We start from the raw sequence: 230686 nt of genomic DNA on the forward strand, positions 1-230686 counted from the left end.
CACCGGCGCCAACTGCGCTCGCGCGGTATACAACGCCGCGGTATACCCAGCAGGACCCGAACCAATAACGATCACGTCATGCACTGTGTCGGCGGTCATGAAAACCTTTCAAGCGATTCGTCTCTGGATCTGTGTAAACGCCAGCGTAGGTACGGCTGTTCCCGGGTGTGTCGTACCCATGGGACCACACTAGGGGCGGGGGACCTGGGTATTGGCCAGTAGTCCGGTATCGGCTGCGCTGCACTTCGGTGATACCGCGAACACGGCCAGGATGTGCGGGCTGTCGCCGGGTATCACCAGAACGATTCCGGGGCGGGCGTTGATCTCGACCGGCCGCGCCCCCAGGACCTGGGTGGACGCGGGATAGCCGAGGCCGGTGAGGCAGGAGGCGCGCCGCGCCGGGTCGTTGAGTGTGCCGTAGTCGGGGCTGCGGCCGAGCAGGCCGAGGATTTCGTTCTGCGAAAGCGGGATCTCCATCGGCGGTGTCGACACGGTGATGTGCTGGACATCGCCGGGGGTGTCCGGGACGGGTTCGGGCGCGTGCAGGAGGGCGATGGTCCCGAAGCCGATCGCGGCGAGCACCGCGCACACGCCGGCGGCCGCCGCGATGGTGCGGGCCGGACGGATGTGTGGGCGGGCGGAATGATCGGCCGGTCCGGCCGCGTCGGTGGACACCGGCTCCGCCGAGCGCAACGCCGCCGAAATTCGGTCGGTCACCTGTGGGGGAGGATCGGGTGGCACGCCCGGGTCGGCGCCGACGGCGGCGACGTCGCGGCGGACCCGATTCAAGGCGTTGAGCACGTCGGCGGCGTGTGGATCGGCGCGGACTTGGCTGCGGACGCGGGCGGCGGCCTCGTCGTCGAGAATGCCGGCCTGCAGGTCGGCGAGCAGTTCGACGGTCAGCGGGGGGTCTGATCCCGCGCTGCGGTCATCCGCCGCGTCGTTGTCCGCTGCATTCATCGGACTCAGTGTCCGTCATGCACGCGCCCATGGCACGGATGGCCCGCGGGGGCGGCCGGCCGTGGAGGGTCAGGCCTGGCCGGCGGCGTCGGGCAGGGCGTGCGCGCCGGCGTTGAGGTAGCCCAGCAGTTCGGCGAGCCGCACCCGCGCGCGAGCGCAGCGGCTCTTGATCGTGCCTTCGGCGACGCCGAGCAGCCGGGCGGTGTCGGCCACCGAGTAACCCTGCATGTCGACGGCCACCACCGCGGCCCGCTGCTCGACCGGAAGCCGCATCAAGGCGCGCTGCACCGCCATCGTGGTCTCGACCTGAGCCGTGCGATCGGCCACCGGATAGATGTCTTCCAGCGGCACGGTCGGGTGCGCTTTGGTGCGGCGCAGCCGGTCCAGGCAGGCGTTGACGACGATGCGATGCAGCCAGCTGCCGACGGCGGCGTCATGCCGGAACGCGCCGGCGCCGCGGTGCGCGGACAGCATGGCGTCCTGTAGCGCGTCTTCCGCGTCCTCGGGGGTGCGGGTGGTCAGGCGGGCGAGCCGGTGCAGGTGCCGCTGGTGGCGAAGGAAGAGCTCGCTGAAGGCGTATCGGTCGCCGGCCACATGGGCTGCCAGTAGCTCGGCGTCACTGCGCTCCTGCTTGGCGTTTCTCCCGAAGCCCACGGCCGGACATTAACCAATTGCGTATGGCGCGGCACTTCACTCGCAAGTGCTTGTGTGAGTGTGTGGAACGGGCCGCGGATCAGGACGCGGCCTGGACGGTGATCTCCGAAATGCCCGCTTGGCTCTTGCCGTTGGTGGAGCCCAGCGTCGAGATCCACACCAGCAGATTCGACGTCGGCGAGCCGGCCTTGACCGGGATCGCGTTGTGGCCGGGCTTGAGTGTGAAGGCCGGCGCCAGCACCGTGGTGTCGTTGAGGCTGGACGGGCTCGACGAGGAGGCCGCGCGGATCTCGACCTTCGTTCCGTTGCTGGGGGTGTCGATGTTGACTTGGCCGATCACGGTGGGGCTGGGCAGTTGCAAGATCAGCCCCTCACCCTGCTTGAAGCTGGGGAAGGGAACGGCGTCGGTGTAGACCTCGGTCGCCCAGGCCGTCGAGGGATCGCCGTCGATCGCCTGCCCGGCCGTCCCCGCATTGTCGGCGTCGCCGTCGGGGGAGAAGACGGTCGCCTTGGTGGGTTTGACGACGCTGCCCGCGGCCGCCGACGGGGCGGGCGCCGGAGCCGACACGGAGGACGACGACGAGGGGCCGTTCAGCCCGAGTTCGTCCTTGTTCAGGCCACCGCCGACGTTGCCGAAGATCTTGCTCACGATGGACGCCAGCACCAGCAGGGCGACGACGATGACGGCGAGACCGGCGCCGACGCCGATGACCAGGTTGCGCCGCCGGCGCGCGAAAATCTCCTGCTCCTGACCGGGTGAGATCAGAGCCGTCGACGGCGAGGGCGAATCGTCGATCGGGCCGAGGACCTCGGTGCGGTCGGCGACCGCGGTGGCCTGCTGGAGTAGGTTCAAAAGCGTTGAGGCGCTGCGTATTCCGCCGTCCTCCTGGACCGCGCGGACGGCGACCGCGGAGATCTGGAAGGGGATGTCGCGGTCGAGGGACATGGGTTCGACGGGGTTGCCCGACGAGTCGCGTTCGGCCGCCGCGAGCCCGCTGCGCACCCCGCTCTCCAGGATGGGCCACCGGTTGACCAGCAAGGCGTAGAGCGCGGCGCCGATGCCTCGGATGTCGTCCTGCGGGTTGGCGTCGGGCATGGTCGCCGGGTAGGCCAGCACCACATCGCCCTCGATGCTGACCCGTACCCGGCTGGGGTGGTCGATCGACAGGTCGACGCCGGCGCGGTGGGCCGCGTCCGCGGCGGCGGCCAGCGACTGCATGGCCCGCACCGCGCCCACCGGTGATGGTGCGGTGTCGGCGACCTCCTGCAGCGAGCCGCCGCGAATCCACTCGGACACAACGAGGCCGCCGGAGCCGGTGTGCACCACGTCGAGCACGCGGGCGATGCCGGGTTTGTCGATGCGGCTGAGCCGCAGGGTGCGCGACAAGATCTCCTGCAGGACCTCATCGGGCAGGGCGCCGTCCGGGTCGACGAAGGTCAGGGCCACCTGCCGATCCAGTGCGGTGTCCAGCGCCTGCCAGAACTGCAGCGGCGGGGCGCCGCCGTGGAACACCAGCAGGCGGTAGCGGCCACCGGCGATGCGGGCGCCGGGTACCAGGTGCACGTCGTCTCCGGCAGAATCCGCCGAACGTTCGCGCGGCGCTTCGAACGGGGTCGGTGCGCGCCGGGTGTCGCCGGGGATATCGCGGCTGACCTGGTTGGACGGGCGCGGGGCGGGCCGCTTGGGCCCGTCGGCCGGGATGTCGGGCTGGAAGTCGTCGGCGACCGGCCGCGGCGGCGGAGTACCTGAGCCCGCGCCAGGCCCAGCGCTGGGGGTTGCGCTCTCCATCGGGCGGTCGGTCACCTCCGGTCCTTTCGCTAGCCGGGCTCGGTTTGCCCGCTCCGGAGGCCTGCGCCGGATCGGCTCCTGGACCGCATTTACCCCAGGCGGGGACGAATTCCTCTGCTCAGGGTACGTGACCGGGCGCCGGTGAGACGATCGATCCTTGGCACTCGGTTTGCGCGGACGCGGTCCGCGGCCCGTGATGCGGTACCGGAGTGCGTCCAGCGCCGCCCGCGCCTCGGGAACCTCAGCGCGCAGCATGACGGCGACCGTGATCGGCAGCATGATCAGCCCCAGCACCAACAGACGAAGTAATGAACCGGCGCCACCGTGCTCGGTCAGCCCGTCCAGCCCCACCAACCGGTCGATCACATGGGCGATCAATCCGGCCAGCATCGACGCGGTGAGTGTCACCAGGATGGTGCGGACTTCGCCGACGCCGATCAGGTGCCCGCCGGCCGGCAGCAGGGCGCGTCGCAGCAGGACGTAGCCGATGACGGCGCCGGCCAGGAATCCGACGCCGTTGGCCAGCCCCAGGAAACCGGCCACCAGCTTGGGGTCGTCGGTGAGGTGCGGCGCCAGCACCGAGCCCACGATCTTGACGGCGGTGATGACGAGGATGATGACGATCGGCGTCCACGGCTGTTCGCGCGCGTAGAACACTCGCAGCTGCAGCAGCACCAGACCGTAGGGAATCAGCGTGAAGGCCGACAGCGTGATCGCGGCGCCCAGGTAACCGGCGTCGACGTTTCCGAAATGGCCGTAGGCGAACAGCGCGCTGCCCATCGCGGGACCGCCGACGGTCATGAACGCCACGATCGGGATCAGCGTGATCAACGTGAGCCGGGTGGCCAGCGACAGGTCGCCGAGCACGGCCTTGGTGTCGTCGGCGGCGGCGTTACGGCTCAGCCTCGGCATCACCACGGTCAGCACCGTCACGCCGATCATGCCGAACGGCAGCATCAGGACCAGCCACGTGTAGTTGTAGATCGCGGGGCCGGATGCCGCCGCGGTGCTGGCGATCTGGTTGCCGACCACCAGGCCGAGCTGGCTGATCAGCACGTAGAGCACCATCGCGGCGGCCATGGTGCCGAAGCGCTTGAGCCGCTGGTCGATTCCCCACAGGGGTCGTAGGTCGACGCGCTGGCGTCGCAGCGCCACCAGCAGCAGCCCGGTCTGGGCGAACACGCCCAGCGTGGTGCCGACGGCGAGCACCAGCAGCTTGGCGTTGCCCATCCGGACGGGATCGACTGAGAGCTCGCCGGGAACCAGCGCGTAGACCGCCAGGGTGACCAACGCGACGACGTTGTTGAGGACCGGCGCCCACGCCGTGGGCCCAAACACGTTGCGGTTGTTCAGGATTGCCATGAACACCGACGTCAGGCCGTAGGCGAGCACCTGGGGGAGCAGCAGGTAGGCGAACGCGACGGTCAGCGGCTCGTTGACTTGCGGGTTGCGGCCCAGCATCAACCGCACCAGCAGCGGAGCGGCCACCACCGATAGCACGGTGGCGAAGACCAGCAGCGCCGTCGTCAACGTGACCAGGCGCCGCACGAAGGCCGCGCCGCCATCGGGGTCGCCCTGTTCGGCGCGCGCCAGCACCGGCACGAAGATCGCGGTGAACGTCGCCTCCAGCACCAGGGCCGCCACCAGGTTAGGGAGCTGGTTGGCCACCGAGAACGCACTGGACAACGCGGCGCCCAGGATCGCGGCCAACAGCACCACCCGCGCGAAGCCGGTGAGCCGGCTGATCAAGGTGGCGAAGGCCATCCCCCACGACCGCGACACCAGCGCCGCGTCGGACAGCTCGGGGCGCCGACGGTCGATCTCGGCGGCAACGGGCGGCAGCGGACCGGTCGGCGGTGAGCCCGACATCCGGGAATGGCGCGGCGGGTCGGGCAGGCGATGGTGTGGTTGGGCCTGCCGATAGGCGGGGGTCATACTCGGTGCTCGTGTTCGGCCGGCTGGTCGGCCTCGCCGCGCGCCTGGCCGGCTTCAGCGGCGTGCCGGGCGTCGGGTGGGTCGGGGCGGTCCAGGTCGGCGCGGTCGGGCTGGCCGCGGAAGCGGTGCCACAGCCGGCGGCCGGCCAACAGGACGAGCACCGCGGCGGCCGACAGGGTGATCGCGAACAGGACCTTGCCGTAGGCGTTGGAATGCACCGACAACCGCACCGGGTCACCCAGCCGCAAACCGTCCGCGGTCCGCAGGGTGACGTCGACGGCGACGCGCTGGGTGAAGTTCACTTCGATCGGAATGCGCAGCGGCAGGTAACCCGGCGGCAGCTCGATCTGGCCGACGTCGGTGACGTTCATACCCGGCGGCGCGTCGACATGCAGCCGCACCCGGATCGGGACGGCCAGCCCGTTGTGCAGCGCCAGCGGCAGCGGGCTGTGCTCGGTGGCCAGGGTGTAGGAGCCGCCCGGGTTGACGATCGTCACCGCGCCGAACAGGTCGCTGACCGTCTTACCGACCACCGCCAGGCGCTGCTGCGCCAGCCCGTTGCGGGTGTCCGGCGGTTCGGACTGGCTCAGCGCGCGCAGCATGTCCTCGCGCAGCGGCGCGGTGTACTGGACGCCGGTCAGTCCGGTCCGATCGTCGGTCATCAGCGATGACGTCAAGCCCCATAGCCGGCCGACCTGCCCGGTGATGAGTGCGGTGACGTCGTCGCTGAACTGGCCGCGCGCGGACGTGTAGTCGCCGACCTCCTGCGGTGGTTCGGGGTGGGCTTGCGCTGCCTGGTTGGCCTCCGCGATCACCGCCGGCAGGGGGCGCGGCACCGCCAGACCGGACCGGATGGTGGTGGTCAGCGCGGTCAGGATGACCTGCGCGTCGTCGGCCTGCAGGCTCCATGTCGTCGGCGGCACCAGGATCTGGGTGCGCGGGTCGTCGCGGCGCAGCGCGTGCCAGAAGATCGAGCCCAGGGCGTCCTGGCGGCGCGCGGTCACCGAATCATGTCCGAGCCGAACCGTCAGTGATGAGTCCAGGTACGTCGGCACCTCGGGGTTGGTCCCCGCTCCGGCCAGCGCGGCGCCCACGGCCGGGTCGAACGGCGCGACGACGACCTGAGGGGACAACCGCCGGGGTGCCGTGTCGACGGCGGTCTCCGAGGAGCCCTGCGCCTCGGCGGCCGACAGATCAGTGGCGGCGATCGCGACTGTGTTGTCGTTGGCGCTGAGCAGCTTGACCGCGCTGCTGGTCAGCGGGCCGTCGGGCACCAGCGTGGCACCGCGGATCGAGGAGACGTCCAGGATCTTGTCGATGATGCTGTTGGCGCTCGTGGTGGCGATGGCGCTCAGGCCGGGATCGTTGACGCGCTGCACGGCATCGAGATCGGCCTGCGCGTAGGGGAGCGGGGCCACACAGGTCCGGTGCGCGAGGGCACGCAGGCGGTTCAGCCATTCGGCCGCGGTGGCCTGCCCTGCGCCCGGGTGGGTGGGGGTGCCGGGCAGCTGCGCCGGGCCGTCGGGGGAGTTGGACACGACATAGCCGGCGGTCATCGCGTTGACGGTGACCAGCAGATCCGGGTCGATCGCCAGACACAGCGCGCGGCCGACGGCGCCGTCGGGGTCGACATCGTGACTGGTGGCGACTTCGGCCGAGGCCAGCAGGATGTCGAGCCGGCCGCCGCTGGCCAACGAGGTGGCCAGGTCGTCGTCAACCAGCCGCACCGGGATGGTTCCGCCGGGCACGCCGGGCGCCAGCCGGGGCCGGTCGGCCAGCGGCCACAGCATCGTCATCAACACCGGTTTAGAGGTGTCGGGCGCGACCGCGGAGCCCACGTCGTCGGCGCGGTCGGGTGGCACACCGACCACCGGCAGCAGGAAGCGCGCGTTGTCCAGCCGTGCCGGCGCGCCGTAGTCGGGCGTGCCGTTCACGTTGACCAGGACCGGATAGATGCCGGGCTTCTCCACTCCCAGCGACGGCGTGGTCAACGCGCGCAGCGGGGCCGACAGGGTGAAACCCACCTCTTGTCCGCGCTGCAGTTCGGGCGCGACCGTCAGGAAATCCGCGGCCGCCTGATACCCGTCAGTGTCGCCGTCCAGGGTGGTGCGCAATCCGGCGGACGCGGTGACCGCGCCGGCATGCTCGAGACGGACCATCACATCGCGGACCGGACGGTCGCCGATGTTGGTCACCATGCCGCTGACGGTCACGACGGGCGGACTGGTCGTGGTGACCACGTCCGGGGTGACTTGATCGATGCGGACCCGGACAAACGGCGTCACCCCCGGCTCGCCTGCGGCCGCCCGCGGCATCACCGGCCCGGTGAGCACCGCGAGTCCGGCCACGATGGCGAGCACGGCGGCGACACGCGCCAAGCGGGCCCAACGCAGACGCGGAGCTGTCACGGCCCTGGTCCGTGGCCGTTCTTCCGGCCCGCGGCCGGTTTGTCAGAATGCCGAGTCCGCGAATGGGTCTGCGGGCGGCGCCGCGGCGAGCTGGGCGGCAGCGGTGGAAGCGAGGCCGGACCGTCGCTCTTCAGCTTGTCGATCAGCTCGTCGGCCACGCGGGCCAGGCGGCGCTCGTCGGCGTAGGCCAGCCGGGACGGCAGTTCGCCCATCGGCACCCAGGCCACCTCGGCGACTTCGAGGTCCTCGTCGGACAACTCGCCGCCGGAGAAGCGCATTAGATAGTGGTGCACCGTCTTGTGCACGCGACGGCCATCGGTGACGAACCAGTAGTCGATGCGGCCCAGCGCGGCCAGCACGCTGCCCCGGATGCCGGTCTCTTCGGCCACTTCTCTTATAGCGGTCTGCTCGGCGGTCTCGCCCAGTTCGATGTGCCCTTTGGGCAGCGACCACAGCATCCGTCCGCGCCGGTCGATGCGGCCGATCAATGCGGCGACCTGAGACTCGCGCGGTCCGTCGAGACCGTCGATGACCAGCCCGCCGGCCGATGTTTCGTGGACGGTGCGCAGCTGATCGGGTCCGCGGCGAGATGCCCGGGATCGGCGCGACTTGGTGGCCGTCGAATCACCGGTCACTTGACCAGCGGTTTGGTTCTCGGACGAAGTCGGGGTGCCACGGCCGCGGCGACGCCCCCGGCGCCGACGTGGTTTGCCTTGTTCGCCGTCCGACACCCAAGCGATAGTAGCTGGCACGGCATATTCTTCCGGAGATACTCGCCGCGGGTGAGTGCGGGAGGACGCGGCGCGGGAGGCCTCTCGTCAGATCGGGCCGAGCGCGTGAGCGACGATAAAAGCTGGAATGAAGATCAGGATTGAGATTGGTCCTGACAGGCTGCCGATGAGCATTCCGCGCCCGGTGTGGCCCGTCTATGACCTGCGAGCCTCCTCACAGGGGCTTTTCGCCCACGGCCGACTAGGCTGATCGAACGTGCCAGACGCCGCCCAGGATGCCGACCTGCTGACCGCCGCCGCGGTCGCCCTGAATCGGCATGCGCCCATGCTCGCCGAGCTCGGCGCCGCGTTCGACGCCGCGGGCCACGAGCTCTACCTTGTCGGCGGCTCGGTGCGGGATGCGTTGTTGGGCAGGTTGAGTCCCGACCTGGATTTCACCACCGACGCGCGTCCAGAGCAGGTGCAACAGATCCTGCGGCGGTGGGCCGACAACTTGTGGGACACCGGGATCGAATTCGGCACCGTCGGCGTCGGAAAGGGTGACCATCGCCTGGAGATCACGACCTTCCGCGCCGACACCTACGACCAGGTGTCGCGGAATCCCGAGGTGCGCTTCGGTGATCGCCTCGAAGACGATCTGGTGCGCCGCGACTTCACAGCCAACGCGATGGCCGTGCGCATCAAGCCGGCGGGGCCGGGCGAATTCCTCGATCCGCTAGGCGGTTTGGCGGCGCTGCGCGCCCGGGTCCTGGACACCCCCGCCGCCCCGGAGGTGTCGTTCGGCGACGACCCATTGCGGATGCTGCGCGCGGCGCGGTTCGTCTCGCAGCTCGGCTTCGGTGTCGCGCCGCGGGTGCGCGAGGCGATCGACCGGATGGCGCCGCAGCTGGCGCGGATCAGCGCCGAACGGGTGGCCACCGAGTTGGACAAACTGGTGCTCGGCGACGACCCGACGGCCGGCATCGATCTGCTCGTACAGACCGGCATGGGCGAGGTGGTGCTGCCCGAGGTCGGCGGCATGCAGATGGCCATCGACGAACACCACCAACACAAGGACGTCTACCAACACTCGCTGACCGTGCTGCGCCAGGCGATCGCCCTGGAGGACGACGGCCCCGACCTGGTGCTGCGCTGGGCCGCGCTATTGCACGACATCGGCAAGCCCGCCACGCGGCGCCACGAAGCCAACGGCGGCGTGAGTTTTCACCACCACGAGGTCGTCGGCGCCAAGATGGTCCGAAAGCGGTTGCGGGCGTTGAAGTATTCCAAGCAGATGGTCGAGGACATCTCGCAGCTGGTGTATCTGCACCTGCGCTTTCATGGCTATGGCGACGGCAAGTGGACCGACTCGGCGGTGCGCCGCTACGTCACCGACGCCGGGCCGCTGCTGCCACGGCTGCACAAGCTGGTGCGAGCCGACTGCACGACCCGCAACAAGCGCCGGGCCGCGCGGTTGCAGGCCAGCTATGACCGGCTCGAGGCGCGGATCGCCGAGCTGGCCGCGCAGGAAGATCTGGCGCGGGTGCGCCCCGACTTGGATGGCAACCAGATCATGGAGCTACTCGGCATCCCGGCCGGCCCGCAAGTCGGCGAGGCATGGCGGTTTTTGAAAGAGCTTCGGTTGGAACGCGGCCCGCTGGACAACGAAGAGGCGACCGCGGAGTTGTTGGCGTGGTGGCACTCTCGGGGGAACGACTAGCGACAGCCACGCGTCCGAATACGCATGGACTACTGCTTGGCTGGCGATGACGGCGCGGCCGCCTTTTGGCATGGACAACCCGACCTCGACCTCGATGGCGACGGTCGCTTCGAATCGATCGGGCTGGATTTCGATCACGACGGTCTGCGCGACGACGCACTCGCGGATCTCGACGGCGACGGCCTCGTCGACCACGCCGTGCTCGACCTCGACAACGATGGCGCCCCCGAGGCGTACTTCACCGACGACGGATCCGGGACGTGGGCGGTGGCCATGGACCGGGGTGGGCAGCTGCGCTGGTTCGGCCTCGACGGTGTCGAGCACACCGGCGGCCCGATGGTCGACTTCGACGGCCACGGGCGCGCCGACGCCCACTTGGTCGACACCGATGGCAACGGGCTGGCCGACCGGGTGCTGCGCACTGACGAAAACGGCGTGACCGGTTACATCGACACCGACGGCGACGGCAAATGGAACGTCCGGCTGACCGACACGGACGGCGACGGTCTCGCCGACGGCGCGAGCTCGCTCTGAGGGTGGTGTTGCTGACCTAGCGCCGGCGTGATGTTACTGCGCTACCTGAGCATTTCCTTCCTCGTTGCCGAAGCCGGCGGAGATCCCTGGTCGACCGACGCCAGCCTGCAGGCCGGCTGCCCAGCGCAGATCTCCGCTCTAGCCAAGGCTTTCCGTGATGCCGGGGTCAGCACTGCGGAGGCGGCTATCGCGTTCGACGCGGCCCGTCGCCGGTTCGAGGCAGCGTGGAATCGCCGCAATGGCGAGCAGCCGATTAATGACGCCGACGAGGTGCAGCGTGTGACCAGGTCGCTGGGACTGCAGGCCGCGCAATTGCCGGGGATCGCGATTGATTTGGAGAACATCGCCGCCGCGTTGTCCGAGGCTCAACGAACCTCCGCGTGGTACCTGGCCGCGTTGGAGTACGACCTCGAGGACATCGACGACGAGATTTGCGAGGCCCGCGCTGACGACGATAGTCGCGGTGCCGACGATCTGCGTGAGGACGCCGTCACCGAAGTGAGAGCGATCTGGCTGGCGCTGCGGCAGATTCGCGACCGGTATTCAGTCGTGCTTGCGGCTGCCTTAGGAAGGCTGCGTGCTGACGGGGCGGACCCGGCGGAGGTTCAAGGCGTCGACGAATTGTCGATCCCGCCAACGGACAGCGATCCTGGACGAGTAACAGCATGGTGGGACTCGTTGAGCGCCAATCAAAAGCAGCTGCTGATCGATCAACACCCTTACGAGCTGGGCAACCTCAACGGCATACCGGCCGACGTGCGCGACTCGGTCAACCAGGCGGCGATGAAAGATGATCTGCGAAGGGTAGAAGACGTTGCCCGCCAGCGCGGGCTGGTTCCCTCGGCGCTGCGGGACAGTGCACGCAACAACCGGGACGCCGACGTGTTCACCCACCCCGGCGATTACGGGCTGTGCGCCACCGACATCACCCGATACCAGAACGCGGTGAAAACCAACGACTTCCTCGAACGCGACGAAAAGCCTGACGGACTGCCGGTCATGCTATGGGCATACGATGCGTTGGCCTTCAACGGCAAGGGTAGGGCGGCCATCGCGATCGGCAACCCGGACAAAGCCCGCAACACGGCGGTCATCGTCCCGGGCACCAACAGCAGCGTGCGGGGCGGGTGGATGTCCGACGGAACGGACGACGCCATCAACCTCTACGAGCAGGCCGCGAGAGCCGACCCCCAGCATCCCACCGCGGTGCTGGCCTGGATGGGTTATGACGCACCCGAATTCGAGACGCAATGGGAGCAGGTTGTCACCGATCCGTCGAATCTGGAACAGGTCGGCACTCCATGGCGGGCCCGGCAGGCGGGGGCGCTGCTGGCCGCCGATGTCAACGGCCTTGCCGCTACTCATGATGCGTCGACCCCCAGGCACGTCGCCGTTCTCGGGCACTCCTACGGTTCCACCACCGTCGCAGACGCGTTCGCCAACAGCGGCATGCGCGCCAACGACGCGGTGCTAACCGGTTGCCCGGGAACCGATTTAGCGCACAGCGCGACGGACTTTCATCTCGACGGCGGCAGTTTATATGTGGGTGCCGCATCGACCGATGCGATCAGCTGGATCGGCGAGGCGGGCGGTGGCCTGCCCAACGGATTGAACGCGACGCTGGACCAACCGCTGGGCCCGCTGGCCGGGCTCGGCGCGGACCCAGCCCATGCGGGTTTCGGGGCGGTGCGGTTTCACGCCGAAGTCGCCGGCTCACACAGCGTCATGCCGTGGTTCACTGACCACTCGCACTACTACGACGTGGGCAGCGAAGCGCTGCACAACATCACTGAAATCGTCACCGGGCACGGCGATCGTCTGGCCGGCGAGGGCATGCTGGCGCCCGACCGAGCCGCGGCGCGAATCTCCATTCCGCTCCAGGTGCACACCCCCTTGGGGACGGTGTCGTTGCCGCACGTCGGGGTCCAGATGCCTGTGCCCGTCGATCCGGAATGGGATCGGCCGGGGCGATCGGTCACTAATGGGCACGCGTTTTAGGCGCGGGTCGGCCGGTCGGCGGTGGTGAATTGACCACTCACGAATCGGCATTTAGCCTGATCAAACCGACTATGTGGCGCTAGAGAACCCCGGAAGGAGTGCCGATGTTCGTCGATACGGAGCTCTTGCATTCCGGAGGCAACCAGTCACACCGCGCGGGCGGGCACGCCCAGGACGGGGCGGACCAGTTGGCGGGCGGAACCGTGGCATCGGGGATGTTCGGTGACTTCGCGGCGGCCGACGCGTTTCACAGTGCGGTTTCGGCCGCGCATGGGCAGCACGTGAAAACGCTCCAGGGACACAGCGAGACGCTCACGGGGGTCGGCACCAAAGCGCACACTGCAGCCAACGGGTTCACCAACATGGATAAGAACAACGCCACCGAAATGCAGGCGCTGCGACCAAGTTCCGGTCCTTCAACGGGGACCGCCTAAGAAATGCCCTCGCCGGAGGACCCGCCCTCGCATCCGGGTGCGGGGCCGCATGCTGGTCCGCCGGTAGGGCAGTGGGCGGCTGGCCATCCCGCGCCGCAGGCGCGACGATCACGAATGTGGCCGGCGATCGCCTTGAGTGCGATGGTTCTGGCTTTGGTCGCGACAGTCGTGGCTGCCATTGCGTCGGTTGTTGCTACGTCGCGGTCGACGGGTCCGAGTGGGGCACCTACTCCGGCCGCGCCTACGTACAGTGCTGCCGAAGTGTCTGCGTCGCACCAGAAGCTGTGTGACGCTTACAAGTTGGAGGCGCGGTCTGTCGAGATTGATACCAACAGGACTGATAAGGCAGTGGCGCGTGTCACACTAGCCAATGGAACGGGCATGCTCAGCGATGCGGCCGACTCGCCAGCTCTCGACTCGAAGGACCGGGACGCGGCACGCGCGCTAGCAACGGCCTACCGCACTGCAAATGCGCTTGGCAGCATCGCCACAGATGCTGAGTACCGGACCGCGCTCGATGACATTGTCGCCAAGGACGCGGCAATGAGGCAGAGATGCGGGAATGGCGGCGGCTGATTCACGGAGAGCCCCGTTGATGCTTGTTAGTCCCGTGAGTTGCTCCACTATTTAGCGGATTGCGTACACAATCTTCGATAGACCATTTCGAGCGCAGTCAAGAGATTCGAGGAGGACGCATGGTGGGGGATTTGCCTCCCGCTCCGGGGGAGGGGCCGACCACCGGCCCACCGCCGAGCTCAACGCATTGGGCGCCAGCCTTTCCAACGCAGGCACCACCGCGTCCACGGACATGGCCAGCGATCGCCTTAGCCGCGATTGCCGTCGTCCTCGGTGTCGCTGCTCTGGTTGTCGCGTTGACTCGGCCTACGAGTGATCAGTCGGCGGCCTCGTCAACCACGTCGGCAACACCGTCGTACACCGCGGACCAAATTGCGGCCGCGCGCAAGCAGCTTTGTGACTCATACAAGCTGGCCGCACATGCTGTCCAAGTAGACACAAATGGCGACAATCCTGCGTTTGCCGGCATTGCCACTGTGAACGCGGCAGTGATGTTGCAGCAGGCAGTCAACGCTGCTTCAACGATCTCGCCCGGCGACCGAGATGCCGCACTTGCATTGGCTGCGGCGTACAGCAAGGCCCAGGCGACGGCGAGCCTGGTGCAAACACGTGATGATCCCGCGTGGCGCTCGGTGTCCGACGAAGTCAACACAAAGGATGCTGCGATGAAAAAGATTTGCGGCGGGTAACGTGACCACGTAAGCGTGGTGCTATGCCGGTTCAACCAATTGAAACAGCTGGCGCACAGCTATTCTAATAGCCGTACCCGACCGCGCTCGTAGTTGGCGAGGGGCGCTTCGAGATTTGCGTCCAGCCTCTGGCAATGGTCAAACGCGAACTCGATGCAATGCGCGCCAGGTCCTCCCAATGACCGACTGTTCGCCCCACGGGCCGAATAACCCCTAGCCGATCAAGTGGATCTCGCTGGCGACTACCGCAGTGTCCGGTGAATTGCCTCGCTTCAGGTTGCCTGATCCACTATTGAAGGAGGAAGGGACGCTAGGACCGTTTATACGGTGTCGCATGCGGGCTTTGCGGACGGAGGAGGACGAATGCCGGTAGATGTGCCTTCGGACCGGGGTGGGGGACTGTCCGCCCAGCCGTCCGCTCGAAGGTGGCCGCCACCGGATACCGCGCAGCTAGCATCACGTCGCGACACATACAAGCTGGCGGCGCAAGCAGCGCAGGTTGAAACGGCTGGCTCGGATAAAGCGCTGGCGCGCATCGCCACATCCAACGGCGCGATCCTGCTCGAGATGGCAGCAGCCAACCCCGTTTTAGACGCTGAACACCGCGATGCGGCAAGGGCGCTGGCGGTGGCGTACGGAACTCTCACAGCGAAGGGCAGCTATGGGGTAGCCACGGACGCTCAATACCAGGCTGCACTCGACGACGCGATCGCCAAGGACGCTGCCATGAAAAAGGTGTGCGGTGGGGGTTGACCTTCCACCTGGCACATGGACACCAGCGCTGATTGGTCCATGGTGGCCAGCAGCTTCGACGGGTTTACGCGCCGGCGCTCAACACTGGAGCCAAGAGTGCGCCGAGCAGCAGCTGTATTCGCAGAGCCTACGCACCCAGTGGACAGCCTTCGCTGCACGTAATAAGGGGCATACGGCAGACGATCTCATAACCAGATTCCAGCAAGGGGAAAAACTTCATCTGGATCTTGCCGAAAAGTACCAGACGAAGGCCTCGGCGTTTAATTCGGGCGCCGACGCCATCGACTATCTGCGAAGTCGCTTGTCGGATATAGCAAATACGGGCAATAAAGAAATCAATGACATTCTCGCATCAAAAAAGCTGCTTCCGGAGAAGTTGGCAGAAATACAGGCTATTCAGGCGCGCTGCAACGCCGACGCCGCGAATGCCAGTCGGGACGCGGCCGACAAGATGATGGCGGCGACGCAAAAGATCCTCGATGCTGAAGGCATTGGCGGTAACGCCCGGACCTGGGCGCAGGCAAACGGGTTCGATGTTGGCGATGCCAAACCGCCGAGTCCGATCAGCGAGGAGGATTTAGACGCATCAAAAGCCACGTCAGGTGGGTTGGGAGGCAGCGGTATCCATGGCGGGCCGGCGCCTGGGGGCGGCGGCCCCGGTGGGTCTCCCGCCGGATGGGGAGGCGGAGGTGTCCATGGCGGGCCGGCGTCCGTTAGTGCTGGCGGACCCGGGGGGACGCCGACGGCGTTCGGAAACGCCAATGTGCCGGGTGGTCCGGTACCGGGCGGTGGCGGTGCGGCGGGCCTAGCGCCGCACGTCCAAATGCCTGGCGGTGGCGGAACCGTATCTCCCGGCATACCAGGCGTACATGGCGGCGGAATGCCGATCACACCGGTTGGTCTGGGTCAAGGCGGCCAGCCCGGATTGGCCCAAGCCTTTACCTCCGGCTTAGCGACCGGGCAGGCGACGGGACCTGGGGGCCAAGCGTTTACGGCGGGGCCGCTCCAAGCAATGGAGGCCGGGGGGCCCCAAACTCCTCAGGCCACACCAGCAGTGACGCCGACCGTACCCAGCGCTGGAGCATTCATCCCGACGGCTACTCCGGTCGATGCACCGCCAGCCGCGTCGCCCGCGCCAACGACCACCGGGGGAGGAACTTCAGTTGCGCCGGTGATGACCGGTGGCTCATGGTCGTCGCCCGCACCGACCCTCGGTGGCGGATCGTCCATCCCTTCAGGATCGTTGCCCGCCTACGGTTCCGACCTGCGTCCGCCGGTGGTCGCGCCCCCATCCGTGCCTTCTGCGCCGGTCGGTCCCGTGTCGGGTGCACCGGTAGCTTCTTCGCCGGCATCTTCCCCATCCGCGGGCGGACCGCTTGTCTCCCCGGTGGAGCGGACGGCGTCTGGTGCCGCCGCGGGCCAGGCCGGTGCGGGGTCGTCAACCATGGCCGGCGCGTCGGCAGCGTCCGCGGCAGCAGGCGCGACCGCCGGCACGGTGTCCGCCAGGACGGCCGAACAACAGCGGCTACAGCGGCTTGTCGATGCGGTGGCCCGTCAGGAGCCGCGGCTGTCGTGGGCGGCGGGACTGCGCGACGACGGCACCACCACGCTGCTGGTCACCGACCTCGCCGGCGGATGGATTCCACCGCACGTCCGATTGCCCGCCCACGTAACCCTGCTTGAGCCGACAACGCGACGCCATGACGCCAACGTGGTCGATTTGCTCGGCGCCATCACGGTCGCGGCGGCCCATCACGCCAACACGTATGTCGGCGAACCTGGTCCCGACGAGCCCGCGCTGAGCGGAGATCGGCCTGCCCGTTCGGCGGCACCTGATGTCGATGAGCTTGGGCCTACCCTGGTGGATGCCGTACGCCGTCGGGACGGCCTTCCTCGTATCGCGCAAGCTGTCGCGGCGCCGGCGGTGCGAAAAACGGGTGTCCTCGAGAGCGAAACCGCGATGCTGCGTGAATGCGTCGCGGAAATTCAACACTCGGTGCTGAACGCGTACCCCAACCACGGCCTAGCGGCTGTCGGCGATTGGATGCTTCTAGCAGCTATCGAGGCGCTGATTGACGGGCATGGTTACCTCGCGAATTATCATCTGGCTTGGTTTGAGGCGATTAGTCACCGGGGCGGTTCCTAGTTGCCCATAGCTGTCGGGTGAATAGCGTTACCGGTGTTTTATGCCAAAATGGCCGTACTAGCGCTCGGCGTTTACGGGCTTTGCGAGTGGGGTGGAGGTGAGATGTGAATCAGCCGATTTTTCACGATTTTCCAACTACTACCGGGCTAGCCAGCGGAGTGCCAGTGCCGGCCCCACAACCAGGGCCCGGACACCCACCCGACCAATCTCCCGCCGGCGGTGGCGGTGGCGGCGCACTAACCGGAGCCGGAAACGCCGGTGTCCCCAAAGACGCAGCCGACGCAGCCGCCGCAGATGCTGACCGTCGCGCCCACGCCGCCGACGCCGCCGCGAAGTTTCCGGCCAACGAGGCAAATAGCCAGCAGGACATGCAGATGATCCAGCAGATGCTGCAGAGCGTCACGGGTGCGCTCGGCGGCGCGATCGGCGGCGTGATGGGGCCGATGACGCAGCTTCCGCAGCAGGCGATGCAGGCCGGTCAGAGCGCCCTCCAGCCGCTGATGAGCGCGGTGCAGGGCGGGGCCCACGGCGCCGGACTGGCTAGCGACGCGCATCTGGTCGACAGCGTCGGCAGCGGCGGCGGCTCCGGACTGGGCGCCGGTTCCGGCGGCGGCGGTGCGGGCCTCGGCGGTGGCGGCACCACCCCGGCCAGCTCGCTGGGCCCGCCGCCCGTGCCCACGTCGTCTCCGCCGACCACCCCGGCCGGCGCCAAGGCGCCGATTATGCCCCCAACCGGTGGAATGCCGGCCATGCCAGGGCAATCCGGCATGACCGGTATGCCGATGATGCCGCCGGGCGCTATGGGCGCCGGGGGCGAAGGCGGCAAGAAAGACAGCCCGGTCGAGAAGCGGGTGATGGCGCCGGGTGTGCCCAACGGCCAACCGATCAAGGGCCGCTTGACGATTCCGCCGAGCGCCCCGGGCAACAAATCCGGCGAGGCCAAGCCGACGGTCGTCACCAATAGGCCCAACCGCCGGATCGTTATCATGCCGTCCGAGGACGAGCCGAAAGAATAGCCACCGAATCTTCCCAGCCCGCCGAAACGTGAGTGGCCGGGTGGTTGGCCCACCAGTATTGTCGCTACGTAATCGTGGCCGGGCCGATCCCAATGTGCGGGTCAAATTGGGTTGTTCGTTATTGACAGCAGAACTGTCGATGCGTGCATGCTATTGGTACGTCTGCAGCGACCGCGGAATACGCGGCCAGGAGGGTGTGGGAGTAATAGCGCGAAGTGTCCGGCAAGGATGCGGCGCCGCGAGGGCGCACAAATGGATCAGGGTGGGGAAGTCGGTGACCGACCCCCTCAACGTGCAAGCGGTCACGGCGCTGTCTCGCGCCCACAATCTGTTCTCGGCCGCAAACACGACTGACGGCGTCGGTGACGCACCGGCTAGGACGCAGGCGCACGCCGAGGCGATAACGCACCGCGCGGACGGGCTTCCCGGCGCGGCGGCGCAGCGGTCGGTCGCCTCGAAAACGCAGTTGACGCACCTCGCGCATTCCGACCGGACACTGGGACAGATCGTCAGCGCGGCGAGGGCCGATCACACATACGGCCGTGCGGCGACGCGGACGGTGCTGGACGCCGCCTTGACCGACACGACACCGGCCGTCGATACGCCGCTGGGCCGACGCGAAGCTGCCGCTCGCATGGCGGCCCGGCTGCGGGCCCAGCACCGGCATGTCGCCGGATCGCGGCGCCGGGCAAGGCTGCTCGCGCGCAGGCTTCGATGCCTGCACTACCTACGAGGGCGGTCGATGCACAGCAACCAGCCCAGCGGACGCGCGGCAGTGCTCGCGGCCATCCGTAAAGCCTTGGACATCAAGGGCATTCACGACCCGGCCGCGCGCGCCCGCTGGGAACGCGGGATGGACCTGGTGGCCCGCCGCGAGTCCAACTACAACGCAAACGTGGTCAACGACTGGGATTCCAATGCGGCACGGGGCACACCGAGTAAGGGCGCCTGGCAATTCATCGCGCCCACGTTCGCGGCCTACCACCAGCCGGGGACCTCGCGCGACATTCACAACCTGACGGCGCAGGCGTGCGCGTTCATCAACTACGCGATGGGCCGTTACGGGGTGGCCGTCGACGCGTCGAATCTAGCCGATCGGATTCAGCAGGCCGATCCTCACCGAGCACCCAAGGGGTACTGAGCATGCCGCTGAGTTTGTCTAACCGCGACCAGAACTCTGGGCACCTGTTCTACAACCGTCGGCTGCGCGCGGCGACCACCCGCTTCTCGGTGCGCATGAAACACGACGACCGCAAGCAGACCGCGGCGCTGGTGTTGTCGATCCTCCTGGTGGCAATCGCCTGCGGCTGGATGCTGCTGCTGAACGTACTGAAACCGACTGGCATCGTGGGTGATTCGGCGATCATCGGCGACCGGGATTCCGGGGCGCTCTACGCCCGGATCGACGGCCGGCTCTACCCGGTGCTGAATCTGACGTCCGCGCGGCTGGCGACCGGCACGGCGAATCAGCCGACGTGGGTGAAACCCGCTGAGATAGCGAAGTATCCGACCGGGCCGCTGGTCGGCATCCCTGGTGCACCGGCGGCGATGCCGGTCCATCGGGGTGCGACGTCGGCGTGGGCGGTGTGCGATACAGCGGGACGACCGCGCAGCCCCGAACGACCGGTGGTGACCTCGATCGCCGGCGTGCTCGACGGCTTCGACCGGGCCACACCGCTGAGCGACGACGCCGGGGTGCTGGTCACGTTCGAGGGCAACACCTTCGTGATCTGGGGCGGCAAACGCTCGCAGATCGATCCAACGAACAGGGCGATCACGCTGAGCCTGGGACTCGACCCGGGAGTCACACTGCCGGTAGAGATTTCGCGGGCCCTCTACGACGCGCTACCCGCGACCGAACCGCTCGCCGTCCCCACGGTGCCCCTGGCGGGCACGCCGTCGACGTGGGTCTCGGGCTCACAGGTCGGCGCGGTATTGCAGGCCCAGACCGCCAGCGGCGGCAAGCAGTTCTACGTGTTGTTGCCCGACGGCGTCCAGAAGATCACCAGCTTCGTCGCCGACCTGCTGCGCAGCGCCAACTCCTACGGGTCGACCGCGCCGCGCGTGGTGACGCCCGACGTGTTGGTCAACATCCCCGAAGTGTCCTCGCTCGCGGTGGACTACTACCCGACCAAGCGCCTCAATTTCATTGACACCGCTGCTGATCCGACCACCTGTGTCGGATGGGAGAAGGGGTCGACGGATCCGCAGGCGCGCGTCGTGGTCTACAACGGTCGCGGACTGCCCACGCCGTCGTACATGGACAACCGCATCGTGCACCTGGTGCGTGACGACCGCGACCCGGCCTCGGTGGTCGCCAACCAGGTGCTGGTGTTGCCGGGCGCGGCGAATTTCGTGACGTCGACCAGCGGCGTGGTCACGTCCGACTCCCGGGAATCGTTGTTCTGGGTTTCTGACAACGGGGTGCGGTTCGGCATCACCAACGACGACACGACGTTGCGCGCGCTCGGGCTTGACCCGGGGTCGGCGGTGCAGGCACCCTGGCCGCTGCTGCGGACTTTCGCCGCGGGCCCGGCACTGTCAAGGGAGGCAGCGCTTTTGGCGCGGGACACCGTCCCCGCGCTCGGCAAGGTGGCTGTGGTGACGACATCGGCGAAGCCGGGAGGCTAGAGAATGTCCAAGAAAGCGTTCCCCATCAACCGCGTCAAGATCGAGCCGCCGAAACCGGTCCGGGTGGCGCCCAGCGCACCGATCGCGCTGCCGGAGCGCGAGCCGCGCAACATCTGGGTGATGATCGGTGTGCCGGCGCTGATCGTCGCGCTCATCGGCACCATCGTCATGCTCTACGTCTCCGGCGTGCGCAGCCTGACCACCGGCTTCTTCCCCCTCATGGGCATCGGCGCCTTCAGCATGCTGGCCTTCTCCGGCCGCTTCGGCCGAGCTCGCAAGATCACTTGGGGCGAAATGGAAAAGGGCCGTCGCCGCTACCTGCGCGATCTCGACGGCAACCGAGACGAGATCCAGACCGCGGTGTGCGCGCAACGGGAATGGCAGAACTCCGTGCACGCCGACCCCCGCGGTCTCGGGGCCATCATCGGCGGCCCGCGGATGTGGGAACGCGGGCGCGGCGACGCGGACTTCCTGGAGGTGCGGCTCGGCACCGGCGTGCAGCACGCGCCGGACTCGGTGTTGTCGGTGACCTGGCCCGACATCGCCTCCGACGAGGAACTCGAACCGGTCACCGGGCAGGCGCTTCGCGATTTCATCTTGGAGCAGCGCAAGATTCGCGACATCGCCAAGGTGGTCAACCTGCGCTCGGCGCCCGGATTCAGCTTCGTCGGCGAGGACCTGGACCGGCTCCGGTCGCTGATGCGCTCGGTGCTGTGCTCGCTGGCGGTCTTTCACAACCCGCGCGACGTCAAGCTGTTGGTGGTGACCCGCAACCCCGAGGTGTGGTCGTGGATCGTGTGGCTGCCGCACAACCTGCACGACGAACTCTTCGACGCCTGCGGGTTTCGGCGCCTGGTCTTCGCCACGCCCGAGGAACTCGAAGAGACCCTCGGCGCCGAGCTGCACATGAAGGGCAAGCGTGGGGCCTGGACCCCGCTGGCCGCGGCCAGCCCCACCGCGATGGGATCGACCCTGGAAACCGGTGCGGACACGGTCGACCTGGGCCCGCATCTGGTGATCGTCGACGACAACACCGGCAGCCCCGACGCGTGGGAGAGCGTCGTCGGCCAGGTCGGCAAGGCGGGAATCACCCTGCTGCGCATTGCTTCCCGGATCGGCGCCGGCGTGGGCTTCGCCGACGACCAGGTGTTCGACCTCAGCGAACGCCACAGCTCGCCCAACGGCTCGGTCAACGGCGAGGTCGTCCTGCACCGCAACGGCTCCGACGCCGACGGCGAAGACGACCGCCCGGCACCACTGCTGCGGGTCCGCAACAAGTTCTTCGCCCACGCCGACCAGCTTTCCGTGCACCGCGCCTACCGCTACGCGCGGGCGATGGCCCGCTGGTCACCGACTAGCCGCAGCGAGATCGCCGACTCGGTCAGCGGCGCAACCGAATTGTTGCGGGCGCTGGGCATCAACGACCCTAGGGACCTTGACGTCGACCGGCTGTGGGCCGAACGTCGCGGCCGCGGTGACGAGCGCTGGTGCGAGGTCCCGGTCGGCGCCAAACCCAACGGCGAGCTGCAGAACATCACCATCCGCGCCAAGGACTTCGGCGGCTTCGGGTTCCACTCCGTCGTCATCGGCACCAGTGGCTCGGGTAAGTCGGAGTTCTTCCTGTCGTTGGTCTACGGCATCGCGCTGACGCACTCCCCGGAGACGTTCAACGTCATCTTCGTCGACATGAAGTTCGAGTCGGCGGCGCAGGACATCCTGGGCATCCCGCATGTGGTGGCCGCGCTGTCGAACCTCGGCAAGGACGAACGGCACCTGGCCGAGCGGATGCGCAGGGTCATCGACGGTGAGATCAAGCAGCGCTACGAGCTGTTCACCTCGGTGGGCGCGCGTGACGCCAACGACTACGAGGAGATCCGGCTCGCCGGGCGCGATCTGCCGCCGGTCCCGGTCCTACTCGTCATCGTCGACGAGTACCTGGAGCTGTTCGCCAACCACGAGAAGTGGATCAACCTCATCATCCACATCGGCCAGGAAGGCCGCGGTGCGAACGTCTTCTTCATGCTGGGCGGGCAGCGGCTGGACCTGTCCTCGCTGCAAAAGGTCAAGTCCAACATCGCCTTCCGCATCGCGCTGCGCGCCGAGTCCGGTGACGACAGCCGCGAGGTGATCGGCTCTGACGCCGCCTACCACCTGCCGTCCAAGGAAAACGGTTTCGGTCTGCTCAAGGTGGGGCCGCGTGACCTGGAACCGTTCCGCTGCTTCTACCTCTCCGCCCCGTTCGTGGTGCCGAAGACCAAGGAGGTCGCCACCACCGTCGACATGACGCTGACCAAGCCGCGGTTGTACAACTGGCAGTTCCAGCCACTGGACGCCTCCGACGCCACGGCACTCGAGGCCGCCGCGGCTGTCGACGCCGAGCCCGACGAATTCCTCTACTACGACGACGGTTTCAAGCGGAAGAAGATCGTCGACGTGTTGCGGGAGTCGCTGCACGATGTGCCGCACCGCTCACCGCGCCGGCCGTGGCTGGAGCCGCTCGAGGAGCCCGAGTCCATCGACGCCCTCGTCGCCGGATACCGCGGCAAGCCCTGGCACGTCGACTATGGGCGCAACCCGGGCCTGATGTTCCCGGTCGGCGTCATGGACATCCCGGAGGAGTCCAAGCAGATCGTGCATGCGGTGGACGCGTTGCGCAGCAACGTGATCGTGGTGGGCGCCAAGCAGCGCGGCAAGACCACCACACTGATGACGCTGATGTGTTCGGCCGCAACGATGTACAGTCCGTCGCGCGTGACGTTCTTCTGCATCGGCGGGGCGACCCTCGCCCAGGCCGCCTCGCTGCCCCACGTCACCGACATCGTGTCGCCGAAGGACGCCGAAGGCATCGAGCGAATCCTGAGCAGCATGGACGCCTTGATCGACGCCCGCGAGGATTCGTTCCGTCGCCTCAAGATCGACCTCGACGGCTTCCGCGAACGCCGGTTCGCGCCGGGCAGCGACGGCCTGGGCGGCACCGACGCTAACGACCCGTTCGGCGACGTCTTCGTGGTGGTCGACGACTACGACGACCTGTACTCGAAAGACACCGTGCTCGGCGACCGGATCATCTCGTTGAGCAGCCGTGGCCCCGAATACGGGGTGCACGTGATGTGCAGCGCCGGCGGCTGGATTCACGGGCAGCGGCAGAGCCTGCTGCAAAACGCCACGGCGCGAATCCAATTGCGGTTGGCCGATCCCAGCGAAAGTCAGATGGGCCATTCGTCGCTCGAATCGCGCGACGCGGCCCGGCGAACACTGAACCGGCCCGGCTTCGGTCTGACCGACAGCCTGCACGAGCTGCGCGTGGGTGTGCCGGCGCTGACCGATCCCACCACCGGTGCGATTGTCAGCATCGTCGACGTCGGTGCCCGCATCGCGGAGGTCGCCGGCGTGACCAAGCACGCCACCCTGCAGCGACTGCCGCAGCGGGTGGCGCTGAAGGCGATCCTGGACTACGAGGCCGCGCACCCCAGCGGCGACGACCTCTCGATCAGCTTCGCGATCGGCGAGCGGCACGAACTGGGTCCCGTCCCCATCAAGCTGCGCGAGAGTCCCGGATTGATGATCTTGGGGCGGCAGGGCTGCGGAAAAACCATGTCGCTGGTCGCCATTGGCGAGGCGATCATGAACCGGTTCAGCCCGGAAGAGGCGCAGCTGACGCTGATCGACCCCAAGACCGCACCGCACGGTCTGCGGGATCTGCACGGGCCCGGTTATGTAAGCGCCTACGCCTACGACCAGGACGAGATCGACGAGGTGATCACCGCACTGGCGCAACAGGTCCTGCTGCCGCGGCTACCCCCGAAAGGCCTGAGCCAGGAGGAGTTACGCGAACTCAAGCCGTGGGAGGGCCCGCGGCACTTCGTGCTCATCGATGACATCCAGGACCTGCGTCCGGACCAGAGCTACCCGCCCAAGCCGCCGGTGGGCGCGGCGCTGTGGAAGCTGATGGAGCGCGCGCGGCAGATCGGGTTGCACGTCTTCACCACGCGCAACAGTGCGAACTGGGCGACGCTGCAGATGGATCCGTGGATGCGGTTCCAGAACTCGGCGAAAGTGGCCCAGCTGTACATGGATAACGATCCACAGAACCGGATCAACCGAAACGTCCGGGCCCAGACGTTGCCGCCGGGGCGTGGCTTGCTGGTCAGCGTCGACGGTGACGTCGAAGGTGTGCTGGTCGGGCTGCCGTCGTCGGTCACACCGCCGCAGCAGTAACCAGTTGCGGCTCGGGCGCTTTCACCGTCGGCGTGACGACGCGGCGGGGGAGTGGGCTCGGCCACCAGAACCACCGGCCCAACAGCGCCACGATGGACGGCACGATGAAGGCCCGTACCACCAGGGTGTCCAGCAATAACCCGACCGCGATCGTCGTGCCGATCTGGGCGATGCTGAGCACACTGCTACTCAGCAGCGCCAGCATGGTCAGCCCGAAGATGACGCCGGCGACGGTGACCACCCCGCCGGTTGCACCGAATGCCCGGATGATGCCGGTCTTCAGACCCGCCGCCGCTTCCTGTTTGATGCGCAACGCCAGCAGCAGGTTGTAGTCCGCGCCGACCGCGATCAGCGCGATGAAGGCGATCGGCGCCACAGCCCAGTGCAGGTCGTGATGAAGCAGGTGCTGCCAAATCAGCACGCTGGCACCGATGGCCGACGCGTAGGACGTGACGACGGTTCCGACGACGACCAATCCCGCGACCGGGCTGCGCAACATGGCGGTGACGATCAGGAAGATGAGGACCAGCGCGGCGCCTACCAATAGCTCGGTGTCGCTCGCGACAAAGCGCTGCAGATCGGCGGTCACCGGGCCGACCCCGGCGAGGTCGACCTCGGTCGGGGTCAGGGTGCCCTCCTTGGTGGCCTCCTTGATCGCGGCGCGCACCTGGTCCGCCCGCTTGGCGCCGTCGGCGCCCCACTCCGAGCCATCGCCATACACCAACAGGTAAGCGGCGCGGCCATTCTCGGAGATCAGGTGGCTAAGCGCCGTGGTGTACCGCGGGTCGGTCAACGCCCGCTGCGGCATATAGAAGTCCGCCGCGGCGCTGCCCTGAAACTGGGTGGCGATCTCGTTCATGTAATCGGTCAACTGACGCATTTGGGGTCCGAGCGTGTCGGACAAGCTCAGCAGGTCATGTGTGGCCGAACGCGCCTGCCCCAAGGCGTCTTTCATCGACGTGACGCTCTGCGGCAGGGTGGCCATCGCGGTGGCGGCCGTGCTCGAGCCGCTGGTGAGCTTCGCGGCGCCCGAGCCCAGGCGCGTGGAGGTCTGCACCAGGCTGTCGACGGGCTGGAGCACGCGGTCCACCGTCGAGCAGATCGGATTGGTGGCGCAGTCGGGGGTCCGTCCGACGAAGTCGCGCAACGGGTCGAGGTAGCCCGACACGGTCGTGACGTTGCGCTCCAGCCCGTCCATCCCGGCCCGCATGTCCTCCGCGGCGCCGGACATATCGGCCAATCCGGCGCTGCCACCGCGCAATCCGTTACCCAACCCGTCGACGGCAAGCTGGGTTTGTGCCAGCGCGCTGTCCAGCTCGGAAACCCGCTTGAGGCGCTGGGTCAGCGAATCCATGGTGTCGCCGAACTGACGGCCGAGCACACCGGCCTGGTAGCTCAACGTCGCCTGTTCGGGCACCTTGCCGTCGGGCCGGCTGGCGGACTGCACCGCCCGCACCCCCGGCACCGCCATGATGTGGCGGGTGATGCGCTCGATGGCGATCAGGCCGGCCGGGTTACGCAGGTCGTGGTCGGCCTGGACGGCGACGACATCGGGCAGCAGCGCGTTGGCCGCGAAATGCCGGTCGGAGCTGGCATAGCCGCGATTGGAGTCGGTGGACGACGGCGTGGCGGCGGGTTCGTTGAAGCCGACCCGCATGCTGACCAGCGGCAGCGCGACCAGCAGGATCAACGCCAGCGCGGTGACCAGGATTGGTCCCGGCCAGCGCGCGACGGCCGTTCCGACGCGCCGCCAGCGACGCGCGGTGGTAGACGGCCGCGGCTCCAGATATCCGCGGCGTATCGCCAGGGTCATGAGCGCGGGTGTCAGGGTCAGTGCGGCCACCATCGTCGCGAGAATGCCGATGGCGCACGGCAACCCGGCGCTGCGGAACGAGCCGACCTTCGCGAACACCAAACACGCCAGCGCCACCGATACGGTCAGCGCAGATCCGATGACCACGGGCGCGATGGAGCGGTAGGCCTGCGTCAACGCCTGGCCCGGCTCGACGCCGCGGCGCCGGCCTTCGTGGTAGCGGCCGACCAGGAAGATCGCGTAGTCGGTGCCGGCCCCGAGCGTCATAGCCGCCATCAGCGCCACTGAAAACAGCGATACCTCAACCACGTTGGCTTGGCCCAGGGCGGCGACGACAGCGCGGGCCAGGGCCAGGGCGAGCCCGACCGAAATCAGGGGGATCGCCGCCGCAACCGGCGATCGGTAGACCACCAGCAACAGCAGCAGGATGAGACCGATGGTGGCGGCGGTGATTCCGAGCATCTGGCGGTCGATCGCCGAGAATTCGTCGACGATGGTGGCGCCGGGGCCCGTGACATGGACCTGCAGGCCTGCCGGTGGTGAGAGCTTGTGGAGGGTCCCGCGCACGGTATTCACCGAGTCGCGCGCCTGTGCGGTGCCGAGCATGCCGGCCAGCCGCACCATCACGCTGACCGCCTTACCGTCCGAACTCTGCGCACCGGCGGCCGTGGCCGGCTGCGACCACAGGTCGGTCACCGCGTACACATGACGCTGATCCGAGCCGAGCGCTGTCGTCAGCGCATCGTAGAAGCGGCGATCCTGCGGTGTCAGCCGCTGATCGCGTTCCAGCACAACGTAAACGAAGTTGTTGCTGGGGGTCTGGTTGAACAGCTGGGCAGCCCGCGCCGCGGCCACCGCGCTGGGCGCGCCGGGAGGCATGAAGGACCTGGCATGGGAGTCAACCACCCGCTCCAGCTGCGGGACAGCCACATTCGCGACGCCCGCCGCCAGCACCCAGAGGCCGACGACGAGGACCGCGTACCGGCTGGTCAGTCGCGCAAGGCTGCCCATGCGGTCATGCAACGGTCTGCCGTTCGCTGGTGGGCCCGCCGAACAAGCCGACCGCCACATGCTCACCGCGCGTAAGCGAGCGCACGCGCAGCGAGCGACGGGTGCCGATCTTCACCAGCGCGTGCAGCCCGGGATGGGCGGCCTCGAGATCGGCACGCACCTGTTCGGCCGGCGCGCCCTCGTAGGCGGCCTGATCCAGCTTGGCCACCAGCATCGTGATCCAGCGCTGGCCGAGCGAGAGCATCAGGCCCTCCTCGTCGCCGAACAGCTCGGACACCTCGGATGAGTTGTCGATCAACGCAAGCGCCGCCTCGGGGTCCGTCTCGGCGGCTCGTATCACCTCGGCCATGAAGGCCATGCGGTCGTGCAGCAGTGTCCATGTCATGCCTCGACGTTAGGAAAACTGCCCTCCGCCGCGCGTCGTGCCGAAGTGCAGTCTTTGGCTCCTACTAAGGGCGGAGACGGGTGCCGACCGCGGGAGGATGTGACGAAACGGCGAGCTCTTCTAGGATTGGACGATGTCGCGCGCCGCAGTGGATCACCTGCGGGAACAGCTTCGCCGACGCAGCGAGCTGCTTCCCGTCGGCATCACGTGGACCTCGCTGATCGCCGTCGATGTCAGCCTCGTGCTCGGCGGCGTGATCGGGACGCTGCAGCGGCCCGCAGCCGACCTGCCCGTGGCGCTGACCGCGTTCGCCCTGGCCCTATCAACCGAGCTGGCGTTCTTCGTCTTCAACATGAAAATCACGCCCTGGCCGTTGTGGGCGACCTGGTCGGCGGCCACCGCGCTGACTCTATTCGGCACATCGACGCCGATACAGGCCGATTTCGCGCCGGCGTTGTTGGTGCTGATGGTCTTGTCGGTCGCGACGTTGGCCTCGGTTCTGGGCGGCTTGCTGGCCGCGGCGTCGGCAGCGGCGCTGCTGCTCACGGCGTCGGCGCTGCACCGCCTAGACGCGATCGCGTTGTATCTGGGTTTCATCGCGGTGGGTTGGCTGCTCGGCTACGTGATGCGCACCCAGCGGCTGCTGCTGGCCGAACAGATTGAGGCGCAGGAGATGCTGGCCGAGCACGCCGCCGCCGACGAACGCCGCCGCATCGCCCGCGAAGTGCACGACGTCATCGCGCATTCGCTCAGCATCACCCTGTTGCATGTGACCGGCGCTCGCCGGGCGCTGCAGCAGGACCGCGACGTCGATGACGCGGTCGAGGCGCTGCAACAGGCCGAGAAGCTCGGCCGCCAGGCGATGGCCGACATCCGACGCACCGTCGGGCTGCTCGACAACTGGCCCACCAAGACCGCGCAGACCACGCCCGAACCCGGCATCGACGACATCGCAGCCCTCGTCGAGGGTTTCCAGCGGGCCGGTCTGGCCGTCGGCCTATGCCTCGAGGGCCCCACCGATCACGTGTCGGCCGCGGTCGGCCTCGCGCTGTACCGCATTACCCAGGAGTCACTGGCCAACATCGCCAAGCATGCGCCGGAGTCGAAAGCCGGTGTGGTGTTAGATATTTCGCCGTTATCCGCGCGGCTCGCCATCACCAATCTGCTTCCCGCGGCGGTGATGGCCGCGCAGTCGGCCGAAGGGCGTGGCTTGCGCGGCATGCGCCAGCGCGTCGAGCTGCTCGGCGGGGCCATCGAGGTCGGCCCCACCCGAGACGGCTGGTCGGTGTGCGCCGAAATCCCACTGCACGAAGGCGATACGGCCTGGCGCCCATGGTGGTGCAAGGCATGATCGACGCGACGCCCGAGATCAGCGTGCTGCTCGTCGACGATCAGGACCTGGTGCGGTCTGGCCTGCGCCGGATCCTGCGCCGCAAGGACGGTTTCGCCGTCGTCGCCGAATGCGCCGACGGTGACGAGGTGCCCGTGGCGGTGGCCGAGCACCGGCCCGACGTCGTCGTGATGGATCTGCGGATGCGCCGCATCGACGGCATCGAGGCGACGCGCAGGCTGGGCGGCCGGCCGCCGGTGCTCGCGCTGACCACCTTCAACGAGGACGAGCTGCTGTCGGGGGCGCCGCGGGCCGGCGCGGCGGGGTTCGTGCTCAAGGACTCGTCGGCCGAGGAGCTGATCCGCGCGGTGCGGGCGGTCGCCAGGGGCGACAGCTATCTCGATCCCGCGGTGACCTCGCGGGTGCTCACCACGTACCGCAAGGCCGCGCCCGGGCCGCGCGGCGCCGCGATCGGCGAGCTGACCACCCGCGAGCTCGACGTGCTGACGCTGATCGGCCAGGGCCTGTCGAATACGGAGATCGCCGACCAACTGTGCATCTCGGGCGTCACGGTCAAGAGCCACATCGGGCGGATCTTCGGGAAGCTCGATCTGCGCGACCGGGCAGCCGCGATCGTCTACGCGTACGACAACGGCATCGTCGCGCCGCGCTGAGGACCTAGAGGGGCGCCGACTGCTCCGTCAGGTTCAGCAGCAGCAGGTAGGCCATGCACACCAGGAAGTTCAGCACCACCATGACCAGGCCCGCGAACATCAGGGAGCGGGTGCCGCGCTGTCTGAGCCGCTTGTAGCGCGCGGCACGCAATTCGCGGTCGAGCCGGATCGCGATCAACGCGAAGTTCACGTTCATCAGTTCGTGGGCGGCCAGCGGCGCGCCCTCCAGCATTTGCCGCAACCGCTCCGGTGCCGTTCGAACACCCACCCGTTCGAAACTGTGGCACAGACGTAACGCCCGCCGTCGGCGGAGCGTCTCATATGGCAGCCGAAGCCGCCGCGCAAGTTGCCCTCGATCGTCCCCCCAGGGGTAAGACGGGGTCATCACAAGCGGGATTGTAAATCGATAGGCGCCACTTTCGCGCTGCGAACACGAATTATGTTGCGAGATATCACTTCGACGCACCACCGCTCATTTGCTGGGACGTGGGCAACTCGAGGTAGCGTTCCAGGTTGCGATGCATGTTGATCACGCGTCGTTCCTCGCTGGACAGCACCATGTGGGTGAAACCGGGTTGATGCATACCGCGCTGCAAGCTGGGCAGCACCGCGATGTCTTGGGTGAGCACCACGCCGGGCTCGGCCGCATCGGCCGCCATGCGGACGTCCGTCGGCTTGGTGCGCGGCGCACCCGGCGGCATTCGCGTCATCAAGAACATGATCAGCTCGCCCTTGTCGGGGGAGGGGTCGGGGGCGGGCCGCGAGCACATGACGGTCAGGTGGTCGGCGTTGGTCAAAAGCGTCATGTTGGGAAACACGTTGTACTGGTGCAATCGGGTCATCCGATCCGTATCAGCCCAATTGAGATCGACACCGCGGCTCGCGGCGAAGGCACGGGTCCGGTCGGCGATCAGGTCGGCAACCGTCTGGCCCGGCCGGCGTTCGTCGGCGGGGAAGGGCGTGCCCTCGGCCGCGCCCATCAGCGCCCCCTGCGTGTAGACGTAGGCGTTCCACACCTCTTCGTCGCTCAGCGCGCCGTCGAAGCGTGGGCTTTGCACGCCATAGGGCTGATCCGACTTCCCGGTATGGCCCCAAATCTGTTGCGGCGCATGGATATCATCGACGCAGCGCAGCAGTTCGGGATGCAGGGTCTGGATGTGGTAGGTCTCGCTGTATCCGTCGGCGATCGTCTTCCAGTTGGCATCGACCTCGACGGTGAGCGTGGCGTAGCAGCGGAAATCCTCCAGGTGACACCAGGCGATGTCGTCGGGCACCGCCTCCAGGTATTCGGTCAACGACACCGCGCCCGGATCGAGATTGACGAAGACGAGCCCGGCCCAGGTGTCGACGCGAGCCGGTATCAGCGGAAAGTCGGACATCCGCAACGAGCCGAAGCCCTTGCGGTTGGGCACCCGTTTGAGCGCCCCGGCAAGGTCCCAGGTCCACCCGTGATAGCCGCACTTGAGTTCGCGCAGGCCCGAGCCGGATCCGGTGCACAGCGAATTGCCGCGATGCCGGCAGACGTTCTGGAACGCGCGGAGCGCCCCGTCGTCGTCCCGGACGATCAGCACTCCGTAAGGGCCGCAGCGGTATTCAAAGTAGTCGCCGGGTGCGGCGACGTGGTCGACCATGCAGGCCAGTTGCCACACCCGCGGCCACATCCGCTGCGTTTCGAGCGCGGCGAAGGCGGGGGAGTAGTAGCGCTCGGCGGGCACCAGCGTGGGGTTATCCGGCGGGGTGCCGATGGCATCCTCGTCGCGGGTCCGCGCCGGGTTGCCGGCCGCCGTCGCCATCGAGGGAGTTCTCAGCGCGCTCCGCGGACCAGCCGTCCGGGGCGGGCGCCGGTGTCGACGTCCTTGCGGCGGGTCACCGTTCCGCTGACGATGGTCGCGGCATAACCGCTGGCCCCCTGCAGGATTCGGTTCCCACCGGCGGGCAGGTCAAACGCCATTGCCGCCGGGTGCAGGGTCAGGGCGTCCATGTCGATGACGTTGATGTCGGCCTTCTTGCCGGGCTCGATGGTGCCGCGGTCGGTGAGCCCGAACAGGTGAGCGGTGTCGCGGGATTGCTTGCGGATCACGTACTCCAGCGACAGCTTCTCGCCCCGGCGTCGGTCCCGCGCCCAGTGGGTGAGCAGGAACGTCGGGTAGGACGCGTCGCAGATCATCCCGCAGTGGGCGCCGCCGTCGGAGAGCCCGAGCACGCCGGCCGGGTGCAGCATCATCTCGCGAATCGCGTCGTGGTTGCCGTCGGCGTAGTTGAACAAGGGCAGCATCAGCATGTTGGTCGCGTTGGACTCCAGCATCAGGTCGTACAGCGTGGACAGCGGGTCCTCGCCGCGGGCCTTCGCGATGGCCGCCACCGTGCGGTCGGGGGTCGGCTCGTAGTCGGGGGGATTGCCGAGCGCAAAGAGCCTGCCCAGCGAGTGCTGCACCAGGGCGAACATCCCGTCGAACAACAAGGTGGGGTCGACGGGTAGGTCGTCCTCGGACAGGATTGCGGCCTTCACCGCGGGGTCGGCCAGCCGCTGCGCGAGCTCGTCACGGGCGCACTCCGCCTTGAGCCGGCGGTAGGTGGGCCGGTGGCTGAATCCGTGATGCCCTTGGAAGCCGATCATCATGCCGAATGGCCGCGCCGCGATCTGCGGATGGAGGCGGGCGCCCGCCGCATGCGCGTCCGCCGACAGGTCGAGCATCTCGCGCCACAGTTTCGGATCGGCGTCCACCTGGATCAGCGCGAAGGACACCGGCCGGTCGATCTCGGCGCTGAGTCGCCGCATCCAGTCCAATTCCTTTTTGGGACCGATGATGTCCTCGCCGGCGGCGCCCTGCGGCGCCAGCTCGAACACCGCTTGACCGCCGGCCGCCATGGCGCGGCCGAGACCGAACAGCTCTTCCTCGGCCGCGAAGGTGCCGGGGACCGGTTCGCCGTCCATCGCGCGGTGGCCCATCGTGCGCGACGTGGAGAAGCCGAGTGCCCCGGCCTCGATCGCCTCACGAACCAGCCGGCCCATCGCCTCGATGTCCTCGGGGGTGGCCGGTTCGTTGCGGGCGCCGCGCTCGCCCATCGCGTAGGCGCGAACGGCGCCGTGCGCGACCTGGCTGCCCACGTCGACGGAGAACTTCTGCTTGCCAACCGCATCGAGGTACTCGGGGTAGGTCTCCCAGCCCCAGGTGATGCCTTCGGTCAGCGCGGTGCCGGGGATGTCCTCGACGCCCTCCATCAGCTCGATCAGCCACTGCTCGCTGCCGGGCCGCACGGGGGCGAAGCCGACGCCGCAGTTGCCGGTCACGATCGTGGTCACGCCGTGGCCGCTGGACGGTTCCAGCAGGCTGTCCCAGCTGACCTGGCCGTCGTAGTGGGTGTGGATGTCCACGAAGCCGGGAGCCACCACATGCCCTGTGGCGTCGATGGTTTCGGCCGCCTCCCCGCTCATCGCGGGTCCGTCGGCGGTGCGGCGCACGACGTCGACGATCTTGCCGTCCTTGATGCCGATGTCGGCCGGGTAGCGTTCCGCGCCCGTGCCGTCGACGACGGTTCCACCGATGATCTTGAGGTCGAACATGAGGCTCCTCTTCGCCGCCGTGGGCTGTGTCTGGAGGGCTGAGCCGGAAGGCGCGCAGCATTTCGCTACGCAAGGTAGCGTAACTCTTGGTGCGACGAAGGCAATAGCCTCAGCCGAATTGGGCCGGCCTACAGGGAGCTCTTCAGGGCGGCGACGGTTTCCAGATCGTCGAGCGCGGCGGCGCCACGGCGCAGGCCTTCCATCGCGATGTCTTCGACCTGCATCCCGCCCATGCCGGTGGTGATCAGCGGGGCAACGTAGGCGTACAGCGCGCCCTGGCGAAATCGCAGCCACAGGTCGTCGCGGTCCAGGTCGGGGCCGCCGGACGCGATCAGCGCCCGCCGGTAGTCGTCAAGGAGTTCGCGCTGGTTGGCCTGCCGGTCTTCGGGCGTCAGGCTGGTGATCAGCGTGTAGGCCAGTTCGCGGGAGGGGTGTCCCCGGCGCACCGCCTGCCAGTCCAGCAGCCCGGCCTTGCCGCCATGGAAGTACATGTTGCCCGGGTGGGCGTCGCCGTGCATGACGGTGTGCGGGGGAGTGTCGATGAGTGCGGCGACGGCGCGGTAGTTGTCGGCGATGAACCTGCCAGCGTCGACCGGGATCGTCGTGCGCTCGGCGAGCCGCTTGATCGAGGTGTGCATCAACGAACCGGTCAACAGGGACGTGACGTCGCCGGACGGCGTGTACAGCCAGCCCATCGGGCCGCGTCCGTCGCGCGGCAGCCGGCCCCAGAAGGTGGCGTGCAGCTCGGCCAGCAGCTCGATGATCAGGCTGGCCTGGTCGGCCGACAGCGGGTGCAGCGTGTCCGGGAACTCGCACGACTCGGCCGGCAGGTCCTCCAAAACCAGCAGGTAGCGGCCGGTCGAGCCGTCGAACGCCGCGCCGTAGCAATAGGGGACGCCGATGACCTGCGGCGCGAGCTCACGATAGAACCGCACCTCGGTTTGTCCGAGGCGCCCGAGTTCGCCCATCAGCCGGGTGGCGGCGGTCTGTGCCGCGACCTTGACGAACACCGATTCGGGGACGTTCTTGCCGGTCAGGACCAGGCGGCCGCGCGAGGACGTGCCCGCGTCCCTGCTCAGGACGCGGATGGATCGAACGGTGGTGCCCATGACCCGGGATAGGACCGCCGGGTCGATGTCTTCGACCGTCCGGGGAAGGCCGAACCGGCCGCCCACCACCGCGTCGGTGGCCACCCGGCCCGCGCCGCGGCCCAGGTGAGCGGCCAGGCCGAGGATAGAAAACGCTTGTCCCACAGGAGTTTTCATGCCCATCCATCCCGATTTGCCAGCCGGCCGCGGCGCTGTGCTTTAACACCGGTGGCGCCGGGCAAAACCAATTGAACGTCTGGACATCAGACAATATACGATTATTGTCTGATCTGTGGCACCAGGGCCCGCACCACGAACTGCTCGACGAATTCTCGTTTGTCCGCGGCGGGGCGATATCGCCACGACGGAGCCAGTAAAAACAGCGTCGTGGTGTGCAACCACTGCACGATCGACCGGAAATCGACGTCGGGGTAGAGCAACCCCGCCGCCTTCCATTGGGTCAGCAGCGGACCGTAATGCCGCATCAGCAGCTCCACGATGGGTTCCGAACCCTTCTCGAGCGCCGAGGCCACCGCGGTGCTCTCGGCGGCGAACAACGCTTCGTTCAGCGCGTTGCCGTCCACCGACTCCACCCGGGCCAGCACCATCTCGGGCAGTGATCGAACCGGGTCGTCCGGAGCGGGCAACGAGCGCACCAACTCGGACAGCGCGCTGTCCACGCGCGTCAGCATCAGGCCCAGCAGGACATCGTCGCGAGCCGGGAAGTACCGGTACACCGTCGACCGTGACACCCCCGCCTCGTCGGCCACTTCGCCCATCCGGAACTGGGTGTTGCCGCGCCGGACGATGCAGCGGCCCGCGGCGTCCAGGATTCGGCTGCGGGCCTCCTCGTCGTCGAGGATCGCGCGGTCGTCGCCCCACCGCCGGCTCGGTTCCATGGCGGCGATGTTACGGGATACGTTGTGCTGCTTTGTTATCTGACGCAAGCAGAATTCGGCGAGGTCCGCCTCGCGGTTGAATCCAATTGCAGCACAACAACTTTACTATTTAGAAAGGGCGATCGATGGGGTACTCCGCCGCGGACGAATCCTTCACCCACCAGCTTCCGACGACGTTCGACCAGGTGCACAATTCCGACCCGACGTGGTCGGATCGGTGCTACTTCTTCGCCGCCTCGCCGGACGGCACCATGCTGCTGGCCAGTGGCTACGGCAATAACCCGAATACCGCCAGCGGGCTGGGCTACGTCAAGGTCAGCCTCGCCGACGGCCGGCACTGGGACCTGTTGTCCGGGCGCCCGGTCAGCGGCGACGATCGCGGCGACCTGAGCGCCGGGCCGATGCGCTGGACCTGCGTCGAGCCGCTGAAGAAGTGGCGATTGGACATCGAGCCCAACAACTCCGGAATCGAGTGGGAGCTCTATTACGAACCCACGGCCCCGATGTGGGAGCTGTTGCCGATGAAGGTGCACGGCAAGGATGGCGAATTGCTCGCGGACATGTACCACATGAAGGAGCCGGGGCGGTGGAGCGGATGGGTGCAGATCGACGGCGAGCGCATCAGCGTCGACGGCTTCCATGGCGGTCGCGACCGCACCTTCGGGGTGCGGATCTCCGACCAGATCGACTTCTGGCTGTGGCTCGACGCCGGTTTCGACGACCACGCCATCGAGGCCTGGGTCATCGAATCATCGGACGGCACGGTCAATTACGTCGACGGCGGCATCACCTACGCCGACGGGACCCTGTCGAAACGCTTCGTCCAGATCGAGCACGAGGTCGAATTCGACGGCGACTGCAAGCGGCCCACCCGCGCGGCGCTCGTCTTCACCGACGAGGACGGCAACGCTCATCGCGTGTTCGCCGATACGCCCCATCCGGAGGTCAACGCCTACTACGGCCTGCCGATGGCGCACTGCCAATACGAGGACCTGGGTGGCGGCGCGTACTTCATCCATTTCGCCTGGGACAGTCGCGATCCCGGGCAACTCGCCGAGACCGAGGGCAAATCGATGGCCCTAGACCAGCTGATGCGGTTCGAGCGTGACGGCGAGACCGGTTGGGGCATCTTCGAATTGCTGCTCGGCGGGCAGGGCTATCGCCGCTACCCCAACTGGACGGCGATGGATATGTCCGCGTTCACCCAGGACAAGACCCCGGTCGATCGGCTGCCCGCGGACGGCGAGGGGGTTGGCCAATGACGCTGGGCGCCGAGCTGGAACAGAGGTTGAGCGGCTGGCTGCGTACCCAAGTGCCGGGCGCCGACGACGTCCGCCTCGAGGGCATCGATCGGGTGAGCTTCGGGCACTCGGCCGAGATGATGACGCTGGGCGTGGTCACCCGGCGCGGCGGTCGTGACGATCGCCAAGACGTCGTGTTGAGGCTGCGCCCCCGACCACCCGCATTGCTGGAGCCTTACGATCTGGTGCGCCAGTTCACGATCCTGCGCGCCCTGGCCGATACGCCGGTTCGAGTCCCACCGGTTTTATGGCTCGAGCCGACCGGCGACGTCCTCGGCAGGCCGTTCTTCGTGATGGAACGGGTCGGCGGCGACGTCTACGAGATGGAACCGCCGGCCGACGCCACCGAGCAGACGGTGGTGCGGATGTGTCAGAGCCTGGTCGAACAGCTGGCCGCCATCCACGCCGTCGACCTCGGCCGCACCGGGCTGGACACCCTCGACGATGGCGCCGGCCACCTCGACCGCGAACTCGGGCACTGGGCCGAGGAGATGAACCGGGTCAAGCGCGGCCCCCTGCCGGCCCTGGAGCGGCTGCACCGGGAACTAATGGCCGGCAAGCCGGCGCCGTGTCCGAAGGTCACGCTGGTGCACGGCGACGCGAAACCGGGCAACTTCGCGTTCACCGGCGGCGAGGTCAGCGCGGTCTTCGATTGGGAGATGACGACGGTCGGCGACCCGCTCACCGACATCGGGTGGCTGGAAATGCTGTGGATGCAGCCGGTCGGGATCAACAGCCACCCCGCGGCCCTGTCCGTCGACGCCCTGCTCGCGCATTACGAGTCGGTCAGCGGCATCACGGTCACGAACCGGCCCTGGTACCGGGCGTTCAACGCCTTCAAGATGGCCGTCATCTGCCTCATCGGCGCGATGCTGGTCGAGGACGGACATAGCGACGATCAGAAACTCGTGCTGGCCGCCTATGGCACCTCTCTGCTGACCGGCGCCGGGCTCACCGAACTCGGGGTCGGCGAATCCCTCGAGGACGGTCCGGTGCTGCCGCGCGAGGAACGCGTCCAGCAGTTGCTGGCGCAGTCGGGCTGATCAGGCGCTGTAGCCGGGGGCCGTCAGGCCGCTCCAGGTCAACGTGACTCGGGTGCCCTGCGCCGTGCGGTCGATGGCGACGTCGTCGGCCAGCGCCTCCATCAGGGGGATGCCGCGGCCGCGCATCTGCTGCTGGTACTGGACCGGCTTCTTCTGACGCCACCGGCCGCGGTCGTCGACGATCACCGCCAGGGTGTCCGAGTCGTCGTCGTAGGCCGCGCGCACGTCGACCGTCCCGCGCTCCGCGGCGTCGACATAGGCGAATTCCGCGGCATTGGCGATCGCCTCGTTCACCGCCAGCAGCAGGTCGTTGAAGCGGTCGTCGTCAAGCGAGAAATACCGTCCGAGCCACACCCCGAACTCGGCGCGGGTCCGCGCAGCGCTGCGCGCGTCGGCGGCCACTCGCGTCCGCACAAAGCGGGACGGATCATCGATGTTCGACACGTTCTGCGGCTGATCAGAGCGTCCCATCGTCCCCAGTTGCGTCCTCACCCTGTCGAGGCTCACTCACCAGCGAGACCGCTCAGCGCACCGTCGAGGGTGCTGTAGAGCGAGAGCACGCTGTCGATTCCCATCAGTTTGATCGGCCGGCTGGTGGCCGAGCCGTTGGCAACCACGGCGAACTGCGTCGGCGGCTCAACCTCCGACTGCGCGGTCACCAGGACGGTCATCCCGGCCGAGGCCAGGAAACCGACCTTGGACAGATCAACGATCAGCGCCGCGGGCTTGGTGGCCAGCGCGGTCTGAATGGCATCAGCCAGCAGCGGCGAGCTGAGCATGTCGACTTCGCCGGAGACGGTCAGCACGACCGCCTGATCTACCTGGTGTTTGCCCACTTCAAAAGAGGTTGGATCGACGATGTCGCTGGATTTTTCGCCCATGGTCTTTCACTCACATTCGGTCCCGGGTGGGACACCGCTAGCTTCGAAAATAGCAACTGTCATACCGGAGGCTGTTGATTCAACCCCTCGGGAACACGCTTGCCTACGGAGGAGACGCACCCCGTCGACCTGCACTGAATGCAGATGCAGCCACAAGTGTTTAGCCAATGGTAGGACACGCGGCGTAGCACGCTCAAAACGCTGAACGATTTCGGGCGCCGCGACGTAGTCCGGATGTGCGTGACGGCCGGCGCAGAAGTTGCACGGGGCATCGGCCCGTGCGTGAATTGCTTCCACCGGTTTCGTTCTCTGCCCGCAGGGTGTGGCCTGCACAAACGGGAAGGACGGTGGGCCGTGGAACCCGGTGATCGCGGCGTCGGACAACACGATGACGAGCGGCCTGACGACAACGCGGAGCCCGCGCCACCGCCCTCGCAATTCGGGACGCTGATTCGGCGGCGCGCGCTACTGGGCATGGGGGCGGTAGCCGGAGTCGCGGCGGTCGACGTGGGCGGCTTCGCCTATGCCGGCGGCTGGCTGCGCCCCGGCGCGCTGACCCCGCCCCGGTTCACGGATCGCTTCGAGCACGTCTATGGCCGCCATGACGGCTTCCGGCGAAACCACGCCAAGGGGCTGAGCGCCACCGGAACGTTCGTCAGCAGCGGGGCGGCCGCGGCGATCTGCCGGGCCGCGGTCTTCCGGCGCGGCAGCGTTCCGCTGATCGGCCGGTTCTCGCTGTCGGGTGGGCTGCCCGACCAGCCCGACAAGCTGGACACCGTGCGCGGGCTGGGTCTGCTCTTCGACGGGCCCGACGGCCGGCAGTGGCGCACCGCGATGATCAACATCCCGGTCTTTCCGGACAGCACGCCCCAGGGGTTCTACGACCGGCTGCTCGCATCCAAGCCGCTGCCGGGCACCGGCAAGCCCGACCCGCAGCAGATGGCGGCGTTCCTGCAGCGGCACCCCGAGACCGCCGCGGCCATGCGCATCATCAAGCAGGCACCGCCGAGCGCGGGGTTCGCCGACAGCGCGTTCCACGGGCTGAACGCCTTCCGGTTCACCAACGGTGCCGGTGCGACGGTGCCGGTGCGCTGGTCCGCGATCCCGCAGCAAGGGCCCGACCTCGCGACCCCACAATCCGCGCCGGCCAAGGACTACCTGTTCGACGCCGTGATCCGGGCGCTGGCGCACACGCCACTCAGCTGGCGGCTGGTGCTCACCGTCGGCGAGCCGGGCGATCCGACCCACGACGCCACCAAACCCTGGCCGGCGGGGCGGCGGACGATCGACGCGGGCATCATCACCATCTCCGCGGTCCAGACGGAGGAGGCCGGCAACGCGCGCGACATCAACTTCGATCCCCTGGTGCTGCCCGACGGCATCGCGGCCTCCGACGACCCGCTGCTCGCGGCCCGGTCCGCGGTGTACGCCCGTTCATTCACCCGTCGCGCCGAGGAGCCCAAAACGGCCAGCGCGGTCGACGTCGAAGCGGTCCTGCAATGACGCCGGGCCCTGTCGCGGCGCGGTTCACCCTGCCGTCGCGCGTTCTGCACTGGCTGATGGCGCCGATGGTCATTGGGCAGCTGCTCATCGGCGTGACCATGGTCGCCGCGCTCAGCTACTACCCGCTGCTGCTGGCCATCCATCGGCCCCTGGGCGTGCTGATCCTCGCCTTCGCCGTGGTCCGGCTGGCGAACCGGCTCACGCACCGGCCGCCGGCGTTCCTGGCCACCATGAGCAAAACCGAACGCCGCATCGCGACGGGGTCGGAGTACCTGCTCTATGGCCTGCTGCTGGTGCAGCCCCTGACGGGGTGGGCCATGCTGTCGGCGGCGCGGTTCCCGATCACCCTGCTCGGTCCGGTCGCGCTGCCCGGGATCGCGCCGCGCAACATCGACATCTTCGCGGTGCTCCGGGAGTGCCACAACGCCTTCGCGCTGCTGCTCTTCCTCGCGTTTACCGCCCATATGACGGCGGTACTCTTTCACACGCTCGTCTTGCGTGACCGGCTGTTGGACCGCATGGCGCTGTGGCGCACCAAGGCCGGCGCCGGGCAGCCAGACCGGGGCTGAGACCGAAATCGCAGTCTGACGACCTGCCTGCTCGGGCTCGAAGTGGCCGAATATGATCGGCACGATTCAGACTTCAGCGCGCGGGCACGGGCCGGGCGTGCGGTGCCCGTGAGGGCCACGAGGAAACTGGGAGAGTTCAATGTCGAACCAGCAGCAAGCGGAACGGATGAGGTCGGGCAAGGGGTTCATCGCGGCCCTTGATCAGAGCGGCGGTTCGACGCCCAAGGCGCTGCGCCTCTACGGCATCGAGGACAACGCGTACTCCTCCGAGAAGGAGATGTTCGACCTCATTCACCAGATGCGCTCGCGGATCATCACGTCCCCGGCGTTCACCGGCGACCGCGTGCTGGCGGCGATCCTGTTCGAGCAGACCATGGACCGTGAAATCGCGGGTAAGCCGTCAACCACCTATCTCTGGGAGACCAAGGGCGTGGTGCCGATCCTCAAGATCGACAAGGGTCTGGCCGACGCGTCCGACGACGTCCAGCTGATGAAGCCCATCCCCGGCCTCGACGAGCTGCTGGACCGGGCCGCCGGCCTGGGTGTCTTCGGCACCAAGGAGCGGTCGGTGATCGGCGGCGCCAACCCCAAGGGCATCGCGGCCGTGGTCGCCCAGCAGTTCGAGCTGGGCCACCAGGTGCTCTCGCACGGGCTGGTGCCGATCATCGAGCCCGAGGTCACCATCTCGATTTCGGACAAGGCCGAGGCCGAGGGCATCCTGCGTGACGAGATCACCAAGCAGCTCGACGCCGTGCCCGAGGGCCAGCGCGTCATGCTCAAGCTGAGCCTGCCCACCGAGGTCAACTTCTACCGTCCCCTGATCGAGCACCCGAAGGTGATGCGGGTGGTCGCCCTTTCCGGCGGCTACTCCCGCGAGGAGGCCAACGACTTGCTGGCGAAGAACACCGGGTTGATCGCCAGCTTCAGCCGGGCGCTGACCGAGGGCCTGACGGCCGACCAGTCCGACGAGCAGTTCAACGCCACCCTGGACAAGGCGATCCAGTCGATCTACGACGCCTCCGTCGCCGGCTGAGCTAGTAGCGGTGCTGGGCCATGCGCGGCGGCCCGGCCTCGCCGCCGCCTTCGTCGGACACCAGCGCGGGGACCATCTCGCTGGTCACCAGACCCTCGTCCCGGGTCAATTCGTCGATGATGGCGAAGGATTCGGCGATGTTGGCCGGGGTGTCGATCACGATGGTGACCACGGGCACCCGGCGGGTCAGCGAGAACAAGCCGTCACCGTGGGGCGGGTGGTCGCCGTGAAAACCCCAGACGCCGCGCAGCACGGTCGCGCCGTCGGCGGTCTTGGCCTGGCGCAGCCGCTGGGCTATCGCGCGGTGGATCGGCATACCGCCGTCGTGGGCCGACTCGGAGGTGTAGATCGTCAGCTTCTGGAACAGCGGCAAGCCACGCTCGTCGACGCCGGGCAGGGCGTGCGGTCGCTCCAGGAACTGGCCATCGCGCTTGCACACCCGAACCCGCTCGAGGGTGAACAGGGGCCTGCGCAGCAGCTCCCCGAGCTCCGGGAGCACACGACCGATCCGCTCACCGGATCCGACCACGACGATCATCATCGGGACGTCGGCGTTGCGCCGAAAGAAGCTGGCGCGCTGGCGTTCTCCATACGCGACGCCGTCCACCCCGAGCAGCACCGTGGCGCCGGCAAGGCCACGCCGGTGCATCAAATCGCAGAGGGCGATGTAGGCGGGTGAGCCGTTGACCCGTTGCTTGCGGCCGACGTAGATCGTCAGCTTGACCGCGTCGCGCAGGTCCTCGGGCAGCTGCGCTGTGCCGATGTGCTCGTGGAGCAGCCGGGCGCGCTCCAGAGTGACCAGACCGCGCTGCTTGACGGACAGCACCGGGTCGAGCAGGGCCTCGATCTTCGCTCGCGTGTCGACCGCGATGATCGCCACCGGCGGGTCCTCCGACAGCGTCAGGGACTCGTCGGTGCGCAGGTAGTGACCGGTGCCGAACCCGCCGATGCCGCGCAGCAGGACGCCGCACGCGATGCGGTGCTGTGCGTACAGGCCGAGCAGCACATCGGAGACAAAGCTGTCCCCGGTCCGCCTACGCTCGGCCAAATAAGTGGTGAGCTTCAGGCAATCGTCCATCGCCGCTCCCGTCGCCTGCCGGCGAGCCTACCCGCTCGCAGACATCAAGCGTCGCAGCGGCGTTCGACGCGACCGACGTCAGCGCAACTGTTCGGTCGGTACCCCGTAACGGTCCTGGTAGGCGCTCACCCGCTCGCGTACCTCGACGGCGTCCAGCCCGGTATCCGACCAGGTGTACCGGCCGCGCCCGCCATCCGAGGGGTGCGAGGCCAGGAAGTCGCGCATCTTCTGCTCGGCATCGGGCCGCAGCTCGCGGTCCAGCCGTTCGTAGATGTCTTTGATCGTGGTCCACGGATCCTTGATGAAATCGGCGAATTGCACGTCGATCACGCGGCCCGCGGGCACCGCGCCGCTGTCCCGCAGGGTCATCTCGCGCTCCAGGCCGACGACGATCTCCTCGTAGGACTGGGCCGCGCACTCGGTGATGCTGGATTCGTCGCTGCACATCCGGCGTAGGTGGTGGGTCAGCGCGGCGATCGACGAGATGACGTTGAGCGGATCGCGGTGGGTCTGCACGATCAGCGCGTCGGGGTATTCGGCCAGCAGCGCATCCAGCTGCCACAGGTGCGCGGGCGATTTCAGCAGCCACTGGCCGGGCACGCCAGACTGCAAGTGCTGCAGAAAGATTCGGTGGAAGCGGTAGGCGCCCGCGTGGTCGGCCTCATACATCAGCCATCGGTAGTAGCCCGGCAGCCGATACTGCACCGAGAAGATCATGCTGACGAACTGGGCCGCGGTGATGCGCACGCACTCCTGGCCGACCAGCGCGCCCATCGGATGAAAGGCAAGGAAGCCGGGCATGATCTGCTCGGAAAGGTCGATGCTGGCTTGGGTTTGGGCGATCCGGGGGTCGGTGTGGTAGGTCTCGGGTTGCGGTACCGGACAGGGCTCGTCGACCTCCCAGGTCAGTGGTGCGCGTAGTTCGGGATCCTGGGCGAGCAGGTCGTAGAGGATCGTGGTGCCGGTGCGCGGCTGGCCGACGATGAAAATGGGCGCCTTGATCTCTTCGGCGGCGATCTCGGGATGTTGTTTGCGCCAAGCGATTACACCGAGCCTGTTCTTCAAAGCCCGCATCAGATCGAGGTGAGCGATCTCGATGCCGACATCGGACAGCCGCGCGTCATTGATCAGCCCGTCGGTGACCCGGTGCAGCCCGGGCCGCCAGCCCTCGTCGCCGAAGTCGGCGCTGCCGACTTCCTCACACGCGGCGGCGATCAGCCGTTCGGGGGCGAATCGGTCCTGCAATGTCATTTCCGCTCCTGGGCTTGGCGCACCGAGACGGTGACCTCGGGCGGGCTCGGATTGTCCAGCCAGCGCAGCACGATGAAGCCGCGATGCCGGCCGCCGGTGTCGAGCCAATGGCCAAACCCGAAGTCCTCCGCGGAGATTGCGATCCGTACCCGCCCGTCGGCATCGGGCTGGACGCCGCGATTCGTCACCGAGCTGTGCCGGCGACGCGGCTCCAGGCATTCATGCCAGATGCTTTCCAGCGTGACGTTCCAGTACCGGGTGTCGGGCGGAACGATGTCGAGAACGAGGGCCTGGCCTGGGTCGAGCCGAAAGGTCCCCATCATGTACAGGTTGTCGGGCGTGGTGTCGGCCTCACCCAGGTCGGCGGCCTGGGCGGTCAACAAGGTGTTCGGACTCTGCAGGAGTTCGGGCTTGATGGTGCGGTGCAGCGTCGCCAGTTTCATCAAAGACCATGCCATCGCGGTGAACTGGTCGGCGAGCGCGTCGTCGGTCAGCGTTGTCAGGGGGCCGGGGTCCAGCGACTCGATCTGCAACGTGGCCAATTCCTCGCGGGCCCGATCACCGATGTATTCCCGGACGACCACTGACGACGCGTCCGGCGGGAGCTTCACCCACTGCGCGCCGGCCAGATCGGAGGGCTCGTCCGCCGAGAGCACGAGCGTGAATTCGCCCGAGCCCAGCACCAGATCGCTGTCGCTGACGTAGGCCGCCATGCGCCGCGGCGTGAGTCCGGTGCCGGCCAGGATCTGCAATCCCAGGTACGCGCTGGTGCCGCGGGTCCCCGTGATCCGGTAGCGGCGGTCGCCGCGAATCATCGCCAGGTAGTAGTTGCCGTCTGGGTTGGGCCCACCGACCATCCTGTTCTCCGAACACATATCGAAGAAAGTCGGACGGTCGGGATCGGCCTCGACCGTCATCTGCGCACACAGTGACGACACCCTTGCGACCAGGCGCAACCCTTCGGTCAGTTCCCGCTCCGACTCGGCGTCTTCGGTGATGATCTTGGTGACGTCGCCGAGCATCTGCTGGAAGAGCTGCCACCAGGCGCGTGCCTGCGGGGCGGCCTGATCGGACGATTCGCGGGTTTGAGACATCGTCTCATGCTAAGACTATGTCTTACGGTTTTGTGTCGATTCGCAAGAAACAGGGTGGGGACATGTCTGGTGCAACGTCCGCGTCGCCGTCGCTGGCCGAGCGCAAGCGGGCGGCGACGCGACAGCGCATCGCCACGGCCGCAGCCCAGCTGGTCGCCAGCCGCGGCCTGGCCGGGGCCACCGTCGACCGCATCGCCGACACCGCCGACATCGGCCGGGCCACGTTCTTCCGCTATTTCAACTCCAAGGAAGACGCCGTCGCCGAGGGCATGAACGCCCACTGGCTGGACCGGATCACCGCGGCGCTGGCCGCCCAGCCGCCGCAGCTGACCGCCATCGAGGCGGTGATCGGCGCGTTCGGTGAGCTCGGCCGCGGCTCCGCCGAAATCGAGCCGCAGATCCGTGAATTGGCCACGCTGACAAGGTCATCCGAGACGCTGGACGCGTGGACACTGCACATCTATGTGCGCTACGAGTTGGCGATCGCCGAGCTCATCGCACCGAGGATGCCCGGGCTGACCGCGCAGGACCCGCGCCCGCGTCTGATCGGCGCGCTGGCCATGGCGGCGGTGCGCATCGCGCTCGACGACTGGCTGAGCCACGGGGGCTCCCTGCCCGGCCGGGTGAGAAAGGGGTTGGCCGCGCTGACGGTCGGCTGAACCGCTCAGCCTCCGGTGAGGGCCGCCACGATGAGCCGGGTAGTCCGTTCGGCTCGCCGGCGCGAGTAGGGTTGCGCGCCCGACAGGATCGGATACACCACCCCGCCGACGATCGCGTCTGCCGCCGATTCGGCGGTGGCCTCGTTGATGCCGTCGGCCAGCAGCCGGGCCCGCACGCTGTCATGCAGGGGCGCACTGAAGCCGGCGCGCAGTTTGACGGCGGTGTCCTCATGTTCCATGCAGGCGACGGTCAGCGTTCGCAGCATGGCCGCACCCCGCGGCGTCGTCAGGCTGGCGCACAGCTTGCCCACCCAGCCGACCAGGTCGGTGCTGAGGTTGCCGGTGTGGTTGACCGACGCGAGCAGCTTGTCGGCGTCTTCGAGCATGACGTCGGCGACCAGCGCGGGACGGGTGGGCCACCACCGGTAGATGGTCTGCTTGCCCACGCCGGCGCGGGCGGCGACCGCCTCGATGGTCAGGCCGTCGAACCCCCGCTCGAGCAGGAGTTCACGCGTAGCGGTGACGATCGCCGTGCGCGACTTCTCGCTGCGTCTCCTGGGTGAGCTCGCCGGCGTGCTCACCTGCGTGAGATCGCTTGGCATCTGGTGGTCCTCACTGCCGCGCTGGCCCGCTTTACATCTCCTGACTACCCCCGGTAGTCTGCCACAAGACGAGACGGTCCGTCTTGTCGACGCAGCGGGTCGCGGTTGCCAGAGTGGTGGCGCTGGGTCGCCGCCATCGGAGTCGGAAGGGTAGCAGTCCGTGCGGCCAACGTCAGTCACATCGCGCCCGCCCTCATGAGCCTGGGACTGACTCCGGAGCAGCAGGAACTCAGCGACGCCGTGGCGCAGTTCGCCGCCCGCAACGCTCCCATTGCCACGACGCGGGAGGGCTTCGACGACCTCGCGGCCGGACGCGTACCCGGGTGGTGGGACGCCTTGGTCGCCAACGGTTTTCACGCCGTGCATCTGCCCGAAGACCTCGGCGGCCAGGGCGGAGGGCCGATTGACGCCGCCTGCGTCCTGGAATCGGCGGGCAAGTCGCTGCTGCCCGGACCGCTGCTGCCGACGGTGACCGCCGGAGCCGTCGCGCTGCTCGCCGAACCGACGCCGCTCGCAGAGTCATTCCTGCGCGACCTGGCCTCCGGCGCCACCGCGGCGACCGTGCTTCCCGACGACAACCTTTCTGCCCGCTTCGACGGCGGGCGGTGGCGGGTCACCGGCGCCTCGCCGGTCACCCAGGGAGTGTGTGCGGCGCGCACGATCCTGCTCGGCGCCCAGAGCGACGACGGCGATGTCGTCTGGTTGCTGGTGGACCCCGAAAACCCGGCGGCCACAGTCGAACCCGTAACCGGCACCGACCTCGTCGCCGACGCCGGGATCCTGCGACTCGACGGCTACCGCGCGGCCGAGTCGGAGGTCCTCAGCGGCATCGACCCCGACCGCGCGCGGTGCGTCGCCGTCGGTCTGGTGGCCAGCACGATGGCCGGCATCGCGCAATGGTGCGTCGAGGCGGTCACCGCGCATCTACGCATCCGAGAACAGTTCGGCAAAGTGATCGGAACCTTCCAGGCGTTGCAACATAACGCCGCCATGCTGTTGGTCAACAGCGAACTTGCCACCGCGGCGGCCTGGGACGCGGTCCGCGCCGTCGACGAACCGCTCGACCAGCACCGCCTCGCGGCGGCCGGGGCGGCGACCATCGCGGTCTCGCCGATGCCGGACCTGGTGCTCGACGCACTGACGATGCTCGGGGCGATCGGTTTCACCTGGGAACACGACGTGCACCTGTACTGGCGGCGGGCCATCAGCCTGGCGGGATCGATAGGTCCGGCGAATCGCTGGGCGCGGCGGCTGGGCGAGCTCGCGTGCACGCAGACGCGCGACATGTCGGTGAATCTCGGCGACGCGGAATCGGAATTTCGTTCCTGGGTGGCCGAGACGCTGGATGCGGCAATGCAATTGCGCAACGACACGCCCGCGCCACACGGCGACTACGCGGACCAGGCCTCCGGACCGCAACGCACGTTGATCGCCGACGCCGGTCTGATGGCGCCGCACTGGCCGGCACCCTGGGGCGTCGGGGCGGATCCGTTGAAACAGCTCATCATCGACGAGGAGTTCGCCAAGCGGCCCGGGCTGGTTCGGCCATCGCTGAACATCGCCGAGTGGATCCTGCCGTCCGTAATGGTCGCCGCACCGAAAGACCTGCAGGAGAAGATGATTCCGCCGACCCAACGCGGCGAGATTCATTGGTGCCAGCTGTTCAGCGAGCCGGGTGCCGGCTCCGACCTCGCGTCGCTGACCACCCGGGCGACCAAGGTCGACGGCGGCTGGCGAATCAACGGCCACAAAATCTGGACGTCGTTGGCGCAGTACGCTGACCTGGGTGCACTGCTGGCCCGCACCGACCCCGAAGCCAGCAAGCACCGCGGCATCGGGTACTTCATCCTCGACATGCGATCGCCGGGCATCGAAATCCAGCCGATCAAGACGGCGACCGGGCAGGCCCACTTCAACGAGGTATTCCTCAACGACGTCTTCGTTCCCGACGAGATGCTGCTCGGCGGCCCGACCGACGGCTGGAGCCTCGCGATCGCGACGATGGCCGAAGAGCGTTCGGCCATCAGCGGATACGTCAAGTTCGACCGGGCCATCGCGCTCCGCCGCCTCGCCGCTCAACCCGGACAAGACCGCGACGACGCGCTGCGTGAGCTCGGCGAGCTCGACGCCTACACCAATGCGATCAGGGCGCTCGGGGTGCGCGAAACCATCCGGCTGCTCGACGGGCAGGCGTCGGGTCCGGCGTCCAGCATCGCCAAGGTCGCGATGAACGTGCTGCTGCGCCGGACCTTCCAGGCCACGCTGCAGTTGACCGGGCAGGTCGCGATGGTCGACGACCCCGACGCCGCGGTCGTGGAACCGTATCTGCATCTACCTGCCGAGCTGATCGGCGGGGGAACGAGGGAGATCCAGCTCAACATCATCGCGCAGATGATTCTCGGCCTACCCCGAAAATAAGGACACAGGATGGGATTACGCGGAGAAGCCGCGATCGTCGGATACGTCGAACTGCCGCCGGAACGCATGACCAAGGCGTCACCCGCGCCGTTCGCCATCGAACAGTGGGCGGAACTCGGCGCCGCCGCGCTGGACGACGCGGGCCTGCCCTTCGAGCTCGTCAACGGGATCGTCGCGTCGCACCTGGCCGAGTCGGAGATCTTCGTCCCCTCCACGATCGCCGAATACCTAGGTGTGGGAGCGAGATTCGCCGAGCACGTCGACCTCGGCGGGGCCAGCGCCGCCGCCATGGTGTGGCGGGCCGCCGCCGCCGTCGAACTGGGCATCTGCGACGCGGTGCTGTGCGCGCTGCCGGCCCGCTACATCACCCCGATGTCGCCGAAGAAGCCCAGATCGCTGGGCGACGCGTTGTATTTCGGTTCGTCGAGCAACCAATACGGTTCTCCGCAAGCCGAATTCGAAATCCCGTACGGGAACCTCGGCCAGAACGGCCCCTATGGCCAGGTGGCCCAGCGCTACGCGGCGGTGTACTGCTACGACGAGCGGGCCATGGCCAAGCTCGTCGTCGACACCCGGGTCAACGCCAACCACACCGAAGGCGCGATCTGGAAGGACAAGCCGCTCACCGTCGACGACGTGCTGGCCAGCCCGGTGATCGCCGACCCGCTGCACATGCTGGAGATCGTGATGCCCTGCGTCGGCGGGGCGGCGGTCGTCGTCGCCAGCGCGGACGTCGCCAAGCGGTCGCGCAATCGTCCGGTGTGGATCAAGGGATTCGGCGAACACGTTCCGTTCAAGACACCGACGTATGCCGAGGATCTGCTCAATACCCCGATCGCCGCCGCGGCCGACACCGCGTTCGCGATGACCGATCTGAGTCGAGACCAGATGGACATGGTCTCGATCTATGACTGCTACACCATCACCGTGCTGCTCTCGCTGGAGGACGCGGGCTTCTGCGAGAAGGGCAAGGGCATGGAATTCATCAACAACCATGACCTGACCTTCCGCGGCGACTTCCCCCTGAACACGGCCGGTGGGCAATTGGGTTTCGGCCAAGCGGGTTTGGCCGGCGGAATGCACCACGTCTGCGACGCCACCCGCCAGATCATGGGCCGCGCGGGTTCCGCGCAGATCGCCGACTGCAACCGGGCCTTCGTGTCCGGCAACGGCGGCATCCTGTCCGAGCAGACCACCCTGATTCTGCAAGGGGACTGACCGATGGAATTCGAACGACCGATGCCCGTCAAAACGCCCACCAGCGCCCCGTTTTGGGATGCGCTGGCGCAGCACCGCATCGTCATCCAGTATTCGCCGTCGTCACAGGCCTACGTGTTCTACCCGCGGGTGCGCGCGCCGCGCACCCTGGCCGACGACCTGGAGTGGCGGGAAATCTCCGGGATGGGGACCCTGTACTCGTACACGGTGGCCCATCGGCCGGTCAGTCCGCATTTCGCCGATGCCGTGCCCCAGCTGCTCGCCATCGTCGAATGGGACGAGGGCCCAAGGTTTTCCACCGAGATGGTCAACGTCGACCCGGCCCGCCTGAAGGTCGGGATGCGGGTGAAGCCGGTGTTCTGCGACTACCCCGAACACGAGGTCACGCTGCTGCGTTACGAGCCAGCCTAGGTCGACGACCGCACCACCAGGTGGGCGATGTCGGTCAGCTCGGGAGACGGTGGGGCGGGATGCCCCAGCCGCTCGAAGACCGCGGCAAGCGCGGCGTCGGCGACCGCGCAGGGATCGAATTGCACGGTGGTCAACGGCGGCGTGCTCACCATGCCCATCGGGCTGGCGTCGACGCCCATCACCGCCAGGTCGCCCGGACAGCGCAGCCGCGCTTGATGAATGCCGTACAGGACAAGGCAGGCGATCTCGTCGCTTTGCGCGCACACCGCGGTCACCCCGTCGCCCACCCAGCCGGTCACCACGTCGGCGGCGTTGTCCAGGGTGACCTCGTCGACCCGCACGGCGGGAAGGCCGCGCAATTGCGCCGCCCGTGACACACCCTCGAACCAGTAGTCACCCAGCGGGCGCCATCGGGCAATCCCGGTGTAGGCGAACGCGATCCGGCGATGGCCCCGCTCGACCAGGTGATCGACCCGCATCTCGCCCACGGACAGATGCGGGTCTTTGAGCGCGGGCAGGGTGCCGATTTCGATATGGGGGATGCCTGCGTTCGTCACCGCTTGCCGCGCGGCCGCACTCAGCGGGAACAGGCTGGTGACCGCGACGGGATCCAGATTCTCGATCGCGTCGACCACGTGCTGGTCGTCGTCGGTCTCGAAGATCTGCACCTGAAGAAAACCCTCGCGGGCCAGCGCGGTCGTCATCCTGCTGCCGGCCTGCATCGGCATCTCGCCGACGGCCACGTGCGGCACCACGTAGAGCACCACTCCGCTTTTGCCGCGCGCGAGGTTACGGGCGGCCAGGTTGGGCCGATAGCCCAGCAGTTTGGCCGCGCGGTATACCGCGTCGCGGGTTTCCGGGGAGATGCGGCGGCCCTGCGCGTTGTTGAGCACATAACTGACCGTGGCGGTGGACACGCTGGCCAGTCGGGCCACGTCGGCGGTGGTCGGACGCGCAGCTTTATTCGTGCTCAACTTCCGTTACCTTCCGGGCCCGGTCATGCCCCATCGTGGCACGGGCCGCCGATTGGCATCGCGCCGTCCCATCCCGGGCGTATGCGGCCCTCGACGGGAGGTGGACTAATAGTCCCTAGTCGCGTAGGGGCCGGAAGCCTACCCACTCCTTATGGGACACGCGGCTGCGCCGTTGCTGCGTCGCGGATTAAGCGGGATACGTCGGCATCCGTGCCCGGCGGCGCCGGTTGACACTGTGACTCACACCATTATCTACTAGTCACTATCTATCGACCGAGGAGCGCGGCATGAACAAGGACGATCTGATCCTGATCAGCGTGGACGATCACATCGCCGAGCCGGCCGACATGTTCGACGCCCACGTTCCCGCAACTTATAAGGACCGCGCGCCGCGGGTGGTCATCGAACCCGACGGCATCCAGCAGTGGTACTACGGCGAGATCCGCGGACGCAACATGGGACTGAACGCCGTCGCGGGAAAGCCACGCGAGATGTACAACATCGACGCCTCCCGCTACGACGAGATGCGGCCGGGTTGCTTCAACGTCGATGAGCGGGTGCGCGACATGAACGCCGGCGGCCAGCTGGCCGGGCTGAACTTCCCGAACTTCACCGGCTTCTCCGGCCAGGTCCTCAACCAGGGCCCCGACCGCGACACGAACCTGGTGATGATCAAGGCCTACAACGACTGGCACGTCGACGAATGGTGCGGAGCGTACCCGGGCCGATTCATCCCGTGCGGCATCCTGCCGCTGTTCGACGTGGCCGAGGCCGCCAAGGAGGTCAAACGGCTCGCCGACAAGGGCTGTCACGCCGTCACGTTCTCGGAGAACCCAGAGGCGTTGCAAATGCCCAGCATTCACACCAAGTACTGGTATCCGTTGTTCGAGGCCGTCTGTGAAAGCAACACGGTGCTGTGCACCCATGTGGGCTCCGCGTCGCGCTCGCCGCAGGTGTCCACGGACGCCCCGCCCAGCGTGCAGATGACCGCCTCGTCGATGATGAGCATGTTCACGTTCACCGAACTCATCTGGGCGGAGTTCTGGGCCGACTTCCCGCAGTTGAAGTTCTCGCTGACCGAGGGCGACGTCGGCTGGATCCCGTACTTCCTCTGGCGGGCCGAGCACGTCTACAACCGGCACTCGGGTTGGACGCTGGCATCTTTCCCGCCGGGATACGACGGGCCGACCGACGTGTTCAAGCGGCACTTCTATACTTGCTTCATCAGCGACAAAGTCGGTGTGCAGAACATGAATTGGTTCAACGAGGACATGCTGTGCTGGGAGTCCGACTTCCCGCACTCCGACAGCAACTGGCCCTTCGCCCCTGAGGACATCGTCGCCACCATGGGCCACCTCGACGACGCGGTCATCGACAAGATCACCCACCAAAACGCCATGGCCGCATACTCGTTCGACCCGTTCCGATATATCCCGAAGGAGCATGCACGGGCCGGCTACCTCCGCGCACAGGCCACCGATGTCGACGTGGTCACCCATGTAGGCCGGCAGGCCAGCCAGCGCGACCGGGACGCATGGACGCGGATGACGCAGTTCGCCCTGCAGGCGCAGGCCTCGGCGCAGGCGCCGGTCACGGTCGAGGTGTCCGGCATCGCCGGGCGCGCCACCACCCTGGGCAACTGAGCGTGGCAGCCGAGGCGCCGTTCGCGGACTGGCGCGTGCTGGAGTTGTGCAACGGCCTGGCGGCGTCCTATTGCGGCAAGATGTTCGCCGACGCCGGCGCAGACGTGGTGAAAGTCGAATCACCACGGGGTGATTCGCTGCGCCGCTGGTCGGCGGGCGGACCTCCCGGTGCGCTGTTCGGCTACCTGGCCGCGGGCAAGAAGTCGGTCGTCAATCACGGCCAGGCCGAGATCACCTCGCTGCTGGCCGGCACCGACCTCGTGCTCACCGACCTCACCGACGGCTGGACACTGGACAACATCACCGCCCACACCGCCGCGTCGGCGGTCGTCGTGGCCATCACACCATTCGGCACCACCGGCCCCTACGTCGAAAACCAGGTCGTCGCCAACGAATTCATCCTGCAGGCGTTGTGCGGATCGATCGCCGGACGCGGCTGGCCGGACGACGAGCCGGTGCAAGCCGGCGGCCGGCTCGGCGAGTGGCTGGCGGGCACCTTCGCGGCGGCGGTCGCCGCGGCTTCGGCCAGGCATGCCGCCCGCAGCGGCCGCGGCGAGGTCATCGACGTTTCGACATACGAGGCGATGGCGATCGCCATGGGCGGCCTGTCCGCCATGTCGGCCAGCGTGCTGGGCGCAGATTCGCTGCTGCACGAACGCAGCCTGGAGCTGCCCTCGATCGTTCCGACGGCCGACGGCATGGTCGGCTTCTGCACCATCACCGCGCAGCAGTTCCAGGACTTCCTGGTGATGATCGAGCGCGCCGATCTGGTCGACGACGCCGAACTGGCCTCATTCGCCGGCCGGGTCGAGCGCCGCGACGAGTTCCTGGGCATGGTCACCGAATGGACCGGGAGCCGAACCACCCAGGAGATCGTCGATCTCGCGGTGGCATTCCGGATCCCGGTCGCCCCCATCGCGACTCCCGAGATGCTGCCCAAGATCGACCACTTCGTGGAACGCGGCGTCTTCGCCGAATCGCCGGCCGGGGTGCTGGCCCCGCGGGTGCCGTATCGCAGCGACGCGATAGCGACCGGGGCGCCGGCAGAACCGCCGCAACTCGGCGCCGATACCGGGAGCGTGCGGTGGCCCGCGCGCCCCGAATCGCCGCGCGCCGCCGACGCCGACGCACTGCCGTTGTCCGACATCCGGGTCACCGACTTCACCGCGTTCTGGGCCGGGCCGGTCGCCACCCAGCTGCTGGGTGCCCTGGGCGCCGACGTGATCAAGATCGAGGGCGTGCGCCGGCCTGACGGCATGCGGTTCTCCGCCGGCCGCCCACCCGACTGGGACCAATGGTGGGAATGGGGCCCGGTGTTCTTGTGCAGCAACAACAACAAGCGCGGCGTCAGCATCGAACTCGGCACCGACGCCGGACGAAAGCTCGCCCTCGAACTCATCGCCGCGAGCGATCTCGTCGTCGAGAACTTCTCACCCCGGGTGATGGCGAACTTCGGCCTGGAATTCGACGCGGTGCGTGCGGCCAACCCGCGGGCGATCATGGTCCGGATGCCGGCGTTCGGCCTCGACGGCCCGTGGCGAGATCGGGTCGGCTTCGCGCAGACGATGGAACAGGCCACCGGCATGGCGTGGATGACCGGACACGCCGATGGCCCACCGGTGATCCCGCGCGGTGTCTGCGACCCGATCGCCGGCCTGCACGCCGCCTTCGCCGCCGTCGCGGCGCTGGCGATCCGCGACCGCCGCGGCACCGGAATGCAGGTGGAGTCCACCATGGTCGAGGCCGCCCTGAACGTGGCGGCCGAAATGCTGGTCGAGTATTCCCGCAACGGGATCGCGATGCGCCGCAATGGAAACCGCGGCCCGGGCGCCTATCCCCAGGGCGTCTACCGCTGCCGCGGCGACGACGAGTGGGTCGCGCTGGCCGCGATGGACGCGGCCGCCCGCTCGTCGCTGGCCAGCCTCCTCGGCCAGCCCGGGCTGGAGGAAACCGGCTGGGCCGAGCGGGCCGACGACATCGACAAACTCATCGCCGCCTGGGCCGCGGGGCGATCGGTGGCCGAGGCCGTCGAGGCGTTGCGCGCTGGCGGCGTGGCCGCGGCGCGGGTCACCCCGGCCGCGGCGCTGCTGACCGATCCGCAGCTGCGGGCCCGCGGCTTCTGGGAGACCGTCGACCACCCCGTCGCGGGCTCCTTCCTTTGCACCGGAATGCCTTTCGCGTTCCTCGGCAGGCCGCGGCGCTGGATACGGCGGGTGCCGCCGCTGTACGGCCAGCACACCGATGAGGTGCTGACCGACGTTTTGGGGCACAGCCCGGACGAGCTGGCCGGCCTGCGGCAATCGGGAGCCATCAGCGCCCGGCCGGCGGGCCTGTGACATGGCCGTCAGCCTGTGCGTGCCGCCCCGCGCCGGCGAGCTGTGTGCGCCGGTGCGCTTCCTGGTGCGCCAGGACTCGGTGGTGATGGAGCTGACCGCTCGGCACCGCATCACCAGCGTCGAATGGGACGACGACGAACACGCCGTCGCGATGGTCGTCGAGATCACCGACCCGCAGACGGCGCGGCCGGTGGACGTGCGCATCGATGTCCTGGAACTGGATTCGGCGGCCGAAACCGAGAACGCCGACACACACGGCACGATCATCGGCACCATCACCCGCGACGGGCGGCAATACCAGGTCCGCGGCACCTACCTGGGTGTGGTCGCGGACGAAAACTGAAGGGCTGCAACGGAATGGACTGTCAATGACGGCGGCGAAGCGCACCGCGGCGATCGTCGGAGTGCACAACACCCGGCAGGGGCGCCGCCTGGACGGCGAAACCTCGCGCGGCCTGGCGATCAAGGCGATCCTGGGCGCGCTCGACGACGCCGGCCTAACCCTGGACGACGTCGACGGCATCAGCGCGAGCCCGCACTCGACCTCGTTGATCTACGACCTGCGGATCGGGCCGGCCTGGCAGGGCCTGGCGTTCGGGGTGGGCATGATCACCGAGGCGGTCACCGCCATCGAGCACGGCATGGCCGACGTGGTGGTGCTGGTCGCGGCGCAGGCCGGCGAGTACCGCGACCACGAGGCCACCGCGCCGTGGACCCGGCCCGAGAACGAATTCGTGGCCCCCTGGGGCATGTTCACCACCGCGGAGTTCGCGCTCATCGCGCGGCGCCACATGCATGTCTATGGCACGACGCGCGAACAACTTTCGATGGTGGCGGCGACGATCCGCAACAACGGCTCACGCAATCCCGAAGCCGTCTACTACGACCGTGGTCCGTTCGCCCCGGAGGACATCACCGCGTCGCGGCCCATCGCCGACCCGTTCCATCTGCTGGATTGCGCCACCACCTCCGAGGGAGGGTGTGCGCTGGTTATTGCCAACGTCGATGCCGTCGACGTTGCGGGCCAACCCATCTACGTGCTGGGCAGTGGCGCGGACTTCCACGGTCCGTCCTATCAGCATCCGCCCGCGTACGATCTCGCCGGGCGGCGCGGGGATCACGTCAACGGTGTGGTGGGGCGGCGCGCCGCCGACTGCGCGTTCAACCACGCCAGACTGCGCCGCGACGACGTCGACGTGCTGGAGCTCTACGACCCGTTCTCGTTCGAAATCATCCGTCAGCTCGAGGCTTTCGGCTTCTGCGGTGACGGCGAGGGCGGCCCGTTCGTGGCCGACGGTCACATCGCCATCGACGGCAGCCATCCCATCACCACCGACGGGGGGACCATGTCGTTCAGCCACGCGGGCGCCAATCCGCAGATGATGCAGCGGGCCATCCGCGCGGTGCAACAGCTGCGCGGAGCGGCCGGCGATCTCCAGGTCCCCGACGCGCATGTCGCGTTGTGCAGTAACGGGGGAGCCGGGGCCCTGTTCACGACGGTGCTGATCCTGGGAGACGAACCACGATGACCTCCGATCCGTTGCGGCCCCAGACCGGGCCCGTCCCGCACGCGAGCAGCCACGTCAGCCGGCCGTTCTGGGAAGGCTGCCGGTCCCATGAGCTGCGCTACCAGCGGTGCGCGGCTTGCGGATCGGCGAACTTCCCGCCGACCGAGCATTGCCGCCAATGCCTTTCGGAGAACCTGCGCTGGCAGCCGGGCGGCGGCCGCGGCGAGATCTACAGCTGGACGGTCGTATATCGGCCGGTCACAGCGGAATTCGAGCCGCCCTACGCCCCGGCCATCATCACCCTGGACGAGGGCTACCAGATGCTGACCAACGTCGTCGGCGTAGCACCGGAGGACCTGGACGTCGGCCTGCGGGTACGCGTGGAGTTCCACGCCACCGGGCCCGACGTCACGCTGCCATACTTCACCGGCGCGGAGACGGACAGCTCGTGAGCCCCAGGACCACCAATGGCCTGCCGGTCACGGCCTACCTGGTGCTGGGGGTGCTGGCGGCCAACGACGAGCAACTCACCGCCGGCGAGATCAAGATGCGCGCGGAACTGTCGGTCGGGCACTTCTATTGGTCCCCGTCGGTCAGCCACGTGCGGCGCGAACTGACCCGCCTCCTGCAGCGGGGCATGGTCAGCGAGACCGGCGCGCAATCCGGCAAGCGCGCCATCACCTTGTACGAGACCACCGATGCCGGCCTCGACGCGCTGCGCCGCTGGGTCCAGCACTTCCCGGGCCAGGAACAGGTGGTCATCAAACACCCCGTCATCCTCAAAACCTGGCTGGCCCGCGGAGAGGACCCCGAGCACGTCCTCGACACGTTGGACCGGCATCTGGAAGCGACCCGGGCCCGGCTGGACGAGGCGCTGTGGTCTCGGCAGCGGTCGGTCGAGCTCGGCATCACCGAGGACCCCGAGCAACGCTACTCGTTTGCGGTGTTGGACTACGCGATTCGCGGGCTGTACGCGGAAATCTCCAACATCTCGCAACTGCGTGACGAGATCGCCGCCGGCACAGCCCGAGACCCGGTCAGACGGGTGCGACGGTCGAAGGGGCAGATCCGGCGCCGGGCACCGAGAAGCCCGGCGTAACCGATGGTGGCGACCCGCCGCACCCGGCTCCGCCGCCCGTGCGCTCGCCACTGACCGTGTAGGCGGTGCCCCGTGGTTCGCGCTCCCACAGCACCTCTCCCGGCCCGACGGCCGTTCCCTGAGCGATCAACTGGCGCTTGAGCACCTTGTGCGTCGCGGTGCTGGGCAAGTCGGCCGCGATGCGGACGAAGCGCGGGCGGGCCTTGGGGGACAGGTCGGGCTGCGCGTCCAGGAACGCTTCGAATTCGGCGGGCGCAAGGGTGCGGCCGTCGTTGAGGACGATCGAGGCCATCACCTGATCGCCGACGTGACCGTCCGCGACGGCATAAACCGCGATCCGGTTGATCGCGCTGTGGCGCAACAGAATACGCTCGATCGGCGCCGCGGCCAGGTTCTCGCCGTCCACCCGCATCCAGTCCGCGGTGCGCCCGGCCAGGTAGATCCAGCCGTCGGCGTCGCGGTACGCCAGGTCCCCGGACCAGTACATGCCGTGGCGCATGCGTTCGGCGTTGGCGTCCGGGTCGTTGTAGTAGCCGGTGAAGAAACCCGAACCCGCCGTGTTGACCAACTCGCCGATCGCTTCGTCGGCATTGGCCAGCGCCCCGTCGGCATCGAACCGGGCGACCGCACATTCGGTGACGGTGTCGCTGTTGTAGATCGCGATACCGTCCATGCCTTTGCCGATCGAGCCCTTCGGGGTGCCTTCTTCGCGGATCACGATGACGGCATTCTCGGTGGAGCCGAAGCCGTCCTCGACCTGCACACCGAAGCGGCGGGCGAATTCGTCGATGTCCTTGTCGTTGGCCTCGTTGCCGAAGGCCACCCGCAGGGGATTGTCGGCGTCGTCGTCGCGTTCGGCCGTGGCGAGGATGTAGGCCAGCGGCTTCCCGACGTAGTTCATGTAGGTGGCGCCGTGGCGGCGGATGTCGTCGAGGAAACTGCTCGCCGAGAACTTCGCCGGCACCATGGCGGCGCCGGAGCACACCGCGGGCGCCCACCCGGCGACAACCGCGTTGGAGTGAAACAGCGGCATCGAGACGTAGCAGGTGTCCTGTTCGGTGAGGGCGAAGCGCTGGACCAGGTTGAGTCCGGCGAACGTCGCCATGAGGTGTGATACCTGCACCGCCTTGGGATTTCCGCTCGTCCCGGAGGTGAAGATCATCATGAAAGCGTCCATCGCGGTCACCTCGCGGTGCGGCTTGAGCTCACCGGCGGCGTCGACGAATTCGCTCCATTGCGGTGTCGAGGAGTCGAGGATCTGCGTGCCGCCAAGGTCCAAGCCGTCCAGCAGCGGCCGGTGTTCGGCGTCGGTGACCACGAACTGGCAGTCCGCGCGCCGGATATCGGCGGCCAGCGCGTCACCGCGCCGGGTGGTGTTGAGTCCGCACAGGACGTAGCCGCCGAGCCCGGCCGCCGCCATCTGGCTGACCATCTCGGGGGTGTTGCCCAGCAGGGCGCCGATGTGCATCGGCCGCTGCTGATCGGCGGCGGCCAGCAGGGCGGCGGCCCGCGCCGCGGCGCCCGCCAGATACTGGCGCCAAGTCCATTGCAGGTCACGGTATTTCACCGCGACCGCGGGGTCGTTCAGGCGCTTGCGCAGCAGCGCCTGAATCGTGTCGTCAGCCATCGGTCGAATCCACCTTCACTCCGCCCGCACTACGAGACGAGACGGTGCGTCTTATAGTAGCGGGCGGTTCAGCTCCGCCAAGCCGCAGCGGCAGGCAGTGCCGGTGGGCGCCTACCCCGCACCATCTCGCGTTGTGGAAATTTTCATGCCCATTTCGCCCAGGATTCCCGATCGCGGTCCGCGTGTATAGCCGGTCCGTTCGCATTCAACGGCCATCATTGCCTCATGCTCTTTGAGTTGCACAGGTCGCTGATCCTGCTGAGGAATCGAGCGCGCGAATATCGCCTCGAAGTCGCACAATCGCGGTCGAGGGGCGTCTCCGGCCGGCGGCGGCCCCGCGGCCGGTCGGCTCCGCCGAAAGACCACGACCAAAGCTGATGCCGCTCAACGCCGTTGGCAATTGGGGCCCTCGCCCGTCGACTGCCTAACCGCCCACCATCATCAGGCCGCCGTCTACGGCCAGCAGCTGACCGGTGATGAAGCCGGAGCCGGGGCCGGCCAGGAAAACCAGCATCGGGCCGACGTCGCGGGCGGGCTCACCGAGCGTGCCGCCGAGCGGGATCATCATCTGCATCTGCTGGTCGATCAGGGCAGCGGCGTCCGGGCCGAGAAAATCGCGGAGCCGGTCGGCGCCCGCCGTCTGCACCGCGGGCGCGAGGGCGTTGACGGTGATGTTGTCGGAGGCCCAGGCCTTGGCGGCCGACCGCGTCCACGCCTGCACCGCGCCCTTGGTGGCGGCGTAGACGGCCGAGATCGGGCTGCCCATCACGGCTTCGGATGAGCCGAAGTTGATGATGCGACCGCCCTTGGGCTCTTGGTCTTTCATCACCCCGTAGGCGGCCTGGTTGGTGAGGATGGTCGCCTTGATGTTGGTGTCCAACAGGAATGAGATGTCGTCGGCGCCGATGTAGCCGGGAATCCCCGCCTGCCACAGCCCGGCGGCGTTCACCAGCACGTCGAGTCCACCGAGGTGCTGCGCCGCCTCGCCGACCATCGCCGAGACGGCCTCGGCCTCGCGCACGTCGCACTGCAACCATTCGGCCGTCAGGCCGTCCGGCGGTGGCGTCTGGTGATAGGTCGCGGCGACCCTGGCCCCCGCCTCCGTCAGGACCGAGACGGCGGCCGCGCCGATACCGCTGGCGCCGCCGGTGACCAGGATTCGCCTGCCGAACAGGGGAGACGTCGCATCTGACATGGGCAAGACGCTACCGCGACCGGAGGTTTCCGCCGCGGCGGCATCAGGCAGGTCAGGTGCGCACCGCGATCGTCGAGAGCAGATCGGCGAGCCGGTCGGGCTGGTCGACCATGGAAAAGGTCCTGGCCCCGGCGATCACTTCGAGGCGGGCGTTGGGAATGGTCGCGGCCAGCCGCGCCCCGTCTTCCTGCTCGAAGAACACGTCGTCGGCCGACCACGCGATGAGCGTCGGCTTGTCGAAGTCGTACAGCCTGGCCGCCACCGTCGTCGTCACCTCGGTGCGCATCGAAAGCGTGAACTGCCGCAGGTCTTCGGCGACCGCGGGCAGCGACAGCGCCGGGCGCACCCAGAGTGCGGTGAGCTCGTCGATGTTGCTGTGCGCCAGGCCGTTGAACGCGCGGGCGCGTACGACCGGTGCGCGCACCGCTTGAATCGCGGTGCGGAACAACGTCTTCGACTTGGCCGCCACCAGCAGTGGCCGCAGGATCGGCGGCGGAAAGTGTTCGAACGCATCGCAACTCGTGAGCACCAGCGCGCCCAGTCGCTCGCGATGATGCACGGCCACCAGCTGGGTGACGACGCCGCCGGTGTCGTTGCCCACCAGCACCACGTCGCGCAGGTCGAGCGCGGTGAGCACTTCGGCGACCATGCCGGCAACACCGGTGATGGTCTGGTCGGCGCCGCGGCGCAGTGGCTCCGGATGCGCGCCCAACGGCCAGGTCGGCGCGATGCAGCGCAGACCGCGGGCGGCAAGGCGCTCACTGACCTGGCGCCACAATTGTCCGCCCATCATGTAGCCGTGCACGAAGACCACCGGCCTGCCGTCCTCGGGTCCGGTTGCTTCGTAATGGATGGTTCCGGCACTAATGTCGATCGTCGACATAGCAAACTCCTACTTCAGAGATACACTTACAAACAGGCTGCATGTTCGTAAGTTACCAACAGGTTGTATGGAAAGCAAGAGACGGACCCAGGAAGAGCGCTCCGCGGCGACCCGCGACGCGCTGATTGCGGCTGCGCGCAAGTTGTGGGGGCTGCGGGGCTACGCCGACGTCGGGACGCCGGAGATCGCCTCCGCCGCGGGGGTGACCCGCGGTGCGATGTATCACCAATTCGCCGACAAGGCAGCATTATTCCGCGAGGTCGTCGAGGTCGTCGAGCAGGATGTGATGGCGCGGATGGCCATCGTGGTGGCCGAGTCCGGGGCCACCACACCCACCGAGGCGGTCCGGGCCGCGGTCGACGCGTGGCTCGACGTCTCCGGCGATCCCGAGGTGCGCCAGCTGATCCTGTTGGATGCGCCGAGCGTGCTCGGCTGGGCCGAATTCCGTGATGTCGCGCAGCGATACAGCCTCGGCATGACCGAGCAGATGCTCAGCGAGGCCATCCGGGCCGGCGAACTGGCCGAGCAGCCGGTGCGGCCTTTGGCCCACGTGCTGATCGGCGCGCTCGACGAGGCGGCCATGGTGATCGCCACCGCCGACGACCCGCAACGGACCCGTCGAGAAGTCGGTCAGGTGCTGCACCGGCTCATCGGCGCGATGTTCGACGCTCGGTGACACCCGCCGGCAGTTTGCTGAGCTTCCGAATATCGGGCTGCTCACGCGTCGATGGTGGGACGATATTCCACGTGACGGACGGCCGGGGCATGCCGGCGGAGAGCGTGAGTACCCATGGCGAGCTCGGCGCATCGATCGACGAGCTGGTCGATCGCGCCGTGTCCGCAATCAATCGTGGTGACGCTACGACGGCGACGGCGTTGGCCGGTCAGGTGCTTGCCATCGACCATGCGAATGCCGACGCCGAGGACTTGCTGTCGGTCGCGCCTGGTGTGGGAGGTGAGATCCGGCGGCTCACCATTCTGTTCGCCGACGTGGTCGATTCAACCGTGTTGTCGACCCGCGTGGAGCCGGAGATCTATCGTCTGGTGGTCGGAGGCTACCGGGACATCGTTTCGCGCACGGTTGACGGGTATGAGGGCCACATCGGCTCCACCAAGGGCGACGGATTGCTGGCGGTATTCGGTCACCCGACTGCGCATGAGAACGACGTCAAACGGGCGGTGCACGCAGGACTGGACATCGCCCGCGGGGTAGCACGGCTCAGCGAGCAGACACAGCGCCGGTTCGGATTCGACATCGCGGTGCGCGTCGGGGTGCACCGCGGGCTGGTGTACCTGGACACCGCACAGGACGATGTGTACGGGTTGGCGGCGAACTTGGCCGCCCGCCTGTCGGGACTTGCAGCACCGAACTCTGTGGTGATTTCCAATCCGGTTGCGGCGTTGGTGCGCAACGACTTCGAGCTCGAAGAGCAACCCGCCGCGCCGGTCAAGGGCGTGGCCGGATTGATCGCTCACCACCGCGTCGACAGCGAACGTGCTGAGCGTCCGGCGGGCGTCCGTGGACCTCTGGTGGGCCGCCATCGCGAGCTGGCCCAGCTGCGCACACACTGGCGGCGTGCACAAGCCGGCGCGCTCAAAACCCCCGGGCTGTTGTTCTGTGGCGAACCGGGCGTCGGCAAGAGCCGGCTCGTAGCCGAAGCCACGGACCTGGTGAAGCAATCGGGCGCGGTCGTTCTCGAGCTGGCCGGGTCGCCCTTCCACACCCACGTGGGCTTGCATCCGGTTCGCGCCCTGCTGGAGCGACGGTGCGGCATAACTCGCGAAATCGATCCGACGGAGCGGCTGCGTCTGCTGCGAGCCGAAATAGTTGCGCGCGAGCTAGATCCGAATACCGCCCTGCCCGCTCTCGCACCGGTTTTGGGCATCGGACCCGAACACGGCTACCAACCGGTCGAAGCCGAGGGCCGCAGGCTGGAACAGTTGATCACCTCGACGGTGCGCTCCTACCTCACGAGTTGCCTGAGCGATGCGCCTGCGCTGCTGGTCGCCGAGGACCTGCAGTGGTTCGATCCCCCGACGCTGGAGGTGGTCGAGGCGATGCTGAACGCCGGCAGCGGACAGCTGCTCGTCGTGCTCACCAGTCGTGACGAGAAGTCGCTGCCGAACGATTGGCAGCTGGAGCAATTCGACTTGTCGCCGTTGACGGCCGAAGAGGCCGACGAGCTCATCGGCGCGCTCGACCCCACAGCAAGCGCCGAAGAGCGCGCGGAGGTACGACGCCGTTGCGACGGGGTGCCCTTCTACATCGAGCAGGTCCTGGCGGGGTTGCACATGGCGCCGTCGGACGGCACCCGGGTGCCAGACGCGCTGTACGAACCGCTTTTCGCACAGCTGCGCGGAGGCAACAATGTGGTGCCGGTGGTGGAGGCCGCCGCGGTCATCGGCCGCAACATCGATCGATCGCTGTTGATCGCGGTGGTGGACCTCGACGAGCAAGAGGTCGACGAAGTGATCGACCGGCTCATGGATGCGGGCGTGTTCGAACGCACCGGGAATGGCGGCTGCCGTTTCCGCCATGAGCTGCTTCGCGAGGTCGCCGACGAACTCGCTCCGCCGAGCGTGCGGCGCACGCTGCATGCGAAGGTCGCCGACGCCTTGGTCGACACCATGACCGGTGACCCCGACTGGCCACTGGTTGCCTCGCATTACGAGCAGGGCGCCCGGCACGCCGATGCCGCCTCGGCCTACCAATGGGCGACGGCCGCTGCCCGTCGACGCGGCGCCCTCGCCGAAGCCCGCACCTACCTGACCCACGCCCTCAGCCAAGTTGAGCAATGCCCGCCCGGCCCGGACCGCGACCACCGCGAGATCGCTCCGCGGCTGGAACGCGGCTACCTCACTGCCACCGCCGAAGGGGCCCAAAGCCCGGTTGCCGCTGCGGATTTCGAGCGCTGCCTCGAGCTTGCGGGTACCAATCTGCGCGACGACGAACTGTTTGCGACGCTGCCCGCCGTGGGCGCCTACTACCTCTGGCGGTCGGACCTGCGCCGGGCCGATGCGCTGTTACAGGCCGCACAGGCGGCCACCGAGCATGGCCGAGAATGGTTCCGGCCGGCCCTCGCCGGCTCGGCGGGCATCGTGGCCTGGCTGCGCGGTGAATTCGAGACCGCGAGCACATATTTCGAGCAGGCGACGGGTTTAGCCGAGGAATACGAACAGCGGATCCAGGCCATCTGGTTCGTCCCGCACGACCCGGTGGCCCTGGCACACGAACACCTGGCCTGGCACCGCCTGGTGCAGGGCGATCTCACCGGCGCCGAGGTGCAACTCAAGCGCGCCGTCGACCGCGCGAGCCAGCTCGGTTATCCACAAAAGCCCTACAACCATCTCTACGCCATCGACATGGACATCTGGGTCTGCGCCGAGACCGCTCAGTACGATCGCGCTCGGGAACTGGTCCGCGAAATAGCCGACACCGCAGACCGATACGGGCTCGACTATCTGTATTGGCAGCTGCTCGGTGCGACCGAAAAGGCGATGGTCGACGGGCTGGCCGCTATCGCTGCGCGCAATCGCGACCCCACCTCGCTGGATCCACACATCGAGGCGATGACGCAGGTGATCGAGGTCTGGCAGGCGCTCGGAGCCAGCACGTATAGGCCGTTCTATTGGTGCATTCTCGGACGGCTGTTGATCGCCGGCGAGCAGGTGGACCAGGCCCGTGCCCGTCTCGACACCGCGCTCCAATTCGCAGCCGACACCGGCGTGCGTTTCTACGACGCCGAACTGCTGCGGGCCCGGGCGCAGACCCACGCGGAGTCGAATGCGCGCGCCGACGACCTCGCCGCCGCCCGCGAGGTCGCCCGCCGCCAAGGTGCGCGGCTTTTTGAAATCCGCGCGAGCCTCGACGATTTCGAGCTGCGCGGGGAGCCGTCGCGAAGGCACCTTATTGATGCCATCGGGAAGATCCCGAAAGACAGTCGGATTCCCGAGCTGGCGCGGGCGCGTGCGGCCCTTCAATAACTCTGCGCCGGCGACGGTTTCGTCAGACGTCGCGAACCGCGGCGACGCCGGCGATGACGCCCTGGATCAGCCGGTCCAGGTGCTCGGCATCGTCGACGGCCGGCTGGCCCGCGACAAAGGTCAGCATGATTCCGTTGATGAACGCGAGCGTGGCGATCGCCTGGTCGTCGACCAACGCCGGATCCGGCGCGCTGTCGGCGGGATGCCACTGGGTGACGACATTGCGCGCCAGCGCGTAGAGCCGGTCGGCGGAGTCGCTGAGGGCCGCGGCCAGCTCGGCGTCGCGCCCGGCGAGCAGCGCGAGTTCGTAGCGCGCCTTGGCGCGGCTCAGCCAGGGTTCGCTGTTGACGTACATGACGATGCGGGCCAGGCCCGCGGTGCCGGTGAACTGCGTGGCGTGATCCTCGGCGAGCTCGGCCATCATCGAGAAGTCGGCGAGGTCGAGTTCGGCCAGCCGCGTCGCCATGGCGTGCATCAGCGCCTTGCGGGTCCGGAAGTAGAACGACGTGGTGCCGGCCGGCACGCCGGCGTGGTCGTCGACTTTCGGGTGACTGACGCCGTGCACCCCGTTGCCGCCCAGCAGTTCGATCGCGGCGTCGGCGAGCTGGCGGCGCCGCTCCGCCGCGTTGTGCTTTCTACGTGCAGCGATACACCCCAGTTTAGAACTGGCCGCAGTTCGGTGCGGTGGGCTCGCCGTTGAAGCGGGCGGCGATCCATTGCATGGCCGGTTCGCCGTCGACCAGCATCGGCAGCGCGTGGTTGATGACGAGCTTGTTGAGGAAGGGCGGCTCTTCGTTGGTGCGGAATTCCACGTCGGCGCCCTGGGCGCACCAGTCGCGGCCGAGCTGGTTGGCGGCGGTCCACGGCACCAGCGGGTCATAGCGATTGCTGTCGATCATCACCGGCGCGTTGGGTCTGTAGCGCCCGATCCGCTGATCTTCGAACATGGTGCTGAACGGCTCTTCGTTGACCAGTTGATTGATGTCCTCGGTAAAATAGGGCTGGATGTGACGAAACATGAAGTCCAGCAATGTCTGTCCGACGCACTGACGCGAGACCGATTCGAGCATCGCCAGCCCGCGCGGGGTCATCTTGGAGCGAATGGTGTCGGCGAACTCCGGGTAGGCTGCCATCACGCTGTTGAGCGCGTACCCGACCACACCGACCAGGGCGCTGCCGTCGGCGTAGGGGAACAGCTCCTTGAGGTTGGCCGGCGGCGCCCCGGCGTAGGTGCCCACGATATGGAGATCAGGGGCATAGGCCGACGCCAGCTCGGCCGCCGAAGCTGTCGCCCCGCCGCCCTGCGAGTAGCCCCAAAACGCCACCGGGCCATGCGGATCCAGGGACGTGTTCGGTAGCTTCATGGCGGCGCGGGCGGCATCGAGCACGGCCTGGCCCTCGGCCACCCGGCCCACATAGGTATGCATCGACGGGGTGCCCAGGCCCTGGTAATCGGTCATCACGATGGCGAAGCCACGGGCCACCATGGTGGCGACGAACAGCTCCTCGTAGTTGAACATGATGTCCCAGCCACCCGAATAGTGGATGCCCTGGTTGAACATTCGCGACGGGGCGCACTGATTGCCCTGGCCCTGGGTGCCGGGTGCGTAACTGATCAACGGCCGCGGCCCGCGGCCGGGCCAGTCGTTGTAGGGCTCGAAATAGGTGCCGGTGACCGCGATCGGGTTGCCCCGGGTATCGGTGCTGCGGTACATGATCCGGGTGCCGGTGGCCATGATCGCGCCCAGCTGGCCGGAGGGCTCCAGCACCAGCCGCGACGGCTCGGTGCGGATCAGGTCGCCGGGCTGGCCGGGCGGCAGGGGATCCGGCGGAAGATAGAAGTCCGCATACTGCGGTTCGTCTCCGCCGTCGGCCCGCGCATTTCCGACTCCCACGAGTGCGGAAACAATTATCAGCAGTGCAGCGAAAACTCCCCCGGCCCGACGCATTACGGAACGGTAACAATCAGCGGGTCGCCAGCGGAAGGGGAATCTCTAATTTTTTAGAGATTGGTTTTCGCTACCGATGTTCGTGGCTGAAAAATTGCGTCTTTGACAAGCAACTTGTCAATCCCGTTCCGAGTGGCAGACTTGTCGACATGGCACAGGAACCGGGTTCCGGGTGGGAGCCCACCGTGCCGGCGCTGGTGAACCTGGTCGCCGCCGCCGGGGGCCCGCACTTGCGCGCGGCGTTCGCCGCGACCGCCCTCGACGGGATCCGCCCCGCGCAATCGGTTGCCCTGGTGCCGCTGGCGGCGGGCGGATTGCACGCATCCGATCTGGCCGATCGCCTCAGCGTGAGTCGGCAGGCGGTGGCCCAGGCGATAGCGGCCCTGGAGCGGCATGGCTACGTCACCCGGGGTCCCGACCCGGTGGACGGGCGTGCCCGCATCATCGAGCTGACCGCGCGCGGCCGCCGTGCGCTGCAGGTAATGCGTTCTAACGCATTGGCTTTGGAGCAGCGATGGGCCGAAGTGCTGGGCGAGCGACGGCTGGCGGAGTTACGCGAGACCCTGACGGCATTGCTCGCCGGCGAGGCCGGGGCGATACCGAAATCGGTTGACTAGCCGCCCGTTACGGCGTCTTGAGGAACACGTCGTTGAGCGTGACGGTGCGAAGGTTCCGGTCGCGGATGATGTCGACGAGTTGCGGATAGACATGCGTCACCGGCAGATGATTGAGGTGCCCGATCACGATGGACTGCGGTGTGAAGTACTGATCGGCCATCTGCACGATGTACTCCTCGGTGATCAACGTCGAGTCCGACAGCGATCCCGACCACAAAGTCGGGACCTTGTAACCGAGGTCGGCGGCCACCGCGTCGACGGCGGCGTTGCGTTTCGCATACGGCGGCCGCCAATACGGTTTCGCGCCGATCCCGTACGTGTTCTTCAGAAACGCGTCGTTACGTGAGAGCTGTTCGGCGACTTTCTCTTTCGTCAGCGTGGTCAGGTCCGGGTGAGACCAGGTGTGGTTGCCGAGCTGAATCTGCCCGCTGTCCACCAATGGCCGCAGCATGTCCAGGTTCTCGGTCCACGAGTCGTAGACCCCGTTGACGAAATAGGTCAGCCGGATGTCGGTGTCCTTGGCGAACTGCGTGTAGGCCCGCACCACCTCGCTGTTGACGCCGTCGTCCACGGTCAGCGCGAGCAGGTCGCCCTCGCCGGGGATCTTCATCAGGGCGCCGCCGCCGGGCAGCGGGATGCGGGCGCTCGGTGGCGGGGGCGGCAGCAGGGCCTGCGGCGCGGTCGGGCCGGAGGTCGGTATGTCGGCCGCCGGGGTCTGGGCGAACGTGCGTGGCTGCGGATCGACGATGAGCCGCGCAGCGCCTACGCCGGCGACGACCGACGCGGCGAGCGATCCAAGGAACTGACGACGATTCATGGCTGACAAGCGAGGGCGTCGAACAAACAATCACGCGAGAACAGAAATGGCGAATTCGGCCCGAGGATTCGCACATATATTGTGGCGCGCTGCGCAATCAGCGGGTCCGCGTGGGAACCGCCGCTGGTGCGAAACATCGAGGCCACAGCAGCGAACGGTACCATTCGCTGCGGCCAGATGGCGGCTGCGTTACGGCAGGGTCAGCTGTGAATTCTCGCCGATCCCGGTAATTGCCGGTGAACGTGAGCCGACCAGCGGGGATTAGTGCGGTTCGCCGGCGGCCCGTTGCGGCAGCTGCACGGGTTCGGTATTGGGGGTGCCGAGCGTCGAGGCCAGCCAGGGTAGTGCTGTGGCAAACGCCTCGGCGGCGAACGGCCAGTCGTGTTTGCCCGGCTGGGTGACCACCGCGCAGGCGATGCCGTTGGCGGCGCCGACGGCGCACAGCGAGTTCGCCGCGACGTCCTGGCCCTCGGGGTTGGCGGCGGGATCGCTGCTGGAGGCGATCAGGGCCGGATTGCCTTCCTGCGCGACGTTGTGCGCCCCGTCCGAGCCGGGCACGTCGAACCAACCCGACAGGCCGTCGTAGTGGCCGTGCTTCGTCATGACGGTGACCGGGTCGAAGGCGGCCCAGGCGTCGTGGTTGCCGCCGAACAGCCGGGCGATGGTTTGATCCTTGGAGCCGCCGTTGGGTCCGCGGTCACCCGCGATGTCCACGAACGCGCTGAACAGCTCGGGGTGCATGACGGCCAGGGTGACGGCGCAGGTGCCGCCCATCGACCATCCGGCGACGCCCCAGTTGGCCCGGTCGGCGCTGACGCCGAAGTTCGACACCATGAAGGGCTCGATGTCCTTCGTCAGGTGGTCGGCGGCGTTGCCGCGGGTGCCGTTGACGCACTCGGTGTCGTTGTCGAAGGAACCGGTCGGATCGACGAACACCAGCACCGGGGAGAAGCCGTGGTGTGCGGCCGCGAAGTTGTCGATGGCGGTGAACGCGCCGCCGGGGCCCAGCCAGTCGGCCGGGGTGTTGAAGGCGGAGCTGATCATCATGACCGCCGGCAGTCGGGGTGGTGGGTTGGTGTTGAACCATGCGGGAGGCAGATAGACCAATTCGCGGCGGTGCGCGAAGTGCGAGCCGTTGTCGTCGATGTCCACCGGCACCACCACGCCCTTGGTCGGCTTGGTCCCGGCGACCTGCATCTCGGTCACCCGAAGCCGGTCGATCTGGTCGGGCAGCGGCACGGAGGTCAGCTGATTCCACGCGGCGAGCGCGGTGGGGAAGTAGCCCACCCAGCCGTTGAGCGCCATGCCCGCGCACAGCACGCACAGCGGTATCGCCAGCACCGCCACCGCGCGCCGCCACCAGCGGATTCCTCGCCACCCCACCAGGAAGACCGCGGTGGCCAGGCCGGTCATCGCGATCCAGAGCCACAGCGTCGTCGGTGCCGGGTCGCCGGCCACCCCGAGCGAGGTGATGTACCACCGGGCCAGCAGCGTCACCGCGACGGCCGCGATCAGCGCCACCGGAAGCACCCGCTTGAGCCAGCTTCGTGTGCGCCATTGAATCGCGACGAGCAGCACGAGCAGCGCCAGGCCCTGCACGGCCGGCGGAAACCAGCCGTGCAACAGGGACAGTTGTCCGAAGAACTGCTCCAACGGTCGTGACCTTTGCTAGATCGATCGCTGCGGGCGGGTGAGGTGAGTATCGAAGGGCCGGTCGGGGTCACCGAAGGCGGCGGCCGGACCAACTATCCCATACGGACGTGGCCCGTCAGCCGACCGTTTCCGCGTGTGGGCCGACCAGATACGCCCGGAGCGGGATCCACCGCTCATGCGTCGGCGATGACGCTGGTGAACGAACGCAGCCGCAGGCTGTTACCGACGACGAGAAGGCTGGAGGCCGCCATCGCGGCACCGGCGAACATCGGGTTGAGCATGCCGAGCGCCGCCAGGGGGATCGCGGCCAGGTTGTATCCGAAGGCCCACAGCAGGTTGGCCTTGATGGTGGCCAGGGTTGCCCGGGACAGCCGGATCGCGTCGACGGCGGCGCGCAGGTCACCGCGGATCACCGTGAGGTCGGCGGCCTGGATCGCGACGTCTGTGCCGGTGCCCATGGCCAGGCCCAGGTCGGCGGCGGCCAGCGCGGCGGCGTCGTTGATGCCGTCACCGACCATGGCGACCACCTTGCCCTCGGATTGCAGGCGTTTGACGGCGGCGACCTTGTCGGCGGGCGTCGCGTCGGCGATGACCTGCGCGATGCCGAGTTCGCCGGCGATGTGGGCGGCCACGGTCGTATTGTCGCCGGTCAGCAGCACCGGGGTCAGGCCCAGCCTGGTGAACTGGCGCACCGCCTCCGCGCTGGACGGTTTGACGGTGTCGGCGACCACCAGGATGCCTTGGGCCTGGCCGTCCCAGCCGACGGCGACGGCGGTCCTGCCCTCGCCCTCGGCGCGGGTCCTGGCCGCCGCCAGGGTCGCGTCGAGGCGGATTCCGTGTTCGGTCAGCAGGCTCTCGCGCCCGACGACGACGGCGCGACCGTCGACCGTGCCCCGCACACCCTTGCCGTTGACCCCGGTGAAGTCGGCCGGTGCCGGGAGCGGGCCGAGTTGCGCCGAGGCGGCCCGGGCGATGGCCCGCGCGACGGGATGCTCGGACGCGTCTTCCAGGGCGCCGGCGTAGCGCAACAGCATGGCGCGGTCGGTCCCGGCCGCGGCAATCGCGTCGACCAGGGTCATCTTGCCGGTGGTGACGGTGCCGGTCTTGTCGAGCACGATCGTGTCGACGTCGCGGGTCGACTCCAGCACCTCGGGCCCGTTGATGAGCACGCCGAGCTGAGCGGCGCGGCCGGTGCCGACAAGCAGGGCGGTCGGGGTCGCCAGCCCGAGGGCGCACGGGCAGGCGATGATGAGCACCGCGACGGCGGCGGTCAGGGCGGTGGTGAGCGAGAATCCCGCCGCGAGCCAGCCGGCCAGGGTCGCCACCGCCAGCGCCATGACCACGGGCACGAACACCCCCGAGACGCGGTCGGCGAGGCGCTGTACCCGGGCTTTGCCGGATTGGGCCCGCTCGACGAGCCTGGCCATCTGCGCGAGCTGGGTGTCGTCACCGACCCCGGTGGCCCGGACGACGAGCCGGCCGCCCGCGTTGACGGTGGCGCCGGTGACAGCATCACCCTCGCCGACCTCGACGGGGACGGACTCGCCGGTCAGCATGGAGGCGTCCACGGCCGAGGAACCCGCGACGACGATCCCGTCGGTGGCGATCCGTTCCCCGGGGCGCACGACGAACTCGTCGCCGACCGCGAGCCGTTCGATCGGGATGCGGGTCTCGCTGCCTTGAAGACCGGGGCGCAGCACCGCGACGTCCCTGGCGCCCAGCGTCAGCAGCGTGCGCAGCGCGGCGCCGGCCGTCCGCCTGGACCGCCTTTCGAAATAGCGCCCGGCGAGGACGAACAGGGTGACGCCGGCGGCGACTTCGAAGTAGACGTGGCACGGGGCGCCGTCGCGCCCGACGGTCAGCTCGAAGTCGTGCTGCATGCCCGGCTGGCCGGCCGTGCCCAGAAGCAGGGCGTAGACGGACCACAGGAATGCCGCCAGGGTGCCGAGCGAGACCAGGGTGTCCATGGTGGCCACGCCGTGTTTGAGGTTGGTCCACGCGGCCGCGTGGAAGGGCCGGCCGCACCACACGACGACCGGTGTGGTCAGGGCCAGCGAAATCCAGTGCCAGTGGGGGAATTGCAGGGCGGGGAGCATGGCCATGGCGATGACCGGGCCGGCCAGCACGATCGCGGTGACCAGACGCCGGCGCAGCGAGATCAGTTCCGGGTCGTCCGGCGTCGCCTCGTCCCGGGCGGGCTCCGGCGCGCGCCGCGGCAGGGCGGCCCCGTAACCGGCCTTTTCGATCTCGCCGATGAGAATCCGCGCGTCGTAGCCGGCGGGGGCGGTCACGGCGGCCTTCTCGGTGGCGTAGTTGACGGTGGCGGCGACGCCGTCGAGCTTGTTCAGTTTCTTCTCGATCCGGGCCGCGCAGGAGGCGCAGGTCATCCCCGTGACGTCTAGCTCTATCAGCGGTGATGCGGGGTTATCGGGAAGGGCGCCCTCGTCGATCTGCCGTGGGGGCGTGCTCATGCGACCAAGACGGCCTCATAGCCGGCCTCGTCGACGGCGCCGAGGACGGCGTCCGCGTCGATGGGCTGTGCACTGGTGACGACGAGCTTGCCCGTGGCCGCGCTGACCGTCACGTCGTCGATGCCCGGGATCTGGGCCACCTCGCTTCGGACCGCGGCCTCGCAGTGGCCGCAGCTCATTCCGCTCACCTGATATTCGCTGGTGGGCATGCCGCTCCTTTTCGATCCCCCGGCAGTCTTGACCACTCCATTCTGCCTGCCGGGCGGAGCGGCCTATTGGCGCAGGTGCGATCCGCCGCCGATGTACCAGACCTGACCGGTGATCCATTCGGCCTCGTCGGACAGCAGGAACGCGGTGATCGCGGCCAGGTCGTCCGGTCTACCCAGCCGGCTGGTCTTGCCGAACATCAGGAAGGCCTGCTGCAGGGCGATGTCGTTCTGCCGTTCCTGGGTCTCGCCCATCACCAGGCCGGGCATGACGCCGTTGCTGCGGATGTTGTGCTTGCCCCAGTTGACGGCCACGTGCCGGGTCAGGTGGTTGACGGCGGCCTTGGAGGCGCCATAGGCGACGTGCGCCGGATCGCTGCCCAGCGCGGCGCCCGACGAGGTGTTCACGATGCTGCCGCCGCCCTGGGCGAGCAGATGAGGCAGGACGGCGCGGATCGTGCGGACGTACCCCAGCAGGTTGACGTCAAGGGTGCGCTGCCAGACGTCCATCCCGGTATCGAGGATGGTGGTGTCGCGTCCCAGGTTGTCCTCGGAAAGGTCGGCGCCCACGTTGTGCAGGCCGTGGATGGCGCCGAATTCGGTGATGGTCGTCTGGACGAGGCGTTGCACCGACTGTTCGTCCGCGAGGTCGAATTCGACCGCAATGGCGCGGCCGCCGGCGGCGGCGATCTGGTCGGCCGTGTTGGCGGCGCCGGCCAGGTTGTTGTCCCCGATGGCCACGCAAGCGCCTTCGGCGGCAAGGCGTTTGGCGGTGGCCGCCCCGATCCCGGTGGCGCCCCCAGCGACCAAAAAGGTCTTCTCAGCCAGGCCGCGCATCAGACGTATCCGACGCCGATGTCGACCGAAACTTGGCTCGCGGTAACCAGTCTGGATTGGTCGGAGGCGAGCCACGCCACCGCGTCGGCAATGTCTTCCGGTTGTGCGATGCCTTCGGGCAGCAGTGGTTTGTGCATGCCGCGCAGGTGCGGGTACTCGTCGGCGGCCGCCTCCAGCGCGTCGCGCATCCGGCCGGTCCCCATCGGGGTGGCGACCCCTCCCGGGTTGAGGCTGTTGACGCGGATGTTGTACCGGCCGAGTTCGGCGGCGAACGCCCGTGCCATCCCGACGACGGCGTGTTTGCTTGCGGTGTAATGGATCATGAACGACTGCATCTTGATGCCGGCGGCCGATCCGATCAGGATGATCGAGCCCCCGCGTTCGCCGTCGATGATGTGTTGGGCACCGGCCATCACGGTGTTCCAGGTGCCGATGACGTTGGTGTCGATGGTGTCTCGGAACGCCTGCGCGGTGATCTGATTCCAGGGCGCGGGGCAGCAGATCCCGGCGTTGGCGACGATGACGTCGAGTCGGCCCAGTTCTGCCACCGCGTTGTCGACGACGGCGGTCATGGCGTCCAGGTCGCGGATGTCGGCGTCGGCGGTGATGACCTTGCGGCCGTTGGCGCTTACCAGCCGTGCGGTCTCGGCGAGGTCGCCGGGCGTCGGTGAATCGTAGGGGACGCTGGGCGGTAGCGGTCCGGCGATGTCCACCGCGATGACGTCGGCGCCTTCGGCGGCCAGGCGTACCGCGTGTGCCCGACCCTGTCCCCGCGCGGCGCCGGTGACCAGTGCGACCTTCCCCGAGAGTGACTGACTCATGAGTGGTGGGTTCTCCCTTTCAGTCGCGGGCGATCTTGTCGAGCGGGTTGGAGCGTTCCAGCATGCCGTAGGCCTGTTCGCCGTCCCATGTGTAGCGCACGCCCGCCTGCTGGACGGCGGGGAACTGGGCCATCTCCTCCTTGAGTGCGTTCATGGAGTACATGTCGTCATCGTGATGGATGTCGTGGGTGGAAAACACTGTCTCGCCGTCGATTTCGATACGACCCTCGGCGGTCTCGAGTACCAGCGGCACGCGCTCGCCGAGCGGCCGCAGCCGCGTCAGCCACGGCGCCTGCACCGCCCTTGCCGGGACCAGGCCGCCGTCGCCGGTGAAGATGAATCCCTCGTTGAAGGTGGGCTGACCGTCGGGGCGCGGCGGGTAGGCGATGTAGCCGAACGCGCGGCCGCTACCGAATACGGCCGACTGCCAGCAGTGTCCCCAGAAACCGGCCAGCTTGCGCACCCCGGTGCGGCGGATGCGCAGCCCGCTGCCGGTGAAGGGGTGACGCTCGCCGGCCACCCGGAATTCGCCTGTGGCGGTGAACAATTGCTCATACCGCGGTCCACCCATGATGGCGCCGACCGCGGTGGTCTTGAGTTGGGTGTCGGCGTCGGATTGCAATGCGCCCTGAATCCACGGGGGAACGGCCATCTTGGCATCGACGTGGAAGCTGATGGCGACCGTCGGGCCGTCCTTGCGGCCCGCGACCAAGTCGGCCGAGGAGGTCTGGACCGCGGGCCCCTCGTAGGACATCGTCCAGGTATCGAACGGCGCGACGCACCGGAACGCCAGACCGCCGGCGCCGAGCACGGTCGCCCGCCCGTCGGGCCCGCCGGTGGGCAGCGACGGCCCGTTGGTGCGCAGCCGGTAGACGCGGCCGTCGGGGAACGCCGCGTTGACCTGAATGTCATGGGAATCCCAATTGGCGCCCACCGCCTCGATTCCGATGCGCGGCAGGCCGATCTCGCCGCGGTCATCGACAACCCAGAAACTCACCGAGTCGCGCATCTCCGGATCCTCGGGACGCTGCGCCAGCACGTACTCGCGGGACGGGTCGATGCCGCCCGTGAGGTCAACAGCCATTGCTCTTTTCACTCCTTTGGTGTGCCGTCCACCGCCGCGCGCTGTCCACATACCGGGCGAACCGGGGTCGTACCTCGTCGAGATCGATGCCGAACTCCACCGGGTCGGCGTGCGAGCTCGGCTCCCGCTCCGCGGCGGCGTGCTGCCACCAACTCTGCATCCGCGCTTCGAACTCGCCGGACACCGGGGCCCCCAGCCATGCGTACAGGCCGGCGACCTCGCCGATCGGATCCGCCTGCATGGCACGAAAATCGATGTCGTAGAACCGGTCCTCCGCACCGCCGGCGCGGAACCGCAGTGCGCGTTCCATCCCCAGCGACCAGTGTTCGACGTTGAGCCTGCCGATGTACCGGCGGTCGATCCGGTCGCTGAACGATCCGATGATGTCGGCGTACAGGTCGGCCACCGACAACAGGACGTCGGTGGGATCGCGATGGGTCATCACGAAGCGTGCGTCGGGGAACACCGCGTCCAGGGCGTCGAGCCACAACACGTGCGACGGGCATTTGAGCCGCCAGGGGTGTGCCGGTTCGCCCCATTGCAATAGCTGCATCACCCGGCGCTGATACCGGAACGTGGAGGTGAGGTCGGCGTGCCCGACCAACCAGGTTGAATACGAGGGTATTTCGGCGAATGACTGGAAGATGTGCGACTTGAAATCCAGCGCCATCAACTCGTGGCACTCCATCGGCCCGTGAGTATCGCCGGGGACGTGGTGGCGGGTGCCGACCATTTCTCCCCTGTCGGGCGGCACGCGCGGGTCCACGCCCCGCACCGTCGAGGGCGGGGGACAGGGTTGCGAGGACTCCCACCGGCGCAGGTAGCGCACGTCGGGATCCTGCGCCAGCAACATCGACAACGCGGTGGACCCGGTCCGGGGCAGCCCCAGGCCGATCAACGGTGCGGTGATTGCGACGTCGCCGATCTCCGGATGCCTGCGATACCAGTCCTCGACCTGGAGGCGCTGCGAGAGATACCCCACGATGCGTTGATGCAGAAAGGCTTCGCCGCGCGCGTTGAGGTGCGCCTCCTCGCGCAACGCGGACAGGAGGATGTCGAGGCCTTCGGCGTAGGATTCGTCGCCGAAGTCGGACAGCCCGGTCTGTGCGCTGGCCTCGTCCAAAACCGTTTCGCTGGTTAGCATCTCAACCCATCCACTGGCCGCCCGCCACGTCGATGGTCTGCCCGCACATGTAGTCGGCCGCCTCGGAAGCGAGGAAGGCGACCATGTTGGCGGCTTCCTCGGGCAACGACGCGCGCCCCAGCTGGACCTGATGGGTGATCGCTTCCTGGATGGCGCCGCGGCCCGCGCGTTGCCTGTCGTCCTGGGGATCGAGCAGGTACTGCCGCATCTCCGGTTTGATCATGATGCCCGGCGCCACGCCCAGCACGTTGACACCGCGCAGTGCGACCTCGTGGGCGAGGTTTCGGGTGAACCCGATGACGCCGGCCTTGCATGCGTTGTAGACCACCAGCCCGCGCTGCTGAATACGGCCGCCGACCGACCCGATGTTGATGATCTTCCCGGAGCCCTGGGCGAGCATGTGCTGCAGCGCGGCGTGTGCCCCGTACATCATCATCGTCAGGCTGCCCAGCACCGTGTAGTCGATCTCGGACTTCGTCTGCAGCTCGAAGGGACCCGCGGCCACCATCACCGGGTTGTTCACCATGATGTCGAGCCCGCCGAGTTCGGCGCGCGCCTGATCCACCGCGTCGTGCACCTGGTCCCAGTCGGACATGTCGGCCTTGACGGGGATGGCCCGCACCCCCCAGCGCTGCTCGACCTCCTTCGCGCGGCGCTCGACCTTCTCGAACGTGCGGCCGATCAGCGCCACATCGGCTCCGCAGCCGGCCAGCCGGTTGGCGATCGCCTGCCCCAGGCCGTCGCCGCCGGCACCGGTGACGAAGGCCTTTTTGCCGGACAGGTCCATCAACTCGGTGACCCGCTTGCCGACGATGTGCTTGGGCAACCGATCAAGTCCGAGCAATTGCACCCAGTCCCGCTCGTCGTGAAGCGTCATCGTCGACCTCTCCCTAGACATTGCGACGACCAACGCGCGCCGGCCAGCCATCCCAGCAGGGCATCGCATCGGGCCGCCTTGGCCGCGTCAGCCGACCATATGACCCGATCGGCGACGCGAGGTAATACCAATTCGGGAAAGCAGTCATGCCTGATTTGTATGGCTGGTAGATGTGGTTGCGATGGACACACACCGGCTCAAGTACTTCCTGCGGATCGCGGAGGAGGGGTCGATCACACGCGCGGCGGCCGTATTGGGAATCGCCCAACCGGCGCTCAGTCGCCAGATCCGGCTGCTGGAAGAGGACCTCGGGATCACCCTGTTCGAGCGGACGCGGCGGGGCGTGCACCTCACCGAGGAGGGTGAACGGTTGCGGTCGTCGACGGCCGCCCCGCTGCGTCAACTGGAGCTCGCGGTGCGGTATGCGGGATCGCCCTTGGCGCGGATCGAGCGTGGGCTGCTGTTCGGCATGGTGGCCGCGACCGCCGGCGTCCTGACCGCGCCGCTGGCCGCAAGCCTTGGCGCGGCGTTTCCGAACGTTCATTTCCACTTCGCTGTGGCGGATACCGACGACCTGGTGCAGCGCCTGCTCAAGGGCGCGATTGACCTGGCGGTGATCAATCCGGTCTCCGATGACCGGCTCTTCTTCCGGCACTTGGTGATCGAAGACCTCATGCTTCTCGGCGGCCCCGCGTCGGGCCTCTCGCCCGCCGACCCGATCCGCTTCGCCGACCTGGCCAAGCTTCCGCTGATCATGCCCAGCGCCCAGACCGGCATCCGCAATACGCTGGAGAACACCGCGCTACGGCTCAAAGTGGCTCTCACGGCGCGCTTTTCGACGGATTCGGTCGAGGTGACCAAGCATCTGGTCGAGACGGAACTCGGGTACGCGGTGTTACCGTTGGCGGCGTGTGGTGCCGAGGTCGAAGCGGGGCGACTGCGGTGCACGTCGATCTGCCAACCCGAGATCAACCACCAGCTCGGCGTGGCCGCGAGCTCGGCACTCGAGTTGCCCCGCGAATTCGCGACGAAGATCGGAATCGTGTTGCGCGAAGAGGTCGCGCGGTTGACCAAATCTGGCTTCTGGCCTGCGCGGTTCGTGCCGTCACCGGTGTGGGATCCGAACGTCCCGGATCCGCAGAACTAAGACCGGATTACGCTGCCGGGTAGCGGAAGGAGACATCATGACCGTCACTGTCGTCGACCGGGGGCCTCGCCAGGTGAGTCGCAGGGTCGAGGTGGCCGCCCCGGCCGCCGAGCTGTTCGCCTTGGTCGCCGATCCACGCCGTCACCACGAGCTGGACGGGTCGGGCACGGTGCGCGACAACATCACCGTCCCGGCACAACTGGTTGAGGGCTCGAAGTTTTCGACGCACATGAAGATGTTCGGGCTTCCCTACCGGATCACCAGCACGATCACGGCGCTGACGCAAAACGAAATCATCGAATGGCGCCACCCGTTGGGTCACCGCTGGCGGTGGGAATTCGAGAAGCTGTCGCCGACGCAGACCCAGGTCACCGAAACGTTCGACTACCGCGATGCCGGTGCGCTCAAGAACAAGCTGAACTACTACGAGCGGATGGGCTTCGCAAAGGCGAACGCGAAGGGGATCGAAGCGACGCTGAGCAAGCTGCGCGACCGCTACGCTGGGTGATCAGCCCGCCGTCGGATCGGCTGCGTCCCAAGGTATTACGCCGGACACCCAGTGGCTGAGTTCGCTGGCTTGGTCGTTGCGGTGCAGATGGCGTGGCGGCGTTGCGAAGGTGGAGTGGGGCCGGCAGCGGATGACCACGCGGTTCTCGCGTTCGCACATGTCCGCGATGTGCGGGCGGGCCTCGTCGCCGAGTGGTTGGCCGGACATCCGGCCGCCCACCGCCATCATCACGTCGACCGCCAGATCCCGGTCTTGGTCAATGGTGGCGTCGGCGTAGACCTGCAGATAGGCGAACGGCCAGCGCTCATCCAGGACGCACAGGCTCACCTTGGGATCGCGTTCGACGATGCGGGCCTTGCCGCGCCCGGCCATGGTGGAGACCAGCAATTCGCCGGTGTCGGTGGGGATGTAGTACACGATCGACATCGCCGGGCCGTCGTTGCGGCGGCGGTAGCCGAATACGCAGGTGCGATGTGTGCGCACGAACTCGCGTCGTTCGGAGGGCAGCATGTCGCGGTCGGTGGGAGCGGTGAACGGCTCTGCCGCCAGGGGGAGGAGCATGGCGAATGTTCCTTGCTGTCAAGGTGGTTGATCGATCCGATATTTATGGATACAGTGTCTCCGTAATGTAAGGCGGTGTCAAGCGGGAGGAGCGCCACGGTGAGTGATGTGAGCGACACCGACCGGCCGCAGCGCCGTTCGCGCGGCCGTCCGGCCCTGCCGGTGGACCGCATCCTGGCCGCGGCCGTCGAACTCGTCGATGAACAGGGGCCCGAGGCACTGTCGATGCGCTCGCTGGCCCAACGCCTGGAGTCGGGTACGGCCACGCTGTACCGCCACTTCTCCAACCGGTCACAACTGGTCTCCCTGGTGATCGACCACATCCTCGGGGAGGTCGACCTCGACGCCGAAGAGCTCGCCGCATTGCCGTGGCAAGAAGCCTGTATCTTGTTCGCGCAGCATATGTTTGACGCGCTGAGCCGGCACGGCAATGTCGCGCCCCTGTTGATCGAATACACCCCGATGGGGCCGAACGCCTTGGCCAACCGCGAGCGCTGCCTGGCCGTCCTGCTCGACAACGGCTTTCCACCGGCGGTGGCGGCCCACTCGTACGCGACGCTGGCCCGCTACGTCCTGGGCTTCGCGATACAGCTGTCCGGCACGGCCGCGGACGACGGGGATCGAGACGCCGAACTCTCCGCGGCTTTTCACCGACTCGATCCGTCCCGCTTTCCCGCGACGGTCGCTGTCGCCGACGACCTGCCCGTCCCGCTGGCCGACGAATTCGCCTTCGGGTTGCGGCTCATCGTCGCGGGCCTCGAGCGGTTGCGGAAGTGAACGCGAACGTGCCCTGAATCGTGGGTTGGGTGGACGCCCTCGCATTGAGCTGAAAGGACTTCGCCCGATGATCGATCACACCCTGGCGCCGGCGGCGCCAGCTCTGACCCGGTGGGGCCAACTCGTAAGCCGTTACGGCCTGGTGATTGTTCTGGTGTGGATCGGATTCGGCAAGTACGTGAAAATGGAGTCCCGGGTGCTGATTCAGCACAGCCCGCTGATGAGCTGGGTCTACGACGTATTCAGCGTCACCTTCGTCGCGTATGCGCTCGGAACGATGGAAATCGTTGCCGCCCTGCTCATCGCGCTGCGCCCGCTGTGGCCGCGAGTAGCGGCGGCGGGCAGCGCCCTGGCGGTGGTGCTGTTTTTGGGCACGCTGAGTTTTCTCTTCACCACCCCGGGCGTGGTCATGACGTATGCCCACGGAGTTCCGGTGCTCTCGGCGCTGCCCGGCCAGTTTCTGCTCAAGGATTTGGTCTTGCTCGGCGTCGCGTTGTGGACGTTGGGCGAGTCACTGGCGGCCGTCGGTAAACAGCGTCCCCCGCAGTAGTCCCTTGGCCGAATCGAGCGTCGCGGCGTAAGCGTCCGGGCCGAGGCTGGCCGCGCGTTCCGTCAGGCCGCGCGCCAGCGCATGGATCGCATTCACCGCGGCGCGCGGCTCGGTGCCGGCGGGCAGCTCGCCCTGCGCTCGGGCGTCCTCGATGACTTCAGTGATGATGTCGGGCAACGCTTTCGGCCCGGGTTGCCGCAGCCGGTCGCCGGGTTCGTGGCCGAGGACGCGCATCGTCCGCTCGAAGGCGGCCAGGTCGGGATAGTCGCGCATCAACCGGCTCGACTCGTCGAGCACCGCTTCGAGGCGATCGACGACGTTGTCGGGCTGCGCGGCGGCGGCGCGCCGCCGGGGGAGGGCGATCGCGTCCATCTCGCTGACGGTGGCCTCGAGCAACTCGGACTTGTTCGCAAAGTAGTGATACAAGCTGGCGCTGGTCATGCCTGCGGCGCGGGCGATCTCACGAATCGTCGCGCGGGCGTGGCCCGCCTCGGCCACACAGCGCATCGCCGCGGTGATGATCCGTGCCCGGGTCCGCTCAGCATCGGCGCCGACCGGACGGCCCAATTGCGGCCCGGTGACGGTCATCCCGCGCCGCGGGTCCGTTGGTCACGCACCGCGCACCTCCGCGCCAACACCGTCAAGGAAATTGATCGTCCGATTATATTCGATATGTTCCGAACCATCGGCCGACGGACAGGATGCGACCAGTGCAGGCAGCACCGTGACGCGGGCGCAACGCGGGCGCCCGGTCGGTGCCAGCGGCGAGGAGACTCGTCGGCGGATCGTCGTCGCCACCATGCGGTGCGTGGCCACGGCGGGCTACGCGCGCGCGACGATTCGCGAGATCGCCCGCACCGCGAACGTGACCAGCGCGAGCCTCTACAACTACTTCCCGAACAAGTCCGAACTGATGAAGGCCGCGGTGGCCGCGCGGACCGACATCGCGGTGCCGCGGCTGCGCCGGGCGGCAGCCCGGCCGGGCGACGCGATCACGCGACTGGAAGCGGTGCTCGACGAATCGGGCCGGTTGATGCGCGAGTACCCCGACCTGGCGGCGTTCGAGTGGGTGATCCGGACGGAGAACGCGATCGCCGTCGACGCCACGGCGCCGGGCGGGTTTCAGGCGTTCCGCGAAATCATCGACGGCATCGTCGAGGACGCATTCCGCGAGGGCGGGCTCGCCGGCCGTGCCGACCGGCGCGGCGTCACCGAGGCGATCTACGCGCTGATCTATGGCCTGACCGAGTTGGCGGCCACGCTCGCGCCCGAGGACTATCACGCGGCGCTGGCGTCGGCCAGGCAACTGGTCAGGGGCACCTTGCTCGCCGCGGCTTCGCGGGCATAGCCCCCGGTAAACGGCCTTTTGCGGGGCCACACCCTTGATATGATCAAGCGATTGATTATAGGGTCGAGGCCACGGAGAGGAACCCGACGCCGTGACCGAGACCGTTGGCCAGGCGCTTGACGTCGACGCGCTGCGACGCAAGTACGCCGAAGAACGCGCGCGCCGCATCCGCGCGGACGGCATCGCCCAGTACGTCGAGATGGCCGGCGCGTTCGCCCGGTTCGCCGATGACCCGTGGGCCAACGGGGACCACGCCCGCGAGCCACGCACCGATGAGGTGGACGTGGCCATCGTCGGCGCCGGGTTCGGCGGGCTGTTGACCGGGGCGCGGCTGCGTCAGCTCGGCGTCGACAGCGTGCGGCTGATCGATCGGGCGGCCGACGTCGGCGGCACGTGGTATTGGAACCGCTATCCCGGAATTGCTTGTGACGTCGAGTCGTATGTGTACATGCCGCTGCTCGAGGAGCTGGGCTACACCCCGACCGAAAAGTATGCGAAGGGCCCGGAGATCTTCGCGCATTGCCGGCGGATCGCCGAGCACTACGACCTCTACCGCGACGCCTGCCTGCAGACCGAGGTGCGGGAAATCCGTTGGGATTCCGGCGAATCGCGGTGGATCATCCGCACCGATCGAGGCGACGAGATGCGCGCCAGGTTCGTGTCCATGGCCAACGGCTATCAGGCCAAACCGAAGCTGCCGGGCATCGACGGACTCGGCGCTTTCCGCGGGCATGCGTTCCACACCAGCCGTTGGGACTACGCCTACACCGGCGCGCAGCTGCAGCATCTGGGCGACAAGCGCGTCGGCATCATCGGCACCGGCGCCACGGCGATCCAGTGCGTACCGCACCTCGCCGCTGCCGCCCAGCGGCTCTACGTCTTTCAGCGCACCCCGTCCTCGGTGGACGTGCGGGCCAACCGCGCCACGGATCCCGAGTGGGCCAACACTTTACAGCCCGGCTGGCAGCGCGAGCGGATACAGAATTTTCAGATCCTCACCGCCGGAGGCCAGGCCGACCAGGACCTGGTCGCCGACGCCTGGACGAGCATCACCCGGAAGCTGCCGGTCATGCGTCAGGATCCGGACGGCATCGCCGATCCCGAACAGCGCGGCCGCGACATCGAACTGGCCGACTTCGCCAAGATGGACGAGATCCGGGCGCGCGTCGCCGCGATCGTCACCGATCCCGCCACCGCCGAGGCCCTCAAACCGTGGTACGGGTACTTCTGCAAACGCCCCTGCTTCCACGACGAGTATCTGCAGACGTTCAACCGGGACAACGTCACCCTGGTGGACACCCGCGGCCGCGGGGTGCAGCACATCACCGAGACCGGCGTGGTGGTCGACGGCGAGACCTACGACCTTGACTGCCTGATATTCGCAACGGGTTTCGAGGTGGGCACCGACTACTGTCGCCGCACCGGATTCCAATTGATCGGCCGTGACGGCGTGACGCTGACCGAACACTGGGACGACGGTGTGCGCACCTTCCAGGGCCTGTGCACGACCAAATTCCCGAACTGCTTCATCGAAAGCATCGCCCAGGCCGGCCTGACGGTGAACTTCCCATACCTGCTCGACGTGCAGGCCGGCCACGTCGCGTGGATCATCGCGACCGCACTCGCCGACGGCATCACCGAAATCGAGGCCGCACCCGACGCCGAAGCCGGCTGGGTCGACACGGTGGTGGCCCGCTCGGTCGCGAGTGCGGAGCGCGCCAAGACGTGCACGCCCGGCTATTACAACCGGGAAGGCAAGGCCGACGCCAAGACTCGACAGGGCAGCTTCTTCTTCGGCGCACCCACCGAGTACGCCGACATCCTGCAGCGGTGGCGGGCCGATGGCGACCTGGAGGGCCTACTGATCCGCCGCGCCGGGGCCGGGCCGTGACAAGTCGAAAAGCCCGGGCGCTCTATGCCGTTGGACGGATGCGGGCGGCGACCCGGCGCCGGCGCGGACCGAAGGTGGCCATCATCGGCGCCGGCTTCGGCGGGCTGGGCGCAGCCGTCGCGCTGCGCCGCGCGGGCATCGACGACCTGCTGATCATCGAGGGCGCCGACGGCGTCGGCGGCACCTGGCGGCGCAACACCTATCCCGGCGCCGCCTGCGATATCCAGAGCCACCTGTACTCGTATTCCTTCGCCCCCAACACATCCTGGAGCCGCACCTACGCGCGGCAGCCCGAAATACTGGCCTACCTGGAATCGGTGGCCGACGATTTCGACCTGCGCCGCCATCTCCTGCTCGACACCACGGTGCGCTGCGTGCGCTGGGATCCCCATGCTTGCGCGTGGCATTGCGAGCTGGAGCGCGACCGGCAGCCGGCCACCCTGTCCGCCGACGTCGTCGTGTGCGCGGTCGGCCTGTTCGGTTCGGCCAAGCTCCCCGATATCGACGGGCTGCGCGACTTCGCCGGTCCGGTGCTGCACACCGCCGCATGGGATCACGACCTCGATCTGGCCGGCCGGGCCGTCGCGGTGATCGGCACCGGCGCCAGCGGGGTGCAGCTGGTGCCCGAGCTGGCGAAGACCGCCGGGCGCGTCACGGTCTTCCAGCGCACCCCGCCGTGGATGGTACCCAAGGACGACCGTCCTTACAGCGCAACGGAATTGGCCCGCTTCAAACGCAGCCCGCTGGCGGTGCGCCGCACCCGTTGGCAGATCTGGAAGTTCCAGCACGACAACACCGCGACCTTCGCCGACGACCCTGTGGTGACGGCGCGCACGCAGATCGCGGCGTCGTTCCTGGGCCGTACCGTGGACGACGAGCCGCTGCGCCGGGCGCTGACGCCGGACTATCCGTTCCGTTGTAAGCGGGTGTTGCTGGGTGACGACTATTACCGGGCCTTGCAGCGCGACAACGTCGAGCTGGTGACCGACCCCATCGCGCGCATCGGCCCGACATCGGTGATCACCGCCTCGGGCGGCGAAGTCGACGTCGACGCCATCGTGCTGGCCACCGGTTTCGAGACGTCCCGCTACCTGTCCGGCATCGACGTCGTCGGCGTGGGCGGGCGCAAGTTGCATGAGCACTGGGGCGATGACCCGTGTGCCTACCTGGGGGTTGCGGTCAGCGGATTCCCGAACTTCTTCATGCTCTACGGCCCCAACACCAATCAGGGCGGCAACTCCATCGTCTACATCCTCGAGGCCGGGGCGCGGCTGGTCGCCAGCGCGGTCAGCCGGCTGGCGCGCCGCGGCGGCTACCTCGACGTGCGCCCGGAGGCCGAAAAGCGCTACAACGACGCACTTTCCGCCGACCTGGACCGGACCATCTGGACGCAGTGCGACAGCTACTTCCGATCACCGTCCGGCCGGATCGTCACCCAATGGCCCTACACCGAGCTGGAATACGCCCGCCGGACCTGGCGGCTGCGGGCACGGGAGTGGACCCACGGCTCGGTGCGTGGCGAAGCCCGTGTGCCCAGAGTCGCCGTCGGCGCCGAGGAATAGCCCACTGGGTTAGCCGGCGCCTTCGCCCCGCACGCCGAGCTGTACTACCTGGTCTAGCCGGCGGCGGACACCCTGGCCCGTTCGGTCATCGAGGCGATCACGCCGCCGTCGTTGAGAATGTCTGTGCCGGTGAGGTATCCGGCCTTCTCGCTGGCGCAGAAGGCGAGCAGCTCGGCCATCTCTTCCGGCTTGCCCCACCGCGGGACGGCGGCGTCGGCAACCATCGCGCCGGCGCCGGCCTGCTCCTCGAGCCGGCCCATCTCGGTGTCGATGGACCCCGGTGACACCGAGACGATGCGCAATCCGCGGGCGTTGAAGCGCTCCGCCTGCGACTGGCTGTACCACTTCACGAAGCTCTTGCTGATGGCGTAGGCGAGGCCGGATCGCGCCTCCTCGGGAGCGATGGAGCACGCCGCCAGCATGGCGTCCATGAAGGCGTCCGTGTCGTCGAGCGCTTGCGGAAATTGTTCTGCCGGAACGACTTCGGCCGGCAGCATGTGCGCTGCCATCGACGCCACGTTGACGATCACCGCGCCCTCGTCGGCAACCGAGAAGAACTCCTCGTTGACGTTGACGGTGCCGACCGCGTTGGTCCGCATGACGTAGTCGGCTGCGCCCATGCTCGGGCTGACCCCGGCGGTGTGGATGACGGAGACGACCGTCCCGAGGCTGATCGCGGTGCCGAGCAGGTCTGCGACGGCGCGCCGATCGGTGACGTCGCAGTCGACGGCCGTCGCGGCGATCCCCAGGTCTTGCAGGGTCGTGGCCGCGGCCGCCAGTCGGTCCTGCCGGACGTCGCACAGCACCAGGGTGTGGTCGCGGCCGACGATTTTCGCCGTGGCCAGGCCCATGCCGCCCGCGCCGCCTGTGATCACCGACACTCGATTCATACCTGGACCGTATACGCAGGGTGCTGTCGAACCCGGGCGGGGGCGGTCGTCGGCGCGACGAGGCCTACCCCGGGTAGGCGGAACCTTGCGGCTCGTGATGGGGATGACCGCTGTGCCGGATGGCGGTGCCGAAGAACGGCGCCCCGACAGTGGCAACCAGGTGGCGGCGGTTGATGATCAGCGCGACGATGGCCACCGCGGTGTAAACGCCGCAAAGCAGCAGCCGTCCCTGTGTCGAGAAGATCGGGAACTGGACCACGAACAGCCCGAGCAGTGTGCACGCGGCGGACCGGTGGAACCGCAGCGCCAGGATCAGCGCCAGCCCCATCATCGTCTGCGTCGCGGTCAGCAGCACCTCCTCCACCTGCCGGGAGTCGAGTTGCAGCGAGAACCCGCCGCCGCCCAGCAGGTGGGCGATGGGCAACGACCCGATCAGCAGGGTCCACTGGTTGACCTTGGAGGAGATCAGCGTGGCGATGGCCGCCGTGCCCTTGCCGCGAGTGGCGAAGATGATCGCGATGATGAATTCGGGCGCTTCGGAGGCCAGTGGGGCCAGCCACTGCACCAGCAGGAAGCGGTTGATGCCGAGTTCGGTGCCGGCGGCGACCAGGTTGTCGGCAAAGGGCTTGGCGCACAGCAGGATCACCCCGCCCGACACCAGGAACAGTCCGACCACGGCGACGCGCCGCCGGCGGTCGGGCAGCTCGCCCAATGCCGCCGCGGTGCCGATCAGGTCGGGTTCTTCGACGTCGCCGTGGCTGACCTTGTAGAGGTAGAACCCGAACCAGGCCAGCAACGCCAGCCCCAGCCCGAAGTGAATCTGCCCGCTCGCCGGGATCACGAACGCCAGGACGCCGGCGATCAACAGGAATCCGAGTTCGACCCGGTTTGCTGGCTCCAGCGTCAAGCCGGTGGTCTTCTCCGACCCGGACTTGCGCGCGACCAGGATGCTCACCAGCACCACGACGGGCCAGCCCAGACCCATCAACAATCGGTTGGACCCGGTCATATTGGCGGCGGCGTACTGCGTGTAGTCCGGGTTGTGGCCGGACACATAGGCGTAATAGAGGTCGACGGCGTATTCGGGCAGCACCGCGATCAGGGCGAGCAGCGCCGTGGCCAGCCCGCCGGAGACGTCGATCTGCGCGGCCTCGGCCGCCCACGCGAGCAGGAAGCTGGCCGCCACCACGGCGGCCCCGAAGATCAGCAGGGCGAGCACCGCGCCGGTGTGCAGGCCCGCGATGCGGACGACGACGGCCGGGACGATGAATGCGCCGGTGATCAATCCGGAGCGGGTCAGGGTGCGGCGCCGCCAGCGGGCCGTCGTCGAGACGGTGGCTGCGGGCCTGTCTATGGCGAGCATCGTCATCCTTCGCACTGGCGATCGGGCGGTTGCGTCGGCTCGACTGCCGTGGTGAACCGGTTACCCAACGTACGCGTGACCTACACGGTCAGCAACGCAGCGGGTTCGCTGTGAAAACAGTACGCACGAACCTATATTTGCTGCACAGGGAACTGCGGAAGCAAGAGTTAGGCTGCCCTGATTTGGAACTTTGGCAAACCTGGCCGCCCGCCAATACGACGCGTAGCGAACGCCCGAAGTTCCCGCCGGTTTCGGCTAGGCGTCGGGGCCCATGGCCGCGGCGGCGGCCTGCGCGAAGAGCTCGACGGCCTGATTGCGGCTCAGGGATGCCAGCAACTGCGCCGCGGCGCGCATGGTGTCGCCCACCATCAGGGTGGGGCCGTTGCCGAGGTTCTCGAACGCCTCGGCGATGACGTCGGACACGGCCGCCGCGTCCGGGGGCACCTCGTCGGGTGACCCGATCAGGCCGCGGGTGTACTCGAGTTCGCGCAATGCCGGGGTGTTGGTCTTGCCCAGGATGAGTCCCAGGACGTCGACACCCTTGTCGTGCAGTTCGGCCCACAGCGCCTCGGCGAAGACCATGTCGAACGCCTTCGATGCGCCGTAGGCGACCATGTTCGGCCCGCCGGCCAGCCCGGCCCCGGAACCGAAGATGACGATGCCGCCGCTGCCGCGTTCCACCATCACGGGTGCGTAGTGGTGACACAACTGCATGGGCACCATGCAGTTGCGCTGCACCATCGCCTCGGCCGCTTCGATCGGATTGGCAAGGAAGGGCTGGAAATTGGGATCGGCACCTGCGCAGTACACGAGAGTGCCGACCTCCAGGTCGCCGGTTGCCGCGGCCACCGCCGCGGCGGCTCCCGGCTGAGCCAGATCGATTGCGACGGTGCGGGTTTGCGCCGACGTCTTGGCCTCGATGTCGGCCGCGACGCGGTCGAGTACGGCTTGCCGGCGGGCCAGCAGTACCACGTTGACGCCGCGCTCGGCGAGCCCTTCGGCGAACGCCGCACCCACGCCGTCGGAGGCGCCGGCCACCAACGCCCAGGGTCCGTATTTCGTCGCGAATGTCAATTATCCGCCTCCGACCGTCGTGATGCGAACCTGCGTGTAGCGCCGGCGGGCAATGCGCCACCCGGCCGGCGTGCGCACGATGTCGTCGTCGTAGAACCCGATCGCGTTGACACCAGAGTCGTTGTCGCCGGCCATGATCAGGCCGTCGATGTAGGTGCGTGCCGTGGCTTTGTCACCGTCGAGGCTGATGGCCTGGTTGGTCAAGCGGTGCAGCGTGTGTCCCGCCAGGGCATGCACCTGCTCCATGAAGTCGACGACCGCGTCGACGCCGCTCCAGCTGCCGATCTCGCCGTAGTCCAGTTGGCAGTCGTCGGTGAAGACGGTGCGAAACAGCGGCCAGTCGCGCCGATCGATCCCCGTGGCATAGCGCACCAGCAGTTCGGAGATGTCTTGGCGGTCATCGCGCTCGCTCACGAGAGGTCTCCGTTCGGTCGGACGACGATCCGCGGCGGGCCGTCGGACCTGCGCGCCTGATCGAGGGCCTCGGGCACCTCGTCGAGGCCGATGATCTTGCCGACGCTCGGCAGCGGGTCCAGCCGGCCCGCCGCGATGGCGTCCAGTGTGCCGTACCAGTCCTGCGGGTGCGGACCGCCGCCGAACTGAATCGTCACGCCTTGGCGGGTGGCGGTGGTGATGTCGAGGGTGTCGCCGGTGTACCAGCCGCCCGCACAATAGATGCGGGTGCCCATTTCGGCGGATTCGACCAACTGCTGGATCAGCCCGGACGCGCCCACGCATTCGAATACGACTGCCGGCCCGGGCAATCCGCGTTGCGCGCGTACCTCGTTGAACGCGTCGAACGGGGACTTTTCACCCGGGTCGACCAGCACGTGCGCGCCGAAGCGGTCACGGGCCAGCTGCCGCCGATCGGCTTTGTAGTCGGCGACGACGATGGGTTCGATCCCGCGGCGGGCCAGGGCCGCGACGGCCGAGAGCCCGATCGCTCCCGCACCGACGACGATGGGGATCTCGCCGTGCTGCAGCTGCGCCGAGCGCACGTAGAACTCGCCGACCGCGAACGCGTCGGTCAATGCCACGGCGTCGCTGGACACCTCGCCGGGGACGGGCTTGGCCGCCACCTCCGAAACCACCAGCAGCTCGGCAAAACTGCCCTGCGCCTCGGGATGCTGACCGATGATGCGCATTCCGCCCGCGCCGCCGTCGACCAGGCGCACGGGCATGGCCGTGACGCGCGCACCGACGGCGAACTGGTCGCTGCAGCCCGGCCCGTGTCCGACGACCTCGCCCACGAATTCGTGGCCGAGCACGATGTCGCGGTCGGTGTCGTACAGCGAGCGGCCGGTCGGATCGTCGATGGCGAGCTCGGGATGATCCATGAAATGCACGTCAGACGCGCAGATCGCCGTGCTCAACGTGCGCAGCAACAACTCACCCGGCCCGGGTTCGGGGTCCGAGGTCTCGCGAACCTGTAACCGCCCGTCTCGCAACACCACAGCACGCAATGCATTTAACTTTCTCGAATAATCGATATAGAATCTCGAATGTTCGTACAACTGTAGAAACGCCGTCGTAAAGGAGTCAAGCGATTCGCGGTTCGCCCTCAGCGCCGACCGCCCGCGTGCTCGATGTCGTCGAGCTGCTGGCGCGGTCCGGAAACGCGCGGCTGCGCTTCTCCGACGTAGTGCGCGAACTGGATCTCACCCAGGCGACCGCACACGCGATCCTGAAGACGCTGTGCGACCGCGGGTGGGCCAGTCGCGATCCGGTCGCGAAGACCTTCGCGCTCGGTCCCGCACTCGCCGTGGTGGCCGCCCGCACGGACACCGCCCGGCCGCTCGCGCACGCGGCGCGGTCCGCGGCCCTGCGGCTGTCCCGGGAAGTCGGCTACGCCTGTTCGGTGGTCGAGAAGTTCGGTGATTCCTTGGTGGTCACCGCCTTCGAGGGCGAACCGGCCACGCAGCCCTCGGGCATACCGGGTGATCGCATCCCGTACGCGCCGCCGTTCGGCGTGGCGATGGCGGCCTGGGACACCGAGGAGGAACAACGCGGCTGGATCCGGCGGGGCGCCGGTGACAATGCCGACCGCGCCCAGCGCCTGCAAAAGGTGCTGGCGCACACGCGCGAACGGGGATTCGACGTCGACTGGACGACGCCCGCGCTCGCGCAGGCGGTGCAGGTGGTCGGCACTTTGGACAGCAGCGAGATGCCGACTCCGGTACGCCACATCATGGACCAGCTGCTGGTCGAGTTCACCACCATCGGGTTTCTTTCCGACGACAACCCGGGCCGGCGCAAGCAGCCCGTGGTGACCATCGCCGCACCGGTTTTCGACGAACGGCGACGCGCTGCCCTGATGGTGGCCGTGCACCCGCTGTGCGCGCTGAGCGCGCGACAGATCCGCGACATCGGCAAACACCTGACCGACGAGACGGCCGCACTCAGCGGATCGCGACCGCAGATCGACACCGCCTTGTAGCGCATCGCACACCCGATCGGGCCCGCGCGCCGGGTAGCCTCGCCTGGGAGGCGAAAAGTGGTGGCACATAACTACGTTGTGGACGAGCTGGCCGAATTCGTCGTCGGTGTGCGGCAGGCTGATCTGATTGGGCATACGCGCGCACTGTTGAAACGCAATGTGCTCGACAGCCTCGCGTGCGCCGTCGGTTCGCTGGATGGGGAGCTGATCCCGACGATCCGTGAGCACACCGCCCAGTTCGGCGGCGCGCCCACGGCCACCCTGGTCGGCGGCGGGCGGGCGTCGGTGGACCAGGCCGCGTTCTTCAACGCGGTGCTGGTGCGCTATCCCGATCTCCTCGACACCTATCTGACCGTGGGCGGGCTCTGCCATCCCGCCGACAACGTGGGCGCGGTTCTGGCCGTGGCCGAGCACGTCGGCGCAAGCGGGGCCGACTTCCTGCTGGCGCTGGCGGTCGCCTACGAGATCCAATGCCGTTTCAGCGCACAGGTTCCCGTGATGGCGCGCGGACTCAATCACGCGCTGCAGCTGGCGATGTCGGTTGCGGCGGGCAGCGCGAAGCTGCTGGGGCTGACCGCCGAACAGACCGCCAACGCCATCGCGGCCGCGGCGGCCGACAACGTCTCGCTGGCGACCGTCCATGCCGAACCGGTGTCCAACTGGAAGGGCATCTCGCCTGCGATCACCGGCATGCGCGCCGTGTACACGACGATGCTGGCCGCACGCGGCGTCACCGGGCCCAAGTCGCTGTTCGAGGGCCCGCACGGGTTGGTGCAGCTGTTCGATCAGCCCATCGATATGCACACCGGCGACCGGGGCCTGCGCTGCGTCGAGCAGACCTACCTGAAGCAGTACTGCTCACTCATCCACGGCCAGGTCGTGATCGACGCGGTGTTGGCGGTTCGGACCGAAAACGGTTTGCGCGGCGCGGATGTCGCGAAGGTGGTCCTCGAGGTCTTCCAGGGGGCGTACGACTTCGCCGGCGGGGGCGCCTATGGCGACAAGGAACATCCGATCACCAAGGAGCAGGCCGACTACAACCTTAAGTACCTGACCGCGGTCGCCCTGCTCGACGGCGGCGTCGGCCCCGAACAGCTTGAGAACCACCGTGTTCTGCGCAGCGACGTCCAGGACCTGTTGTCGCGCGTGGAGGTCAAGCCGGCCGACGATCTGACCGCCGGCTATCCGCAACGCACGGCGGCGCGCGTGCGCGTGATCGCAAACGACGGGCGAGAGTTCAGCCGCGAGCAGTCGGATTACGAGGGATCACCCACCCGTCCGATGTCCTGGGAACGCGTCGTGGACAAGTTCGGCTGGCTTGCCGAACCCTTCTGTGACGAGCCGCTGCGTGACGACATCGTCGCCGCGGTGGCCCAGCTCGACGACATCGGAGTCGCCGAGCTCACCGGACTCCTCGGGTCGGTGCTTCCCACCGCCCGGTGCGGGCGCAGCAAGCCGCGCTTCTGACGCACATCGTGCGCGCCCCCTTGCGTGGCCGACCGCCCGCCATGAATGATCCGGCCATGGGCAAAGAACACCGCCACAACCGGTGGGAGCTGGTCACCTGCGCCGTTGCCGGCCACGTCACCTATGCACCCGACGACAGGGCCCTCGCGGACCGGCTGAGCGGTAGCACCGGGCTGGGCGAGGTGTGGCGCTGCTTGCGGTGCGGCGAATTCACCGTCGGCGAGCCGCACGGACGCGGCCGCGCCGAAGACGCGCCAATGATCATGCGCGGCAAGGCGTTACGTCAGGCCATCATCATCCGCGCCTTGGCGGTGGAACGGTTGTTCCGGGCGGTGGTGATCGCGTTGGCCGCCTACGCGGTATGGAAGTTCCGCGGGGCGCGCGGCGCCATCCAGGCCACCCTCGATCGCGACCTGCCGATCTTCCGCGCCGCCGGCTTCAAGGTCGATCAGATGACCATCGTGCACGAACTGGAGAAGGCGCTGGCCGCCAAGCCGTCCACCCTGGTCCTGCTGACCTTGGCCCTGGTGGGGTACGCGCTGATCGAGGTCGTCGAGGGGGTGGGCCTGTGGCTGCTGAAGCGCTGGGGCGAATACTTCGCGGTGATCGCCACCTCGGTCTTCCTGCCGCTCGAGATTCACGACCTGGCCAAGGGCATCACGATGACCCGGGTGGTGACGTTCGCCATCAACGTCGCCGCGGTGATCTACCTGCTGGTCTCGAAACGACTGTTCGGGCTGCGCGGCGGACGCAAGGCGTATGACGAGGAACGACGCGGCGAGCAGTTGCTCGACGTCGAAAAGGCCGCGGCGGCGAACTGACCCGCCCACCGGGCGCCGACGGTCATGCCCGCGTGTCCTTGGGCTGGATGAAGACGCCCTCGGCCTCCACGGTGACGCCGTCCTCGTCGGCCAGGTGGCCGACGGCGAAGATCTTGACCCCGTCGACGCGTTCGACGCGAGCCTCGGCCCGCAGTCGCCGGCCCAGCTGTGTGGGACGCCGGTAGCGCAGGGTTAGGGTGCCGGTGTAGGCGGGCTTGTCGGGCTGGTGGGCCGTCGCGCCGAGCACATGATCGAGCACCAGGGCGCACACCCCGCCGTGAACGGTGTCCGGCGGCCCTTCGTAGGCGGCGCCGAGCACGAACTCCGACCACACCAGGCCGTCAGGATCGTGATGGATGACCAGCGGCGGCGCCACCGGGTTCCGCAGACCCACCACGGCGTTGCCCCACGCAATGGTCTGGCCCTCGGGGGTGCGGTGCACGCCAAACGGCCCGGGTAGCAGCTCATCGCTCAATTCGTCCGCGGCACTGTCGATTCTGGCTATCGCCGCCGCCACCGCCGTCGCCCCGGCTTCGGTGCGGATGCTGATGTCGAGGAGCCGGCGGACCGATTCGGCCAGCGGCGCGTAAACCGACTCGAGCTGGCTGAAATCGATGCAGGGCGTCTGGTCATGCATCCTCGCAATTTAACAGTGCGACCGCTGGGTGGGCCGTGCCCGTCGGAGCGGCGCGTTGCCCGGGCATACTGCCCTGAGAACGGAGGAGTCAATGGGGACCTATGCCATTACCGGGTCGGCTTCCGGGATGGGCCGCGAGACCGCCCGGCGTCTTCGGGACAACGGGCACAGCATCATCGGTGTCGACATCAAGGACGCCGACGTGGTCGCCGACCTGTCGACGCCCGATGGCCGCAAAGCGGCGGCCGACCGCGTCCTGGAGCTCTCGGGCAACAGACTCGATGGTGCGGTCCTGGCGGCTGGCCTGGGCCCCAGCCCCGGTCGCGAGCGCATCCGCAAGATCGCTGCGGTCAATTACTTCGGGGTCGTCGAATTGCTCGCCGCCTGGCGTGTCGCGCTGGCCGCCGCCGAACGCGCGAAAGTCGTTGTCGTCGGCAGCAATTCGACGACCACCATACCCGCGGTGCCACGCCGTGCGGTCAGAGCGCTGCTTGCTCATGACGCCGACAAGGCGGTGCGGACGGTGCGGCTGTTGGGTCCGGCCGCGCCGACGATGATGTACGGCGCGTCCAAGATCGCGGTCAGCCGTTGGGTGCGGCGGCACGCGGTGCGTCCGGAGTGGGCCGGGGCCGGTGTGCGCGTGAACGCGCTGTCTCCCGGCGCGATCATGACACCGCTTCTGCAGGAGCAATTGTCGGACCCGAGGCAGGCTAAGGCGGTCCGGTCTTTCCCCGTCCCAGTGGGTGGCTTCGGTGACGCAGGGCACATGGCCGACTGGATGTGCTTCATGCTGTCGGACGCCGCCGATTTTCTATGTGGCAGTGTAGTATTCGTTGATGGCGGTACCGACGCGTATTTCCGCCCCGATGACTGGCCGAAGGCCTTACCCGCACGCCGATTGCCCGGTTATCTGCGCAGGTTCAAGGGTTTTCACTAGGCGCACTGTTGAGCGCCGTTCGTTGCGGCACGGATGTGCCCTACACCACAAGATGGCTTTTCGTGGCGTTTACCGCGGCGCGGCGCCCGCGTAAAACGGCTGCGGTGCAATTGAATGAGTCGGCGCACATGCCGAAAGAACAAAGGAACACATCGTGGCAACACTTCCGGCCTGGGTCAGCCAGGCTCCCGCCACATTCGACGTGGTCGCGCCACTGAAGTCGCGCGCCTTCGATGTAGTGCACGCGGTGCTCAGAAGCGGGCGGCGGCCGGTGGACCCGGGCCCGCGCCTGATGCCGAAGGGCGTCGAACGCTGCTGAGCGCCCGGTCGGGCAGACTGGGTCGACGGTGGATGACTACGCGAAGCACGACGACTACTGGAACCACAACACCGCCTATCACCCCTGGCTGGTCGACATCGCCTCCCGGCACCGGGGCGACGTCCTGGACGTCGGCTGCGGGGAGGGGCTGCTGGCCGCGCGGCTAGCAGCGGTGTCACGCAGCGTCGTGGGAATCGATGCCGACCCGGCATCGGTGCGGCGCGCCTCGCAGCGACTGCAGGCGTTCGGTAACGCCTCGGCGGAACTGCGGCGCTTCGAGGATGTCGAACAGGCCGATCGTTCGTTCGATCTCGTCACCTTCGTCGCGAGCCTGCATCATCTGCCGCTGCGCGACACACTGTGGAAGGCGCGCCAAATGCTGCGCCCGGCAGGGGAATTGGCGGTGGTCGGACTGTCCGCCAACAAGAGCGTCGCCGACTGGGTGTGGTCCGGTCTGTGTTTGCCGGCGGTTCGCGCCGGATCGCGGCTGCACCGGGAAACCCGCAACATCGGCGTGCCCGTCGCCGATCCCCGCGAAAGTCTGGCCGAGATCCGGCAGGCAGCCGAAGACGTCCTACCGGGTGCCCGCATCCGGCGGGGGCTTTACTACCGGTACCGCCTGCTCTGGCGGAACGCGTGACGCCGCCGCCCGATCGCGTTCGCGCCGCCGGGCCCGGGAGGCCCGCAGATTGACGGCGTTGCCGCACGTTTTGACGTCGTGCCAGACCCCGCTGTTGTTTTTCGAGCGGTCGTAGAACGCCGACCCGCACCGGCGGTTGTGGCAGCGCTTGATCCGCCGCCAGGTGCCGGCGTGCTGGCTCAACAGGATCTCGCCCCACAGCGCCGACGCCAGCCAGCGCCAGCCGCCGCCGGCGGGATCCAGCCGCATCTCACCGGACTCGGACAGCGCGAAGGATGCCGCAACGCCGCCAGGGCCGCGGGCGCCGGGCGGTTCGCCGTCCGCCAGCCGCTCGACGGTGGCACGCACGGCGCGAAGCCTGATCAGGTCCGCGTCGCGCAGCTCCGGCGGCCGCAGGTCCGCGCCGCGTGCGGCCGACCACGCCCGCACCGCGGCGGCCGCCCAGTCGGCGGCGAGCTCCGGATCGGCCAACAGGTCCGGCCCGTATCCGTCGATGGCCCTCGTGTTCAGGAAGTCCTGGACCAGGCCCAGCCCGCCGGGCGCCGCGGCGCACCCATATCGCTGTGACGCAACCCACGAGAAGGACATAGGCAAATATTAGTTGACTATGTCGCGCGGGTCAATTAGCCTGACGCAGGCAAAGCACGTTTGCCTAAGTCAAAGGAGCGGGATCATGGTCAACATCAAGGGGTCGACGGTGGTGGTCACCGGTGGACAACGCGGGCTTGGCAAGGCCATCGTGGCGGAGTTGCTAGAACGCGGCGCGGCCAAGGTCTACGCCACGGCCCGAGCGCCGCAGCCCAGTCCGGACCCGCGCGTGGTGAGCGTCGAGTTGGAGGTTACCGAAGCGGATTCGGTTGCCGCGCTGGCGGCCAGGGCATCAGACGCCGACATCGTCATCAACAACGCCGGTGTGCTCGGCGCCCGGAGCCTGCTCTCCAGCGACATCGACGAGGTGCGGGCGGTCTTCGAGACGAACTACTTCGGCGCGCTGCGCGTGGCCAAGGCGTTCGCCCCGATCCTGGCCGACAACGGCGGTGGCGCACTGGTCGACATCGCCTCGATCCTGTCCTGGATGCCGGGATCCGGCGGGTATGGCGACTCCAAGGCCGCACTCTGGTCGACGACGAACTCGCTGCGCCTCGAGCTCGAGAAGCAGGGCACCCTGGTGGTCGCCGCGCACCTCAGCTTCACCGACACCGAGATGACCTCCGGCTTCGACGCACCGAAGAACGACCCGCGCCAGGTGGCGCGCGCGATCGTGGACGGCATCGAGGCGGATGACACCGAGGTGCTGGCCGACGACGACACCCGCTACGTCAAGGCGGCGCTGTCCGGGCCGATCGAGGCACTGCCCCGGATGGGGTGAACGGCTTGAAGGTCTGTCCGAAGGCAGAGCCCAAAGTCACCGGCGCATCGACCGGCCCGGCGTGTTTGGATAGCACCATGTCCGATACGGAACTCGATCGCATCGTGAGCGCCACCCGCGTGATGTCGGCCAACGCCGCCCGGATTTTCGAGCTGATCGCCGACCCGTCGCGCCAGCCGAGCTGGGACGGCAACAACAACCTGGCGTCGGCCGCCGCCGGCCAGCGCGTTCATCGGGTCGGCGACGTGTTCAAGACCACGCTGACCAACGGTGCGGTGCGGGAGAACCATGTCACCGAGTTCGTCGAAGGCAGCAAGATCGCTTGGCGCCCAGCCGAACCCAACAAGCAGCCGCCGGGCCACCTGTGGCGCTGGGAGCTCAGCCCGGTCAACGCCGAGCTCACCACGGTGACCCACACCTACGACTGGACGGAGCTGGCCGACGCCACCCGCCTCGAGCGGGCGCGTGCGACGACGGCCGACATGTTGCGCGAGTCGATGGACCGGCTCGCCCTGCTCGCGCAGTCGTCGGACTAAGGTCCGGCGCCGGGCCGACGGCTCAGCCCTTCTTGGCGCGCACCCACTGGAGCGTGCCTACGTTCTTCACTCGCACGCTGGCAAAACCGTTGTCCTCCAAGGCATCGCCGATTTCGTCGTCGCCGAACGCGTGCGCCCCGACATTCGGCAGCAACTGCCAATACCGGGCCAGCCGCCCGGCCGTCGGGACCATGACGGCAAGCCTGCCGCCGGGCCGCAGCACGCGCGCGATCTCGGCGAGGGCGGCCGGCGGATCCGGCACCAATTGCAGCACCGCGGTCGATACCGCGGCATCAATAGTGCTGTCGCGCAGCGGAAGTCGTTGTGCGTCGGCCTTGATGAAGCCGACCTGCGGCCCGGCCTCGTTGCGCACGGCGCGGGCAAGCATTGGCTCGGAGATATCGACGCCGAGGCCCAGGCCCTCCGGGCCCGCGGCACGCGCCAACGACGCGGTGACGTTGCCCGGGCCCGAGCCGACGTCCAGCGCGATACCGCCCTGCGGAACGTCCAACCACTCCAGCGGCAGTTGCCACGCGCTGATCCAGCGCCGGGAAAGCGCTTGTGCGTTGTCGTAGAGCATCGACCCGATCGGTGAGGCCCATGCCGCCTGGATCGGGCCGGTGTTCTTCTCGACGGCGCCGTCCTGGGCCGCGCCGGTGCCGAGCAGGTCGAGATAGCCTCGGCTCACGTCGGGATCGGCCGGCGGATCGATGAGCAGGTCCAGCGCTCGCCGGAGCGCGGGAGGCAGCGAGATGTGCACGTCGGTCATGCGTACTCCTTCGATCAAATGCCAAGCCAGACGCCAGAAATCGAATGGAAAGCCGCGAAGCCTCGGCTCCGGTAAGTCCCCGTCCGCAGCCTACGCCGAGGCCACCGACGCCTCGACCGCTGCGAATTGTCCGCTGGGCTACCGGCGGACGACGGCGTGCTCGCGGACCAGGGCGTACAGCCGCCAGTAGCCGGGCACGCCCTTGAGCGCGGTCTCGCCGCGGTCGCCGAACCTATGCCGCGACCCGGTGACGATGTCGCGCAGCGTCGACGACACCAGTACCTCGCTGGGCCCGGCGAGTGCCGCCACCCGAGCGGCGATGTGCACGGCCATGCCCGCGACGTCCGTGCCGCGCACCTCGACCTCGCCGGCGTGAATGCCCACCCGCACCTCGATGCCCAGCACGTGGACGTCGTCCACGATGGCGTCGGCGCAGGCGATCGCGGCGCTCGGGCTGCTGAACGTTGCGACGAATCCGTCACCGGCAGTGTTGACTTCGCGGCCGCCGAAGCGCTGCAGTTCGTGGCGCACGATCCTGTCGTGATTGTCCAGCAGGTCGAGCCAGCGGTGATCGCCCAGCGCCGCGGCGCGCTCGGTGGATCCGACGATGTCGGTGAACATGATCGTGGTGAGCAGCCGCTCGGTGTCGGAGCCGCCCCGCACCCCGGTGATGAACTCTTCGATCTCGTCGAGCATGGGCGCGGTATCGCCGACCCAGTACAGGGCGTCCTCGCCGGCCAGTTCGACGAGGTGCGATCCGGCGATGTGCTCGGCGAGGTAGTGCGCGTGCTCGACGGGGCTGAAGCCGGGGTTGTCGCGATGCAGGATCAGCGTCGGTACGGCGATGCGGGGCAGCCGGTCGCGGACATCGCCCTCCCTGACCTTGTTGATGAACGCACGGGCCATGCTGGGCGACGCGGCCCGGTTGCCGGCCATGTCCCACCACGAGCGGAACGCGGCGTCATTCGCCACGGAGGGCGCGATGATGCCGAGCATGTCGAACCCCTGCTCGACGGCGTCCGGCTCCATGCCGACCGACGTGAATCGCTCGGCGGCGTCGAGCTCGGCGCCGATGGGGTAGTCGGGACCCCGCAGCGTGCGCGCCGCGCCGTTGGCGATGACCAGGCTGGTCACTCGATCGGGGTGGTCGGCGGCGAGAACCACACCGGCCAGCGTGGTGAAACCCGGGGCGAAGACAGTGGCTCGCTCGCAACCGACCGCGTTCATCACCGCGATCGCATCCTGTGCCCACGATTCCGGCCCGAGCATGTCCAGCGAGGGAACCCGGGAGGACAGGCCGATCCCGCGCTGATCGAAGCGGATCACCCGGCAGAACGAGGCGAGCCGACGATGGAAGCGGTACATCGAGGGCTCGAGGTCGACGCAGTCGATCGGGATCAGCGGGCCCGGCAGCATGAGCAGGTCCATCGGTCCATCGCCGAAGACCTGATAGGCGATGTCGATCTCGCCGCAACTGGCGTACCGGGTCCGCGGAGCAGAACTCCCAGCCACGGCTCAAGGCTAATCCAGGGTGCCGACAATTCGAGGCCCGTTACTGGGCCTGCCGATGATCGGAACCAGATAGCGCGCGGCGTACTCGCGCACCGCGGCCGGGTCGGAGGTGTCGAGCCGGTCGGTGGGAAAGACGATGATGCCGAGGGCGACGCGAAGCAGGATGTCGGCGATGTTGTCCAGGTCGGGCTCGGCCAGGTCGGCGCCGCACCGCCGAAGGGTATGGGCGATGCCGTCGGCGAACTGGCGAATCGGGAAGGCCTGCGACCGGGAGAACATGCCGAACAGCTCGGGTTCGCTTTCGGCGATCCGCGAATACAGCGGCGAGTCCTGCACCAGGCGCACCCCGAGCGCGAACGCCTCGATCACCGCCTGTTGCGGGTCGCAGCCCGTCGTCGCGCGGTCCAGGGTGCTGAAGAAGAGCCCGGCCTCGCGGCGCACCACGTGGGCGAACAGATTCTCTTTGGTCGGAAACCGACGGTAGATGGTGCTGCGGCTGACCCCGGCCCGGGCGGCGACGTCGTCGATGTTGGCGCGGCGCACGCCGTAAGTCTCGAACACGCTGCGGGCGGTGTCCAAGATCGTGCGATCGATATCGGTGAGCGCATCGGCGCTGGCAGAGCCCGGTTCGGACTGCATGATTGGCGGCATCGTATCAATTCCTCGGCGGGGTCACTGCCGACGTTTCGGGCGCTCGGGACCCGGGATGTGCAACGGCGGCGTCCGATTGCTAGGCTATGAAACAAAGATACGTCTTTGTGTCATTGATTCACAATGTTCGGCGGGACGCCGGCTCCGCCCGGTGCGACGAGGAGGTGGGCATGACCGCCCAGAACGACGAGTTGACCGCGCCGAACGCCGGGTCGCGGTTCGACACCGGCGTTCGCGAAGCGATGCCCATGCCCATCGACGACGACGTTGCCGAGGACGCACCGCGGCTGGGTCCGGACTCGTTGATCTGGAAGTTTTACGGGGACAACCGGACTCAGCTCTTCGGATTCCAGCGCACCGCAGGGGTGGAGAACTGCATCGAACAGCTCGCCCAGGGCGTGCTGGACCACTCCGTCATCTTCAGCGACACACTCGGCCGGGCCAAGCGGACCGCGCCGCCCTTGATGAACACCGTCTACTCCGACGAGCCGCACGAGTGGGGCCGCAAGGTGCGCGACTTCCACAAGACGATCAAGGGCACCATCAGCGACGGCTCGAGGTATCACGCGCTGAATCCGGAGCTGTTCTACTGGGCGCACGCCAGCTTCGTCGACCAGGTCATCTACAACGCCGACACGTTCATCCGCAGGCTGTCGCACGCGGAGAAGGAACAGATCTTCAACGAGGGCAAGCTCTGGTACAGCCTCTACGGCGTCAGCGACCGCGGACAACCGCAGACCTACGACGACTTCCTGGCCTACTGGGACGAGATGCTCGACCGGTTCGTTCCGCACAAGACCGTGCTCTACGGCACCGGCTACATCCGCAAGGGCATCCCCGGACCGCGCCGGATTCCCAAGCCGGTGTGGAAGATCTTGTCGGCGCCCCTGAACGCCTACACCCGGCTGGTCGTGGTCGGCACGCTGCCACCTCAGATGCGCGAGGTGTGCCAGCTGCAGTGGGACGCCAAGAAGGAGAAGCGCTTTCAGCGCGTCGCCGCGGCCATCCGGGCGCTCAACCCGCTGCTCAACCGGCTGCCCGTCCGGGTGCTCTACACGAGCTGGGCGGCCGCGGCGTGGCAGCGCGCCGGCGTCGACCCGCGCCCGCTGCACAACAAACCGGCCGCGTAACGGATTCTTCGGCGCCCGCGTTTGTCGTGACACCGCGCGGGCGCATAGGGCATCGTGGTTAGCCGGCTCCGCATTGGGGCATTCCGCTCTGTCGGCCGAGTGGCCGGCCGAGCGAGCCGATGGCAGGGCAACCCCGAAGGAGAACCGCGATGCAGATGACCGGCAATACCGTTCTGGTCACCGGTGGCGGCAGTGGCATCGGCCGCGGCCTGGCCGAGTCTTTCCACCGCCTGGGCAACCAGGTGATCATCGCCGCCCGGCGCAGCGACCATCTGCGCGCCGTGGCCGAGGCCAACCCGGGCATGCAGACCTTGTCACTCGATCAAGGCGACCCCGCCGATATCCGGCGATTCGCCACCAAGCTGACCGACCACTATCCGGACCTCAACGTGCTGGTCAACAACGCCGGGATTCAGCGGGTCGAGGACCTGACCGGCAGCAACGTCGGCCTGGCCGAACAGAGCATCGCCATCAATCTGCTGGGTCCCATCCGGCTGACCTCGGCCCTGCTGCCGGCGCTGCTGCGCAAGCGGCACGCCACGATCCTCAACGTCACGTCCGGGCTCGCCTTCATGCCCAGCGCGCTCACCCCGACCTACTGCGCCGCCAAGGCGGCGCTGCACTCCTACACCGAGTCGCTGCGGTTCCAGCTGCGCGACACCTCAGTGCAGGTTATCGAGATCATTCCGCCGCACGTGCAGACCGCGCTGCAGGGCGAGCGGGGATTCGACCCCCGGGCGATGCCGCTGGACGACTACATCACCGAGACGATGACGCTGCTGCAGACGCAGCCGGACGCCAAGGAGATCGTGGTGGAGCGCGTCAAGATGTTCCGGTACGCCGAGCGTGACGGCACCTATGAGGACATCTATCCGCGTTTCAACGAGGCGATCACCACCCTGCTCGGCAGTTAGGCCACCGCCGGCTACTTCCGCGAACCGGCATGACGCTGAACACCACGTGCACGCCGATGAAACTCCTTGTGAAATAAGGCGATAAAGCGATACGACGACGTGAGTTGAGGCCCGCCGTCCTTGGCGTAGCGGTCCACGATGGGACAGGATCGAGGACATGGCCGAAGTCGACTTCTCGTTGTTGGACGTCCCGCGCGCGGCACCGGTCGAGGATGCCGAGGCCTATCTGCGTGCGGCGATCGCCTGGCACTTCGGCGACGACACCGGGTCGCCGTTCTGGCTGCGGACCGCCGGCGCACTGGACTTCAACCCGTTGACCGACGTCAACACCTTTGCCGATCTGCGGTTGTTTCCCAACCTGGTCAACGAATTGCGCAGCGTCCCAGTGGAGGATCTCATTCCGCGCGGTTACCTGGCCCAGGGAGCTGTTCCGCCGGTGCCCCAGATCTTCGAATCCGGCGGCACCACCGGCGCCCCGAAACGCACTGCGCAGCTACCGGATTGGGTCGCGCAGGTCACCGAGTGGCAAACCGAGGACTTCGCCACCGGCGGCTTCCGGCAGGGCCAGGGTTTTCTCTGCCTGATGCCGAGCGGGCCGCACGGCGTCGGCTACTTCTCCCGGTTGGTGTCGCAGCGCCTCGGCGCCGCCTTCCACGCGATCGACATCGATCCGCGCTGGGTCAAAAAGATCGCCGCTCGCCGCGCCGCCGCCGACGTGGCGGCCTACGTCGACCATGTCGTCGAGCAGGCCGTGTTCGTGTTCCAGACACAGAACGTCGCCAACCTGCACACCACCCCGCCGCTGCTGGAGGCCATGGCCCGCGACGATCGGGTGGTAGACCTGATCAACGACAAGATTCGCTACCTGCTGCTCAGCGGCGCGCACGTGGATGCCGACACCCTCGACCTGCTGCGCGGCATCTTCCCCGCGACCACGATCACCATGGCGTTCGGCAGCACCATGGTGCTGTCGCAGGCGGTCACCCGAACCGTCGCCGGCGACACATTCGTCTTCGACCCGCGCAGCCCCTACGTGGTGTTCTGGGTGGTGGATCCCGATACCGGGGAGCGGGTGGCGTACGGGCAGCAAGGCCAGGTGGTGATGAACCACGTCAGCAAGGGCATGTTCATACCGAACAACCTCGAGCGCGACCTCGCGATCAGGATGCCCGGACCGGCGGGCGAACTGAGCGACTCGGTCAGCGAGGTGCGGCCGGTGTCCACCTTCGAGGGTGAGGCCGTCATCGAAGGCGTGTACTGAGCGTGGCAGGTGAAAGTATCGGCGCCGCAACGGGTTTGGTAGCGCTGGACGCGCTCGGCGCAGAGGGTGAATACCGGACCCGCAACCGCGAGGTGATCACCACGACCGCGGGCGTCGCCGTCGCGGAGCTGAGCCTGGTTCCGCCGCTGTACGTTTCGCGCACCCTCGGGGCGCAGCGCAAGGCCGCACCGCTGCCGCTCGCCCAGCGCGCGGCCGCGCTGGCCCGGGCCGCCGACATCTTCAGCAGCGGCGTGATCGCCGGACTGGATTTCGAGGCCTACGTCTGGTTGGCCGGCCGGATCTCGGGCATGCCGATCGCCGTCACCCGCGCCGGGGCGCGCGGTGTGGCCGACGCGGTCGCCGCCGCGTTCGATGCGGTGCGGCCGGCGCAGCCGGTGGGGGCGGCGCTGGACTGGCGCGACGAGCGCACCCGCGCGGGCGGCGCGCTGTGGGTGCGCCGGGGGGAGGTGTTCGCGGTGCATGCGGCCGGAAACGGCCCCGGCGTTCATGGGCTCTGGCCCCAGGCGCTGGCGCTGGGCTACCGCGTCGCGGTGCGCCCATCGCGGCGCGAACCGCTGACGGCGCATCGGCTGGTGTGCGCGCTGCGGCAGGCCGGGTTTCGCCCCGAGGACGCCGCCTATCTTCCCACCGACCATGCCGGGGCCGACGAAATCATCCGGTCCGCCGACCTGGCCATGGTGTACGGCGGCCAGGACGTGGTCGACAAGTACGCCGCCGATCCGGCGGTGATCGTGAACGGGCCGGGACGCACCAAGATCGTGATCACCGCCGACCGTGACTGGCATGACTATCTCGACGTCATCGTCGACTCGATCGCCAAGCACGGCGGCATGGCGTGCGTCAACACCACCGCGGTGCTCTACGAGGGCGATCCGACTGGTCTGGCCCGGGCGATCGCCGAACGATTGGCGGCCATCGAGCCACTGCCCACCGATGACGAGCGGGCGAATTTGCCCACCCAGCCCGTCGAGAAGGCGCGCGCCCTGGCGAAGTTGCTGGCGGCCAAGGCCGCCCGGTCCACCCCGCTGCTCGGCGCCGATCAGGTGGTCGCCGATCTCGGGGAGGGCTATGCCGCGCTGCGCCCCGCCGTCCATCTGCTGGCCGAACCCGACGTCGACACGCTCAACCTCGAGCTGCCCTTCCCGTGTGTGTGGGTGTCGGCCTGGACGCGCGAGGCCGGGGTGCGGCCGTTGCGGCATTCGCTCGTCGTCACCGCGATCACCGGCGACGAGACCCTGATCGACGATCTGGTCGCCGAGCCGACCGTCGGCAACGTCTACTGCGGGCACCATCCGACGTGGTTGCACGCGCCGCACATTCCGCACGACGGATTCCTGGCCGACGCCCTGATGCGCAACAAGGGCTTCGTCAGGGATTAGCCAGGAATCCCGGTCGGGCCGTTACCCTCCGAAGCTGCCGTGCGGCGACGCGACCGACTGTGCGCCGGGCCCGCCCGTACCCAGGTGGCTGGAGGCGAAGGCGACTCCCTTGTCGATCATCGCGGCGTCGTCGGCGTAGGTGTCGTGTGCGGCGAAATTCATCCCGTCGGAGCAGACCGGGTCCTCGGTGGCGCACACCTTGACCGTCTTGTCCTGGTACATCGGGCCGATCACCACGGGCGGTTCGTTGAGGAAGTTCATCGCCCGCACGTTGGGCATGCCGAACAGCACGACCGAGGAGACGTGGCTGGCGACGTCGGGGGACAGCGGCTTGGGAACGGTGTTGGGGTCCACGCCGTCGGGTACGGCGGCCGAGGTGACAAACCCCATCACGGCCGCGCCCTGCGAGTAACCGCCGAGCACCATCTTGGTGTTGGGGCAGTCGTGGGCCATCGAATTCACATGGGCGCCCGCGTCTCTGATGCCATCGATGCCGGTATCCCATTGGTCGCTGGCGGGGTAATTGACCGGATACACATCGAACGACCGCCCACCGACGCGCTGGTGCAGTGCATCGACGAAGGCCTGACCGGTGGGGCCGACGCCCGGCGCTTCACCGGTGCCGCGGGCGAACACCACTTGCACGTCCGGGCACTGGGCCGAGGCGGTGGGGATAACGGAAGTGGACAAGGCCGACACGGCCACGCCCGACGCTGCGATAACTGCTGCTGAACTGAGGGAACGAACTAAGTGACGCGCAATCATGCCGCCATTGTGCCCAGCCGACACGCTCGTTAAACACTGGAAACACCGAAATTACAGTGTTCTCATAAAATTATCGCCGCCGATGCGGACGGGCTGAGATTGGTTGTGCGCGGCGCTCATCCGGCGCGGGCGCTCGGGCGGCCTACGCCCACCCGTCGCCGAGGACCCCGGGAGCCGCCTTGGCCGGGTCGGAGCGCGGGCCCGGACCGCAATGTGGTCTGCTACTTGTAGTTACGAGCCGGGGCGCGGTGAAGCAGCCGCCAACCCCCGGCAAGCGGCTCGAGTGAATGCGGCAGCGAAGTTGAACGCAATAGCGCAGGCCCTGAACACGGTCACGGACCACGTGGCCAACCCGGCGCGGGTGTCGGACCCCGACAAGTTGCGCGGCACCGTCCTCGGCAAGACCGTCTTGGTGACGGGCGCCTCCTACGGCATCGGCGAGGCGACCGCGCGCAGCCTGGCCGCGGCGGGGGCGAGCGTCCTGGTGGTCGCGCGGTCCGAGGAACGGCTCTGCGACCTCACGGCGTCGATCAACGCCGGAGGGGGGCGTGCGTTCGCCTACCCGACCGACCTCACCGACGAATCAGCGGTGAGCGCCCTGACCAAGCAGATCACCGAGGAGCACGGCCCGCTCGACATCGTGGTGAGCAACGCCGGCAAGTCATTGCGCCGCTCGCTGCATGACCAGTACGACCGGCCGCACGACTTTCAGCGCACCATCGACATCAACTACCTGGGGCCGGTGCGGCTGCTGCTGGGGCTGCTGCCGGCCATGCGCGGCAACGGCAGCGGGCACATCGTGAACGTCTCGAGCGTCGCCGTGCGGGTGGCCCCGGGTCCGCAATGGGGTGCGTATCAGGCGTCGAAGGGCGCCTTCGACCGGTGGCTGCGCAGCGTGGCGCCGGAACTGCATATCGACGGTGTCGACGTCACCACCGTCTACTTCGCGCTGGTCCGCACCAGGATGATCGCGCCCACCCCGTTGCTGGGCAGCCTTCCGGGACTTTCACCCGACGAAGCCGCCGACGCCATCGCCAAGGCGATCATCGAGCGGCCCCGCACCATCGCGCCGCCCTGGGTGCTGCCGGCCGAGGTGGCCTCGGTGCTGCTGGCCGGGCCGGCCGACTACGCCGCGCGGCTGTGGCATCGCCGGTTTTTCAGCGAGTCCGACACCGACGAGGCCGACGATGACGAATGATCGCGTGGTCACCACCGCCGCACGGGCCCTGCTGCGCTCCGGTCTGCTCACGCCGCCGGCGCCGCTCGCGGGTTTGCGGCTCCTTCGCGAGGCACGCCGGGGCGGCACGAATCCCTACACACTGCTGGCGGTCGCGGCCGCCCGTTGGCCTGACCGGACGGCGATCGTCGACGACGACGGCGCGCTGACCTATCGCCAGCTGCAGCTAGTGACCGAGTCGCTGGCGCGGCGGCTGACCGCCGACGGCGCCGCGCCCGGGCAGGCGGTCGGGGTGATGTGCCGCAACGGACGCGGTTTCGCGGCGGGCGTTTTCGCCGCGGCCCTGCTGGGCACCGACGTCGTGCCGATGAGCACGGAGTTCCGCAGCGACGCGCTGGCGGCCGCCGTAGCGGCCCACCGAATTTCGACAGTGGTCGCCGACGCCGAATTCGCCGAGCGGGTGCGGGGTGCGGACGAATCGGTCGTCACCGTCGATCCGGCGACGATCGGCACCGACGAGGGCGCTCGCCCGGACGTCGCCACCCCCGGACGCATCGTGCTGCTGACGTCGGGAACCACCGGGAAGCCCAAGGGCGTGCCGCGCACACCGCAGCTGCGCTCCGCGGTGGGCGTGTGGGTGACGATCCTCGATCGCACCCGGTTGCACACCGGTTCGCGGATTTCGGTGGCAATGCCCATGTTTCACGGGCTGGGACTGGGCATGCTGATGCTGACCTTCGCGCTCGGGGGCACCGTTCTGACGCGCCGCGAGTTCGACGCCGAGGCCGCGCTGGCGCAGGCGTCGCTGCACCGCGCAGACGCCTTCACCGCGGTGCCCGTCGTGCTCGCGCGAATCCTGGAGCTGCCCGAGCAGGTTCGGGCGCGAAACCCGCTGCCCTACTTGCGCACGGTGATCTCCAGCGGCGACCGTCTCGACCCCACTCTGGGTCAGCGGTTCATGGACGCCTACGGCGACATCCTCTACAACGGCTACGGCTCCACCGAGGTCGGCATCGGCGCGCTGGCCACGCCGGCGGATCTGCGCGAAGCCCCCGAAACCGTCGGGCGGCCCGTCGTCGGGTGCCCGGTGCGCATCTTCAACAAGAACGACAAGCCGGTCGGGCCGCGGGTGACAGGGCGGATCTTCGTCGGAGGCGAATTGACCAGCGAGGGCTATACCGATGGCGCGGCGAAGGCCGTCGTCGACGGCATGACCAGCACCGGCGACATGGGCTATCTGGACAACGCGGGCCGGCTCTTCATCGTCGGCCGTGAAGACGACATGATCATCTCCGGCGGCGAGAACGTGTACCCGCGTGCGGTCGAGAACGCGCTCGCCCAGCACCCCGCCATCGCCGACAACGTGGTCATCGGCGTCCCCGATGAACGGTTCGGTCAGCGCCTGGCGGCGTTCGTGGTCGCGCAGCCGGGCGGCCAGATCGACGCGGACGAGCTGCGCGAGTATTTGAAGGGCCGGGTCTCCCGCTTCGAACAGCCCCGCGACATCAACGTCGTCGACAGCATCCCGCGCAACCCCACCGGCAAGGTGCTGCGCAAAGAACTGCCCGGCTGAACACGATCGTCCGCCTCCTTACTCGCCCCGCTACACGGCGCTCGCCGTCGCCGGACCGAAGGCTCACTCCTCGCCGGGCTCCAGGGCGGCGACCTGCTTGGCCAGCCAGTTGGGTGCCAGCGCCGAGATCGCGGTGGCACCGGCCGTCGAACCCAGCACGCCCGACCAGGCCACCGGCCCCAGCGGCGTGCAGCCGAAGAACTGACTGAGCACCGGCGTCTGCACGATGCCCACCAGCACGCCTGCGCTGCCCAGGGCGGTCGCCACCACGAGCGGGCTGTGCCGGCGGGTCAGCAGCGTCTGCGCCAGCTGCGTCGTCACGAGCGCGGTCAAACCCATTGTCGCCGTGCGGCGTTCGGTGCCCGGCGTCCAGCGCCCGATGGCCCAGGCGGCCGTCGCCCCCGCGGCCGTTACGGCGCCGCGGGTCACGATCTGACGCATCAGCGGGGCGTCGAGCGAAGGCGTAGGTCCGGTGAGCACCGCGCGGCGGTGCAGGCGGCGCGCCTCTTCGGCGGCTTCGGCGGATTCGTACTCGGCTTCGTCGGGCTCGACGTATTGCGACGTGACCGCGACCGCGAGGGCGGGGAACATGTCGGTGAGCAGGTTGACCAGCAGCAGCTGACGGGTTCCCACCGGCGCGCGGCCTTGGCCGAAGGCGGTCCCGATGATGGTGAACAACACCTCGCCGACGTTGCCGCCGACCAGGATCGTGACGGCGTCGCGAACCCCGCCCCACATGCTGCGGCCCTCGACCAAGGCGTCCATCAGCACGCCGAGATCCTCGTCGGTCAACACGATGTCGGCGGCGCCGCGCGCGGCCGACGATCCGCGGCCGCTCACCCCGATGCCGACGTCGGCCATCCGGATCGCGGCGGCGTCGTTGGCGCCGTCGCCGACCATCGCGGTCACCCGCCCGCAGCGCTGCAGGGCGGCCACGATCTGCACCTTCTGCTCCGGGCTGACCCGGGCGAACACCTGCACGTCGGCGACCAGCCGGGCGCACGCGTCCTCGTCGAGCCCGGCGAGTTCGGCGCCGGTCACCACTTGCGCGTCTTCGGGCAGGCCCAGCTGCCGGGCGATCGCCCGCGCGGTGATCGGGTGGTCGCCGGTGATCAGCACCACGTCACGATCCGCGTCTAGCAGCGCTTCGATCAACGGGCGCGCCGATGCCCGCGCGGTGTCGGCCAGACCGACGTAGCCGAGCAGTTCGAGGTTCTGCGCCGCGGCGTCCACCGCGTCCAGCTCGGTGTCGTCGTCGTCGGTTTCGTGCTTCCAGCCGCGCTGCGCCACAGCGAGCACCCGCAATCCCTGCTCGGCCAGCCCGTGCACTACCGCCTCGGCCCGCTTTAGGTCGGCTTGCGGGTCGGCGAACTTGCAGCGCGGCAGGATGACCTCGGGAGCGCCCTTGAGCACCAGCATCGGCGCGTCCGCGGGGTGGCCGTTGTCGTGGCCCACCGTGCCGATCGCGGCGGCGAAGCCGCGGCTGGACTCGAACGGCACCTCCGCGACCATGTCCCAGTCCGAATCGGTGTGGCCGTTCAGCGAACTCGCCGCGGTGAGGATCGCCTCATCGGTGGCGTGCGCATGTCCCTGGCCTTCCTGCGGCTGAGCGGACGCGCGCGCGGCGGCGCGCAGTAGGCCGGCCGATTCCGGGTCGGTCAGTTTCGGGAACGGGTCGTGCGGATCGACATCGTCGGGCACGGCGCACACCACGCGCAGCCGGTTCTCGGTGAGCGTGCCGGTCTTGTCGAAGCAGATGGTGTCGACACGGCCCAGCGCCTCGATGCTGCGCGGCGCGCGGACCAGGGCCCCGCGCTCCGTCAGCCGCTGCGCGGCCGAGAGCTGAGAGAGGGTGGCCACCAGCGGCAGCCCCTCGGGAACCGCGGCCACCGCGATCGCGACGCCGTCGGCGACCGCCTGGCGCAGCGGCGCGCGGCGCAGCAGCGCCAACGCCGATACCGTTGCGCCGCCGGCCAACGTCAGCGGCAACACCTTGCTGGTCAGTTCCCGCAGCCGGGCTTGGATTCCGGCCGATGTCTCGACGTCGGCGACCGCCGAGATCGCGCGGTGCGCGGCGGTGCCGACGCCGGTGGCGACGACGATCGCCCGGGCATGCCCGGCGACGATGGTGCTGCCCTCGAACAGCATGCTGGCGCGGTCAGGGTCGTTGACGGCGACGGGATCCACCTGCTTGTCCACCGGAAGCGACTCGCCGGTCAGCAGGGACTCGTCGACCTCGAGGTCCTCGGCGACCAGTAAACGGGCGTCGGCGGGGACCACTTCGGGCGCGGCCAGATCGATGACGTCGCCGGGCCGCAGGGAATTCGCGGATACCGTCGCGGTGCGGGTCGCGTGCCGGGCGGCCTCGAGCCGGCGCCGCGTCGTCGCCACGGCCGGAACGACCACCCGGCGCACCAGCTGGTCCTGCTCGGCGAACAGCTCGGCGGCGGCGGACTCGGCCCGCAGCCGTTGCGCCCCACCGGTTATCGCGTTGACGGTCATGACGCCGGCCACCAGCAGCGCATCGATGTTGCTGCCTACGATCGCCGATGCCGCCGCGCCGACGGCCAGGATGGGGGTCAGCGGGTCCGCGAGTTCGGTCCGGGTTGCCGACGCCAGCCGGGCCACGCTGTGCAGGGGCTTGCGCAGGGGTTCCAGCGCCGGGCTGTACGACAGGTCGTCGAGCCGGCGCCGCCAGGACGGCTCGGTTTCGACGGCCATCGGCCGCGCGCCGCCGGCCAGCCGCGAATACACGATCTCGGGATCCAGTGCGTGCCAGGCGGTCAGCGGTTGGGGAGTGGGGTCGGGCAGCCGGAGCACCCGGACCGCCGAGAAGGTCCCGGCCACCAGGGCGGTGGCCGCGGCGGCGTTGACCGGGTTGAGCCATCGCCGGAAGCTCACCGGGCTGGTGCCTGCCTCCTGCTCACCGGTGACCAGCAGCAGCCCGGCCAGCGTGGTGCCGCCCTGCGCCAGGTGCACCGCCGACTCGCTGGCCGACCGGGCCACCGGGATCGCCGACAGGATGCGCACCGCGTCGGCAAGGTCGGTGCCCGTGATGATATCCGCGGTCCATGCGGTCGCGGCGCGCGGATCGTCAAGCGCCACACCGACATCGGCGATCGCGAGCGCGGCCAGGGTGTCGGTCGAGGCGAAGTCCCGGTGCAGCGCGGTGATCAGCAGCACCGGTCCGCGATCGGCACGGAGCTCCCGGACCACATTCAGCAGCGGCGTGCCGGGCGGATGTGTGGTGCCGACACTGGCGGTGAGGTCTTCGGTGCCCGCGACATGGCGCAGCACCACTCGCGCACCGGTGCGGTTCGCGGTCTGGAACAGCGGAATGGCGTAGGGGTCCACCTCCCAACCCACGTCGACACTGCCGACGCATTCGCCGTCGACGATCAGGTCGGCGCTTTCCAGGCCCTGCGCGGGCGTCGCCGAAGACCCTTGTTTGCGAACCCATTTCAGTCGCGCACCGGTCGCGGGCAACTCATCCGGGTCGGGCTCGGGCGCCTCCTCGCCGTGCAGCAGCGCGTCGGCCACCTCGTAGACCCGGTCCTCGTCCCAACCGGGAGCGTCTCCGCGGACATGCAAGACCGCTCGATGATCGCCGCGCAGCGCGGCGCCGTCGATGACGACGACCTTCACCCGGTCCAGGCGGCGCAGGGCGCCCGGGTCGAGCACCAGTTGCCCCGAATTGGCAAGCCCGCGGCCCAGAATCGCGGCGAACGCCTGGCGGCCCATGTGCGCGGCGCGGGGCACGCCGGCCTCGATGGCGGCGGCCGCGTCTTCGGTGCCGCCGCCGGCGACCAGCGCGCTGACCGCGGCGATCAGCGAGCCGTTGGCCGCCGAATCGACATAGCTTTCCACCGGCCCTGCCATCGAGCCTTTGGCCTTGTCCATCGCGGCGTCGATCGTTCCGCCGACCACGACGTGGGACGCGTCACCCGCCGCCGCCGCGGCCCAGCTGTGCCGGGGCACCTCCGACTTGGCCGAGGAAATGACCGGGACCACCGGGGCTTGCGGCCGGTCGGGGGAGGCCAGCTGCGGCTCGCGGTCGCGCCACACGCGCCGATGCGCCGACGCCTCGGAGACCTGCAGGGTGCGTTGCGTCAGGTCGAGCATCGGGGTGCCGAACGACTGGGTCAGACCGTGGGCGGCCGCCGTCGTCGCGGCCAGGGCGAGGTCGGTGCCCACCCGGCCCAGCCGGCCCTCCAGGATCGAGACCATGCGCGGTTGATGATTGATCAGCGCGGCCGCGGCGCGGGTGGTCTGCGGCGCGGCGGGCAGCCGGGTCACCCAACCGGTGACCGCCGCCCCCATCGCGACGAGATCCATCGCCGCCGCGGTGAGCGGCACCAGAATCGCCAGCGGGTTGCCCGGGTCGGCGAACGGGGCGGACAGCGGCGGCGACTCCGACTTGGACCATGTGATGTCGGAGGCGATCGAGGACACCGTCGCGCGCACCTCGTCCAGAACGCCGTCGTTGTCCGCTCCGTCGGACAGTTCGACCACCAGGCGGCCCAGGGAACCCTCGACGTGGGCCTCGGTCACACCCGGGATCCGGCGCACCGGCTCTTCCACGGCGGGCGCGTACTCATGCCAGCGCGGGAACGGAAGCAAGGGATCCAAGTCCAGGTGCACGCGATGGCCGGCGTGCCAGCGCACCGGCGGCAGGATGGCGCCGGGGGAGCCGTTGGATGAGGTGTCCATCCCGATTGCGCGGCCGGTCGTTTGGGCGACGGACTGGATGACCGGTCCGGCGAGTTCGGTTACCGGGCTGGCCAACGTCTGCAGCGCGCCCGCGGCCCCGGCCGCGGTGGACACACCGGCCCGCACCACCTGGGCGGCTCCGCCAGCCACACCAGCGACGACGCTGGAAACGCCGGGAATCTTCACTCGTCACCCTTCAAGTTCGTCTACCGCGCCTAATGATCCTGGCGTGTGGAGTACCTGTCCACACGTGGGCGGGAAGGTAAAACCGTGCGACGACACCGATGACGATGCAGGTCGGGCCTCCCTTAGAGAGCAAGGGTGCGATTACGTCCCTGGTCCAAGATTACCGGGTTGGCGACAAACCAAACGTGCTGAACAAACCGGGATCGAGGAAGACGGTGATGCCGGCGACGCCGGTAGCGCCGGTGGTCAGCACGTGAATGGAATGGGCCCGCATCGCCCCGTCGGCGCCGCGCCGGTACTCGGCAACGGCGGGTTGCGAATTCGCGGCCGTCGGGATCATCACGATATCGCCGGGCTCGGCCAGGGCGCGCCCGGCAAGGAACCGCAGCACGGCATCCCGGCCGGTGAACCACACTGGCATGGGCGGCATTTCGAGTTTGACGTCGGCTTGCAGCAGCGCCGTCAACGCGGCCATGTCCGCGTTTTCGAATGCCGCGCAATACCGGTCGAGCAATTCGCGACGCTCGGCATCGCCGGGCTCGGACATGGCCTCCTCGGCGGGGGACAGTTCGGCAAGATGGGCCCGGGCGCGCTGCAGCGAACTGTTGACCGCCGCGGGCGTGGTTTCGAGCAGTTCGGCGACCTCGGCGGCGCTGAACTGCACGACATCGCGCAGGATCAACACGGCGCGCTGCCGCGCCGGAAGCTCCTGAAGGGCCGTCATCACGGCCAGCCGCACGCTCTGCTTGGCGGCGAGGTCGTCTTCGGGGCTCTTGAACATCAGCGCGTCGGGAATGGGCTCCAGCCAGGCGTGCGCGCCGGCCTTCGCGTCGAAATCGGCGTCCGGGTCGATCGAGCCGTCCCCCACGCCCATCGGCAGCACGCGGCGCGCGCGGTTCTCCAGCGCCCGCAGGCAGGCGGTCGTCGCGATCCGATACAGCCACGTCTTCAACGCCGCGCGCTCCTCGAATGCCGGATAGCCACGCCAGCCCCGCAGATAGGTCTCCTGGACCAGGTCCTCGGCGTCGTGCACCGAGCCCAGCATGCGGTAACAATGGGCGATCAGCTCGGCCCGAAAAGGCGCCGCCTGCTCGACGAAATCCTCCTGCGCCGGCACGACCCACTCCTTTCGGCTGCGAGGGAACCTACTCCCTTAGAGACGTCCCGCCGCCGAAATTCATCGGTCCGCCGGCGATGAATCCAGACGTCGCGCCGTATCTGAAGTAGTGAAGACGCGGCCACGGCCGCAGACCACGTCAGAGAGCGAGAACGACCATGAACAACCAGCCCCGCACCGCGCCCGCCGACGGGCTCGCCGACACCACCGCGATCGTGACCGGGGCCGGCCGCGGATTCGGCCGTGCCATCGCCGCCGCGTTGGTGGCCGCCGGTGCGCGCGTCGTCGGCGTTGCACGCACCCGATCGCAACTCGAGGAGGTGCGCACCGAGCTCGGCGACGCCTTCACGCCGGTGGTGGCCGACGCCGCCGATCCGGCGACGGCGGAACGGTTGATCGACGAGTACCGGCCGCGCACACTGGTACTGTGCGCCGGGGCGACGCCGCCGATGCTGCCGCTGCAGGAGCAGACCTGGGAGACGTTCAGCGAGAACTGGAACTCCGACGTCGCGCAGGCGTTCCACTGGGTTCGCCACGCGCTGCTGCGCCCGCTGGCGCCGGGCAGCTCGGTGATCGTGATGTCCAGCGGCGCCGCGCTGAACGGGTCGCCGCTGTCGGGCGGCTATGCGGGGGCGAAGGCGACCGTCAGGTTCATCACCAGCTACGCCGGCATCGAAGCGCAGCGCGCGCGGCTCGGGATCGGGTTCACCGCCGTGCTGCCGCGTTTGACACCGGCCACCGCCCTGGGGGCGGCCGCCGTCGCCGCCTACGCCAACCGCCAAGGACTCGACGTCGACGCCTTCGTGCAGGCCAGCGGGCCCGCGCTCACCGCCGAGCAGGTGGGCAAGTCGGTGCTCGAGATCGCCACCGGCGAGGCCACCGGCCAGGACGCCTACCTGCTCACGTCCGCCGGCCTCTCGCCGCTGGCCTGAACATCCGAAAGGCACACACCGATGAACACACCGCCGATCGTGTCCGCCCAGCAGTGGGCGAGCGCGCACCAGCAACTGCTGGCCAAGGAGAAGGAACTCACCCGGGCCCATGACGCGCTTGCGGCCATGCGGCGCCGGATGCCGTGGACGGCCGTGGACAATCGGTACGAGTTCGACGGACCCGAGGGCCGGGTCGACCTGTTGGGTCTGTTCCAGGGCAGGCGTCAGCTCGTCGTCTACCGCGCCTTCTACGGACCCGACATCGACGGCTGGCCCGACCACGCGTGCCGGGGCTGCTCGATGATCGCCGACCATGTCGCCAACCTGGCCCACCTGAACGCCCGCGACACCACGCTGGTGTTCGCCTCGCGTGCGCCGCAGGCCGACATCGAGCGTCTCAAGGCGCGGATGGACTGGAAGATGCCGTGGTACACCATCACCGACGACTTCGACGCCGATTTCGGGGTGGACGAGTGGCACGGCACCAACGCCTTCATCCACGACGGCGACCGGGTGTTCCGCACCTACTTCATCAACAACCGCGGCGACGAGGCGCTCGGCACCACCTGGAGCTTTCTCGACATGACCGCGTTGGGCCGCCAGGAAAACTGGGAGGATTCGCCTGCGGGCTACCCGCAGACCGCTCCCTACGAGTGGTGGGACTGGCACGACGCGTACGGCGAGCACGAGCCGTCACGCTGGTTCGGTGAGCCCGACCCGAACGATCCCAACGACATTCGACCGCCGCGCGAGAACTGAGCGGCGCCGGCCGAATTGAACGGAATCGGGCCGGAAAACACCAATGCGCGGTAGCCGTCGGGCGGCTACTCGCGCATTATTCAGGGCGACCGGAATTCGTCAGAGAATTCGGTGGTGTGCCCTGTCGACCTGGTACCCGGCCGGGAATGACTTCTCGATGACCTGCAGGTGGTGGTCCACCCTGGACTCCAGCTCGAGAACCACACAGCTATCGCCGAGCGCTTTCGATTCGAGAACTATGTACCGCTGACCACAATCGGTGATCGGGTCGCCCGAGTGCAATTTCTCGACCGGCACCGACTCCGGAGTCGCATCTGCCTCCATCCATGACACGTTAGGTCAATTCCGTGGGCGAGGGAATAGACCGCTATCCGGGGCCGGCGGGCCGCTGCTTGAAGAACACGCTGACGTGAGAGATCAATCCGTCGTTGTCTTGCTCGAACAGAATGCATTCGGGCCACGTGGTCGCGACGCTGTCGATCTCGAATGTCTCGGACAGCTCGGCATACGAAACCCGGCTGTCCACGTGCGAGACCCGCCGCACGTGCAACCGATGGCCCTCCAGCTCGGTGCACACCTTGCGCAGAAAGGCGACATAGCGCGCCTTGCCCTCGACCACGTCGCAGAACGGCCCCTCCCGGGTCAGGCCTTCCTCGGCGATGGTGTCGGCCAGTCCGTCCCAGTCGTGAGCGGCCAGGCATTCCAGGTAGCGCTCGACCACTTGACCTTGGGTGCCCATGTTGTCTCCCTCGCTCGTGGGTCCACGGTAAGCGCGGCATCGTCGTCGGGCTAGGTTCCTTTCATGAGCTGGTGGACCGTCCACGCCGACCGGACGCTGTCTGAACAGGTGCCCGCGCCGCCCGACGCCGTCCGCGACTTCTACGTGGACCTGAACAACATCAAGCTCGTGCACCCCCTGATCGTGTCCGTGCAAACCGTGTCCCGCAGCGAAACCCCGGACGGCTACCAGCAGACCTACCGCGTGGTCGACCGAATCCCGCTGGGGCCGTTGACCATACGAACCAGCTATCAGGCCCGGCTGCGGGTGCCCGACCGCGGCGACGTGCTGACCGCGGCCGATCAATCGCCGGGGGTGCGGCTTCGCGGCGCGGTGAGTTTCGAGCCCGTCGACGGCGGCACCCGCATCACCGAGCGGATTTCGATCACCGCCCCGCGGCTATTGGCCGGGGTGACCATCCGCGAAGGGATCAAGGCGCACGCCAAGATGCTGGCCGGCATCCGGAGTCACTTCGAGTCCGGTTGACCGAAGGCGCGAGGACTGCGCCCGTGATCACCCGCCGGCGAAATCGATCACGCCGCGAATGTTGCGGCCTTCCCTCAGGTCCGTCATCGCCTCGTTGATCTGATCGAGCCGATAGTGGCGGGTGACCAACTCGTCGAGTTTCACCGCGCCGGCCTGGTAGAGCGACAACAGCATCGGCACGCTGGTGCGCGGGTTCATCCCGCCGTACAGCGCTCCCCGCAGTTGTTTGGCCGACAGCGTCATTTCCTGCAGCACCAGCGGAACCGGGGGTTCGGTGAACGGGGTGATGCCGGTGAGCACGCAGACGCCGCCCTTGCGAAGCAGCGTCATCGCCAAGGGCAGCAAGTCGACATGCACCACGCCGGGGCAGATCACGACGCGGTCCGCCATCAGGCCGGCGGTGATCTCATTGACCAGCGGCATCGCTTCCCGCGCGGAGGCGGCGGTGTGCGTGGCGCCGAAGATTTTGGCCGAATCTCGCTTGGACTCAATCGGATCCACCGCGACGACATACTTCGCACCGACGGCGCGCGCTCCTTGCAGGGCGTTCATCCCGACGCCACCGGCGCCGATCACGACGACGGTGTCGCCGGGTTCGGTGCCCGCCGATATCGTCGCGGAACCCCAGCCGGTGCTCACCCCGCATGAGACGAGGGAGGCGGCATGGAAGGGGATCGCGTCGTCGATCTTGATGACCGACCTCTCCGACAGCACCGCGTACTCGGCGAATGTGCCGAGTTGCCCATAGGCCAACAGGTCTTCGTCACCCAGGTGCCGCCGGCACGTTCCGTCGGTGGGCATCTCCCGGACGAACAGGCTCGCGCCGATGTCGCAGATGTAGCTCTGCCCGTTCACGCAGAAGCGGCAGCTGCCGCACGCCGGAATGAACGACAGCGCCACGTGGTCCCCCGGCCGCACCGACGTCACGCCGGGCCCGACTTCTTCGACGACACCGGCACCTTCGTGACCACCGAGCAGCGGGAACCAGTCCGGTGCCGGCTGGCCGCTGGCGGCGACCGCCTCGGCCGTCGGGACCACGTCGCCGGTGAACAGGTGGTCGTCGGAGTGGCAGATTCCGGCGACGGCCATCCGCACCATGACTTCACCCGCGTGGGGCGGGTCCAGCTCGATCTCGCGGATCTCCCAGTCCTGGCCGACCCCGCGGATGACAGCGGCACGACATTTCATTTGCGATCTCCCTTTCCGGTGGCATTGCGGGTCTCAGCGCGCGAGGCTGGCGCGCAGTTCCCGTTTGAGCACCTTGCCGTAGCTGTTTTTCGGTAGCTCGTCGACGAATTCGTAACGCTTGGGCCGCTTGAAGCGGGCGATGCGCTCCAGTAGGTGCGCGTCCAGCGCCGCGGGTTCGACCGCGCCGACGATGAATGCGACCGCGATCTCACCCCACTCGGCGTCGGGGGTGCCGACCACGCACGCCTCGGCGACGCCGGGGTGTTCGAGCAGCACCTCCTCCACCTCGCGGGGGTAGATGTTGCTCCCGCCGCTGATGACGACGTCCTTCGACCGGTCCCGCAGCGTGAGGAAACCGCGCGCGTCGAACGAGCCCATGTCGCCGGTGTAGAGCCAGCCGTCCTTGAGTGCGGCGCGGGTGGCTTCAAGGTTTTCCCAGTACCCGGACATGACCGCGTCTCCGCGACAAACGATTTCGCCGATCTCGCCCGGCGGCGCGGGTAGGCCGTCTGGGCCCAGCACCGCGACCTCCATCCCGGACCGGGCGTAACCGACCGAACCCAGGATCGCGTCGTCGCCCGATTCGTGGTCGGCGCGTCGTAGCCCGGTGATGGTCATCGGTGACTCGCCCTGCCCGTAGATCTGCGCGAAGATGGGGCCGAACGCCGTGATCGCCTTGCGCAGGCTTTCGACGTACATGGGTCCGCCGCCGTAGACGATCGTCGTGAGATTGGCCGGACGGGCCCGACCCGTCTCGACCAGCCGTTGCACCATCGTCGGGGCCAGGAAGGCGCTCGCGGCCGGGTGGTGCTCGCAGAGGTCCAGGAATTCGTCGGGGTCGAACGCCCCTGAGGTGGGCAGTATTTGGCGGGCGCCGCGGAGCACGTACGGAAGGATGTAGAGGCCGGAGCCGTGCGACATCGGCGCCGCGTGCACCAGGCTGCAGTTCTCGTCGGGCGCGTCGATGTCGGCGAGGTGCGCGACGGTCATCGCCGTCAGGTTGCGGTGTGTCAGCATCGCGCCCTTGGAGCGGCCGGTGGTGCCGCTGGTGTAGAACAGCCACGCCAGCGCCGACGGATCGGCGTGCGGGGGCGCCGAGGGGTCGGTAGCGAACCGTCGCGAATAGTCGTCGGAATCAATGATTTCCGTCGCCGTCGTGGTCATCGGCGCGAGCTCGCCACCGATGGCCGACGAGGCGAACACCCGTGCCGCTCCCGCGTCGTCGAGGATCTGCGCCATCTCGCGCGGATGCAGCTTGAAGTTGATCGGGACGACGACGCATTCGGCGGCCCAGGTCGCGAACATCAACTCGATGATCTCGGGGCGGTTGTGGGTTGCGATCGCGATCCGGGCACCCGCATGGTGCTGTTGCCGGATCGACGCGGCCAGGCGTAAGGCCCGGTCGCGCAGCTCGTTCCAGGTGCACACGCGGCGATCCCCCTGATACACCGCACCGCGATCGGGGAATCGGTTTGCGGCCTGATCGAGCAGCGCGAACAGATTCATCGCTCGATCCACTGTGCCGCCAGCGCCGACTCCGACAGATACTTCGTCGAACTCCAGCCGCCGTCGACGACGATCGTCTGGCCGTTGATGAAACTTCCGCCCGGCGAGCACAGGAACGCGACGGTGCTGGCGATGTCGTCGATGCGGCCCAGTCGCTGATGTGGCGTCATCTCGGTGTTGATCTTGCGGAATCGCTCGTCCTCCAGGCGCTTTTCGACCATCGGTGTCACGGTCACCCCGGGTGCTACGGCATTGCAGCGGATGCCGGACGCGCCGTACTGGCAGGCGATGTGAGTGGTCAGCGCGGTCAGCCCGCCCTTGGCGGCGGAGTAGGCGCCGCCGCGCAGGCCGCCGACGACCGCGAAGGTTGATGTCACGTTGATGATCGCCGACCCGGGCGCCATGTGCGGCAGCACCTCGCGGGCGAGTCGGAACGGGGCCCTCAGCATCAACCCCAGGAAGTAGTCCAAGGTCTCGTCGTCGGTTTCGTGCAGCGGCTTGGGGCTGCCCACTCCGGCATTGTTGATCAAGAAGTCGATGTGGCCCCACCGGCCGACCGCGAGGTCCACGATGCGGCGCGGCGCGTCATCGTCGGTGAGATCGACGGCGAGTGTCGCGACGCGATCGGGATCGCCGACCGCGCTTGCCAGTTCGGCCAGCCGCGCCTCGTCGCGGCCGGTGCCGACGACGGCCATGCCCATCTCGGCGAGCTTTGTGGCGCAGCCCAGGCCGATTCCGCTGCTGGCTCCCGTGACGATTGCGACCTGCATGTCACCCATCCTTAGTCTCCGCGCGGCGACCCGCCGCGCCCGGCCTCGCCGCGGTCGCGATCGCCGCGTATCAGCGACGCCCGGATCTGATGCTTGAGTACCTTGCCCGCGTCGTTCTTCGGCAGGGCATCCCAGAGCACAACCTGTTCCGGGGCCTTGAATTTGGCTACGCCCTTGCTCACCAACAGGGCAAGCAGGCCCGCGACATCCGGGGCCTGGGCGCCCGCGGGCACGATCACCGCACAGGCCCGCTCACCCGTGCGCTCGTCGGGCAGCCCGACGACCGCGATCTCGGCGATGCCGGGGTGGTCGGCGAGCAGGTCCTCGACCTCCTTGGCCGAGATGTTCTCGCCGCTGCGAATGATGACGTCCTTGGCCCGGCCGGTCACGACGAGATACCGGTCCTCGACCCAGCGGCCGAGATCCCCGGTGCGGAAAAAGCCCGCGGCATCGAAAGAGTCGTCTTCCGGATGCCGGTAACCCAGCAGCATCTGCGGGCCGCGCACGCAGATTTCCCCGTCACCGTCGGGTGCGGCCGCGTGCGCGACCAGCTTGATCTCGGCGATTCCCGGCCTGCCGTCGGTATCCGCCGCGTGATCCGCCTCGTCCGGCCGGGGAGCACCGACGGTCGCGACCGGCACTTCCGTGCAGCCGTATACCCGGGTGACCGCGGCGCGGTCGAAATAATCTGCGGCGCGGCGGATCAACGACGGCGACACCGACGCGCCCCCGCAGATGAACACCTTCAGGTCGGGCAGGCGGCTGCCGGCACGCTGCGCGGCGGACAACAGCTGCTGCAGAAACGGTGTGGCGCCCGCCATGTGCGTGCACCGATGCGAGTCCATCAGTGCGACCGCCCCGGCCGCATCCCAGCGGTCCATCAGCACCGCCGTGGTGCCCAGCAGCAGCGGGCATTCGAAGGCGTATATCGATCCGCCGATATGGGCGACCGGCGACGGCACCAGAAACGTGTCGCCCGGGGCGATCGTCCAGTGTTCGCGGATCTGGCAGATGAGTGCGTGCATCGAATTATGGGTGTGCAGGACGCCTTTCGGCCGGCTGGTGGTGCCGGAGGTGTACAGGATCATCCGCACGGCGTCGGGATCCAGCGCCGGCAGGGCCGCATCCTGCGGCGGCCGCTCCAGCAGGGACGCATACGATGTGTGCGGCCCGGCGTCACCGCGTAGCACCACGACCTCCGGGGCCCGGTCCATCGCGGCCGTCACGCGTTCCAGCATCGCCGCGTAGTCATGCCCGCCGTACCGCTGCGGGACGAAAATCGTTGCGGTGCCCGCGTCTTGGAGGATGTAGCGCAGGTCGTGGTCGCGCAGCGACGGCAAGATCGGGTTCACCACCATGCCGGCCAGCGTCGCTGCCAGGTAGATGACGGCGCTCTCGTGCCAGTTCGGCAACATGAACGACACGACGCTGCCCGTGGGTATGCGGGCCAACAGGGCGCCGGCCAGCGCGCCGGCCTGAGCGTGCAGGGTGGCGCAATCGAGCCGAAGATCCTTGTCCACCAATATCGTTCGGTGCGGCGATTCCGTCGCGGCGGTGCGCAGCGCGTCGGCCAGCGTCGTGTTCACCCATAATCCGCGCCGGTATGCCTCCGCCGCGTGCGCCGCATCCTGGGCGGTCCGGGCGATCACCGCGACCTCATCTCGGGTGGGCCTATTCGTCCACGCGACGCATGGTCATCGCGTACCGGAACCTCGACGACAGGTGGGTGTTGATCGTCACCTGGGCCACCTCACCGTCGGACGTCGTGTAGGTGCGCCGCATCTGCAGCGCGGCCGTGCCCGCTTCTGCCCCGAGGCCGTCGGCCAGCTCCGGGGACAGCAGGACGGCGGCGATCTCTTGGTGCAGCTGGGCGACGCTCACGCCGAAGAGGTCCTCGATCAACGGGAATATCGGTCCGGCGTGGCGTTGCAGCAGCCTGCCCACCGCCGCAAAACTCCGGTTGATGTAGTACTCCGTGCGACACAGCGGGACTGGCGCATCGTCGGCCTGCCGGTAGCCGCGCACCGACAGCCACTGGCTGCCCACCTCGAGGCCGGTCCGCGCGGCGAGGTCGTCGTCGATCGTCACCATCGCGTTGGATTCGATGGTCAGCTGCGCACCGGCCGCGAACGCCAGCAGGTCGTCGATCGACATCGCGTCCTGGGCATAGGAACTCGAGGCGGGCCGGGGAACCACCCGGGTGCCCGCGCGCGGCCGGGAGGCCACCAGATTGTCCTCGCGCAACCGGCGCAGCGCCTCACGGATGGTGTAGCGGCTCACCGCAAAGCGCTCGCACAGTTGGTGTTCGGTGGGCAACTGCGAACCCACCGGGTAAACGCCGTCGACGATCTCCTTACGCAGCGTGCGCGCAATCTGCAGGTAGCGGTGGTCGCCCGCGATGGCCTGGGACATCACGGCCCGCCCGGTGTCGGGCGCAACGCCAGCACGCTGCCGTCGCCGTCGGCAGAGAGGTAGAGCGTCCCGTCCGCCGCGGCGGCGATGCCGGCGAAGGGGCCCTGCGGTCCGGAGAACGGCGGCATGCCGCGCAGCGGCTTGGGTGTCACGCCCGGCGGGGGGCCGACCGGAAGCCCGGCGGCGATCGTCCGCCGCACGTTGCTGCCCAGATCCACCGCGATCAACTCCTTGGCGCCGGCGTCGACGACGTAGAGCACACCGCCCCGCACCAGAATGCCTTGCGGGCGTTGCAGATCGGCGACAACGGTGTCGAAACCCGACCCGCTCAGCCTGATCACCCGACCGGCTCCGGCCTCCGCCACCAGGACTGCGCCGTCCCTGTCGATCGCGATGCCCACCGGCTCACGCAGGTCGGTCGCCAGGACCTGGACACCACCGGCCCCCAGCGACAGCACCCGCCCGGTGCCCAGCTCCGCGACCACCACCCCGCTCGCGCTCACCGCGACACCGTAGAGCTGATCGAAACCGTCCGCCAGGAACTCGGTTTCGCTCGCTTCCGGCCGGTAGCGGGCGACCTGCCCGCCGGACGTGGTGACGACGAATTCGCCGGGCCCACTGGCCGCGACGCCGCGCAGGAACCCGGGATAGCCCGGGCTGAACAACATGCCCGCGGTGTGCAGGGACCCGTCGGGCAGGGCGACGTAGAAGTAGGTGCCGTCGGCGATGTAGAGCCGCCCGTCGTGGCCCACCGCCAGGTCCATCGGCCAGTTCAGGCCACCCGCCAGCACGGATCGCGCTGTGCCGTCGGCGGATATCTCGGTGATCTCGCCGGTGAAGTTGGACACGAACAGCCGGTCGCCGACGAAGGTGCAGTTGTCCAGGCCGGGGGTCAGTTGGGCGAGCAGTCGTTGTTCGCCGCTGCGGGGATCGATGCGCAGCACCTGACCGCTGGCCACCTGCGTCGAGACGATGTGACCCTGCGCGTCGAACTTGACCGAGTCGGGCACACCGAGATTGCCCGCCACGCACTGCGGTTCGCCGCCGTCGGGATCGATGCGCCAGATCTCGTTGGCGCCCATCACCGGGAAATACAACAGGCCGTCCGGGCCGACCTCCATCGCGTTCGGTGAGGGGACGTTCTCCAAGAGCACCCGCGGCGGCCCGCCCGCCAGGTCGAATTCCAGCAGCCGCCCGCCCTCGCGGCATTCACCGATGAACAACCGGCCCTGGTGAAAGGTGATGCCGTTGGCCGACGGCACGTCGTCGCGCAGCACTCGGGTGCGGCCGCTGGTGTCGCGCACGCTCACCCGGCCGTCCATCACCTCGGTCGCGTACAGGTTGCCGTCGGCGTCGAAGGCCACGTCGTCGGGCGCCACGATGTCGCCGCCCTTGGGGCTGGCGGTCACCAGTTCGCCGGTGCGGTGATCCAGGGCGCTGATCTGACTGCCGGTCACCTGGGCGATGTAGACGCGACCGTCCGGGCCGGTGCGCAGACCGTTGGCGCCGAACAGCCGACTGGGCGCGGTGACCCGTTCCAACTCCCAGCCCTCGGCGACGTCGATGGGGTGCGACAGCGCATACCGCGAGGGCAGCGTTGAGATAGCCCTTGAGGTGGACATGCTCGCCGAGGTCCTTCCGTCAGCCGTTTGGGCTGGACGCTATCAACTCCGCCTAGTCCAGACAATAGCCGCCGATGGGTGCCGAACCGACCTTGACAGCGAAGTCCACAGATCGGAATAGTGTTCTCCAATGGACAGAATGCAATATTTTGTCCGGACAAAATGAGGATTCATCCCGCTGCGGACGCGTGACGCGATGGCGGCAGGGGAAAGCAGGTCATGGCCGATCACGAGGAACTTCTAGGGCTCGACGGCCGCGTCGTGGTGGTTTCCGGCGCCGGCGGGGGTGGCATCGGCACGACCGTCACCGCCATGACCGCCCGGGCCGGGGCCACCGTGATCGCGGTGAGCCGGTCGAAGGAAAACCTCGACGAACACGTCGCCCCGTTGGCACAGCAGGGGCTGCCCGTGGTGCCCGTCGCGGCCGACGCGTCGACCGACGAGGGCATCGCCGCCGTGATCGATCACGCGCGCCGCGCCGGCGGCGACTTGTACGGGCTGGTCAACGTCGCCGGCGGCGCGGAGCCGTCGACGTGGATGCCGTCCACCCGGGTGTCGCGCGGCGACTGGCGCAAGATCTTCGCCGACAATCTCGAAACGGCATTCTTCATGAGCCAGGCCGTCGCCAGTGAACTCGTCGCGCAGCAACGCCCGGGTTCGATCGTGTCGATCTCCTCGATCAGCGGCATGAACACCGCGCCGTTCCACATCGCCTATGGGACGGCCAAGGCCGCGATCGCGGCGATGACGCGCACCATGGCCGTCGAGTTGGCGCAGGCGGGAATTCGGGTCAACGCCGTGGCGCCCGGCGTCACCGAGACCGCGGCCTCGCGCACCTACGTCGACGAGGACCCCGAGCGGGACCGGCAGGCGATCGCGATGGGCCGCCGCGGGCGGCCCGAGGAGCAGGCCGGCGCCATCCTCTTTCTGCTCTCGGAGCTGTCGAGCTATGTCACCGGCCAGACGCTGCTCGTCGACGGCGGCCTCAACCTCAAGTGGACTCATCTCGGCGCCGACAACACCTCGCTCTTCCTCAAAGACGAATCCTTCCGCGCGGCGATTAGGAGGATGTAATGACCGACCTGGCCAAGGGCACGAATCCCGAAGCGGCCGAGGAACTCTCGGCGCCCATGACGATCGGGGTCGAGGCGTACATCTCCGAGGACTATGCCCGCGCCGAGCGCGACAAGCTGTGGCGCAAGGTCTGGCAGCAGGTCGGCCGCGTCGAGGAGCTGCCCGAGGTGGGCAGCTACCTGACCTATGACATTCTCGACGACTCGATCATCGTGGTGCGCTCCGGTGCCAACGAGTTTCACGCGCACCACAACGTCTGCATGCACCGCGGGCGCCGGCTGATCGACACCCCCGAGGGCGCCAAGAACGCCTGCGCGCGAACCCGAAAGTCGTTTGTCTGCGGCTTTCACGGCTGGACCTACGGCCTGGACGGCGCGTGCACCCACATCCGCGAGCGGCAGGACTGGCAGGACGCGCTCACGCCCGACAACACCCACCTACGGCCCGTCCGGGTCGATACCTGGGGCGGCTGGTTGTGGATCAACATGGACCCCGATTGCGAGCCGCTGGCCGACTTCCTGTTCCCCGCCGCGAAGATTCTCGACCCGTTCGGCCTGGAGAACATGCGCTACAAGTGGCGCAAGTGGCTGTCCTTCGACTGCAACTGGAAGGTCGCGCTGGAGGCCTTCAACGAGACCTACCACGTCTACACCACGCATCCGGAGTTCAATAAGTTCGGCGAGTTCAAGGGATGGGCGAAAGCGCAAGGCAAGCACAGCCATATCGGCTACGACGCGCCCGAGGACATGGAGGCCACCAAGTCCAAGATCCGCCTCGGCATCGGCGCCGATCCTCGTGTGTCGACCGCGGAGATGCAGGTGTACACGATGGAGGAAACCAACGCCACCACCACCCAGACGCTGGTGAACGCCGCCAAGCGACTGGTGGACGAATTACCCGAGGGTACACCGGCGGACAAGGTGCTCGAGCACTGGCTGGCGTCGGCACGCCGCGACGACGAGGCCCGCGGGGTGATTTGGCCGACGATCCCCGCCGACATCCTCGGGCAGGCCGGCACCGCATGGCAGATCTTCCCGAACTTCCAGATCGGCCAGGGCTTGACCAGCGCGTTGTGCTACGGCGCGCGGCCCCACCCCAGCTACAACCCGGACAAGTGCATCTTCGAGGTGTCCGTCTTCGAGCTTTACCCGAAAGGCCAAGAGCCGCAGACGGAGTGGGAGTACACGCCGGTCGGCGACCCCAGGTGGCGTTCGGTACTGCCGCAGGACTTCTCCAACATGGCCGCCGTGCAGCAGGGGATGAAGTCCCTGGGCTTCCCGGGCACCAAGCCCAATCCGTACCGCGAACGCAGCACGGTCAACCTGCACTACCAATTGTCGAGATATATGGGAGCCGGTGAGCCCCAGGAACTGTCAGGTAAGGAGCACCCCCGGGCATGACGATGTATCAAGACGGTTGCGGGCCCACGCAGACGCCCGACGACTTCGACATCGCCGCGCTGCGCGAGAAATACGCCCACGAACGCGAAAAGCGGCTGCGCAAAGAAGGTTCCAAGCAGTACATCGAGCTGGAGGACGACTTCGCCGGCTACTACGAAGTCGACCCGTACACGCCCGCGGCACCGCGCGAGCCGATCTGCGAGGACATCGACGTGGCGGTCCTGGGTGGCGGATTCGGTGGCCTGCTATCGGCGGCCTCCCTGAAGAAGGCCGGCGTCGACGACGTCCGCGTCATCGAGCTCGGCGGCGACTTCGGCGGAGTCTGGTACTGGAACCGGTACCCCGGCATCCAATGCGACAACGAATCCTACTGCTACATACCGCTTCTCGAAGAGCTCGATTTCATGCCGTCGAAGAAGTTCGCCGACGGTGCCGAGATCTTCCAGCACTGCCGCAACATCGGCAAGCACTTCGGCCTCTACGATTCCGCGATCTTCTCCACCCAGGTGCACGACCTGAGGTGGGACGAGGGGATCAAGCGATGGCGGATCAGCACCAACCGCGGCGACGATATCCGCGCCCGGTTCGTCGTCCTGGCGTCCGGTCCGTTCCACCGCCCGAAACTCCCTGGCATCCCCGGCATCAAAGCCTTTGGCGGCCACAGCTTCCACTCGTCACGATGGGACTACGACTACACCGGCGGGGACGTCAGCGGCAACCTGGACAAGCTGGCCGACAAGCGCGTCGCGGTGGTCGGCACCGGCGCCACCGGCATCCAGATCGTGCCCTTCCTCGCCCGCGACGCCAAGCACCTCTACGTCTTCCAGCGGACGCCGTCGACCGTGGACGCGCGCAACAACACCGCGACCGACCCGGAATGGGTGAAGACGCTGCGGCCGGGCTGGCAACGGGAGCGGCAGCGCAACTTCCATTCGTGGACGTTCGAGGGCATGGCGCTGGGCCAGCCGGATCTGGTGTGCGACTTCTGGACCGAGCTCGGGCGCAACACCGCCGCCCGGGTGCTCGCCCTCGACGATCCCGCGTCGCTGACCCCGGAGCAGTTCATGGCCATCCGGGAGGAAGAGGACTACAAGATCATGGAGCGGCTGCGGCGCCGCATCGACGGCCTTATCGACAACGAGGTGACCGCCGAAGCCCTCAAGCCGTACTACCGCTTCCTGTGTAAGCGCCCGTGCTCCAACGACGACTACCTGGCCAGCTTCAACCGGCCAAACGTGACGCTGGTCGACGTGTCCTCGAGCAAGGGCGTCGAACGCGCGACCGAAAAGGGTTTGGTGGCAAACGGTGTCGAGTACGAGGTCGACTGCATCATCTACGCCAGCGGCTTCGAAATCACCACCGAGATCAGCCGCCGCTACTCGATCGAAACGATCGAGGGGCGCGACGGGCTATCGCTGTTCGATTACTGGGGCGACGGCTACAAGACGCTGCATGGGATGACCAGCCGTGGCTTCCCGAACCAGTTCTATACCGGCTTCACCCAGGTCGGTATCTCGGCCAACATCGCCGCCAACTACGAGCTGCAGGGCGAGCACATCGCCTACATCATCGCCGAGGCGCTGAAGCGGGGCGCGACCACCGTGGAGCCCAGCCAGGCGGCGCAGGAGGAGTGGTGCGCGACCATCCGCGAAACCGCGGTCGACAACTCGGCGTTCGACGCCCAATGCACGCCCGGCTATTACAACAACGAAGGCGGCGGCGGGGGAGAAGGAATCCGGTCACACCTGGGCGAGCCGTACGGTCCCGGGTTCTACGCCTTCGAGGACCTGCTGCGGGTGTGGCGCGACAAGGGCGATCTGGACGGGTTGGTGCTCGGCACTTGAGCGAAACCCTGGGGCCGCAACTGCGATTCGACGGCCGCGCCGCCGTGGTGACCGGGGCCGGTCGCGGGCTGGGCCGCGCCTACGCACACCTGCTCGCCTCGCGCGGGGCGAAGGTGGTCGTCAACGACGTCGGCGGCAGCCTCGACGGCGACGGGACCGACGACGGGCCGGCCGAGCAGGTGGTGGCCGAGATCACCGCGGCCGGGGGAGAGGCCGTCGCATGCAGCGCGTCGGTGGCCACCCGCGACGGCGGGCAGGAAATCATCCAGACGGCGGTCGACAACTTCGGGCGAATCGACGTCCTGATTCACAACGCCGGCAACGTTCGTCGCGGCTCGCTCAAGGAGATGAGTTACGAGGACTTCGACGCCGTGCTCGACGTGCACCTGCGGGGCGCCTTCCATGTGGTGCGGCCGGCCTTTCCGCTGATGTGCGAGGCGGGCTACGGCCGCGTCGTGCTGACGTCGTCGATCGGCGGCCTGTACGGAAACCACAACGTGGCCAACTACGCGGCCGCCAAGGCGGGCGTGATCGGGCTGTCCAATGTCGTCGCGCTCGAAGGCGCGGCCGAGGGCGTGCGATGCAATGCGATCGTGCCGGCCGCGGTGACGCGGATGGCCGAAGGCATCGACACCTCGGCGTACCCGCCGATGGGCGTGGAGCTCGTTGCGCCGGTCGTGGGCTGGCTCGCGCACGAAACCTGTGCGGTGACAGGCGAATTGTTCATCGCGCTGGCGGGCCGCGTGGCGCGGGCGGTGATCGTGGAGAGCCCGGGCGTGAGCCGCCCGTCGTGGACCATCGAGCAGGTCGGCAGCCACCTGGATGCGATCCGGTACGTCGAGGCGCCACTCATTTTTCCGGTTGTCCCGGACGGACACAACGAGCACATCCGCTACAGCTTCGAGCTGGCTCACCGCTCAACCGACCAAGGAGCGCTCAATGGCTAGCCCGACGGGCCCGATGGCCGGAGTGCGCGTGATCGACCTCACCGCGATGGTGATGGGCCCGTACTGCACGCAGATCATGGCCGACATGGGCGCGGACGTGGTCAAAGTCGAACCGCCGCAGGGGGATAACACCCGCTACATCTCGGTGGGACCCGCGCCCGGCATGAGCGGGGTGTTCGTCAACGTCAACCGCGGCAAGCGCAGCATCGTGCTGGACCTGCAGACCGACGCCGGAACGCGCGCGCTGCGTGCCCTCATCGAGACCGCCGACGTGTTCATCCACTCGATGCGCGCCAAGGCGATCGCCAAGCTGGGCTTCGGCTACGAGGACGTCGCCGCGATCAATCCCGCTGTCATCTACACCAATTGCTACGGATACGGCCGACGCGGGCCCGACCGCGACCGCCCCGCCTACGACGACACGATCCAGGCCGAATGCGGCCTGCCCGCGGTGCAACAGCAACTCACCGGCGAGGCCGATTACGTCGGCACCATCATGGCCGACAAGATCGCCGGGCTCACCGCGCTGTACGCGACGACGATGGCGCTGTTCCACCGCGAGCGCACCGGACAGGGGCAGGAAGTCGAGGTCGCCATGTTCGAGACCATGGCCTCGTTCATGCTCGTCGAACACGCCAACGGCGCCCTGTTCGATCCGCCGCTGGGACCGGCGGTGTATCCGCGCACGGTGGCGCCCAACCGCCGGCCGTACCGCACCAGCGACGGCTACATCGCCGCGCTGATCTACAACGACAAGCACTGGAACGCCTTCATGCAAGCCGTTCAGCCACCGTGGGCTAGCGAGCTGTATTCGACGCTGGAACAGCGCGCCCGCGAGATCGACACCGTCTACGGGCTGGTCGCAGAGACGATGAAAGAGCGGACCACCGCCGAGTGGCTGCAGCTGCTGCGCGAACTCGAGATACCGGCCGCGCCGCTGAACACCCCCGGCGCGCTCTTCGACGACCCACACCTCAACGCCGTCGGCATGTTCGAGACGGTGGACAGCCCGCACGGACCGGTGCGCTTCCCCGGCGTGCCCACCTGGTTCTCCCGGACACCGGGCCGCGTTGCGGGGCCCGCGCCCGAGCTCGGCGCCGACACCGCGGCGGTCCTCGACGAGCTGGGGCTGGCCGTCGACGCCAACCCTGGATAACGCTTGCTCAACGAAACAGATTGTCAGTGAAGGAGTTTCCCACGATGGCCGTGCCCGTTTACAAACGCATCCTCGACCTCTTCGAGGCCGAGGGTGTCAACACCCTGTTCGGCATCCCTGACCCGAACTTCGTGCACATGTTCGCCGAGGCGGACGCGCGCGGGTGGTCGGTGGTCGCACCGCATCACGAACTGAGCGCGGGATTCATGGCCGAGGCGGCGTCGCGGATGACGGGCAAGCCCGGCCTGTGCATCGGCACGCTCGGCCCGGGCATGGCCAACATCGCCGGAGCGATCCAGTGCGCGCTGGTGGAAAACTCGCCGGTGATCTTCTTGGGCGGGCAGCGGGCTCGCGTCACCGAGCGCCGGGTGCGCCGTGGCCGCATCCAATTCGTTCAGCAGGAGCCGCTTTTCGCCGCGTCGGTGAAATACAGCTCGTCCATCGAGTACGCCGACCAGACGGACGAGATCATCCACGAGGCCATCCGCAGGGCGATGTCCGGAACCCCGGGCCCGTCCTACGTCGAGTTCCCGTCGCACGTGATCCTGGAGGAGCTCGACGTCGACGCGGCGCCGCCACCGTCGGCCTACCGGCTGGTCAAGCAGGGCGCGGGCACCCGCGAGGTGGCCGAGGCCGTCGAGCTGATCCGCGAGGCCAAGAGCCCGGTGCTGCTGGTCGGCCACGGCGTGCACACCTCCCGCACCCAGCAGCAGGTCAAGGAGTTGGCCGAGCTGATGGCCTGCCCGGTGGTCCAGACCTCCGGCGGCACCTCGTTCATTCCGGGACTGCAGGACCGGACGTTTCCCTACTTGTTCTCCCCGGCCGCCAACGAGGCCGTCGAGGAATCCGACCTGTGCGTCGCGCTGGGAACCGAGCTCGGCGAGCCGATGCACTACGGCCGGACCCAGCACTGGGCCGCCAACAACGCGAACCGCAAGTGGGTGCTCGTCGAGCAGGACCCAACCGCCATCGGCGTCAACCGTCCGGTCGACGTGGCACTGGTCGGCGATCTGCGCGGCGTGGTGCCGCAGCTGGTCGACGCGCTCAAGGATTCCCCACGCAAACCCGCACCCGCGCTGCAGGTCCTGATCGACAAGGACACGAAAGAGCTTGCGGATATGGCGGAATCGGCACCGTCCGGGCATTCGCCGATCCATCCGGCCCGCTACGTCGTCGAGGCCACCAAAGCGTTCAACGAACTCGAGGACGGCATTCTCGTGCGCGACGGCGGTGCCACCGTGATCTTCCAGTGGACCTACTCGCAGTCCAAGCCGCGCGACGTGATCTGGAATCAGAACTTCGGCCACCTGGGCACCGGTCTGCCGTACGCGGTCGGAGCCTCGGTCGCCGAGGGGGGTAAGCGCCCGGTGATGCTGTTGACCAGCGATTCGGCGTTCCTCTTCCACATCGCCGAGTTGGAAACCGCTGCGCGGCAAAACCTTCCGCTGGTGTGCGTGGTCGGCGTCGACCACCAGTGGGGCCTGGAAGTGGGCGTGTACAAGCGCACCTTCTCCCAGCCGTCGCCGCAGCCCGGTGTGCACTGGAGCAAGGACGTCCGGATGGACAAGGTTGCCGAGGGCTTCGGCTGCCACGGTGAGTACGTCGAGAAGGAAGAGGAGATCGGCCCGGCGATCGCTCGCGCCTACGCCAGTGGCAAAGTCGGTGTGGTGCACGTGTGCATCGATCCGAAGGCCAACTCCGAGGAAATGCCCAAGTACGACCGATTCCGGACCTGGTACGCCGAAGGCACTCAGTAAGCCCACGTCGCTAAGAAAGGGACGATGTCATGCGCGAATACCTGAAGTTCTACATCGACGGAAAATGGGTGGACCCGGTGCGCCCCAACGCCTTCGACGTGGAAAACCCGGCTACCGAACAGGTTTCGGGGAAGATCTCGCTGGGATCGGCGGCCGACGTCGACGTGGCGGTCAACGCCGCCCGGCGAGCCTTCGCCGGCTGGTCGCAGAGCACCCGCGAGCAGCGCCTGGACCTGTTGCAGGCCATCCTCGCCGAATACCAGAAGCGCGCGGACGATCTCGCCGAGGCGGTCACCGAGGAGATCGGTGCGCCGCCCTCGCTGGCCGCGGGGCCGCAGGTCTTTCTCGGGATCGGTCACCTGACCACCGCGATCGACGCGCTGAAGAACTTTTCGTTCTCCGAACACAAAGGGGCGACGCTGATCGCCAAGGAGCCGATCGGCGTCTGCGGCCTGATCACGCCATGGAACTGGCCGATCAACCAGGTCGCGGTCAAGGTCTACCCGGCGCTGGCGACCGGTTGCACCGTCATCCTGAAACCCTCTGAGGTGGCGCCGTATTCGCCCTATATCTTCGCCGAGATCCTGGATGCCGCGGGCGTGCCGGCCGGGGTGTTCAACCTGATCAACGGTGACGGCGCGGGCGTCGGCGTGGCCCTGGCGAGCCATCCCGACATCGACATGGTGTCGTTCACCGGATCCACCCGCGCCGGTGTGGAGGTGGCCGCCAATGCCGCCGCGACCGTGAAACGAGTGACCCAGGAACTCGGCGGCAAGAGCCCCAACATCGTCCTCGATGACAGTGGCTTCGCCGAGGGCGTCAGCGCCGGCGTGGCCAACATGATGCCCAACTCGGGGCAGAGCTGTAACGCGCCGTCGCGCATGCTGGTCCCGAATTCCCGGATGGACGAGGCCATTACCATCGCGCGGGAGGCCGCCGAGAAAGTCGCGGTGGGAACCGACGACGCGACGGCCATCGGGCCGGTGGCGTCCAGGGCGCAGTTCGAGAAGGTGCAGCGACTGATCCAGCAGGGCGTCGACGAGGGCGCGACCGTGGTCGCGGGGGGCCCGGGCCGGCCGGACGGATTGGACAAGGGTTACTACGTCAAGCCGACCGTCTTCGCGCACGTCACCAACGACATGACGATCGCGCGTGAGGAGATCTTCGGGCCGGTGCTGTGCATTCTCGGATACGACGATCTCCATCACGCCGTCGAGATCGCCAACGACACCCAATACGGCCTCGCCGGCTTCGTTTCGGGGGCCGACCTCGACACGGCGCGCGACGTCGCCCGCAAGATCCGCGCGGGATGGGTCACCATCAATCACGCATTCGACATGAACGCACCGTTCGGCGGATACAAGCGCAGCGGCAATGGTCGCGAATGGAGCGAATTCGGTTTCCACGAGTACCTGGAAGTCAAGAGCACCCTGGGCTACGCCCCTGACAAGGCCTGACGCGCCGGGGCCGAAATCCGAACGCAGCACGGCGAAAAACGCCTCGCGTGTCCTCCACCTGATCCTGCGCGCCCGCCTCTAGGCTGGCTTGCTGAACTCAACAGGAGGGGCAGCGACGTATCGGCATCAACCATGGCGCCGGGCGAGATGGTAGTTACGGCGCGCTGACAGGAAGCACCGAGCCGGGCGGGTCTCACCCCGCACCGGCTCGTCGTACTCGGCCCCGATGGGTCGCCCCCATGCGCCGCGTCGGCCGGCTGGCGATCTGGGACCGTCCGGAGCGGGCCAGCGGAATCCCGGCACTCGACGGACTGCGCGCGATCGCGGTTTCGCTGGTGCTCATCGGGCACGGCGGCATCCCCGGCGTCAGCGGCGGATTCATTGGCGTAGACGTCTTTTTCGTCCTCAGCGGATTCCTGATCACCTCGCTGCTGCTGGACGAGCTGGGACGCACCGGCCGCATCGAGCTGACCGGCTTCTGGATCCGGCGCGCCCGGCGACTCCTGCCCGCGCTGGTCCTGATGGTGCTCACGGTGGCCGCGGCCCGCCAGCTGCTGCCCGACCGGTCGCTGACCGGGCTGCGCGACGACGCCATCGCGGCCTTCATATGGATGGCGAACTGGCGGTTCGTCGCCCAGAAGACCGACTACTTCACCCAGGGCGCGCCGCCCTCACCGCTACAACACACCTGGTCACTCGGGGTGGAGGAGCAGTACTACTTCGTCTGGCCGGTGCTGCTCATCACGGTCACCCTGCTGCTCGCCGCCCGCGCCAAGCGACGCTCCACCCGGGCGACCGTCGGCGGTGTGCGGTTCGCCACCTTCCTGATCGCCACCGTGGGCGCGCTGGCGTCTGCTGCGCTCGCCATCGTCATGACGTCGGATGGCACCCGCGACCGGATCTACTTCGGCACCGACACCCGCGCGCAGGCGTTGCTGGTCGGCGCCGCGTCGGCCGCCCTCCTGGTTCGGGACTGGCCGTCGATGAACCGCGGCTGGTGCATGATCCGCACCCGATGGGGGCGCCGGGTCGCCCGCGTTCTGCCGCTGATCGGGTTGGCGGGGCTGGCGGCGGCGACGCACTACGCCACCGGCGCCAGCGGCGAATTCCGGCACGGCCTGCTGATCGGGGTCGCGATCGCGGCGGTGATCGTGATCGCACCCGTCGCGCTGGAGCAGCGCGGTCTCGTCGCCCGCGCGCTGGCGTTGCGCCCGCTGGTGTGGCTGGGAACCATTTCTTACGGCGTCTACCTGTGGCATTGGCCAATCTTCTTGGCGCTCAACGGCGAACGCACGGGGTGGTCCGGGCTGCCGTTGTTCGCCGCGCGGTGCGGCGCCACGCTGGTGTTGGCCGCGGCGTCGTATTGGCTGCTTGAACAGCCCATTCGGCGCTGGCGGCCGTCGCGGGTGCCGCTGCTGCCGCTGGCGGCCGCGACCGTGGCCAGTGCGGCCGCGGTGACGCTGCTGGTGGTGCCGGTGGGTACCGGGCCCGCTCTGCGCGAGGTCGGCCTACCGCCCGGGGTCTCGGCGGTCGCGGCGGTCTCGCCGTCACCGCCCGGCGGCAGCCGGCCCCGAGATGCCAACCGGCCGTTCACCGTTTCGGTGTTCGGTGATTCGATCGGGTGGACCTGGATGCACTACCTGCCCCCGACGCCCGGCTTCACGTTCCTCGACCACACCGTCATCGGATGCAGCCTGGTGCGTGGCACGCCGTACCGCTACATCGGTCAGACTCTCGAGCAGCGATCCGAATGCGACGGCTGGCCGATTCGTTGGTCGAAGCAAGTCAGCCAGGATCAGCCGGACGTCGCGCTGCTGGTCATCGGCCGCTGGGAAACGGTGGACCGGGTCAACGAGGGCCAGTGGACCCACATCGGCGACCCCACGTTCGACGCCTACCTCAACGGTGAGCTCGAACGGGCGTTGACCATCGTGGGCGCCACCGGTGTCCACGTCGTGGTCGCGACGGTGCCCTACAGCCGGGGCGGTGAAAAGCCGGACGGCCGACTGTATCCGGAGGACCAGCCCGACCGGGTGAACCTGTGGAACACCATGTTGCGCAAGACCGTCAGCCACCACCCGAACGTCGCGATCCTCGACCTGAACAAGAAACTGTGCCCCGACGGGGTCTACACCGCCAAGGTCGACGGCATCAAGGTACGCAGCGACGGCGTCCACCTCACCCCCGAAGGGGTGAAGTGGCTGACGCCGTGGCTCGAGGAATCGCTGAGGTAGTTCTAACCGCTTGTGCGGCAGCTGATCTCCATGCTGTCGCTGTCGCGAACCTGGAAGTTGAAGCTCACGTAGCCGTTCTCGGGGTTGCGCACCCGGTCCAGATAGGGCGCCATGTCGGCCGAGCTGGCGTTGTCGGCGATGACCAGCACGCCGGGTGACAGGCGCGGTTCCAGCAGCTCGAGCACGGGTAGGTACAGGTCCTTCCAGCCGTCGAGCAAGACGAAATCGACCGGCCCCGGCTCGTCCGCCAGCGTGGACAGCGCGTCGCCTTCGAGGATGGTGATGACGTCGTCGAGGCCGGTCTCGGCGAACGTCTTCTTGGCGGCGGCGATCTTGGTCTCGCTGAGTTCGGTGGTCACCACCCGGCCGGTGCCGTTGTCGCGCACCGCGGCGGCCAGGTGCACGGCGGAAATGCCGAAAGACATCCCGAATTCGACGATGGTCGCCGGGCGGGTGGCGCGCACCAGTGAATACAGCAGCCGGCCGGCTTCCGGTGTCACCGGGATGTAGAACTCGCTCATCGCCTCGGCCCGCTCCTGTGCGGTCATCGGGCGATCGAACGTGCCGCGCCGCTCGCGCAACAGCGACATCTGGTTTTTCGACTCGGCGTACATGCGGTCGAGCGTCGAAGCGACCCGGGCATCCTGCAACGTTGTGGTCATGGCACCGAGCCTAGGCGCGCAGCCTGGGCGGGCGCTGGGAGAGCGGTGCAGGGCGTCAGGGATCCGTTAAGCGTTTGACGAGCGTTTGACGAGCCCGCGACCGCGGTGTCACTATGGACCCCGCAAGCACCTCGGTAGGTGAGGCGTCTGCATGGATACAGGCCACTGACCCCGAACGTCGAGAGACGCCCCGGGTCAGGACAGCTCTTCCCGGACCCAAGGGTTGAGCCCAAGTGGCTTCTGGAATATTCCGGATACGCCGTGCAGTGCCGAAGCTCCGACGAGAGGGGTGCGACCCGCGGCATGTGTCGTGGGTCATTCCTGCCTCTTTCGTTCAGGTGAATGTGGTGACACCCGCGTGTGTCTTGGCCGTGAGGAGGTGAGGGCGAGATGAGTCCCGGCGATAGTCCCTATCCGAAATCCGTCTTGTCCCGATCCGGTTCCGGCATTTCTTTCACCGCCTGACCTCTCCTGGTCCTGCGCGGCTGACACGCCGTGCCGTCGCCGATCGGGCCTCCGTCAGGAGAAGAAGCTCATGGCTTTTGTTATCACCCACCGTTTTTCCATCGCTTCCCGGATGCGTGGACGCTCGATGCTGCGTGCAGGCCGGTTGTTGGCCAACAGGTTTCACCTGCAAGCCCGCCTGACCCCGCAGGAGCGGGCCAACCTGTACGTCTCGAGGATGCCGATCGCGATGGTCACCGCGTCGCTGGGTGGCCACGCCTCGGGTTCGGACAGCAACCACCGCTGAACCACTGCCTCGGCGACGGGCGTCACAGCGCCGTCCGTCGCCGTAGGCGCGTTGAGTGCCGCAACCACGACCGCCTCACCGCGAGGTGAGAGCTGTTCGAGATAGCGAGGATTCGATGACTTCGATCGACACCGGCGGCGGCCGCCGCGACTCGGGGTTCGCCGCTGCCGCATCGGAAGACGCACGCCGCGAGACGCAAAGCCCGACGGTGCTGGATTCCGCGCACGTCGGCGACATCGTCGGCGCGTTCGGGCGCATCCGGCACGACGGGGACGGCGGCTACGGGGCGTTCAGCGGGCCTTGGCGCCGCCTGCGCACCCTGGCCGTCATCACCGGTCCGGGGCTGATCGTCATGGTGGGCGACAACGACGCCGGCGGCGTCGCGACCTACGCGCAGGCCGGCCAGAACTACGGCATGGGCCTGTTGTGGACGCTGGCACTGCTGATTCCGGTGCTGTACGTGAACCAGGAGATGGTGCTGCGGCTCGGTGCGGTGGCCCGGGTTGGGCACGCCCGCTTGATATTCGAGCGGTTCGGCAAGTTCTGGGGCGCCTTCAGCGTCGGTGATCTGTTGATCCTGAACGCGTTGACGATCGTGACCGAATTCATCGGCGTCTCACTGGCTCTCGGTTTCCTGGGTTGCCCGAGGATCGTCGCTGTCCCGGCCGCCGCCGTGCTGCTGTTCGCGGTGGTGGCCGGCGGGTCGTTTCGCCGCTGGGAGCGGCTGATGTTCCTGTTGATCGCGGTGAACGTGCTGATCTTCCCGATGCTGTGGCTGGTGCATCCGACCCTTAAGGCGACGGCGGTGGGCCTGATCCCGCAGTTCCCGGGCGGGCTCAACTCGACGGTGCTGCTGCTGGTGGTCGCGATCGTGGGCACCACGGTCGCGCCGTGGCAGCTGTTCTTCCAGCAGTCCAACGTGGTGGACAAGCGCATCACCGCCCGCTGGATCCCCTACGGCCGAGCGGATTTGGCCATCGGAATCGTCGTGGTCATGGTCGGTGCGACGGCGTTGATGGCCGTGGCGGCGTTCGGCTTGACCGGCACCGCCGATGCGGGTCACTTCACCGACGCGGGCGCGGTCGCCTCGGGATTGTCGAAGCATCCGGGCGGCCCGCTTGGGGTGCTGTTCGCGATCATCCTGCTGGACGCGTCGCTGATCGGCGCCAACGCCGTAGGCCTGGCGACCACCTATGCGGTCGGTGATGCCATGGGCAAGCGGCACTCGTTGCATTGGAAGATTAGCGAGGCCCCGCTGTTCTACGGCGGCTACGCGATATTGCTCGCGGTTTCGGCGGCGGTCTCCTTCAGCCCCGACCACATCCTGGGCCTGGTGACGCAGGGCGTCCAGGCGCTCGCCGGTGTCCTGCTTCCCTCGGCCACCGTCTTTCTGGTGCTGCTGTGCAACGACCGGGCGGTGCTGGGCCCGTGGGTGAACACGGTGCGGCAGAACATCATTGCGTGGACCATCGTGTGGTGTCTGGTGCTGCTGTCGCTGACGTTGACGGCCGCGACCTTCTTTCCGAACCTGTCCACCGCCGCGCTCGAGGATGGCCTCGCCGGCGGAGCGGTGCTGGGCATCCTCGGCGGCGCGGCAATGATCATCGCCGGCCGGCGGCACCGCAACCTGACCGACGCCGAAGCCATCGTGCGCACACTCGGCGGCGGCTTGGACCCGGAGGAGGTCGACGAACTCGACGAGGCCTCGTCGCTGACGCGTGCTGAGCGGCGAGCCGTGCGTCGCCAGGACCGGGCCGCCTGGCAGACCCCGAACATCGCGCTGCTCGATCGGCCGACGATGTCACCGATGCGCCGGGCGGGGCTGTTCACGCTGCGGGGCTACCTGGTGGTGGCCGTCGCGTTCGTCATCATCAAAATCGTGCAGGCCGGTGTGGTCGGGCCGGCCGCCTCACTGTGAGTTAGTGGGCAGCAGAACGATTTTCCCGTGGGTGTGCCGCTGTTCCAGCTCGGCATATGCGTCGGCCACCCGGTCCAGCGGGTAGGTCGCGGCGATGTCGAATTCGATGGCGCCGGAGACGATCAGGTTGGCCATCTCGGCGAGCACCCCGGGCGTCGAGGCCTCCATGCTGCCCTCGGTCTTGGCGCCCACTTCCCCCGCCTTCTGGAACGAGATGATGGTGTCGATCCGCTCGGGTGCCACGCCGAGATCGACGGCGAGCTGGACGTAGTCCGGGCCGAACAGGTCGATGAATGCGTCGATACCATCCGGCGCCGCCTCGCGCAGCCGCTCGGCCAGCCCGTCACCATAGGCGATCGGAATGACGCCATGCGCGCGCAGCCAGTCGGCGTTGCCGGGCCCGGCGATGCCGAGCACCCGCGCCTCGCGCAGCACCAGGAGCTGCACGACCATGGTGCCCACCCCGCCCGCGGCGGCCGACACCGCGATCGTCTCACCCGGTTGGGGTGCGACCGCGCGGACGGCCGCATAGGCGGTCACCCCGACCACATACAGCGAACCCGCTGCCTCCCAACTGAGTTGGGCCGGTTTGCGGATCAACTGGTTCACCGGGACCGCGGTGTGGGTGGCGTGGCTGGACCGGCGCATGCTGAATCCCAGGACTTCGTCGCCGACGGAGAACTCGGTGACCCCGGGTCCCACGGCGGTGACGACGCCGGCCAGGTCGCTGCCCTGTCCGGAAGGGAAGGTGGCCGGGAACATCTCGTGCATCGCCCCGACCCGGATGCCGGCCTCACCGGGGTTTATCCCCGCGGCTCGAACCTCGACGACGACCTCGCCGGGCCCGGGGGAGGGCATCTTGATGTCGGCGACGTACAGCACCTCACGTCCCCCGTAACGGTCGAACCGCACTGCGCGCGCCGCTGCAGCCGTCATGCCGATCTCCTTTCGCGCGAGGATGCTCTTACCCACGCCAGCATAGGCACCCGAAGTGCTACCCATAGGCCGCCGAGTGGGCATATGTTCGTAGCAAAGCCTGGTTCACACCAGCATTTCGCCGGCGGCGTCGGGAGCCGCGGTGAAAGCCGGATACCGATGACACGTGGAAGGAACATGCGTGGAAGTTGATCGGATCGGCATCGCCGGATGGGCCGCTGCCGTCGTAGTGGTCGGCGCCGCGAGCACCGGGTGCGGCAGCGACGACAAGGCCTCGGCCCCGCCGGCGTCGAGTACCACCGCTTCGACCAGTTCGAGCGCGGTCACCGGCCCGCCCTCGGGCCAACCCTCGGATTACGGCTTCTTGTTGATCAAGCCCAACGACGTGGGAGGCGGTCTCACCGCGCCGCAGTCGCCCATGCTCAACCCCAACAACGCGCCGGGTGTCGCCCAGCTGTTCGCCAACGCCGACAGCAGCCGCCGGCTGTGGGACACCATCACGGTCGCCGCGGATCCGGCGGCGGCCGCCACCGAATTGGCTTCCACCCAAGGCGGTTACAACGGCAAGGTGAACGGGAGTTGGCAGCCGCTCGCCGTCGGCGCCCACGGGGTGACGATCTCGGGCACCTCGCCGGACAACTCCCAGGCGATGACGGTCTTGGTCTTCACCGAAGGCAAGGCGCTGGTCACCCTGGAATTCGACAGCGCGCCGACCGATCCGATCGATCCGGCCGTCGCCCTCGACATCGCCCGCAAGCAGGATGCCGCGGTCAAGGCCGGGCTGCACGGCTAGCGGTTACACCAGGCCCAGCAAGTGCAGATCGGCGACGTACTTGTCGATCAACGCCGCCGACAGATGCGGAATGTCTTCATCTGCACCGATTTTCGCCGACCGGACGGCGCTGCGGAACACGTCGGTGGGGGCCGGGGCTCCGCGCAGCGGCGTCTCCGGTTTGCGGTAGGCGTCCAGCAACGGCAGCACCGAATGCTGGCGCTGCGTGTCGGGCAACGCGCGAAGCGCGGTCGTGAACCGGCCCAGCCACTCGTCGTAGTCGTCGATGCGCCGGATGTCGTGCCCGGCGGCGACCAACCAGTCGACGAACACATCCAGCGAGATGCCGTCGTCGTGCGGGTTCATCACGTCGAAGGACCGGTAGGCGCCGGCACCCTCCGCGGCCGAGGCGATCTGTTCGCCGAGCGTGGTCACCGCTTCGGCCACGAAGTCGGCGGGCAGCCCGTCGTAGTGGGCGACCGGCCGGTTTCCCTGCGGATCGGTCTGGTAGAAGGAGGCCGGTGCGATTCCGGTGGTCAGCAAGCTGAATACCAAGCGGGTGAACGCATCTGGAACGTTGAGCTGCCCGGCATACCGGCTGTGCGCCAGGATCATGTCGGACCGGAAGACCGCGACCGGCAAGCCGCACAGGTCGTGCGCCTCGCGCAGCAACACCTCGCCGGCCCACTTGCTGTTCGCGTACCCGTTCGCATAGCTGTCATCGACCGGTCGCAGCGCGCTGACGGTGCGGATATCGCCATCCTCGGCGAACGCGGCCGGATCGACCGACAGGGCCACCGCGACGGTCGACATGTATGTGACGGGCTTGACCCGTATCGTGATCGCCAGGCGAATCAGTTCGGCGGTGCCCACCACGTTGGGGCCGAACAGTTGGTCGTAGGGCAACACGTGGTTGACGAGCGCGGCCGGATGCACGATCAGATCCACACTTCGTGCTAGGCGCTCCCAGGTGCCTTGCTCCAGGCCAAGATTCGGCTCACCGATGTCGCCGACGATGACCTCGAGGTGCTCCGCGGCCAGCCTGTGGAATCGCTCCAGCAGCTGCGGATCGCCGCTGTCGAAGACGGCCTCCAGGCGTTTGGTGGCCGCCGCGGTATCCGCGGCGCGGATGACGGAGATGAGTTTTCCGCCAGTCTCGGCGAGCCGTTCGAGCCACTCCAGGATGAGGAAGCGGCCGAGGTAGCCGTTTGCGCCGGTGAGCAGGACGGTGTGCGGCGTGCCTGTTGCGCGCGGCAGCGCCGGCGCCTCGGCCAGGGTGGTCGCGTCGATGAACTTGTCCAAGGTGAGGTCCGCGGCGCGGACCTGCGTCGCGCCGCGCCCATGCACGGTTGCGAAGGTCGGCCGCCGCGACCCCGATTCGCGTTCGGACTCAACGTATTCCGCGAGCTGTCCCAGGTCGGTCGCCGGGCCGGTGATCATTCCGACGGGCACCTCGACGTCGAAGATGTCACGCAGCAGGTTGGAAAACGTCAACGCCGACAAGGAGTCGCCGCCGAGCTCGATGAACAGCGCGTCGGGGGCCGGTGGTCCGCCGGCCAGGCCGAGCAGCGCCTCGGCGGCACGGCTGAGGGTGAAGATCACCGGATGGTCGGCCGCGCCTTCGCGCAACGCACGCAATTCGGTCACCCGGTTTTCGGCCAGCTCCGTGTACAGCTGTTCGAGCCGGGCGCCGTAGTGCTCTTTGAGCTTGGGCCGCAGCAGCTTTCCCACCCCGGAGAGCAGGCCGTTGTCCTCGCTGAACGGCTCCGTCTCGACCACGAAGTCGACGGGTACCTCGTAGGATTGCAGCTCGGCGAGTTTGGCCGACTGGCGCAGGGATTCGCCCAGGGCGGCCTTCAGGCCGTCGGCGTCGCCGGCGAACCTCTCCGCGGCGTCGTCGGTCGGGACCACAACGGCCAGCAGATAGGGCCGTTCGCTGTTGCCGTAGACGAAGATCTGACGCACCAGGGCCGCGCTGGAGAACACCGCCTCCAGGCGCGCCACGGCCACGAACTCGCCCTGCGCCAACTTCAGCACGTTGTTACGGCGGTCGACGTAGGCGAGCCGGCCCGGCTCCAGCTCGGCCATCACGTCACCGGTGCGGTAGTAGCCCTCGGGATCGAAGGCCTTGGCCGTGACATCGGGCCGTTTGAAGTACCCCGGCATGGCGGTCAGCGACTTCACCAGCAATTCGCCTCGCGGATAAGGCTTGTCGGTGAGGAAATAGCCCAACTCGGGAACATCGATGAGCTTGTAGCCCAGCACCGGCGGTTGGTTGATCCGGCCATCCTTGGTCACCATGCCGACCTCGGTCAGGCCGTAGCCGTCGAGAACATGGACGCCCAAACAGGTTTCGATGAAGCTGCGCATCTCGGCCGCCAGCGGCGCCGTGCCGCAGAAGGCGGTCACGATGCGTCCACCCAGGACCTGCTCGCGCAGCTCGGTCTGCGCTTGCGCCTGTGCCGCGGCGGTGTCGGCGCCCGCAGTTTCGAATCGATCGACCGCGCTCTGGTAGCGCTGGTACAGCATCTCCGCCACCCGTGGCACCAACCCCATTTCGGTGGGGCGCACCAGGTTCCAGTCGTCGAACAGGGTGGACAGGTCGCTCTCCGGGACGAAGTAACTGGTGCCGCCCGCCTGGAACGCCGTCGACAGCGGTATCCGGCCGCCCAGGTGATTGAGGGGCATGAAATTCACGTTGATCACCGGGGTGTCGGTGAAGTCGGGCATCAGCTCGTTGGTCCACAGCCGGCACAGCATCCGCTCGGTGTACATGGCGCCCTTGGGCAACCCGGTGCTGCCCGACGTGTACATGATCATGGCCAGCCGCTCGTCGGTGTCGCCGGTGAACATCGGCTCGGGCGGCAGGGTCCGCCCGCGTTCGATCACATCGTCGAGGGTCTCGATGGTGACGGCGGCGCCGGCGGCCGCTAGCTTCGCCTGCGCTCGTTCGACGGCCTCGCGTTGTTCATCGATTTCGGGCCGGTAGTCGAAGACCACGACCCGCCGCAACGACGAGCTACCCAGTGCCACTTCGACGGCGAGGTCGAGATAACCGACACCGGCGGCCAATGTGGAGGGCTCCACCTCCTCGACGATCGGCCTCAGCCGCGAGGCCGTCGTGTTGTGCTGCAACGGCACCGCCACCAGCCCGAGGTAGGCACAGACCAGATCGATCGTGAGGTACTCGGCGCTTGCGAAACCGACGGTGGCGACGACATCGCCGGGCGCAACAGGATTGGCGGCGTCGTGTCGCCATGCGCCCGCGATGGCGCGGACGTTCGCCCACAGTTCGCGGTAGGTCAGGGTGTCGAACCGGGGCAGCAGTTGCGCGCTGGTTCGGCCGGTGGCCTGGTCGGTGGTCAACGATCGGGCACGCCAGCCCAGTGCGGGGCGATCGGCGTAGCCCTCAGCGAAGATTTCCAGGATCTGCGGCAGCCGAAGGCCGGGTTCGCGTGCCGCGAGTTGCAGGGCGGAATCGGGCTTGGTGGTGCGGAACTCTTCGTCGTGGGCATCCAGGTCGTGGATGCGGTCGGCTACCTGTTGGCGCGCCGCGCTGATCGGGCCTGTGGAGCTAACTTTCGCGCGCTTCGCGTCATCGGTCATGGCCCGCCTCTCGTTCACGATCGTCCGTCTACCTGAACGAACCCCCGCGGGTCACGCTTCCGTTCAATGGTTGTGACGGTCGTCACAGCGCGACGGAGGCGCGGGTGAGTTCAGGGCACGCCGGGGATGCGTGGTTGGCGCTCAGGCCACGACCTGAATGGGATCGCCCACGTTCACCTCGTTGAAGTACCAGGCGGCGTTGTCGGGGCTGAGGTTGATGCAGCCATGGCTGACGTTGGCGTTGCCCTGGGAATCAACAGACCACGGGGCGGAGTGCACGTAGACGCCGCTCCAGGTGACGCGGACGGCGTACGAGGCGGTGATCTTGTATCCCTCGGGAGAGCTGAGCGGGATGCCGATGGTTCGCGAGTCCATCACCACGGTGCGCTGCTTTTCCAGCGCGGTGAAGCTACCCATCGGGGTCGGCCGGCTCGGCTTGCCCATCGACGCCGGCATGGTGCGCAGCACCTCATCGTTCCTGCTGACGGTGAAGGTGTGCTTGGAGATGCTGGCGACGCCGACCAGCGCATCGCCGGTGTCGAAGCCCGTCGACAGGGCCTGCACGCCGACCGACACATGGGTGTGGGCCGGCCAGTATTGGTTGGGCACCCACTGCACGACAGTGTTCTGGATCCACTCGAAGTGTCCGGGGGTGCCGCTGGGCGACGTGACGCGGATCGAGCGTTCGGCGGCGGCCCGATCGGCCACCGGAGCGGTGAATGTCACCACCACCGGGTGGGCCACTCCCACCACCGCGCCGTCCGCAGGCAAAATCGAGGCCACCGCGGGGCTGGGTTGCGGTAGCGGCACGGCGGCGGTGCTCCGGCCGACCGGGGCCACCAGGCCCATAGCCGTGATCGCGACCATAACAAATAGATAACGAACACCGCGACGCATAGCGTCCACCCTTCGAGATGGTGCGATCAACACATCGACATTCTACTGGTTACCCACTTACCACCGGCTTCAGCAAACAATGACAGGTTGGCCCGGGCACCGTGGTAACGATTCGATCACCGATTGAGTTCAACGCCGTCGGGTGCAGCGAAATCGGTAGAACCGCGCGTGATCGCCACCCCAAGGTCGTCGCTCGAACTCGGGCCGCGACTGCTGTGAAAGGGACGCCAATGCTTGGGTTTTCGCGGCCGTGGCCATTCGGCCAGCCCGCTTGGCCGAATTCATAGGGATAGCCGCAAAAGTCGTGGCCCAAACGTTCGGCTTGGCCCGCCCGCCGGCGACGGGTTAGCCTCAGCGGGATCGGTGCCCCAAGGCCGAGCCCGAACCCGAGGAGTGCGGGTGCTCTTCCGTCAGCTGGAGTATTTCGTTGCGGTCGCTTCCGAGCGACACTTCGCCCGGGCGGCCGAGAAATGCTTTGTCTCCCAGCCGGCGCTGTCGGCCGCGATCGCCAAGCTGGAGCGAGAACTGAACGTCACGCTGATCAACCGCGGGCACAGCTTCGAGGGCCTCACGCCCGAAGGTGAGCGGTTGGTGGTGTGGGCCAGGCGGATTCTGGCCGAGCACGACGCGTTCAAGTCCGAAGTGGACGCCGTGCGTTCGGGCATCACCGGAACCCTGCGGCTGGGCACCGTTCCCACCGCGTCCACGACCGCGTCACTGGTGCTCTCGGCGTTCTGTTCGGCGCACCCACTGGTGAAGGTGCACATCCTGTCCCGGCTGGCAGCCACCGAACTGTACCGCCGCCTGCGCGAGTTCGAGATCGATGCCGCCATCGTGCATGCGGCGCCCGACGAGGCCCATGACGTGAACCTGGTTCCGCTGTACCAGGAGCGCTACGTGTTGTTGGCGCCCGCGGACATGGTGGGATCCGGTGCGGCGACGATGACCTGGGCGGAGGCCGCGCAGCTCCCGCTGGCGTTGCTCACCCCCGACATGCGTGATCGCCAGATCATCGACAAAGCGTTCGCCGACCATTCGATCACCGTCAGTCCGCAGGTCGAAACCGATTCCGTCGCATCATTATTCGCGCAGGCATCGGCGGGCAACTGGGCGTCCATCGTGCCGCACACGTGGCTGTGGACGTCACCACTGGGTCCGGACATCCGGGCGGTGGAGATGGTCGATCCGGTGCTCAAAGCCGACGTCGCCCTGGCCACCAACTCGAGCGGGCCCGGATCGCCGATCGCCCGCGCGCTGGCCGCGTCCGCCGGGCAGCTTTCGCTGAACGAGTTTTTCGACGCGCAGCTGTTGGGCCTTACCCGCCGGCGCTGACCGCGGCGGGCGGCCGGGTGGTCGCGCTGGCCGGGTTCAGATTGGACAGGTGCCCGCTTTCCACGCCCGCCGCCGGGTCGAGTTCGCAGTTGATGAGCGACGGCGCCCCGGAGGCGATCGCCTCCCTCAGCGCCGCGCGCAGTTCCGCGGGGGTGGTGGCGTGATATCCCTTGCCGCCGAACGCCTCCGCGATCAGCTCGTGGCGCGCCCGGGCGCTCAGCACGGTCGGGGCCGGATCGGATCCCGTTGCCGCCGCGCCGGCTGTCGCCTCGTCGCCGCGGTAGACGCCGCCGTTGTTGAGGATGACGACGGTCACCGGCAGCCGGTAGCGGCAGATTGTCTCGATCTCCATGCCGCTGAAGCCGAATGCGCTGTCACCCTCGATCGCGACCACCGGCTTGCCGGTCTCGACGGCGGCGCCGATGGCATAGCCCATGCCGATGCCCATCACGCCCCAGGTTCCGGTGTCCAGCCGGTGCCGCGGCAGCTCCATGTCGATGACATTGCGTGCCAGATCGAGCGCGTTGGCTCCTTCGTTGACGACGTACACGTCGCGGTTGTCCTGCAGCACAGCGTGAATCGCGCCGAGCGCGTTGTAGAACCGCATTGGGTGCGGGTCCTCGGCCAGACGCTCGCTCATCTTGGCCTCGTTTCGCGCGGTGCGCTCGGCCAGTTCGCCGACCCAGTCGGCCGGCGCGGTGATCGGGCGCGCGGCCACACCGTCACACAGCGCGGACATCACCGAGCCGATGTCGCCGGCCAGCGGCGCATCGATCTGCTGGTTGCTGTCGAACTCGGACGCCGAGATGTCCACCTGCATGAATTTGGCGCCCGGGTTCCATTGCGGTGACTCCCCATGGCCCAGAAGCCAATTCAGCCGGGCACCGACCAGCAGGACCGCGTCGGCGCGCGAGATCGCCAGCGAGCGGGCGGCCGCGGCGGACTGCGGATGCGAATCCGGCAGCAGGCCCTTGGCCATCGACATCGGCAGGAACGGAATCCCGGTGGCCTCGACGAACGTCCGAACCTCGTTGTCGGCCTGGGCATACGCCGCACCCTTGCCGAGCACGATCAGCGGCCGCTGCGCTTGGGAAAGCAGGTCCAGCGCGCGGTCGATCGCGTCCGGTGCCGGCAGCTGCCGGGGTGCGGGATCGATCACCCGCCAGACCGTGCCCGCCGCTGCGGCGGCGTCCATCGTGTGGCCCAGGATCTCACCCGGGATGTCCAGGTAGACGCCGCCGGGCCGGCCGGAGACCGCGGTGCGAATGGCGCGCGCGACGCCGCGCCCGATGTCCTCGATTCGGCCGATCCGGAAGGCCGCCTTGGCGAACGGCTTTGCGGCACTGAGCTGATCGATGTCCTGGTAATCGCCGCGCTGCAGGTCGACCAGCGCCCGATTGCTGGAGCCGGAAATCTGGATCATCGGGAAGCAATTCGTCGTGGCGTTCGCCAGTGCGGGCAGGGCGTTGAGGAAGCCGGGCCCGGATGTGGTGAGGCAGACGCCGGGACGGCGGGTGAGGAATCCCGCGGCGGCCGCGGCGTTGCCGGCCGAGGCCTCCTGCCGAAAACCGATGTAGCGGATTCCCGACGCCTGCGCGACACGGGCGAGGTCGGTGATCGGGATGCCGACGATGCCGTAGATCGTCTCGACGTCGTTGGCCTTCAGCGCGTCCACCACGAGGTGAATGCCGTCGATCGGGCCCGTCGGGTTCGGAGATGCCGAAGCGGTGGACATGTGGCGACTCCTCGGATGCTGTGCGGTACTGCCTTGGCCATCACTGTGACCCCAGCGCACCCGACGTGTCCAAGACGAGGGCACTATCCAACGATTTACTCGGTCTATCGTGGCAGGTCAGGACGATGCTACTCCGCTTCAATAGCCGCTGCTTATCAATCGTGAGCGAATCCATATTGGACGCGCAGGAAGACCGCCCGGCAGGGTGGCATCGGTAGCAGGAGTGGAAGGAGTGCGGCGATGACAACTGACGCGATCACCACCGGCGAGGGGTCGACGGAATCCGCGAGCCCCGGCATCGCCGATCTGGTCGAGGCGGCGGCGCGCCGGTCGCCGGAGGCACGGGCGCTGGTCGTCACCGCCGAGCGGATACCGGTCGACTACCGCGAGGTGATCCGGTTGGTCGACGATCTGGCCGCCCGGCTGAAGGACGGTGGCCTACTCCCGGGCGACCGGGTCGCGCTGCGTGCCGGCAGCAACGCCGAATTCGTCATCGGGCTACTGGCCGGGTCGCGTGCCGATCTCGTTGTGGTGCCGCTGGATCCGGCCCTGCCCGTCGCCGAGCAACGCGCCCGCAGCGCGGCGGTGGGCGCCCGGGCGGTGCTCGTCGACCAGGTCGCCGAGGCCGACAGCGACACACCGGATGGCTTGCCGCGGTGGCCGATCGCGGTGACCGTCGGGTCTGACGGCACCGCGGCGGTGTGCCTGGATGTCACCGCGGCGCCCGCGCGTGATGTTTCCGCGCCGGAGGGGCTGCGCGCCGACGACGCCATGATCATGTTCACCGGCGGCACCACCGGCGTGCCCAAGATGGTGCCCTGGACGCGCTACAACGTCGCCCGCTCGGTGGCGGCCATCATCGCCGGCTACGGGCTGGGGCCGCGGGACGCGACGGTGGCGGTGATGCCGCTCTATCACGGGCACGGTCTGCTCGCCGCGCTGCTGGGCACCCTCGTGTCTGGGGGAGCGGTGTTGCTGCCCGCGCGCGGAAAGTTCTCCGCGCACACGTTCTGGGACGACATCGAGGCCGTCGGGGCCACCTGGTACACCGCCGTCCCGACGATCCATCAGATCTTGCTGGAGCGCGCCCGGACCGAGCAGCCGGGCGCGACGCACGCCCTGCGGTTCATCCGCAGTTGCAGCGCGCCGCTGACCGCCGAGACGGCGCAGGCGCTGCACGACACGTTCTCGGCACCGGTGGTGTGCGCGTTCGGGATGACCGAGTCGACCCACCAGGTGGCGACGACGGCCATCGGCGGCGCCGGCAGCAGCGAAAACCCAGGTGCCATACCCGGTCTCGTCGGCCGGTCGACCGGACCTGAAATCCGGATCGTCGGGCCCGACGGCAAGACGCTGCCCGCGGAGAGCGTCGGCGAGGTGTGGCTGCACGGCCCGACCGTGGTGCGCGGCTACCTCGGCGACCCATCCATCACGGCCGCCAACTTCACCCAGGGCTGGCTGCACACCGGCGACCTGGGCACCCTGTCGTCGGCCGGCGACCTCGTCATCCGTGGCCGCATCAAGGAACTCATCAACCGGGGTGGGGAGAAGATCTCGCCGGAGCGCGTCGAGGGCGTCCTGGCCACCCACCCCGACGTGCTCGAGGTGGGCGTGTTCGGCATGCCGGACAAGCTGTACGGCGAGACCGTGGCCGCGGTCATCGTCGCCCGCGGATCGGCCGCGCCGACGGCCGACGAACTGACGGCGTTCTGCCGTGACCGGCTGGCGCCCTTCGAGGTTCCGGCCGAGTTCCAGCAGGCCGACGAGTTGCCGCATACCGCGAAGGGCTCGCTGGACCGCCGTGCGGTCGCCGAGCGATTCGGCCGCAAGGCCTGAACGAGCGCGGTGCTAGACGGTGGCGTTCAGCCGGGCGGCCGCGGATTCCGGCATGGGTTCGTAACGGGCGAACGAGCGGGTGAACGAGGCGGCGCCGTGCGCCAGGGACCGCAGGTCGATCGCGTAGCGGGTCAGCTCCACCTGCGGCACCTCGGCCTTGACCACGGTGCGCTCGTTGCCGGCGGTGTCGGAGCCGAGCACCCGGCCGCGCCGGCTGGACAGGTCACCCATCACCGCACCGACGAAATCGTCGGGCACCAGCACCGAGATCTCGTCGATGGGCTCGAGCAGCGCCACCTTGGTCGCCGCGGCGGCCTCGCGCAGCGCCAGCGAGCCCGCCATCTGGAACGCGAAGTCCGACGAGTCGACGCTGTGCGCCTTGCCGTCGAGCAGGGTGACACGGATGTCGACCACGGGATAGCCCGCGTGTACGCCCTTCTCCATCTGCGCCCGCACACCCTTCTCCACGCTCGGAATGAACTGCCGCGGCACCGCTCCGCCGACCACCTTGTCGACGAATTCGAACCCGGAGCCTTCCGGCAGTGGCTCCACCTCGATGTCGCACACCGCGTACTGGCCGTGTCCGCCGGACTGCTTGACGTGGCGACCGTGGCCTTTTGCCTTGCCGCCGAACGTTTCCCGCAGCGGGACCCGCAGTTCCACGGTATCGACGGTGACCCCGTACCGGTTGGCCAGCGCGTCGAGCACGACGCCCGCATGCGACTCGCCCATGCACCACAGCACGACCTGGTGGGTTTCGGGGTTCTGCTCGATCCGCAGCGTCGGATCCTCGGCGGCCAACCGTCCCAATCCCACCGACAGCTTGTCTTCGTCGGTCTTGGCGTGCGCCGCGATCGCGACCGGCAGCAACGGTTCGGGCATGGTCCAGGGCTTCAACACCAACGGCTCCGACTTGTCCGAAAGCGTGTCACCGGTTTCGGCGCGGCTGAGTTTGCCGATCGCGCAGATGTCACCCGCCACCACGGCCGTCGCCGGGCGCTGCTGCTTGCCCAGCGGGAAGGACAGCACCCCGATGCGCTCGTCCTCGTCGTGGTCGGGATGCGCGTGGCCATCGCCGTTGGGCGTGCCGAAGAACGACGCGAAATGGCCCGACACATGAACCGTCGCGTCGGGCCTGATGGTGCCGGAGAACACCCGGACAAGGCTGACCCTGCCCACGTACGGGTCCGACGTCGTCTTCACCACCTCCGCGAGCAACGGCGCGTCCGCGGCACACTTCAGGCTGGCGTGCGGCGCACCGACCTGTGTGAAGACCTCGGGCAGTGGGTGTTCCATCGGTGACGGGAAGCCGCGCGTGGCGACCTCGAGCAATTCCAGGGTGCCGACGCCGCTGCTGCTGCAGACGGGGATCACCGGAAAGAACGATCCCCGGGCGACCGCGCGCTCGAGGTCCTGAATGAGCACGGATTCGTCGATCGCCTCGCCCCCGAGATAGCGCTCCATCAGCGACTCGTCCTCGGACTCCTCGATGATTCCCTCGATCAGGGCGCCCCGCGCCTCCTCGATCTGCTCGGCGTCGGAGGGATTCGGTGGCTGCGCGGTGCGATTGCCGTCGGTGTATTCGTAACGGGTCTGCGACAGCAATCCGATCAGGCCGTGGCAGGACGGCAGGTCGGTGGGCAGATAGAGCGGTAACACCTTGTCGCCGAACGCATTCTGCGCGGCGGCCAGCGCGTCGGAGTAATTCGCCCGGGTGTGGTCGAGCTTGGTGATCACCACGGCGCGGGGCATGCCGACCTGGTTGCATTCCTGCCACAGCGATTTGGTGGGCTCGTCGACGCCCTCGTTGGCCGCGATGACGAACAGCGCGCAATCCGCGGCGCGCAACCCGGCCCGCAACTCGCCGACGAAGTCGGCGTATCCGGGGGTGTCCACCAGGTTCACCTTCACGCCGTCGTGCGACAGAGACGCCACGGCGACGCCCACCGAGCGTTGCTGGCGGATCTCGGCATCGTCGTAGTCGCAGACCGTGGTGCCGTCGGCGACCGAGCCGCTGCGGGTCAGCACCCCGGCGGCGACCAACAGGGCTTCTACGAGTGTGGTTTTGCCACCACCCGACGGCCCCACCAGCACGACGTTGCGAATCTCGTCCGGACCGTCCGCGGTAGGAGCGCTCCCCGCTCCTTGGGAAGTATTTGTCCTGTCGGCCATGGCTTTCCTCCAGGTTGCCCAGGCGCGCCGTTGCTGACCTGGCTAGCACCTATCTAGCTACCATTCACCCAACTTCGGTCGACCACAAGACCGTCGGGCCAGATCAGGTAGCCGGGGCCGCGCCGCGGCGCTCGGGGCGCCGCTCAGTAATGCCAGCTGGACCAACGCTGCACCGCGACCTCGATCACCGGGCCGTCCAGCGAAACCGATTGGTATTGAGGGTATTTCGCGCGCAGCAGGCGCCGGCCGAGATCAACGGCGTCCCCGTCGGTGTGGACGGTCGCGAGACCGTCGGCGCGCACCCACCACAGCTGGGTCCAATCGTCGGCGTAGTGATCGACGAGCAGGCTCACCCGGGGGTTGTCCTCGATGTTCGCCAGACGGCGCAGCCGCCCCGTCGTTTTCGGTTTCGCGTCGACGGCCGTGTAGATCACGTCGTTGGCCGCGGCCGCGAAGACCACCGGCACCAGGTGCGGCAGGCCACCGGGCGCGACCGTCGCCAGCCGGGCTACCGAGGACCGGGTGAAGCTGGCCTTGGGGTCGAATTCGCCCACCGGGTCAGCTTAGGACGCGCGGCAAATATGTTAAGGGAAGCCGATGAGTCTCCTCAGACCTGGCACATGCCGTGCATAGCTACCTGCATTACGGTTATATACACACAAATGTGCCGCCAAGATCCTGAGGCCGGGACAGTTTGTTCTTAACCGCGAAGCAGGAGGGTGTCACCGGTGAGCAAATCGCAGTACCGCCCGGTCTTGTGGTCATGGTTGGTCAGCGTGCTGACCGTGGTTGCACTGGGCCTCGGCTTGGGGTCCGGGGTGGGCCTCGCGCCGGCGTCGGCGGCGCCGTCGAATTTCGCACTGGACCGGTTCACCGACCGTCCCCAGGCGCCGCTCGACCCGTCGGCGATGGTCGGTCAGGTCGGGCCGCAGGTGGTCAACATCGACACCAAATTCGGCTACAACAACGCGGTTGGCGCCGGAACCGGCATCGTGATCGATCCCAACGGCGTCGTCCTGACCAACAACCACGTGATCTCCGGTGCCACCGACATCAGTGCATTCGACGTCGGTAACGGACAGACCTACGCCGTTGACGTGGTCGGCTACGACCGCACGCAGGACATCGCGGTGCTGCAACTGCGCGGCGCGAGCGGCCTTCCCACCGCCACGATCGGCGGCGAGGCCACGGTGGGGGAGCCCATCGTCGCGCTCGGCAACGTCAACGGCCAGGGCGGCACGCCCAACGCGGTGACCGGCAAGGTCGTCGCGCTGAACCAGAGCGTCTCGGCGACGGACACGCTGACCGGCGCGCAGGAGAGCCTGGGCGGCCTGATCCAGGCGGACGCCCCGATCAAGCCGGGTGATTCCGGCGGCCCGATGGTGAACAACGCCGGCCAGGTGATCGGCGTGGACACCGCCGCCACCGACAGCTACAAGATGTCGGGCGGGCAGGGCTTCGCCATCCCGATCGGGCGCGCGATGGGAGTTGCCGGGCAGATCCGCTCGGGCGCCGGCTCCAACACGGTGCACATCGGTCCCACCGGCTTCCTCGGCCTGGGTGTGATGGACAACAACGGCACGGGCGCGCGCGTGCAACGGGTGGTCAACGCTGGTCCAGCCGGCGCCGCCGGGATCGCCCCCGGCGACCTCATCACCGGCGTCGACAACGTCGCGATCACCGGCGCGACGTCCATGACCGAGGTGCTCGTCCCGCATCACCCCGGGGACACCATCGCGGTGCACTACCGGTCCAACGACGGTGCCGAGCGCACCGCCAACATCACACTGGCGGAGGGACCGCCGGCCTGACATCCGCGCCGATGGGACGCGACCGGTGGCGAATTCGTTTGCTGCCGGGCGTGTTTCGTCGTAAACGTGGGGGTGTGATTCCGAAAGTCACGCCCAGGGTACCCGTGGCATCGTGGATTTGATGAACGACGCAAGAGAAGCTGTCGAGCACCATCCCGAAGGTGGCAGTCACGTCCAGGACGGCGTGGTGGAACACCCCGACGCCGAGGACTTCAACAACGCCGCCGCGCTGCCCACCGATCCCACGTGGTTCAAGCACGCGGTGTTCTACGAGGTGCTGGTCCGTGCGTTCTTCGACGCCAATGCCGACGGCGCCGGCGACCTGCGCGGCCTGTTAGGGCGCCTGGATTACCTGCAGTGGCTGGGCATCGACTGCATCTGGCTGCCGCCCTTCTACGACTCGCCCCTGCGCGACGGCGGGTATGACATCCGGGACTTCTACAAGGTGCTGCCCGAGTTCGGGACGGTCGAGGACTTTGTCGATCTGCTCAACGCCGCGCACGAGCGGGGGATCCGGGTCATCACCGACCTGGTGATGAACCACACCTCGGACTCCCACCCCTGGTTTCAGGAATCGCGGCACGACCCCGACGGCCCGTACGGCGATTACTACGTGTGGAGCGACACCGCCGAGAAGTACACCGACGCCCGGATCATCTTCATCGACACCGAGGAGTCCAACTGGACCTTCGACCCGGTGCGCAAGCAGTTCTACTGGCACCGGTTCTTCTCCCACCAGCCCGACCTGAACTACGACAACCCGGCCGTGCAGGAAGCCATGATCGACGTGCTCCGGTTCTGGCTCGAGCTGGGCATCGACGGGTTCCGGCTGGACGCGGTGCCCTATCTGTTCGAACGGGAGGGCACCAACTGCGAGAACCTGCCCGAGACGCACGCCTTCCTCAAGCGCGTCCGCAAGGTCATCGACGACGAGTTCCCGGGACGGGTGCTGCTGGCCGAGGCCAACCAGTGGCCCGCCGACGTCGTCGAGTACTTCGGCGACGCCACCACCGGCGGCGACGAATGCCACATGGCGTTCCACTTCCCGCTGATGCCGCGCATCTTCATGGCGGTACGCCGGGAATCGCGCTTTCCGATCTCGGAGATCCTGGCCCAGACGCCCGAGATCCCGGATCTGGCGCAGTGGGGGATCTTCCTGCGTAACCACGACGAGTTGACGCTGGAGATGGTCACCGACGAAGAGCGTGACTACATGTACTCCGAGTACGCCAAGGACCCGCGGATGAAGGCGAACGTCGGCATCCGCCGCCGGTTGGCGCCGCTGCTGGACAACGACCGCAACCAGATCGAGCTGTTCACCGCGCTGTTGCTGTCGCTGCCCGGCTCGCCGGTGCTGTATTACGGCGACGAGATCGGCATGGGCGACGTGATCTGGTTGGGTGACCGCGACGGGGTTCGCACGCCGATGCAGTGGACGCCGGACCGCAACGCGGGCTTCTCCAAGGCCAACCCCGGCCGGCTCTACCTGCCGCCGAGCCAGGACTCCGTCTACGGCTACCAGGCTGTCAACGTGGAGGCCCAGCGCGACACCTCCACGTCGCTGCTCAACTTCACGCGGACGATGCTGGCCGTGCGGCGCCGTCACGAGGCCTTCGCGATCGGGACCTTCGAAGAGCTGGGCGGCTCGAACCCGTCGGTGCTGGCCTTCGTGCGGCAGGTGTCCGAGGACGGCGACACCGTGCTGTGCGTCAACAACCTGTCGCGTTTTCCCCAGCCGATCGAACTGAATCTGCAGCAGTGGAGCGGTTGCACCCCAATCGAGCTGACCGGGCAGGTGGAGTTCCCGCGCATCGGTCACCTGCCCTACCTGCTCACCCTGCCGGGGCACGGGTTCTACTGGTTCCAGCTGACCGGATGTGAGGAGGACGCATGACGGCGACGCGCGCCGGCGACGGTGCAGAGCGAAGCGATGAGGAGGAGTGGCGCTTATGACACAGCCGGCCAAGCTGCCCTGGTCTGAGTGGCTTCCACAGCAACGCTGGTACGCCGGGCGCAACCGCGAACTTTCCGGCGCCGAGGCGAGCGTGGTCGTCCCGCTCGACGACGGCCTCGACCTGGTGCTCGTCGACGTCGATTATGTCGACGGTTCCCGGCACCAATACCAGGTGATCGTGCGGTGGGACGCCGCCCCGGTCTCCGAGTACAGCAACGTCGCGACCATCGGCGCGGCCGACGACCGGACCGGCTTCGACGCGATGTATGACGCCGAAGCGCCGCAGTTTCTGCTCTCGCTGATCGACTCGTCCGCCTCGCGCAGCAACGCGTCGGGCACCGAGGTGAAATTCGCCAAGGAACCGGACGCGGTGCTGCCGCTGGAGGCGATGGCGCACGTATCGGACGCCGAGCAGTCCAACACCAGCGTCATCTTCGACCGGGACGCCATCTTCAAGGTGTTCCGCCGGGTCAGCAGCGGCATCAACCCCGACATCGAGCTGAACCGCGTGCTCGGCCGGGCCGGCAACCCACACGTCGCGCGGCTGCTGGGGACCTACGAGATGGCCGGTTCGGATGGCAGCGCCGACGCGGCGTGGCCGCTGGGCATGGTGACCGAATTCGCCGCCAATTCCGCAGAAGGCTGGGCGATGGCCACCGCCAGCGTCCGCGACCTGTTCGCCGAGGGCGACCTGTACGCGTACGAGGTCGGCGGCGACTTCGCCGGCGAGTCCTACCGCCTGGGCGAGGCGGTGGCGTCGGTGCACGCCACCCTGGCCGAAGCCCTGGGCACCTCGCAGGCCGCCTTCCCGGTGGACAACGTGCTGGCGCGCCTGTCGGCGACCGCGGCGCTGGTTCCCGAGCTCAACGAGCACGCGGCGACGATCGAGGAGCGCTTCCAGAAGCTGGTCACCGAGCAGATCACCGTGCAACGCATCCACGGCGATCTGCACCTGGGCCAGGTGCTGCGCACGCCGGAACGCTGGCTGCTCATCGATTTCGAGGGCGAACCGGGACAGCCGCTCGAGGAGCGCCGCGCACCCGACTCACCGCTGCGCGACGTGGCCGGCGTGCTGCGGTCGTTCGAGTACGCCGCCTACGGTCCGCTGGTGGACCAGGCGGACGACAAACAATTGGCGGCCCGCGCCCGCGAATGGGTCGAGCGCAACCGGACGGCGTTCTGCGACGGCTATGCGGCCGCCTCCGGGATCGACCCGCGCGACTCGGCGCCGCTGCTGGCCGCCTACGAGTTGGACAAGGCCGTCTACGAGGCCGGCTACGAAGCGCGGCACCGGCCGGGCTGGTTACCGATTCCGCTGCGCTCCATCGCTCGTCTATCAGGCTAGCTTCGCGTCCGCTGCGCGTGCCGCGGCTGTCTGGAAGCATGTGCGTGTGCCGAGCGAGATAAACAACAGCGAGATAAACAACAGCGAGTCGCGATTGTCCTGGGTGCTGGCCGCGCTCGCGGGCGTGCTGGGGGCCACCGCCTTCACCCACTCCGCCGGCTACTTCGTGACGTTCATGACCGGCAACGCCCAGCGCGCGGTGCTCGGGTATTTCCGCGGCGACGTGCTGCTGTCGGTCACGGCGGGGGTGCTGATCGTCTGCTTCGTCGCGGGCGTGGTGGTTGCGTCGGTGTGTCGGCGGCATTTCTGGGTGGACCACCCGCACGGCCCGACGGTGCTGACGACGTTCAGCCTGGCGGCGGCCACCGTTGCCGATGTCGTCGACGAGGGCTGGGAAGAGAATCTGCTCGACTTCGCACCGATCATGTTGGTGGCCTTCGGGATTGGCACCTTGAACACATCGTTCGTCAAGGACGGCGAGGTATCGGTCCCGCTGAGCTACGTGACCGGCACGCTGGTGAAGATGGGCCAGGGGATCGAGCGCCACATCGCCGGCGGGTCGGCGGCGGACTGGCTGGGCTACTTCCTGCTGTTCGCCAGCTTCGCGGGCGGCGCGACGGTGGGCGGCTTCATCAGCACGCTGGTCAACGGGACGTGGATGCTGGTGGTGGCGACCGTCGGGTGCGCGCTGACCACCGGCTACACGTATTTCCACTCCGATCGCCGGGCCCTGCTCGACGAGGCGTGAAAAAGAGCATCGGCAGTAGCGCTGACCGGTGCGCTACTGCCGATGCTGGCTTTGGCCTCAGGCCGCGGGAGGGTTAGCGGTGGGCGCGCTAACCGGTGCGGCGTTGACCGTGTTGAGGGTTTGCAGGATGTCGGGCTTCATCGCGACCAACTGCTGGTTCCAGTAGGGCCAGGAGTGCGTCCCGTTGGCGGGGAAGTTGAACACCCCGTTGCGTCCGCCGGCGGCCGCGTAGTTGTTCTGGAACTGCTCGTTGGTGCGCAGCGTCATGCCCTCCAGGAATTTCGCCGGCATGTTGTCGCCGCCGAGGTCGCTGGGGGTGCCGTTACCGCAGTAGACCCAGATGCGGGTGTTGTTGGCCACCAGTCGCGGAATCTGGACCATCGGGTCGTTGCGCTTCCACGCCGGGTCGCTGGACGGGCCCCACATGCTGTTGGCGTTGTAGCCGCCCGCATCGTTCATCGCCAGCCCGATCAGGGTGGGCCACCAGCCTTCGGACGGGTTGAGGAAGCCCGACAGCGCGGCGGCGTACGGGAACTGCTGCGGGTAGTAGGCCGCCAGGATCAGCGCCGAGCCGCCCGACATCGAGAGGCCCACCGCCGCGTTGCCGGCCGGCGACACCTGCTTGTTGGACTGCATCCACAGCGGCATTTCCTGGGTCAGGAACGTCTCCCACTTGTAGGTGTAGTTCTGTCCGTTGCCGGAGGACGGCTGGTACCAGTTGCTGTAGAAGCTGGACTGGCCACCGACCGGCATGATCACGGACAGGCCGGACTGGTAGAACTCCTCGAAGGCGGGGGTGTTGATGTCCCAGCCGTTGTAATCGTCCTGCGCGCGCAGGCCGTCGAGCAGATACACGGCGTGCGATCCGCCGCCCTGGAACTGGACCTTGATGTTGCGGCCCATCGACGGCGACGGCACCTCGAGGTACTCCACGGGAAGCCCCGGCTTGGAGAAGGCCCCCGCGACGGGTGAGCCGCCGGAAGCCACGGCGACACCGGACAGCAGGGAGGCCCCCATAGCCGCGATCGCCAGTCGGCGCGGCATCGTAGCCGCTGCGCCACGCAACTTTTCGAAGAACGACATAGCTCTCTACCCATCCCAACTTTCATCTGCCGCAGGGCGCGGTCGAATCTGTTCTCGGGGAGTGAAACACAGCGAGAGGGCCGAATTCGGTTGTCGCGGCCGGGATGCCAGATCGCGGTTAGCTAACGATTGCGCCTCGCCCGGAAATCGTCACGGTCGGGTCACGATCGGCTCTCGGAACCATGCGCCCATCTTGCGATGCGCCAGCGCATGCGCTATCGCATCCGCGACGTATCAGGCGACGAGGCGACGCAAAAGCGTTGATGCCGTGACGATTCCGAGCACGGCCGCCACCACCAGCACGACGATGTCCGCGGGGTTGAAGGGCGTGCCGATGAGCAGCGCCCGCAGCGCGTTCACCTCGTAACTGAGCGGGTTCACCTTGCTCAGCACGTGCAGCCACGCCGGCATCACGTCGACCGGATACAGCGCGTTCGACGCGAAGAACAGCGGCATGGTGATCGCCTGGCCGATGCCCATCAGGCGGTCGCGGCTGCGGACCAGTCCGGCCAGCGTCATCGACAGGCAGGCGAAGAACGCGGCGCCGAGCATGACGATGGCCATCGCCGCCACGATCCGCAGCGGATTGACCGTCAGGCCGACACCCATCACGTACGCCAGTGCAAGCACCCCGACCACCTGGGCCACCGAGCGGAACCCGGCGGCAAACGCCTTCCCGGTGATCAGCGCCGACGCCGGAGCCGGCGTCACCATGAGTTTGGCCAGCACGCCGGCGTCCCGGTCCCAAATGATCTGTATCCCATAGAAAATGGAGATGAACAGTGCCGACTGGGCGATGATCCCCGGCGCCAGAAACGCCAGATACGACACCGACCCGGTGGGGATGACATGGAGGTGACTGAACGTGGTCCCGAAGATCAGCAGCCACAGCGCGGGCTGCACCATCCGGGTGACCAGCTCGGTCCGATCGTGTCGCAGCTTCTGCAGTTCGACGATCGCGAACGCCCCGATGCGACTGGACAACGCGCCGACTCGTTGCCAGCCGCGCGGGGCCCGAACCAGGGTGCCCGCCACGGCGCTATCAACCGACACGGCGCGCCACCTTTCTGCTGGAACGGATTTCGCGAATGGACCCGTTGGCTTCCGATGAATCTTCCTCGTCGTCCAGGCCGGATGCAGCGTAGTGGCGGAACACATCCTCGAGCGTGGCGTTCGCAGACACGGTCGCCTTCAACTTGTCGGGGGTGCCGACGGCACGAAGCTGACCGCGGTGCATCAGGGCAACCCGGTCGCACAGCGCGTCGGCTTCCTCCATGTAGTGGGTGGTCAGCAGCACGGTCATGCCGAACTGCGCCTGCATCTTCTGCACCTGGGCCCACACGCCGTCGCGCGCGATGGGATCCAGACCGACGGTTGGTTCGTCGAGCACCAGCAGCGACGGGCGGTTGACCAGCGCCTGTGCCACCTCGAGGCGGCGCACCATGCCGCCGGAGTAGGACGACGCCAGCCGGTCGGCCACGTCGATGAGGTCCATCGCGACCAACGCCTGATCGACGCGGTCGGCACGCTCGTTGCGGGGCACTCCGTACAACCGCGCGAACCACTGCACGTTCTGCCGCCCGGTCAGAGCGGGTTCGATCGAAAGTTGTTGCGGCACATAGCCGATATTGCTTCTGATGTCGGTGGTCTGGCTGCGCGCGTCCATTCCGAAAATGCGCAGTTCGCCGTGCTGCACCGGGGTCAGCGTGGTCAGCATCCGGACCAACGTCGTCTTCCCGGCGCCGTTGGGCCCAAGCAGGCCCATGGTTTCGCCGGGCCGTACCTGCAGTGTTACATCGTCGACGGCGGTGAACTGGCCGTAACGATAGGTCAGGTTGCGGCCGTCGACGGCCATCGGCAGCGATCCGCTCATGATCGCCGCTCTCGCAGTTTTCGGGTCATCGTGTCGAGGACCTCCAATCCTTTTGTCAAAGACTCGATTTGGTCGTCGTCGAGCTCGTCGATCACCTCGGAGAGCAACCCCCGCCGGGTGGCGCGGGACGCGTCGACGATCTGCTGGGCGGGCTCGGCGAGCCGGAGTTGGCACACCCGGCGGTCGGTGTCGCCCGCCGTACGCAGCAGCAGGCCGCCGGACACCAGCTTGGTGACCAGGGTCGAGGCGGTGTTGGGCACCAGCCCAAGCTCGGCTGCCGCGGCGCTGACCGAAATCCCCGGCCGGCGCCCGACCAGCCACAACAGCTCCGACTGCGACTCGGAAAGCCGCGACGAATCGAACCCACGGCCGGCCGACCTGCGGAGTTGCCGGCGGAATCTGCCGACCACACCGAACAGCTCGCCGGCCACATCAGTGCGTGAATTCATATGCACCCATAATACCTCTGTAGCCGAGCTATCGATGTGTGGAAGCTGTGTAGCAGGTATGTACCCGCTACCTGGGCAGACGATGCAGCTCGACGTCGGTCAACGCGCCGTCATCCACGCTCGCGGTCATGTAGGTGCAGAACGGTTGGCGGCGGCGATCCGTCGGTGACCCGGGATTGAGTAATCGCAACCCGGTTTCGGCCGTGGCGTCCCACGGGATGTGGCTGTGGCCGAACACCAGCACCTGGCTGTCGGGGTAGAGCCGCGACATCCGCGCGTCGCGTCCGGTCGCGGCGCCGGTCTCGTGCACCACGGTGAACCGCACTCCCGCCAGCGTCACGTCCGCTCGTTCGGGCAGCCGCGCCCGCACGTCCGGGCCGTCGTTATTTCCCCAGCAGCCCACCACCTGGGCCGCCCGGCTTTCGAGCTCGTCGAGGAACTCCGGTGCTATCCAGTCACCGGCGTGCACGACGACGTCGGCCTCGGCCACCTCATCCCAGACCGCGGCGGGCAGGTCGCGGGCCCGTTTGGGGATGTGGGTATCGGCAATCAGCAGCAGCCTCACAGCCCCATCTTGCGCCAGCGGCGGTCGTTCACGTCACCGCTGCGTGGCGCCTGGCCGTTGGCGCGTCCGCCTCGTCGCCCAAGAGCAGGGAACGAACGAGGCGTCGCGATCCGAAGGGCCGGAGCATATGACTGGCGGGCCGGGTCCGCACCATGTGCGGCCACCAGAACCAGCGTCCGAGCAGCGCCGCGATGGACGGCGTCATCAGGGAGCGCACGATCAGGGTGTCGAAGAGCAGGCCGAGGCCGATGGTGCTTCCGGCCTGACCGATGGAGCGCAAATCGCTGGCGACCATGGACATCATGGTGAAGGCGAAGACCAGGCCCGCCGCCGTGACGACTCCGCCGGTGCTCCCCATCGAGCGGATGATGCCCGTCTTCAATCCCGCGCCGACCTCCTCCTGGAACCGCGACACCAGCAACAGGTTGTAATCGGACCCGACGGCGAGCAGGATGATCAACCCGAACACCGGGGCGATCCAGTTCAGTTCGAGGCCAAAGATGTGCTGCCAGAACAACACCGAGAGGCCGAACGCGGCACCCAGGGACAGCAGTACCGTGCCGACGATCGCAACAGACGCAACCAGCGCGCGGGTGATGATCAGCATGACGGCGAAGATCAGTGTCAGTGCCGCCAATCCCACGATCAGCAGGTCGTACTGCGATCCGGCCTGGATGTCGCGGTAGATCGCCGCCGTGCCGGCGAGATAGAACTTGGCGCCGGTCAGGTTGGTTCCCTTGACGGCTTGCTGCGCGGCGGCCAGTTCGGGCTTCACCGCGGAGATGCCGGCCGGGGTCGCCGGGTCCTTGTCATGGGTGATGATGAACCGCGCGGCCTTGCCGTCGGGAGAAAGGAACAGCTTCAAACCACGTTGAAAGTCCGGGTTTTGGAACGCCTCTGGCGGCAGGTAGAAGTAATCGCCGCTGCGGGAAGCGTCGAAGGCCTGACCCATCGCGCTTGCCGTGTCGGTCATCTGGCTCATCTGTGTGACCAGACCAGAGAAGCTGCTGTGCATCGTGAGCAGCGTCGCCTGCATCGACTCCGCGACGGCGATGATCGGGGGGAACTCGGCCTGCATCTGGGGCAAAATGGCGTCGACGTTGTTCAGGTCGTTGATCAGCGTGGTCATGTTCTCGCTGAACTTGTCCACGCCATCGATCGCTTCGAAGACCGATCGCGACGCCCAGCACACCGGGATGTTGAAGCAGTGCTGCTCCCAATACAAGTAGTTGCGGAACGGCCGCGCGAAATCGTCGAAATCGGCCAGGTGGTCCCGCATCTCGTTCAGCGTGGCCTGCATGTCGTGCATATCACCGACCATGCGATGGGTCGCGCCGCTCATCTGGTCCAGCAGGCCCTGCATCCGCTGCATCGAGCCGATCATGGCACCGAGGTCGTCACTCATCGTGAGCATGTCGGCCGTCCGGTCCCGCATGAACTGAAGGTTCTGCTGGATCGGGATCGACTGCGCGCTGATCTGGAACGGTATCGAGGTGTGCTCGATCGGGCCGCCCAACGGGCGCGTGATGCTCTGCACCATCGCGATTCCCGGTGAGCGGAAGACATCCTTGGCGAGCCGGTCGAGGATGATCATGTCGGCGCTGTTGCGCATGTCGTGATCGCTCTCGATCATGAGGATGTCGGGATTCATTGTGGCGGCGGTGAAATGGCGCTCGGCGGCGGCATACCCGACGTTCGACGGCAGGTCGCGCGGTATGTAGAAGCGATCGTTGTAGCTGACCTTCATGCTCGGCATGATGAGGATGCCGACGATGGCGATGACGAGCGAGGTGGCGAACACCGCGCCGGGCCACCGCACGGTCGCGGTTCCGACGCGCCTCCAGCCGCGAATTTTGGCCGTGCGTTTCGGATCGAGGAGACCGAAGCGACTGGCCACGGCAACGACGGCGGGCGCCGCCGTCATCGCTCCCGCAACGACGACGAGCAGGCCCAGCGCGGACGGAATGCCCAACGCCTTGAAGTACGACAGCCGCGCCAAGTGAAGGCAGAAGGTCGCCCCGGCGATCGTCAGGCCTGACCCCAAGATGATGTGTGAGGTCCCGCGAAACATCGTGTAGTAGGCGGTTTCTCGGTCCTGGCCGGCCTGGCGAGCCTCCTGGTAGCGCCCGATCAAAAAGATCGCGTAATCGGTACCCGCCGCGATCGCCAGCGACGACAGCATGGCGACGACGAACGTCGAGAATCCCAACAAACCGTTGTTCCCGAGAAGCGCGACCAGCCCCCGTGCGGTGCCCATCTCGAACCCGACCATGACGAGCACCAGCAGAACGGTGCTGATGGAACGGTAAGCGACGAAGAGCATGACCATGATGACCACGCCGGTCACGCCCATCATTTTGAACATGCTCTTGTCGGCTGCTTCGTTCATGTCGGTGGTCAGCGCAGCCGGGCCGGTGACGTGCACCCGCAGGCCGTTGGGTGGCGCGGACCGGTCGACGATCTCGCGCACCACTTTGACGGATTCGTTGCCCAGCGTGCTGCCTTGGTTTCCGGCCAGATTGAGTTGCACGTAGGCGGCTTTGCCGTCGCGGCTCTGGACGCCGGCGGCGGTGAGGGGATCTCCCCAGACGTTCTGGACATGCTGCACGTGCTTCGGGTCGGCCTGCAGCGTCTTCACCAGGCCGTCGTAGTAGCGGTGGGCCTCATCCCCGAGCGGGTGATCGCTCTCCAGGACGATCATCGCGATGCTGTCGGAGTCCGACTCGTGAAAAGTCTTGCCGATGCGCTTGGCGGCGATCATCGCCGGTGCGTCTTGCGGCGACATGGTCACCGCGTGGTTGCGCGCGACCGATTCAATCGGCGGCACAAGCACATTCAGGGCGACGGTCAGTAGTAACCATGCCACCAGGATCGGCACGGCGAACGTGCGGACGAATCGCATGAATTTCGGCCGGGCATCGCTCGGTGCGGCGTTGTCGGCGTTCATGCGGCCTTCGCCAGACAGGAAGTTTGGGCGTGGTGCCCGGTCGAAACGTTTTCATTCTCGACGTGGCCGTTGACCGTGATGCGGCACCCGATGTTGTCGCTATTGCCCTGCGCCACAACACTGGCCAGCACGGCCGGCGTTGTCGTTTCCACGGTGAACGTCCAGGGCAGGCCGGTGAAGCTCGCCTGCTCTGGTTGGGCGTTCTTGTCCAGGTAGCTCACGCTGCCCGCCGTGATTTCAGGTCCAAAGACCTCGTAGGTGACCCGCTTCACGTGCGAAGCTTCTAGCGGTGCGGCGCCGGCCCCGGTGGTGGAAAAGATCTCCTCGGAGCCGAATACTCCCCGCAGCCGCATGACGGCCTCACCGCCGAGGGCTACCGCCACCACCACGACGAGCGGTACCCATGCCCGTTTCACGAACGTCAACATCGAGACTCCCTTCGCCGCTGCTCGTCCTTGCCGACGAGCGATGGCCTGCCCGCTTGGCCGTCCGCCAAACGCTGGGGCGGACCGGGTTTGCGACCGCCAGCATATACCCTACGGGGTATGGTATAAAGGAGCCATGGCAATCGAAGGCAACGGCAGCGGACCGCGCAACACGGATGTCTTGAGGCACGACCCCGGCGACATCGACGCAGTCCTCGCCCGGCTACGGCGGGCGCACGGTCAGCTCGGGGGCGTCATCGCGATGATCGAGCAGGGCCGAAGCTGCAAGGACGTCGTGACTCAGTTGGCCGCGGTGTCGAAGGCCCTGGATCGCGCCGGGTTCAAGATCATCGCCTCGGGTTTGCGTGACTGCATCACGGGATCGGACGATCAGCCGGCTGTTTCCATCGATGAGCTGGAGAAACTGTTTTTGAGCCTGGCCTGATGGCCGGGCATTGAGGAAGAGGAGAGGGCAGATGTCCTCCACCGAAACTGATCGCACCGCACCGACGGTGACGCTGTGGCTGGACCCGGTGTGTCCGTTCTCGTGGAACACCGCGCGGTGGCTGCGCGCCGTCGCCGAGACGACGGGGTTGTCGATCGATTTGCAGCTGATGAGCCTAGCGGTCCTCAACGAGGGGCGCGAACTCCCACCAGCGCAGCAGGCCCGCATGCGCGATTCGCGGCAGATCGGCCGGCTGATGGCCGCCGTAGCGCGCGAATATGGCGTCGCGGGATTGACCGCCGCGTATTTCGCCTTCGGCGAGCGCTACTTCGACCGCTCAGAACCCGTCAGCGCCAACCTCGTCGCGCAGGTTTTGTTGGCGGTCGGGGCCCGTGGCGCCACGGCGGCGGCGGTCTCGGACGAATCTCTTGACGACCTCATCCGGGCCCAACATGAGGCCGGCCAACAGGCGCTGGGTGAGACTGGGGGCAGCCCGATACTGCGGATCAGCGAACACACATTCTTCGGGCCGGTCCTGACAGGGGTACCCGCCGCGGAGGACGCCTCCGCCCTGTTCGATGCGGTTGCCACTTTGGCCGCGACTCCGCAGTTCGCCCAGCTGCAACGACCGCGGACCGCGGCCTAACCGGGCGCGCGGCGAGACCCTGGCCGGTTCGACGCTGAAATGAGGAGGAAAGAATGACATCAGGATTGAGCACCACGCTGCACACCTCGTTCGAGGACGCGGTGGACCGCACCACAAAGGCACTGGCCGATCAGGGCTTCGGGGTGCTGACCACGATCGACGTGAAAGCCACGCTGAAGAAAAAGCTCGGCGAAGACATGGAGAACTATCTAATTCTGGGTGCGTGCAACCCGGTGCTGGCGCATCGCGCGTTGGGCGTCCACCGCCAGATCGGCCAGTTGTTGCCATGCAACGTGGTGGTGCGGAACGACCCCGCCGGCGAGGCCGATGCGGTTCTGGTCGAAGCGATGGATCCCCAACTCATGGTCAAAGTGACCGGCGAGCAGGCGGCTCTGCAGGATGTTGCCGACGAGGCCACCGCCAAGCTGCAGGCGGCCATCGGCGCGCTTGGGTAGCCCGTCGCCAACAGCGCGGCTACCTGAAAGGTATTGACCTGTCGATGCTTTCGGGGCTCGTGGCCGTCGGAACGCAGCGGCATCCATTCGCTTCACCGGCGCTGGCGCGGTGATCGCCGTCGCTTACTACGTCCTGCTCGCGAATTCGACTGTTGCCGCGCCCATTTGGCCTACTTCGTTGTCGGGCCACGAATCGATTCACGCCTTGAGCGGCTGAGACGGTGGATTCAAGACCGGCATCGAGCGATAACGGCGCTTACGCTTGTGATCGTGGGTATCGCCGTGGTGCTGTACGGCGTCTCGTAAGGGCGGCCGAGCGACAAACCAAACGCCCGCGATCTATGTCAGCCTTGTTCGCTGCGGGCTTCGGCGCCCGACTCCCCGGCATCAAACGAGTCATCCGAACCGGCAGCGCCCACATACGAGCCGTCTTCTTCGCCCTCGGCGGCGCGGGACTGAGTCTGGTGCGCCTCAGCGTCCACGTCTTCCTCGGCTTTGTGGCCCCTGTGATCCGGCATGATGGATTCCTTTTCTGTGGTGGCGACGTCCCCAGGGGATTCCCCTGACGACACGCGCGAAACGGAGCACACCCCGGGCGCAGCGGTCGGATGGCCGGGGCATCCACGCCCGGCGCTATTGTTAGCAGCCGAAACCAAGGAGAAACCTCAATGCGCACCTTCGAATCAGTCACCGAACTTGCCGCCGCTGCGGGCGAGACCCTCGGGCACAGCGACTGGGTCACCATCAGCCAGGAAGACGTCAACCTGTTCGCCGATGCGACCGGTGATCACCAGTGGATCCACGTCGATCCGGAGCGGGCCGCGGCAGGTCCGTTCGGCAAGACCATCGCCCACGGTTTCATGACCTTGGCGTTGCTGCCGCGGCTGCAGCACCAGATCTACACCGTCAACGGCATCAAGCTGGCGATCAACTACGGCCTCAACAAGGTTCGCTTCCCCGCCCCGGTCCTGGTGGGCTCTCGGGTGCGTGCGCAGAGTTCGTTGGTCAGCGTCGACGACGTGGGCAACGGCGCCGTGCAGGCGACGATTTCGACCACCGTCGAGATCGACGGTTCGGCCAAGCCGGCGTGTGTGGCCGAAAGCGTGGTTCGTTTCGTCGCCTGACGCCCAGGCCCTAGAACTCGGCGACCGCGTGTTCCAGCCGCTCGGCCAGTCGCGCCTGCGCTTCGGCGCGCCGGGTCGGGATGTGGGCTGAGGGGAAAGGCGTTGTCACCGGCTCGTATTCACGCAGGGTCCGGCGGGCGACCGTCATCTTGTGGAGCTCGGTGGCGCCGTCGGCGATGCCCAGCGACTCGGCGGCCACCAGCATCTTGACGAACGGCATCTCGTCGGAGACGCCGAGCGCGCCGTGCAGGTGCAGGGCGCGCTGCGCCACGTCGTGCAGCACCTGGGGCATCGCGACTTTCACGGCCGCGATGTCGCGGCGCACCTTCTGATAGTCGTCGTGCTTGTCGATCAACCAGGCGGTGCGCAGCACCAGCAGCCGGAACTGCTCGATCTGAATCCAGCTGTCGGCGATCTTCTCCTGCGTCATCTGGAAGTCGGAGAGGTGGCCATGCCTGGTCTTGCGTGACACGGCGCGTTCGCACATCATGTCAAAAGCCTTGCGCGCCAGCGCGATCGTGCGCATCGCATGGTGGATGCGGCCCCCGCCCAGGCGGGTCTGCGCGATCATGAACGCCGCGCCCTCACCGCCGAGCACGTGATCGGCCGGCACCCGGACGTCGTTGTAACGGACGTACCCATGCGAACCGTGCTTCGACTCGCCGCCCACCCCGACATTGCGGATGATCTCGATCCCCGGCGTCTCGCCCGGGACGATGAAGAGCGACATCTTGTCGTACGTGCGCGCGTCGGGCTTGGTCACCGCCATGACGATGAAGAACGATGCGTGCCGGGCATTGCTGGAGAACCACTTCTCCCCGTTGATCACCCAGTCGTCCCCGTCGCGCGTCGCGCTCGTCACGAACATCCCCGGATCCGAACCGCCTTGGGGTTCGGTCATCGAGTAGCACGAGGTGATCTCGCCATCCAGCAACGGCTGCAGGTAACGGGCCTTCTGTTCGTCGGTGCCGAACAGCGCGAGGATCTCGGCGTTGCCGGAATCCGGTGCCTGGCAGCCGAACACCGAAGGCGCCCAACGGGAGCGCCCGAGGATCTCGTTGAGCAGTGCGAGCTTGACCTGGCCGAAGCCCTGGCCGCCAAGCTCGGGGCGCAGGTGCGCGGCCCACAGCCCCTGGTCCTTCACCTGCTGCTGCAACGGCCGCAGGATGGCCATCATCTCGGGGTTCTTCTTGTCGTAGGGATCAAGGGCGACCAGGTCGAGCGGTTCCAGCTCGTCGGTCATGAACTTTTCGACCCAGTCCAGCTTTGCCTGGTATTCGGGGTCCGTTTCGAAGTCCCACACGATGGCCGACCAATCCCCGGCGCAACGCCGCGCCGGACTCGTTGTTGAAGCCATCCCATCCTAGAGCGGGGCGTTCACCCCGGTTCCGGCAAGGACCTATTCGTGCTCGCCGCGGGTGTCGATGATCCGTTGGGCGATGTCGACCAGTTTCATCTGGTTTTCCTGCGAGAGCATCCGGAGCAAGTCGAAGGCCCGCACGTCGTCCACGCCGAAGCGCTCCATGATGATGCCCTTGGCCTGACCGATCCGGTCTCGCGTCGACACCGCCGAATACAGTTGTTCCGCATGGCTTCCCGCCAGGATGGCCGCGGCGGCGTGCGCGGCGAACACCGAGCCGATGGTCTCGGCTTCGGTGTCCCACGCATTGGCTCGATGGCTGAAGAGGTTCAGTGCGCCGGCGGTGCGGTCCGCGGTGTACAGCTTGAACGACATGCTGCTGAGCACGCCGAGCTCCACCGCGGCGGGCGCGTACTTGGGCCAGCGCGGCTCGTTGCGCAGGTCATCGCTGCGCACGATCGTCTCCTGCAGGGCGGCCTCGGCGCAGGGCCCCTCACCGAAGTCGTGCTGCAGCTTGTCGAGCTGCGCGGCCAGGTCGTCGGTGTCGCCCAGCGATTCGAACTCGCCGCCCCTTTTCACCAGCAGCACACCCGCGACGTCAGCGCCCGGTATCACCTGCACCGCCATCGCGGTCACCTCGGCCAGCACCTGCTCGAGGCTGCGCGGCGCGGCGATCCCGCGGGCGAGCTCGGCCATGCGCACGGCCAGCTCGTGGTGGGAACCCGGGTCTGAAACGTCCATAGGACCCCGATTGTGCATGATCCGCCGACCGGGCGTAACCGTACGGTCTGGTTCAGTGCAATTTGGGGAGGACGTTGGCGCGGTAGAACTCGATGCCGACGACGGGATCGTCTTGGGGGAAGTGCAGGAACGGGATGGCGCCCGCGTCGAGAACCCGCTGCACGGCGTCGATGTGCGGAGCCGGGTCGGTACCGACGGTCCAGCCGGCCAGCACCTTGTCGATGGGGTTGGACTCGGCCGCGCGCTGGATCTCGACGGGATTGGGCTGATCGACGGCCCCGGCCGTGAAACGCCACAGCGTGGCGGCCCGAGTGGCCTCGGCGTTGTCGCCGACGACCGCGAACAGTTCGGCGCGCTTGCCCAGCGTGGCGGCGTCGCGGCCGGCGGACTGTGCACCGGTAGCGAAGGCCGCCAACAGTTTTGGGTTCGTGACATCGTGGGACTGGGTGATCCAGCCGTCGCCCCGCTGTCCGGCGAGCTTCGCGCTTTTCGGTCCGGCGGCCGCCACGAAGATCGGTGGGGGCGTGGCCGGGACGTCGTAGAGCTTCAGCGAATCCGTTTGGAAATACCGGCCGGAGAAGGAGATTCGCGTGCCGCTCCACAGCTGCCGGATCAGGTCGATCGCTTCGGCGAGCCGGTCGTGGCGCTCCGCGTAGTTGCCGTAGGCGTTGGTGGTGGCCTGTTCGTTGAGGTGCTCGCCGGTGCCCACCCCCAGAAACACCCTGCCCGGGTTCAGGATCGCCAGGGAGGCGAAGGCCTGGGCGACCGTGGCCGGGTGATAGCGGTAGGTCGGACACGTCACCCCGGTGCCGAAAGAAATATGGTTGGTGCCGCTGCCCACCAGCGCCAGCGTCAGCCAGGGAAACATCGCATGGCCTTCGTTGTCCTGCCATGGCTGGATGTGATCGCTGGCCCACACGTATTGGAAGCCCGCCTGCTCGGCCGCCTGGGCCTGTGCGACCAGGCGATCGGTGCGGAACTGCTCGTGGGAGAGCACGAATCCGACGCCCTTGCCCGCCGGTGGTGGAGCGCTGGGCTTGCCATGGTCGCCGGCCGGTTTCGCGCACCCGTCGGCCACCCCGACTGACCCGAGCATTCCCGCGCCGGCTGCCACCCGCCCGAACGCTCGCCGCGAGATGCCGGTCACCCGGATCGGCATACCCGTCCCACCGCCCCTCACACGCACTAGCGTGTTGCGGATGACCCCGCAGGTCCGACCGGCAGTCAAAGGCGACGTCCGCGCGCTGTCGCGCACGCTGGCGCGCGCGTTCTACGACGATCCGGTGATGATCTGGTTGATTCCCGATCCGGACAAGCGGACCGCGCACCTGGCCCGCCTGTTCGCGACGATGACGCGCCACCACCACCTGGTCCGCGGCGGCGTGGAGGTGGCCTGCGCGGCGGCGGGGATCGGCGCTGCGGCGCTGTGGGATCCGCCCGACGAGTGGCAGGAGACGTCTCGTGCGCAGTTGGCGATGACCCCGACGTTCATCCGGGTTTTCGGCCTGCGCTCGATGCGTGGACGCGCGATTCAGGAGTTGATGAAGAGCGTGCATCCCGCCGAACCGCATTGGTATCTGGCCGTGATCGGCAGCGATCCGGACGTCCGTGGCAAGGGGTTCGGTCAGGCGTTGATGAGGTCACGGCTGGATCGCTGCGATGCCGAGTACTGCCCGGCCTATCTCGAGTCGAGCAAGCCCGAAAACGTGCCCTACTACGAACGATTCGGCTTCACGGTCACCCGGGAGATCGCCCTGCCCGACGGTGGTCCGACCCTGTGGGCCATGTGGCGCCCGCCACGCTAGCGGATGGACGGAATGGCGCTCTGGCCCGCGTTTAACCCCCCGATGGCGCGGGCAACCGTTTCGGCATGAGCGATAACCCCCAGCCGGACGAGCAGGTGGATCCCGTGGACTTCCCCGAAGAGGGCGGCCCGGGTGACACCCTGAACGCGAGCGAAGGTACCGACTCGGACGAGCTGCGCAACGACGACGGCGACATCGTCGTCGACCCGCCCGAGGGCTGGAGCGAGGCCAACCGGTTCGGCGTGACGGCCAGGGAGGAGCGCGAGGGCGAATCCCTCGATTCCCGGTTGGCGGCCGAAGAGCCCGACGTCCCCGATGACATCGAGCCGGTCGACGACAAACCGCGGCGCGCCCATCGGGGCCAGATCGATGGCACCCCCGAAGACGGCGACTCGCTGTACGACGTCGTCGACGAGTAAGTCAGTGCTCGGCTGTTTACTGCAGCCGACGCACTCAGGGTGTGCTTCGCCAGCCGGCGATGCCCGTCGCGATCATCCTCAACTGCTTGACGGCGAGCCGGCGGATGTCTTCGGTCGCCTCGATGCTCTGCGAATCCTCGATGGCCTCCGCGATCACGATCATGGCGTTGACGAACAGGGTCGCCAGCACGTTGAGATCCTCGGTGGTCCACTTGTTCAGCCCGGGGAATCGCGCCAGGTCGGTGGCCAGTTCGGAGGTGATCAGCCGGATCTCGGTGCGAATGGCATACCGCAGCACCGACAGGCCGCTGTTGCGCTCGCGGCCGATGAGCCGCCAGTGTTCGCGCCGGTCGGCGACGCTGGCGACCAGGATCTCGACGGACGACTCGATCACCCGGTTGGGGTCGAGCTTGCCGGCACGGGCATCACGCAGGGTGTCGCGCAGGCTCCGGAACGACTCGTCGATCAAGACGAGGCCGAGGGCCTCCATCGATTCGAAATGCCGGTAGAACGCGGCCGGAACGATCCCGACCTGACGGGTGACCTCGCGCAGGCTCAGGCTGGAGAAGCTGCGGTCCTGCAACAGCTTGAGCGCGGCCGCGATGATGGCCCGACGGGTCGCCTCCTTGCGCTCCTCACGCGACTGGCTTTCGCGCGAGCGCTCGCGACCCGAGCCGCGCCCGCGTGAGCTAGGAGTACGGCTGTTCACTGTGTGAACCCTACCACAGCCAGGCAGTAAACCCTTGACGGCACGTGCGTTGCGGTCGCACGGTGTACATATGTTCACTCAAACCGCTCAAGCTTCTGGCCGAGTCCTCGCGCGGACCTTTCGGCAGCGCGTGTTGGGTTCAGAGCTCTTAGACCTGCTGACCGGTCCGCACGGCGTCGACCGCTACACCGAACTGGTGGCGCCTACCTGGACGCTGGGCGAAGCCCGCGCCAAAGTGACCGACGTGCGGCGGAGCACCCCGCGCAGTGTCACCCTGACCCTGACCCCCAACGACACCTTCCTCTCCGCCCACAGCCTGAAGGCCGGCCAGTACGTCAACCTCACCGTCGAGATCGACGGCCGCCGGCACACCCGCTGCTATTCGCCCGCCAATGCCGAAGGGACGGCCGGTCTCGAGTTGACCATCGGCCGGCACGAGGGCGGCCTGGTCTCGAACTATCTGTACGAACACGCCCGCCCCGGCATGGTGGTCGGTCTGGCGGGCATCGGCGGCGACTTCACGTTACCGGCGCGTGGACCACAAAGCCCGCAGCGCATCCTCTTCGTTTCCGGGGGTAGCGGTATCACCCCCGTGCTGGCGATGGCGCGCACCCTGGTCGCCCAGGGCCATCCGGGCGAGATCGCATTCATCCACTACGCCCGCACACCCGCCGAGGCGTGCTACCGCAACGAGCTGGCCGCGATGGCCCCGGTGCGGGTGCTGCACGGCTATACCCGATCCGACTACGGCGACCTCGCCGGGCGGTTCGGCCCGGAGCACCTGGCCGCCGCCATGCCGTCACCCGATGCGGTATTCGTCTGCGGGCCAACGCCTCTGGTCGAGGCCGTGCAAAAGCACTGCGACAACGTGTACACCGAGAGCTTCGTGCCGCCGGTCTTCGATGCGCCGGCGAATCCGGCGGGCGGACGAGTGACGTTCGCCGACAGCGGGGTTGACATCGTCGACGACGGACGGTCCCTGCTGGAGCAGGCCGAATCGGCGGGCCTGACGCCCGAGAACGGATGCCGGATGGGCATCTGCCACACCTGCACGCGCCGCAAAACCGCCGGCACCGTGCGCAACCTGGTCACCGGCGCGGTCTCGACCGCTCCCGACGAGGACGTGCAGATCTGCGTGTCCGTTCCGGTCGGTGACGTGGACCTGTCGCTGTAAACGGCGCTCACATCCCAGAAAAGACTTGGAGGACAAGCAATGCCGAACGACAAGATCACCCTGACACCCGAACAGGCCGACGCATTCGGCCGTGAACTCGACGCCATCAAGGAACGCGTGATGGCCCAACTCGGCGAACAGGACGCCGACTACATCCGCCGCGTCATCAAGACGCAGCGTGCGCTGGAAGTCGGTGGCCGGGCGCTGTTGTTCGCCGGGTTCCTGCCGCCGGCGTGGCTGGCCGGCACCGCGATGCTGGGTGTGTCGAAGATCCTGGACAACATGGAGATCGGCCACAACATCATGCACGGCCAGTACGACTGGATGCGCGACCCGGCCATCTCCGGACGCACCTTCGAGTGGGACACGGCGTGCCCGGCCGATCAATGGCGGCACTCGCACAACTACATGCACCACACCCACACCAACATCGTGGGCATGGACCGCGACATCGGCTACGGAATCCTGCGGATGAGCGAGGACCAGCGCTGGCAGCCATACTTTCTCGGCAACCCGGTCTACGCCTTCCTGCTGATGGTGTTGTTTCAGTACGGCGTCGCACTGCACGAGCTGGAAACCGAGCGCATCCGCTCCGGTGAGATCCGGCTCGAGGACAAGCGCGAAGTCCTCCGGGCCATCTGGAAGAAGACCCGTCGCCAGACCCTCAAGGACTACGTCGCGTTCCCGCTGCTGGCCGGGCCCGTCGCGCCGTTCGTCTTCACCGGTAACCTCACCGCCAACCTGATGCGCAACGTGTGGTCGTACATGATCATCTTCTGCGGCCACTTCCCGGACGGCACACAGGAATTCACCGTCGAGGAGACCAAGGACGAGTCGCGCGGCATGTGGTACTTCCGCCAGGTGCTCGGCTCGGCAAACCTCACCGGCGGCAGGCTGTTTCACCTGCTCTCCGGCAACCTGTCGCACCAGATCGAGCACCACCTGTTCCCGGACATGCCGGCCCGCCGGTACTCCGAGATCGCGGGCGAGGTTCAGGAGATCTGCGAACGCTACGGCATCCCGTACAACCGCGGTCCGCTGCTGCGCCAGTTCGGCACCGTCGTCCGCAAGATCGTCCGGCTGACCTTCCCGGACTCCTGGGTGCAGAAGGCCGCCGCCGAGAAGTCGCCCGAGCCCGAGCCGATCGCCGCGTAAATCCACGTGGTCGGGCATTGCCTCGCGCTGGGACAGGGGGACAATGAGGTCCGTGGAATGGACCGGCGCGCGCTATGCGGATACCCCGACAGTGGAAGCTTCGACGTGGATCGACGCCGATCCGGCCCGGGTCTGGAGCCTGGTATCCGATATCGCGCTGATGCCCGCGTTCAGCAGCGAGCTGAAGGCCGTGGAATGGGCGGAGGGATCGAACGGCCCAGGGGTCGGCGCGCGCTTCATCGGACACAACGAGCATGAGGCGTTCGGGCAGTGGAGCAGCACCTCGCAGATCGTCGCCTGCGACCAGCCGCACGAGTTCGCCTGGGCCGTCGGCGAACCCGACGATCCCGCGGCCAAGTGGCGATTCCGGCTGGCCCCCCGCGACGGCGGCACCGTCCTGAACTACTGGATGCAGATGGGGCCGGGACGCTCGGGCCTGTCGGTGGCCATCGAGTCGATGCCCGACAAGGAGCAGAAGATTGTGTTCGTGCGGTTGCGCGAGTTCGAGGGCGCGATCGGAAAGACCTTGGCGGCGATCAAACGGCTGGCCGAACACGGAGTGCATTGATGCGGACGGCCACGACGGTCGAGCTGTCCGGTGCCGGGAGCGAGGCCGCTGAGGTCGTGGCGTTGGCCGTCGAGGCGGAGAAGCTGGGTCTCGATGTCTGCTGGGTGGCCGAGGCGTGGGGCGCGGATGCGCCGTCGGCGCTGGGCTACCTGGCGGCCCGCACCGAGCGGATGCTGCTGGGTTCCGGCGTGCTGCAGGTCGGCACCCGCTCGCCGGTGATGGTCGCCCAGACCGCGATCACGCTGTCCAACCTGTCGAACGGGCGATTCCTGCTCGGGTTGGGTGCCTCGGGCCCGCAGGTGATCGAGGGCCTGCACGGCGCCTCGTTCCGCCGGCCGTTGGCGCGCATCTCGGAGACGATCGACGTTGTGCGGCAGGCATTTGCGGGCGGGAAAATCGCTTATGCCGGAAAGGAATTCGAGATCCCCCAACCCGGGGGCGAGGCGGTGCCGATGCGGTTGTCGAACCGCCCCGAGCACCCTATTCCGGTGTACCTGGCCGCCCTGTCACCGGCTATGCTGCGGTTGACCGGACGGGTCGCCGACGGCTGGCTGGGCACCAGCTTTGTCCCCGAGGGCGCCGGCGACGCCTACTTCTCGCACCTCGACGACGGGCTGGCGGCCGCGAACCGTACCCGAGCCGACATCGACATCTGTCAGGGTGCCGAAGTCGCCTTTGCCGCAGACGAAGACGAGCTGCGGGGCATGGTCGCGGGCCGCAAGAAGGAGCTGGCCTTCAGCCTCGGCGGGATGGGATCGTCGAGCACGAATTTCTACAACCGGGCCTACAGCCGGCAGGGCTGGGCGGACGTTGCCGCCGCGGTGCGCGAGCGCTGGCAGCGCGGCGACCGGGACGGGGCGGCCGGCCTGGTGACCGACGAGATGGTGCTGGCCACCACGCTCATCGGGACCGAGGAGATGGTCTCCGCGCGCCTTGCGGTGTGGCGCGACGCTGGCGTGAACACCGTGCGGTTGTATCCCGCGGGCGACACGCTGGACGCCAAGCTGGAGACGCTGGGCCGGGCGATCGAACTGGTCCGCGAGGCCTAGCGACAAAGGGTCGCTAGTGCACAGATCCGCACCACCTGCGAGTCGAGCCCGCAGGTCAGCCCTACCGACCGCCAAGGCCACGACAGTGATAAAGGTCGTGTTATCGGCCTTGACCGATAGCATCGGGTTATGCTAACGAAATTAGCTATGCCCCAATGTGTTTCGGTTTCGATAGGACGCCAAGTAACCTAGTTGCTTGGCGGTGGTGGTTGGGGTTGGAAGGGTGTGTACCACCACCAGTCGGCGCGTTCGCCGGTGGGTCCCGGGCAGGGCGCCACCGCGGGCGGGGGTTGCGTTGGTGGGCGCGCCAGCGATCCCGGGTTCAGTGATCGGCCCGCGGTGTCGGTGACGATGAGTGCGTGGGCGGGTCCGGTGATGGTGATGACGCCCCGGTGGTGGCACCGGTGATGGTAGGGACAGAGGAGCACCAGGTTGGCCAACTCGGTGGGGCCGCCGTCTTCCCAGTGCTGGATGTGGTGGGCGTGCAGACCACGGGTGGCGCCACAGCCGGGCACGGCGCAGGTGCGGTCGCGATGCTCCAGCGCGCGGCGAAGCCGCCGGTCGATAAGCCGGGTCGCGCGTCCGGCGCCGATGACCTGGCCGTGGCGTTCGAACCAGACTTCACAGGTGGCATCACAGGTCAGGTACCGGCGTTCGGTGTCGGACAGCAGCGGACCCAGATGCAGGGCGGCAGCGCGCTGCTCGACGTCGAGGTGCACCACCACGGTGGTGTGCTGCCCGTGCGGGCGGCGGGCCGCCTCGGCGTCCCAGCCGGCCTCGACTAGACGCATGAACGCCTCGGCGGTGCCCGGAAACGGCGGGCGCTGATCTGACGTGCCCGCACCATTGCCGTGGTCGTGTTTCCATTCGGCGATCAGCGCATCACGATGAGAGGCCAAGGCGGCGTCGAACTTCGCGGCGTCATGATGGGCAAGGGTGATCCGGTAGCAGCTGCCCTGCTCATTGGTGGTCGTGGTGAAAGTGCGCTCGGGCTCGGGCTCGGGCCGGGGTTCGGGTTCGGGTCGCGGTTCCAACTTGACCGCGGTGCGCAGCTGAGTGACCGTGGCGACCCGCGCCAACTGCGCGTAGTGCTCATCAGAACCCTCCCCGGCCCGCGCCGCGATCACGCCGACCTGATCGGCCGACAGCCGGCCCTCGCGCATGCCCTGAACGCAGCGTGGGAACTCCTCGAGCCGGCTCGCGATGGTGGCGATCGTGTGGGCGTTGGCCGGCGAGCAGCCGGTCTTCCAGGCCACCAACGCCGGCACCGACCGCGCGCCGGTGACACCGCACAATTCGTCGCGATCGATCTCGGCCACGATCTCCACCATGCGCCCATCAATCGCATTGCGCTGACCGCTCAACTCCGCCAACTCCTCGAACAACACCTCAAGACGCTCGGCGGGACTCCCCACGGCGGGAGGTGACGCAGTTAAGGACATAACCTCAGCATTGCAGCCGGGTACGACAAATCTCGGCGGCCCGATCCGCGCCGGGGTGTGATCCATCAGCACGGCGCACATTGGCCGCCAGGGCAGCCCCGCCGTCCAAAATTAGTGCCCAGATCCCAGCAGCCCAAAACCGAAGAACAAGAGGTTGACCCGCTGCGAATACCGCGGGCCCCGAATCGTGAGCCAACAACCGCATGGTCTGCATAGCCCTAGCGACCCCTTGGTTGTTGCCAGTGGCGATCACGAGGGCGGCATTGCCGGGCGACGCGGGTCGCCACCGCCGAACTCAGTGCGTGTCGGTGGGGGCGTCGGCTGCCTTGACGAGTTCCACCTCGGGCCGCTGCGGCACGCCGTCGGCAAGGAACCAACGGAATGCCAGGTTGCCGCGCGGATAGCCCAGCGTGGTAAGCGAATTCGGGTGCGCCGTCGTGGCGGCGGACAAGACGACCGTCACGGAACCGTCGCTGTTGAGCACGGCGCTGTGGCCGTTCAGCGAGCAGCGGGCGTCCTCCGGGCCGACCGTCGCCATGAACTGGTTCCACACCACCAGGTTCCAAAACCTGCACGCCGGCGGCCGGTGCGTGATCACCAGCGCCTCGTCCTCGTCGAGCACGAAACTGCCGTAGGAGTAGCAGGCGTCGCGCGCCGACCAGCCGAAGTTGGCGTCGGGCACCTGATAGGGATCGGCGAAAGCGTTGGCGGCATGGGCGGTTTCGTGCCCCAGAGCATGCTGCTGGTCAACCCGGTTTCCGACGGCCAGCGGCACGATGGCGAACATGGTCCGCAGCCAAGTGGCGGCGGCGCGCAGGCTCGCCGCGGTCTCGGCGTCACCGTGCCGGATCGGGTCGGGCTCGTCGAGCGCCTCGATGTGCCAGGTCACAGGGCGCCCGGTCAGGGGATCGGCCTGATAGTCGCGGGTCATCAGCACGGCCGCGTCGGGGGTGGCGGGAAACTCGAAGCTGAAGTTGCCGTCGGAGTCGATCTCGAGGTCGGTGTCGCGGACGATCGCGACGACCCGATCCGACCAGGCGCCCGGCGTCGGCTCGTTGTAGGCCGTCACCGAAAAGTACACGCTGTCACCTTTGTTCCCGCTGATCCGGTACCGGCGGGCCGGATCGATCGGGCAGATGAAGTAGTAGGCGTCGGTGTTGTCCCCGCCCCAGCGGCGGTCGCGGCGAAAGGGCGTGTTGACCGCGACGAACTGCGGCCGGCCCGGCTCGGGGAACAGGTAAGCATCCAGGGCCACGCCCAGGGTGGCGGCCAGCATGCGGTAGCCGTCGGCGACGTGTCGATCGTCGGTGACCGCACGGTCACCCTCGAGGAACGAGTTACCCAGTTCGCCAAGGGTTTTCAGTAGGTCCTGCCACGCCTCGGTCGATTGGTGCTTCATGCGCTGATTCCTTTCAGGAGCAATGCGGTGGTGCGGTCGACCCAGGAGTCGTCGAGCTCGTCGGGGCGGGTGAGCAGGCCCATCAGCGTGATGCCGGCGATGGCCTCGGTGAGCTCGGAGGCGGTCACGCCGGCGCGGACCTCGCCACGGGTGACGGCTCGCTGCAGCAGCTCGGTGAGCCCGCCACCGATGACGTCGGCGAACCGCTCCAGCAGCGCCGAGTGCAGGGTCGGGTCCGCGGCCATCTCGGCGACCAGTCCAGGCAGCGCCGCCCGGGCGGGCGGTGTGCTCAGGAAAGTCATTGAGCGACTGACCATTTCGTGCAGATCCTCGGGCAGCGACCCGGTATCCGGAAGCTCGGTCGCGGCGCCGATCGGGAACACCGCCTCGTGGACGAGGTGCGCCTTGCTCGGCCAGCGCCGGTAGATGGCGGGCTTGCTGGTGCCGGCGCGCTCGGCGATCGCGGAGACCAACAGCGAGGCGTAGCCCGTCTCGGCGAGAAGCTCGACGGTGGCGCTGAGCACCGCACCGTCGATCCGCGGATCACGAGGACGACCAAAATCTACTACCATTACGAAACTCAGAGTAACATAAGTCGCCGTGAACGTTCGCCTCGACGACCTTGCCCAGCCCCAATTCAGTGCCGAGGGTCAGCAGATTCTCGACATGATGGCCACGATGGCCCCGCAATGCCCGTTGGATGCCGGCGCTTTGCACGCGCAGGCCAGGGCCGACACCGGCCTGAACGATTTCGGCCCCGACGACTACCGCGAGCGCCTCGATGTCTACCTCGCCGCGTTGCGCGAGATCGACGGGTTGCACGACGCCGGAGTGGTCAACTTCTACGGGCAACTGCTGCAGATCCTCAAGAACCGGCTGCTGTTGGCCGACCTGCTGACTCGCCATCCCGAGATCAACGGGATCGAACTGCGTTCGCCGGTGGTCATCGCCGGGCTGCCCCGCACCGGCACCACGCACCTGCACAACCTGCTGGCCGCGCCGCCTACGTTCCGCACCATGCCGTACTGGGAAAGCAACGAGCCGTTCCCGATGCCGAATGAACTTGACGTGCAACCGGATCCGCGGCGAACCCGGATGGATGTCGCGGTCGGCGTGATCAACATGGTGATGCCACATTTCCCCCTGATGCACGAGATGACCACCGACCACGTCCACGAAGAGATTCAGCTGCTGGCCAACGACGTGTCCACGATGCTGCTGGAGACGCTCGCCGACGTCCCCCGCTGGCGGGACTACTACCAGGCTCACGACCAAACGCCGCACTATCAGTACCTGGCCACTCAACTCCGGGCGATGCAGTTCCTGCGCGGCGGACGGCGCTGGCTGCTCAAATCGCCTCAGCATCTCGAGCAGGTGCCCGTCCTGAATCGGGTGTTCCCCGACAGCATCGTCGTGTTCACCCACCGCGACCCGGTGCCGGTGGCGCTGTCGATGATCGCGATGATCACCTACTCCGCCCGCATGCACCGCTCGCCGGTGCCGGTGGAGCAGATCGCCAACTCGTGGATCGACCGCCTCGATCAGATGCTCACCGCGCTGATCCGCGACCGCGACACCATCGGACCGGACCGCTCGATCGACATCCGGTTCGACGACTTCATGGCGGACGAACTCGGCGTCGCCGAGCGGGTATACGCCTTGGCCGGCGAACCGTTCACCGATGAGGCGCGCGCGGCCATCGGCGACTACCTCGCGGGCCACCGGCGCGGGCGACTGGGCAGTGTCGAGACGTCCTATGAGATGTTCGGGCTGGACGAGGGCGACCTGCACGAGCGCTTCGCGCCGTATGTCGAGCGGTTTCTGGCCTAAGCCTTTCCGAGCGGCTACGTTCTGAATTCATGGTCACAATGCCGGCGCTGGACGGGGTGGAACACAGATACGTCGATCTGGGAAACGGCGTGACGATCCACGTCGCGGAGGCGGGACCGGCGAGCGGGCCGGCGGTGATGTTGGTGCACGGCTTCCCGCAGAACTGGTGGGAATGGCGCGAGCTGATCGGGCCGCTGTCCGCCGACGGCTACCGGGTGTTGTGTCCGGACCTGCGCGGCTCGGGCTGGAGTTCGGCGCCACGCACCAGCTACACCAAGGACGAGATGGCCGACGATTTGGCCGGGGTGCTGGACCGGTTGGGCGTCGCGACGGTCAAGCTGGTGGCCCACGACTGGGGCGGCCCGGTCGCGTTCATCATGATGCTGCGCCACCCGGAGCGGGTGACAGGATTTTTCGGGGTGAATACCGTTGCGCCGTGGGTGAAGCCGAGCCTGTCGACGCTGCGCAATATCTGGCGGCTCTGGTATCAGATCCCGATTTCGCTGCCGGTCATCGGGCCGCGGGTGATCAGCGACCCCAACTCCCGGTTCGTCCGGATGCTCGGGTCATGGGTCGGCGGTGGTTACACCCTGCCCGAGGAGGACACCCGCATGTACCTCGAGTGCATGCAACAGCCCGGCCACGCAGAGGCGGGTTCGCGGTGGTACCGCAGCTTCCAAACCAAAGAGATGCGCAAATGGATGCGCGGCCAATACAACGATGCTCGCATCGACGTCCCGGTCCGCTGGCTGACAGGAACCAAAGATCCGGTGATCACGGCGGACCTCACCGACGGATATGCCGATCACATCGCTGATTTCGAGGTCGAGCTGGTCGACGGCGTCGGCCATTGGATCGTCGACCAGCGCCCCGATCTGGTCCTGGACCGGGTTCGCAGTTTACTCGCCGAAAAATAACGCGGGTGAAGGCTTTTCGGTGCCGGCCCTAGTCGACGCCGATGGTGACTTCGGTCGATTTGATGAACACGGTCGCCGGCTGCCCGACCTTGAGGCCGAGGTCGGTCGCGGCGTCCTTGGTGACTGACGACGTGATGACCTGATCGCCGCCGTCGAGCGTCACCCTCACCACGGCCATCACGGTGCCGAGTTCGACCTCGGTGATGGTGCCCCTGAGCTGGTTTCGAGTCGAGAGCCGCATCGCAGGATCCTCCAAGTCGGAAACGAGTGGGTCTGCGGTGAGCCTAGACCTACCGGGCCAGAGCCGGGATGGCTTGTGACGCTTTCACTTACGCGGACGTGCGGGCCTAATGGCGCGGGCCGAGCAGGGCTACGGACGCATCCACGGCCGGTTCCACGATTTCTCGGACCGGTTTACCGTCTTCGACCGCAAGTGCGGTCAGCTCCCGCAGGCCGCCCAAGAGGATCACGGCCAACGGCGCCGTCAGCGGGGGCAGCTCGGCGCGCCGGAACCCGGGACTGGCGCTGAGGTCGATCAGCAGGCTGGTCAGCAACTGCAGCCCACGGCGCTGCACCGGGCGAGCGGCCGCACCCAGCGAGGGCAGTTCGCGGATCCAGCTCAACGTAATGGCCGGCCGGGCCTCGATGTATCCGACATAGGCGTCGACGGCCTGGCGGATCTGCACGTGCCAATCGGCCACGGGATCGACCGAGGCCGTGATCGTGGCGCCCAGCTTCTCGATGTCGACGGCCAGCAGCTCGAGGAAGCACTCTTCCTTGCCGGCGAAGTGGTCGTAGAAGGTGCGCTTGGACGTGCGCGCGGAGCGGACGACGTCGGCGACCGTGCTGGCGCGGTAGCCGCGCTCGGTGATCGAGGCGGCGAGTCCGTCGAGCAGCCGTTGCCGAAACGGATCCGGCTCGCCGGGTGCGTCGCCCGCGACCGCGTCGGCGGCTGTCGCTGTCACCGCTGGTGTCACGCGGGCGCCCCTTTCGGTGAGTGCGGCACCTTGTCAGGCTTGGTACTTCAGAGTACCGTACTCGGCAGATACCGCGGTACATCGCCGTACCACCCCGGTGCCGGGGCAGATGTTGGGAGAAATCGTCATCATGAGCCAACAAGTCGCCGCCCCGCCGACCGCAATCAAATTGCCTCCGGCCGTCCGGGTTCCCAAAGCGCTTCAGGGCCTCGGCTTCGCGACGTCGCGGCGAACGATGATGCGACGACTGTCACGCCGTTACGGAAACGTCTTCACGCTGCGCCTGCCGATGTGGGGGCGCGTCATCATGGTCAGTGACCCACAGCTGGCCAAACAGATCTTCACCACCAGCCCAGACGAACTCGGCAACATCCAACCCAATTTGAGCAGGCTGTTCGGTCCCGGCTCCGTATTCGGACTCGAGGGCGACGACCATCGTCGCCGGCGACGGCTGCTGGCTCCGCCATTTCACGGCAAGAGCATGAAGAATTACGAGAGCATCATCGAAGAAGAGACGCTGCGCGAGATGGCCAGCTGGCCGGAGGGCAGGTCATTCGCGACGTTGCCGCCGATGATGCGAATCACGCTGAATGCCATCCTGCGTGCGGTTTTCGGCGCGGAGGGCGCCGAACTCGACGAGCTGCGCCGGCTGATCCCGCCGTGGGTCACGCTGGGCTCCCGCCTTGCGGCGCTGCCGAAGCCGAAGCGTTATCCCCGGTTCGGCCCGTGGGGCCGCCTGGACAAGTGGCGGCGGCAATACGACAACGTCATCGAGAAGCTGATCGCCGACGAGCGGGCCGACCCGAACTTCGCCGAGCGGACCGACGTGCTCGCGCTGCTGTTGCGCAGCACCTACGACGACGGTTCCGCGATGTCGCGCAAGGACATCGGCGACGAGCTCCTGGCCCTGCTGGCCGCCGGGCACGAGACCACCGCATCCACGCTGGGCTGGGCATTCGAGCGGATCAGCCGGCACCCTGAGCTATTGGCGAGGCTGGTCGAGGAGGCCGACAACGGCGGCAGCGAGCTGCGCCAAGCGACGATCCTGGAGGTCCAGCGGGCACGGACCGTCATCGATTTCGCCGGTCGCCACGTCTACCCCGAGGCCTACCAGCTCGGCGAATGGGTGATCCCGCGCGGCTATTCGATCATCGTCGGCATCGCGCAGATACACGACAACCCCGACGTGTTCCCCGATCCCCGGCGGTTCGACCCGCAACGCTTCATCGACACCAAACCGTCGGCGCTGTCGTGGATTCCGTTCGGTGGCGGGACCCGCCGCTGTGTAGGGGCGGCATTCGCCAACATGGAGATGGACGTGGTGCTCCGGACGGTGTTGCGCCGCTTGACGATTGAGACTACGGACGCACCCGGCGAGCGGTGGCATTGCCGCGGGGTTGCCTTCACCCCGAAGGACGGCGGCCGGATCCTGGTGCGCCGGCGCTGAATTCGGCGCAGTCCGCTATTGGCTGGAGGTCGCCCGGCGCGGCAGTTTCCAGCCCGGGCGGATGAAGTGGCAGGTGTATCCGCTGGGATAGTGCTGCAGGTAGTCCTGGTGTTCGGGCTCGGCTTCCCAGAAGTCGCCGGCCGGGCTGACCTCGGTCACCACCTTGCCGGGCCACAGCCCGGACGCCTCGACGTCGGCAATGGTGTCCAGCGCGATCCGCTTCTGCTCGTCGTCGAGATAGAAGATGGCCGACCGGTAACTGGGTCCCCGGTCGTTGCCCTGCCGGTCTTTCGTTGTCGGATCGTGGATCTGGAAGAAGAACTCCAGCATCGTGCGGTAGTCGGTGACCGCCGGGTCATAGACGATCTCGATCGCCTCGGCGTGGGTGCCGTGGTTGCGGTAGGTCGCATTGGGGACGTCGCCGCCGGTGTAACCGACCCGGGTGGAAACCACGCCCGGCTGCTTGCGGATCAGTTCCTGCATCCCCCAGAAGCAGCCGCCGGCGAGAATCGCTTTCTGGTTGGTCATCGTTCGTCCTCCATAACCGGCAACAATGACGCCAGGTTACACTCCGCCGATGAGCTGCAACGGTGCCGCGAAATCATGAGCACGCCAAAGTTCTCGCGTAGCGAACTGGCCGCCGCCTTCGAAGAATTCGAAGCGACCGTCGACGCGGCGGCGCAATCACACGACTGGGACGCGTGGGTCCAGCACTACACACCCGACGTCGTGTATATCGAGCACGCGGCCGGCACCATGCACGGCCGCGACGAGGTCCGCGAGTGGATCAGCAAGACGATGGGCAGCTTTCCCGGCAGCCACATGGTGGCGTTCCCGTCGCTGTGGTCGGTGATCGACGAGCCCACGGGGCGCATCATCATGGAACTCGACAACCCGATGCGCGATCCCGGTGACGGCACGGTCATCGGCGCGACGAACATCTCGATCATCACCTACGCCGGCGACGGCCTGTGGCGTCAGCAGGAAGACATCTACAACCCGCTGCGCTTCGTGCAGGCGACGATGAAGTGGTGCCGCAAGGCGCAGGAACTCGGCACCCTCGACGAGGACGGCGCGCGATTCATGGAGCAGTACGGAGGCGCTCAGTGAGCACGAAACCCAAACTTGTCATCGGCGCCAACGGCTTTCTGGGTTCGCATGTGACCCGCCAACTCGTCGCCGACGGCCACCAGGTGCGGGCCATGGTGCGCGAGGGCGCGAACACCCGCTCGATCGACGACCTGGAGCTGTCCCGGTTTCACGGCGACGTGTTCGACACCGCCGTGCTGCAGGAGGCGATGGACGGCGTCGACGACGTCTACTACTGCGTCGTGGACACCCGCGCCTGGTTGCGCGATACCGCGCCGCTGTTTCGCACCAACGTCGAAGGGCTGCGCAACGTTCTGGACGTGGCCGTCGCGCAACCCGACCTGCGCCGGTTCATCTTCACCAGCACCTACGCGACCGTGGGCCGGCGCCACGGCCACGTCGCCACCGAGGAGGACATCGTCGGCACCCGCGGGTTGTCGGACTACGTCCAGTCCCGGGTCCAGGCCGAGAACCTGGTGATGCGCTACGTGGCCGAGGCCGGGCTGCCCGCGGTGGCGATGTGCGTGTCGACGACGTACGGCAGCGGTGACTGGGGCCGCACCCCGCATGGCGCGTTCATCGCCGGCGCGGTCTTCGGCAAGCTGCCCTTCACGATGGAGGGCATCCAGCTCGAAGTCGTCGGTGTCACCGACGCCGCCCGGGCGATGATCCTGGCCGCCGAACGCGGGCGCATCGGCGAGCGGTACCTGATCTCCGAGCGGATGATCGCGTTGAAAGAGGTGGTCCGGATCGCGGCCGACGAGGCCGGTGTGCCGGCGCCGCGGCGCTCGATCTCCGTCCCGGTGCTGTATGCGATGGGTGCGCTGGGCAACCTGCGGGCGCGCCTCACCGGCAAGGATGCCGAACTCAGCCTCGCGTCGGTGCGCATGATGCGTGCCGAAGCGCCCGTCGACCACAGCAAGGCCGTCCGCGAATTGGGCTGGCAGCCGCGCCCGGTCGAGGAATCCATCCGCGAGGCGGCCCGGTTCTGGGCCGCGATGCGAGATGCCAAAGGCAGGAGCACAACTCCCGGCTGAACACCACGCCGACCGCTGTTCAGGACGCGGCGCGGGGGCTTGGGGTGGGGCTAGCCTCGCGGTGTGACTACCGCGCGAATACCCGTCGATCTCAGCGGGGCGCCCCAGACCATGTTGGCGACGTTCTACGCCAAGGCGCTGGACGCCGATTTTCCGAAACCCATCCTGGGCGATCGGTATGCGAAGGAGATCGTCGAGCGCATCGACTACGACTGGAAGAAAACGACCATCACCCCGCGGCGGGCGCCGTCGGTGACCACCCGGTCGGCGCACTTCGACCAATGGACGCGCAAATTCCTTGCCGCACATCCTCGTTCGGTCGTGCTGCACCTGGGCTGCGGGCTGGACAGCCGATTCTTCCGCTTGCAGCCGGGCCCGGGCGTCCAGTGGTACGACGTCGACTACCCCGAGGTCGTGGCCCTGCGAACCCAGCTCTACCCGAGCCGCGATCACTATCGCGTCGTCGCCGCCTCGGTCACCGACCCGGCATGGCTGGCCGAAATCCCAGCCGACCGTCCCACGCTGATGATCGGGGAGGGGCTGACCATGTATCTCACCGAGCAGGACGGCACCGCCCTACTGCGCAGGGTGGTCGGCCGGTTCGCATCGGGTGAGCTGCAGTTCGACGCGTTCAATTGGCTCGGGATCAAGTCGCAATGGCTCAACACAGTGGTGCGACGGTCCGGGTCCACGCTGCACTGGGCGATCAACGGGCCCGACGACATCATCGAAGCCGTGCCGGGGGTGCGGCTGCTGGCCTGGGAACGATGGTTCGAGTCGTACACCTTCGCGCAGTTGCCCCGCTCATCCCGAGCCCTGGGCAAGGTCATGTCGCAGGTTGACGCGGTTGCCAACATGTCGCAGTACCACCGCTACGCATTCGGTCCGCCCCGCGGGAAGCCTTGACCGCGGACGCGCGTTGCACAACGGTAAGGCGTCTAAGGAGGAACCACCATGGCCCACCCGGAAATCAAAGAACCCAGCGCCGGGCACCCGATCACCATCGAGCCGACCAAGGGGCGTGTGCAGGTACGCGTCAACGGCGAGCTCGTCGCCGACACCACGGCCGCGCTGGAATTACGCGAAGCCACTTTGCCTGCGGTGCAATACATTCCGATCACCGACGTGGTGCAGGACCGGCTCACCCCGACGGACACCAGCACGTACTGCCCCTTCAAGGGCAACGCCAGCTACTACAGCGTGACCACCTCGGTCGGTGACACCGTCGACGATGTGATCTGGACCTACGAGCAGCCGTATCCGGCGGTCGAAAAGATTGCCGGGCACGTGGCGTTCTACCCCAACAAGGCCGACATCAGCATCTCGGCTCAGTAGGGCGTCCACCCGGGAAGCGCGGCCGCCACCGCACGGGTGTCGCTGTACACGCGCATGGAGACGATCAGCCCGTCGCGGGTGTCGAAGATGCACACGAACGGGCTGTCGTACTCGACGCCGTCGGACGTGGTGCCGGTGGCCTGCGCCTCCACGACCACGGTCTCTCCCTCGTTCACGCAGCGCACCAGGTCGATGGTCAGCTCGAGGTCTTGTTTGCGTCGCTCGATCGACCGCCGGAGTACGTGTTTGTCGCAGGGCGTGCGAGTGTAGAGCGTCCAGTAGGTGAAGTCGTCACTGAGCAGGGCGAAGCCCTCGTCCAGATCGCCGCCGTCGCTGGTGCTCTGCAGGAACATCCAGGCCAGTTCGCCCTGCGGGTCATCGAACGGCGTCATCACAACGCAATATTGACCTGGCACGCAGTTCACGGTCAATCAGAGCAGTCGGAGAGTCATCAGGTGCAGACCGCGCGCACGGTCGTGTTTCCCGGAGCGGTCAGCTTCGGGCACACGTTGGCGCCCCTTCGCCGCGGCCGCGGGGATCCATGCTTCCGGGCCCCCGGTGACGGCTCGATCTGGCGCACCAGCCTGCTGCCCAGCGGGCCCGTCACGGCCCGGATCAGCCGCGTCGGGCCCAATGCCGCGCACGGTGCCGCCTGGGGCAGCGGCGCGCACGAGTTCATCGAAATGCTGCCCGCCATGCTGGGTTTTGAGGACGACGACTCGGACTTCGTGGCGCGGCATCCGACGGTTGCCGCCGCCCGGCAACGGGTTCCGCACCTGCGCCTGGGCCGCACCGGGCAGGTGCTCGAAGCGCTGATCCCCGCGATCATCGAGCAGCGAGTGCCCGGCGCCGATGCGTTTCGCTCATGGCGGGTGTTGGTGGCGAAGTACGGCACGCCGGCGCCCGGGCCGGCGCCGGCCGGCATGCGGGTCATGCCCCCGGCCGACGTGTGGCGGCACATCCCGTCGTGGGAGTTTCACCGCGCCAACGTCGACCCGCGGCGGGCGCAGGCCGTAGTGACGTGTGCGCGGCGGGCCCCGTCGCTGGAGCGGCTGGTGTCGCGGCCGACGGTGCAGGCGCGTGAGGCGTTGATGTCGCTGCCGGGGGTGGGGGAGTGGACCGCCGCCGAGACCGCACAACGCGCCTTCGGCGACGCGGACGCCGTGTCGGTGGGGGACTACCACATTCCCAAGATGATCGGCTGGACGTTGCTCGGCCGACCCGTCGATGACGCGGGCATGCTCGAACTGCTCGAGCCGATGCGGCCCCACCGCCAGCGCGTGGTCCGGTTGCTCGAGGCCAGCGGACTGGCATACGAGCCCCGCCGCGGGCCGAGGCTGCCGGTGCAGCAAATCCACTCGCTTTGATCCGTCGCGTTTTTCAGCTTGGCCATCGGGTATCCAACGGGCAAGTAATCGTGTGTGAACCCCATGGAAGGAAGCTAGGAAAGAAGCGATGACTCAGTTCACAATTCCGGGATTGACCGACAAGCAGGCGGCGCGGCTCAGCGAGCTGCTGCAAAAGCAACTGAGCACCTACAACGATCTTCATCTGACGCTGAAGCACATTCACTGGAACGTGGTTGGCCCCAACTTCATCGGCGTGCACGAGATGATCGACCCGCAAGTGGACGCCGTCCGAGGGTTTGCCGACGATGTTGCGGAACGCATTGCGGCGCTTGGTGCTTCGCCGCAAGGCACGCCCGGCGCCATCATCAAGGACCGCTCGTGGGACGACTACTCGGTCGGCCGCGACACGGTCCAGGCGCACTTGGCCGCACTGGACCTCGTCTACACCGGCGTCATCGAGGACGTTCGCCAATACATCGAGGAGACAGACGAACTCGACCAGGTGACCCAGGATCTGCTGATCGGCCAGGCGGGACAGTTGGAGAAGTTCCAATGGTTCGTCCGGGCGCACCTGGAAAGCGCCGGCGGCGAGCTGGCGCACCAGGGTAAGAGCACCGAGAAGGCCGCCGCCAGCAGCGCTCGTGGCAAATCCTGAGCAGCCCGCTCCGACGAAACTACGCGCATTCGCCCCGGTGCCCGCACGCCGGGGCGAATGTCTTCGGTGGGCATGCCGCCCGCGCTCTCCGGAATAAATGGACCCTAGTCCGGTTATATAGCGTAACTATATGAGGAGGCCAGATGCCTGCAGTTACCGCTAACACGCTGACGTTGCCACGCGTCAGCGGTCCCGGACCCGCGGATACCGAGCGGCCGGTCCGATCGATCACCACCGGCCCTCGTGGCTACGAGGGCGAGGGCTTCCCGGTGGTGCGCGCTTTCGCGGGAGTCAGCGCGGCCGCGCTGGATCCCTTCGTGCACATGGACCAGATGGGCGAGGTCGAGTACCAGCCGGGGCAGGCCCGGGGCACCGACTGGCACCCGCACCGCGGCTTCGAGACCGTCACCTACATGCTGGACGGGAAGTTCGCGCACCAGGACTCGCACGGCGGTGGCGGCCTGATCGCCGACGGCGCGACGCAGTGGATGACGGCCGGCTCCGGCATCCTGCACATCGAGACGCCGCCGGCCGAGCTGGTCGACAGCGGCGGGCTTTTCCACGGCGTCCAGCTCTGGGTGAACCTGCCCAAGAAAGACAAGTTGGCGGCCCCGCGGTATCAGTCCATCGAAGGCGGCGACGCCGCGTTGCTCGCCTCCGAGGACGGCGGAGCGCTGATCCGCATCATCGCCGGCGACATCGACGGACACCGGGGCCCCGGCGTCACCCACACCCCGATCACCTTGGCGCACGCGACCATTGAGAACGGGGCCCAGCTCAACATCCCGTGGCGGCGCGACTTCAATGCGCTGGTCTACGTGTTGTCCGGCAGCGGGTACGTGGGGCCGGTCGCTCATCCGATCCACCAGGGTCAGCTAGCGGTGCTGGGCCCCGGCGATCGGATCACCGTGGGAGCCCGGCACGTCCAGGATTCCGGCCCGACGGCCGTTGACGGAGCCATTGATTTGCTGCTTCTGGGCGGTCGCCCGATTCGCGAGCCGGTATTCCACTACGGGCCTTTCGTGATGAACACCCGCGCGGAATTGATCGAGGCGCTCGAGGACTACCAAGCCGGAAAATTTGGCAGCATTCCGCCAAATGCGCTAATGCCGCACCGTGGGGGTGGCACACTCTAGCAATGCTTCCACGGGGGAACCGCAGGCCCGGACGGCCGCCTGCCGCGAAGGCTGACGAGACTCGGCAGCGGATCATCCAAGCTGCTCGTTTGGTCTTCAGTGAACGCGGCTACGACGGCGCGACGTTCCAGGCCATTGCAGCCCGCGCGGACCTCACCCGGCCGGCGATCAACCATTATTTCTCGAGTAAACGGGCGCTTTATCGGGAAGTGCTGGATGACACCAACGAATTCGTCATCGGGGCCGGTATCAAACAAGCCCAACGCGAGACGACGCTGGTGGCGCAGTTGACGGCATTCATCTCCGAAGCGACCAGAGCCAATTCGAAAAACCCTGCTGGATCCGCATTTTTAATCAGCGGTGTGCTCGAATCGCAGCGACATCCGGATTTGATAGGTACCGATAACGATTCAGTACGAATCAGTCGAGAATTTCTGCTGCGTGTCATCAACGAGGCGATCGAACGCGGCGAAATCGTGACCGACGTCGAGGCGACGGTGCTGGCCGAGGCGCTGCTCGTGCTCGTGTGCGGGGTGGGCTTGTATGCGGGGTACGTCGAGAGCCCGGAAACCCTGCTGGCGCTCGTCGGCGTGATGCGCGGGCTGCTGGAGGGTGCATTCCAGGGGCGCCAGGACTAGAGCGCCGCCGCGCAGTGAAGTTGCGCACAAAGCGTATAGGCTAACTAACTTATCCCGGTACCATGGGCGGGATATGACTGACCTGGATGCCTCGCTGCCACCGTCCGTACGGTCTGCCGGCGACAGCTGGACCATCACCGAACTCGTCGGCGCCACCGCCCTTGGCGTCGCCGCGTCGCGGGCCGCGGAAACCGCCGGGCCCGATCCGCTGATCCGCGACGACTTCGCGCGCCTGCTGGTCTCGTCGGCCGGCCCCGCGTGGGCGCGGCTGGCCGACCCCGGGCTGGCCTGGCTCGACGGTGATGAGCACGGACAGCGCTCGCACCGTTGCGGCATCGACTACCAGGCCGTGCGCACCCACTTCTTCGACGAGTACTTCGCGAACGCCGTCGGCGCCGGCATCCGGCAGGTCGTGATCCTGGCCGCCGGGCTCGACTCCAGGGCGTACCGGTTGGAGTGGCCGGCCGGCACCACCGTCTACGAGATCGACCAGCCTCAGGTGCTGGAGTACAAGGCCGGGATCCTGCAGCAGCACGGCGCCGTGCCGTCCGCCATCCGGCACCCCGTCGCGGTGGACCTGCGTGACGATTGGCCCGCGGCGCTGACCGCGGCCGGATTCGACCGCACCCAACCCACCGCCTGGCTGGCCGAAGGGCTCCTCCCGTACCTGCCCAGCGACGCTCAGGACCGGCTCTTCGAGATGGTCACCGCGCTCAGCTCGCCGGACAGCCAGATCGCCATCGAAATGTTCGGCCTGAATTCCCGGAGCAACTCGCAGCGCTGGCTGCGGATGCGCGACCGGCTCGGGCTGGACGTCAATGTCCAGGCGCTGACCTACCACGAGCCGGACCGAACGGATGCCGCCGCGTGGCTGGCCGACCACGGCTGGCGCGTGCACAGCGTGAGCAACCGTGACGAGATGGCCCGACTGGGCCGTCCGGTACCCGACGACCTGACCGACGAGGCGGTCCGCAGCACACTGCTGCGGGCGCGTCTCGGCACGCCCACCGCCTGACCGAGGACCACCCAAGGAGCACCGCCATGAGTTCACTGCGCAGCCACGACGACACCTGGGACATCAAGAGCAGCGTCGGCACCACCGCGGTCATGGTGGCCGCCGCCCGGGCCATCGAGACCGAGCAACCCGACGCGCTGATCCGCGACCCCTACGCCCGGCTGCTCGTCAACAACGCCGGTGCCGAGGTCTTGTGGGAGGCCATGCTCGACCCGGACGTCGTGGCCAAGATCGAAGCCATCGACGAAGAGTCCGCCGCCCGCATGCAGCACATGCGCGGGTATCAGGCGGTGCGGACGCACTTCTTCGACTCGTACTTCGCCGACGCCGTCGCCGCCGGGATCCGGCAGGTGGTGATCCTCGCGTCCGGACTGGACTCGCGGGCGTACCGCCTCGACTGGCCGGCCGGCACCACGGTTTACGAGATCGACCAGCCCCAGGTGCTGGACTACAAGACCACCACGCTGGCCGAAAGCGGCGCCAAGCCTTCCGCCGATCGTCGCGAGGTGGCGATCGACCTACGGGAAGACTGGCCCGCCGCGCTGCGCTCCGCCGGATTCGACCCGGCCCAGCCGACCGCCTGGCTGGCCGAGGGGTTGCTGATGTACTTGCCCGCCGAGGCGCAGGACAAACTGTTCACCCAGATCGGCGAGCTGAGCCCGGCGGGAAGCCGCGTCTCCGCGGAAACCGCGCCGATGCACGCCGAGGAGCGGCGCCAGCAGATGCGGGAACGGTTCAAGAAGGTGGCCGACGAGCTCGGCCTGGAGGAGACCGTCGACGTCGGCGAGCTGATGTACCGCGACGAGCACCGCGCGAACCTCGCCGACTGGCTCAACGAAAACGGCTGGCGCGCAACGGCGCAGAATTCGATCGACGAGATGCACCGCCTGGGCCGCGGGGTGCAGAGTTCCGAGGTGGACGAAGACCGGGACGCCTTCTCCGACTTCGTGATCGCCGAGCGGCTGTAAAGCCGCGGCTTCGCGGCGCCTAACTTCGTAGACGCGTCGCACGTCAACCGTGGCTCGCGGTCTCGGTTACCGGGAATTCGCCTGGTCATCGGGGACAATGGTCATTCATTATGGCCAGTGGCGGATCCGATCAATCGCACCGTTGGGCGCTGCGAAAGGGCCGGTTCGTCGCGGCCGTCGCTTCGGCCTCGGTCATGGCGATCACCGGTATGGGCTGGACGGGCTATCACACCGCGCTGGGCAAGATCATCATTTCGCACGCGCTGCCGAATGCGGCGACGACGCTGGACGGCAACCAGAACATCCTGCTGATGGGTCTGGACAGCCGGCTGGACCAGAACGGTAAGCCGCTGCCCCAGGACGTCTACGAGGCGCTGCACGCCGGCGACGAGAGCTCGGGCGGCTACAACGCCAATGTGCTTATCGTCGTGCACATTTCGGACGGCGACGGGCCGTTGACCGCGATATCGATTCCGCGTGACGACTACGCGGAGTTACCGGGCTGCCCGGGATCGGTCTGCGCCGGCAAGATCAAACAAGCGTACGGGCTGGCCTACCAGCAGTCGCTGAATTCGCAGGCGGCCGGGAATTCGGGCGGGGCGGGCGCCAACAACCTGACGGCTCGCGAGCAGACCGCGCGCGAGGCCGGCCGCAAAGCCGAAATCAACGCCGTCGACGACTTTCTGGGCATCTCGGTCGACCACTTCGTCGAGGTCACCCTGGGTGCGTTCTTTCAAATCGCCAAGGCCGTCGAACCGATCACGGTGTGCCTCAACGCCGATACGCGGGACAGCTATTCGGGTGCGGACTTCCACCAGGGGGTGCAGCGCATCGACGCCGCGGACGCGATGGCCTTCGTGCGGCAGCGGCGCGACGAAAACGACGGCTCCTTCACCGATTTCGACCGAACCCGGCGACAGCAGGCCTTCCTGGTGTCGCTGGTCAAGGCGGCCCGCAGCGGCGGCGCGCTGTCCAGCGTGAGCGGACTACGCAAACTGTTACAGGTCGCCCGCGACAACGTCGCCGTCGACGACGGGCTGGACATCATGGAATTCGCTTCGCGGGCCTCGCAACTGAGCGAGCGGCCGCTGTCGCTCTACACCCTGCCGATCGCCGGCTTCGGCAAGGACGCCAACGGGTCCGACATCAACCAGGTCGACCTGCCGACCATCCGGCGCATCGTCAACGAGCGCTTCATGTCGGACACACCGGTGGCGCTGGAGGCCGCATCACCGTCCACCCAGCCGCCGCCGGCGCCGGCCGAACCCGCGATCCTCGACGTCGTCAACGCCACCTCACGGGACGGGCTGGCGGGCGCCATCGAGGAGGCCTTCGCCGGCCGCGGCTTCACCCGCGGCAGCGCCACGACCGCGGCGGTCCCGGCCGACGACAGCGTCATCGAGTACGGCCCCGGGGCCGACCAGGCCGCACAGGTCCTGGCCGATCAACTGCATGTGCCGGCGACGGCGAACGACGCCGTGACCGCCGGCACGGTGCGGTTGACCGTCGGAACGCAATTCCCCGCAGCTGACTACCTGGCCCACCCCGGAGCGACGACCGACCCGTCCGGGTCCGGGCAGGTGAGTGCCGTGGCCGCCACCGGGGCCGGTGACCGCGCCCCGGCGCCGACCGACCTCAGCCAGATGACCGCGGCGAACGTTCCCTGCGTCAAGTAACCGCACCGGTCATCGCGCGTGCGGGCCGGGCGCCGGGGCGATGCGACCCCGCGAGACCGGGGTTGGCCGGATCCTTCCTATTGCTCTCCCAACCGGATGGTTAGTATCGCGGTTATCACCGATGAGCGGCCGCCATGCGGCGGGACCCTGCTCGGGAAGGACAATGATGACCACCGAATCGGTTGCATCGAAGACATCGCCCTCCAAGGACGCCACGAACGGGGCCGCACCGACCGACATTCCCGCCACGGTTGCCCGGCTTCGCCAGACCTTCGCCACCGGTCGCACCCGCGACATCGAATGGCGCAAGCGCCAGTTGCTGCAACTGGTGAAGCTGATGGAGGAGAACGAGGCCGCGCTCGCCGCGGCGCTCGCCGAAGACTTGGACCGCAGCCCGTTCGAGGCCTACATCGCCGACATCGCCACCACCGCCGGTGAAGCGAAGTACGCGGCGAAGCGGGTGCGCCGGTGGACGCGACGCAAGTATCAACTGCTCGAGCTGCCGCAGCTGCCCGGCCGCGGCTGGGTCGAGTACGAGCCCTACGGCACCGTGCTGATCATCGGCGCCTGGAACTACCCGTACTACCTGACGCTGGGCCCCGCGGTCGGAGCGATCGCCGCCGGAAACGCCGTCATCCTCAAGCCTTCGGAGATCGCCGCGGCGTCCGCGCATGTGATGGCCGAGCTGGTGCCCAAGTACCTCGACAACGACGCCATCGCGGTGGTCGAGGGCGACGGGGCGACGAGCCAGGAACTCATCGCGCAGGGCCTGGACCGCGTGCTGTTCACCGGCGGCACCGAGATCGGCCGCAAGGTCTATGAGGGCGCGGCGCCGCACCTGACCCCGTGCACCCTGGAGCTCGGCGGCAAGAGCCCGGTCATCGTCGCGGCGGACGCCGACGTGGAGGTGGCCGCCAAGCGGATCGCCTGGATGAAGCTGCTCAACGCCGGGCAGACCTGTGTCGCACCCGATTACGTCCTGGCGGACGCCACGATCCGCGATGAACTGGTCGACAAGATCAGTGCCGCCATCACGAAATTCACCTCCGACAAGCCGGACGGCATGCGGGTGGTCAACCAGCGCCAGTTCGACCGGATCAGTGGTTACCTGTCCGGAGGCGACGGCAAGGTCACCGTCGGCGGGGCCTGCGACGCATCGAGCCTGCGCATCCAGCCCGCCGTCGTGGTGGATCCCGACCCGAACGGGCCGCTGATGCAGAACGAGATCTTCGGTCCGGTGCTGCCGGTGATCACCGTTCAAAACCTGGACGAGGCAATACGTTTCGTGAACTCGCGGCCCAAGCCGCTGTCCGCCTACCTGTTCACCAAGCGGCGCGAGACCCGCGAGCGGGTGATCAAGGAGGTGCCGGCCGGCGGCATGCTGGTCAACCACATCGCCTTCCAGGTCTCGACGGCCAAGCTGCCGTTCGGCGGTGTGGGCGCATCGGGGATGGGTGCCTACCACGGCAAGTGGGGGTTCGACGAGTTCAGCCACCGCAAGTCGGTGTTGACCAAACCCACTCGGCCGGACCTGTCGAGCTTCATCTATCCTCCGTACACCGAGCGGGCCTTCAAGATGGCCCGCCGGATGTTCTGACACATTGCTTCAATTCGATTGCTAGAACGAGTTTTTCAGAATAGAGAGGAAACTTATGCCCGGAGTGCAGGATCGCGTCATCATCGTCACCGGAGCCGGTGGGGGACTGGGCCGTGACTACGCCCTGACCCTCGCCAAGGAGGGCGCCAGCGTCGTCGTCAACGACCTCGGCGGTTCGCGCGACGGCACCGGCGCCGGCCACAACATGGCCGACGATGTGGTCAAGGAGATCAAGGACGCCGGTGGGCGGGCGGTCGCCAACTACGACAGCGTCGCCGAGCCCGAGGGCGCCGAGAACATCATCAAAACCGCGCTCGACGAATTCGGCGCCGTGCACGGCGTGGTCAGCAACGCCGGCATCCTGCGCGACGGCACCTTCCACAAGATGTCCTTCGAGAACTGGGACGCCGTGCTCAAGGTGCACCTCTACGGTGGCTACAACGTGATTCGCGCCGCGTGGCCGCACTTCCGCGAGCAGAGCTACGGCCGCGTGGTCGTCGCCACCTCCACCAGCGGGCTGTTCGGCAACTTCGGCCAAACCAACTACGGCGCGGCCAAACTCGGCCTGGTCGGCTTGATCAACAGCCTGGCGCTGGAGGGTGCGAAGTACAACATCCACGCCAACGCGGTCGCCCCGATCGCGGCGACCCGCATGACCGAGGACATCCTGCCCAAGGAAGTTCTCGAGAAGCTCACGCCCGAGTACGTCGCGCCGGTGGTGGCCTACCTGTGCACCGAGGAAAACCCCAACAGCGCTTCGGTTTTCGTGGTCGGTGGCGGCAAGGTGCAGCGCGTCGCGCTGTTCCAGAACAAGGGCGTCAACTACGAGAAGCCGCCGACGGTGGAGGACATCGCCTCGCAGTGGGGCGAGATCACCGACCTGTCCGCGGCAAAGCAGGCCGACTTCAAGCTGGGGTAAGCCAGTCGCGACCGGGTGGTCAGCGAGTCAGGCGAGCAGCTCGCCGCGCAGACGGTCCACGTCCGCCTCGCTGACACCCGCGTCGCGCAAATAGGCGTCCAGCGAACCGAATTGCTGGTCGATGGTCAGGCGTGCGGCGTCCAGGTATTCGGGACGCACGCCGAGGACGCCGTCGGCCAGCCGGGCCTTGGTGAACGTGACGACCTCCGGGGTCAATTCGACGTCGGACCGTTTCTGGATCATCTCGTAGATGTGGTCGCGCAGTTGGGGCACCGCGGCGTTGCTGCGCAGGTAATCGGCGACGATGGTGTCGCGATCCACGTCGAGCACCTCCAGCACCGTGGCGATCACGAAACCCGTGCGGTCCTTGCCCGCGAAGCAGTGCGTGAGCACCGAACGCCCGGCGGCCAGCATCGAGAAGACCTGCCGCACAGCGCGTTGCGCCCCATTGCGGGTCGGGAACTGCCGGTACTCATCGATCATGTGCCGGATGGCGGCCTCATTGACTTCTTCGTCCGACTGGTCGGAATCACCCTCGAACAGCCGCCGAAACGCGGTCTCGTGCGGGGCGTCGTCGTCACTTCGCTCGTCGTCGCCGAGGTCGGGCAGGGGGAGCCGGTGGATCTCGATGCCGTCCGGAACCAGACCCGGACCGCGCTTGGCGACTTCCTGGTTCGCGCGCAGGTCGGCGACGTCGGTGATGCCCAACTCGCGCAGCGTGGTGCGGCCCTGGTCGTCGAGCCGGCTCAGCTCACCGGACCGGAACAACCGCCCGGGCCGCAGCGCCGGCGCGCCGGCGGCGACGTCGCGAAAGTTCCACGCGCCGGACAGTTCTCGCAGCGCCTCAGTCATTCGGTGTGACCGCCGCGGCGAAGGCCGACTGTTCGCGGCCGATCTCGGTGCGCGCGATGGTCCGCATGTGCACCTCGTCGGGCCCGTCGAAGATCCGCATGGCGCGGTGCCAGCCGTACAGGCGGGCCAGCACCGTGTCGTCGCTGACGCCGGCGGCGCCGTGCACTTGGATCGCGCGGTCGATGACATCGCAGGCCACCTGCGGCGCCACCGCCTTGATCTGCGAGACCAGCAGGTGCGCGGCCTTATTGCCGTGCTGGTCGATCGTCCACGCCGCTTTTTCGCAGAGCAGCCGGGCCTGGTCGATTTCGTTGCGGGACTTGGCAATTGCCTGCTGCACCAGACCCTGGTCGGCCAGCGGCCGGCCGAAGGCGATGCGGTTGTTCGCGCGGTGCACCATCAGCGCCAGGGCGCGTTCGGCCCCGCCGAGCGCGCGCATGCAGTGGTGGATGCGGCCCGGTCCGAGCCGGGCCTGGGCGATGGCGAAGCCGCCGCCCTCCTCGCCGAGCAGGTTGGTGGCCGGCACCCGGACGTTGTCGTAGACGATCTCGCAGTGCCCGTGCTGGTCCTGCCAGCCGAACACCGACGTGGAGCGCAGCACGCTCACGCCCGGGGTGTCGATCGGCACCAGCACCATCGACTGCTGCTGGTGACTCGCGGCCTCGGGGTTGGTGCGGCCCATCACGATCAGGATCTTGCAGCGCGGGTCGGCCGCGCCCGACGTCCACCACTTGCGCCCGTTGATGACGTAGTCGGCGCCGTCGCGCACGATCGCCGTCTGGATGTTGCGGGCGTCGCTGCTCGCGACCGCCGGCTCGGTCATCGAGAAGGCGCTACGGATCTCGCCCGCCAGCAACGGCTCCAGCCACTGCTTGCGCTGCTCCTCGGTGGCGAACAGGTGCAGGGTCTCCATGTTCCCGGTGTCCGGGGCCGCGCAGTTGACCGCCTCGGGGGCGAGCTCCAGGCTCCAACCGGTCAGCTCGGCCAGCGGCGCGTACTCGAGATTGGTCAACCCGGATTCGGCGGGCAGGAACAGGTTCCACAGGCCGCGCTCCTTGGCCTTGGTTTTGAGTTCCTCGATGACGGGGGGAACGGTGTGGTCGTCGGGGCCGGCCTCGTGGCGGTAGTTGTCGTAGGCGGCCTCGGCCGGGAAGACAAATTCAGTCATGAAGTCGGACAACCGCTTGTGATAGTCGCTGGCTTTGGCCGACATCGCGAAGTCCATGCCCGTCACGATAGGACACGTGTCGAGTCGCTGCGTTTCCGGTCGTCAGCGCCGTGCTTACGCCGCGGTGAAGACGCGCCGGCGCGGGCGGCACGATGGACGGCATGAGTGAATCCCGCCCCCCGTTGCCTCCGTTCACCCACGAAACCGCGCTGCAGAAGGTGCAGGCGGCCGAGGACGCGTGGAACAGCTGCGATCCTGAGCGCGTCAGCCTGGCCTACACGGCCGATTCGCACTGGCGCAATCGAGACGAGCGCATCATCGGCCGCAACGAGATCGTCGCGTTCCTGACTCGCAAGTGGGAGCGCGAGCTGGATTATTCGCTGCGCAAGAGTTTGTGGAGTTTCAACGGCAACCGCATCGCGGTGCGGTTCCAATACGAGTGTCACGACCAGTCCGGCCAGTGGTATCGCAGCTACGGCAACGAGCTGTGGGAGTTCACCGAGTCGGGACTGATGGCGCGCCGCGAGGCCAGCATCAACGACGTGCCCATCGACGAATCGCAGCGGCGCTACTTCGGGCCCCGCCCGGAGTCCGACCACGGCCAGGAGTTCCCGCTCTGGTAGCCGCGCACAACGCCGTCTTGTGACGTCACAACCTCGCGGGCGCTACTGCGTCGCCCGGTGGCGGCGAACCATCGACCGGAGCGTCGATCGCCCGGGGCGGGGTATCCCGCCCCCGGTGGCCCGGAGCCGTTCGCGCGTCCATGGTGAAACCTGGTTAAGGTAGCGAAGCGCGCGGCCGAGCCGGCGCCACGCCCATCGGCAGGGACAGTACGGGAAAGTACGGAAAGTAGATGTACGCGCCATGACAAATGCGCAGACGACGGTAGGAGTGGTCGCCGAATCCGGCGCCGACGAGCGGCGGGTCGCGCTGGTGCCGAAGGCGGTCGCGTCGCTGGTGGGCAGCGGCGTGGCGGTGGTGGTCGAGTCCGGTGCGGGCGAACGGGCGCTGCTGCCCGACGCCCTCTACACCGAGGCCGGGGCCAGCATCGGGGACGCGTGGGCCGCCGATGTGGTGGTCAAGGTCGCGCCGCCGACCGAGGCCGAGGTCGCCAAGCTGCGCAGCGGCCAGACCCTGATCGGCTTCCTCGCCCCGCGCAATGCCGAGAACTCGATCGGCGCCCTGAAGCAGGCCGGCGTGCAGGCGTTCGCGCTCGAGGCCATCCCGCGGATCTCGCGGGCGCAGGCGATGGACGCGCTGTCGTCGCAGGGCAACGTGGCCGGCTACAAGGCCGTGCTGCTGGCGGCCTCGGAATCCACCCGCTTCTTTCCGATGCTGACGACGGCCGCCGGCACCGTGAAGCCCGCGACCGTGCTGGTGCTCGGCGTCGGCGTGGCCGGGCTGCAGGCGCTGGCGACGGCCAAGCGGCTGGGCGCGCGCACTACCGGGTACGACGTCCGCCCCGAGGTGGCCGACCAGGTGCGCTCGGTGGGCGCGCAGTGGCTCGACATCGGCATCGACGCCTCCGGTGAGGGCGGCTACGCCCGTGAGCTCACCGACGAGGAGCGCGCCCAGCAGCAGAAAGCTTTGGAGAAGGCGATCAGCGGGTTCGACGTCGTGATCACCACGGCGCTGGTCCCGGGACGCCCGGCGCCGCGCCTGGTCACCGCGGCCGCGGTGGAGGCGATGAAGCCCGGCAGCGTGGTGGTGGACCTGGCCGGCGAGACCGGGGGTAACTGCGAGCTCACCGAGCCCGGTAAGACGGTCGTCAAGCACGACGTCACCATCGCCTCGCCGCTGAACCTGCCGGCCACCATGCCCGAGCACGCCAGCGAGCTCTACAGCAAGAACATCACCGCACTGCTGGACCTGCTGCTCACCGACGGCAAGCTGGCCCCCGACTTCGACGACGAGGTCGTCGCGGACTCCTGCGTGACCCGCGATCGGAAGGACTCGTAGATGTACGACGAACTCTTGGCCAACGTGGCGATCCTGGTGCTCTCCGGATTCGTCGGGTTCGCGGTCATTTCCAAGGTGCCCAACACGCTGCACACTCCGCTGATGTCGGGCACCAACGCCATCCACGGCATCGTGGTGCTGGGCGCGCTGGTGGTGTTCGGCTCGGTCGAGCATCCCTCGCTGGCGGTGCAGATCATCCTGTTCGTCGCGGTGGTGTTCGGAACCCTGAACGTCATCGGCGGGTTCATCGTCACCGACCGGATGCTGGGCATGTTCAAGGGCAAGAAGAAACCCGTATCGGCCGCTAAGGCCGAGAAGGCAGAAGGGCCGGCGGCCAAATGAACTACTTGGTAATCGGCCTCTACATCATTTCGTTCGCCCTCTTCATCTACGGCCTGATGGGCCTGACCGGGCCCAAGACGGCGGTGCGGGGCAACCTGATCGCCGCGGTCGGTATGGCGCTGGCCGTGGCGGCGACCCTGATCAAGATCCGCCACACCGACCAGTGGGTGCTGATCATCGCCGGCCTGGTGGTGGGTGTGGTGCTCGGCGTCCCGCCGGCCCGCTACACCAAGATGACCGCGATGCCGCAGCTGGTGGCGTTCTTCAACGGCGTCGGCGGCGGCACGGTCGCGCTGATCGCGCTCGCGGAATTCATTGAGACGCGCGGCTTTTCGGCTTTCCAGCACGGCGAGTCACCGACCGTGCACATCGTGGTGGCCTCGTTGTTCGCCGCGATCATCGGCTCGATCTCGTTCTGGGGATCGACCATCGCGTTCGGCAAGCTGCAGGAGATCATCTCCGGATCGCCGATCGGCTTCGGCAGGGCGCAGCAGCCGATCAACCTGCTGCTGCTGGCCGCCGCCGTGGTTGCCGCGGTGGTGATCGGTCTGCACGCCCATCCCGGCACTCCCGGCGGGACAGCCGGAGCATCACTGTGGTGGATGATCGGGCTGCTCGCCGCCGCGGGTGTGCTGGGCCTGATGGTGGTGCTGCCCATCGGCGGCGCCGACATGCCCGTGGTCATCTCGCTGCTGAACGCGATGACCGGGCTCTCGGCCGCGGCCGCGGGCCTGGCGCTGAACAACACCGCGATGATCGTGGCCGGCATGATCGTCGGCGCGTCCGGTTCGATCCTGACCAACCTGATGGCCAAGGCCATGAACCGCTCGATCCCGGCGATCGTCGCCGGCGGCTTCGGCGGCGGCGGGGTCGCCCCAAGCGGTGGCGACGGTGGAGACAAGACCGTCAAGGCCACCTCGGCCGCCGACGCCGCGATCCAGATGGCCTACGCCAACCAGGTGATCGTGGTGCCGGGCTACGGCCTGGCCGTCGCGCAGGCACAGCATGCGGTGAAAGACATGGCCGCCCTCCTGGAGGACAAGGGCGTCGAGGTGAAGTACGCGATCCACCCGGTCGCCGGCCGGATGCCCGGGCACATGAACGTGTTGCTGGCCGAGGCCGAAGTCGACTACGACGCCATGAAGGACATGGACGACATCAACGACGAATTCGCCCGTACCGACGTCGCGATCGTCATCGGCGCCAACGACGTCACCAACCCGGCGGCGCGCAACGACGCGTCCAGCCCGATCTACGGCATGCCGATCCTCAACGTCGACAAGGCCAAGTCGGTGATTGTGCTCAAGCGGTCGATGAATTCCGGCTTCGCCGGCATCGACAACCCGCTGTTCTACGGCGAGGGCACCAGCATGCTGTTCGGCGACGCGAAGAAATCGGTGACCGAGGTCGCCGAGGAACTCAAGGCGCTGTAACGACGAAAAGCGCCTGTGCGCTGGGAGTTTAGACGGGCGGGTAGGCCGGCGGCGGGTATCCGTTTCCGTCGGTGACGCCGCGCAGACCCCAGGTCAGGTAGCGCATGAAGAACTCGATCTCGTCGCTTCCGTCGTAATCCGGACTCGGATCCATCGGCCCCACCTCTCGACTCATCTCGTTCGATGAGGAGTCTAGTCGCATACGCCTGCACGTGACACCCGGCGTTTTGCATAAACTGTCCAACCAGTTGATTGATAGCTATTCTGGCCGAACCGGCCCTGGCCTGGCCGTACCGACGATAGTGAGAACAGATGCCCACCGACAGCATCACCCCGAATGGGCTGACCCGGCGCGAAGAGCTGCTGGCGGTCGCCACCAAGCTGTTTGCGGCGCGCGGCTATCACGGCACCCGGATGGACGACGTGGCCGACGTGATCGGCCTGAACAAGGCGACCGTCTATCACTACTACGCCAGCAAGTCGCTGATCCTGTACGACATCTACCGCCAGGCCGCCGAGGGCACGCTGGCCGCCGTGCACGATGACCCGTCCTGGACGGCGCGCGAGGCGCTCTACCAGTACACGGTCCGCCTGCTCACCGGCATCGCCAGCGATCCCGAAAGGGCCGCGGTGTACTTCCAGGAGGCGCCCTACATCACCGAATGGTTCACCAGCGAGCAGGTCGCCGAGGTCCGCGAGAAGGAAGCCCAGGTTTACCACCACGTGCACGGCCTGATCGACCGCGGGATCGCCAACGGCGAGTTCTACCCGTGCGATTCGCATGTGCTGGCGCTGGGCTACATCGGGATGACGCTGGGTGCCTACCGCTGGCTCCGCCCGAGCGGCCGGCGTTCGGCCAAGGAGATCGCGGCCGAATTCAGCACCGCGCTGCTGCGTGGGCTGATCCGCGACGAAGCGATCCGCACGACGTCCCCGCTGGGACCCTAAGCGCGCAGGTGCTTGTCGAGGAACGCGAGCTGGTCGGCGACGACGCGGTCGAAGGCGTCGTCGACGTAGATCGCGAAATGGCCCTCGGGGTACAGCCTGACCTCGCCGCGGGGCGCTTTGGCCGCGTGGCGAAGCGTCGCCCCCGCGGGGGCCACTGAGTCGGCCTCGCACACGCAGAACAGGATCGGGCAGGTGATCTCGGGTGTGGAGCGGCCGGGGCGATAGCTGAAGACCTGCAACGCGATTCGGGCGGCGACCTCGTTGCGGAAGTCGAGCCCGTCGGGCACCAACCGCAGGTAGCCCGCATACGCGTCGGGTGTGTTCATCAACGCGACCTCACCGGGCTTGCCGGCCGTCGCGACCATCACCGGCGGGCGGCCCCGCCGGCGTGCGAGTAGGTCGCGCACCACCCGCGCGGTGATGCGCGCGGCGACCAACGGGTTGTTGATGGTGCGCGCCGACGCGAGGCCGTCGGTGAACGGACATTGGGCGACCGCCGCCGCGATGCCCGGCAGCCGCGCCGCGGTGGCGATCACGTGGCCACCGGCAAAAGAGGTGCCCCACAACGCGATCCGGCCGGGGTCGATCCCCGGGATGGTGCGCGCGTAGGCGACGGCCGCGGCCCAGTCGGCGAGCTGCATGCCGACGTCGAGCACCTGCCGCGGCCGGCCCTCGCTGTCGCCGAAGTTGCGGTAGTCGAACACCAGGCAGGCGTAGCCGGCCGCGCTGAAACGCTCCGCGTACGCGTCCAGGCGCATGCCGCGCACCGCGCCCAGGCCGTGCGCCATCACCAGCAGTGGTGCGGTCCCGTCGCCAGGCGGGCGGTAGAGCCAGGCGCTGATCAGGTCGTCGCCGGAGGTGAATTGAACGTCTTCGCGCGGTGTCATCAGCGATTGATTCTGCCCCCGCTGGCCGCGTCTTGTCGGGTAGGTATGCTGCCCAAAATTTATGGACTACTGTCTAGAAAAGTTGTCCAGGGTTTTACAGGGACGGAGACTCTCATGGCGATCCGCGTCGCGCACGTCGGTACCGGGAATGTCGGAGGGCTGGCCCTCGCCGAACTCATCACCAACCCCCAATTCGAGCTGACCGGGGTGTGCGTCTCGACTCCGGAAAAGGTGGGCAAGGACGCCGGCGAGCTGTGCGGCGTCGGCCTGGACACCGGGGTCGTCACCGGCGTCACGGCCGTCGACGACCTGGACGCGATCATCGCCGCCAAGCCCGACTGCGTCGTCTACTGCGCGATGGGCGACACCCGGCTGCCCGAGGCGATGGCCGATGTCATGCGCATCCTGGCCGCCGGCATCAACGTCGTCGGCTCGTCGCCGGGTCTGCTGCAGTACCCGTGGGGCGTCATGCCCGACAAGTACATCGCCCGCGTGGAAGACGCTGCCAAGCAAGGCAATTCGAGCATCTTCATCAGCGGTGTCGACCCGGGATTCGCCAACGACCTGATCCCGTTCGCGCTCGCCGGCACCTGTCAGCGCATCGAGCAGGTGCGCTGCATGGAGATTCACGACTACGCGTCGTACAACGGGACCGAGGTCATGGACTACATGGGGTTCGCCAAGCCTATGGACGAGGTGCCGATGCTGCTGCAGCCGGGCATCCTCAGCATCGCCTGGGGCACCGCGATCCGTCAGCTGGCCGCCGGCCTCGGCATCGAGGTCGACGAGATCACCGAGTCCTACCAGCGCGAGCCCGCCCCCGAGGACTTCGACATCGCGATCGGCCGCGTGGCCAAGGGCACCGTGGCCGTGCTGCAGTTCGAGATTCGCGGCATGGTCAAGGGTCACCCGGCCATCATCATCGAGCACGTCACCCGGTTGCGGCCGGACCTGCGCCCCGACCTGCCCCAGCCCGCCTCCGGCGACGGCTCCTACCGCGTCGAGATCACCGGGGAGCCGTCATATGCGGTCGACATCATCCCGAGCAGCCGCAAGGGCGACCACAACCACGCGGCGATCGCGGGCGCCGCGGGCCGCGTCGTCAACGCCATCCCCGCCGTGATCGCGGCGCCGCCGGGCATCCGGACCACACTTGACTTGCCGCTGGTAACGGGCAAAGGCCTATACGCACCAAGCACTTTGGTGACCACCTAAATCGAAAGGAGACCCACGTGGGTCGGGTAGACGGCAAGGTAGCGCTAATCAGTGGTGGCGCCGGCGGTATGGGCGCCGAAGACGCGCGGCTGCTGGTCGAGGAGGGCGCCAAGGTCGTGATCGGCGACATCCTGGACGACCAGGGCAAGGCGCTGGCCGACGAGATCGGCGACTCCGCGCGCTACGTGCACCTCGACGTCACCCAGCCCGACCAGTGGGACGCCGCCGTCGCCACCGCGGTCGGCGAATTCGGCAAGCTCAACGTCCTGGTCAACAACGCCGGCACCGTCGCGCTCGGCCCGCTGAAGAGCTTCGATCTGGCCAAGTGGCAGAAGGTGATTGACGTCAACCTGACCGGGACGTTCCTGGGCATGCGGGCCTCGGTCGAGCCGATGATCGCGGCCGGGGGCGGCTCGATCATCAACGTGTCGTCCATCGAGGGCCTGCGCGGCGCGCCGATGGTGCACCCCTACGTCGCGTCCAAGTGGGGCGTGCGCGGGCTGGCGAAGTCGGCGGCATTGGAGCTGGCGCCGCACAACATTCGGGTGAACTCGGTACACCCGGGGTTCATCCGCACCCCGATGACCGCCCACCTGCCCGAGGACATGGTGACCATCCCGCTCGGGCGTCCCGGCGAGGTCCGCGAAGTCGCGACGTTCGTGCTCTTCCTGGCCAGCGACGAGTCGTCCTACTCCACCGGCAGCGAATACGTGATGGACGGCGGCCTGGTCACCGACGTGAATCACAAGGAGTTCTAGGGCGGTGCTATAACCGCGAGCATGCTGCGCAGCCTGGCGAGCCTGGTCGGATCGAACCACGTCGTCACCGATCCCGACGTGCTGGCGGCGCGCAGCGTCGACCACACCGGGCGGTACCGGGGCACCGCGAGCGCGCTGGTGCGGCCGGGCACGGCCGAGGAGGTCGCCGAGGTGCTGCGGGTGTGCCGGGACGCCGGGGCGCACGTGACGGTGCAGGGCGGCCGGACCTCGTTGGTGGCCGGCACCGTTCCCGAGCACGACGACGTGTTGTTGTCCACCGAGCGGCTGCACGCCGTCGCTGACGTCGACACCGTGGAACGCCGCATCGAGGCCGGCGCCGGAGCCACCCTGGCCGCGGTGCAACGGGCCGCGGGCGCAGCAGGTTTGGTGTTCGGCGTGGATCTGGCGGCCCGCGACACCGCGACCGTCGGCGGCATGGCATCGACGAACGCCGGCGGCCTGCGCACGGTCCGCTACGGCAACATGGGCGAGCAGGTGGTCGGCGTGCAGGTGGCGCTGCCCGACGGCACGCTGCTGCGCCGGCACAGCCGGGTGCGCCGGGACAACACCGGCTACGACCTGCCCGCGCTGTTCGTGGGCGCCGAGGGCACCCTGGGCGTCATCACCGAGCTGGACCTGCGGCTGCACGCCACCCCGACGCACCGGGTGACGGCGATCTGCGGATTCGCCGACCTCGAGGCGCTGGTGGCCGCCGGGCGCACCTTCCGCGACGTGGACGGCATTGCCGCCCTGGAATTGATCGACGGCCGGGCCGCCGCGCTGACCCAGGAGCACCGCGGCGTCGGCGCCCCGGTCGCCGGCGAGTGGCTGCTGCTGGTGGAACTGGCCGCCGATCACGACCAGACCGAGCGGCTGGCCGAGCTGCTCGACGACGTGCCGATGCGCGCCGATCCCGCGGTCGGCGTGGATCTCGTTGCGCAGCAACGGTTGTGGCAGGTCCGCGAATCACTGGCCGAGGTCTTCGGCGTGTACGGGCCCCCGCTGAAGTTCGATGTCTCGCTGCCGCTGTCGGCGATCGGCGAATTCGAAAGGCACGCGGTCGATTTGGTGCACACGCATGCCCCCGACGCGCTGCCGGTGCTGTTCGGCCACATCGGCGAAGGCAACCTGCACCTGAACGTGTTGCGCTGCCCGGCCGACCGGGAGCGGGTGCTGTACGAGCCAATGATGGACCTCATCGCGCGATGCGGCGGCAACGTGAGCTCAGAACACGGCGTCGGCAGCCGCAAACGGCCCTACCTCGCCATGTCCCGCGGGCCCGCCGACATCGCCGCGATGCGCACGGTCAAAAACGCGCTGGACCCAACCGGATTCCTCAATGCCGCAGTGCTTTTCGATTAAGGGAGCATGAAAGCTCTTGGGCCGCTGGCTCGCCGAAACAACTAAAAACGGCATTCGCCGGACAGCGGGCCGACCTCAGGCATGTACTTAGGTCATATTTTCACGGCGTTACCGGGAGTTCGCGGAGGCAGGCATGACAACGGCGGATGGTCAGGCGCGTCAGCGCATGACACTGGAAGCGCAAGCGCAGGCCGGACCGGGCGCAGATCTCGTTCTCGAGGGCGGGGGAGTCAAGGGGATCGCACTGGTCGGGGCCGTCCTGACCCTGCATGACGCGGGCTTTGTCTTTCCCCGGATCGGCGGCACGTCGGCCGGCGCCATTGCGGCCGCCCTTATCGCCGCATATCAGGTCAGGAAAGTCCCGCTGACCCAGTTACAGACGGATATGACCGAGCTGGACTACACCCAGTTCATGCAGAAGACCTGGGCCGAGAGGCACCTGGGCCTGATCGGGGAAGCCGCCGCGCTAGTGAGCCACCAGGGCCTGTACGCGAGCACTTACGTCAAAGAGTGGCTGACCTCGAAGCTGGAGCCGCTCGGCATCCGCACCTTCGCCGACCTCAAGATCACCACGGACGACGGCACCGCCCTGGCCCCGTACCAGCGCTACCGGCTGGTCACCCACACCTCGGACCTGACCCGCGGAGCCCTGGTCCGGCTGCCCTGGGACCTGCCCTATTACCTGCTGAGCAGCAAAGATCAAAGTGATCCGGACCGGCAGATGACGGTCATCGACAACTACCCGATCGTGGACGCGGTCCGTGCGTCGATGTCGATCCCGTTCTTCTTCCAGCCCTTCGAGCAGGAGACTGCCCTGGGGGCCTGCACCTGGGTCGACGGCGGGCTGCTGCAGAACTTCCCGGTGACCGTGTTCGACCGGACCGACGGCCGGCCTAACCGGTGGCCGACATTCGGTATCAAGCTCTCGTCGCGGCCGGCGCTGAACACCCCGGACATACCAGTGCGGGGCGATCTCCGCGAGGTCGTCGCGATCGCGCACACGGCAACGGGCGAGTGGAACCGCTACCCGCTGGCCGATGAGGGCGTCGGCGCCCGGACGGTGTTCGTGGACACGATGGGTATCGCCAGCACCGATTTCGGGCTGACGACCGACCAGCGCGACATGCTGTTCGCCAACGGCAAGGCGGCGGCGGCTGAGTTCCTGGCCGCCTGGGAGCAGGCTCACCCCCCGGTCGCACCCGCCACCGAGGTCACCACCACGCCCGGCCAACGTCACCGCGACCCGGGTCAAGACCGCCGAAACAGCCGCCGACGCCGCGGGTGAGGCCCAGGGGCGTGGCGAGTTTCGGTTCGACTAGCTGCCCTTGATCCCGACCGCGTGGCGCAGCTGCGCCAAAAATTGCTCGGCGTCATCGCTTCGCACGATGTAGTGCGAGATCGCAATCCGGATGACCGTCGCCGCCTTCACCGCCGCGTTCGGCCCGGGCAGGTGGCGCTGCAAGCCCTCGCGCATCTGCGGGATGACCCAGGAGAACTGGGCGATGGTGTGTTCGGGCTCGACGTCGACCATGCGCACCCCGGAGTACGAATGCTGGTACTCGACGATGAACCGCAGCACGGCGTCGAGCTTGTCGACCCCCTTCAGGCCCGCGGTGGCCTTCACCAGACCGCTTTCGAAGATCTGGCGCTCGTACGCCGAAAAGGCCGACAGCAGCTCCTCTTTGGAGGCGAACCAGCGGTACAGCGTGGGGCGGGACACGCCCGCCTGGGTGGCGACGTCGGACAGGCTCAGCTTGGTCTTGCCGTTGCGGCCCAGCACCTCGGCGGTGGCCGCCAGGATGCGCTGACGCGTCGAGGTGTCGGTGTCGGCGATCGTCGTCGCCCGGGCCGGCTGGCTCATGATTCAAACTTTTCGCGGTGTCGCCGAGGTGTCATGGTCATTCGCTCCCACGTTAGGCCCGAGGCGGGCGCCGGCGCACCAGCACCGACTGCTGGATGGCGCCGACCGCGCCCTGCTCGTCGAACAACGTGCCGATGGTCGTCCCGATGCCGTCCGGCCCGTAGCTGGTCTCCGCCCGGATGCCGATCCAGTCGCCGTCGGGAACACGAAATACGTGCACGGCCAGATCGGTGTTGAGGAAGGTCCATTTGGTGATGTCGAGCTTGCTGCCGATGCCGTTGGCGCAGTCGGCCACCGCGAACAGCCGTTCCAGCTGCGTCATGGATTCGCCGTTGACCAGGTCGACGGTCGGGTTGATCCAGGATTCGCCGGGCCCCTCGCTGAGCGGCTCGGTCAGCCACAGCCACTCCAGGCTGTGCACGTAATTGCGGTCCCAGTCGCGCGCCTTGAGGTTGCGGTTGAAGGCCTCGGCCCGCGGCCCGGGCAGTGGCGCCGGGGCGTGCGCTATTGGTTCTGTGTCCTGGTGCTGCAACCGCCATCCGCTGGCGCGCGCCACCGGCCGCGGTGTGCCGTCGGGGCCGGGGGCCAGCATCTCGGCGCTGAGCAGTTCGATCTGCTTGCCCGGGCGTTGCACCTCGGCGCGCACCCACAGATCGCCCTCGGCCGGCACCCCGCCCAACAGGTCGATGACGACCCGCGACAGGCGCGTGTCATCGCGCTGCTCGCATCGCTCCAGCGCCCGGACCAGCAGCGCCGACACCGGACCGCCGTGCTGGATGGCCGCCGACCAGGTGCCGCGCGCCAGATCGGTCGCCCGGAACTTCTCGCCCAACCCGTCACCGGTCGAGTCGATCAGCTCGTAATAGGCGTCGGTCATCGTCAACCTCTCGGGTCAGGGCAGGCCGGCGCCGGGAGTGGTCACCGTGACGGCATCCAGCCGGGAAAGCCGGGTGCCGATCAGGCGCTGAGGATAGGCCTCCGTGCTCGACAGCAGGAACAGGGTGCGGCGCTGGGGGCCGCCGAGGGCGCACGCGATCGCGACCCGGTCGCCCATGTCGATGCGGTCGGTCACGGTGCCGCCCGCAACGATCCGCTCGAACTGGTGGGCCAACGTCATCGACGCCCACACCCCACCCTCGGCATCCAGCGCGATGCCGTCGGGCGGGCCGTCCAGGCCGTCGGCGAAAACCCGGCGGTCGGACAGGGCGCCGTCGTCGGCGATGGAGAACGCGGTCAGCCGCCGGCCCGTCGATTCGGCGACGATCAGCGTCTTGCGATCCGGGGTGATCGCCATGCCGTTGGGGAAGTCGAGATCGTCGGCCACCACGGTGGCGCGGTCGTCGGCGTCCAGACGAAGGATGACCCCACCGCTGAGGGCCTGGCAGCCGATGTAGGCACGGCCCGCGTCGTCGATGACCATGTCGCCGAGGTTGGCCGGCGCCAGGTCGGCGAGATCTGCGATGGTGGCCACGGTTTCGCCGTCGTAGCGCAGCACCTGCCGGTCGTCGGTCGAGGCGATCAGCAGCGACCCGTCGGGCCGGAAGCCCAGACCCGACGGGGAATGACCGGGCAGCGGCAGGGTGGTCAGCGAGCCACCCATCGTCGCGGTGTGGACGGCCTCGCCCAGCATGTCGGAGAACCACAGCAGCCCCTCGAACCAGCGCGGGCCTTCGCCGAAGCAGAATCCGTTGGCCACCGGCTCGGGAATCATTCGTCCCCGCCGTCGGCAAATCGGTCCGCTTTACAAAACACCGAAAAAGTGTCATGCACCGCGGGTACCGGTGTCAATCTGCCGATCGGGCGAGCTCCCGCGCCACGGCCTCGTGGTAGGCGTCGATCTTGGCCGGATTGGCCTGCAGGAAGAGCTGGTCGGGCAGCGGGGCGTGTTTGTACGCCTCGATCGTCATGGTCCGGGAGAACAGCGTGATGTCCTGCCCGGGCCTGGTGAAGCGGTACGAGACGGTGATGCGGCCCTCCATCCCGCCGTTGCCCGCGCGGTCATGGCCCAGCCGGCCGATCGAGGTGAACACGAACAGCGTCGGGCGCACCGCGGCGGCTAGCTGCCAGCTGAAGACGCGGTCGCCGTCGGGACCCGCTTCCTCCCAGGTGTCACCGACCTTCAGCGGCAGCTCCGGCAAGTTGCCGATGTGCGCGCTGCCGGGGTAGGTCTTCGTCCAGTTCTGCGGGTTGGTCACGAAGTCGTACACCGTCTCGGCGGACTGCGTGAACGCGGTCTCCGAAGTGGTGGTCACGATGCCCAATGGTGTTGCCTCCCTGTGCGTTCCGCCGTCCCGTCAATCGGCGTGGCCGCCGTCTTGTTAGCCGAGCTTTACAAATCCTACTCAAAGTGTCACGCTGAGCGCTGAGCCGCGAGCGCGAGAGGTGGAGTGGGTTGACGAAGGCGTCTGAGGAATCCGCGCAGACCGAATGGACCGTGCAGGGCCTGCTGGATCTGTTCGACGTGCAGGCCGACGGGGACGACCGGTTCACCGGCAACACCGGCATCGCGGTGGGCGACGAACGCCAGGTGGTGGAGGGCACCCAGGTGCTCGCGCAGGCGATCGTCGCGGTGGCGAAGCGATTCCCGGACAAGTCGGTGCGCTCGGCGCACGCCGTGTTCTCCCGCGCCGTGGTCGTCGGCCCGCCCATCGAACTCGTCCTCGACGTGGTGTCCGAAGGCCGGTCCACCGCCACCGCAGTGGTCGCCGTGCACCAGAACGGCCGGCGCTGCCTGAGCATCACCGTGCTGGCCGACGTCCCGACCGACGATGTCATCCGCCACCACCTGCCGCGCCCCGACGTCGCCGCCCCGGCGGACGCCAACCACTCGCCGATGCCGATGGTCGGCCGCGAGCTGCGCCTCGTCGACGTCGTCGACGTCAACAGCCCCGACGAGGTCGGCCCGCCGGAGCTCTACGCCTGGCTGCACTACGACCCGATCCCGACCCGCGACGAGTTGGCCAAGGCGCTGCTGGCCTACTTCACCGGGCATCTGGGCATCTCCACCACGATGCGGGCGCACGAGGGCATCGGTACCGCCCAGGCGCACCTGACCGTGTCGACCGCACCGATGAGCATCTCGGTCGCGTTCCACGAACCGGTGGACTGGACCGGGTGGCTGCTCTACACGCACGAGAGCACCCAGGTCGGCGCGGGCATGTCGTACGTGCGCGGCACCGTGCACGCGCAAGAGGGTGACCTGCTGGCCTCGTTCGCCCAGGAGGCGCTGATCCGCCCGCTGCGCACCAGCGACACGGCGATCGACTCTCGCGCGCGGTTCTAACGGCCATGCGCTTCACCATCACCCACCCGATGCACAGCCATCCGTACAACCCGGAGCTGGTGAGCGGGGACGGTATCGGCAAGGTGGCCGCGGCGACCGAGGCGGCCGGAATTCACGGTTTCGGCTTCACCGATCACCCGGCGCCCTCGCAGCGATGGCTGGATGCCGGCGGACACGACGCGTTAGACCCCTTTGTCGCACTGGGTTTCGCGGCGGCCACCACGTCCACGCTGCGGCTGATCCCCAACATCGTGGTGCTGCCGTACCGAAATCCATTCGTGGTAGCCAAATCCGGCGCCACCCTGGACCTGCTCTCCGGTGGGCGCTTCACGCTCGCGGTGGGCGTGGGCTACCTCAAGCGCGAGTTCGCGGCACTCGGAGTGAGCTTCGACGAGCGCGCCGAGCTGTTCGAGGAGTCCCTTCAGGTGATCCGGGCCATCTGGACCGGCGACGATATCTCCTTTGAGGGCAAGCATTTCAGCGCGCGTGGCATCACCGCGCATCCCCGGCCGGTGAGCGATCCGCATCCGCCGATCTGGATCGGCGGCAATACGTCGTCATCGCGGCAGCGGGTGGCCCAGTACGGCGACGGCTGGTGCCCGTTCCCCGCGCCGCCGCAGCTGGCCCAGACTGCCGGCACCGCCGTCATCGACTCGGTGCAGAAGCTCGCCGACGGCATCGACGATCTGCGGCGCAGATGCGATGCGGCCCAGCGGGATTGGTCCGCCATCGACATCACCTTCACCAACTTCGAGGGCGGCAGCCCCGCGAGCGACGACTTCAACGCCGACGCCTACCTCGAGGGCCTGGACAAGCTGGCGAAGCTGGGCGTGACGTGGGTCAGCATCCACCTGCCCGGCGACAGCATGACGCACGCGCTCGAGACCCTCGACCGGTTCCGCACCCTGGTCGTCGACGCGGCCTAGTTGGATAGAAGACGACTCATGGACTTCTCCCGCGTCGAACTTTCGCCCGAGGATCAGAAATTCTTCGATGAGACCCAGGCTTTCATGGCCGAACACGTCACGGACGAGGTTCGTCGCCGTGATCGCGAGACCGGCGAAAACTTCAGTGAGCCAGTCCATTTGGCGCTGGGCGAAGCGGGTTACCTGACGTCGGACTGGTACCAGGAGTCCGAAGGCGGATTCGACCCGGTGCGACGGCGAATCTTCCACCTCGAGATCGGTCGCGCGCACACGCCGTGGTTCCACTGGGGCACCACGGCGGTCGTCGCGCGGTTGGTGAAGCAATTCGGGAAGTCCGAACTCGCCGACGCGATCCTGCCGGGCGTGCTGTCCGGGGAGATCCGGCTGTGCCTGGGCTACACCGAGCCCGAAGGCGGCTCCGACGTCGCCACCTGCAAGACCCGTGCCGTGCGGGACGGATCGGGCTGGGTGATCAACGGCTCCAAGATGTTCACCTCGAATGCGCAGAACGCCAAGTACGTTTTCCTGCTGACCAATACCGATCCGCAGGGTCGCAAACACAAGAACCTGACCATGTTCCTGGTGCCGTTGGATTCGCCAGGCATCGAGATCCAGGGCATCCGCACGGTGGACGGTGACCGCACCAACATCGTGTATTACAGCGACGTTCGGGTCGATGACCTCTACCGGATCGGTGAGGTCAACGGCGGCTGGACGGTGATGCGGTTCGCCCTCGACGCCGAACATGGCATTACCGACGCGCAAGACCATGGCCTGCAGAACATTTCGATGCTGTCAGAGCACGGCCACCTGATGGCCGAGGCGGCTGACGGGGTCGCGGCTGTGCTGGCCACGCCCGATGCGACCGGGCGGCGCCCGATCGACGACGGCGCCACGAAATACCGGCTGGGGCGCAGCATGGCCCGCATCGAGGCGGCCATGTCGACTCCCGGAATGTACGGGCGGGTGGCGCTCATTCAGACCATGCGCGAGGTCTCCCAGGAGTTGATGGACCTGCTGGGCACGGCATCGGCATTGCCCACCGATACAACGGGTTCCGCGGATGACGGCGGCATCGAGTTCATCTTCCGGCACGGCGTGCCCGCCGGCATCTACGGCGGCACCATGGAGGTGTTCCGCAACATGATCGCCCAGCACGAGCTGGGGCTCGGGCGTCCTAGCTACGGTCGCTGACCGGCAGCTCGGCCGTCATCTCGACGCGGGTGTCGTCGAAGCTCAGGAATCCCCGGATGGGCAGGCTTTCCGGGGGCGGGCCGGGATAGCACCACGCGACGTCGGAGACGACATCCTCGCCCGAGACGAACGACCAATACGTCGCGAAGCCCTTGTAATTGCAGTAACTCTCCGTCTCGGAGCGCTGCAACAGATCGGTCCGCACGTGTGCCGGATCGACGTAGAGCCGTGGGGCGAGCGCGGTCTCGAACACGATCACCGTGTCGTCGGTGTCGACCAGCGTGGTGCCGGCGACGCGGACGCGCAGGCGGCGTTGGGTCGGACGGCAATCGACGCGGTGATACGGGTTGGGCGGGTAGTGCACGAGCCGGCGCCCCTCTTCCAGCCAGGTGTCGACCGCGTCCCAGGGCACCTGGACGTAACCGGGCGCCTCGGGTTCCGGCTCGCTGGGTAGGTCGCCCACCTCGTCGGCCGCGAAGGCGTAGCTCAGCGGCCGGCCGCGCCGGTGCACCAGCAGCGCCCGCTCGGTGTCGATCACCACGCGGCCATCCTTGATGGCCTGTACGCGCCGGGGATGCGGTTCGACATAGACGACGTCGTCGGGTATCGCGGGCGAGAAACGCCCCGCGGGATCGCTGCTGAGCGGACCACGCCCGGCCACCAGAGTCATGGTGCTCCTTCCGGTTGCTTGCCCTCGCTCTACCCAATCATGTGCGGCGCCCGGATGGGGTGGCGCGTTGGATCAGGATGTCGGCGGAGCGCTTCCCCGGTGCGCCGGTGTCGGTGGTCACGCGCACGCCGACGGCCCGGCCAGTGTCGGCGTCGACGAACGCCAGGCGCGTGGGACCGTCCTGCAGGTAGGTGTCTCCCCATTGCACCAGCGACATGAACACCGGCAGGAAGTCCTCCCCGGCCTCGGTCAGCCGGTACTCGTCGCGGGCGCGCTGCCCCGGCTCCTGATAGGGAACCCGCGCGACGATCACCGCCGCCTCGAGCTGCTTGAGCGCCCGCGACACCGCCGGCGCCGACGTGGCGATGCGTTCCACGAAATCCTCGAAACGCGTTGTGCCGAAGAACAATTCGCGGACAACCTGAAAGGCGGTCTTGGTGCTCAGCAGTTCGAGGACCTTCGACATCGAACAGCCCTCGCCGATCGACCACTGCCGGCGGTCCCGCAGCCGGTTCTCGAACTCCATCCCGGACCCCTTTAGCTAACGCTTGCGTTATCTAGCATATCGTGCTTGTATCTTACTAACGACATCGTTAGTCAGCAGGGAGTCAGAAAAATGTCATCGGATCAGCTGTTTCTCATCACCGGGGCGACCGGCAACACCGGTGCGCCCACCGTCGAGGCGCTGCTCGGCGCCGGGCACCGGGTGCGCGCGTTCGTACACCGCAGCGACCGGCGCTCCGAGGCGCTGGCCGGCCTGGGCGCCGAGATCGTCGAGGGCGATCTGCTCGACTTCCACGCGGTCAGCTCGGCGATGGCCGGCGTCAGCGCCGCCTATTTCTGCTATCCGATCGCCCCGGGCAGCCTGCTGCCGGCCACGGCCATCTTCGCCCAGGCCGCCAGCGAGGCGGGCGTGCGGGCGCTGGTCAACATGTCGCAGATCTCCGCGCGTCGCGAGGCGAAAAGCCATGCCGCACAGCAGCACTGGATCGCCGAGCGACTGCTGGACCGATTCGCCTTCGGGACCACGCATCTGCGCCCGACCTTCTTCGCCGAGTGGCTCAAATGGCAGTGGGCGCGCAGCGGCGACGAGGGCGTGCTGCGGCTGCCGTTCGGCAATGGGCGCCACGCCCCGATCGCCGGGCGCGACCAGGCCGGCGTCATCGCCGCCATCCTGCAAAACCCGGCCCCGCACAATCGGCAGATCTATCCGCTGGTGGGCGCCGAGGAACTCGACCACTACGGCATCGCCCAGCAGATGTCGGGCGCGCTCGGCATCGCGGTCCGCTATGAGCCGATCGGCATCCCGGCCTTCGCCGCGGCGCTGACGGCGCAGGGCTGGCCGGACTTCTTCGTCCAGCACATCAGCAGCGTCGCGCAGGACTACCAGGACGGCGTCTTCGCGGGTGAGAACAACCTGGTCGAGGTGATCAGCGGGCACAAACCGCTGACCGTCGGCGACTATGTCGACGCCAACCGCGCCGCCTTCGACCACGACGGCACTTTCGCGGTGCGCGAGGCGCGCGTGGCGAGCTGAGGCCGCACCGCGGGGGGATGCGTGCGCCCCGGCACGGGGACAGGGTAGGAACTTACCCATGGCGGGACCGGTAGCAGGCGTCAAAGTCGTCGAACTCGGGGTCTGGGTGGCCGGGCCGGCCGCCGGCGGCATCCTGGCGGACTGGGGCGCCGACGTGATCAAGATCGAGCCGCCGACCGGTGATCCGGGGCGCTTGTTCGGCCGGATGCTGGGCTGCGACCTGGGTCTGAACCCGCCGTTCGAGATGGACAACCGGTCCAAGCGCAGCGTCGTACTGGACCTGGGGACCGAGCAGGGCCGCGGCACCGCGTTCGAATTGCTCGCCGACGCAGACGTTTTCCTGACCAATGTGCGCCCCGGCGCGCTACGGCGGCTCGGCCTGGACTTCGAGGCGGTGTCGGCCGCCAACCCGCGGCTGGTCTACGGGCTCATCACGGGATACGGCGAAGACGGGCCCGACGCCGACCACCCCGCGTTCGACGTCGCCGCGTTCTGGTCGCGGGCCGGGGTGGCCCACCTGCTCACCCGGCCCGGCGACACGCCCCCGTTTCAGCGCGGCGGGATGGGCGACCACTCCGCCGGGATGACGATGGCCGCGGCCGTCTGCGCGGCCCTGCTCGCCCGCGAACGCACCGGGACGGGCCAGCTGGTGACCACGTCGCTCTACCGGCAGGGTGCCTACACCGTGAGCTTCGACCTCAACACCTATCTGATGAGCGGGCAGCCGATCGCGATCGGCCAGCGCGAAACGATGGGCAACCCGTGCATGAACAACTACGCCGCGGCCGACGGGCGGCGGTTCTGGATCGTCGGCCTGGAGCCCGAGCGGCACTGGCCGGCGCTGTGCCGTGCGGTGGGCCGGCCCGAGTGGCGCGACGACCCCCGGTTCGCCGATGCCCGCGCCCGGGCCGTCAACTCGACCGTGCTGATCGCCGAGCTGGACGAGATCTTCGCGACGCGGCCCCTCGACGAGTGGGCACAGGTCTTCGCCGGCGAACCGGATTTCTTCTGGTCACCGATCAACACCCTGGAGGACGTCGTCGCCGACGAACAGTTCCACGCCGCGGGCGGCATCGTCGACGTCCCCGACGGCGACGCCGCCGTGCCGATGGTGGCCACACCCGCGGATTTCCATGGCACGCCGTGGGCACCGCGTTCTGCGGCACCGGAACTCGGGCAGCACACCGAGGAAGTCCTGGCCGAGCTCGAGGCGCGCCGCGGGTCCTGACGGGCCGCCGGGGACCTTTACAAATTTCGCCGGAAGTGTCACGCTGTCCGGTGAGCCGCATCGCCCGACGCGTGACGCGGCTGCAGCCCTTGAGAAAGCCCATGACAAGCGCTTGAGACCCGCCGGCCGTCCGGCCGGCGGTGGTGAGGAATGGATCGATGGTCGCTCCGACGTTCGACATCAGCAAGACCGGCGCCGCGAAAGCAACCCGCGCGAACGGCGAGGGTCTGCGTTACCGGCTCGACGTCGTCGCGGCCAACGCCGTCGATGTCGTGCAATCGGCCGGGGGCTGGCTCTACGACCGGGCCATGGCCGGCTGGGAAGTGACCGTGCTGCTTCCGCGGGGCTGCGACACCCGGCCGCTGCGGATCCTGGGGGTGCGGGCGGCGGAGCTCGAGCCGGAGCTCGCCGGGCTGGGGACGGGCTCGACCAGCCTGGCCGTCAGCGCCGAGGTGTTCACCGCCGACGCCCGGGTGCGCGACGCGGTGCTCGAGTCGCTGGACAACCGGCTGATCGAGGTCGCGTTGTGGGGCGAGGGATGGCCCCTGGGCGTGAACCGGGCGACGACGCGGGCGCAGCACCTGCTCAGCGGCGCGGCCCGCATGTTCAAGGGCTATGCGCTTGCGGCGGCGGGCATTCCGGGCGCGACCGTCGATGCCACCGAGACGCTGCTGTGCGACGTGGGCTCGGGGGCCGACTCAGAGCTGGTCCGGCTCGACTAGCCCATGAAGAAATACTTCGGCCACACACTGCTCTACTTGCACGAGACGATTTCGCTGGGATCCGGGCGAAGCGACCGCTTCACCGAGATCTTCACCGACACGTATCAGCCGATGATGGAACAACTCGGCGCCCGCCTGTTCGCGATGTGGGAATCGACGCCGTACAACGGTCACTGGCCACAGGTGACGGTCATCTGGGAGATCGACGGCTTCGCCGACTACGCCAGGATCGGCGCCGCGCAGGCCCACGACGGCAGCCACGAGGCGGCGGCCGGCAAATGGTCGGCGTTCCTCGCCGACATCGGCGCCTCGGGGGAGGGCCGCATCATGTACCCAGGCCCCAGCAACAAGACGGTCGCCCAGCTTCGCGAGGCGAATTTCACTGCGCCGCTGGTAATTCAAGAGATCATGCAGACCAAGCCGGGCCGTCAGGACGACTACATCCGCGAACTGGAGCGGCTCTACGTGCCGTGGTCGGAGCGCACCGGCAAGCGCTGGCTCGGCTCGTTCACCACGACCTTCCGCTACAACGAAGTCATCCACTATTGGGCGCTGGACGGCGGCTGGGACTGCTTCGCCGAACACTATCCGTCCTGGAAGGAGAGCCCACCGGCCGAGATCGTCACGTGGATGAGCGTGGCTCCCGCGTTGCGTGACGGCTGGGAGGACTCCATTCTGCAGGCCCTCCCGCCATCGCCACTGCAATGACGGAGCGACGAAACCCCGTGAACATGACCGACTTTCGCTACGACCCCTTCGACGCGGCCGTGATGGCGAACCCGTTGCCGTACTACCGAATCCTGCGCGACCAGCACCCGGTGTACTACATGCCGCAGTGGGACACCTTCGCGCTGTCGCGCTTCGACGACATCTGGACGGTGCTGGAGGTCAACAACGGCACGTTCGTCGCCTCGGAAGGCACGCTGCCACCGGCATCGGTTCTCGCGCAACACAACAGCGGCCCGGTCGACGACCCGCCGCTGCACCCGCTGCCGTTTCACGCCATGTTCGACGCGGACCTGTACGGCCAGATCCGGCGCACGCACTCCCGCCCGTTTCGCCCGCGGTCGGTCACGGACCTGGAGGGCCGGATTCGCACGCTGGCCAACGAACGTCTCGACGCCCTGCTCCCGGGCGGTTCGTTCGACCTGACCCAGGACTACGGGGGCATCGTGGTGGCCGCCATTGTCTGCGAATTGTGCGGCATACCCACCGATCTCGCGCCGCAGGTGCTCGCCACGGTCAACGCCGGCAGCCTCGCGCAGCCCGGCGAAGGCGTGGACACCGGCCAGGCGCGGCCCAACTACTTCGAGTATCTGCTGCCCGCGGTCCAGCGCCGCCGCGCCGATCCGTCCGGGGGACCGCTCGACGTGGTCGATGGCCTGCTCGGCTATCACCTGCCCGATGGCAGCGCCCTCGACGACATGGAAGTCGCGACCCAGATGCTGTGCATCTTCATCGGGGGGACAGAGACGGTGCCCAAGATCGTCGCGCACGGACTCTGGGAGCTCAGCCGGCGACCCGACCAACTGGCCGCCGTGCGCGCCGACCTGGACAACAACGTGCTCGTCGCGCGCGACGAGATGATCCGATTCTGTGCGCCGGCGCAGTGGTTCGCCCGAACGGTGCGCAAGCCCTTCGAGATTCACGGCCAGACCCTGAATCCGGGCCAGCGGGTCATCACGCTGCTCGCCTCGGCCAACCGCGACGAGCGGGAATATCCCGAGCCCGACGAATTCATCTGGGACAGGCCCATCCGCCGCTCGTTGGCGTTCGGTCGCGGCCAGCACTTCTGCATCGGATACCACCTGGCGCGGCTGGAAGTGGCTGTGCTGCTGCAGGAATGGCTTCGCCGCGTACCCGACTACGCGATCCAGGGCGACACGGCCACCCGGCTGCCGTCCAGCTTCCAATGGGGCTGGAACAACATTCCGGTGGAGGTCTGACGTGTGGTCCCACCGGATCATCGCCCCATACCTGTTCGAACGCACCACGATTGACGACAAGACCCCCGAGAGCCTGGCCGACGGGCAGGTGCTGCTGCGGTTCTTCGCCGCGGGTGTCTGCGGCAGCGATCTGCCGGCCTTTCGCGGCGCCAGGGGACGGATCCCCGGTGACGACGGCCGAAGCGGACCCGAGAAGGACGGCTTCCCCATCCACGAGGTCGCCGGTGAGGTGATCGCCAGCCGGCACCCCGCACACCGCCCCGGCGATCACGTGGTCGGCTGGGCGTCCGGATTCGACGGCCTGATGGAACGCATCGTCAGCAACGGTGACGGACTGGCGCCGTACGATCCGGCGCTGACCCCCGCCCAGGCCGTCGGGCTGCAACCGCTGGCCTGCGTCCTCTACGCCTGCGAGCAGCTCGGCGACCTGGCCGGCCGGCACGTCGCGATCATCGGCCAGGGATCGATCGGCCTGTTGTTCTCCTACGTCGCCAAGGCGGCCGGCGCGCGGCGTGTCACCGGGGTCGACCCGATCGACCGCCGCGATCTGGCAAGGGCTTTCGGCGTCGACGACGCCGTGCGCGCCACCAGCGACCGCTGGGTGAGCCAGCTCGGACCCGGCGACCGCGCGGACGTCGTCATCGAGGCCGTGGGCCACCAGGTCGCCACCCTGAACCACGCCATCGACGCCGCCGCCCCCGGCGGCACCGTGTTCTACTTCGGCGTCGCCGACGACGAGATGTATCCGATCAGCATGCGGGTGATGTTGCGCAACAACCTGACCCTGAAATCCGGTGTGACGCTGGACCGCCGGCGGATGCTGGAGCTCGCCGGCAAGTTCACCGCCGAGCACCCCTGGCTGCTGGGCGCCTACCTCACCCACACGTTCGGCATCGACGGGGTGCAGGACGCCTTCGAGCTGGCCTGCCGGCCCGTCCCGGAACGGATCAAGATCGCGATCGCCGAATGAGCCGACCATGACTTCGCCGAGCAACCTGCGGCAGGCGCTGAGCCGCAAGACCCCGATCTTCGGCGGCTGGGTCACCGGCCCGACGGTACTGGGGCCCGAGGAATTCGCCCGCGCCGGTTACGATTACGTCGGCTTCGACGCGCAGCACGGCTATCTCGACGACGCCGACATCGCCCGCATCTTGCGCCGCATCGAGCACGTGCCCGTCGGCACCGTGGTGCGACTGCCCAACGCCGACGCGGCACCGATCGGTCGGGTGCTGGACGCAGGCGCCGACGCCGTCGTCATCGCGATGATCGAGTCGGCGGACCAGGCCGCCGCCGCTGTGGCCGCCACCCGCTACCCACCGCGCGGCGTGCGCAGCTTCGGCCCCCTGCGCGCCAGCCTCGGGCACGACCCCGCCGCCCACGAGTCACGAGTCGGCGTGTTCGCGATGATCGAGACCGCGGCCGCGCTGGCCGGCATCCACGAGATCTGCGCCGTCGACGGGCTGACCGGAATCTATGTCGGCCCGGCCGATCTCGCCATTTCACTCGGGGCCGGCGTCGTCGGCGCCACCCGCCATCCCGACGTGCTGGACGCGATCGTGCGCATCCATCGGGCGGCGACGGACGCGGGCCTGCTCACCGGCATTCACGCCGGGGACGGCAAGACGGGTCATGCCATGGCGCAGTTGGGGTTCGGCATGATCACCCTGGCCGCGGAGTCACAGGCGCTGCGCCGCGGCGCCGCGGAGCACCTGCGTGAGGCGACGCAATGACGGGCGACGCCCGCGACGATGAGGCCGCGATCCGCGAACTGCTCGCCGGTTACGCCCTGGCGCTTGACGTCGGCGACGTCGACGAGTGCGTGCAGCTGTTCGCGCCCGACGGCGAATTCCTGGTCTACGGCAAGACCTTTGCCGGCCATGACGCGATCGCGGGCATGTTCCGCGCCGCGGCCCGCGGCCTGCACCTGAACGGCAGCGCGCGGATCGAGGTCGCGGGGGAGCGGGCCACCGCCAGATCGCAGGTGCTGTTCGTCCGCGCGGGCGACCTGCAGCTGCGGCCCGCGATCTACGACGACGAGCTGACCGGCACCGCCGGGCAGTGGCGCTTTGCGCGGCGCCGCTGCCGCTTCGTCACCAGCGCCGGTCTGGCCAACAGCCCCGAGGTGAGCCCAGCATGAATCAACGCGTCGCATTGGTGACCGGCGCCGCCGGCGGACAGGGCGAGGCGATTGCCAACCGCCTGCGCGGCAAGGGCTTTGCGGTGGCCGCCTGCGACCGGCGGATCGACGAACTCCGCACCGCGGTCGGTGAAGCGGGCGACGACGGCGTGCTCGCGCTCGAGCTCGACGTCACCTCGCCGGAGCAGTGGGATTCCGTGGTCGCGGAGGTGATCAGCCGCTTCGGGTCGCTGAGCACGCTGGTCAACTGCGCCGGCGTGCTGCATCGGGCGTCGCTCACCGAGGAGACGACCGAAGGTTTCGAAACCGCCTGGCGGGTCAACTGTCTGGGCCCGTTCCTCGGCATGCGCGCAGCGCTGGAACACCTAAAAGAGGCGTCGAACGCGTCCATCGTCAACATCTGCAGCACCGGTGCGATCCGCCCCTTCCCGCAGCACAGCGCCTACGGATCGTCGAAGTGGGCGCTGCGCGGACTGACCCAGACCGTCGCCGCCGAACTCGCGCCCGCCGGCATCCGGGTCAACGCCGTCTTCCCCGGGCCGATCGCCACCTCGATGCTCGACGCGGCGACCCAGACGCGGCTCGCCGAGGCGTCGATGTTCGGGCGGATCGGGGAGGCCGGTGAAGTCGCCGACGCCGTGGCCTTTTTGGTCTCCGACGAGGCGTCGTTCATCACCGGCTCCGAACTCATCATCGACGGTGGGCAATGCCTGCAGATCCGATGAACGTCGGCATCATCGGCGCCGGGCCCGGTGGCCTGGCGCTGGGAATCATGCTGTCGCGGGCGGGGTTTGACAACTTCACCATCTTCGACCGCGAGGACGGCGTCGGGGGCACCTGGCGAATCAACACGTATCCCGGGCTGGCGTGCGACGTCAAATCGCACCTCTACTCCTACTCGTTCGACCTGAACGCCGACTGGTCACGGCTGTGGTCCGGGCAGCCCGAGATCCTGGACTACTTCCAGCGCTGCGCCGACAAGTACGGCCTGCGGCCACACCTGCGGCTGCGCACCGAAATCAGAGCGGCACAGTGGGATCCGGACAGCCAGCTGTGGTGCCTGACCACCGCGTCCGGCGAGCGGCACCACTTCAACGTCGTTGTATCGGCGGTCGGGCTGTTCACCCGGCCGCTGCTCCTCGACCTCACCGAAGAAGAGCCGTTCACCGGGACGGTGATGCACTCGTCACGCTGGGACCACTCGATACCGCTGGAAGGCAAGCGGATCGCCGTGCTGGGCACCGGTTCGACGGCCTCCCAGCTGATCCCCGAGCTGGCCAAGGTCGCCGGCAAGGTGTACTCGGTGCAACGGTCGCCGACCTGGATCCTGCCCAAGCCGGACCGGCACTACACGCGGCGCGAACGCTGGCTGTTCGCGCACCTGCCGTTCGCCAAAAAGCTCTACCGGGCCCGGCTGTGGCTGCGTAGCGAATCCAACATCGCGGTGATCGAGCACGGCAGCGAAAAGACCGAGCAATTCAAGGCCGTCGCGCTCGGATTGCTCGAGAAGACGGTCGACGACGAGGAATTGCGCCGCAAGCTCACCCCGGAGCACCCGATGGGCTGCAAGCGGCTGGTGTTCTCCTCGGATTACCTGGCCGCGCTGACCCAGCCCAACGTCGAGGTGGTGACCAGCCCGGCGCGCGCCCTGCGGAGCCGATCCCTGGTGACCGACGACGGCACCGAACGCGAGGTGGACCTGGTGGTCTGCGCCACCGGTTACGCCGCGGCCGACTATCTCGCGGAGCTGGACGTGTCCGGCGAACAGGGCATGACCCTGCGGGAGGTATGGCAAGACGGGGCGCACGCCTACCTCGGCATGGCCGTGCCGGGGTTTCCGAACTTCTTCATGCTCTACGGACCCAACACCAATGTCGGCTCCAACAGCGTCATCTTCATCCTCGAGGCGCAGGCGCGCTATATCGTGCGGGCGCTGAAATATTTGCGACGCAGGGGCAGGCGCTACGTAGCGGTGCGGCCCGCCGCGCTGGCCGACTTCGTCGCGAAGATCGATCGATGGATGGTCGGTACCGTCTGGACCACCCAGTGCAGCAACTACTTCCGCGCCCCCAACGGGCGCGTGGTCACCCAGTGGCCACGCAGCGCGCGCGCCTTCTGGACCATGACGCGCAGGTTCACCCCGGCCGACTTCAGTTTCACCCCGCCCGTCACGCCGGTGCCCGACGCGGTCACCGCACCGGAGCGGAGCGTGCGGTGACGGGGCTGGACGGCGCCGATCGCCTGGATCCCGCGCTGCGTGAGGTCGCCACGACGCGCACCGACTTCTCCCTGGCCGCAATCCAACTCACCCGGGAACCGTTC

214 protein-coding genes and 1 riboswitch (1 of these 215 cut by a window edge) are annotated in these 230686 nt (G+C 67.8%); of the genes, 121 read left to right on the forward strand and 93 right to left on the reverse strand.

Features of this window, described 5'->3' with window-relative positions:
- The 6 genes from A5732_RS26845 to A5732_RS02885 all read right to left on the reverse strand — a co-directional run.
- A partial coding sequence (locus A5732_RS26845) for an FAD-binding protein (RefSeq protein WP_139334649.1) occupies positions 1-99 on the reverse strand: 99 nt, incomplete at its 3' end.
- A 90-nt stretch (positions 100-189) separates the two neighbouring features.
- A complete protein-coding gene (locus A5732_RS02865) occupies positions 190-960 on the reverse strand; it encodes a hypothetical protein (RefSeq protein WP_076100518.1) in 771 nt (256 codons plus the stop codon).
- 69 nt (positions 961-1029) lie between these two features.
- On the reverse strand, positions 1030-1614 hold the full coding sequence (gene sigM / locus A5732_RS02870) for an RNA polymerase sigma factor SigM (protein WP_076052798.1): 585 nt from the start codon (positions 1612-1614) through the stop codon (positions 1030-1032).
- A gap of 79 nt (positions 1615-1693) precedes the next feature.
- Positions 1694-5272: a murein biosynthesis integral membrane protein MurJ gene (locus tag A5732_RS02875; RefSeq protein WP_076100520.1), complete on the reverse strand. Its 3579-nt coding sequence runs from the start codon at positions 5270-5272 to the stop codon at positions 1694-1696.
- Positions 5273-5334: 62 nt separating this feature from the next.
- Entirely contained in the window at positions 5335-7746 is a 2412-nt protein-coding gene (locus tag A5732_RS02880; RefSeq protein ID WP_076100522.1) for a hypothetical protein, read from the reverse strand.
- Entirely contained in the window at positions 7743-8477 is a 735-nt protein-coding gene (locus A5732_RS02885) for an NUDIX hydrolase (protein ID WP_065056418.1), read from the reverse strand. The genes A5732_RS02880 and A5732_RS02885 overlap by 4 nt, the downstream gene beginning before the upstream one ends.
- Positions 8478-8733: 256 nt before the next feature.
- Between A5732_RS02885 and A5732_RS02890 the strand changes: the two genes are divergently transcribed.
- The 11 genes from A5732_RS02890 (at position 8734) to eccCa (ending at position 25171) form a co-directional block, all read left to right on the forward strand.
- Positions 8734-10176 carry a CCA tRNA nucleotidyltransferase gene (locus tag A5732_RS02890; RefSeq protein WP_076100524.1) on the forward strand — a complete coding sequence of 481 codons (1443 nt, stop codon included), beginning with the start codon at positions 8734-8736 and terminating at the stop codon, positions 10174-10176.
- A 24-nt stretch (positions 10177-10200) separates the two neighbouring features.
- On the forward strand, positions 10201-10710 hold the full coding sequence (locus A5732_RS02895) for a pullulanase (RefSeq protein ID WP_076100526.1): 510 nt from the start codon (positions 10201-10203) through the stop codon (positions 10708-10710).
- A gap of 30 nt (positions 10711-10740) precedes the next feature.
- The gene (locus tag A5732_RS02900) at positions 10741-12708 is read left to right on the forward strand and encodes an alpha/beta hydrolase (RefSeq protein ID WP_076100528.1); all 1968 of its coding nucleotides are present in this window, start codon (positions 10741-10743) and stop codon (positions 12706-12708) included.
- Between the two features lie 104 nt (positions 12709-12812).
- Complete coding sequence (locus tag A5732_RS02905; protein ID WP_076100529.1) at positions 12813-13142, forward strand: DUF2563 family protein; 330 nt, start codon at positions 12813-12815, stop codon at positions 13140-13142.
- A 695-nt stretch (positions 13143-13837) separates the two neighbouring features.
- On the forward strand, positions 13838-14407 hold the full coding sequence (locus A5732_RS02915) for a hypothetical protein (RefSeq protein WP_076100533.1): 570 nt from the start codon (positions 13838-13840) through the stop codon (positions 14405-14407).
- 363 nt (positions 14408-14770) lie between these two features.
- A complete protein-coding gene (locus A5732_RS02920) occupies positions 14771-15160 on the forward strand; it encodes a hypothetical protein (protein ID WP_253188989.1) in 390 nt (129 codons plus the stop codon).
- A gap of 1444 nt (positions 15161-16604) precedes the next feature.
- Positions 16605-17306 carry a DUF5631 domain-containing protein gene (locus A5732_RS27505; RefSeq protein ID WP_076100536.1) on the forward strand — a complete coding sequence of 234 codons (702 nt, stop codon included), beginning with the start codon at positions 16605-16607 and terminating at the stop codon, positions 17304-17306.
- Between the two features lie 116 nt (positions 17307-17422).
- The gene (locus A5732_RS02940) at positions 17423-18322 is read left to right on the forward strand and encodes a hypothetical protein (RefSeq protein ID WP_171974952.1); all 900 of its coding nucleotides are present in this window, start codon (positions 17423-17425) and stop codon (positions 18320-18322) included.
- A 274-nt stretch (positions 18323-18596) separates the two neighbouring features.
- Positions 18597-19463 (forward strand): transglycosylase SLT domain-containing protein, encoded by an 867-nt coding sequence (locus A5732_RS02945; protein WP_076100767.1) that lies wholly within the window; start codon positions 18597-18599, stop codon positions 19461-19463.
- 2 nt (positions 19464-19465) lie between these two features.
- Complete coding sequence (gene eccB / locus A5732_RS02950; protein ID WP_076100539.1) at positions 19466-20953, forward strand: type VII secretion protein EccB; 1488 nt, start codon at positions 19466-19468, stop codon at positions 20951-20953.
- A gap of 3 nt (positions 20954-20956) precedes the next feature.
- Positions 20957-25171 carry a type VII secretion protein EccCa gene (gene eccCa, locus A5732_RS02955; protein ID WP_076052809.1) on the forward strand — a complete coding sequence of 1405 codons (4215 nt, stop codon included), beginning with the start codon at positions 20957-20959 and terminating at the stop codon, positions 25169-25171.
- Here the strand turns inward: eccCa and A5732_RS02960 are convergent.
- The gene (locus A5732_RS02960; RefSeq protein ID WP_076100541.1) at positions 25152-28007 is read right to left on the reverse strand and encodes an RND family transporter; all 2856 of its coding nucleotides are present in this window, start codon (positions 28005-28007) and stop codon (positions 25152-25154) included. The two genes, eccCa and A5732_RS02960, sit on opposite strands and share 20 nt — an antisense overlap.
- Positions 28000-28380: a hypothetical protein gene (locus A5732_RS02965; protein WP_076100544.1), complete on the reverse strand. Its 381-nt coding sequence runs from the start codon at positions 28378-28380 to the stop codon at positions 28000-28002. The genes A5732_RS02960 and A5732_RS02965 overlap by 8 nt, the downstream gene beginning before the upstream one ends.
- Positions 28381-28513: 133 nt before the next feature.
- Between A5732_RS02965 and A5732_RS02970 the strand changes: the two genes are divergently transcribed.
- Positions 28514-29731, forward strand: a complete 1218-nt coding sequence (locus A5732_RS02970; protein ID WP_076100546.1) for a sensor histidine kinase — start codon at positions 28514-28516, stop codon at positions 29729-29731.
- Entirely contained in the window at positions 29728-30384 is a 657-nt protein-coding gene (locus tag A5732_RS02975; RefSeq protein WP_076100770.1) for a response regulator transcription factor, read from the forward strand. The genes A5732_RS02970 and A5732_RS02975 overlap by 4 nt, the downstream gene beginning before the upstream one ends.
- A 4-nt stretch (positions 30385-30388) precedes the next feature.
- On the opposite strand, the gene A5732_RS02980 is transcribed toward A5732_RS02975, so the two are convergent.
- From A5732_RS02980 to A5732_RS03000, 5 genes are all read right to left on the reverse strand, one after another.
- Positions 30389-30652 (reverse strand): hypothetical protein, encoded by a 264-nt coding sequence (locus A5732_RS02980; protein ID WP_065056171.1) that lies wholly within the window; start codon positions 30650-30652, stop codon positions 30389-30391.
- A gap of 184 nt (positions 30653-30836) precedes the next feature.
- Positions 30837-32177, reverse strand: coding sequence for an aromatic ring-hydroxylating oxygenase subunit alpha (locus A5732_RS02985; RefSeq protein WP_076052813.1), 1341 nt, complete (start codon positions 32175-32177; stop codon positions 30837-30839).
- Positions 32178-32188: 11 nt separating this feature from the next.
- The gene (locus tag A5732_RS02990) at positions 32189-33949 is read right to left on the reverse strand and encodes an N-acyl-D-amino-acid deacylase family protein (protein WP_076100549.1); all 1761 of its coding nucleotides are present in this window, start codon (positions 33947-33949) and stop codon (positions 32189-32191) included.
- A gap of 128 nt (positions 33950-34077) precedes the next feature.
- Positions 34078-35214 (reverse strand): phosphotransferase, encoded by a 1137-nt coding sequence (locus A5732_RS02995; protein ID WP_171974949.1) that lies wholly within the window; start codon positions 35212-35214, stop codon positions 34078-34080.
- Between the two features lie 101 nt (positions 35215-35315).
- The gene (locus A5732_RS03000; protein ID WP_065051536.1) at positions 35316-35936 is read right to left on the reverse strand and encodes a TetR/AcrR family transcriptional regulator; all 621 of its coding nucleotides are present in this window, start codon (positions 35934-35936) and stop codon (positions 35316-35318) included.
- Positions 35937-36061: 125 nt separating this feature from the next.
- On the opposite strand from A5732_RS03000, the gene A5732_RS03005 reads away from it, so the two are divergent.
- Positions 36062-37198 carry a DUF7064 domain-containing protein gene (locus A5732_RS03005; RefSeq protein ID WP_076100554.1) on the forward strand — a complete coding sequence of 379 codons (1137 nt, stop codon included), beginning with the start codon at positions 36062-36064 and terminating at the stop codon, positions 37196-37198.
- Complete coding sequence (locus A5732_RS03010; protein WP_076100557.1) at positions 37195-38280, forward strand: phosphotransferase family protein; 1086 nt, start codon at positions 37195-37197, stop codon at positions 38278-38280. Before A5732_RS03005 ends, A5732_RS03010 begins: the two co-directional genes overlap by 4 nt.
- Here the strand turns inward: A5732_RS03010 and A5732_RS03015 are convergent, their stop codons facing one another.
- Together A5732_RS03015 and A5732_RS03020 are read right to left on the reverse strand one after the other, a co-directional pair.
- Positions 38281-38724, reverse strand: coding sequence for an ATP-binding protein (locus A5732_RS03015; RefSeq protein ID WP_081286134.1), 444 nt, complete (start codon positions 38722-38724; stop codon positions 38281-38283).
- A 59-nt stretch (positions 38725-38783) separates the two neighbouring features.
- Complete coding sequence (locus A5732_RS03020; RefSeq protein WP_076052818.1) at positions 38784-39161, reverse strand: STAS domain-containing protein; 378 nt, start codon at positions 39159-39161, stop codon at positions 38784-38786.
- A 354-nt stretch (positions 39162-39515) separates the two neighbouring features.
- Here A5732_RS03020 and A5732_RS03025 point away from each other — a divergent pair, with 354 nt between their 5' ends.
- From A5732_RS03025 to A5732_RS03035, 3 genes are all read left to right on the forward strand, one after another.
- Entirely contained in the window at positions 39516-40664 is a 1149-nt protein-coding gene (locus tag A5732_RS03025) for a catalase family peroxidase (protein WP_290439394.1), read from the forward strand.
- Positions 40661-41233 (forward strand): cytochrome b, encoded by a 573-nt coding sequence (locus A5732_RS03030; RefSeq protein WP_076052819.1) that lies wholly within the window; start codon positions 40661-40663, stop codon positions 41231-41233. Before A5732_RS03025 ends, A5732_RS03030 begins: the two co-directional genes overlap by 4 nt.
- A gap of 139 nt (positions 41234-41372) precedes the next feature.
- Entirely contained in the window at positions 41373-42266 is an 894-nt protein-coding gene (locus tag A5732_RS03035) for a fructose bisphosphate aldolase (protein ID WP_076100560.1), read from the forward strand.
- 1 nt (position 42267) lies between these two features.
- On the opposite strand, the gene A5732_RS03040 is transcribed toward A5732_RS03035, so the two are convergent.
- The 3 genes from A5732_RS03040 to A5732_RS03050 form a co-directional block, all read right to left on the reverse strand.
- Entirely contained in the window at positions 42268-43344 is a 1077-nt protein-coding gene (locus A5732_RS03040) for a DUF190 domain-containing protein (RefSeq protein ID WP_076100562.1), read from the reverse strand.
- 78 nt (positions 43345-43422) lie between these two features.
- A complete protein-coding gene (locus A5732_RS03045) occupies positions 43423-44595 on the reverse strand; it encodes a sulfotransferase family protein (protein WP_076100565.1) in 1173 nt (390 codons plus the stop codon).
- Positions 44592-45689 carry a DUF1214 domain-containing protein gene (locus A5732_RS03050; protein ID WP_076100567.1) on the reverse strand — a complete coding sequence of 366 codons (1098 nt, stop codon included), beginning with the start codon at positions 45687-45689 and terminating at the stop codon, positions 44592-44594. The genes A5732_RS03045 and A5732_RS03050 overlap by 4 nt, the downstream gene beginning before the upstream one ends.
- Positions 45690-45751: 62 nt before the next feature.
- Between A5732_RS03050 and A5732_RS03055 the strand changes: the two genes are divergently transcribed.
- Entirely contained in the window at positions 45752-46348 is a 597-nt protein-coding gene (locus tag A5732_RS03055) for a TetR family transcriptional regulator (protein WP_076100569.1), read from the forward strand.
- A gap of 5 nt (positions 46349-46353) precedes the next feature.
- Here A5732_RS03055 and A5732_RS03060 read toward each other — a convergent pair whose 3' ends face one another.
- Positions 46354-46950 carry a TetR/AcrR family transcriptional regulator gene (locus tag A5732_RS03060; RefSeq protein WP_076100572.1) on the reverse strand — a complete coding sequence of 199 codons (597 nt, stop codon included), beginning with the start codon at positions 46948-46950 and terminating at the stop codon, positions 46354-46356.
- A 195-nt stretch (positions 46951-47145) separates the two neighbouring features.
- Between A5732_RS03060 and A5732_RS03065 the strand changes: the two genes are divergently transcribed.
- From A5732_RS03065 to A5732_RS03075, 3 genes are read left to right on the forward strand one after another with little or no spacing between them, the layout of a single operon-like run.
- On the forward strand, positions 47146-49368 hold the full coding sequence (locus A5732_RS03065) for an acyl-CoA dehydrogenase (protein WP_076052826.1): 2223 nt from the start codon (positions 47146-47148) through the stop codon (positions 49366-49368).
- 9 nt (positions 49369-49377) lie between these two features.
- Complete coding sequence (locus tag A5732_RS03070; protein ID WP_076100574.1) at positions 49378-50586, forward strand: thiolase family protein; 1209 nt, start codon at positions 49378-49380, stop codon at positions 50584-50586.
- A gap of 3 nt (positions 50587-50589) precedes the next feature.
- Positions 50590-50997: a Zn-ribbon domain-containing OB-fold protein gene (locus A5732_RS03075; protein WP_076100577.1), complete on the forward strand. Its 408-nt coding sequence runs from the start codon at positions 50590-50592 to the stop codon at positions 50995-50997.
- On the opposite strand, the gene A5732_RS03080 is transcribed toward A5732_RS03075, so the two are convergent.
- Positions 50994-51971, reverse strand: a complete 978-nt coding sequence (locus A5732_RS03080) for a LacI family DNA-binding transcriptional regulator (protein ID WP_076052828.1) — start codon at positions 51969-51971, stop codon at positions 50994-50996. The genes A5732_RS03075 and A5732_RS03080 overlap by 4 nt on opposite strands.
- Positions 51972-52258: 287 nt before the next feature.
- Here A5732_RS03080 and A5732_RS03085 point away from each other — a divergent pair, with 287 nt between their 5' ends.
- From A5732_RS03085 to A5732_RS03110, 6 genes are read left to right on the forward strand one after another with little or no spacing between them, the layout of a single operon-like run.
- Positions 52259-53614 (forward strand): amidohydrolase family protein, encoded by a 1356-nt coding sequence (locus A5732_RS03085; protein ID WP_076100579.1) that lies wholly within the window; start codon positions 52259-52261, stop codon positions 53612-53614.
- A 2-nt stretch (positions 53615-53616) separates the two neighbouring features.
- Complete coding sequence (locus tag A5732_RS03090; protein ID WP_076100581.1) at positions 53617-55950, forward strand: CaiB/BaiF CoA-transferase family protein; 2334 nt, start codon at positions 53617-53619, stop codon at positions 55948-55950.
- Position 55951: 1 nt separating this feature from the next.
- On the forward strand, positions 55952-56293 hold the full coding sequence (locus A5732_RS03095; RefSeq protein WP_076100583.1) for a hypothetical protein: 342 nt from the start codon (positions 55952-55954) through the stop codon (positions 56291-56293).
- 25 nt (positions 56294-56318) lie between these two features.
- On the forward strand, positions 56319-57479 hold the full coding sequence (locus A5732_RS03100) for a thiolase family protein (RefSeq protein WP_076100585.1): 1161 nt from the start codon (positions 56319-56321) through the stop codon (positions 57477-57479).
- Positions 57476-57910, forward strand: a complete 435-nt coding sequence (locus A5732_RS03105; protein ID WP_064953412.1) for a Zn-ribbon domain-containing OB-fold protein — start codon at positions 57476-57478, stop codon at positions 57908-57910. Before A5732_RS03100 ends, A5732_RS03105 begins: the two co-directional genes overlap by 4 nt.
- A complete protein-coding gene (locus A5732_RS03110; protein ID WP_076100587.1) occupies positions 57907-58557 on the forward strand; it encodes a PadR family transcriptional regulator in 651 nt (216 codons plus the stop codon). The genes A5732_RS03105 and A5732_RS03110 overlap by 4 nt, the downstream gene beginning before the upstream one ends.
- Here the strand turns inward: A5732_RS03110 and fadD1 are convergent.
- The 3 genes from fadD1 to A5732_RS03125 form a co-directional block, all read right to left on the reverse strand.
- Positions 58496-60184, reverse strand: a complete 1689-nt coding sequence (fadD1, locus tag A5732_RS03115; RefSeq protein ID WP_076100590.1) for a fatty-acid--CoA ligase FadD1 — start codon at positions 60182-60184, stop codon at positions 58496-58498. The two genes, A5732_RS03110 and fadD1, sit on opposite strands and share 62 nt — an antisense overlap.
- Positions 60185-60608: 424 nt before the next feature.
- Positions 60609-61379: an SDR family NAD(P)-dependent oxidoreductase gene (locus A5732_RS03120; RefSeq protein ID WP_076100593.1), complete on the reverse strand. Its 771-nt coding sequence runs from the start codon at positions 61377-61379 to the stop codon at positions 60609-60611.
- Between the two features lie 52 nt (positions 61380-61431).
- Entirely contained in the window at positions 61432-62262 is an 831-nt protein-coding gene (locus A5732_RS03125) for an alpha/beta fold hydrolase (protein WP_064953408.1), read from the reverse strand.
- A gap of 67 nt (positions 62263-62329) precedes the next feature.
- Here A5732_RS03125 and A5732_RS03130 point away from each other — a divergent pair, with 67 nt between their 5' ends.
- On the forward strand, positions 62330-62938 hold the full coding sequence (locus A5732_RS03130; RefSeq protein WP_076052837.1) for a TetR/AcrR family transcriptional regulator: 609 nt from the start codon (positions 62330-62332) through the stop codon (positions 62936-62938).
- 71 nt (positions 62939-63009) lie between these two features.
- Positions 63010-66246 (forward strand): ATP-binding protein, encoded by a 3237-nt coding sequence (locus A5732_RS03135; RefSeq protein WP_364298284.1) that lies wholly within the window; start codon positions 63010-63012, stop codon positions 66244-66246.
- Positions 66247-66268: 22 nt separating this feature from the next.
- On the opposite strand, the gene A5732_RS03140 is transcribed toward A5732_RS03135, so the two are convergent.
- Positions 66269-66904, reverse strand: a complete 636-nt coding sequence (locus tag A5732_RS03140; RefSeq protein WP_256715408.1) for a TetR/AcrR family transcriptional regulator — start codon at positions 66902-66904, stop codon at positions 66269-66271.
- Position 66905: 1 nt separating this feature from the next.
- The gene (locus tag A5732_RS03145) at positions 66906-68195 is read right to left on the reverse strand and encodes a lipase family protein (protein WP_170880043.1); all 1290 of its coding nucleotides are present in this window, start codon (positions 68193-68195) and stop codon (positions 66906-66908) included.
- 149 nt (positions 68196-68344) lie between these two features.
- On the opposite strand from A5732_RS03145, the gene A5732_RS03150 reads away from it, so the two are divergent.
- Positions 68345-68812: a MarR family winged helix-turn-helix transcriptional regulator gene (locus tag A5732_RS03150; protein WP_076100596.1), complete on the forward strand. Its 468-nt coding sequence runs from the start codon at positions 68345-68347 to the stop codon at positions 68810-68812.
- Between the two features lie 7 nt (positions 68813-68819).
- On the opposite strand, the gene A5732_RS03155 is transcribed toward A5732_RS03150, so the two are convergent.
- The 9 genes from A5732_RS03155 to A5732_RS03195 form a co-directional block, all read right to left on the reverse strand.
- Complete coding sequence (locus A5732_RS03155; protein WP_064953404.1) at positions 68820-69629, reverse strand: polysaccharide deacetylase family protein; 810 nt, start codon at positions 69627-69629, stop codon at positions 68820-68822.
- Between the two features lie 261 nt (positions 69630-69890).
- Positions 69891-71282: an alpha/beta hydrolase gene (locus A5732_RS03160; protein WP_076100598.1), complete on the reverse strand. Its 1392-nt coding sequence runs from the start codon at positions 71280-71282 to the stop codon at positions 69891-69893.
- 173 nt (positions 71283-71455) lie between these two features.
- On the reverse strand, positions 71456-73753 hold the full coding sequence (locus A5732_RS03165; RefSeq protein ID WP_076100601.1) for a heavy metal translocating P-type ATPase: 2298 nt from the start codon (positions 73751-73753) through the stop codon (positions 71456-71458).
- Positions 73750-73962: a heavy-metal-associated domain-containing protein gene (locus A5732_RS03170; RefSeq protein ID WP_064886031.1), complete on the reverse strand. Its 213-nt coding sequence runs from the start codon at positions 73960-73962 to the stop codon at positions 73750-73752. Before A5732_RS03170 ends, A5732_RS03165 begins: the two co-directional genes overlap by 4 nt.
- Before the next feature lie 63 nt (positions 73963-74025).
- Entirely contained in the window at positions 74026-74796 is a 771-nt protein-coding gene (locus A5732_RS03175) for an SDR family NAD(P)-dependent oxidoreductase (RefSeq protein ID WP_076100604.1), read from the reverse strand.
- Positions 74796-75617: a mycofactocin-coupled SDR family oxidoreductase gene (locus tag A5732_RS03180; protein WP_076052843.1), complete on the reverse strand. Its 822-nt coding sequence runs from the start codon at positions 75615-75617 to the stop codon at positions 74796-74798. The genes A5732_RS03175 and A5732_RS03180 overlap by 1 nt, the downstream gene beginning before the upstream one ends.
- Before the next feature lie 19 nt (positions 75618-75636).
- Positions 75637-76701 carry a hypothetical protein gene (locus A5732_RS03185; protein WP_076100607.1) on the reverse strand — a complete coding sequence of 355 codons (1065 nt, stop codon included), beginning with the start codon at positions 76699-76701 and terminating at the stop codon, positions 75637-75639.
- Entirely contained in the window at positions 76691-77845 is a 1155-nt protein-coding gene (locus tag A5732_RS03190; protein WP_076100609.1) for a sulfotransferase family protein, read from the reverse strand. The genes A5732_RS03185 and A5732_RS03190 overlap by 11 nt, the downstream gene beginning before the upstream one ends.
- A 1-nt stretch (position 77846) precedes the next feature.
- On the reverse strand, positions 77847-78722 hold the full coding sequence (locus A5732_RS03195; RefSeq protein ID WP_076100611.1) for an SDR family NAD(P)-dependent oxidoreductase: 876 nt from the start codon (positions 78720-78722) through the stop codon (positions 77847-77849).
- A gap of 181 nt (positions 78723-78903) precedes the next feature.
- Here A5732_RS03195 and A5732_RS03200 point away from each other — a divergent pair, with 181 nt between their 5' ends.
- Entirely contained in the window at positions 78904-79869 is a 966-nt protein-coding gene (locus A5732_RS03200; protein ID WP_076100614.1) for a LysR family transcriptional regulator, read from the forward strand.
- Positions 79870-79906: 37 nt separating this feature from the next.
- Complete coding sequence (locus tag A5732_RS03205) at positions 79907-80377, forward strand: SRPBCC family protein (protein WP_065051824.1); 471 nt, start codon at positions 79907-79909, stop codon at positions 80375-80377.
- Here A5732_RS03205 and A5732_RS03210 read toward each other — a convergent pair whose 3' ends face one another.
- Positions 80378-80938 (reverse strand): pyridoxamine 5'-phosphate oxidase family protein, encoded by a 561-nt coding sequence (locus tag A5732_RS03210; RefSeq protein WP_076052848.1) that lies wholly within the window; start codon positions 80936-80938, stop codon positions 80378-80380.
- Between the two features lie 162 nt (positions 80939-81100).
- Between A5732_RS03210 and A5732_RS03215 the strand changes: the two genes are divergently transcribed.
- Both A5732_RS03215 and A5732_RS03220 read left to right on the forward strand, forming a co-directional pair.
- On the forward strand, positions 81101-81715 hold the full coding sequence (locus A5732_RS03215) for a TetR/AcrR family transcriptional regulator (RefSeq protein ID WP_076053069.1): 615 nt from the start codon (positions 81101-81103) through the stop codon (positions 81713-81715).
- Positions 81716-81782: 67 nt separating this feature from the next.
- Positions 81783-82265 (forward strand): DUF417 family protein, encoded by a 483-nt coding sequence (locus A5732_RS03220; protein WP_076100617.1) that lies wholly within the window; start codon positions 81783-81785, stop codon positions 82263-82265.
- Here the strand turns inward: A5732_RS03220 and A5732_RS03225 are convergent.
- A complete protein-coding gene (locus A5732_RS03225; protein WP_076100619.1) occupies positions 82227-82853 on the reverse strand; it encodes a TetR/AcrR family transcriptional regulator in 627 nt (208 codons plus the stop codon). The two genes, A5732_RS03220 and A5732_RS03225, sit on opposite strands and share 39 nt — an antisense overlap.
- A gap of 136 nt (positions 82854-82989) precedes the next feature.
- Between A5732_RS03225 and A5732_RS03230 the strand changes: the two genes are divergently transcribed.
- The 3 genes from A5732_RS03230 to A5732_RS03240 all read left to right on the forward strand — a co-directional run bounded on the left by A5732_RS03230 (position 82990) and on the right by A5732_RS03240 (position 87066).
- Entirely contained in the window at positions 82990-83613 is a 624-nt protein-coding gene (locus A5732_RS03230) for a TetR/AcrR family transcriptional regulator (RefSeq protein WP_076100622.1), read from the forward strand.
- 91 nt (positions 83614-83704) lie between these two features.
- Positions 83705-85504, forward strand: a complete 1800-nt coding sequence (locus tag A5732_RS03235; protein WP_076052852.1) for a flavin-containing monooxygenase — start codon at positions 83705-83707, stop codon at positions 85502-85504.
- Between the two features lie 38 nt (positions 85505-85542).
- Positions 85543-87066 carry a flavin-containing monooxygenase gene (locus tag A5732_RS03240; protein WP_253188994.1) on the forward strand — a complete coding sequence of 508 codons (1524 nt, stop codon included), beginning with the start codon at positions 85543-85545 and terminating at the stop codon, positions 87064-87066.
- Between the two features lie 53 nt (positions 87067-87119).
- On the opposite strand, the gene A5732_RS03245 is transcribed toward A5732_RS03240, so the two are convergent.
- The 5 genes from A5732_RS03245 to A5732_RS03265 form a co-directional block, all read right to left on the reverse strand.
- Entirely contained in the window at positions 87120-87956 is an 837-nt protein-coding gene (locus tag A5732_RS03245) for an SDR family oxidoreductase (protein ID WP_076052854.1), read from the reverse strand.
- A gap of 64 nt (positions 87957-88020) precedes the next feature.
- Positions 88021-89325, reverse strand: coding sequence for a sodium:proton exchanger (locus A5732_RS03250; RefSeq protein WP_081395974.1), 1305 nt, complete (start codon positions 89323-89325; stop codon positions 88021-88023).
- A gap of 249 nt (positions 89326-89574) precedes the next feature.
- Positions 89575-90393: an SDR family NAD(P)-dependent oxidoreductase gene (locus A5732_RS03255; RefSeq protein ID WP_076052855.1), complete on the reverse strand. Its 819-nt coding sequence runs from the start codon at positions 90391-90393 to the stop codon at positions 89575-89577.
- A complete protein-coding gene (locus A5732_RS03260; protein WP_076052856.1) occupies positions 90394-90807 on the reverse strand; it encodes a nuclear transport factor 2 family protein in 414 nt (137 codons plus the stop codon). It lies immediately after the preceding gene.
- Positions 90804-91847: a zinc-binding dehydrogenase gene (locus tag A5732_RS03265; RefSeq protein ID WP_076100627.1), complete on the reverse strand. Its 1044-nt coding sequence runs from the start codon at positions 91845-91847 to the stop codon at positions 90804-90806. Before A5732_RS03265 ends, A5732_RS03260 begins: the two co-directional genes overlap by 4 nt.
- Before the next feature lie 125 nt (positions 91848-91972).
- Between A5732_RS03265 and A5732_RS03270 the strand changes: the two genes are divergently transcribed.
- From A5732_RS03270 to A5732_RS03280, 3 genes are all read left to right on the forward strand, one after another.
- Complete coding sequence (locus A5732_RS03270; protein ID WP_076100630.1) at positions 91973-92830, forward strand: helix-turn-helix domain-containing protein; 858 nt, start codon at positions 91973-91975, stop codon at positions 92828-92830.
- Between the two features lie 78 nt (positions 92831-92908).
- Complete coding sequence (locus A5732_RS03275; protein ID WP_076100633.1) at positions 92909-94297, forward strand: MmgE/PrpD family protein; 1389 nt, start codon at positions 92909-92911, stop codon at positions 94295-94297.
- 56 nt (positions 94298-94353) lie between these two features.
- Positions 94354-95118, forward strand: coding sequence for a DUF2127 domain-containing protein (locus A5732_RS03280; protein WP_076100784.1), 765 nt, complete (start codon positions 94354-94356; stop codon positions 95116-95118).
- A 22-nt stretch (positions 95119-95140) separates the two neighbouring features.
- On the opposite strand, the gene A5732_RS03285 is transcribed toward A5732_RS03280, so the two are convergent.
- A complete protein-coding gene (locus A5732_RS03285; RefSeq protein WP_076052860.1) occupies positions 95141-95755 on the reverse strand; it encodes a PaaI family thioesterase in 615 nt (204 codons plus the stop codon).
- 91 nt (positions 95756-95846) lie between these two features.
- Here A5732_RS03285 and A5732_RS03290 point away from each other — a divergent pair, with 91 nt between their 5' ends.
- The 3 genes from A5732_RS03290 to A5732_RS03295 all read left to right on the forward strand — a co-directional run bounded on the left by A5732_RS03290 (position 95847) and on the right by A5732_RS03295 (position 97651).
- The gene (locus tag A5732_RS03290; RefSeq protein ID WP_076052861.1) at positions 95847-96692 is read left to right on the forward strand and encodes an SDR family oxidoreductase; all 846 of its coding nucleotides are present in this window, start codon (positions 95847-95849) and stop codon (positions 96690-96692) included.
- 154 nt (positions 96693-96846) lie between these two features.
- Complete coding sequence (locus A5732_RS27230) at positions 96847-97011, forward strand: hypothetical protein (protein ID WP_170880044.1); 165 nt, start codon at positions 96847-96849, stop codon at positions 97009-97011.
- A 28-nt stretch (positions 97012-97039) separates the two neighbouring features.
- Entirely contained in the window at positions 97040-97651 is a 612-nt protein-coding gene (locus tag A5732_RS03295) for a class I SAM-dependent methyltransferase (RefSeq protein ID WP_076100635.1), read from the forward strand.
- Here A5732_RS03295 and A5732_RS03300 read toward each other — a convergent pair.
- On the reverse strand, positions 97586-98176 hold the full coding sequence (locus tag A5732_RS03300) for a CGNR zinc finger domain-containing protein (RefSeq protein ID WP_076100787.1): 591 nt from the start codon (positions 98174-98176) through the stop codon (positions 97586-97588). The genes A5732_RS03295 and A5732_RS03300 overlap by 66 nt on opposite strands.
- Before the next feature lie 148 nt (positions 98177-98324).
- On the opposite strand from A5732_RS03300, the gene A5732_RS03305 reads away from it, so the two are divergent.
- A complete protein-coding gene (locus A5732_RS03305; protein ID WP_076100638.1) occupies positions 98325-99020 on the forward strand; it encodes an SDR family oxidoreductase in 696 nt (231 codons plus the stop codon).
- A gap of 77 nt (positions 99021-99097) precedes the next feature.
- Positions 99098-99556 carry an SRPBCC family protein gene (locus A5732_RS03310; RefSeq protein WP_076100789.1) on the forward strand — a complete coding sequence of 153 codons (459 nt, stop codon included), beginning with the start codon at positions 99098-99100 and terminating at the stop codon, positions 99554-99556.
- 22 nt (positions 99557-99578) lie between these two features.
- On the opposite strand, the gene A5732_RS03315 is transcribed toward A5732_RS03310, so the two are convergent.
- The 3 genes from A5732_RS03315 to A5732_RS03325 form a co-directional block, all read right to left on the reverse strand.
- A complete protein-coding gene (locus A5732_RS03315; protein ID WP_076100640.1) occupies positions 99579-100325 on the reverse strand; it encodes a methyltransferase domain-containing protein in 747 nt (248 codons plus the stop codon).
- 138 nt (positions 100326-100463) lie between these two features.
- The gene (locus A5732_RS03320) at positions 100464-101837 is read right to left on the reverse strand and encodes an adenylate/guanylate cyclase domain-containing protein (RefSeq protein WP_076100643.1); all 1374 of its coding nucleotides are present in this window, start codon (positions 101835-101837) and stop codon (positions 100464-100466) included.
- A 9-nt stretch (positions 101838-101846) separates the two neighbouring features.
- Positions 101847-102476 (reverse strand): TetR/AcrR family transcriptional regulator, encoded by a 630-nt coding sequence (locus A5732_RS03325; RefSeq protein WP_081395976.1) that lies wholly within the window; start codon positions 102474-102476, stop codon positions 101847-101849.
- Positions 102477-102658: 182 nt separating this feature from the next.
- On the opposite strand from A5732_RS03325, the gene A5732_RS03330 reads away from it, so the two are divergent.
- From A5732_RS03330 to A5732_RS03345, 4 genes are all read left to right on the forward strand, one after another.
- A complete protein-coding gene (locus A5732_RS03330; protein ID WP_142254657.1) occupies positions 102659-103618 on the forward strand; it encodes an oxygenase MpaB family protein in 960 nt (319 codons plus the stop codon).
- A gap of 149 nt (positions 103619-103767) precedes the next feature.
- A complete protein-coding gene (locus A5732_RS03335) occupies positions 103768-104532 on the forward strand; it encodes an SDR family oxidoreductase (RefSeq protein WP_076052867.1) in 765 nt (254 codons plus the stop codon).
- 157 nt (positions 104533-104689) lie between these two features.
- Positions 104690-105793, forward strand: coding sequence for an AMP-binding protein (locus tag A5732_RS03340; RefSeq protein ID WP_076100648.1), 1104 nt, complete (start codon positions 104690-104692; stop codon positions 105791-105793).
- Positions 105794-105828: 35 nt separating this feature from the next.
- Positions 105829-107193, forward strand: coding sequence for an aldehyde dehydrogenase family protein (locus A5732_RS03345; RefSeq protein WP_076100794.1), 1365 nt, complete (start codon positions 105829-105831; stop codon positions 107191-107193).
- A 21-nt stretch (positions 107194-107214) separates the two neighbouring features.
- On the opposite strand, the gene A5732_RS03350 is transcribed toward A5732_RS03345, so the two are convergent.
- Positions 107215-107958: a cutinase family protein gene (locus A5732_RS03350; protein WP_076052871.1), complete on the reverse strand. Its 744-nt coding sequence runs from the start codon at positions 107956-107958 to the stop codon at positions 107215-107217.
- A 301-nt stretch (positions 107959-108259) separates the two neighbouring features.
- Between A5732_RS03350 and A5732_RS03355 the strand changes: the two genes are divergently transcribed.
- Positions 108260-109156: an SDR family NAD(P)-dependent oxidoreductase gene (locus A5732_RS03355; RefSeq protein ID WP_436971810.1), complete on the forward strand. Its 897-nt coding sequence runs from the start codon at positions 108260-108262 to the stop codon at positions 109154-109156.
- Entirely contained in the window at positions 109146-110708 is a 1563-nt protein-coding gene (locus A5732_RS03360; protein ID WP_076100653.1) for an AMP-binding protein, read from the forward strand. The genes A5732_RS03355 and A5732_RS03360 overlap by 11 nt, the downstream gene beginning before the upstream one ends.
- A gap of 63 nt (positions 110709-110771) precedes the next feature.
- Here A5732_RS03360 and A5732_RS03365 read toward each other — a convergent pair whose 3' ends face one another.
- Positions 110772-115604: a cation-translocating P-type ATPase gene (locus A5732_RS03365; protein ID WP_076100656.1), complete on the reverse strand. Its 4833-nt coding sequence runs from the start codon at positions 115602-115604 to the stop codon at positions 110772-110774.
- 160 nt (positions 115605-115764) lie between these two features.
- Complete coding sequence (locus tag A5732_RS03370) at positions 115765-116721, reverse strand: sigma-70 family RNA polymerase sigma factor (RefSeq protein WP_076052877.1); 957 nt, start codon at positions 116719-116721, stop codon at positions 115765-115767.
- Between the two features lie 158 nt (positions 116722-116879).
- Here A5732_RS03370 and A5732_RS03375 point away from each other — a divergent pair, with 158 nt between their 5' ends.
- Both A5732_RS03375 and A5732_RS03380 read left to right on the forward strand, forming a co-directional pair.
- On the forward strand, positions 116880-117653 hold the full coding sequence (locus tag A5732_RS03375) for an SDR family oxidoreductase (RefSeq protein WP_076100659.1): 774 nt from the start codon (positions 116880-116882) through the stop codon (positions 117651-117653).
- Positions 117654-117674: 21 nt separating this feature from the next.
- Positions 117675-118412, forward strand: a complete 738-nt coding sequence (locus tag A5732_RS03380; protein ID WP_076100661.1) for a DUF899 domain-containing protein — start codon at positions 117675-117677, stop codon at positions 118410-118412.
- A gap of 99 nt (positions 118413-118511) precedes the next feature.
- On the opposite strand, the gene A5732_RS03385 is transcribed toward A5732_RS03380, so the two are convergent.
- Together A5732_RS03385 and A5732_RS03390 are read right to left on the reverse strand one after the other, a co-directional pair.
- Positions 118512-118736, reverse strand: coding sequence for a hypothetical protein (locus A5732_RS03385; protein WP_007769504.1), 225 nt, complete (start codon positions 118734-118736; stop codon positions 118512-118514).
- A gap of 43 nt (positions 118737-118779) precedes the next feature.
- A complete protein-coding gene (locus tag A5732_RS03390) occupies positions 118780-119151 on the reverse strand; it encodes a nuclear transport factor 2 family protein (protein WP_076052883.1) in 372 nt (123 codons plus the stop codon).
- A gap of 63 nt (positions 119152-119214) precedes the next feature.
- Between A5732_RS03390 and A5732_RS03395 the strand changes: the two genes are divergently transcribed.
- On the forward strand, positions 119215-119676 hold the full coding sequence (locus A5732_RS03395; protein ID WP_076052885.1) for an SRPBCC family protein: 462 nt from the start codon (positions 119215-119217) through the stop codon (positions 119674-119676).
- A gap of 27 nt (positions 119677-119703) precedes the next feature.
- Here the strand turns inward: A5732_RS03395 and A5732_RS03400 are convergent, their stop codons facing one another.
- The 6 genes from A5732_RS03400 to A5732_RS03425 are packed head-to-tail and all read right to left on the reverse strand — an operon-like array spanning position 119704 to position 127174.
- Positions 119704-120864 (reverse strand): NDMA-dependent alcohol dehydrogenase, encoded by a 1161-nt coding sequence (locus A5732_RS03400; RefSeq protein ID WP_076100664.1) that lies wholly within the window; start codon positions 120862-120864, stop codon positions 119704-119706.
- Between the two features lie 33 nt (positions 120865-120897).
- On the reverse strand, positions 120898-122370 hold the full coding sequence (locus A5732_RS03405) for an acyl-CoA synthetase (protein WP_171974950.1): 1473 nt from the start codon (positions 122368-122370) through the stop codon (positions 120898-120900).
- Complete coding sequence (locus A5732_RS03410) at positions 122367-123149, reverse strand: SDR family NAD(P)-dependent oxidoreductase (RefSeq protein ID WP_081389534.1); 783 nt, start codon at positions 123147-123149, stop codon at positions 122367-122369. Before A5732_RS03410 ends, A5732_RS03405 begins: the two co-directional genes overlap by 4 nt.
- A 2-nt stretch (positions 123150-123151) precedes the next feature.
- Positions 123152-124789, reverse strand: coding sequence for an AMP-binding protein (locus tag A5732_RS03415; RefSeq protein WP_076100669.1), 1638 nt, complete (start codon positions 124787-124789; stop codon positions 123152-123154).
- Positions 124790-124811: 22 nt separating this feature from the next.
- Positions 124812-125552: a GntR family transcriptional regulator gene (locus A5732_RS03420; protein WP_076052893.1), complete on the reverse strand. Its 741-nt coding sequence runs from the start codon at positions 125550-125552 to the stop codon at positions 124812-124814.
- Positions 125552-127174 (reverse strand): SMP-30/gluconolactonase/LRE family protein, encoded by a 1623-nt coding sequence (locus A5732_RS03425; protein WP_076100672.1) that lies wholly within the window; start codon positions 127172-127174, stop codon positions 125552-125554. Before A5732_RS03425 ends, A5732_RS03420 begins: the two co-directional genes overlap by 1 nt.
- Positions 127175-127393: 219 nt before the next feature.
- On the opposite strand from A5732_RS03425, the gene A5732_RS03430 reads away from it, so the two are divergent.
- The 8 genes from A5732_RS03430 to A5732_RS03465 all read left to right on the forward strand — a co-directional run bounded on the left by A5732_RS03430 (position 127394) and on the right by A5732_RS03465 (position 139043).
- Positions 127394-128248 carry an SDR family NAD(P)-dependent oxidoreductase gene (locus tag A5732_RS03430; protein WP_076052897.1) on the forward strand — a complete coding sequence of 285 codons (855 nt, stop codon included), beginning with the start codon at positions 127394-127396 and terminating at the stop codon, positions 128246-128248.
- Positions 128248-129648 (forward strand): aromatic ring-hydroxylating oxygenase subunit alpha, encoded by a 1401-nt coding sequence (locus A5732_RS03435; protein WP_076052899.1) that lies wholly within the window; start codon positions 128248-128250, stop codon positions 129646-129648. Before A5732_RS03430 ends, A5732_RS03435 begins: the two co-directional genes overlap by 1 nt.
- Positions 129645-131492, forward strand: a complete 1848-nt coding sequence (locus A5732_RS03440) for a flavin-containing monooxygenase (RefSeq protein ID WP_076100674.1) — start codon at positions 129645-129647, stop codon at positions 131490-131492. The genes A5732_RS03435 and A5732_RS03440 overlap by 4 nt, the downstream gene beginning before the upstream one ends.
- Positions 131489-132439 (forward strand): SDR family NAD(P)-dependent oxidoreductase, encoded by a 951-nt coding sequence (locus tag A5732_RS03445; RefSeq protein ID WP_076100676.1) that lies wholly within the window; start codon positions 131489-131491, stop codon positions 132437-132439. Before A5732_RS03440 ends, A5732_RS03445 begins: the two co-directional genes overlap by 4 nt.
- A 13-nt stretch (positions 132440-132452) precedes the next feature.
- Positions 132453-133595, forward strand: a complete 1143-nt coding sequence (locus A5732_RS03450; RefSeq protein WP_076052905.1) for a CaiB/BaiF CoA transferase family protein — start codon at positions 132453-132455, stop codon at positions 133593-133595.
- 44 nt (positions 133596-133639) lie between these two features.
- Complete coding sequence (locus A5732_RS03455) at positions 133640-135352, forward strand: thiamine pyrophosphate-binding protein (protein ID WP_076053083.1); 1713 nt, start codon at positions 133640-133642, stop codon at positions 135350-135352.
- A 29-nt stretch (positions 135353-135381) separates the two neighbouring features.
- A complete protein-coding gene (locus tag A5732_RS03460; RefSeq protein WP_076100678.1) occupies positions 135382-136809 on the forward strand; it encodes an aldehyde dehydrogenase family protein in 1428 nt (475 codons plus the stop codon).
- Between the two features lie 239 nt (positions 136810-137048).
- Positions 137049-139043 carry an acyltransferase family protein gene (locus A5732_RS03465; protein ID WP_076052909.1) on the forward strand — a complete coding sequence of 665 codons (1995 nt, stop codon included), beginning with the start codon at positions 137049-137051 and terminating at the stop codon, positions 139041-139043.
- Positions 139044-139045: 2 nt separating this feature from the next.
- Here the strand turns inward: A5732_RS03465 and A5732_RS03470 are convergent, their stop codons facing one another.
- Positions 139046-139705: an O-methyltransferase gene (locus tag A5732_RS03470; protein WP_076052911.1), complete on the reverse strand. Its 660-nt coding sequence runs from the start codon at positions 139703-139705 to the stop codon at positions 139046-139048.
- A 123-nt stretch (positions 139706-139828) separates the two neighbouring features.
- Positions 139829-140001, forward strand: a riboswitch (M-box (ykoK) riboswitch).
- A gap of 239 nt (positions 140002-140240) precedes the next feature.
- On the opposite strand from A5732_RS03470, the gene A5732_RS26865 reads away from it, so the two are divergent.
- Positions 140241-140456, forward strand: a complete 216-nt coding sequence (locus tag A5732_RS26865) for a hypothetical protein (RefSeq protein WP_139334653.1) — start codon at positions 140241-140243, stop codon at positions 140454-140456.
- Positions 140457-140571: 115 nt separating this feature from the next.
- A complete protein-coding gene (locus A5732_RS03475; protein WP_076100680.1) occupies positions 140572-142374 on the forward strand; it encodes an NRAMP family divalent metal transporter in 1803 nt (600 codons plus the stop codon).
- Here A5732_RS03475 and A5732_RS03480 read toward each other — a convergent pair.
- The gene (locus tag A5732_RS03480; protein WP_076100797.1) at positions 142366-143310 is read right to left on the reverse strand and encodes an NADP-dependent oxidoreductase; all 945 of its coding nucleotides are present in this window, start codon (positions 143308-143310) and stop codon (positions 142366-142368) included. The genes A5732_RS03475 and A5732_RS03480 overlap by 9 nt on opposite strands.
- Before the next feature lie 181 nt (positions 143311-143491).
- Here A5732_RS03480 and A5732_RS03485 point away from each other — a divergent pair, with 181 nt between their 5' ends.
- The gene (locus tag A5732_RS03485; protein ID WP_076052914.1) at positions 143492-144103 is read left to right on the forward strand and encodes a hypothetical protein; all 612 of its coding nucleotides are present in this window, start codon (positions 143492-143494) and stop codon (positions 144101-144103) included.
- A 3-nt stretch (positions 144104-144106) separates the two neighbouring features.
- On the opposite strand, the gene car is transcribed toward A5732_RS03485, so the two are convergent.
- Positions 144107-147688 (reverse strand): carboxylic acid reductase, encoded by a 3582-nt coding sequence (car, locus tag A5732_RS03490; RefSeq protein ID WP_253188993.1) that lies wholly within the window; start codon positions 147686-147688, stop codon positions 144107-144109.
- Positions 147689-147829: 141 nt separating this feature from the next.
- Positions 147830-148585 carry a L,D-transpeptidase gene (locus A5732_RS03495; protein WP_076100683.1) on the reverse strand — a complete coding sequence of 252 codons (756 nt, stop codon included), beginning with the start codon at positions 148583-148585 and terminating at the stop codon, positions 147830-147832.
- Between the two features lie 399 nt (positions 148586-148984).
- Here A5732_RS03495 and A5732_RS03500 point away from each other — a divergent pair, with 399 nt between their 5' ends.
- Positions 148985-149917, forward strand: coding sequence for a LysR family transcriptional regulator (locus A5732_RS03500; RefSeq protein ID WP_076100803.1), 933 nt, complete (start codon positions 148985-148987; stop codon positions 149915-149917).
- Here the strand turns inward: A5732_RS03500 and oxc are convergent.
- The gene (gene oxc, locus A5732_RS03505; protein WP_076100685.1) at positions 149901-151652 is read right to left on the reverse strand and encodes an oxalyl-CoA decarboxylase; all 1752 of its coding nucleotides are present in this window, start codon (positions 151650-151652) and stop codon (positions 149901-149903) included. The genes A5732_RS03500 and oxc overlap by 17 nt on opposite strands.
- A 240-nt stretch (positions 151653-151892) precedes the next feature.
- Between oxc and A5732_RS03510 the strand changes: the two genes are divergently transcribed.
- On the forward strand, positions 151893-153488 hold the full coding sequence (locus A5732_RS03510) for a FadD7 family fatty acid--CoA ligase (RefSeq protein WP_076052917.1): 1596 nt from the start codon (positions 151893-151895) through the stop codon (positions 153486-153488).
- 12 nt (positions 153489-153500) lie between these two features.
- Here A5732_RS03510 and A5732_RS03515 read toward each other — a convergent pair whose 3' ends face one another.
- A complete protein-coding gene (locus tag A5732_RS03515) occupies positions 153501-155660 on the reverse strand; it encodes an elongation factor G-like protein EF-G2 (protein WP_076052919.1) in 2160 nt (719 codons plus the stop codon).
- 143 nt (positions 155661-155803) lie between these two features.
- Positions 155804-156214: a TIGR03668 family PPOX class F420-dependent oxidoreductase gene (locus tag A5732_RS03520; RefSeq protein ID WP_076052921.1), complete on the reverse strand. Its 411-nt coding sequence runs from the start codon at positions 156212-156214 to the stop codon at positions 155804-155806.
- Positions 156215-156388: 174 nt separating this feature from the next.
- Between A5732_RS03520 and A5732_RS03525 the strand changes: the two genes are divergently transcribed.
- The 4 genes from A5732_RS03525 (at position 156389) to A5732_RS03540 (ending at position 161518) form a co-directional block, all read left to right on the forward strand.
- Positions 156389-157471, forward strand: a complete 1083-nt coding sequence (locus A5732_RS03525; RefSeq protein WP_076052923.1) for a S1C family serine protease — start codon at positions 156389-156391, stop codon at positions 157469-157471.
- Between the two features lie 121 nt (positions 157472-157592).
- Positions 157593-159365 carry a maltose alpha-D-glucosyltransferase gene (treS, locus tag A5732_RS03530; RefSeq protein ID WP_076053090.1) on the forward strand — a complete coding sequence of 591 codons (1773 nt, stop codon included), beginning with the start codon at positions 157593-157595 and terminating at the stop codon, positions 159363-159365.
- A gap of 55 nt (positions 159366-159420) precedes the next feature.
- Positions 159421-160770 carry a maltokinase N-terminal cap-like domain-containing protein gene (locus A5732_RS03535; protein ID WP_076100687.1) on the forward strand — a complete coding sequence of 450 codons (1350 nt, stop codon included), beginning with the start codon at positions 159421-159423 and terminating at the stop codon, positions 160768-160770.
- 46 nt (positions 160771-160816) lie between these two features.
- Positions 160817-161518, forward strand: coding sequence for a YoaK family protein (locus A5732_RS03540; protein ID WP_249266757.1), 702 nt, complete (start codon positions 160817-160819; stop codon positions 161516-161518).
- A gap of 57 nt (positions 161519-161575) precedes the next feature.
- Here the strand turns inward: A5732_RS03540 and ag85C are convergent, their stop codons facing one another.
- The 7 genes from ag85C to A5732_RS03575 all read right to left on the reverse strand — a co-directional run bounded on the left by ag85C (position 161576) and on the right by A5732_RS03575 (position 168863).
- Positions 161576-162601: a diacylglycerol acyltransferase/mycolyltransferase Ag85C gene (ag85C, locus tag A5732_RS03545; protein ID WP_064951012.1), complete on the reverse strand. Its 1026-nt coding sequence runs from the start codon at positions 162599-162601 to the stop codon at positions 161576-161578.
- A gap of 234 nt (positions 162602-162835) precedes the next feature.
- The gene (locus A5732_RS03550; RefSeq protein ID WP_076100689.1) at positions 162836-163654 is read right to left on the reverse strand and encodes an ABC transporter permease; all 819 of its coding nucleotides are present in this window, start codon (positions 163652-163654) and stop codon (positions 162836-162838) included.
- Positions 163644-164474 (reverse strand): ATP-binding cassette domain-containing protein, encoded by an 831-nt coding sequence (locus A5732_RS03555; RefSeq protein WP_076052929.1) that lies wholly within the window; start codon positions 164472-164474, stop codon positions 163644-163646. Before A5732_RS03555 ends, A5732_RS03550 begins: the two co-directional genes overlap by 11 nt.
- Entirely contained in the window at positions 164471-164923 is a 453-nt protein-coding gene (locus A5732_RS03560; protein ID WP_076100691.1) for a MarR family winged helix-turn-helix transcriptional regulator, read from the reverse strand. Before A5732_RS03560 ends, A5732_RS03555 begins: the two co-directional genes overlap by 4 nt.
- Before the next feature lie 67 nt (positions 164924-164990).
- Positions 164991-165488 (reverse strand): metallophosphoesterase family protein, encoded by a 498-nt coding sequence (locus A5732_RS03565; protein ID WP_076052933.1) that lies wholly within the window; start codon positions 165486-165488, stop codon positions 164991-164993.
- Positions 165489-165516: 28 nt separating this feature from the next.
- On the reverse strand, positions 165517-168435 hold the full coding sequence (locus A5732_RS03570) for an RND family transporter (protein WP_076052935.1): 2919 nt from the start codon (positions 168433-168435) through the stop codon (positions 165517-165519).
- Positions 168432-168863 carry an MmpS family transport accessory protein gene (locus A5732_RS03575; protein WP_076052937.1) on the reverse strand — a complete coding sequence of 144 codons (432 nt, stop codon included), beginning with the start codon at positions 168861-168863 and terminating at the stop codon, positions 168432-168434. The genes A5732_RS03570 and A5732_RS03575 overlap by 4 nt, the downstream gene beginning before the upstream one ends.
- A gap of 133 nt (positions 168864-168996) precedes the next feature.
- Between A5732_RS03575 and A5732_RS03580 the strand changes: the two genes are divergently transcribed.
- From A5732_RS03580 to A5732_RS03590, 3 genes are read left to right on the forward strand one after another with little or no spacing between them, the layout of a single operon-like run.
- Positions 168997-169305, forward strand: coding sequence for a metal-sensitive transcriptional regulator (locus tag A5732_RS03580; protein ID WP_076052938.1), 309 nt, complete (start codon positions 168997-168999; stop codon positions 169303-169305).
- Positions 169306-169336: 31 nt separating this feature from the next.
- Complete coding sequence (locus tag A5732_RS03585; RefSeq protein ID WP_076052940.1) at positions 169337-169951, forward strand: mycothiol-dependent nitroreductase Rv2466c family protein; 615 nt, start codon at positions 169337-169339, stop codon at positions 169949-169951.
- 53 nt (positions 169952-170004) lie between these two features.
- On the forward strand, positions 170005-170406 hold the full coding sequence (locus tag A5732_RS03590; protein WP_065053765.1) for a DUF302 domain-containing protein: 402 nt from the start codon (positions 170005-170007) through the stop codon (positions 170404-170406).
- Positions 170407-170750: 344 nt separating this feature from the next.
- On the opposite strand, the gene A5732_RS27240 is transcribed toward A5732_RS03590, so the two are convergent.
- The gene (locus tag A5732_RS27240; protein ID WP_171974951.1) at positions 170751-170924 is read right to left on the reverse strand and encodes a hypothetical protein; all 174 of its coding nucleotides are present in this window, start codon (positions 170922-170924) and stop codon (positions 170751-170753) included.
- Positions 170925-171074: 150 nt separating this feature from the next.
- On the opposite strand from A5732_RS27240, the gene A5732_RS03595 reads away from it, so the two are divergent.
- A complete protein-coding gene (locus A5732_RS03595; RefSeq protein WP_076052946.1) occupies positions 171075-171530 on the forward strand; it encodes a MaoC family dehydratase in 456 nt (151 codons plus the stop codon).
- Between the two features lie 10 nt (positions 171531-171540).
- Here the strand turns inward: A5732_RS03595 and A5732_RS03600 are convergent, their stop codons facing one another.
- The 3 genes from A5732_RS03600 to A5732_RS03610 all read right to left on the reverse strand — a co-directional run bounded on the left by A5732_RS03600 (position 171541) and on the right by A5732_RS03610 (position 174790).
- Positions 171541-172833 (reverse strand): acyl-CoA dehydrogenase family protein, encoded by a 1293-nt coding sequence (locus A5732_RS03600; protein WP_081388749.1) that lies wholly within the window; start codon positions 172831-172833, stop codon positions 171541-171543.
- 96 nt (positions 172834-172929) lie between these two features.
- A complete protein-coding gene (locus tag A5732_RS03605) occupies positions 172930-173631 on the reverse strand; it encodes a GAF and ANTAR domain-containing protein (protein WP_076052950.1) in 702 nt (233 codons plus the stop codon).
- Positions 173632-173683: 52 nt separating this feature from the next.
- The gene (locus A5732_RS03610; RefSeq protein WP_076100694.1) at positions 173684-174790 is read right to left on the reverse strand and encodes a F420-dependent hydroxymycolic acid dehydrogenase; all 1107 of its coding nucleotides are present in this window, start codon (positions 174788-174790) and stop codon (positions 173684-173686) included.
- Positions 174791-174830: 40 nt separating this feature from the next.
- Here A5732_RS03610 and A5732_RS03615 point away from each other — a divergent pair, with 40 nt between their 5' ends.
- Positions 174831-175436, forward strand: coding sequence for a GNAT family N-acetyltransferase (locus A5732_RS03615; RefSeq protein WP_076053092.1), 606 nt, complete (start codon positions 174831-174833; stop codon positions 175434-175436).
- A gap of 65 nt (positions 175437-175501) precedes the next feature.
- Positions 175502-175855, forward strand: coding sequence for a hypothetical protein (locus A5732_RS03620; RefSeq protein WP_076052953.1), 354 nt, complete (start codon positions 175502-175504; stop codon positions 175853-175855).
- A 34-nt stretch (positions 175856-175889) separates the two neighbouring features.
- On the opposite strand, the gene A5732_RS03625 is transcribed toward A5732_RS03620, so the two are convergent.
- On the reverse strand, positions 175890-176564 hold the full coding sequence (locus A5732_RS03625) for a TetR family transcriptional regulator (RefSeq protein WP_076052955.1): 675 nt from the start codon (positions 176562-176564) through the stop codon (positions 175890-175892).
- A 70-nt stretch (positions 176565-176634) separates the two neighbouring features.
- Here A5732_RS03625 and A5732_RS03630 point away from each other — a divergent pair, with 70 nt between their 5' ends.
- Genes A5732_RS03630 through A5732_RS03645 form a run of 4 tightly spaced genes read left to right on the forward strand, consistent with a single transcriptional unit; the run spans position 176635 to position 180510 of the window.
- Positions 176635-177738 carry a ferredoxin reductase gene (locus A5732_RS03630; protein WP_076100696.1) on the forward strand — a complete coding sequence of 368 codons (1104 nt, stop codon included), beginning with the start codon at positions 176635-176637 and terminating at the stop codon, positions 177736-177738.
- A gap of 39 nt (positions 177739-177777) precedes the next feature.
- A complete protein-coding gene (locus A5732_RS03635) occupies positions 177778-178893 on the forward strand; it encodes a fatty acid desaturase family protein (RefSeq protein ID WP_076100698.1) in 1116 nt (371 codons plus the stop codon).
- A 43-nt stretch (positions 178894-178936) separates the two neighbouring features.
- Positions 178937-179461 carry an SRPBCC family protein gene (locus tag A5732_RS03640; RefSeq protein WP_170880047.1) on the forward strand — a complete coding sequence of 175 codons (525 nt, stop codon included), beginning with the start codon at positions 178937-178939 and terminating at the stop codon, positions 179459-179461.
- Positions 179461-180510, forward strand: coding sequence for an LLM class flavin-dependent oxidoreductase (locus A5732_RS03645; RefSeq protein ID WP_076100700.1), 1050 nt, complete (start codon positions 179461-179463; stop codon positions 180508-180510). Before A5732_RS03640 ends, A5732_RS03645 begins: the two co-directional genes overlap by 1 nt.
- Positions 180511-180698: 188 nt before the next feature.
- Here A5732_RS03645 and A5732_RS03650 read toward each other — a convergent pair whose 3' ends face one another.
- From A5732_RS03650 to A5732_RS03660, 3 genes are all read right to left on the reverse strand, one after another.
- Complete coding sequence (locus tag A5732_RS03650; RefSeq protein WP_076100705.1) at positions 180699-181952, reverse strand: HNH endonuclease signature motif containing protein; 1254 nt, start codon at positions 181950-181952, stop codon at positions 180699-180701.
- 295 nt (positions 181953-182247) lie between these two features.
- On the reverse strand, positions 182248-183351 hold the full coding sequence (locus A5732_RS03655) for a DUF1214 domain-containing protein (RefSeq protein ID WP_076100708.1): 1104 nt from the start codon (positions 183349-183351) through the stop codon (positions 182248-182250).
- The gene (locus tag A5732_RS03660; protein ID WP_076100710.1) at positions 183348-183923 is read right to left on the reverse strand and encodes a TetR/AcrR family transcriptional regulator; all 576 of its coding nucleotides are present in this window, start codon (positions 183921-183923) and stop codon (positions 183348-183350) included. The genes A5732_RS03655 and A5732_RS03660 overlap by 4 nt, the downstream gene beginning before the upstream one ends.
- A 28-nt stretch (positions 183924-183951) precedes the next feature.
- Between A5732_RS03660 and A5732_RS03665 the strand changes: the two genes are divergently transcribed.
- Positions 183952-185181 carry a sulfotransferase family protein gene (locus A5732_RS03665; RefSeq protein WP_076100713.1) on the forward strand — a complete coding sequence of 410 codons (1230 nt, stop codon included), beginning with the start codon at positions 183952-183954 and terminating at the stop codon, positions 185179-185181.
- Positions 185182-185210: 29 nt separating this feature from the next.
- Positions 185211-186098, forward strand: coding sequence for an alpha/beta fold hydrolase (locus tag A5732_RS03670; protein ID WP_076100715.1), 888 nt, complete (start codon positions 185211-185213; stop codon positions 186096-186098).
- Between the two features lie 28 nt (positions 186099-186126).
- On the opposite strand, the gene A5732_RS03675 is transcribed toward A5732_RS03670, so the two are convergent.
- Together A5732_RS03675 and A5732_RS03680 are read right to left on the reverse strand one after the other, a co-directional pair.
- Entirely contained in the window at positions 186127-186339 is a 213-nt protein-coding gene (locus A5732_RS03675) for a TOBE domain-containing protein (RefSeq protein ID WP_076052975.1), read from the reverse strand.
- A gap of 106 nt (positions 186340-186445) precedes the next feature.
- A complete protein-coding gene (locus A5732_RS03680; protein ID WP_076100717.1) occupies positions 186446-187063 on the reverse strand; it encodes a TetR/AcrR family transcriptional regulator in 618 nt (205 codons plus the stop codon).
- 142 nt (positions 187064-187205) lie between these two features.
- On the opposite strand from A5732_RS03680, the gene A5732_RS03685 reads away from it, so the two are divergent.
- Positions 187206-188522 (forward strand): cytochrome P450, encoded by a 1317-nt coding sequence (locus tag A5732_RS03685; RefSeq protein ID WP_076100806.1) that lies wholly within the window; start codon positions 187206-187208, stop codon positions 188520-188522.
- A gap of 15 nt (positions 188523-188537) precedes the next feature.
- On the opposite strand, the gene msrA is transcribed toward A5732_RS03685, so the two are convergent.
- Complete coding sequence (gene msrA / locus A5732_RS03690) at positions 188538-189050, reverse strand: peptide-methionine (S)-S-oxide reductase MsrA (RefSeq protein ID WP_076052979.1); 513 nt, start codon at positions 189048-189050, stop codon at positions 188538-188540.
- A gap of 75 nt (positions 189051-189125) precedes the next feature.
- On the opposite strand from msrA, the gene A5732_RS03695 reads away from it, so the two are divergent.
- The 4 genes from A5732_RS03695 to A5732_RS03710 all read left to right on the forward strand — a co-directional run bounded on the left by A5732_RS03695 (position 189126) and on the right by A5732_RS03710 (position 191983).
- Positions 189126-189632, forward strand: a complete 507-nt coding sequence (locus A5732_RS03695) for a nuclear transport factor 2 family protein (protein ID WP_076052981.1) — start codon at positions 189126-189128, stop codon at positions 189630-189632.
- Positions 189629-190648, forward strand: a complete 1020-nt coding sequence (locus tag A5732_RS03700; RefSeq protein ID WP_065075239.1) for an NAD-dependent epimerase/dehydratase family protein — start codon at positions 189629-189631, stop codon at positions 190646-190648. Before A5732_RS03695 ends, A5732_RS03700 begins: the two co-directional genes overlap by 4 nt.
- A gap of 78 nt (positions 190649-190726) precedes the next feature.
- Complete coding sequence (locus A5732_RS03705; RefSeq protein WP_076100809.1) at positions 190727-191554, forward strand: class I SAM-dependent methyltransferase; 828 nt, start codon at positions 190727-190729, stop codon at positions 191552-191554.
- 48 nt (positions 191555-191602) lie between these two features.
- Positions 191603-191983: a DUF427 domain-containing protein gene (locus tag A5732_RS03710; protein WP_076100719.1), complete on the forward strand. Its 381-nt coding sequence runs from the start codon at positions 191603-191605 to the stop codon at positions 191981-191983.
- Here the strand turns inward: A5732_RS03710 and A5732_RS03715 are convergent.
- Positions 191977-192378: a nuclear transport factor 2 family protein gene (locus tag A5732_RS03715; protein WP_065075240.1), complete on the reverse strand. Its 402-nt coding sequence runs from the start codon at positions 192376-192378 to the stop codon at positions 191977-191979. The genes A5732_RS03710 and A5732_RS03715 overlap by 7 nt on opposite strands.
- Positions 192379-192438: 60 nt before the next feature.
- Here A5732_RS03715 and A5732_RS03720 point away from each other — a divergent pair, with 60 nt between their 5' ends.
- The 9 genes from A5732_RS03720 (at position 192439) to A5732_RS03760 (ending at position 201936) form a co-directional block, all read left to right on the forward strand.
- Positions 192439-193350 carry a DNA-3-methyladenine glycosylase family protein gene (locus tag A5732_RS03720; protein WP_076052983.1) on the forward strand — a complete coding sequence of 304 codons (912 nt, stop codon included), beginning with the start codon at positions 192439-192441 and terminating at the stop codon, positions 193348-193350.
- 88 nt (positions 193351-193438) lie between these two features.
- Positions 193439-193987, forward strand: coding sequence for a Dps family protein (locus A5732_RS03725; protein ID WP_076052985.1), 549 nt, complete (start codon positions 193439-193441; stop codon positions 193985-193987).
- A 143-nt stretch (positions 193988-194130) separates the two neighbouring features.
- Complete coding sequence (locus A5732_RS03730; RefSeq protein ID WP_076052987.1) at positions 194131-195123, forward strand: pirin family protein; 993 nt, start codon at positions 194131-194133, stop codon at positions 195121-195123.
- Between the two features lie 2 nt (positions 195124-195125).
- Complete coding sequence (locus A5732_RS03735; protein WP_076052989.1) at positions 195126-195761, forward strand: TetR/AcrR family transcriptional regulator; 636 nt, start codon at positions 195126-195128, stop codon at positions 195759-195761.
- Positions 195762-195834: 73 nt separating this feature from the next.
- The gene (locus A5732_RS03740) at positions 195835-196776 is read left to right on the forward strand and encodes a class I SAM-dependent methyltransferase (RefSeq protein ID WP_076100722.1); all 942 of its coding nucleotides are present in this window, start codon (positions 195835-195837) and stop codon (positions 196774-196776) included.
- Positions 196777-196802: 26 nt separating this feature from the next.
- Positions 196803-197744 (forward strand): class I SAM-dependent methyltransferase, encoded by a 942-nt coding sequence (locus A5732_RS03745; protein WP_076100724.1) that lies wholly within the window; start codon positions 196803-196805, stop codon positions 197742-197744.
- A 110-nt stretch (positions 197745-197854) separates the two neighbouring features.
- The gene (locus A5732_RS03750; protein ID WP_076100727.1) at positions 197855-199420 is read left to right on the forward strand and encodes an LCP family protein; all 1566 of its coding nucleotides are present in this window, start codon (positions 197855-197857) and stop codon (positions 199418-199420) included.
- A gap of 163 nt (positions 199421-199583) precedes the next feature.
- Entirely contained in the window at positions 199584-201017 is a 1434-nt protein-coding gene (locus A5732_RS03755; protein ID WP_076100729.1) for an aldehyde dehydrogenase family protein, read from the forward strand.
- A gap of 55 nt (positions 201018-201072) precedes the next feature.
- Complete coding sequence (locus tag A5732_RS03760; RefSeq protein WP_065053698.1) at positions 201073-201936, forward strand: SDR family oxidoreductase; 864 nt, start codon at positions 201073-201075, stop codon at positions 201934-201936.
- 27 nt (positions 201937-201963) lie between these two features.
- Here A5732_RS03760 and A5732_RS03765 read toward each other — a convergent pair whose 3' ends face one another.
- Both A5732_RS03765 and A5732_RS03770 read right to left on the reverse strand, forming a co-directional pair.
- On the reverse strand, positions 201964-202788 hold the full coding sequence (locus tag A5732_RS03765; RefSeq protein ID WP_076052997.1) for a tyrosine-protein phosphatase: 825 nt from the start codon (positions 202786-202788) through the stop codon (positions 201964-201966).
- Entirely contained in the window at positions 202781-204001 is a 1221-nt protein-coding gene (locus tag A5732_RS03770; protein WP_076053097.1) for an acyl-CoA dehydrogenase family protein, read from the reverse strand. Before A5732_RS03770 ends, A5732_RS03765 begins: the two co-directional genes overlap by 8 nt.
- Positions 204002-204117: 116 nt before the next feature.
- On the opposite strand from A5732_RS03770, the gene A5732_RS03775 reads away from it, so the two are divergent.
- From A5732_RS03775 to A5732_RS03790, 4 genes are all read left to right on the forward strand, one after another.
- Positions 204118-204579, forward strand: a complete 462-nt coding sequence (locus A5732_RS03775; RefSeq protein ID WP_076053099.1) for a DUF1348 family protein — start codon at positions 204118-204120, stop codon at positions 204577-204579.
- 241 nt (positions 204580-204820) lie between these two features.
- Entirely contained in the window at positions 204821-205915 is a 1095-nt protein-coding gene (locus A5732_RS03780; RefSeq protein ID WP_076052999.1) for a Re/Si-specific NAD(P)(+) transhydrogenase subunit alpha, read from the forward strand.
- A complete protein-coding gene (locus tag A5732_RS03785) occupies positions 205916-206257 on the forward strand; it encodes an NAD(P) transhydrogenase subunit alpha (protein WP_076053001.1) in 342 nt (113 codons plus the stop codon).
- Positions 206254-207690: an NAD(P)(+) transhydrogenase (Re/Si-specific) subunit beta gene (locus A5732_RS03790; RefSeq protein ID WP_076053003.1), complete on the forward strand. Its 1437-nt coding sequence runs from the start codon at positions 206254-206256 to the stop codon at positions 207688-207690. The genes A5732_RS03785 and A5732_RS03790 overlap by 4 nt, the downstream gene beginning before the upstream one ends.
- A 28-nt stretch (positions 207691-207718) precedes the next feature.
- Here the strand turns inward: A5732_RS03790 and A5732_RS26870 are convergent, their stop codons facing one another.
- The gene (locus A5732_RS26870; RefSeq protein WP_003874194.1) at positions 207719-207844 is read right to left on the reverse strand and encodes a hypothetical protein; all 126 of its coding nucleotides are present in this window, start codon (positions 207842-207844) and stop codon (positions 207719-207721) included.
- A 158-nt stretch (positions 207845-208002) separates the two neighbouring features.
- Between A5732_RS26870 and A5732_RS03795 the strand changes: the two genes are divergently transcribed.
- Positions 208003-208638: a TetR/AcrR family transcriptional regulator gene (locus A5732_RS03795; protein WP_076053004.1), complete on the forward strand. Its 636-nt coding sequence runs from the start codon at positions 208003-208005 to the stop codon at positions 208636-208638.
- On the opposite strand, the gene A5732_RS03800 is transcribed toward A5732_RS03795, so the two are convergent.
- On the reverse strand, positions 208635-209525 hold the full coding sequence (locus tag A5732_RS03800; RefSeq protein ID WP_076053006.1) for an alpha/beta hydrolase: 891 nt from the start codon (positions 209523-209525) through the stop codon (positions 208635-208637). The two genes, A5732_RS03795 and A5732_RS03800, sit on opposite strands and share 4 nt — an antisense overlap.
- A gap of 114 nt (positions 209526-209639) precedes the next feature.
- Here A5732_RS03800 and A5732_RS03805 point away from each other — a divergent pair, with 114 nt between their 5' ends.
- From A5732_RS03805 to A5732_RS03820, 4 genes are all read left to right on the forward strand, one after another.
- Entirely contained in the window at positions 209640-210740 is a 1101-nt protein-coding gene (locus tag A5732_RS03805) for an NAD(P)H-dependent amine dehydrogenase family protein (RefSeq protein ID WP_076053008.1), read from the forward strand.
- 17 nt (positions 210741-210757) lie between these two features.
- Positions 210758-211498: a glucose 1-dehydrogenase gene (locus A5732_RS03810; RefSeq protein ID WP_007769272.1), complete on the forward strand. Its 741-nt coding sequence runs from the start codon at positions 210758-210760 to the stop codon at positions 211496-211498.
- Between the two features lie 21 nt (positions 211499-211519).
- Complete coding sequence (locus A5732_RS03815) at positions 211520-212860, forward strand: FAD-binding oxidoreductase (protein WP_076053010.1); 1341 nt, start codon at positions 211520-211522, stop codon at positions 212858-212860.
- 133 nt (positions 212861-212993) lie between these two features.
- The gene (locus tag A5732_RS03820; RefSeq protein WP_216351563.1) at positions 212994-214145 is read left to right on the forward strand and encodes a patatin-like phospholipase family protein; all 1152 of its coding nucleotides are present in this window, start codon (positions 212994-212996) and stop codon (positions 214143-214145) included.
- A 30-nt stretch (positions 214146-214175) separates the two neighbouring features.
- Here A5732_RS03820 and A5732_RS03825 read toward each other — a convergent pair whose 3' ends face one another.
- The 4 genes from A5732_RS03825 to A5732_RS03840 all read right to left on the reverse strand — a co-directional run bounded on the left by A5732_RS03825 (position 214176) and on the right by A5732_RS03840 (position 216982).
- Positions 214176-214721 carry a TetR/AcrR family transcriptional regulator gene (locus A5732_RS03825; protein ID WP_065056844.1) on the reverse strand — a complete coding sequence of 182 codons (546 nt, stop codon included), beginning with the start codon at positions 214719-214721 and terminating at the stop codon, positions 214176-214178.
- A 52-nt stretch (positions 214722-214773) separates the two neighbouring features.
- Positions 214774-215598 carry a thioesterase family protein gene (locus tag A5732_RS03830; RefSeq protein ID WP_064950957.1) on the reverse strand — a complete coding sequence of 275 codons (825 nt, stop codon included), beginning with the start codon at positions 215596-215598 and terminating at the stop codon, positions 214774-214776.
- A gap of 15 nt (positions 215599-215613) precedes the next feature.
- Positions 215614-216432, reverse strand: coding sequence for an SMP-30/gluconolactonase/LRE family protein (locus A5732_RS03835; RefSeq protein ID WP_076100735.1), 819 nt, complete (start codon positions 216430-216432; stop codon positions 215614-215616).
- 73 nt (positions 216433-216505) lie between these two features.
- On the reverse strand, positions 216506-216982 hold the full coding sequence (locus A5732_RS03840) for a polyketide cyclase (RefSeq protein ID WP_076100737.1): 477 nt from the start codon (positions 216980-216982) through the stop codon (positions 216506-216508).
- Between the two features lie 131 nt (positions 216983-217113).
- On the opposite strand from A5732_RS03840, the gene A5732_RS03845 reads away from it, so the two are divergent.
- From A5732_RS03845 to A5732_RS03855, 3 genes are read left to right on the forward strand one after another with little or no spacing between them, the layout of a single operon-like run.
- Entirely contained in the window at positions 217114-218004 is an 891-nt protein-coding gene (locus A5732_RS03845; protein WP_076053019.1) for an acyl-CoA thioesterase, read from the forward strand.
- Positions 218005-218009: 5 nt separating this feature from the next.
- Positions 218010-218930: an LLM class F420-dependent oxidoreductase gene (locus tag A5732_RS03850; protein WP_076053021.1), complete on the forward strand. Its 921-nt coding sequence runs from the start codon at positions 218010-218012 to the stop codon at positions 218928-218930.
- Between the two features lie 18 nt (positions 218931-218948).
- Positions 218949-220124, forward strand: a complete 1176-nt coding sequence (locus A5732_RS03855) for an acyl-CoA dehydrogenase family protein (RefSeq protein WP_076053023.1) — start codon at positions 218949-218951, stop codon at positions 220122-220124.
- Here the strand turns inward: A5732_RS03855 and A5732_RS03860 are convergent.
- Both A5732_RS03860 and A5732_RS03865 read right to left on the reverse strand, forming a co-directional pair.
- The gene (locus A5732_RS03860; protein ID WP_076053025.1) at positions 220108-220794 is read right to left on the reverse strand and encodes a DUF427 domain-containing protein; all 687 of its coding nucleotides are present in this window, start codon (positions 220792-220794) and stop codon (positions 220108-220110) included. The two genes, A5732_RS03855 and A5732_RS03860, sit on opposite strands and share 17 nt — an antisense overlap.
- Before the next feature lie 37 nt (positions 220795-220831).
- Positions 220832-221320: a winged helix-turn-helix transcriptional regulator gene (locus A5732_RS03865; RefSeq protein WP_076100740.1), complete on the reverse strand. Its 489-nt coding sequence runs from the start codon at positions 221318-221320 to the stop codon at positions 220832-220834.
- Between the two features lie 90 nt (positions 221321-221410).
- On the opposite strand from A5732_RS03865, the gene A5732_RS03870 reads away from it, so the two are divergent.
- The 11 genes from A5732_RS03870 to A5732_RS03920 all read left to right on the forward strand — a co-directional run.
- Positions 221411-222331 carry an NmrA family NAD(P)-binding protein gene (locus A5732_RS03870; protein WP_076053029.1) on the forward strand — a complete coding sequence of 307 codons (921 nt, stop codon included), beginning with the start codon at positions 221411-221413 and terminating at the stop codon, positions 222329-222331.
- A gap of 58 nt (positions 222332-222389) precedes the next feature.
- Positions 222390-223559 (forward strand): CaiB/BaiF CoA transferase family protein, encoded by a 1170-nt coding sequence (locus A5732_RS03875; RefSeq protein WP_076100743.1) that lies wholly within the window; start codon positions 222390-222392, stop codon positions 223557-223559.
- 158 nt (positions 223560-223717) lie between these two features.
- Positions 223718-224281, forward strand: a complete 564-nt coding sequence (locus tag A5732_RS03880; protein ID WP_064884239.1) for a hypothetical protein — start codon at positions 223718-223720, stop codon at positions 224279-224281.
- Positions 224282-224284: 3 nt separating this feature from the next.
- Entirely contained in the window at positions 224285-224989 is a 705-nt protein-coding gene (locus tag A5732_RS03885; protein WP_076100745.1) for an NIPSNAP family protein, read from the forward strand.
- 23 nt (positions 224990-225012) lie between these two features.
- A complete protein-coding gene (locus tag A5732_RS03890) occupies positions 225013-226227 on the forward strand; it encodes a cytochrome P450 (RefSeq protein WP_076053101.1) in 1215 nt (404 codons plus the stop codon).
- A gap of 1 nt (position 226228) precedes the next feature.
- The gene (locus tag A5732_RS03895) at positions 226229-227197 is read left to right on the forward strand and encodes a zinc-binding dehydrogenase (protein ID WP_076100747.1); all 969 of its coding nucleotides are present in this window, start codon (positions 226229-226231) and stop codon (positions 227195-227197) included.
- A 7-nt stretch (positions 227198-227204) separates the two neighbouring features.
- Positions 227205-227957 (forward strand): HpcH/HpaI aldolase family protein, encoded by a 753-nt coding sequence (locus tag A5732_RS03900; protein WP_076053037.1) that lies wholly within the window; start codon positions 227205-227207, stop codon positions 227955-227957.
- Positions 227954-228364, forward strand: a complete 411-nt coding sequence (locus A5732_RS03905) for a nuclear transport factor 2 family protein (RefSeq protein ID WP_076053039.1) — start codon at positions 227954-227956, stop codon at positions 228362-228364. The genes A5732_RS03900 and A5732_RS03905 overlap by 4 nt, the downstream gene beginning before the upstream one ends.
- On the forward strand, positions 228361-229089 hold the full coding sequence (locus A5732_RS03910) for an SDR family NAD(P)-dependent oxidoreductase (RefSeq protein ID WP_076100750.1): 729 nt from the start codon (positions 228361-228363) through the stop codon (positions 229087-229089). Before A5732_RS03905 ends, A5732_RS03910 begins: the two co-directional genes overlap by 4 nt.
- On the forward strand, positions 229071-230582 hold the full coding sequence (locus A5732_RS03915) for a flavin-containing monooxygenase (protein ID WP_076100753.1): 1512 nt from the start codon (positions 229071-229073) through the stop codon (positions 230580-230582). The genes A5732_RS03910 and A5732_RS03915 overlap by 19 nt, the downstream gene beginning before the upstream one ends.
- Positions 230579-230686: the 5' portion of an alpha/beta hydrolase gene (locus tag A5732_RS03920; RefSeq protein WP_076100756.1), read on the forward strand. 831 nt of this gene lie beyond the right edge of the window; 108 of the gene's 939 nt are visible here — the first part of the coding sequence; it begins with the start codon at positions 230579-230581; its stop codon lies off the right edge, out of view. Before A5732_RS03915 ends, A5732_RS03920 begins: the two co-directional genes overlap by 4 nt.

Origin of the sequence: Mycobacterium colombiense, assembly GCF_001953985.1 — a bacterium.
Taxonomy (GTDB): domain Bacteria; phylum Actinomycetota; class Actinomycetes; order Mycobacteriales; family Mycobacteriaceae; genus Mycobacterium; species Mycobacterium colombiense_B.

Bases quoted from the DNA above. Each gene is read 5' to 3' on its own strand.
- A5732_RS02865 (WP_076100518.1), bottom strand. From the start codon at position 960: ATGAATGCAGCGGACAACGACGCGGCGGATGACCGCAGCGCGGGATCA.
- A5732_RS02875 (WP_076100520.1), bottom strand. From the start codon at position 5,272: ATGTCGGGCTCACCGCCGACCGGTCCGCTGCCGCCCGTTGCCGCCGAG.
- A5732_RS02895 (WP_076100526.1), top strand. From the start codon at position 10,201: ATGGACTACTGCTTGGCTGGCGATGACGGCGCGGCCGCCTTTTGGCAT.
- A5732_RS02900 (WP_076100528.1), top strand. From the start codon at position 10,741: ATGTTACTGCGCTACCTGAGCATTTCCTTCCTCGTTGCCGAAGCCGGC.
- A5732_RS02905 (WP_076100529.1), top strand. From the start codon at position 12,813: ATGTTCGTCGATACGGAGCTCTTGCATTCCGGAGGCAACCAGTCACAC.
- A5732_RS02915 (WP_076100533.1), top strand. From the start codon at position 13,838: ATGGTGGGGGATTTGCCTCCCGCTCCGGGGGAGGGGCCGACCACCGGC.
- A5732_RS02920 (WP_253188989.1), top strand. From the start codon at position 14,771: ATGCCGGTAGATGTGCCTTCGGACCGGGGTGGGGGACTGTCCGCCCAG.
- A5732_RS27505 (WP_076100536.1), top strand. From the start codon at position 16,605: ATGGCCGGCGCGTCGGCAGCGTCCGCGGCAGCAGGCGCGACCGCCGGC.
- eccB (WP_076100539.1), top strand. From the start codon at position 19,466: ATGCCGCTGAGTTTGTCTAACCGCGACCAGAACTCTGGGCACCTGTTC.
- eccCa (WP_076052809.1), top strand. From the start codon at position 20,957: ATGTCCAAGAAAGCGTTCCCCATCAACCGCGTCAAGATCGAGCCGCCG.
- A5732_RS02965 (WP_076100544.1), bottom strand. From the start codon at position 28,380: ATGACATGGACACTGCTGCACGACCGCATGGCCTTCATGGCCGAGGTG.
- A5732_RS02970 (WP_076100546.1), top strand. From the start codon at position 28,514: ATGTCGCGCGCCGCAGTGGATCACCTGCGGGAACAGCTTCGCCGACGC.
- A5732_RS02975 (WP_076100770.1), top strand. From the start codon at position 29,728: ATGATCGACGCGACGCCCGAGATCAGCGTGCTGCTCGTCGACGATCAG.
- A5732_RS02985 (WP_076052813.1), bottom strand. From the start codon at position 32,177: ATGGCGACGGCGGCCGGCAACCCGGCGCGGACCCGCGACGAGGATGCC.
- A5732_RS02990 (WP_076100549.1), bottom strand. From the start codon at position 33,949: ATGTTCGACCTCAAGATCATCGGTGGAACCGTCGTCGACGGCACGGGC.
- A5732_RS02995 (WP_171974949.1), bottom strand. From the start codon at position 35,214: ATGAAAACTCCTGTGGGACAAGCGTTTTCTATCCTCGGCCTGGCCGCT.
- A5732_RS03000 (WP_065051536.1), bottom strand. From the start codon at position 35,936: ATGGAACCGAGCCGGCGGTGGGGCGACGACCGCGCGATCCTCGACGAC.
- A5732_RS03005 (WP_076100554.1), top strand. From the start codon at position 36,062: ATGGGGTACTCCGCCGCGGACGAATCCTTCACCCACCAGCTTCCGACG.
- A5732_RS03010 (WP_076100557.1), top strand. From the start codon at position 37,195: ATGACGCTGGGCGCCGAGCTGGAACAGAGGTTGAGCGGCTGGCTGCGT.
- A5732_RS03020 (WP_076052818.1), bottom strand. From the start codon at position 39,161: ATGGGCGAAAAATCCAGCGACATCGTCGATCCAACCTCTTTTGAAGTG.
- A5732_RS03030 (WP_076052819.1), top strand. From the start codon at position 40,661: ATGACGCCGGGCCCTGTCGCGGCGCGGTTCACCCTGCCGTCGCGCGTT.
- A5732_RS03035 (WP_076100560.1), top strand. From the start codon at position 41,373: ATGTCGAACCAGCAGCAAGCGGAACGGATGAGGTCGGGCAAGGGGTTC.
- A5732_RS03040 (WP_076100562.1), bottom strand. From the start codon at position 43,344: ATGGACGATTGCCTGAAGCTCACCACTTATTTGGCCGAGCGTAGGCGG.
- A5732_RS03045 (WP_076100565.1), bottom strand. From the start codon at position 44,595: ATGACATTGCAGGACCGATTCGCCCCCGAACGGCTGATCGCCGCCGCG.
- A5732_RS03050 (WP_076100567.1), bottom strand. From the start codon at position 45,689: ATGTCTCAAACCCGCGAATCGTCCGATCAGGCCGCCCCGCAGGCACGC.
- A5732_RS03055 (WP_076100569.1), top strand. From the start codon at position 45,752: ATGTCTGGTGCAACGTCCGCGTCGCCGTCGCTGGCCGAGCGCAAGCGG.
- A5732_RS03060 (WP_076100572.1), bottom strand. From the start codon at position 46,950: ATGCCAAGCGATCTCACGCAGGTGAGCACGCCGGCGAGCTCACCCAGG.
- A5732_RS03065 (WP_076052826.1), top strand. From the start codon at position 47,146: ATGAGCCTGGGACTGACTCCGGAGCAGCAGGAACTCAGCGACGCCGTG.
- A5732_RS03070 (WP_076100574.1), top strand. From the start codon at position 49,378: ATGGGATTACGCGGAGAAGCCGCGATCGTCGGATACGTCGAACTGCCG.
- A5732_RS03075 (WP_076100577.1), top strand. From the start codon at position 50,590: ATGGAATTCGAACGACCGATGCCCGTCAAAACGCCCACCAGCGCCCCG.
- A5732_RS03085 (WP_076100579.1), top strand. From the start codon at position 52,259: ATGAACAAGGACGATCTGATCCTGATCAGCGTGGACGATCACATCGCC.
- A5732_RS03095 (WP_076100583.1), top strand. From the start codon at position 55,952: ATGGCCGTCAGCCTGTGCGTGCCGCCCCGCGCCGGCGAGCTGTGTGCG.
- A5732_RS03100 (WP_076100585.1), top strand. From the start codon at position 56,319: ATGACGGCGGCGAAGCGCACCGCGGCGATCGTCGGAGTGCACAACACC.
- A5732_RS03105 (WP_064953412.1), top strand. From the start codon at position 57,476: ATGACCTCCGATCCGTTGCGGCCCCAGACCGGGCCCGTCCCGCACGCG.
- fadD1 (WP_076100590.1), bottom strand. From the start codon at position 60,184: ATGGCTGACGACACGATTCAGGCGCTGCTGCGCAAGCGCCTGAACGAC.
- A5732_RS03120 (WP_076100593.1), bottom strand. From the start codon at position 61,379: ATGTCAGATGCGACGTCTCCCCTGTTCGGCAGGCGAATCCTGGTCACC.
- A5732_RS03125 (WP_064953408.1), bottom strand. From the start codon at position 62,262: ATGTCGACGATCGACATTAGTGCCGGAACCATCCATTACGAAGCAACC.
- A5732_RS03130 (WP_076052837.1), top strand. From the start codon at position 62,330: ATGGAAAGCAAGAGACGGACCCAGGAAGAGCGCTCCGCGGCGACCCGC.
- A5732_RS03145 (WP_170880043.1), bottom strand. From the start codon at position 68,195: ATGCGTCGGGCCGGGGGAGTTTTCGCTGCACTGCTGATAATTGTTTCC.
- A5732_RS03150 (WP_076100596.1), top strand. From the start codon at position 68,345: ATGGCACAGGAACCGGGTTCCGGGTGGGAGCCCACCGTGCCGGCGCTG.
- A5732_RS03155 (WP_064953404.1), bottom strand. From the start codon at position 69,629: ATGAATCGTCGTCAGTTCCTTGGATCGCTCGCCGCGTCGGTCGTCGCC.
- A5732_RS03165 (WP_076100601.1), bottom strand. From the start codon at position 73,753: ATGAGCACGCCCCCACGGCAGATCGACGAGGGCGCCCTTCCCGATAAC.
- A5732_RS03170 (WP_064886031.1), bottom strand. From the start codon at position 73,962: ATGCCCACCAGCGAATATCAGGTGAGCGGAATGAGCTGCGGCCACTGC.
- A5732_RS03175 (WP_076100604.1), bottom strand. From the start codon at position 74,796: ATGCGCGGCCTGGCTGAGAAGACCTTTTTGGTCGCTGGGGGCGCCACC.
- A5732_RS03180 (WP_076052843.1), bottom strand. From the start codon at position 75,617: ATGAGTCAGTCACTCTCGGGGAAGGTCGCACTGGTCACCGGCGCCGCG.
- A5732_RS03185 (WP_076100607.1), bottom strand. From the start codon at position 76,701: ATGGCTGTTGACCTCACGGGCGGCATCGACCCGTCCCGCGAGTACGTG.
- A5732_RS03190 (WP_076100609.1), bottom strand. From the start codon at position 77,845: ATGCTAACCAGCGAAACGGTTTTGGACGAGGCCAGCGCACAGACCGGG.
- A5732_RS03195 (WP_076100611.1), bottom strand. From the start codon at position 78,722: ATGACGCTTCACGACGAGCGGGACTGGGTGCAATTGCTCGGACTTGAT.
- A5732_RS03200 (WP_076100614.1), top strand. From the start codon at position 78,904: ATGGACACACACCGGCTCAAGTACTTCCTGCGGATCGCGGAGGAGGGG.
- A5732_RS03205 (WP_065051824.1), top strand. From the start codon at position 79,907: ATGACCGTCACTGTCGTCGACCGGGGGCCTCGCCAGGTGAGTCGCAGG.
- A5732_RS03210 (WP_076052848.1), bottom strand. From the start codon at position 80,938: ATGCTCCTCCCCCTGGCGGCAGAGCCGTTCACCGCTCCCACCGACCGC.
- A5732_RS03220 (WP_076100617.1), top strand. From the start codon at position 81,783: ATGATCGATCACACCCTGGCGCCGGCGGCGCCAGCTCTGACCCGGTGG.
- A5732_RS03225 (WP_076100619.1), bottom strand. From the start codon at position 82,853: ATGACCGTCACCGGGCCGCAATTGGGCCGTCCGGTCGGCGCCGATGCT.
- A5732_RS03240 (WP_253188994.1), top strand. From the start codon at position 85,543: ATGCGGGCGGCGACCCGGCGCCGGCGCGGACCGAAGGTGGCCATCATC.
- A5732_RS03245 (WP_076052854.1), bottom strand. From the start codon at position 87,956: ATGAATCGAGTGTCGGTGATCACAGGCGGCGCGGGCGGCATGGGCCTG.
- A5732_RS03250 (WP_081395974.1), bottom strand. From the start codon at position 89,325: ATGACGATGCTCGCCATAGACAGGCCCGCAGCCACCGTCTCGACGACG.
- A5732_RS03280 (WP_076100784.1), top strand. From the start codon at position 94,354: ATGGGCAAAGAACACCGCCACAACCGGTGGGAGCTGGTCACCTGCGCC.
- A5732_RS03285 (WP_076052860.1), bottom strand. From the start codon at position 95,755: ATGCATGACCAGACGCCCTGCATCGATTTCAGCCAGCTCGAGTCGGTT.
- A5732_RS03290 (WP_076052861.1), top strand. From the start codon at position 95,847: ATGGGGACCTATGCCATTACCGGGTCGGCTTCCGGGATGGGCCGCGAG.
- A5732_RS03305 (WP_076100638.1), top strand. From the start codon at position 98,325: ATGGTCAACATCAAGGGGTCGACGGTGGTGGTCACCGGTGGACAACGC.
- A5732_RS03310 (WP_076100789.1), top strand. From the start codon at position 99,098: ATGTCCGATACGGAACTCGATCGCATCGTGAGCGCCACCCGCGTGATG.
- A5732_RS03315 (WP_076100640.1), bottom strand. From the start codon at position 100,325: ATGACCGACGTGCACATCTCGCTGCCTCCCGCGCTCCGGCGAGCGCTG.
- A5732_RS03325 (WP_081395976.1), bottom strand. From the start codon at position 102,476: ATGCAGTCCGAACCGGGCTCTGCCAGCGCCGATGCGCTCACCGATATC.
- A5732_RS03330 (WP_142254657.1), top strand. From the start codon at position 102,659: ATGACCGCCCAGAACGACGAGTTGACCGCGCCGAACGCCGGGTCGCGG.
- A5732_RS03335 (WP_076052867.1), top strand. From the start codon at position 103,768: ATGCAGATGACCGGCAATACCGTTCTGGTCACCGGTGGCGGCAGTGGC.
- A5732_RS03340 (WP_076100648.1), top strand. From the start codon at position 104,690: ATGGCCGAAGTCGACTTCTCGTTGTTGGACGTCCCGCGCGCGGCACCG.
- A5732_RS03350 (WP_076052871.1), bottom strand. From the start codon at position 107,958: ATGATTGCGCGTCACTTAGTTCGTTCCCTCAGTTCAGCAGCAGTTATC.
- A5732_RS03360 (WP_076100653.1), top strand. From the start codon at position 109,146: ATGACGAATGATCGCGTGGTCACCACCGCCGCACGGGCCCTGCTGCGC.
- A5732_RS03375 (WP_076100659.1), top strand. From the start codon at position 116,880: ATGAACAACCAGCCCCGCACCGCGCCCGCCGACGGGCTCGCCGACACC.
- A5732_RS03380 (WP_076100661.1), top strand. From the start codon at position 117,675: ATGAACACACCGCCGATCGTGTCCGCCCAGCAGTGGGCGAGCGCGCAC.
- A5732_RS03385 (WP_007769504.1), bottom strand. From the start codon at position 118,736: ATGGAGGCAGATGCGACTCCGGAGTCGGTGCCGGTCGAGAAATTGCAC.
- A5732_RS03390 (WP_076052883.1), bottom strand. From the start codon at position 119,151: ATGGGCACCCAAGGTCAAGTGGTCGAGCGCTACCTGGAATGCCTGGCC.
- A5732_RS03395 (WP_076052885.1), top strand. From the start codon at position 119,215: ATGAGCTGGTGGACCGTCCACGCCGACCGGACGCTGTCTGAACAGGTG.
- A5732_RS03400 (WP_076100664.1), bottom strand. From the start codon at position 120,864: ATGAAATGTCGTGCCGCTGTCATCCGCGGGGTCGGCCAGGACTGGGAG.
- A5732_RS03405 (WP_171974950.1), bottom strand. From the start codon at position 122,370: ATGAATCTGTTCGCGCTGCTCGATCAGGCCGCAAACCGATTCCCCGAT.
- A5732_RS03410 (WP_081389534.1), bottom strand. From the start codon at position 123,149: ATGGGTGACATGCAGGTCGCAATCGTCACGGGAGCCAGCAGCGGAATC.
- A5732_RS03420 (WP_076052893.1), bottom strand. From the start codon at position 125,552: ATGTCCCAGGCCATCGCGGGCGACCACCGCTACCTGCAGATTGCGCGC.
- A5732_RS03425 (WP_076100672.1), bottom strand. From the start codon at position 127,174: ATGTCCACCTCAAGGGCTATCTCAACGCTGCCCTCGCGGTATGCGCTG.
- A5732_RS03430 (WP_076052897.1), top strand. From the start codon at position 127,394: ATGGCCGATCACGAGGAACTTCTAGGGCTCGACGGCCGCGTCGTGGTG.
- A5732_RS03435 (WP_076052899.1), top strand. From the start codon at position 128,248: ATGACCGACCTGGCCAAGGGCACGAATCCCGAAGCGGCCGAGGAACTC.
- A5732_RS03440 (WP_076100674.1), top strand. From the start codon at position 129,645: ATGACGATGTATCAAGACGGTTGCGGGCCCACGCAGACGCCCGACGAC.
- A5732_RS03450 (WP_076052905.1), top strand. From the start codon at position 132,453: ATGGCCGGAGTGCGCGTGATCGACCTCACCGCGATGGTGATGGGCCCG.
- A5732_RS03455 (WP_076053083.1), top strand. From the start codon at position 133,640: ATGGCCGTGCCCGTTTACAAACGCATCCTCGACCTCTTCGAGGCCGAG.
- A5732_RS03460 (WP_076100678.1), top strand. From the start codon at position 135,382: ATGCGCGAATACCTGAAGTTCTACATCGACGGAAAATGGGTGGACCCG.
- A5732_RS03465 (WP_076052909.1), top strand. From the start codon at position 137,049: ATGCGCCGCGTCGGCCGGCTGGCGATCTGGGACCGTCCGGAGCGGGCC.
- A5732_RS03470 (WP_076052911.1), bottom strand. From the start codon at position 139,705: ATGACCACAACGTTGCAGGATGCCCGGGTCGCTTCGACGCTCGACCGC.
- A5732_RS26865 (WP_139334653.1), top strand. From the start codon at position 140,241: ATGGCTTTTGTTATCACCCACCGTTTTTCCATCGCTTCCCGGATGCGT.
- A5732_RS03475 (WP_076100680.1), top strand. From the start codon at position 140,572: ATGACTTCGATCGACACCGGCGGCGGCCGCCGCGACTCGGGGTTCGCC.
- A5732_RS03480 (WP_076100797.1), bottom strand. From the start codon at position 143,310: ATGACGGCTGCAGCGGCGCGCGCAGTGCGGTTCGACCGTTACGGGGGA.
- car (WP_253188993.1), bottom strand. From the start codon at position 147,688: ATGACCGATGACGCGAAGCGCGCGAAAGTTAGCTCCACAGGCCCGATC.
- A5732_RS03495 (WP_076100683.1), bottom strand. From the start codon at position 148,585: ATGCGTCGCGGTGTTCGTTATCTATTTGTTATGGTCGCGATCACGGCT.
- oxc (WP_076100685.1), bottom strand. From the start codon at position 151,652: ATGTCCACCGCTTCGGCATCTCCGAACCCGACGGGCCCGATCGACGGC.
- A5732_RS03510 (WP_076052917.1), top strand. From the start codon at position 151,893: ATGACAACTGACGCGATCACCACCGGCGAGGGGTCGACGGAATCCGCG.
- A5732_RS03515 (WP_076052919.1), bottom strand. From the start codon at position 155,660: ATGGCCGACAGGACAAATACTTCCCAAGGAGCGGGGAGCGCTCCTACC.
- treS (WP_076053090.1), top strand. From the start codon at position 157,593: ATGAACGACGCAAGAGAAGCTGTCGAGCACCATCCCGAAGGTGGCAGT.
- A5732_RS03535 (WP_076100687.1), top strand. From the start codon at position 159,421: ATGACACAGCCGGCCAAGCTGCCCTGGTCTGAGTGGCTTCCACAGCAA.
- ag85C (WP_064951012.1), bottom strand. From the start codon at position 162,601: ATGTCGTTCTTCGAAAAGTTGCGTGGCGCAGCGGCTACGATGCCGCGC.
- A5732_RS03555 (WP_076052929.1), bottom strand. From the start codon at position 164,474: ATGAGCGGATCGCTGCCGATGGCCGTCGACGGCCGCAACCTGACCTAT.
- A5732_RS03560 (WP_076100691.1), bottom strand. From the start codon at position 164,923: ATGAATTCACGCACTGATGTGGCCGGCGAGCTGTTCGGTGTGGTCGGC.
- A5732_RS03570 (WP_076052935.1), bottom strand. From the start codon at position 168,435: ATGAACGCCGACAACGCCGCACCGAGCGATGCCCGGCCGAAATTCATG.
- A5732_RS03575 (WP_076052937.1), bottom strand. From the start codon at position 168,863: ATGTTGACGTTCGTGAAACGGGCATGGGTACCGCTCGTCGTGGTGGTG.
- A5732_RS03580 (WP_076052938.1), top strand. From the start codon at position 168,997: ATGGCAATCGAAGGCAACGGCAGCGGACCGCGCAACACGGATGTCTTG.
- A5732_RS03585 (WP_076052940.1), top strand. From the start codon at position 169,337: ATGTCCTCCACCGAAACTGATCGCACCGCACCGACGGTGACGCTGTGG.
- A5732_RS03590 (WP_065053765.1), top strand. From the start codon at position 170,005: ATGACATCAGGATTGAGCACCACGCTGCACACCTCGTTCGAGGACGCG.
- A5732_RS27240 (WP_171974951.1), bottom strand. From the start codon at position 170,924: ATGCCGGATCACAGGGGCCACAAAGCCGAGGAAGACGTGGACGCTGAG.
- A5732_RS03595 (WP_076052946.1), top strand. From the start codon at position 171,075: ATGCGCACCTTCGAATCAGTCACCGAACTTGCCGCCGCTGCGGGCGAG.
- A5732_RS03605 (WP_076052950.1), bottom strand. From the start codon at position 173,631: ATGGACGTTTCAGACCCGGGTTCCCACCACGAGCTGGCCGTGCGCATG.
- A5732_RS03610 (WP_076100694.1), bottom strand. From the start codon at position 174,790: ATGCCGATCCGGGTGACCGGCATCTCGCGGCGAGCGTTCGGGCGGGTG.
- A5732_RS03615 (WP_076053092.1), top strand. From the start codon at position 174,831: ATGACCCCGCAGGTCCGACCGGCAGTCAAAGGCGACGTCCGCGCGCTG.
- A5732_RS03620 (WP_076052953.1), top strand. From the start codon at position 175,502: ATGAGCGATAACCCCCAGCCGGACGAGCAGGTGGATCCCGTGGACTTC.
- A5732_RS03630 (WP_076100696.1), top strand. From the start codon at position 176,635: ATGTTCACTCAAACCGCTCAAGCTTCTGGCCGAGTCCTCGCGCGGACC.
- A5732_RS03635 (WP_076100698.1), top strand. From the start codon at position 177,778: ATGCCGAACGACAAGATCACCCTGACACCCGAACAGGCCGACGCATTC.
- A5732_RS03640 (WP_170880047.1), top strand. From the start codon at position 178,937: ATGAGGTCCGTGGAATGGACCGGCGCGCGCTATGCGGATACCCCGACA.
- A5732_RS03645 (WP_076100700.1), top strand. From the start codon at position 179,461: ATGCGGACGGCCACGACGGTCGAGCTGTCCGGTGCCGGGAGCGAGGCC.
- A5732_RS03650 (WP_076100705.1), bottom strand. From the start codon at position 181,952: ATGTCCTTAACTGCGTCACCTCCCGCCGTGGGGAGTCCCGCCGAGCGT.
- A5732_RS03655 (WP_076100708.1), bottom strand. From the start codon at position 183,351: ATGAAGCACCAATCGACCGAGGCGTGGCAGGACCTACTGAAAACCCTT.
- A5732_RS03660 (WP_076100710.1), bottom strand. From the start codon at position 183,923: ATGGTAGTAGATTTTGGTCGTCCTCGTGATCCGCGGATCGACGGTGCG.
- A5732_RS03670 (WP_076100715.1), top strand. From the start codon at position 185,211: ATGGTCACAATGCCGGCGCTGGACGGGGTGGAACACAGATACGTCGAT.
- A5732_RS03675 (WP_076052975.1), bottom strand. From the start codon at position 186,339: ATGCGGCTCTCGACTCGAAACCAGCTCAGGGGCACCATCACCGAGGTC.
- A5732_RS03685 (WP_076100806.1), top strand. From the start codon at position 187,206: ATGAGCCAACAAGTCGCCGCCCCGCCGACCGCAATCAAATTGCCTCCG.
- msrA (WP_076052979.1), bottom strand. From the start codon at position 189,050: ATGACCAACCAGAAAGCGATTCTCGCCGGCGGCTGCTTCTGGGGGATG.
- A5732_RS03695 (WP_076052981.1), top strand. From the start codon at position 189,126: ATGAGCACGCCAAAGTTCTCGCGTAGCGAACTGGCCGCCGCCTTCGAA.
- A5732_RS03710 (WP_076100719.1), top strand. From the start codon at position 191,603: ATGGCCCACCCGGAAATCAAAGAACCCAGCGCCGGGCACCCGATCACC.
- A5732_RS03725 (WP_076052985.1), top strand. From the start codon at position 193,439: ATGACTCAGTTCACAATTCCGGGATTGACCGACAAGCAGGCGGCGCGG.
- A5732_RS03730 (WP_076052987.1), top strand. From the start codon at position 194,131: ATGCCTGCAGTTACCGCTAACACGCTGACGTTGCCACGCGTCAGCGGT.
- A5732_RS03735 (WP_076052989.1), top strand. From the start codon at position 195,126: ATGCTTCCACGGGGGAACCGCAGGCCCGGACGGCCGCCTGCCGCGAAG.
- A5732_RS03740 (WP_076100722.1), top strand. From the start codon at position 195,835: ATGACTGACCTGGATGCCTCGCTGCCACCGTCCGTACGGTCTGCCGGC.
- A5732_RS03745 (WP_076100724.1), top strand. From the start codon at position 196,803: ATGAGTTCACTGCGCAGCCACGACGACACCTGGGACATCAAGAGCAGC.
- A5732_RS03750 (WP_076100727.1), top strand. From the start codon at position 197,855: ATGGCCAGTGGCGGATCCGATCAATCGCACCGTTGGGCGCTGCGAAAG.
- A5732_RS03755 (WP_076100729.1), top strand. From the start codon at position 199,584: ATGATGACCACCGAATCGGTTGCATCGAAGACATCGCCCTCCAAGGAC.
- A5732_RS03760 (WP_065053698.1), top strand. From the start codon at position 201,073: ATGCCCGGAGTGCAGGATCGCGTCATCATCGTCACCGGAGCCGGTGGG.
- A5732_RS03765 (WP_076052997.1), bottom strand. From the start codon at position 202,788: ATGACTGAGGCGCTGCGAGAACTGTCCGGCGCGTGGAACTTTCGCGAC.
- A5732_RS03770 (WP_076053097.1), bottom strand. From the start codon at position 204,001: ATGTCGGCCAAAGCCAGCGACTATCACAAGCGGTTGTCCGACTTCATG.
- A5732_RS03775 (WP_076053099.1), top strand. From the start codon at position 204,118: ATGAGTGAATCCCGCCCCCCGTTGCCTCCGTTCACCCACGAAACCGCG.
- A5732_RS03780 (WP_076052999.1), top strand. From the start codon at position 204,821: ATGACAAATGCGCAGACGACGGTAGGAGTGGTCGCCGAATCCGGCGCC.
- A5732_RS03785 (WP_076053001.1), top strand. From the start codon at position 205,916: ATGTACGACGAACTCTTGGCCAACGTGGCGATCCTGGTGCTCTCCGGA.
- A5732_RS03790 (WP_076053003.1), top strand. From the start codon at position 206,254: ATGAACTACTTGGTAATCGGCCTCTACATCATTTCGTTCGCCCTCTTC.
- A5732_RS26870 (WP_003874194.1), bottom strand. From the start codon at position 207,844: ATGGATCCGAGTCCGGATTACGACGGAAGCGACGAGATCGAGTTCTTC.
- A5732_RS03795 (WP_076053004.1), top strand. From the start codon at position 208,003: ATGCCCACCGACAGCATCACCCCGAATGGGCTGACCCGGCGCGAAGAG.
- A5732_RS03800 (WP_076053006.1), bottom strand. From the start codon at position 209,525: ATGACACCGCGCGAAGACGTTCAATTCACCTCCGGCGACGACCTGATC.
- A5732_RS03805 (WP_076053008.1), top strand. From the start codon at position 209,640: ATGGCGATCCGCGTCGCGCACGTCGGTACCGGGAATGTCGGAGGGCTG.
- A5732_RS03815 (WP_076053010.1), top strand. From the start codon at position 211,520: ATGCTGCGCAGCCTGGCGAGCCTGGTCGGATCGAACCACGTCGTCACC.
- A5732_RS03820 (WP_216351563.1), top strand. From the start codon at position 212,994: ATGACAACGGCGGATGGTCAGGCGCGTCAGCGCATGACACTGGAAGCG.
- A5732_RS03825 (WP_065056844.1), bottom strand. From the start codon at position 214,721: ATGAGCCAGCCGGCCCGGGCGACGACGATCGCCGACACCGACACCTCG.
- A5732_RS03830 (WP_064950957.1), bottom strand. From the start codon at position 215,598: ATGACCGACGCCTATTACGAGCTGATCGACTCGACCGGTGACGGGTTG.
- A5732_RS03835 (WP_076100735.1), bottom strand. From the start codon at position 216,432: ATGATTCCCGAGCCGGTGGCCAACGGATTCTGCTTCGGCGAAGGCCCG.
- A5732_RS03850 (WP_076053021.1), top strand. From the start codon at position 218,010: ATGCGCTTCACCATCACCCACCCGATGCACAGCCATCCGTACAACCCG.
- A5732_RS03855 (WP_076053023.1), top strand. From the start codon at position 218,949: ATGGACTTCTCCCGCGTCGAACTTTCGCCCGAGGATCAGAAATTCTTC.
- A5732_RS03860 (WP_076053025.1), bottom strand. From the start codon at position 220,794: ATGACTCTGGTGGCCGGGCGTGGTCCGCTCAGCAGCGATCCCGCGGGG.
- A5732_RS03865 (WP_076100740.1), bottom strand. From the start codon at position 221,320: ATGGAGTTCGAGAACCGGCTGCGGGACCGCCGGCAGTGGTCGATCGGC.
- A5732_RS03870 (WP_076053029.1), top strand. From the start codon at position 221,411: ATGTCATCGGATCAGCTGTTTCTCATCACCGGGGCGACCGGCAACACC.
- A5732_RS03875 (WP_076100743.1), top strand. From the start codon at position 222,390: ATGGCGGGACCGGTAGCAGGCGTCAAAGTCGTCGAACTCGGGGTCTGG.
- A5732_RS03880 (WP_064884239.1), top strand. From the start codon at position 223,718: ATGGTCGCTCCGACGTTCGACATCAGCAAGACCGGCGCCGCGAAAGCA.
- A5732_RS03885 (WP_076100745.1), top strand. From the start codon at position 224,285: ATGAAGAAATACTTCGGCCACACACTGCTCTACTTGCACGAGACGATT.
- A5732_RS03890 (WP_076053101.1), top strand. From the start codon at position 225,013: ATGACCGACTTTCGCTACGACCCCTTCGACGCGGCCGTGATGGCGAAC.
- A5732_RS03900 (WP_076053037.1), top strand. From the start codon at position 227,205: ATGACTTCGCCGAGCAACCTGCGGCAGGCGCTGAGCCGCAAGACCCCG.
- A5732_RS03905 (WP_076053039.1), top strand. From the start codon at position 227,954: ATGACGGGCGACGCCCGCGACGATGAGGCCGCGATCCGCGAACTGCTC.
- A5732_RS03910 (WP_076100750.1), top strand. From the start codon at position 228,361: ATGAATCAACGCGTCGCATTGGTGACCGGCGCCGCCGGCGGACAGGGC.
- A5732_RS03915 (WP_076100753.1), top strand. From the start codon at position 229,071: ATGCCTGCAGATCCGATGAACGTCGGCATCATCGGCGCCGGGCCCGGT.